The sequence below is a fragment of the Leifsonia shinshuensis genome, from assembly GCF_014217625.1.
Classification (GTDB): Bacteria; Actinomycetota; Actinomycetes; order Actinomycetales; family Microbacteriaceae; genus Leifsonia; species Leifsonia shinshuensis_A.
This window is the reverse complement of the sequence record NZ_CP043641.1, coordinates 1,125,956-1,351,027: the sequence shown is the minus strand read 5'-3', so window position 1 is coordinate 1,351,027 and position 225,072 is coordinate 1,125,956. Positions and strand designations below refer to the sequence as shown.

General features: G+C 71.4%; 221 protein-coding genes, 2 tRNA genes, 1 other RNA gene and 1 pseudogene (2 of these 225 only partly in view). 132 read left to right on the top strand and 93 right to left on the bottom strand.

Going from position 1 to position 225,072, the window contains the following annotated elements; genetic code table 11:
• The 4 genes from thrC to prfA form a co-directional block, all read left to right on the top strand.
• Nucleotides 1–934, top strand: the 3' portion of a protein-coding gene (thrC, locus tag F1C12_RS06560; protein WP_185277986.1) for a threonine synthase. It extends 188 nt beyond the left edge of the window; the window shows 934 of its 1,122 coding nt (coding positions 189–1,122); its start codon lies beyond the left edge, outside the window; it ends in the stop codon at nt 932–934.
• Nucleotides 931–1,893 (top strand): homoserine kinase, encoded by a 963-nt coding sequence (thrB, locus tag F1C12_RS06555; protein WP_185277985.1) that lies wholly within the window; start codon nt 931–933, stop codon nt 1,891–1,893. The genes thrC and thrB overlap by 4 nt, the downstream gene beginning before the upstream one ends.
• Nucleotides 1,894–2,153: 260 nt before the next feature.
• Entirely contained in the window at nt 2,154–4,385 is a 2,232-nt protein-coding gene (gene rho, locus F1C12_RS06550; RefSeq protein ID WP_185277984.1) for a transcription termination factor Rho, read from the top strand.
• 89 nt (nt 4,386–4,474) lie between these two features.
• Complete coding sequence (gene prfA, locus F1C12_RS06545) at nt 4,475–5,551, top strand: peptide chain release factor 1 (protein ID WP_185277983.1); 1,077 nt, start codon at nt 4,475–4,477, stop codon at nt 5,549–5,551.
• 10 nt (nt 5,552–5,561) lie between these two features.
• On the opposite strand, the gene F1C12_RS06540 is transcribed toward prfA, so the two are convergent.
• The 3 genes from F1C12_RS06540 to cysK form a co-directional block, all read right to left on the bottom strand.
• Nucleotides 5,562–6,356: a PASTA domain-containing protein gene (locus F1C12_RS06540; RefSeq protein ID WP_185279118.1), complete on the bottom strand. Its 795-nt coding sequence runs from the start codon at nt 6,354–6,356 to the stop codon at nt 5,562–5,564.
• 211 nt (nt 6,357–6,567) lie between these two features.
• Nucleotides 6,568–7,137 (bottom strand): serine O-acetyltransferase EpsC, encoded by a 570-nt coding sequence (gene epsC / locus F1C12_RS06535; protein ID WP_185277982.1) that lies wholly within the window; start codon nt 7,135–7,137, stop codon nt 6,568–6,570.
• A 4-nt stretch (nt 7,138–7,141) separates the two neighbouring features.
• Entirely contained in the window at nt 7,142–8,080 is a 939-nt protein-coding gene (gene cysK / locus F1C12_RS06530) for a cysteine synthase A (RefSeq protein WP_185277981.1), read from the bottom strand.
• A 61-nt stretch (nt 8,081–8,141) separates the two neighbouring features.
• Here cysK and prmC point away from each other — a divergent pair, with 61 nt between their 5' ends.
• Nucleotides 8,142–9,014, top strand: coding sequence for a peptide chain release factor N(5)-glutamine methyltransferase (gene prmC, locus F1C12_RS06525; protein ID WP_185277980.1), 873 nt, complete (start codon nt 8,142–8,144; stop codon nt 9,012–9,014).
• A 71-nt stretch (nt 9,015–9,085) separates the two neighbouring features.
• Here prmC and F1C12_RS06520 read toward each other — a convergent pair whose 3' ends face one another.
• Nucleotides 9,086–10,024, bottom strand: coding sequence for a TetR/AcrR family transcriptional regulator C-terminal domain-containing protein (locus tag F1C12_RS06520; protein ID WP_185277979.1), 939 nt, complete (start codon nt 10,022–10,024; stop codon nt 9,086–9,088).
• Between the two features lie 118 nt (nt 10,025–10,142).
• Between F1C12_RS06520 and F1C12_RS06515 the strand changes: the two genes are divergently transcribed.
• Both F1C12_RS06515 and F1C12_RS06510 read left to right on the top strand, forming a co-directional pair.
• Nucleotides 10,143–11,057 (top strand): ATP-binding cassette domain-containing protein, encoded by a 915-nt coding sequence (locus F1C12_RS06515; RefSeq protein WP_185277978.1) that lies wholly within the window; start codon nt 10,143–10,145, stop codon nt 11,055–11,057.
• On the top strand, nt 11,054–11,869 hold the full coding sequence (locus F1C12_RS06510) for an ABC transporter permease (RefSeq protein ID WP_185277977.1): 816 nt from the start codon (nt 11,054–11,056) through the stop codon (nt 11,867–11,869). Before F1C12_RS06515 ends, F1C12_RS06510 begins: the two co-directional genes overlap by 4 nt.
• A 52-nt stretch (nt 11,870–11,921) precedes the next feature.
• Here the strand turns inward: F1C12_RS06510 and F1C12_RS06505 are convergent, their stop codons facing one another.
• Complete coding sequence (locus F1C12_RS06505; protein WP_185277976.1) at nt 11,922–12,548, bottom strand: HAD family hydrolase; 627 nt, start codon at nt 12,546–12,548, stop codon at nt 11,922–11,924.
• A gap of 92 nt (nt 12,549–12,640) precedes the next feature.
• Between F1C12_RS06505 and F1C12_RS06500 the strand changes: the two genes are divergently transcribed.
• From F1C12_RS06500 to F1C12_RS06440, 13 genes are all read left to right on the top strand, one after another.
• On the top strand, nt 12,641–13,396 hold the full coding sequence (locus tag F1C12_RS06500) for an L-threonylcarbamoyladenylate synthase (RefSeq protein WP_185277975.1): 756 nt from the start codon (nt 12,641–12,643) through the stop codon (nt 13,394–13,396).
• 3 nt (nt 13,397–13,399) lie between these two features.
• The gene (locus F1C12_RS06495; RefSeq protein ID WP_185277974.1) at nt 13,400–14,677 is read left to right on the top strand and encodes an MraY family glycosyltransferase; all 1,278 of its coding nucleotides are present in this window, start codon (nt 13,400–13,402) and stop codon (nt 14,675–14,677) included.
• On the top strand, nt 14,674–15,180 hold the full coding sequence (locus F1C12_RS06490; RefSeq protein WP_185277973.1) for a hypothetical protein: 507 nt from the start codon (nt 14,674–14,676) through the stop codon (nt 15,178–15,180). Before F1C12_RS06495 ends, F1C12_RS06490 begins: the two co-directional genes overlap by 4 nt.
• Before the next feature lie 171 nt (nt 15,181–15,351).
• Entirely contained in the window at nt 15,352–16,149 is a 798-nt protein-coding gene (gene atpB, locus F1C12_RS06485; protein ID WP_258046149.1) for a F0F1 ATP synthase subunit A, read from the top strand.
• 51 nt (nt 16,150–16,200) lie between these two features.
• The gene (gene atpE / locus F1C12_RS06480; RefSeq protein ID WP_064111451.1) at nt 16,201–16,422 is read left to right on the top strand and encodes an ATP synthase F0 subunit C; all 222 of its coding nucleotides are present in this window, start codon (nt 16,201–16,203) and stop codon (nt 16,420–16,422) included.
• Nucleotides 16,423–16,453: 31 nt separating this feature from the next.
• Nucleotides 16,454–17,014, top strand: a complete 561-nt coding sequence (locus F1C12_RS06475) for a F0F1 ATP synthase subunit B (protein WP_185277971.1) — start codon at nt 16,454–16,456, stop codon at nt 17,012–17,014.
• Nucleotides 17,014–17,805: a F0F1 ATP synthase subunit delta gene (locus F1C12_RS06470; RefSeq protein ID WP_185277970.1), complete on the top strand. Its 792-nt coding sequence runs from the start codon at nt 17,014–17,016 to the stop codon at nt 17,803–17,805. Before F1C12_RS06475 ends, F1C12_RS06470 begins: the two co-directional genes overlap by 1 nt.
• Nucleotides 17,806–17,839: 34 nt before the next feature.
• Nucleotides 17,840–19,477, top strand: a complete 1,638-nt coding sequence (gene atpA, locus F1C12_RS06465) for a F0F1 ATP synthase subunit alpha (protein WP_185277969.1) — start codon at nt 17,840–17,842, stop codon at nt 19,475–19,477.
• 26 nt (nt 19,478–19,503) lie between these two features.
• Nucleotides 19,504–20,403 carry a F0F1 ATP synthase subunit gamma gene (locus tag F1C12_RS06460; RefSeq protein ID WP_185277968.1) on the top strand — a complete coding sequence of 300 codons (900 nt, stop codon included), beginning with the start codon at nt 19,504–19,506 and terminating at the stop codon, nt 20,401–20,403.
• A gap of 25 nt (nt 20,404–20,428) precedes the next feature.
• Nucleotides 20,429–21,892: a F0F1 ATP synthase subunit beta gene (atpD, locus tag F1C12_RS06455; RefSeq protein ID WP_185277967.1), complete on the top strand. Its 1,464-nt coding sequence runs from the start codon at nt 20,429–20,431 to the stop codon at nt 21,890–21,892.
• A 1-nt stretch (nt 21,893) separates the two neighbouring features.
• Nucleotides 21,894–22,154, top strand: coding sequence for a F0F1 ATP synthase subunit epsilon (locus tag F1C12_RS06450; RefSeq protein ID WP_185277966.1), 261 nt, complete (start codon nt 21,894–21,896; stop codon nt 22,152–22,154).
• 2 nt (nt 22,155–22,156) lie between these two features.
• Nucleotides 22,157–22,714 carry an AAA family ATPase gene (locus tag F1C12_RS06445; protein WP_185277965.1) on the top strand — a complete coding sequence of 186 codons (558 nt, stop codon included), beginning with the start codon at nt 22,157–22,159 and terminating at the stop codon, nt 22,712–22,714.
• A complete protein-coding gene (locus tag F1C12_RS06440) occupies nt 22,715–23,515 on the top strand; it encodes a YaaA family protein (protein WP_185277964.1) in 801 nt (266 codons plus the stop codon).
• Nucleotides 23,516–23,823: 308 nt separating this feature from the next.
• On the opposite strand, the gene F1C12_RS06435 is transcribed toward F1C12_RS06440, so the two are convergent.
• Together F1C12_RS06435 and F1C12_RS06430 are read right to left on the bottom strand one after the other, a co-directional pair.
• Nucleotides 23,824–24,489: a DNA-3-methyladenine glycosylase I gene (locus tag F1C12_RS06435; RefSeq protein ID WP_185277963.1), complete on the bottom strand. Its 666-nt coding sequence runs from the start codon at nt 24,487–24,489 to the stop codon at nt 23,824–23,826.
• Complete coding sequence (locus F1C12_RS06430; RefSeq protein WP_185277962.1) at nt 24,486–24,983, bottom strand: methylated-DNA--[protein]-cysteine S-methyltransferase; 498 nt, start codon at nt 24,981–24,983, stop codon at nt 24,486–24,488. Before F1C12_RS06430 ends, F1C12_RS06435 begins: the two co-directional genes overlap by 4 nt.
• A gap of 132 nt (nt 24,984–25,115) precedes the next feature.
• Here F1C12_RS06430 and F1C12_RS06425 point away from each other — a divergent pair, with 132 nt between their 5' ends.
• The 4 genes from F1C12_RS06425 to F1C12_RS06410 all read left to right on the top strand — a co-directional run bounded on the left by F1C12_RS06425 (nt 25,116) and on the right by F1C12_RS06410 (nt 30,559).
• On the top strand, nt 25,116–26,087 hold the full coding sequence (locus F1C12_RS06425; protein ID WP_185277961.1) for an aldo/keto reductase: 972 nt from the start codon (nt 25,116–25,118) through the stop codon (nt 26,085–26,087).
• A gap of 76 nt (nt 26,088–26,163) precedes the next feature.
• On the top strand, nt 26,164–26,817 hold the full coding sequence (locus tag F1C12_RS06420; RefSeq protein WP_258046148.1) for a TetR/AcrR family transcriptional regulator: 654 nt from the start codon (nt 26,164–26,166) through the stop codon (nt 26,815–26,817).
• A complete protein-coding gene (locus tag F1C12_RS06415; RefSeq protein WP_185277960.1) occupies nt 26,808–28,541 on the top strand; it encodes an ABC transporter ATP-binding protein in 1,734 nt (577 codons plus the stop codon). The genes F1C12_RS06420 and F1C12_RS06415 overlap by 10 nt, the downstream gene beginning before the upstream one ends.
• Nucleotides 28,538–30,559, top strand: a complete 2,022-nt coding sequence (locus tag F1C12_RS06410; protein WP_185277959.1) for an ABC transporter ATP-binding protein — start codon at nt 28,538–28,540, stop codon at nt 30,557–30,559. The genes F1C12_RS06415 and F1C12_RS06410 overlap by 4 nt, the downstream gene beginning before the upstream one ends.
• A gap of 65 nt (nt 30,560–30,624) precedes the next feature.
• On the opposite strand, the gene F1C12_RS06405 is transcribed toward F1C12_RS06410, so the two are convergent.
• The gene (locus F1C12_RS06405) at nt 30,625–31,407 is read right to left on the bottom strand and encodes a DUF1206 domain-containing protein (RefSeq protein ID WP_185277958.1); all 783 of its coding nucleotides are present in this window, start codon (nt 31,405–31,407) and stop codon (nt 30,625–30,627) included.
• 109 nt (nt 31,408–31,516) lie between these two features.
• On the opposite strand from F1C12_RS06405, the gene nusA reads away from it, so the two are divergent.
• From nusA to F1C12_RS06380, 5 genes are all read left to right on the top strand, one after another.
• Nucleotides 31,517–32,524 (top strand): transcription termination factor NusA, encoded by a 1,008-nt coding sequence (nusA, locus tag F1C12_RS06400; protein WP_179607001.1) that lies wholly within the window; start codon nt 31,517–31,519, stop codon nt 32,522–32,524.
• A gap of 15 nt (nt 32,525–32,539) precedes the next feature.
• On the top strand, nt 32,540–32,911 hold the full coding sequence (locus F1C12_RS06395; RefSeq protein WP_308458003.1) for a YlxR family protein: 372 nt from the start codon (nt 32,540–32,542) through the stop codon (nt 32,909–32,911).
• Nucleotides 32,912–32,991: 80 nt separating this feature from the next.
• Nucleotides 32,992–35,766, top strand: a complete 2,775-nt coding sequence (gene infB, locus F1C12_RS06390; RefSeq protein WP_185277956.1) for a translation initiation factor IF-2 — start codon at nt 32,992–32,994, stop codon at nt 35,764–35,766.
• A gap of 72 nt (nt 35,767–35,838) precedes the next feature.
• Nucleotides 35,839–36,276, top strand: a complete 438-nt coding sequence (rbfA, locus tag F1C12_RS06385; protein WP_185277955.1) for a 30S ribosome-binding factor RbfA — start codon at nt 35,839–35,841, stop codon at nt 36,274–36,276.
• Between the two features lie 3 nt (nt 36,277–36,279).
• Nucleotides 36,280–36,573, top strand: a complete 294-nt coding sequence (locus F1C12_RS06380; protein WP_185277954.1) for a YciI family protein — start codon at nt 36,280–36,282, stop codon at nt 36,571–36,573.
• A gap of 16 nt (nt 36,574–36,589) precedes the next feature.
• On the opposite strand, the gene F1C12_RS06375 is transcribed toward F1C12_RS06380, so the two are convergent.
• Nucleotides 36,590–37,471 (bottom strand): A/G-specific adenine glycosylase, encoded by an 882-nt coding sequence (locus F1C12_RS06375; protein WP_185277953.1) that lies wholly within the window; start codon nt 37,469–37,471, stop codon nt 36,590–36,592.
• Between the two features lie 44 nt (nt 37,472–37,515).
• On the opposite strand from F1C12_RS06375, the gene F1C12_RS06370 reads away from it, so the two are divergent.
• Both F1C12_RS06370 and F1C12_RS22665 read left to right on the top strand, forming a co-directional pair.
• A complete protein-coding gene (locus tag F1C12_RS06370; RefSeq protein ID WP_258046147.1) occupies nt 37,516–37,986 on the top strand; it encodes a hypothetical protein in 471 nt (156 codons plus the stop codon).
• Nucleotides 37,983–38,105: a hypothetical protein gene (locus tag F1C12_RS22665; protein ID WP_258046146.1), complete on the top strand. Its 123-nt coding sequence runs from the start codon at nt 37,983–37,985 to the stop codon at nt 38,103–38,105. The genes F1C12_RS06370 and F1C12_RS22665 overlap by 4 nt, the downstream gene beginning before the upstream one ends.
• Here the strand turns inward: F1C12_RS22665 and F1C12_RS06365 are convergent.
• Nucleotides 38,102–39,121, bottom strand: coding sequence for a ketopantoate reductase family protein (locus F1C12_RS06365; RefSeq protein WP_185277952.1), 1,020 nt, complete (start codon nt 39,119–39,121; stop codon nt 38,102–38,104). The two genes, F1C12_RS22665 and F1C12_RS06365, sit on opposite strands and share 4 nt — an antisense overlap.
• Nucleotides 39,122–39,211: 90 nt before the next feature.
• Entirely contained in the window at nt 39,212–40,747 is a 1,536-nt protein-coding gene (locus F1C12_RS06360; protein ID WP_185277951.1) for a DHA2 family efflux MFS transporter permease subunit, read from the bottom strand.
• A gap of 104 nt (nt 40,748–40,851) precedes the next feature.
• On the opposite strand from F1C12_RS06360, the gene F1C12_RS06355 reads away from it, so the two are divergent.
• The 6 genes from F1C12_RS06355 to F1C12_RS06330 all read left to right on the top strand — a co-directional run bounded on the left by F1C12_RS06355 (nt 40,852) and on the right by F1C12_RS06330 (nt 45,512).
• Nucleotides 40,852–41,490, top strand: a complete 639-nt coding sequence (locus tag F1C12_RS06355) for a TetR/AcrR family transcriptional regulator (RefSeq protein WP_185277950.1) — start codon at nt 40,852–40,854, stop codon at nt 41,488–41,490.
• Nucleotides 41,487–42,410: a tRNA pseudouridine(55) synthase TruB gene (gene truB, locus F1C12_RS06350; RefSeq protein WP_185277949.1), complete on the top strand. Its 924-nt coding sequence runs from the start codon at nt 41,487–41,489 to the stop codon at nt 42,408–42,410. Before F1C12_RS06355 ends, truB begins: the two co-directional genes overlap by 4 nt.
• Complete coding sequence (locus tag F1C12_RS06345) at nt 42,407–42,775, top strand: hypothetical protein (RefSeq protein ID WP_185277948.1); 369 nt, start codon at nt 42,407–42,409, stop codon at nt 42,773–42,775. Before truB ends, F1C12_RS06345 begins: the two co-directional genes overlap by 4 nt.
• An 81-nt stretch (nt 42,776–42,856) precedes the next feature.
• Nucleotides 42,857–43,336 carry a hypothetical protein gene (locus F1C12_RS06340; RefSeq protein WP_185277947.1) on the top strand — a complete coding sequence of 160 codons (480 nt, stop codon included), beginning with the start codon at nt 42,857–42,859 and terminating at the stop codon, nt 43,334–43,336.
• Nucleotides 43,333–44,277 carry a bifunctional riboflavin kinase/FAD synthetase gene (locus tag F1C12_RS06335; RefSeq protein WP_185277946.1) on the top strand — a complete coding sequence of 315 codons (945 nt, stop codon included), beginning with the start codon at nt 43,333–43,335 and terminating at the stop codon, nt 44,275–44,277. Before F1C12_RS06340 ends, F1C12_RS06335 begins: the two co-directional genes overlap by 4 nt.
• Nucleotides 44,274–45,512, top strand: coding sequence for an MFS transporter (locus F1C12_RS06330; RefSeq protein ID WP_185277945.1), 1,239 nt, complete (start codon nt 44,274–44,276; stop codon nt 45,510–45,512). Before F1C12_RS06335 ends, F1C12_RS06330 begins: the two co-directional genes overlap by 4 nt.
• A 186-nt stretch (nt 45,513–45,698) precedes the next feature.
• Here the strand turns inward: F1C12_RS06330 and F1C12_RS06325 are convergent, their stop codons facing one another.
• Nucleotides 45,699–46,655 carry an ROK family protein gene (locus tag F1C12_RS06325; protein WP_258046145.1) on the bottom strand — a complete coding sequence of 319 codons (957 nt, stop codon included), beginning with the start codon at nt 46,653–46,655 and terminating at the stop codon, nt 45,699–45,701.
• Between the two features lie 80 nt (nt 46,656–46,735).
• On the opposite strand from F1C12_RS06325, the gene F1C12_RS06320 reads away from it, so the two are divergent.
• The 5 genes from F1C12_RS06320 to F1C12_RS06300 all read left to right on the top strand — a co-directional run bounded on the left by F1C12_RS06320 (nt 46,736) and on the right by F1C12_RS06300 (nt 51,808).
• On the top strand, nt 46,736–47,707 hold the full coding sequence (locus tag F1C12_RS06320) for a sugar-binding transcriptional regulator (RefSeq protein ID WP_185277943.1): 972 nt from the start codon (nt 46,736–46,738) through the stop codon (nt 47,705–47,707).
• The gene (gene deoC / locus F1C12_RS06315; RefSeq protein ID WP_185277942.1) at nt 47,704–48,744 is read left to right on the top strand and encodes a deoxyribose-phosphate aldolase; all 1,041 of its coding nucleotides are present in this window, start codon (nt 47,704–47,706) and stop codon (nt 48,742–48,744) included. The genes F1C12_RS06320 and deoC overlap by 4 nt, the downstream gene beginning before the upstream one ends.
• A gap of 17 nt (nt 48,745–48,761) precedes the next feature.
• Complete coding sequence (locus F1C12_RS06310) at nt 48,762–50,291, top strand: aldehyde dehydrogenase family protein (protein ID WP_185277941.1); 1,530 nt, start codon at nt 48,762–48,764, stop codon at nt 50,289–50,291.
• Entirely contained in the window at nt 50,288–51,148 is an 861-nt protein-coding gene (locus F1C12_RS06305) for an aldehyde dehydrogenase family protein (RefSeq protein ID WP_185277940.1), read from the top strand. Before F1C12_RS06310 ends, F1C12_RS06305 begins: the two co-directional genes overlap by 4 nt.
• A gap of 66 nt (nt 51,149–51,214) precedes the next feature.
• Entirely contained in the window at nt 51,215–51,808 is a 594-nt protein-coding gene (locus F1C12_RS06300) for an SGNH/GDSL hydrolase family protein (RefSeq protein ID WP_185277939.1), read from the top strand.
• 12 nt (nt 51,809–51,820) lie between these two features.
• Here F1C12_RS06300 and F1C12_RS06295 read toward each other — a convergent pair whose 3' ends face one another.
• From F1C12_RS06295 to F1C12_RS06285, 3 genes are all read right to left on the bottom strand, one after another.
• On the bottom strand, nt 51,821–53,095 hold the full coding sequence (locus tag F1C12_RS06295) for a M20/M25/M40 family metallo-hydrolase (RefSeq protein WP_185278820.1): 1,275 nt from the start codon (nt 53,093–53,095) through the stop codon (nt 51,821–51,823).
• A gap of 68 nt (nt 53,096–53,163) precedes the next feature.
• The gene (locus tag F1C12_RS06290) at nt 53,164–53,691 is read right to left on the bottom strand and encodes an O-acetyl-ADP-ribose deacetylase (protein ID WP_185277938.1); all 528 of its coding nucleotides are present in this window, start codon (nt 53,689–53,691) and stop codon (nt 53,164–53,166) included.
• Nucleotide 53,692: 1 nt separating this feature from the next.
• Nucleotides 53,693–53,971, bottom strand: coding sequence for a metal-sensitive transcriptional regulator (locus F1C12_RS06285; protein WP_185277937.1), 279 nt, complete (start codon nt 53,969–53,971; stop codon nt 53,693–53,695).
• A gap of 169 nt (nt 53,972–54,140) precedes the next feature.
• Between F1C12_RS06285 and F1C12_RS06280 the strand changes: the two genes are divergently transcribed.
• The 3 genes from F1C12_RS06280 to F1C12_RS06270 all read left to right on the top strand — a co-directional run bounded on the left by F1C12_RS06280 (nt 54,141) and on the right by F1C12_RS06270 (nt 57,443).
• Nucleotides 54,141–54,614: an RbsD/FucU family protein gene (locus F1C12_RS06280; RefSeq protein ID WP_258046144.1), complete on the top strand. Its 474-nt coding sequence runs from the start codon at nt 54,141–54,143 to the stop codon at nt 54,612–54,614.
• 107 nt (nt 54,615–54,721) lie between these two features.
• Nucleotides 54,722–55,057, top strand: coding sequence for a DUF6804 family protein (locus tag F1C12_RS06275; protein ID WP_185277936.1), 336 nt, complete (start codon nt 54,722–54,724; stop codon nt 55,055–55,057).
• A gap of 217 nt (nt 55,058–55,274) precedes the next feature.
• Nucleotides 55,275–57,443 (top strand): DEAD/DEAH box helicase, encoded by a 2,169-nt coding sequence (locus tag F1C12_RS06270; RefSeq protein ID WP_185277935.1) that lies wholly within the window; start codon nt 55,275–55,277, stop codon nt 57,441–57,443.
• A 15-nt stretch (nt 57,444–57,458) separates the two neighbouring features.
• Here F1C12_RS06270 and F1C12_RS06265 read toward each other — a convergent pair whose 3' ends face one another.
• Entirely contained in the window at nt 57,459–57,650 is a 192-nt protein-coding gene (locus tag F1C12_RS06265; RefSeq protein WP_185277934.1) for a hypothetical protein, read from the bottom strand.
• 175 nt (nt 57,651–57,825) lie between these two features.
• Entirely contained in the window at nt 57,826–58,218 is a 393-nt protein-coding gene (locus F1C12_RS06260) for a DUF3224 domain-containing protein (RefSeq protein WP_185277933.1), read from the bottom strand.
• A gap of 75 nt (nt 58,219–58,293) precedes the next feature.
• Here F1C12_RS06260 and F1C12_RS06255 point away from each other — a divergent pair, with 75 nt between their 5' ends.
• The 3 genes from F1C12_RS06255 to F1C12_RS06245 all read left to right on the top strand — a co-directional run bounded on the left by F1C12_RS06255 (nt 58,294) and on the right by F1C12_RS06245 (nt 61,054).
• Nucleotides 58,294–58,914 (top strand): CYTH domain-containing protein, encoded by a 621-nt coding sequence (locus tag F1C12_RS06255; protein ID WP_185277932.1) that lies wholly within the window; start codon nt 58,294–58,296, stop codon nt 58,912–58,914.
• 81 nt (nt 58,915–58,995) lie between these two features.
• Nucleotides 58,996–60,024 (top strand): 6-phosphofructokinase, encoded by a 1,029-nt coding sequence (locus F1C12_RS06250; protein ID WP_185277931.1) that lies wholly within the window; start codon nt 58,996–58,998, stop codon nt 60,022–60,024.
• Nucleotides 60,025–60,127: 103 nt separating this feature from the next.
• Nucleotides 60,128–61,054, top strand: a complete 927-nt coding sequence (locus F1C12_RS06245; protein WP_185277930.1) for an NADP-dependent oxidoreductase — start codon at nt 60,128–60,130, stop codon at nt 61,052–61,054.
• 8 nt (nt 61,055–61,062) lie between these two features.
• On the opposite strand, the gene F1C12_RS06240 is transcribed toward F1C12_RS06245, so the two are convergent.
• On the bottom strand, nt 61,063–62,355 hold the full coding sequence (locus F1C12_RS06240; RefSeq protein WP_185277929.1) for an alpha/beta hydrolase: 1,293 nt from the start codon (nt 62,353–62,355) through the stop codon (nt 61,063–61,065).
• Nucleotides 62,356–62,492: 137 nt separating this feature from the next.
• Here F1C12_RS06240 and F1C12_RS06235 point away from each other — a divergent pair, with 137 nt between their 5' ends.
• The gene (locus F1C12_RS06235; RefSeq protein ID WP_185277928.1) at nt 62,493–62,900 is read left to right on the top strand and encodes a hypothetical protein; all 408 of its coding nucleotides are present in this window, start codon (nt 62,493–62,495) and stop codon (nt 62,898–62,900) included.
• Nucleotides 62,901–62,911: 11 nt separating this feature from the next.
• Here the strand turns inward: F1C12_RS06235 and F1C12_RS06230 are convergent, their stop codons facing one another.
• Complete coding sequence (locus tag F1C12_RS06230) at nt 62,912–64,207, bottom strand: alpha-hydroxy-acid oxidizing protein (RefSeq protein WP_185277927.1); 1,296 nt, start codon at nt 64,205–64,207, stop codon at nt 62,912–62,914.
• Between the two features lie 17 nt (nt 64,208–64,224).
• Nucleotides 64,225–64,881, bottom strand: coding sequence for a LysR family substrate-binding domain-containing protein (locus F1C12_RS06225; RefSeq protein ID WP_185277926.1), 657 nt, complete (start codon nt 64,879–64,881; stop codon nt 64,225–64,227).
• A gap of 54 nt (nt 64,882–64,935) precedes the next feature.
• On the opposite strand from F1C12_RS06225, the gene F1C12_RS06220 reads away from it, so the two are divergent.
• Nucleotides 64,936–65,313: a DUF5997 family protein gene (locus tag F1C12_RS06220; protein WP_185277925.1), complete on the top strand. Its 378-nt coding sequence runs from the start codon at nt 64,936–64,938 to the stop codon at nt 65,311–65,313.
• Nucleotides 65,314–65,315: 2 nt separating this feature from the next.
• Here F1C12_RS06220 and F1C12_RS06215 read toward each other — a convergent pair whose 3' ends face one another.
• The 6 genes from F1C12_RS06215 to F1C12_RS06190 all read right to left on the bottom strand — a co-directional run bounded on the left by F1C12_RS06215 (nt 65,316) and on the right by F1C12_RS06190 (nt 71,054).
• Entirely contained in the window at nt 65,316–65,726 is a 411-nt protein-coding gene (locus F1C12_RS06215; RefSeq protein ID WP_185277924.1) for a DUF1622 domain-containing protein, read from the bottom strand.
• A gap of 48 nt (nt 65,727–65,774) precedes the next feature.
• Nucleotides 65,775–67,766 carry an amino acid transporter gene (locus F1C12_RS06210; RefSeq protein WP_185277923.1) on the bottom strand — a complete coding sequence of 664 codons (1,992 nt, stop codon included), beginning with the start codon at nt 67,764–67,766 and terminating at the stop codon, nt 65,775–65,777.
• 123 nt (nt 67,767–67,889) lie between these two features.
• Entirely contained in the window at nt 67,890–69,386 is a 1,497-nt protein-coding gene (locus F1C12_RS06205) for an SDR family NAD(P)-dependent oxidoreductase (protein ID WP_185277922.1), read from the bottom strand.
• A gap of 65 nt (nt 69,387–69,451) precedes the next feature.
• Entirely contained in the window at nt 69,452–69,715 is a 264-nt protein-coding gene (locus F1C12_RS06200) for a DUF6510 family protein (protein ID WP_185277921.1), read from the bottom strand.
• Nucleotides 69,712–70,464: a ferredoxin reductase gene (locus tag F1C12_RS06195; RefSeq protein ID WP_258046143.1), complete on the bottom strand. Its 753-nt coding sequence runs from the start codon at nt 70,462–70,464 to the stop codon at nt 69,712–69,714. The genes F1C12_RS06200 and F1C12_RS06195 overlap by 4 nt, the downstream gene beginning before the upstream one ends.
• Nucleotides 70,461–71,054, bottom strand: a complete 594-nt coding sequence (locus F1C12_RS06190) for a sulfite oxidase-like oxidoreductase (RefSeq protein WP_185277920.1) — start codon at nt 71,052–71,054, stop codon at nt 70,461–70,463. Before F1C12_RS06190 ends, F1C12_RS06195 begins: the two co-directional genes overlap by 4 nt.
• A 61-nt stretch (nt 71,055–71,115) precedes the next feature.
• Between F1C12_RS06190 and moaA the strand changes: the two genes are divergently transcribed.
• From moaA to F1C12_RS06175, 3 genes are read left to right on the top strand one after another with little or no spacing between them, the layout of a single operon-like run.
• Nucleotides 71,116–72,213 (top strand): GTP 3',8-cyclase MoaA, encoded by a 1,098-nt coding sequence (moaA, locus tag F1C12_RS06185; protein WP_185277919.1) that lies wholly within the window; start codon nt 71,116–71,118, stop codon nt 72,211–72,213.
• The gene (locus F1C12_RS06180) at nt 72,206–72,469 is read left to right on the top strand and encodes a MoaD/ThiS family protein (protein WP_185277918.1); all 264 of its coding nucleotides are present in this window, start codon (nt 72,206–72,208) and stop codon (nt 72,467–72,469) included. The genes moaA and F1C12_RS06180 overlap by 8 nt, the downstream gene beginning before the upstream one ends.
• 45 nt (nt 72,470–72,514) lie before the next feature.
• Complete coding sequence (locus F1C12_RS06175) at nt 72,515–72,850, top strand: hypothetical protein (RefSeq protein WP_185277917.1); 336 nt, start codon at nt 72,515–72,517, stop codon at nt 72,848–72,850.
• An 18-nt stretch (nt 72,851–72,868) separates the two neighbouring features.
• Here F1C12_RS06175 and F1C12_RS06170 read toward each other — a convergent pair whose 3' ends face one another.
• The 9 genes from F1C12_RS06170 to F1C12_RS06130 are packed head-to-tail and all read right to left on the bottom strand — an operon-like array spanning nt 72,869 to nt 81,471.
• Entirely contained in the window at nt 72,869–73,906 is a 1,038-nt protein-coding gene (locus F1C12_RS06170) for a sulfate/molybdate ABC transporter ATP-binding protein (RefSeq protein WP_185277916.1), read from the bottom strand.
• Nucleotides 73,903–74,715, bottom strand: coding sequence for an ABC transporter permease (locus F1C12_RS06165; RefSeq protein ID WP_185277915.1), 813 nt, complete (start codon nt 74,713–74,715; stop codon nt 73,903–73,905). The genes F1C12_RS06170 and F1C12_RS06165 overlap by 4 nt, the downstream gene beginning before the upstream one ends.
• Nucleotides 74,712–75,512 (bottom strand): molybdate ABC transporter substrate-binding protein, encoded by an 801-nt coding sequence (gene modA, locus F1C12_RS06160; protein WP_185277914.1) that lies wholly within the window; start codon nt 75,510–75,512, stop codon nt 74,712–74,714. Before modA ends, F1C12_RS06165 begins: the two co-directional genes overlap by 4 nt.
• A 14-nt stretch (nt 75,513–75,526) precedes the next feature.
• Complete coding sequence (locus F1C12_RS06155) at nt 75,527–75,931, bottom strand: TOBE domain-containing protein (protein ID WP_185277913.1); 405 nt, start codon at nt 75,929–75,931, stop codon at nt 75,527–75,529.
• Between the two features lie 57 nt (nt 75,932–75,988).
• On the bottom strand, nt 75,989–76,402 hold the full coding sequence (locus tag F1C12_RS06150; RefSeq protein ID WP_185277912.1) for a molybdenum cofactor biosynthesis protein MoaE: 414 nt from the start codon (nt 76,400–76,402) through the stop codon (nt 75,989–75,991).
• Nucleotides 76,399–77,397 (bottom strand): bifunctional molybdenum cofactor biosynthesis protein MoaC/MoaB, encoded by a 999-nt coding sequence (moaCB, locus tag F1C12_RS06145; RefSeq protein WP_185277911.1) that lies wholly within the window; start codon nt 77,395–77,397, stop codon nt 76,399–76,401. The genes F1C12_RS06150 and moaCB overlap by 4 nt, the downstream gene beginning before the upstream one ends.
• Nucleotides 77,394–78,608 (bottom strand): molybdopterin molybdotransferase MoeA, encoded by a 1,215-nt coding sequence (locus F1C12_RS06140; protein WP_185277910.1) that lies wholly within the window; start codon nt 78,606–78,608, stop codon nt 77,394–77,396. Before F1C12_RS06140 ends, moaCB begins: the two co-directional genes overlap by 4 nt.
• Before the next feature lie 51 nt (nt 78,609–78,659).
• Nucleotides 78,660–79,859 (bottom strand): ThiF family adenylyltransferase, encoded by a 1,200-nt coding sequence (locus F1C12_RS06135; protein WP_185277909.1) that lies wholly within the window; start codon nt 79,857–79,859, stop codon nt 78,660–78,662.
• A gap of 4 nt (nt 79,860–79,863) precedes the next feature.
• Nucleotides 79,864–81,471 carry a molybdopterin-dependent oxidoreductase gene (locus tag F1C12_RS06130; protein WP_185277908.1) on the bottom strand — a complete coding sequence of 536 codons (1,608 nt, stop codon included), beginning with the start codon at nt 81,469–81,471 and terminating at the stop codon, nt 79,864–79,866.
• A 69-nt stretch (nt 81,472–81,540) separates the two neighbouring features.
• Here F1C12_RS06130 and F1C12_RS06125 point away from each other — a divergent pair, with 69 nt between their 5' ends.
• The 3 genes from F1C12_RS06125 to F1C12_RS06115 all read left to right on the top strand — a co-directional run bounded on the left by F1C12_RS06125 (nt 81,541) and on the right by F1C12_RS06115 (nt 85,757).
• Nucleotides 81,541–84,096, top strand: coding sequence for a DEAD/DEAH box helicase (locus tag F1C12_RS06125; RefSeq protein ID WP_185277907.1), 2,556 nt, complete (start codon nt 81,541–81,543; stop codon nt 84,094–84,096).
• A gap of 117 nt (nt 84,097–84,213) precedes the next feature.
• On the top strand, nt 84,214–85,428 hold the full coding sequence (locus tag F1C12_RS06120) for an inorganic phosphate transporter (protein WP_185277906.1): 1,215 nt from the start codon (nt 84,214–84,216) through the stop codon (nt 85,426–85,428).
• Complete coding sequence (locus F1C12_RS06115; RefSeq protein ID WP_185277905.1) at nt 85,425–85,757, top strand: peptidase; 333 nt, start codon at nt 85,425–85,427, stop codon at nt 85,755–85,757. The genes F1C12_RS06120 and F1C12_RS06115 overlap by 4 nt, the downstream gene beginning before the upstream one ends.
• Nucleotides 85,758–85,796: 39 nt before the next feature.
• Here the strand turns inward: F1C12_RS06115 and F1C12_RS06110 are convergent, their stop codons facing one another.
• The 5 genes from F1C12_RS06110 to F1C12_RS06090 form a co-directional block, all read right to left on the bottom strand.
• A complete protein-coding gene (locus F1C12_RS06110) occupies nt 85,797–86,342 on the bottom strand; it encodes a hypothetical protein (RefSeq protein ID WP_185277904.1) in 546 nt (181 codons plus the stop codon).
• A gap of 175 nt (nt 86,343–86,517) precedes the next feature.
• Nucleotides 86,518–87,126 (bottom strand): hypothetical protein, encoded by a 609-nt coding sequence (locus tag F1C12_RS06105; RefSeq protein WP_185277903.1) that lies wholly within the window; start codon nt 87,124–87,126, stop codon nt 86,518–86,520.
• Between the two features lie 92 nt (nt 87,127–87,218).
• On the bottom strand, nt 87,219–89,225 hold the full coding sequence (locus tag F1C12_RS06100) for an alpha/beta hydrolase (RefSeq protein WP_185277902.1): 2,007 nt from the start codon (nt 89,223–89,225) through the stop codon (nt 87,219–87,221).
• Nucleotides 89,215–89,595 (bottom strand): hypothetical protein, encoded by a 381-nt coding sequence (locus F1C12_RS06095; RefSeq protein ID WP_258046142.1) that lies wholly within the window; start codon nt 89,593–89,595, stop codon nt 89,215–89,217. Before F1C12_RS06095 ends, F1C12_RS06100 begins: the two co-directional genes overlap by 11 nt.
• A gap of 104 nt (nt 89,596–89,699) precedes the next feature.
• On the bottom strand, nt 89,700–90,977 hold the full coding sequence (locus F1C12_RS06090) for a uracil-xanthine permease family protein (protein ID WP_185277901.1): 1,278 nt from the start codon (nt 90,975–90,977) through the stop codon (nt 89,700–89,702).
• Between the two features lie 230 nt (nt 90,978–91,207).
• Here F1C12_RS06090 and F1C12_RS06085 point away from each other — a divergent pair, with 230 nt between their 5' ends.
• The 5 genes from F1C12_RS06085 to F1C12_RS06065 all read left to right on the top strand — a co-directional run bounded on the left by F1C12_RS06085 (nt 91,208) and on the right by F1C12_RS06065 (nt 96,854).
• Entirely contained in the window at nt 91,208–92,527 is a 1,320-nt protein-coding gene (locus tag F1C12_RS06085) for an NCS2 family permease (protein ID WP_374939557.1), read from the top strand.
• Between the two features lie 89 nt (nt 92,528–92,616).
• Nucleotides 92,617–92,937: a hypothetical protein gene (locus F1C12_RS06080; protein WP_185277900.1), complete on the top strand. Its 321-nt coding sequence runs from the start codon at nt 92,617–92,619 to the stop codon at nt 92,935–92,937.
• A 35-nt stretch (nt 92,938–92,972) separates the two neighbouring features.
• On the top strand, nt 92,973–93,671 hold the full coding sequence (gene trmB, locus F1C12_RS06075; RefSeq protein ID WP_185277899.1) for a tRNA (guanosine(46)-N7)-methyltransferase TrmB: 699 nt from the start codon (nt 92,973–92,975) through the stop codon (nt 93,669–93,671).
• Between the two features lie 27 nt (nt 93,672–93,698).
• Nucleotides 93,699–95,120: an aldehyde dehydrogenase family protein gene (locus F1C12_RS06070; protein WP_185277898.1), complete on the top strand. Its 1,422-nt coding sequence runs from the start codon at nt 93,699–93,701 to the stop codon at nt 95,118–95,120.
• A gap of 180 nt (nt 95,121–95,300) precedes the next feature.
• Nucleotides 95,301–96,854: an aspartate ammonia-lyase gene (locus F1C12_RS06065; protein WP_258046238.1), complete on the top strand. Its 1,554-nt coding sequence runs from the start codon at nt 95,301–95,303 to the stop codon at nt 96,852–96,854.
• Nucleotides 96,855–96,929: 75 nt separating this feature from the next.
• Here F1C12_RS06065 and F1C12_RS06060 read toward each other — a convergent pair whose 3' ends face one another.
• The 4 genes from F1C12_RS06060 to F1C12_RS06045 form a co-directional block, all read right to left on the bottom strand.
• Entirely contained in the window at nt 96,930–97,832 is a 903-nt protein-coding gene (locus tag F1C12_RS06060; RefSeq protein WP_185277897.1) for an alpha/beta fold hydrolase, read from the bottom strand.
• A 64-nt stretch (nt 97,833–97,896) separates the two neighbouring features.
• Nucleotides 97,897–98,772, bottom strand: coding sequence for a fumarylacetoacetate hydrolase family protein (locus F1C12_RS06055; RefSeq protein WP_185277896.1), 876 nt, complete (start codon nt 98,770–98,772; stop codon nt 97,897–97,899).
• Between the two features lie 97 nt (nt 98,773–98,869).
• Nucleotides 98,870–99,634, bottom strand: coding sequence for a glycosyltransferase (locus tag F1C12_RS06050; protein WP_185277895.1), 765 nt, complete (start codon nt 99,632–99,634; stop codon nt 98,870–98,872).
• A gap of 73 nt (nt 99,635–99,707) precedes the next feature.
• On the bottom strand, nt 99,708–101,351 hold the full coding sequence (locus F1C12_RS06045) for an AlkA N-terminal domain-containing protein (RefSeq protein WP_308458002.1): 1,644 nt from the start codon (nt 101,349–101,351) through the stop codon (nt 99,708–99,710).
• A 78-nt stretch (nt 101,352–101,429) separates the two neighbouring features.
• On the opposite strand from F1C12_RS06045, the gene F1C12_RS06040 reads away from it, so the two are divergent.
• Nucleotides 101,430–102,815, top strand: coding sequence for an FAD-binding oxidoreductase (locus tag F1C12_RS06040; protein ID WP_185277894.1), 1,386 nt, complete (start codon nt 101,430–101,432; stop codon nt 102,813–102,815).
• Between the two features lie 206 nt (nt 102,816–103,021).
• A complete protein-coding gene (locus F1C12_RS06035) occupies nt 103,022–103,396 on the top strand; it encodes an FKBP-type peptidyl-prolyl cis-trans isomerase (protein ID WP_055919382.1) in 375 nt (124 codons plus the stop codon).
• Between the two features lie 85 nt (nt 103,397–103,481).
• Here F1C12_RS06035 and F1C12_RS06030 read toward each other — a convergent pair whose 3' ends face one another.
• The gene (locus F1C12_RS06030) at nt 103,482–103,973 is read right to left on the bottom strand and encodes a carboxymuconolactone decarboxylase family protein (RefSeq protein ID WP_185277893.1); all 492 of its coding nucleotides are present in this window, start codon (nt 103,971–103,973) and stop codon (nt 103,482–103,484) included.
• A gap of 92 nt (nt 103,974–104,065) precedes the next feature.
• Here F1C12_RS06030 and pdxR point away from each other — a divergent pair, with 92 nt between their 5' ends.
• Nucleotides 104,066–105,481 (top strand): MocR-like pyridoxine biosynthesis transcription factor PdxR, encoded by a 1,416-nt coding sequence (gene pdxR / locus F1C12_RS06025; protein WP_258046141.1) that lies wholly within the window; start codon nt 104,066–104,068, stop codon nt 105,479–105,481.
• A 34-nt stretch (nt 105,482–105,515) separates the two neighbouring features.
• Here the strand turns inward: pdxR and F1C12_RS06020 are convergent, their stop codons facing one another.
• Complete coding sequence (locus tag F1C12_RS06020) at nt 105,516–106,274, bottom strand: SDR family NAD(P)-dependent oxidoreductase (protein WP_185277892.1); 759 nt, start codon at nt 106,272–106,274, stop codon at nt 105,516–105,518.
• An 87-nt stretch (nt 106,275–106,361) separates the two neighbouring features.
• Here F1C12_RS06020 and F1C12_RS06015 point away from each other — a divergent pair, with 87 nt between their 5' ends.
• From F1C12_RS06015 to rpsO, 3 genes are all read left to right on the top strand, one after another.
• Nucleotides 106,362–106,970: a TetR family transcriptional regulator gene (locus F1C12_RS06015; RefSeq protein ID WP_185277891.1), complete on the top strand. Its 609-nt coding sequence runs from the start codon at nt 106,362–106,364 to the stop codon at nt 106,968–106,970.
• Nucleotides 106,971–106,995: 25 nt separating this feature from the next.
• Complete coding sequence (locus F1C12_RS06010) at nt 106,996–107,754, top strand: VOC family protein (protein ID WP_185277890.1); 759 nt, start codon at nt 106,996–106,998, stop codon at nt 107,752–107,754.
• Nucleotides 107,755–107,897: 143 nt separating this feature from the next.
• Nucleotides 107,898–108,167 carry a 30S ribosomal protein S15 gene (rpsO, locus tag F1C12_RS06005; protein WP_185277889.1) on the top strand — a complete coding sequence of 90 codons (270 nt, stop codon included), beginning with the start codon at nt 107,898–107,900 and terminating at the stop codon, nt 108,165–108,167.
• 253 nt (nt 108,168–108,420) lie between these two features.
• On the opposite strand, the gene F1C12_RS06000 is transcribed toward rpsO, so the two are convergent.
• Nucleotides 108,421–109,608 (bottom strand): low temperature requirement protein A, encoded by a 1,188-nt coding sequence (locus tag F1C12_RS06000; protein WP_258046140.1) that lies wholly within the window; start codon nt 109,606–109,608, stop codon nt 108,421–108,423.
• 18 nt (nt 109,609–109,626) lie between these two features.
• Here F1C12_RS06000 and F1C12_RS05995 point away from each other — a divergent pair, with 18 nt between their 5' ends.
• Nucleotides 109,627–110,064 carry a VanZ family protein gene (locus F1C12_RS05995; RefSeq protein ID WP_185277887.1) on the top strand — a complete coding sequence of 146 codons (438 nt, stop codon included), beginning with the start codon at nt 109,627–109,629 and terminating at the stop codon, nt 110,062–110,064.
• 16 nt (nt 110,065–110,080) lie between these two features.
• Here the strand turns inward: F1C12_RS05995 and F1C12_RS05990 are convergent, their stop codons facing one another.
• From F1C12_RS05990 to F1C12_RS05980, 3 genes are all read right to left on the bottom strand, one after another.
• The gene (locus tag F1C12_RS05990) at nt 110,081–110,464 is read right to left on the bottom strand and encodes a DUF779 domain-containing protein (RefSeq protein ID WP_185277886.1); all 384 of its coding nucleotides are present in this window, start codon (nt 110,462–110,464) and stop codon (nt 110,081–110,083) included.
• A gap of 20 nt (nt 110,465–110,484) precedes the next feature.
• On the bottom strand, nt 110,485–112,065 hold the full coding sequence (exaC, locus tag F1C12_RS05985) for an acetaldehyde dehydrogenase ExaC (RefSeq protein ID WP_185277885.1): 1,581 nt from the start codon (nt 112,063–112,065) through the stop codon (nt 110,485–110,487).
• 89 nt (nt 112,066–112,154) lie between these two features.
• Nucleotides 112,155–113,387, bottom strand: coding sequence for a GAF domain-containing protein (locus F1C12_RS05980; protein WP_185277884.1), 1,233 nt, complete (start codon nt 113,385–113,387; stop codon nt 112,155–112,157).
• 56 nt (nt 113,388–113,443) lie between these two features.
• On the opposite strand from F1C12_RS05980, the gene F1C12_RS05975 reads away from it, so the two are divergent.
• Together F1C12_RS05975 and F1C12_RS05970 are read left to right on the top strand one after the other, a co-directional pair.
• Nucleotides 113,444–114,205 (top strand): fructosamine kinase family protein, encoded by a 762-nt coding sequence (locus F1C12_RS05975; RefSeq protein ID WP_185278812.1) that lies wholly within the window; start codon nt 113,444–113,446, stop codon nt 114,203–114,205.
• A 286-nt stretch (nt 114,206–114,491) separates the two neighbouring features.
• Complete coding sequence (locus F1C12_RS05970) at nt 114,492–116,807, top strand: polyribonucleotide nucleotidyltransferase (RefSeq protein ID WP_185277883.1); 2,316 nt, start codon at nt 114,492–114,494, stop codon at nt 116,805–116,807.
• Between the two features lie 128 nt (nt 116,808–116,935).
• On the opposite strand, the gene F1C12_RS05965 is transcribed toward F1C12_RS05970, so the two are convergent.
• Complete coding sequence (locus F1C12_RS05965; protein ID WP_185277882.1) at nt 116,936–117,400, bottom strand: Lrp/AsnC family transcriptional regulator; 465 nt, start codon at nt 117,398–117,400, stop codon at nt 116,936–116,938.
• A 188-nt stretch (nt 117,401–117,588) separates the two neighbouring features.
• Here F1C12_RS05965 and pdhA point away from each other — a divergent pair, with 188 nt between their 5' ends.
• The 3 genes from pdhA to F1C12_RS05950 are packed head-to-tail and all read left to right on the top strand — an operon-like array spanning nt 117,589 to nt 121,084.
• On the top strand, nt 117,589–118,713 hold the full coding sequence (gene pdhA / locus F1C12_RS05960) for a pyruvate dehydrogenase (acetyl-transferring) E1 component subunit alpha (protein ID WP_185278811.1): 1,125 nt from the start codon (nt 117,589–117,591) through the stop codon (nt 118,711–118,713).
• Nucleotides 118,710–119,720, top strand: a complete 1,011-nt coding sequence (locus F1C12_RS05955; protein WP_185277881.1) for an alpha-ketoacid dehydrogenase subunit beta — start codon at nt 118,710–118,712, stop codon at nt 119,718–119,720. Before pdhA ends, F1C12_RS05955 begins: the two co-directional genes overlap by 4 nt.
• Nucleotides 119,720–121,084, top strand: coding sequence for a dihydrolipoamide acetyltransferase family protein (locus F1C12_RS05950; RefSeq protein WP_185277880.1), 1,365 nt, complete (start codon nt 119,720–119,722; stop codon nt 121,082–121,084). The genes F1C12_RS05955 and F1C12_RS05950 overlap by 1 nt, the downstream gene beginning before the upstream one ends.
• Nucleotides 121,085–121,153: 69 nt before the next feature.
• Here F1C12_RS05950 and dapD read toward each other — a convergent pair whose 3' ends face one another.
• Nucleotides 121,154–122,143, bottom strand: a complete 990-nt coding sequence (gene dapD, locus F1C12_RS05945) for a 2,3,4,5-tetrahydropyridine-2,6-dicarboxylate N-succinyltransferase (RefSeq protein WP_185277879.1) — start codon at nt 122,141–122,143, stop codon at nt 121,154–121,156.
• 17 nt (nt 122,144–122,160) lie between these two features.
• Here dapD and dapE point away from each other — a divergent pair, with 17 nt between their 5' ends.
• The 3 genes from dapE to F1C12_RS05930 all read left to right on the top strand — a co-directional run bounded on the left by dapE (nt 122,161) and on the right by F1C12_RS05930 (nt 124,749).
• Entirely contained in the window at nt 122,161–123,243 is a 1,083-nt protein-coding gene (gene dapE / locus F1C12_RS05940; protein WP_185277878.1) for a succinyl-diaminopimelate desuccinylase, read from the top strand.
• Nucleotides 123,212–124,459, top strand: coding sequence for a hypothetical protein (locus F1C12_RS05935; RefSeq protein ID WP_185277877.1), 1,248 nt, complete (start codon nt 123,212–123,214; stop codon nt 124,457–124,459). The genes dapE and F1C12_RS05935 overlap by 32 nt, the downstream gene beginning before the upstream one ends.
• Before the next feature lie 116 nt (nt 124,460–124,575).
• Nucleotides 124,576–124,749 (top strand): DUF3117 domain-containing protein, encoded by a 174-nt coding sequence (locus tag F1C12_RS05930; protein ID WP_021764147.1) that lies wholly within the window; start codon nt 124,576–124,578, stop codon nt 124,747–124,749.
• A 94-nt stretch (nt 124,750–124,843) separates the two neighbouring features.
• On the opposite strand, the gene F1C12_RS05925 is transcribed toward F1C12_RS05930, so the two are convergent.
• Nucleotides 124,844–125,476 carry an O-methyltransferase gene (locus F1C12_RS05925; protein ID WP_185277876.1) on the bottom strand — a complete coding sequence of 211 codons (633 nt, stop codon included), beginning with the start codon at nt 125,474–125,476 and terminating at the stop codon, nt 124,844–124,846.
• 81 nt (nt 125,477–125,557) lie between these two features.
• On the opposite strand from F1C12_RS05925, the gene F1C12_RS05920 reads away from it, so the two are divergent.
• From F1C12_RS05920 to F1C12_RS05910, 3 genes are all read left to right on the top strand, one after another.
• The gene (locus tag F1C12_RS05920) at nt 125,558–125,914 is read left to right on the top strand and encodes a Sec-independent protein translocase TatB (RefSeq protein ID WP_185277875.1); all 357 of its coding nucleotides are present in this window, start codon (nt 125,558–125,560) and stop codon (nt 125,912–125,914) included.
• Between the two features lie 94 nt (nt 125,915–126,008).
• Nucleotides 126,009–127,391 carry an MFS transporter gene (locus tag F1C12_RS05915; protein WP_185277874.1) on the top strand — a complete coding sequence of 461 codons (1,383 nt, stop codon included), beginning with the start codon at nt 126,009–126,011 and terminating at the stop codon, nt 127,389–127,391.
• The gene (locus F1C12_RS05910; protein ID WP_185277873.1) at nt 127,378–128,847 is read left to right on the top strand and encodes a pyridoxal phosphate-dependent decarboxylase family protein; all 1,470 of its coding nucleotides are present in this window, start codon (nt 127,378–127,380) and stop codon (nt 128,845–128,847) included. The genes F1C12_RS05915 and F1C12_RS05910 overlap by 14 nt, the downstream gene beginning before the upstream one ends.
• On the opposite strand, the gene F1C12_RS05905 is transcribed toward F1C12_RS05910, so the two are convergent.
• The 3 genes from F1C12_RS05905 to F1C12_RS05895 are packed head-to-tail and all read right to left on the bottom strand — an operon-like array spanning nt 128,844 to nt 131,824.
• Nucleotides 128,844–130,007: an Mrp/NBP35 family ATP-binding protein gene (locus tag F1C12_RS05905; protein WP_185277872.1), complete on the bottom strand. Its 1,164-nt coding sequence runs from the start codon at nt 130,005–130,007 to the stop codon at nt 128,844–128,846. The genes F1C12_RS05910 and F1C12_RS05905 overlap by 4 nt on opposite strands.
• Nucleotides 130,000–130,524, bottom strand: a complete 525-nt coding sequence (locus F1C12_RS05900; RefSeq protein ID WP_185277871.1) for a DUF1003 domain-containing protein — start codon at nt 130,522–130,524, stop codon at nt 130,000–130,002. Before F1C12_RS05900 ends, F1C12_RS05905 begins: the two co-directional genes overlap by 8 nt.
• Nucleotides 130,511–131,824, bottom strand: a complete 1,314-nt coding sequence (locus F1C12_RS05895) for a magnesium transporter MgtE N-terminal domain-containing protein (RefSeq protein WP_185277870.1) — start codon at nt 131,822–131,824, stop codon at nt 130,511–130,513. The genes F1C12_RS05900 and F1C12_RS05895 overlap by 14 nt, the downstream gene beginning before the upstream one ends.
• 57 nt (nt 131,825–131,881) lie before the next feature.
• On the opposite strand from F1C12_RS05895, the gene F1C12_RS05890 reads away from it, so the two are divergent.
• The 6 genes from F1C12_RS05890 to dhaK all read left to right on the top strand — a co-directional run bounded on the left by F1C12_RS05890 (nt 131,882) and on the right by dhaK (nt 137,842).
• A complete protein-coding gene (locus tag F1C12_RS05890) occupies nt 131,882–132,496 on the top strand; it encodes a general stress protein (RefSeq protein WP_185277869.1) in 615 nt (204 codons plus the stop codon).
• 77 nt (nt 132,497–132,573) lie between these two features.
• A complete protein-coding gene (locus F1C12_RS05885; RefSeq protein ID WP_185277868.1) occupies nt 132,574–134,373 on the top strand; it encodes a GAF domain-containing protein in 1,800 nt (599 codons plus the stop codon).
• A gap of 108 nt (nt 134,374–134,481) precedes the next feature.
• A complete protein-coding gene (locus F1C12_RS05880) occupies nt 134,482–135,342 on the top strand; it encodes a class II fructose-bisphosphate aldolase (protein ID WP_185277867.1) in 861 nt (286 codons plus the stop codon).
• 4 nt (nt 135,343–135,346) lie between these two features.
• Nucleotides 135,347–136,123, top strand: a complete 777-nt coding sequence (locus F1C12_RS05875) for an HAD-IA family hydrolase (RefSeq protein ID WP_185277866.1) — start codon at nt 135,347–135,349, stop codon at nt 136,121–136,123.
• A gap of 33 nt (nt 136,124–136,156) precedes the next feature.
• Nucleotides 136,157–136,801 carry a dihydroxyacetone kinase subunit DhaL gene (dhaL, locus tag F1C12_RS05870; protein WP_185277865.1) on the top strand — a complete coding sequence of 215 codons (645 nt, stop codon included), beginning with the start codon at nt 136,157–136,159 and terminating at the stop codon, nt 136,799–136,801.
• A 45-nt stretch (nt 136,802–136,846) separates the two neighbouring features.
• Complete coding sequence (gene dhaK / locus F1C12_RS05865) at nt 136,847–137,842, top strand: dihydroxyacetone kinase subunit DhaK (RefSeq protein WP_185277864.1); 996 nt, start codon at nt 136,847–136,849, stop codon at nt 137,840–137,842.
• Nucleotides 137,843–137,863: 21 nt separating this feature from the next.
• On the opposite strand, the gene F1C12_RS05860 is transcribed toward dhaK, so the two are convergent.
• Nucleotides 137,864–139,408 carry an aminopeptidase P family protein gene (locus F1C12_RS05860; protein ID WP_258046139.1) on the bottom strand — a complete coding sequence of 515 codons (1,545 nt, stop codon included), beginning with the start codon at nt 139,406–139,408 and terminating at the stop codon, nt 137,864–137,866.
• Between the two features lie 33 nt (nt 139,409–139,441).
• On the opposite strand from F1C12_RS05860, the gene F1C12_RS05855 reads away from it, so the two are divergent.
• Nucleotides 139,442–140,308 carry a PHP domain-containing protein gene (locus tag F1C12_RS05855; protein WP_185277862.1) on the top strand — a complete coding sequence of 289 codons (867 nt, stop codon included), beginning with the start codon at nt 139,442–139,444 and terminating at the stop codon, nt 140,306–140,308.
• 50 nt (nt 140,309–140,358) lie between these two features.
• On the top strand, nt 140,359–141,546 hold the full coding sequence (locus F1C12_RS05850; protein WP_185277861.1) for a hypothetical protein: 1,188 nt from the start codon (nt 140,359–140,361) through the stop codon (nt 141,544–141,546).
• Between the two features lie 81 nt (nt 141,547–141,627).
• Here F1C12_RS05850 and F1C12_RS05845 read toward each other — a convergent pair whose 3' ends face one another.
• Nucleotides 141,628–143,136: a DEAD/DEAH box helicase gene (locus F1C12_RS05845; protein ID WP_185277860.1), complete on the bottom strand. Its 1,509-nt coding sequence runs from the start codon at nt 143,134–143,136 to the stop codon at nt 141,628–141,630.
• Between the two features lie 123 nt (nt 143,137–143,259).
• Here F1C12_RS05845 and F1C12_RS05840 point away from each other — a divergent pair, with 123 nt between their 5' ends.
• The gene (locus F1C12_RS05840) at nt 143,260–143,973 is read left to right on the top strand and encodes a ferritin-like fold-containing protein (RefSeq protein WP_185277859.1); all 714 of its coding nucleotides are present in this window, start codon (nt 143,260–143,262) and stop codon (nt 143,971–143,973) included.
• A 145-nt stretch (nt 143,974–144,118) separates the two neighbouring features.
• Here F1C12_RS05840 and F1C12_RS05835 read toward each other — a convergent pair whose 3' ends face one another.
• Nucleotides 144,119–144,421 carry a hypothetical protein gene (locus F1C12_RS05835; RefSeq protein WP_185277858.1) on the bottom strand — a complete coding sequence of 101 codons (303 nt, stop codon included), beginning with the start codon at nt 144,419–144,421 and terminating at the stop codon, nt 144,119–144,121.
• Between the two features lie 10 nt (nt 144,422–144,431).
• A complete protein-coding gene (locus F1C12_RS05830; RefSeq protein ID WP_185277857.1) occupies nt 144,432–144,656 on the bottom strand; it encodes a DUF3107 domain-containing protein in 225 nt (74 codons plus the stop codon).
• Nucleotides 144,657–144,764: 108 nt separating this feature from the next.
• Between F1C12_RS05830 and F1C12_RS05825 the strand changes: the two genes are divergently transcribed.
• Together F1C12_RS05825 and F1C12_RS05820 are read left to right on the top strand one after the other, a co-directional pair.
• Entirely contained in the window at nt 144,765–147,893 is a 3,129-nt protein-coding gene (locus F1C12_RS05825; RefSeq protein ID WP_185277856.1) for an ATP-dependent helicase, read from the top strand.
• Between the two features lie 13 nt (nt 147,894–147,906).
• A complete protein-coding gene (locus F1C12_RS05820) occupies nt 147,907–151,218 on the top strand; it encodes an ATP-dependent DNA helicase (protein WP_185277855.1) in 3,312 nt (1,103 codons plus the stop codon).
• A 204-nt stretch (nt 151,219–151,422) separates the two neighbouring features.
• Here the strand turns inward: F1C12_RS05820 and F1C12_RS05815 are convergent, their stop codons facing one another.
• Nucleotides 151,423–152,463: a phosphotransferase gene (locus F1C12_RS05815; protein WP_185277854.1), complete on the bottom strand. Its 1,041-nt coding sequence runs from the start codon at nt 152,461–152,463 to the stop codon at nt 151,423–151,425.
• 79 nt (nt 152,464–152,542) lie between these two features.
• On the opposite strand from F1C12_RS05815, the gene nudC reads away from it, so the two are divergent.
• Nucleotides 152,543–153,562: an NAD(+) diphosphatase gene (gene nudC / locus F1C12_RS05810; RefSeq protein WP_185277853.1), complete on the top strand. Its 1,020-nt coding sequence runs from the start codon at nt 152,543–152,545 to the stop codon at nt 153,560–153,562.
• Between the two features lie 16 nt (nt 153,563–153,578).
• Nucleotides 153,579–155,309, top strand: a complete 1,731-nt coding sequence (locus F1C12_RS05805; RefSeq protein WP_374939575.1) for an ATP-dependent helicase — start codon at nt 153,579–153,581, stop codon at nt 155,307–155,309.
• Here F1C12_RS05805 and F1C12_RS05800 read toward each other — a convergent pair.
• Together F1C12_RS05800 and F1C12_RS05795 are read right to left on the bottom strand one after the other, a co-directional pair.
• Nucleotides 155,266–155,925 (bottom strand): annotated as a pseudogene (locus F1C12_RS05800) (TOMM precursor leader peptide-binding protein); the annotation flags it as partial. The gene F1C12_RS05805 and the pseudogene F1C12_RS05800 sit on opposite strands and share 44 nt — an antisense overlap.
• Nucleotides 155,926–156,414: 489 nt before the next feature.
• On the bottom strand, nt 156,415–157,743 hold the full coding sequence (locus F1C12_RS05795) for a zinc-dependent metalloprotease (RefSeq protein WP_185277851.1): 1,329 nt from the start codon (nt 157,741–157,743) through the stop codon (nt 156,415–156,417).
• A gap of 194 nt (nt 157,744–157,937) precedes the next feature.
• On the opposite strand from F1C12_RS05795, the gene F1C12_RS05790 reads away from it, so the two are divergent.
• The 4 genes from F1C12_RS05790 to F1C12_RS05775 all read left to right on the top strand — a co-directional run bounded on the left by F1C12_RS05790 (nt 157,938) and on the right by F1C12_RS05775 (nt 164,035).
• Nucleotides 157,938–159,077, top strand: coding sequence for a YlbL family protein (locus F1C12_RS05790; RefSeq protein ID WP_258046138.1), 1,140 nt, complete (start codon nt 157,938–157,940; stop codon nt 159,075–159,077).
• A 140-nt stretch (nt 159,078–159,217) separates the two neighbouring features.
• Nucleotides 159,218–162,190, top strand: coding sequence for a UPF0182 family membrane protein (locus F1C12_RS05785; RefSeq protein WP_185277849.1), 2,973 nt, complete (start codon nt 159,218–159,220; stop codon nt 162,188–162,190).
• Between the two features lie 169 nt (nt 162,191–162,359).
• Nucleotides 162,360–163,553, top strand: a complete 1,194-nt coding sequence (locus tag F1C12_RS05780) for an ROK family transcriptional regulator (RefSeq protein WP_374939556.1) — start codon at nt 162,360–162,362, stop codon at nt 163,551–163,553.
• Entirely contained in the window at nt 163,553–164,035 is a 483-nt protein-coding gene (locus tag F1C12_RS05775) for a hypothetical protein (RefSeq protein WP_185277848.1), read from the top strand. The genes F1C12_RS05780 and F1C12_RS05775 overlap by 1 nt, the downstream gene beginning before the upstream one ends.
• On the opposite strand, the gene F1C12_RS05770 is transcribed toward F1C12_RS05775, so the two are convergent.
• The 4 genes from F1C12_RS05770 to F1C12_RS05755 form a co-directional block, all read right to left on the bottom strand.
• Nucleotides 164,000–165,103, bottom strand: coding sequence for an HTTM domain-containing protein (locus tag F1C12_RS05770; RefSeq protein ID WP_185277847.1), 1,104 nt, complete (start codon nt 165,101–165,103; stop codon nt 164,000–164,002). The two genes, F1C12_RS05775 and F1C12_RS05770, sit on opposite strands and share 36 nt — an antisense overlap.
• On the bottom strand, nt 165,100–165,603 hold the full coding sequence (locus F1C12_RS05765; RefSeq protein WP_185277846.1) for a hypothetical protein: 504 nt from the start codon (nt 165,601–165,603) through the stop codon (nt 165,100–165,102). The genes F1C12_RS05770 and F1C12_RS05765 overlap by 4 nt, the downstream gene beginning before the upstream one ends.
• Complete coding sequence (locus F1C12_RS05760) at nt 165,600–167,006, bottom strand: phytoene desaturase family protein (protein WP_185277845.1); 1,407 nt, start codon at nt 167,004–167,006, stop codon at nt 165,600–165,602. The genes F1C12_RS05765 and F1C12_RS05760 overlap by 4 nt, the downstream gene beginning before the upstream one ends.
• A gap of 69 nt (nt 167,007–167,075) precedes the next feature.
• A complete protein-coding gene (locus F1C12_RS05755; protein WP_185277844.1) occupies nt 167,076–168,215 on the bottom strand; it encodes an ROK family transcriptional regulator in 1,140 nt (379 codons plus the stop codon).
• Between the two features lie 77 nt (nt 168,216–168,292).
• Here F1C12_RS05755 and F1C12_RS05750 point away from each other — a divergent pair, with 77 nt between their 5' ends.
• Nucleotides 168,293–168,820 (top strand): isochorismatase family protein, encoded by a 528-nt coding sequence (locus F1C12_RS05750; RefSeq protein ID WP_185277843.1) that lies wholly within the window; start codon nt 168,293–168,295, stop codon nt 168,818–168,820.
• Here the strand turns inward: F1C12_RS05750 and F1C12_RS05745 are convergent.
• From F1C12_RS05745 to F1C12_RS05730, 4 genes are all read right to left on the bottom strand, one after another.
• Nucleotides 168,817–172,221 carry an ATP-binding protein gene (locus tag F1C12_RS05745; RefSeq protein ID WP_185277842.1) on the bottom strand — a complete coding sequence of 1,135 codons (3,405 nt, stop codon included), beginning with the start codon at nt 172,219–172,221 and terminating at the stop codon, nt 168,817–168,819. The two genes, F1C12_RS05750 and F1C12_RS05745, sit on opposite strands and share 4 nt — an antisense overlap.
• A complete protein-coding gene (locus F1C12_RS05740) occupies nt 172,218–172,880 on the bottom strand; it encodes a DUF4194 domain-containing protein (protein ID WP_185277841.1) in 663 nt (220 codons plus the stop codon). Before F1C12_RS05740 ends, F1C12_RS05745 begins: the two co-directional genes overlap by 4 nt.
• Complete coding sequence (locus tag F1C12_RS05735; RefSeq protein ID WP_185277840.1) at nt 172,877–174,385, bottom strand: DUF3375 family protein; 1,509 nt, start codon at nt 174,383–174,385, stop codon at nt 172,877–172,879. Before F1C12_RS05735 ends, F1C12_RS05740 begins: the two co-directional genes overlap by 4 nt.
• 77 nt (nt 174,386–174,462) lie before the next feature.
• Nucleotides 174,463–174,539, bottom strand: a tRNA-Met gene (locus F1C12_RS05730).
• 122 nt (nt 174,540–174,661) lie between these two features.
• Here F1C12_RS05730 and F1C12_RS05725 point away from each other — a divergent pair.
• Genes F1C12_RS05725 through F1C12_RS05695 form a run of 7 tightly spaced genes read left to right on the top strand, consistent with a single transcriptional unit; the run spans nt 174,662 to nt 180,595 of the window.
• Nucleotides 174,662–175,729 (top strand): response regulator, encoded by a 1,068-nt coding sequence (locus tag F1C12_RS05725; protein ID WP_185277839.1) that lies wholly within the window; start codon nt 174,662–174,664, stop codon nt 175,727–175,729.
• On the top strand, nt 175,726–176,736 hold the full coding sequence (locus F1C12_RS05720) for an ATP-grasp domain-containing protein (RefSeq protein ID WP_185277838.1): 1,011 nt from the start codon (nt 175,726–175,728) through the stop codon (nt 176,734–176,736). The genes F1C12_RS05725 and F1C12_RS05720 overlap by 4 nt, the downstream gene beginning before the upstream one ends.
• Nucleotides 176,733–177,482: a PHP domain-containing protein gene (locus tag F1C12_RS05715; RefSeq protein WP_258046137.1), complete on the top strand. Its 750-nt coding sequence runs from the start codon at nt 176,733–176,735 to the stop codon at nt 177,480–177,482. The genes F1C12_RS05720 and F1C12_RS05715 overlap by 4 nt, the downstream gene beginning before the upstream one ends.
• A complete protein-coding gene (locus tag F1C12_RS05710) occupies nt 177,479–177,634 on the top strand; it encodes a hypothetical protein (protein WP_185277837.1) in 156 nt (51 codons plus the stop codon). Before F1C12_RS05715 ends, F1C12_RS05710 begins: the two co-directional genes overlap by 4 nt.
• The gene (locus F1C12_RS05705) at nt 177,631–178,020 is read left to right on the top strand and encodes a response regulator (protein WP_185277836.1); all 390 of its coding nucleotides are present in this window, start codon (nt 177,631–177,633) and stop codon (nt 178,018–178,020) included. The genes F1C12_RS05710 and F1C12_RS05705 overlap by 4 nt, the downstream gene beginning before the upstream one ends.
• On the top strand, nt 178,017–179,792 hold the full coding sequence (locus F1C12_RS05700) for a sensor histidine kinase (protein WP_185277835.1): 1,776 nt from the start codon (nt 178,017–178,019) through the stop codon (nt 179,790–179,792). Before F1C12_RS05705 ends, F1C12_RS05700 begins: the two co-directional genes overlap by 4 nt.
• Entirely contained in the window at nt 179,789–180,595 is an 807-nt protein-coding gene (locus F1C12_RS05695; protein WP_185277834.1) for a carbon-nitrogen hydrolase family protein, read from the top strand. Before F1C12_RS05700 ends, F1C12_RS05695 begins: the two co-directional genes overlap by 4 nt.
• Nucleotides 180,596–180,605: 10 nt before the next feature.
• Here F1C12_RS05695 and F1C12_RS05690 read toward each other — a convergent pair whose 3' ends face one another.
• Entirely contained in the window at nt 180,606–181,805 is a 1,200-nt protein-coding gene (locus F1C12_RS05690; RefSeq protein ID WP_185277833.1) for a pyridoxal phosphate-dependent aminotransferase, read from the bottom strand.
• Nucleotides 181,806–181,953: 148 nt separating this feature from the next.
• Here F1C12_RS05690 and F1C12_RS05685 point away from each other — a divergent pair, with 148 nt between their 5' ends.
• The 4 genes from F1C12_RS05685 to F1C12_RS05670 all read left to right on the top strand — a co-directional run bounded on the left by F1C12_RS05685 (nt 181,954) and on the right by F1C12_RS05670 (nt 186,629).
• The gene (locus tag F1C12_RS05685) at nt 181,954–183,768 is read left to right on the top strand and encodes a S1C family serine protease (protein WP_185277832.1); all 1,815 of its coding nucleotides are present in this window, start codon (nt 181,954–181,956) and stop codon (nt 183,766–183,768) included.
• 122 nt (nt 183,769–183,890) lie between these two features.
• Nucleotides 183,891–184,934: a glycosyltransferase family 2 protein gene (locus F1C12_RS05680; protein WP_185277831.1), complete on the top strand. Its 1,044-nt coding sequence runs from the start codon at nt 183,891–183,893 to the stop codon at nt 184,932–184,934.
• A 2-nt stretch (nt 184,935–184,936) separates the two neighbouring features.
• The gene (locus tag F1C12_RS05675) at nt 184,937–185,755 is read left to right on the top strand and encodes a CDP-alcohol phosphatidyltransferase family protein (protein WP_185277830.1); all 819 of its coding nucleotides are present in this window, start codon (nt 184,937–184,939) and stop codon (nt 185,753–185,755) included.
• On the top strand, nt 185,748–186,629 hold the full coding sequence (locus F1C12_RS05670) for a glycosyltransferase family 2 protein (protein WP_185277829.1): 882 nt from the start codon (nt 185,748–185,750) through the stop codon (nt 186,627–186,629). The genes F1C12_RS05675 and F1C12_RS05670 overlap by 8 nt, the downstream gene beginning before the upstream one ends.
• Here F1C12_RS05670 and F1C12_RS05665 read toward each other — a convergent pair.
• From F1C12_RS05665 to F1C12_RS05635, 7 genes are all read right to left on the bottom strand, one after another.
• Nucleotides 186,626–187,633, bottom strand: a complete 1,008-nt coding sequence (locus tag F1C12_RS05665; RefSeq protein WP_258046136.1) for a hypothetical protein — start codon at nt 187,631–187,633, stop codon at nt 186,626–186,628. The two genes, F1C12_RS05670 and F1C12_RS05665, sit on opposite strands and share 4 nt — an antisense overlap.
• Nucleotides 187,634–187,703: 70 nt before the next feature.
• Nucleotides 187,704–188,003 (bottom strand): helix-turn-helix domain-containing protein, encoded by a 300-nt coding sequence (locus tag F1C12_RS05660; RefSeq protein ID WP_185277828.1) that lies wholly within the window; start codon nt 188,001–188,003, stop codon nt 187,704–187,706.
• Nucleotides 188,004–188,126: 123 nt separating this feature from the next.
• A complete protein-coding gene (locus F1C12_RS05655) occupies nt 188,127–188,414 on the bottom strand; it encodes a helix-turn-helix domain-containing protein (RefSeq protein WP_258046135.1) in 288 nt (95 codons plus the stop codon).
• Between the two features lie 188 nt (nt 188,415–188,602).
• Nucleotides 188,603–188,923 carry a hypothetical protein gene (locus F1C12_RS22660; RefSeq protein WP_258046134.1) on the bottom strand — a complete coding sequence of 107 codons (321 nt, stop codon included), beginning with the start codon at nt 188,921–188,923 and terminating at the stop codon, nt 188,603–188,605.
• Between the two features lie 138 nt (nt 188,924–189,061).
• Nucleotides 189,062–189,796: an ABC transporter ATP-binding protein gene (locus tag F1C12_RS05645; protein WP_185277826.1), complete on the bottom strand. Its 735-nt coding sequence runs from the start codon at nt 189,794–189,796 to the stop codon at nt 189,062–189,064.
• On the bottom strand, nt 189,797–190,681 hold the full coding sequence (locus F1C12_RS05640; protein ID WP_374939555.1) for an ABC transporter permease: 885 nt from the start codon (nt 190,679–190,681) through the stop codon (nt 189,797–189,799).
• 54 nt (nt 190,682–190,735) lie between these two features.
• Nucleotides 190,736–191,428, bottom strand: coding sequence for a phosphocholine cytidylyltransferase family protein (locus F1C12_RS05635; protein WP_185277825.1), 693 nt, complete (start codon nt 191,426–191,428; stop codon nt 190,736–190,738).
• A gap of 386 nt (nt 191,429–191,814) precedes the next feature.
• On the opposite strand from F1C12_RS05635, the gene F1C12_RS05630 reads away from it, so the two are divergent.
• From F1C12_RS05630 to F1C12_RS05620, 3 genes are read left to right on the top strand one after another with little or no spacing between them, the layout of a single operon-like run.
• Complete coding sequence (locus tag F1C12_RS05630) at nt 191,815–192,831, top strand: ABC transporter ATP-binding protein (protein WP_185277824.1); 1,017 nt, start codon at nt 191,815–191,817, stop codon at nt 192,829–192,831.
• Complete coding sequence (locus tag F1C12_RS05625) at nt 192,807–194,384, top strand: hypothetical protein (RefSeq protein ID WP_258046133.1); 1,578 nt, start codon at nt 192,807–192,809, stop codon at nt 194,382–194,384. The genes F1C12_RS05630 and F1C12_RS05625 overlap by 25 nt, the downstream gene beginning before the upstream one ends.
• A gap of 54 nt (nt 194,385–194,438) precedes the next feature.
• On the top strand, nt 194,439–194,717 hold the full coding sequence (locus tag F1C12_RS05620) for a DUF3039 domain-containing protein (RefSeq protein ID WP_185277823.1): 279 nt from the start codon (nt 194,439–194,441) through the stop codon (nt 194,715–194,717).
• Nucleotides 194,718–194,741: 24 nt separating this feature from the next.
• Here the strand turns inward: F1C12_RS05620 and F1C12_RS05615 are convergent, their stop codons facing one another.
• Entirely contained in the window at nt 194,742–196,046 is a 1,305-nt protein-coding gene (locus tag F1C12_RS05615) for a nicotinate phosphoribosyltransferase (protein ID WP_185277822.1), read from the bottom strand.
• A gap of 43 nt (nt 196,047–196,089) precedes the next feature.
• On the opposite strand from F1C12_RS05615, the gene murI reads away from it, so the two are divergent.
• The 4 genes from murI to F1C12_RS05595 all read left to right on the top strand — a co-directional run bounded on the left by murI (nt 196,090) and on the right by F1C12_RS05595 (nt 199,305).
• Nucleotides 196,090–196,908 carry a glutamate racemase gene (gene murI, locus F1C12_RS05610; protein WP_185277821.1) on the top strand — a complete coding sequence of 273 codons (819 nt, stop codon included), beginning with the start codon at nt 196,090–196,092 and terminating at the stop codon, nt 196,906–196,908.
• A gap of 37 nt (nt 196,909–196,945) precedes the next feature.
• Entirely contained in the window at nt 196,946–197,701 is a 756-nt protein-coding gene (gene rph / locus F1C12_RS05605; RefSeq protein WP_185277820.1) for a ribonuclease PH, read from the top strand.
• On the top strand, nt 197,701–198,297 hold the full coding sequence (gene rdgB, locus F1C12_RS05600) for an RdgB/HAM1 family non-canonical purine NTP pyrophosphatase (RefSeq protein WP_185277819.1): 597 nt from the start codon (nt 197,701–197,703) through the stop codon (nt 198,295–198,297). The genes rph and rdgB overlap by 1 nt, the downstream gene beginning before the upstream one ends.
• Before the next feature lie 105 nt (nt 198,298–198,402).
• The gene (locus tag F1C12_RS05595) at nt 198,403–199,305 is read left to right on the top strand and encodes a cation diffusion facilitator family transporter (protein ID WP_185277818.1); all 903 of its coding nucleotides are present in this window, start codon (nt 198,403–198,405) and stop codon (nt 199,303–199,305) included.
• A 103-nt stretch (nt 199,306–199,408) separates the two neighbouring features.
• Here F1C12_RS05595 and F1C12_RS05590 read toward each other — a convergent pair whose 3' ends face one another.
• The 6 genes from F1C12_RS05590 to F1C12_RS05565 form a co-directional block, all read right to left on the bottom strand.
• Complete coding sequence (locus F1C12_RS05590) at nt 199,409–199,633, bottom strand: hypothetical protein (RefSeq protein WP_185277817.1); 225 nt, start codon at nt 199,631–199,633, stop codon at nt 199,409–199,411.
• Between the two features lie 466 nt (nt 199,634–200,099).
• On the bottom strand, nt 200,100–200,828 hold the full coding sequence (locus tag F1C12_RS05585; protein WP_185277816.1) for a DedA family protein: 729 nt from the start codon (nt 200,826–200,828) through the stop codon (nt 200,100–200,102).
• Between the two features lie 78 nt (nt 200,829–200,906).
• Nucleotides 200,907–201,941 (bottom strand): acyltransferase family protein, encoded by a 1,035-nt coding sequence (locus F1C12_RS05580; protein ID WP_185277815.1) that lies wholly within the window; start codon nt 201,939–201,941, stop codon nt 200,907–200,909.
• A 107-nt stretch (nt 201,942–202,048) separates the two neighbouring features.
• Nucleotides 202,049–202,130: transfer RNA gene (locus tag F1C12_RS05575), tRNA-Leu, on the bottom strand.
• An 18-nt stretch (nt 202,131–202,148) separates the two neighbouring features.
• Complete coding sequence (locus tag F1C12_RS05570; protein WP_185277814.1) at nt 202,149–203,186, bottom strand: LLM class flavin-dependent oxidoreductase; 1,038 nt, start codon at nt 203,184–203,186, stop codon at nt 202,149–202,151.
• Between the two features lie 56 nt (nt 203,187–203,242).
• Nucleotides 203,243–204,523 carry an MFS transporter gene (locus tag F1C12_RS05565; RefSeq protein ID WP_185277813.1) on the bottom strand — a complete coding sequence of 427 codons (1,281 nt, stop codon included), beginning with the start codon at nt 204,521–204,523 and terminating at the stop codon, nt 203,243–203,245.
• 69 nt (nt 204,524–204,592) lie between these two features.
• On the opposite strand from F1C12_RS05565, the gene prfB reads away from it, so the two are divergent.
• The 6 genes from prfB to F1C12_RS05535 all read left to right on the top strand — a co-directional run bounded on the left by prfB (nt 204,593) and on the right by F1C12_RS05535 (nt 210,042).
• On the top strand, nt 204,593–205,705 hold the full coding sequence (prfB, locus tag F1C12_RS05560; protein WP_185277812.1) for a peptide chain release factor 2: 1,113 nt from the start codon (nt 204,593–204,595) through the stop codon (nt 205,703–205,705).
• Nucleotides 205,706–205,825: 120 nt separating this feature from the next.
• Nucleotides 205,826–207,019, top strand: a complete 1,194-nt coding sequence (gene ftsE, locus F1C12_RS05555; protein WP_185277811.1) for a cell division ATP-binding protein FtsE — start codon at nt 205,826–205,828, stop codon at nt 207,017–207,019.
• Nucleotides 207,016–207,921, top strand: coding sequence for a permease-like cell division protein FtsX (gene ftsX, locus F1C12_RS05550; protein WP_185277810.1), 906 nt, complete (start codon nt 207,016–207,018; stop codon nt 207,919–207,921). The genes ftsE and ftsX overlap by 4 nt, the downstream gene beginning before the upstream one ends.
• A gap of 66 nt (nt 207,922–207,987) precedes the next feature.
• Complete coding sequence (gene smpB, locus F1C12_RS05545) at nt 207,988–208,464, top strand: SsrA-binding protein SmpB (RefSeq protein WP_179606746.1); 477 nt, start codon at nt 207,988–207,990, stop codon at nt 208,462–208,464.
• Between the two features lie 47 nt (nt 208,465–208,511).
• Nucleotides 208,512–209,285 carry a tyrosine-protein phosphatase gene (locus F1C12_RS05540; RefSeq protein ID WP_185277809.1) on the top strand — a complete coding sequence of 258 codons (774 nt, stop codon included), beginning with the start codon at nt 208,512–208,514 and terminating at the stop codon, nt 209,283–209,285.
• A 64-nt stretch (nt 209,286–209,349) separates the two neighbouring features.
• Nucleotides 209,350–210,042, top strand: a complete 693-nt coding sequence (locus tag F1C12_RS05535) for a DUF5666 domain-containing protein (protein WP_185277808.1) — start codon at nt 209,350–209,352, stop codon at nt 210,040–210,042.
• A gap of 16 nt (nt 210,043–210,058) precedes the next feature.
• Here F1C12_RS05535 and F1C12_RS05530 read toward each other — a convergent pair whose 3' ends face one another.
• The gene (locus F1C12_RS05530) at nt 210,059–210,724 is read right to left on the bottom strand and encodes an SIMPL domain-containing protein (protein ID WP_185277807.1); all 666 of its coding nucleotides are present in this window, start codon (nt 210,722–210,724) and stop codon (nt 210,059–210,061) included.
• A 56-nt stretch (nt 210,725–210,780) separates the two neighbouring features.
• Complete coding sequence (locus F1C12_RS05525; RefSeq protein ID WP_185277806.1) at nt 210,781–211,809, bottom strand: LacI family DNA-binding transcriptional regulator; 1,029 nt, start codon at nt 211,807–211,809, stop codon at nt 210,781–210,783.
• A gap of 211 nt (nt 211,810–212,020) precedes the next feature.
• Here F1C12_RS05525 and F1C12_RS05520 point away from each other — a divergent pair, with 211 nt between their 5' ends.
• The 10 genes from F1C12_RS05520 to F1C12_RS05475 all read left to right on the top strand — a co-directional run bounded on the left by F1C12_RS05520 (nt 212,021) and on the right by F1C12_RS05475 (nt 219,618).
• Nucleotides 212,021–213,043 carry an asparaginase gene (locus F1C12_RS05520; RefSeq protein WP_185277805.1) on the top strand — a complete coding sequence of 341 codons (1,023 nt, stop codon included), beginning with the start codon at nt 212,021–212,023 and terminating at the stop codon, nt 213,041–213,043.
• On the top strand, nt 213,040–213,918 hold the full coding sequence (locus F1C12_RS05515; protein WP_185277804.1) for a polysaccharide deacetylase family protein: 879 nt from the start codon (nt 213,040–213,042) through the stop codon (nt 213,916–213,918). Before F1C12_RS05520 ends, F1C12_RS05515 begins: the two co-directional genes overlap by 4 nt.
• Nucleotides 213,919–213,970: 52 nt before the next feature.
• Entirely contained in the window at nt 213,971–215,380 is a 1,410-nt protein-coding gene (locus F1C12_RS05510) for an MFS transporter (RefSeq protein ID WP_185277803.1), read from the top strand.
• On the top strand, nt 215,377–216,135 hold the full coding sequence (locus F1C12_RS05505; protein WP_185277802.1) for an SDR family NAD(P)-dependent oxidoreductase: 759 nt from the start codon (nt 215,377–215,379) through the stop codon (nt 216,133–216,135). Before F1C12_RS05510 ends, F1C12_RS05505 begins: the two co-directional genes overlap by 4 nt.
• 9 nt (nt 216,136–216,144) lie before the next feature.
• On the top strand, nt 216,145–216,882 hold the full coding sequence (locus F1C12_RS05500; RefSeq protein WP_185277801.1) for an SDR family NAD(P)-dependent oxidoreductase: 738 nt from the start codon (nt 216,145–216,147) through the stop codon (nt 216,880–216,882).
• A 105-nt stretch (nt 216,883–216,987) separates the two neighbouring features.
• Nucleotides 216,988–217,383, top strand: a transfer-messenger RNA (tmRNA) gene (ssrA, locus tag F1C12_RS05495).
• 138 nt (nt 217,384–217,521) lie between these two features.
• Nucleotides 217,522–217,704 carry a hypothetical protein gene (locus tag F1C12_RS05490; protein ID WP_185277800.1) on the top strand — a complete coding sequence of 61 codons (183 nt, stop codon included), beginning with the start codon at nt 217,522–217,524 and terminating at the stop codon, nt 217,702–217,704.
• 175 nt (nt 217,705–217,879) lie between these two features.
• On the top strand, nt 217,880–218,173 hold the full coding sequence (locus F1C12_RS05485) for a hypothetical protein (RefSeq protein WP_185277799.1): 294 nt from the start codon (nt 217,880–217,882) through the stop codon (nt 218,171–218,173).
• 129 nt (nt 218,174–218,302) lie between these two features.
• A complete protein-coding gene (locus F1C12_RS05480) occupies nt 218,303–218,719 on the top strand; it encodes a DUF1801 domain-containing protein (protein WP_258046132.1) in 417 nt (138 codons plus the stop codon).
• A gap of 68 nt (nt 218,720–218,787) precedes the next feature.
• Complete coding sequence (locus tag F1C12_RS05475) at nt 218,788–219,618, top strand: hypothetical protein (RefSeq protein WP_185277798.1); 831 nt, start codon at nt 218,788–218,790, stop codon at nt 219,616–219,618.
• A gap of 41 nt (nt 219,619–219,659) precedes the next feature.
• Here the strand turns inward: F1C12_RS05475 and F1C12_RS05470 are convergent, their stop codons facing one another.
• A complete protein-coding gene (locus F1C12_RS05470; protein ID WP_185277797.1) occupies nt 219,660–220,865 on the bottom strand; it encodes a toxic anion resistance protein in 1,206 nt (401 codons plus the stop codon).
• A gap of 267 nt (nt 220,866–221,132) precedes the next feature.
• Between F1C12_RS05470 and F1C12_RS05465 the strand changes: the two genes are divergently transcribed.
• Nucleotides 221,133–221,480 (top strand): hypothetical protein, encoded by a 348-nt coding sequence (locus F1C12_RS05465; RefSeq protein ID WP_185277796.1) that lies wholly within the window; start codon nt 221,133–221,135, stop codon nt 221,478–221,480.
• Between the two features lie 2 nt (nt 221,481–221,482).
• Here F1C12_RS05465 and F1C12_RS05460 read toward each other — a convergent pair whose 3' ends face one another.
• The 4 genes from F1C12_RS05460 to F1C12_RS05445 form a co-directional block, all read right to left on the bottom strand.
• Nucleotides 221,483–222,898 carry an APC family permease gene (locus F1C12_RS05460; protein ID WP_185277795.1) on the bottom strand — a complete coding sequence of 472 codons (1,416 nt, stop codon included), beginning with the start codon at nt 222,896–222,898 and terminating at the stop codon, nt 221,483–221,485.
• Between the two features lie 123 nt (nt 222,899–223,021).
• Nucleotides 223,022–223,888 (bottom strand): alpha/beta fold hydrolase, encoded by an 867-nt coding sequence (locus tag F1C12_RS05455; protein WP_258046131.1) that lies wholly within the window; start codon nt 223,886–223,888, stop codon nt 223,022–223,024.
• Nucleotides 223,876–224,889, bottom strand: a complete 1,014-nt coding sequence (locus F1C12_RS05450) for an adenosine deaminase (protein WP_219732686.1) — start codon at nt 224,887–224,889, stop codon at nt 223,876–223,878. Before F1C12_RS05450 ends, F1C12_RS05455 begins: the two co-directional genes overlap by 13 nt.
• Nucleotides 224,890–224,956: 67 nt before the next feature.
• Nucleotides 224,957–225,072: the 3' end of a glycosyltransferase family 2 protein gene (locus F1C12_RS05445; protein ID WP_185277794.1), read on the bottom strand. Its footprint extends 1,276 nt past the window's final position; 116 of the gene's 1,392 nt are visible here — the last part of the coding sequence; the start codon falls outside the window, past its right edge — the gene reads right to left on this strand; the stop codon is at nt 224,957–224,959.

Below are 225,072 nucleotides of genomic sequence, written 5' to 3'. Positions count from 1 at the left end.
GGGCATGAACCCGACCGGGTCGTTCAAGGACCGCGGCATGACGATGGCCATCTCCAAGGCCGTCGAGCACGGCGCGAAGGCCGTCATCTGCGCGTCCACCGGCAACACCTCGGCGTCGGCTGCCGCGTACGCCACCCACGCCGGCATCCAGGCCGTCGTGCTGGTGCCGGAGGGCAAGATCGCGATGGGCAAGCTCAGCCAGGCGATCGCGCACAACGCGCAGCTCCTCCAGGTGCAGGGCAACTTCGACGACTGTCTCGACATCGCCCGCGACCTGGCCACCAACTACCCGGTGCACCTGGTCAACTCGGTCAACCCCGACCGCATCGAGGGCCAGAAGACCGCCGCGTTCGAGGTCGTCGAGGTCCTGGGCGACGCCCCGGACTTCCACATCGTCCCGGTCGGCAACGCCGGCAACTACACCGCCTACCACCGCGGCTACACCGAGGAGCTGCAGCGTGGGGAGGCCACCAAGCTGCCGCGGATGTTCGGCTTCCAGGCCGCCGGCAGCGCCCCGATCGTGCTCGGCCACGCCGTCAAGGAGCCCGACACCATCGCCACCGCGATCCGGATCGGCAACCCCGCGTCGTGGGAGCTCGCGCTCAACGCGCGCGACGACAGCGACGGCTACTTCGGCGCGATCGACGACGCCGGCATCCTGGAGGCGCACCGCATCCTGTCCGCCGAGGTCGGCATCTTCGTGGAGCCCGCCAGCGCGATCAGCGTCGCCGGCCTCCTGGAGCGTTCGGCCGCCGGCGTCATCCCGGCCGGCGCCACCGTCGTGCTCACCGTCACCGGCCACGGCCTGAAGGACCCGCAGTGGGCCCTCCGCACGGCCGACGGCTCCGACGTGCAGCCGACCAGCGTCCCGGTCGACACCAACGCGATCGCCGACGTGCTCGGCCTCGTCCCGACCGCCGGGGCGTCCGCATGACCTTGCGCGCCGTCGACCTGCGCGGGCGCGCGGTCGCGGTCAAGGTCCCGGCGACCAGCGCCAACCTCGGCCCCGGCTTCGACACGCTCGGGCTCTCGCTCGCCCTCTACGACGAGCTGCGCGTCAGCGTGCGCGACGAGCCGGGCGCGACCGTGGACGTCGTCGGCGTCGGGGCGGGGGAGGTCCCGACCGACGAGAGCAACCTCGTCGTGCGCGCGATCGCCCACACCTTCGAGTCGGTCGGTGTCGCGCTGCCCGGGCTGAACCTGGTGGCGCGCAATAGCATCCCGCACGGACGCGGCATGGGCTCGTCCGGCGCGGCCATCGTCTCCGGCATCATGGCGGCCAAGGGCCTGCTGGAGGGCGTCGTCGAGCTCGACGCCCAGGCGCTGCTGGCGCTCGCGAACGACATGGAGGGCCACCCCGACAACGTCGCGCCGGCGCTCTTCGGCGGCCTCACGATCGCCTGGGTCACGCCGGACGGCCCGCGGTTCAAGAAGCTGATCGTGCACCGCGGCGTCTCGCCGCTCGTGCTCGTGCCAGAGCACGTCATGTCGACCGCGCTCGCCCGCAGCCTCCAGCCGCAGTCGGTGCCCCACGAGGACGCCGTCTTCAACGTCTCGCGCTCGGCCCTGCTGGTCGCGGCGCTCATCCAGAGCCCCGAGCTGCTGCACGCGGCGACCGAGGACAAGCTCCACCAGAGCTACCGCGCCTCGGCCATGCCCGAGACCGACCGGCTGATCACGCTGCTGCGGTCCAACGGCTTCGCCGCGGTGGTCTCGGGGGCGGGACCGTCCATCCTCGTGCTGTGCAGCGACCCGAGCCAGCGGCTCGCCGCCGCGGAGCTCGTCGCCCGCGAAGCCCAGACGGCCTGGCAGCCGCTGATGCTCGCGGTCGATTTCAAGGGCGCGACGGTCGCTCCGGCGGCCGTGGACGAGGCGGACACACCGGCGGCCTAGCGTCAGAATCGCCTGTCGCGAGGTGGTAAACTACCGAGTGCACCCGTGAAGAACCCGCGTCACGAGCGAATCCAGCTTCCGGGTGATCTCTTAGCAATCATGCCGTCACTCCTGCCTGCGCTTTTCGGTTCTCCGGAGCATCCGGAGATCCAGAGCGCACCGTAGCGCGGATCCGAACGCAGCACGGTAAGGCAGGCTCACGTGACGAGTGCTCCACAGCGGCGCGCAGAGTGCGCGTCGGGGGAAAGGAATCCTCTTCAGTGACTGATGTCGAACTCCACGCCGGGGGCGTGGACACCAGCGACCTGACCTCGCTCAAGGTGGCGGAGCTGCAGGCTCTCGCCGCCGAGCTCGGCCTCCAGGGCGCGACCCGGCTCCGCAAGGGCGAGCTGGTCGAGGCGATCGCGACGGCTCGCGCCGCGGCCGCCGGAACCGACGCGCCCGCCGAGCCGGAAGCGGCCGAGCCGGTCTCCATCGAGACCGAGCCGACCGAGAACGAGCAGCAGGCGGACCACGCGACCGCGGCCTCCCAGGTGCTCATCGAGCCGCTCATCGCCGAGCCTGCCGCGGACGAGCCGATCGCCGGCGACGCCCTCCTGGGCCGCGACTCCCTGACGGAGCCCGTCGCCGAGCCGCGTCGCCGCGGCTCGCGCCGTGCCTCCAGCCCGGACGGCACGAGCATCGCCCCGTCGACCAGCGTCGGCGCCGGCGCCCACGTCAACACCGGCGAGACCGGTGTCGAGTCGCTCATCCCGGACGTCGACGCGCTGCTCGACTCCGCGCTCGCCTCCCGCGAGCAGGCCCAGCGCGACGGCCAGGGCGGCGGACGCCGTCGCCGCGGCCGTGGCGGCCAGAACGGCCAGGGCCAGCAGAACGGCGCGCAGGAGGCCGACGAGCAGTCGGCCGAGGCGGCGCAGGGCGAGCAGGCCCGAGGCGACCAGGGCGGCGACCAGCAGGCCGAGTCCGCCGAGCAGGGCGGCGAGCAGCAGCAGTCCGGCCGCAGCCGCCGCAACCGCAACCGCAACAAGGGCGGCCAGAACGGCGACCAGAACCAGCAGGGCCAGAACCAGCAGGGCCAGAACCAGCAGGGTCAGAACCAGCAGGGCCAGAACCAGCAGGGTCAGCAGAACCAGGGCCAGCCGAAGGACCTCCAGGGCGACGGCGGCCAGCGGGGCGGCCAGCAGAACCGCGGCCCGCAGCAGCAGGAGCAGGCCGACGGCGACCGCGCCGGACGCTACCGCGACCGCAACCGCAAGCGCCGTGGCGGCGCGGGCGGCGACGACCTCGAGCCCGAGATCGCCGACGACGACGTGCTGATCCCGGTCGCGGGCATCCTCGACGTGCTGGACAACTACGCGTTCGTCCGCACCACGGGCTACCTCCCGGGCGCCAGCGACGTCTACGTCTCGCTCGGCCAGGTCAAGAAGTACAGCCTCCGCAAGGGCGACGCCGTCGTCGGCGCCATCCGCCAGCCGCGCGAGGGCGACAACAACAGCCGCCAGAAGTACAACGCTCTGGTGAAGGTCGACTCGATCAACGGCCAGACCGTCGAGGAGGCCGCGACCCGCGTCGAGTTCGGCAAGCTCACCCCGCTGTACCCGCAGGAGCGCCTGCGGCTCGAGACCGAGCCGGGCAAGGTCACCCAGCGGATCATCGACCTGGTCGCCCCGATCGGCAAGGGCCAGCGCGGCCTCATCGTCGCGCCCCCGAAGGCCGGCAAGACCATCGTGATGCAGCAGATCGCCAACGCGATCACCACCAACAACCCCGAGGTTCACCTCATGGTCGTCCTGGTGGACGAGCGTCCAGAAGAGGTCACCGACATGCAGCGCACGGTCAAGGGTGAGGTCATCGCCTCCACCTTCGACCGCCCGGCGGAGGACCACACCACCGTCGCGGAGCTCGCGATCGAGCGCGCCAAGCGCCTGGTCGAGCTCGGCCACGACGTGGTCGTGCTGCTCGACTCGATCACCCGCCTCGGCCGCGCGTACAACCTGACGGCCCCGGCCTCCGGCCGCATCCTGTCGGGCGGTGTCGACGCCTCCGCGCTGTACCCGCCGAAGCGCTTCTTCGGCGCCGCGCGCAACATCGAGCACGGCGGCTCGCTGACCATCCTCGCCTCGGCGCTGGTGGAGACCGGCTCCAAGATGGACGAGGTGATCTTCGAGGAGTTCAAGGGCACCGGAAACATGGAGCTCCGCCTGTCGCGCCAGCTGGCCGACAAGCGCATCTTCCCGGCCGTCGACGTCAACGCCTCCGGCACCCGCCGCGAGGAGATGCTGATGGGCCAGGACGAGGTCAAGATCACCTGGAAGCTGCGTCGCGCCCTCGCCGGCCTCGACCAGCAGCAGGCCCTGGAGATCGTGCTCGGCCGCCTGAAGGAGACCTCGAGCAACGTCGAGTTCCTGATGCAGGTGCAGAAGTCGATGCCGCAGCCGACCAACGGCCACGGCACCGCGCACTCGCACGGCCACGAGAACGACCACCGCTAGCTGACGAAGCGTCCGTCCGCCGCGCCCCCCGTGCGCGGCGGCCGGGCGCTTTCTCGTTCCCAGCCGGCGCCTCCAGAAAGAAGTCACGCATGTTCGAGTCGGTCACCGGCCTCATCGCCGAGCACGACGACCTCCAGCAGCAGCTCTCCGACCCCGAGCTGCACAGCGACCCGGTCCGCTCCAAGAAGGTGAACCGCCGCTACGCGGAGCTGTCGCGCATCGTCGCCTCGTACAACCAGTGGAAGCAGCTGTCGGACGACCTGGAGGCCGCGCGCGAGCTGGCCGCGGAGGACGAGGCGTTCGCCGAGGAGATCCCGGGCCTCGAGCAGAGCCTGGAGGAGTCCGGCGAGCGGCTGCGCCGCCTGCTGATCCCGCGGGACCCCAACGACAGCCGCGACGTCATCATGGAGATCAAGATGGGGGAGGGCGGGGCCGAGTCCGCGCTCTTCGCCGGCGACCTCCTGCGCATGTACCTGCACTACGCGGACTCGCGGCGCTGGAAGGCCGAGATCATCGAGCAGACCTCCAGCGACCTCGGCGGCATCAAGGACGTCCAGGTCGCGTTCAAGGGCAGCTCGAGCGACCCGGCCGAGGGCGTGTGGGCGCACTTGAAGTACGAGGGCGGCGTGCACCGCGTGCAGCGCGTGCCGGCGACCGAGTCGCAGGGCCGCATCCACACCTCAGCTGCGGGCGTGCTGGTCTTCCCGGAGGTCGACGAGCCCGAAGAGGTCGACATCAACCAGAACGACCTGAAGATCGACGTCTTCCGGTCGTCGGGCCCGGGCGGCCAGTCGGTCAACACGACCGACTCGGCTGTGCGGATCACGCACGTGCCGACCGGCATCGTGGTCTCGATGCAGAACGAGAAGAGCCAGCTGCAGAACCGCGAGGCCGCGATGCGCGTGCTGCGCGCGCGGCTGCTGGCGAAGCAGCAGGAGGAGGCGGACGCCGAGGCGGCCGAGTTCCGCAAGGGCCAGATCCGCACGATGGACCGCTCGGAGCGCATCCGCACCTACAACTTCCCGGAGAACCGGATCGCGGACCACCGGACCGGCTACAAGGCGTACAACCTGGACTCGGTGATGAACGGGGCGTTGGACCCGGTGATCGAGTCGAACATCCTGGCGGATGAGGAGGCTCGGTTGGCGGTGCTGGGGCAGGACTGAGCGCCGCGGCTCAGTCGGTGTTCCAGTGCAGGTGGCCGTTGGCGTCGGGGCCCTTGCCGCCGCAGGTGTAGGTCCGGCCGGCCGCTGAGTGGCCGACGACGCCCTGCTGTGCGTCTGCGCAGAAGGCGCCGGGAGTGACCAGCGGACCGGGTGCGGGGGCTGGGGCCGGTGCAGGGGCTGGGGCCGGTGCAGGGGCTGGGGCCGGTGCGGGGACTGGGGCCGGCGTGGGCGTCGGAGTCGGAGTCGGCGTGGGTGTCGGAGTAGGAGTAGGAGTAGGAGTAGGAGTAGGAGTAGGAGTAGGCGTCGGTGTCGGTGTCGTCACCGGACGCAGCCTGATCGTCACGATCGCGTTGTGAGCCACGACGGCCCCGGCCGCTGGGCTCTCGTCGACGACGACCCACCCCGTCCAGTCGTCGGGTGCAGGGCTGCCGTCCGCCGTGATCATGCGGACCGTGAGGCCTGCGCCCGAGAGGTTCGCGGACGCGCTCGTCCCGACATCGCCCGTGTAATCGAGGAGGGTCACCGACTGCGGCGTGTGGACGGTGGCCCGCGAGCCGTCCGTCGGCTGCATCCCGGCCACGAACGAACCCAGCAGCAGCGAGAAGGCGGAGACGGCCGCCAGGATCGTCGGGAGGGCGCTCCCGCTCGGGAGCCGCAACCAGGTCCTCCGATGCGTGGCGAGTGCGACGAGCGCGGTCGGGAGGACGAACAGCGACAGCACCACGAGGAAGATCCCGAACCCGTAGGCCACCCCGTAGGCAACGCTGAGCAGAGCGGCCAGACCGCCCACGATCCACGTCGACACTCCCGGCCGCTTGAGAATGGCGACAGCCCAGCGCGTCAGCGTCGCCCGGTTCGATCCCCGATTCCGATCATCGGGCTCAGGCGCGGCGGGTGGGTTCTCTGCCATCATCGCCTCTTCGCGTGCGGCCGGATCGGGAGTCCGGGCGCCTCACGATAGCGCTGTGCGAACCGGCGTCACGACCACCAGAACAGGGGGCAGGACGGCGTGGCGCTCAGATGTACAGCGCCGGATCCAACCACTCATCCCCGGCGATCTGCTCGTGCCCCGACCGTGGCCGTGCCCGCGCAGGCACCCCGGTCAGCACCGAGTCCGGCGGCGCGTCGTGCACGACCACCGCGTTCGCGCCGATCACCGTGCGTGTCCCGATCTCGATCGCGCCCAGCACCTTCGCGCCCGCGCCCACCGTCACGTGGTCGTGGATGGTCGGGTGCCGTTTGCCGTGACCGCTGCCGCGTCCGCCCAGGGTCACCCCGTGGTAGAGCATCACGTCGTCGCCGATCCAGGTGGTCTCGCCGATGACGACGCCCATCCCGTGGTCGATGAAGAAGCGGCGGCCGATGCGGGCGCCGGGGTGGATCTCGATGCCGGTCAGGAAGCGCGTGAACTGGGAGAGCATCCGCGCCGGCATCCGGTAGCCCGCGCGCCAGAGCCGGTGGGCGACCCGGTACGACCAGACCGCGTGGAGGCCGGAGTAGACCAGCGCCACCTCCGCGCCCCCGCGAGCGGCAGGGTCGTGCGTGCGCGCGTTGCGGATGTCCTCGCGCGCCCGGAAGAGGGCCACGCCGTCAGTCCAGCAGGTCCGCCCAGAGGGCCGTCGAGATGTACCGTTCGCCGGTGTCGCAGACCACCGCGACGATCGTCTTGCCGGCGTTCTCGGGGCGCGCCGCCAGCTGGAGGGCGGCCCAGACGATCGCGCCGGAGGAGATGCCGGCGAGGATGCCCTCCTCGGAGGCCAGTTTCTTGGCCACGGCGATCGAGTCCTCGAACGACACGTCGATGACCTCGTCGTACACGCTCGTGTCCAGGATCTCCGGGACGAAGTTGGCGCCGAGGCCCTGGATCTTGTGTGGGCCGGGCTTGCCGCCGTTCAGGATGGGGGAGTCCGCCGGCTCGACGGCGACGATCTGCACGCTGGGCTTGCGCTCCTTGAGCACCTGGCCGACGCCGGTGATGGTGCCGCCGGTCCCGACGCCGGAGACGAAGATGTCGACGCCGCCGTCCGTGTCCGCCCAGACCTCCTCCGCCGTGGTCGCGCGGTGGATGGCGGGGTTGGCCTCGTTGGCGAACTGCTGCGCCCAGATGGCGTTGTCGTTCTCGGCGACGATCTTCTTGGCGGCCTCGACCGCGCCGCGCATCCCGTCCGGACCCGGGGTGAGGACGATCTCGGCGCCGAACGCGCGCAGCAGCACGCGGCGCTCCTTCGACATCGTCTCCGGCATCGTGAGGATGACCTTGTAGCCGCGGGCCGCGCCGACCATCGCGAGCGCGATGCCGGTGTTGCCGCTGGTGCCCTCGACGATGATGCCGCCGGGGCGCAGCGCGCCGGACTTCTCGGCGGCGTCGATGATCGCGACGCCGATGCGGTCCTTGACGGAGGCGGCGGGGTTGAAGAACTCCAGCTTCGCCAGCACGGTCGCGCCTGTGCCGGCGGCGAGCCTGTTCAGCTTGACGAGGGGAGTGCGTCCGACGGTTTCGGTGATGTTCTCGTAGACCTGTGCTGGCATGGTCCTCACTCTATTCCGCCCGGGGCCCCGTGACGGTCTGTGACGGTAAGCTCGTCGGGCCATGTCTGACGCCGCGCCCTCCACCGTCCGCTCCCTCCGCGACGAGACGGTCGCCGTGCTCGCGCAGGCGGGGGTCCCCGATCCGGAGGTGGACGCCGACCTCCTCGTCGGGTTCGTGCTCGGCGTCGGGCGCGGCCGCGTGCAGGCGCTCGTGGTGATGGACGCCGCCATCGACGCGGAGGACGCCGGCCGGGTGCGGGGGCTCGCCGCCCGCCGGGCCACGCGCGAGCCGCTGCAGCACATCACAGGCACGGCCCCGTTCCGCTCCCTGGAGCTCGCGGTCGGCCCGGGCGTGTTCGTGCCGCGGCCGGAGACCGAGCAGGTCGTCCAGTTCGCGATCGACGCACTGCGGGCGGTGCCCTCGGCCGAGCCGGTCGGCGTGGATCTCGGGACCGGCAGCGGCGCGATCGCCCTGGCGATGGCGACGGAGGTCCCGCACGCGCGCGTCTACGCCGTGGAGAAGTCGCCGGAGGCCTTCGCCTGGACCCGCCGCAACGTCGAGTCGGTGGGCGCGGCGAACCTCCGGGCCGTGCTCGGCGACCTCGCCGACGCCCTCCCGGAGCTGGACGGCGCCGTGGACGTCGTCATCTCCAACCCGCCGTACGTGCCGGACGACGCGATCCCGCGCGACCCGGAGGTCCGCCTGTTCGACCCGGCCGTCGCCCTGTACGGCGGCGCCGACGGGCTGGACGTCGTGCGCGTCATCTCCGGGGTCGCCCGGCGGCTGCTGCGCCCGGGCGGCACGCTCGTGCTGGAGCACGGCGAGCTGCAGGGCGCGCAGATCCGCGAGCTGCTGACCGCGGACGGCTGGCGCGCCACCGCGACCCACCCCGACCTGACCACGCGCGACCGCGCGACCACCGCCCTCAAGTAGGGCCCGACACCCGCGCGATTCGTGACGAATGTGCGGATTGGCGGCGCGATTCACGACATTCGTGACGAATGTCAGCGGCGCTCGTCTCGCTCCGCGTCGCGCACGGCGCGTTCGCGGGCACGGGCGATCGCTTCGCGCTCCCGCTTGCGCGCCTCCCGCAGCGCCTTCTCGGCCTCGCGCCGCGCCTTCGCAGCCTCCCGCACGGCCTTGTCCCGCGGAATCGGCTCCGGCCGCGGCTCGTACGCCACGACGGGCTCGCCGGCGGCGCGCGCGGTCACGTAGCGCTCGATCCCGTCGAGGATGCGCTCCAGCCCGAACGCGTAATCGTCCTGCTCGTCCTCCGCGTCCGAGTAGCCGCCGGAGGCGACCAGGGGAGCGAGGTCGGGGAACCGCTCCGGCGTCACCAGCTCCGCGAGCGCGGCCGTGAAGGCCTCGCCGCTCTGCGGCGGCGTCCCGCCCTTCTCGCGCGCCTGGCGCACGTCGCGCTCCACGATCCCGACCGCCCGCGCGTACGACGACAGCAGCAGCGCGGTCGACATCTTCTCGGCGTCGGTCAGCGGCAGGTCGCGCATCTCGCGCAGCCCCCAGTCGAGCACGGCGAGGTTGTTGGGCATCAGCGGGATGCCGGAGATCGGGATGTCCGGGAACCACGGGTGCGCCTGCATGACCTCGATGGTCGCCATCGACCAGCGCCGCAGCCCGCCGCGCCAGTCCGTCCCGCGGTCGTCCTCGGCCGGGATCGGGACCTCGCACACCGCGTCCTGCATGAGCGCGAGCACGTCGTCCTTGCTCGTCACGTAACGGTAGAGCGACATCGTCGTGAAGCCGAGCTCTGTCGCGATCCGGCTCATCGAGACCGCGGCGAGACCCTCCCGGTCGGCGACGCCGATCGCCGTCTCGACGATCCGCTCGATGCTCAGCTCGCGCTTGGGCCCGCGCTGCGGCCGCTCGGCGACGCCCCAGCTCAGCGCGACGGCGCGCGGGAGCGCCTCTTCGACTTCGTCCGCCATTCCGCACGCCTTCCCGGTTCGGTGTTGACACCCATCCTAGAACTGTGTATCACTTAAACGAAATGGTATACGCCATAAACAGTTTGCAACGTACACAGAACTCGAAAGGTACCGGATCATGACAGCACCAGCGATCGAGGTCGCCGGCCTGCGCAAGTCCTTCGGCTCGCAGACCGTCCTCGACGGCGTCGACCTCCGCGTCGAGCGGGGGAGCGTGTTCGCGCTGCTCGGCCCGAACGGCGCGGGCAAGACGACCGTCATCAACATCCTCAGCACGCTCGTCGTGCCCGACGGCGGCGCCGCGGTCGTCTGCGGGCACGACGTGGTCACCGACCCGGAGGGCGTGAAGGAGTCGATCAGCCTCACCGGCCAGTCCGCCGCGGTGGACGAAGTGCTCACGGCGGAGGAGAACCTCCGCATGATGGCGCGGCTCTCCGGCTTCGGCCGGGCGGAAGCAGCGCAGCGCGCCGCCGAGCTGATCGACGGCTTCGACCTCCGCGACGCCGCCCGCAAGCGCGTGAAGACCTACTCCGGCGGGATGCGCCGGCGGCTCGACCTGGCGCTCAGCCTCGTCGCGACGCCGCCGGTCATCTTCCTCGACGAGCCGACCACCGGCCTCGACACCCGCAGCCGGCAGGCGCTCTGGGGCATCATCCGCGAGCTGGCCGCGGGCGGCGTAACCATCCTCCTGACCACGCAGTACCTGGAGGAGGCCGACCAGCTCGCCGACCGGATCGCCGTCCTCGACCACGGCCGGATCGTCGCAGAGGGCACCGCCGTCGAACTCAAGGCGCGCGTGGGCGGGGAGGTCGTGGAGCTCCGCGACGCCGCCGACGAGCTCGTGCGCGAGCTGCCCACCGACGGCACGGTCGACGGTCTCCGGGACGCGATCGACGTCCTCGACCGGCTGGGCGTGCCCGGCGCGTCCATCGCCATCCGCAAGCCCAGCCTCGACGACGCGTTCCTCGCGCTCACCGGCGCACCCAGCGACACCCCATCACGCACCGAGCTCCAGAAGGAGGCCGTCCGATGACCGCACTCACCGCACCCGCCCTGCCGACCCGGGGCGCCGTCCCCTCGCGCCGCGTCGGCCGCGCCACCGCCACCGCGGTGTTCGTCGGCCGCAGCGTCCGGCACTCCCTCCGCAACGTCGAGGCGCTGACCATGGCGATCGTCCTGCCGGTCATGCTGATGCTGCTGTTCACGTTCGTGTTCGGCGGCGCGCTCGACAAGGAGGGCGGCTACGTCGACTACGTCGTGCCCGGCATCATCCTGCTCTGCGCGGGCTTCGGCGCCTCCAGCACCGCGGTGGATGTCGCCGAGGACATGAGCAACGGCATCGTGGACCGCTTCCGGACGATGCCGCTGCAAGCCGGGGGTGTGGTCACCGGGCACGTGGTCGCCAGCCTGCTGCGCAACCTCCTGGCGACCGGCGTCGTTATCGGCGTCGCGCTCGCGGTCGGCTTCCGCCCGACGGCGAACCTGTTCGAATGGCTGGGCGCGCTCGGAATGGTCGCCCTCTTCATCCTCGCCATCACCTGGCTGTACGCGGCGATCGGGCTGGCGGCGGCCAACCCGACGGCCGCCAGCGGCTACGGCTTCGCCCTCCTGTTCCTGCCCTACCTGTCCAGCGCGTTCGTGCCCACCGACACGATGCCGACCTGGCTGCAGTGGATCGCGCAGAACCAGCCGATCACGCCGATCATCGAGACCATCCGCGCGTTCCTGTTCGGGCGCGACCCCGGCAGCGAGCTGTGGTGGGCGCTCGGCTGGTGCGCGGTGATCATCGTGGGGGCGTACGTCTGGGCGGTGTGGCTGTTCCGCCGCAAGGTCGGACGGCGCTGAACCCGACGGGGAGGCCGTCGCACCGCTGAGAGGCCGGGTACCGCCCGGCCTCTCACCGCTCCGCGAACGCCCGGACCGCCGCCAGCAGCCCGTCGGTGTCGAACGTCCCGTCCTCGTCCCGCGTGAAGTGGTACGCCTGCATCCCCGCCTCGCGGGCGCCCTCCACGTTCGCGAGCGAGTCGTCGAACAGGATGGCGTCCTCCGGCCGCGCGCCGAACCGTCCGAGCGCGCGCGTGTAGATCCGCCGCTCCGGCTTGCGGGCGCCGAGCACGGCGGAGACCAGGTCGTTGCCGCCCAGGAGCTCCGCGACGTCCGGCGCCAGCACGGGCAGGGAGTCCTTGAACGGGATCGGGTTGTTGGAGAGCAGGGAGACCGTCCCGAGTCCCGCGGCGACGCGCAGCGCCTCTATCGAGCCGTCGATCCGGGTCATGGCGGACGCCCTGGCCTCTTGCCACTGCTCCAGGGTGAGGCGGCCCCCGGTCACCTCGGCGAACGCCGCGAGGTACTCCTCGCTGGTGGCGTACTCGCCGATCTCGGCGGCACGCTCGTGGCCGCCGGCCCACCAGCTCGACGCGAGCCGGTACTGGCTCACGCCGCTCAGCTCGGCGAGGCGGGGGAGCCGTTTGTGGAAGTCGTAGTCGTACAGGGTCTTGTCGCAGTCGAAGAAGTAGACGTCCATCGCCACCAGTATCGCCCCGCGCAGGTCTGCGCCCTACCGGTGCGCGCGGTCGCAGAGAACCTTGCAGTGGCTCAACTATCATGGGTGCCGTCATGGCTCCCATCTACGACTGCTCCGTCGACTCCGAACTGCTCACCGGCACGCGCCTCGCCCGCGGCGCCATCGGCCGCGGCGAGCTCGTCGTGATCCCCACCGACACCGTCTACGGCGTCGCAGCCGACGCGTTCAGCCCGGCCGCGGTGCAGCGCCTGCTCGACGCGAAGGGACGCGGCCGCCAGTCGCCGCCGCCCGTCCTCGTGCCCGGCATCCCCACGCTCGCCGCGCTGGCCGAGCACGTCCCCGCCGAGGTCGACGCGCTCGTGCAGGCGTTCTGGCCGGGCGGCCTCACCATCGTCCTTCCCGCCGCGCCCTCCCTGGTCTGGGACCTCGGCGAGACCAAAGGCACCGTCGCGCTGCGCATGCCGCAGGACCGGATCGCGCTCGAGATCCTGTCCGAGACCGGCCCGCTCGCCGTGTCCTCCGCCAACCTCACCGGCCGTCCCGCCGCCCGCACCGCCGCGGAGGCGGAGGCCATGCTCGGCGAGTCCGTGTCCATCTACCTCGACGGGGGAGAGGCCGGCACCGCCTACGAGCGCGTCGAGGGCAAGGACTCCTCGTCCACCATCGTCGACGCGACCGCGCTCGCCGCGGGAGCGGGCAAGCTCCGCATCCTCCGCCACGGCGTCATCTCGGCCGAGCAGCTCCGCGCCGTCGTGGGCGACGCGCTCGCCGACGACGAGACGGCGGACCGGGCGGACGACGACGCGGTCGAGACGGACGCGACCGCCGACACCGCCGCGGACACCTGAGCCGTGACCCTCTTCCTCGCTCTCGCGCTCATCTCGGCCGTGATCACGTTCGGGATGTCGGTGGTGGTCTACAAGGTCTCCATGCGCTTCAAGCTCTACCCGAAGATCCGGGAGCGCGACGTCCACACCCGGCCGACGCCGCGGCTCGGCGGCGTCGCGATGTTCCTCGGCATCCTCGTGGCGTTCGGCGTCTCGTGGCTGCTGTCCAGCCAGTTCGGCGTGCTGTCGCTGATCTTCTCGGACGCGGGTCCGATCATCGCGATCCTGGGCGCTGCGTTGCTCATCGTCGTGCTCGGCGTGGCCGACGACCTCTGGGACCTCGACTGGATGACCAAGCTCGCCGGCCAGTTCGTCGCGGCGGGCATCGTGGCCTGGCTGGGCGTGCAGATCTACTCGCTGCCGATCGGCGGCCTCACCATCGGCTCCCCGGTGATGAGCATCGTGATCACGCTGTTCGCGATCGTGCTCGTGATGAACGCGATCAACTTCATCGACGGGCTGGACGGCCTGGTCGCCGGCGTCGCCCTCATCGCCAACGGCACGTTCCTCGTCTACACGTACCTGCTGCAGCGCGACATCAGCCCGCAGAACTACTTCAGCCTGGCCGGCGTCATCGCGGCGATCCTGGTCGGCGCGTGCGCGGGCTTCCTGCCGCTGAACTGGCACCCGGCGAAGATGTTCATGGGCGATGCGGGAGCGCTGCTGATCGGCCTGCTGATGGCGACCTCCGCGATCTCGGTCACCGGCACGATCAATCCCGAGGCCCTGCAGACGCTCGGCAAGTCGTCGCTGGTTCCCGCGTTCATCCCGGTGACCATCCCGTTCGCGGTGCTCGTCATCCCGCTGCTCGACTTCGGCCTCGCCGTCGTGCGCCGCCTGCGCGCGGGTAAGTCGCCGTTCAGCGCCGACCGCAAGCACCTCCACCACCGGCTGCTCGACATGGGCCACACCCACCTGCACGCCGTGCTGATCTTCTACGCGTGGACTGCCGTGCTCTCGATCGGCTGCCTGCTGTTCTTCTTCGACCCGTACTGGATGGCGATCGTCTTCGTCGCGATCGGCCTCGTGATCTGCACCGCGATCACCCTGGCCCCGCTCAGCCGCCGCAAGCTGAACGAGGCCGTGGCCGAGCTCGCCCCGGCGGGCAGCAAGGAAGCCGAGGAGACCGCGAAGTACGACGCGCTCGACATCGCCAGCGAGCAGATCCCCGTCACCACCAGCGGCCCCGTCACGACACCGCCGGGCGCCGGCGCCGACCCCACCAGCAAGGAGACCCGATGACCGACCACCAGGACGGAGCCCCCGCCCCGCGGCCGGACGAGACCCCGAAGGCCGCCGCGCAGCAGCCGACCTCGACTCCTGTGCTGAAGGACGTGCTCAAGTACGGCCTCATCCTCGCCGCGATCATCGCCGTCGTCGGGATGGTGCTCGGCGGGATCTTCGCCGGCTGGGTCGGCGTCACGAGCGCGCTGATCGGCACCGTGATGGCGGCGGTCTTCCTCGGGATCACCGCGCTCAGCATCCTGATCGCCAACCGCTTCATCGGCTCCGACCTCTTCGTCGGGCTGTTCTTCGGCATCGTGCTGGGCGGCTGGATCGTGAAGTTCGTGCTCTTCATCGTGCTCGCCCTGCTGCTGCGCGACCAGCCGTGGATCAACCCCGTCGTGCTGTTCCTGAGCCTCATCGCGGGCGTGATCGGGTCGCTCGTGGTCGACATGATCGTGGTCTTCCGGTCGCGCATCCCCTACGCCAGCGACGTCACGCTGCCGGGGGACAAACGCTGAGCCTTATCCGATTCGTTACCGGTTGAAAACTCTTGTAGAGTTGTCAGTGATCCCCCACCCGTACGCGCCCTCGCACCACTGGTCGCGCGAGCGCGGGTGTCCACCGTTCGTCGTCGCGAGAGCATTATGCTCGACGCCCCGAAACAGGAGATAGCGCTGTTAGCTAACGCTGTGAACCTGCTGGTCCAGGCCGCAAGCTCCGATGGAGGAAGCTTCCAAGGCCCGTCGATCAACGAGTTCTTCCCACCGACCCTGTTCACCATCGGCGGACTCGAGTTCAACCGCATCGTCCTGGTGCGTCTGTTCGCGCTGGTCGTGCTGATCCTGGTCTTCTGGCTCGGCACCCGCAAGATGACGATCGTGCCCGGCCGCTTCCAGTCGGTCGTCGAGATGGGCCTGGACTTCGTCCGCGTCAACATCGGCGAAGACCTGCTCGGGCGCAAGGACGGCCGCCGCTTCCTGCCGCTGCTGACCACGATCTTCTTCATGATCCTGTTCTTCAACCTGACCGGCGCCATCCCGTTCCTCAACATCGCGGGCACCTCGGTGATCGCGCTGCCGATGCTCCTCGCGATCGTCGCGTACGTCACGTTCATCTACGCGGGCATCAAGAAGAGCCCGAAGAACTTCTTCAAGAACGCCCTGTTCCCGCCCGGCGTGCCGCCCTTCCTCTACATCATCGTGACGCCGATCGAGTTCATCTCGACGTTCATTCTGCGGCCGATCACGCTGACCCTGCGACTCCTGATGAACATGGTCGTCGGGCACCTGCTGCTCGTCCTGTTCTTCACCGCGACCTCGTTCTTCTTCTTCGAGGCCGGCGGCTGGTGGGCGCTCTTCGGTGTCGGCACCTTCGCCTTCGGCTTCGCATTCACCCTGTTCGAGATCCTGGTGGCTGTCCTCCAGGCCTACGTCTTCGCACTGCTCACGGCTGTCTACATCCAGCTCGCAGTCGCCGAGGAACACTAAGAACGATCCGCGCGCCCGCACGGATCGCCATCACGGAAGGAAACACATAACGTGGACATCGCTGCTATCAACGGCAACATCGCCACTGTCGGATACGGCCTCGCCGCCATCGGCCCGGCCATCGGCGTTGGCATCGTCGTCGGCAAGACCATCGAGGGCGTCGCCCGTCAGCCTGAGCTGGCCGGCCGTCTTCAGGTCCTGATGTACATCGGTATCGCGTTCACCGAGGCGCTCGCCTTCATCGGTATCGCTACCTACTTCATCTTCGTCTGATCCTCTTTAGCCCACCCCGTAAGGAGGAACGATGCTCAACAGTGTCGTGATCGCCGCGACGGAGGAGACGCACAACCCGCTGATCCCCGCGTGGCCGGACATCATCGCCTCGGCGATCTGTTTCGTCATCATCCTGTTCTTCTTCTGGAAGCTGGTCCTTCCGCGCATGCGGAAGCTCCTGGATGAGCGCGCAGAAGCGATCGAGGGAAACATCGCGAAGGCCGACGAGGCTCAGCACAAGGCCGAAGCGCTGCTCGAGGAGTACACCGCCCAGCTCGCCGACGCGCGTGCGGAGGCGGCCAAGATCCGCGAGACGGCCCGCACCGACGGCCAGAAGATCGTCGCGGAGGCCAAGGACAACGCCACGGCCGAGGCCGCGCGCGTGACCGCTGCCGCCCAGGCCCAGATCGAGGCGGAGCGCCAGGGCGCGCTCGTCTCGCTCCGCGGCGAGGTCGGCTCGCTCGCGATCGACCTCGCGTCCGGCGTGGTCGGCGAGGTGCTCACCGACGACAAGAAGGCCCAGGCCATCGTCGACCGGTTCCTGGCCGACCTCGAGTCCAGCGAAGCCCAGAAGGCAGGGTCGGGCAACTGATGGGAAGCGCCTCCAGAGAAGCACTGGCCCGATCCGTCCAGGCGCTCGCCGGGCTCGGGTCCAAGGCCGATCTGACGACGGCTGAAGACCTGTTCGCCGCAGGACGAGTCGTCGCCGACTCGGCCCAGCTCCGTGCGGTCCTCAGCGACCCCTCGGCGCCCGCCGACGGCAAGGCCGCGCTGGTCCAGCGCGTCTTCGCGTCGCTCTCGGCCCCCGCGGTCGAGCTGCTGACGGTCGTCGCCGGCGAGCGCTGGTCCGGCCAGGACGACGTCCTGGCCGCGATCGAGGAGCTCGGCATCCGCTCGATCGCCGCGTCCGCGCCGCGCAATGTGGACATCCCGGGTGAGCTGTTCGCGTTCGGAGGCGCCGTGACCTCCGACGCGCAGCTCGAGCTCGCGCTCCGCAGCAAGCTCGCCGCTCCCGAGGCCAAGGCCGCTCTCGCCGAGCGCCTGCTCGCGGGCAAGGCTTCGATGCAGACCGTCGCGATCGCTCGCCAGCTCGTGCTGCAGCCGCGAGGCCGCAGCATCCGCGAGTCGCTCCGCGACGCCGCGCGCATCGTCGCCGCCCAGTACGGCCAGACGATCGCCACGGTCGTCACGGCCATGCCGCTCCCGGCCGAGCAGGCCGAGCGCCTGCGCGCGAGCCTCGCCGCGAAGTACGGCGACCTCAAGCTCAACGAGGTCGTCGACCCGGCGATCCTCGGCGGTCTGCGCGTGCAGATCGGCGACGACGTCATCGACGGAAGCGTCGCGTCGCGCCTCACCGAACTCCGACTTCAGCTCGCGGGCTGACCGCCCGACAGAGAAACCCAGATAGGGAACAACGATGGCAGACATCCAGATCAGCCCCGATGAGATCCGGGACGCGCTCAAGGACTTCGTCTCGAAGTACGAGCCGGCCAAGGCCGAGACCACCGAGGTCGGGCACGTCCTCGACGCGTCCGACGGCATCGCGCACGTCGAGGGCCTCCCCGGCGTGATGGCGAACGAGCTCATCCGCTTCGCGGACGGCACCCTGGGCCTCGCCCAGAACCTCGACGAGAACGAGGTCGGCGTCGTGGTCCTCGGCGAGTTCGACGACATCGTCGAGGGCATGGAGGTGACCCGCACCGGCGAGGTCCTCTCCGTCCCCGTCGGCGACGGCTACCTCGGCCGCGTGGTCGACCCGCTCGGCAACCCGATCGACGGCCTCGGCGAGATCGCGACCGAGGGCCGCCGCGAGCTCGAGCTCCAGGCTCCTGGCGTCATGCAGCGCAAGTCGGTGCACGAGCCGCTCCAGACCGGCATCAAGGCGATCGACGCCATGATCCCCGTCGGCCGCGGCCAGCGCCAGCTCATCATCGGCGACCGCCAGACCGGCAAGACGGCCATCGCGATCGACACGATCATCAACCAGAAGGCCAACTGGGAGTCCGGCGACGTCAACAAGCAGGTGCGCTGCATCTACGTGGCGATCGGCCAGAAGGGCTCGACCATCGCTTCGGTGAAGGGTGCGCTCGAGGACGCCGGCGCGATGGAGTACACCACCATCGTCGCGGCCCCGGCCTCCGACCCGGCGGGCTTCAAGTACCTCGCCCCCTACACCGGCTCGGCCATCGGCCAGCACTGGATGTACGGCGGCAAGCACGTCCTCATCATCTTCGATGACCTGTCGAAGCAGGCTGAGGCCTACCGCGCCGTCTCGCTCCTCCTGCGCCGTCCGCCGGGACGCGAGGCCTACCCGGGCGACGTCTTCTACCTGCACTCCCGCCTGCTGGAGCGTTGCGCCAAGCTCTCCGACGAGCTGGGCGCCGGCTCGATGACCGGCCTGCCGATCATCGAGACCAAGGCGAACGACGTCTCGGCGTACATCCCGACCAACGTGATCTCGATCACCGACGGCCAGATCTTCCTTCAGTCCGACCTGTTCAACGCCAACCAGCGTCCCGCGGTCGACGTCGGCATCTCGGTCTCCCGTGTCGGCGGCGACGCCCAGGTCAAGTCGATCAAGAAGGTCTCCGGCACGCTCAAGCTCGAGCTGGCGCAGTACCGCTCGCTCGAGGCGTTCGCGATGTTCGCGTCCGACCTCGACGCGGCCAGCCGCCGTCAGCTCGCCCGCGGCGCGCGCCTCACCGAGCTGCTCAAGCAGCCGCAGTACTCGCCGTTCCCGGTGGAGGAGCAGGTCGTCTCGATCTGGGCCGGCACCAACGGCAAGCTGGACGAGGTCGCGGTGGAGGACATCCTCCGCTTCGAGGCCGAGCTGCTGGACCACCTGCGCCGCAACACCGACATCCTCACCACCCTGCGCGACACGAACGTCCTCGACGACGACACCGTGTCGAAGCTCGGCGAGGAGGTCGACAAGTTCAAGCTCGAGTTCCAGACCGGCGAGGGCAAGCCGCTCGCCTCGGTCGGGCGCGAGGAGTTCGAGGCGAGCTCCACGGAGGACGTCAACCAGGAGCGCATCGTCAAGGCGAAGCGCTGAGCACGGATAGGTACTGAGGAAGACACATGGGAGCACAGCTTCGGGTCTACCGGCAGAAGATCAGGTCTGCCCAGACGACCAAGAAGATCACCCGTGCCATGGAGCTGATCTCCGCCTCACGCATCCAGAAGGCGCAGGCCAGGGTGGCCGCCTCCACGCCGTACGCCCGCGCGATCACGCGCGCGGTGTCGGCGGTGGCGACCTACTCGAACGTCGAGCACGTCCTCACAACGGAGCCGGAGAAGATCGAGCGCGCCGCGATCGTCATCTTCTCGTCGGACCGCGGCCTCGCGGGCGCGTTCAACTCGAACGTGCTCAAGGAGTCGGAGAAGCTCGCCGAGCTGCTGCGCAGCCAGGGCAAGGAGGTCGTCTACTTCCTGATCGGACGCAAGGCGCAGGGCTACTTCAGCTTCCGGCGCCGCGCGTTCGAGCGGGTGTGGACGGGCAACACGGACAACCCCGAATTCGAGCAGGCCAAGGAGGTCGCCGACGCGGTCCTCGAGTCCTTCCTGCGTGACGCGTCCGACGGCGGCGTGGACGAGATCCACATCATCTACAACCGCTTCATCAGCATGCTGACCCAGGAGCCCCAGATCGTCCGCCTGCTTCCGCTGGAGGTCGTGGAGGGCATGGAGGAGCCGGACCGCACGCAGGTCCTGCCGCTCTACGAGTTCGAGCCCGACGTCAACACGGTGCTCGACTCGCTGCTGCCGGTCTACATCGAGAGCCGCATCTTCAACGCGATGCTGCAGTCCGCCGCCTCCAAGCACGCGGCCACGCAGAAGGCGATGAAGGCCGCGAGCGACAACGCCGACAAGCTCATCACCGACTACACGCGACTGGCCAACAACGCCCGCCAGGCGGAGATCACCCAGCAGATCTCCGAGATCGTGGGCGGCGCGGACGCGCTGAGCTCGGCAAAATAATCGTCCAAACGAGAGAGAACGAATCATGACTACCGCTACCGCCGAAGCCCAGGCTTCGACCGCGCAGCCGGCCGGCGTGGGACGCATCGCCCGCGTCACCGGTCCGGTCGTCGACATCGAGTTCCCGCACGACTCGATCCCGGGCATCTACAACGCCCTGAAGACCACCATCACCATCGGCGAGCAGTCGACCGAGATCACGCTCGAGGTCGCACAGCACCTCGGCGACGACCTCGTCCGCGCCATCGCCCTGAAGCCCACCGACGGCCTGGTCCGCGGCGGCGAGGTGCGCGACACCGGCGCGCCCATCTCCGTCCCGGTCGGCGACGTCACCAAGGGCAAGGTCTTCAACGTGACCGGCGACGTGCTCAACGCCGAGCCGGGCGAGAAGATCGAGATCACCGAGCGCTGGCCGATCCACCGCCAGCCGCCGGCGTTCGACCAGCTCGAGTCCAAGACCCAGCTCTTCGAGACCGGCATCAAGGTCATCGATCTGCTCACCCCGTACGTCCAGGGCGGCAAGATCGGCCTGTTCGGCGGCGCGGGCGTCGGCAAGACCGTCCTCATCCAGGAGATGATCCAGCGCGTCGCGCAGGACCACGGCGGTGTGTCGGTGTTCGCCGGTGTCGGCGAGCGCACCCGTGAGGGCAACGACCTCATCCACGAGATGGAGGAGGCGGGCGTCTTCGACAAGACCGCGCTCGTCTTCGGCCAGATGGACGAGCCGCCGGGAACGCGCCTGCGCGTCGCCCTGTCCGCGCTGACGATGGCGGAGTACTTCCGCGACGTGCAGAAGCAGGACGTGCTGCTCTTCATCGACAACATCTTCCGCTTCACGCAGGCCGGCTCCGAGGTCTCCACGCTGCTCGGCCGCATGCCGTCCGCGGTGGGCTACCAGCCGAACCTGGCCGACGAGATGGGCCTCCTCCAGGAGCGCATCACCTCGACCCGCGGCCACTCGATCACCTCGCTGCAGGCGATCTACGTGCCGGCCGACGACTACACCGACCCGGCGCCGGCGACCACCTTCGCCCACCTCGACGCCACGACCGAGCTCTCCCGTGAGATCGCGTCGAAGGGCCTGTACCCGGCCGTCGACCCGCTGACCTCGACCTCGCGCATCCTCGACCCCCGATACCTGGGCGCCGACCACTACCGCGTGGCCACCACGGTCAAGCAGATCCTCCAGAAGAACAAGGAGCTGCAGGAGATCATCGCGATCCTCGGTGTCGACGAGCTGTCCGAAGAGGACAAGATCACCGTGTCGCGGGCCCGCCGCATCCAGCAGTTCCTCTCGCAGAACACCTACATGGCGAAGAAGTTCACCGGTGTCGAGGGCTCGACCGTCCCGCTGAAGGACACCATCGAGTCGTTCGACGCGATCGCCAAGGGCGAGTTCGACCACGTCGCCGAGCAGGCGTTCTTCAACGTCGGCCCGATCTCCGACGTCGAGGAGAAGTGGGCGCAGATCCAGAAGGAGAACGGCTGACATGGCTGTCCTCACCGTCAGCGTCGTCGCCGCCGACCACGAAGTGTGGTCGGGCGAGGCGAGCATGGTCGTCGCACGGACCGTGGAAGGGCAGATCGGTATCCTGCCCGGCCACGAGCCGCTGCTCGCCATCCTCGCCCAGGGCGAGGTGCGCGTGACCCTGAACGGCGGGGAGTCGATCGCGGCGCAGGCCGACGACGGCTTCCTCTCCGTGGAGAACAACACCGTCACGATCGTGGCCCGTCAGGCGGAGCTGGTCTGACCATGGCCGAACAGAAAGCCCCGCTCGAACGGCAGTTCGGCGACGTCCGCGTCCCCGTGCTGATCGTGACGGCGGGGCTTCCTGGTTCGGGCAAGTCCACCATCGCGGAGATCATCGCGGGCCGGCTCGGCGCCACGGCGATTTCGGTGGACCCGATCGAGGGCGCGATCCTCAAGGCGGGCATCGACGCCGACCAGCCCACCGGCCTCGCCGCCTACCTGGTGGCGGAGCGGATGGCCGAGCAGGTGCTCATCAGCGGTCACTCGGTCGTCGTGGACGCCGTCAACGCCGTCGAGCCGGCGCGCCTGCAGTGGCGCGACCTGGCCGAGCGCTGCGGCGTGAAGCTGCGCGTGGTCGAGACGGTCTGCTCCGACGACGAGCTGCACGAGGAGCGTCTCGCCAAACGCACCGGCCTGATCGCCGCCTACCAGGTCGAGCAGAGCGTGGACGACTACTCCGAGTGGAAGGGCGCCGCGGCGTCGCTGCCGCGGGTGACCTTGGACACCTCCCGCCCACTGGGCGAGAACATCGACGCGGCGCTCGCCTTCCTGGAGCGCTGAGTGCTCGTCCTGCTGCCCCCGTCGGAGACCAAACGCGACGGGGGAGAGGCGACACCGCTCGCCGTGAAGTCCTTGGGTTTCCCAGCCCTGAACGCGACGCGCCGCGGCGTCGTCGCCGATACGGTCGCGCTCTCGCGGACTCCGGAGGCTGCGGCGAAGGCGCTGAAGCTGGGTCCGAAGCAGGCGAGCGAGATCGTCCGCAATCGGGGTCTTCGCAGGGCCGAGACGATGCCCGCGTTGCTCCGCTACACGGGTGTTCTCTACGACGCGCTCGACGCGCCGTCGCTGACGGAGGAGCAGTGGCGGTTCGCCGCACGCTCCGTCGCTGTGCAGTCCGCGCTGCTGGGGCTCGTCCGGGCGGACGACCGCATCCCGGCCTACCGGCTCTCGTTCGACTCGCGACTGTCGCCGACGCTCAAGAAGCGCTGGGCAGAGGTCTGCGCGGCCGAGCTCGCGGTGGTCGACGGCGTCATCCTCGACCTCCGGTCGGAGGGCTACGCCGCGCTCGGCCCGCTGCCGGAGCGCGAGGGCGTGCACTACCTCCGGGTGCTGGCGCGCGACGAAAGCGGGACGGTGCGCGCGCTCAACCACTTCAACAAGCAGGCCAAGGGCCTGTTCACCCGTGCCATTCTCGAGCACGGCGAGGATTTCGCCTCCACGGACGCGCTCCTCGCGTGGGCCGCCGCCGAGGGCTACGAGCTGACGCGATCGGTGGACCGTCCGGGGGAGCTCGACCTGGTCGTCCCCGAGGTCGTCGGAGTCCCGGGCAAGCTCAGCGCGGTGCTGCGTTCAGCAAGCTGAACATCTGCTTCGGAGCGCTCGGGATGATGGTGTTCGGCGCGTAAGTGAGATAAGCTCAACTCACGAGAGAAGGGACATCCCGCCAGTCCCGGCGTCCGTGAACGCCGGAAGACTCCACATACCAGTCGGGCCGACGCGCAGATCGCGGACACATCACACGGATGTGCCGAGTCCGGAACCGGTGTGGCGGCAGCACAGTAGATTCCGCCTGCGGTCGGGCACGAGCGGACGCGCCGTCACCAGCGAGAACGGTTCCCGGATCGACCTCGTCGGCCCGACTCTCTTGTGTCCGCGCGCGATCGAGCGCCTCAGCCCTCCGCTCGGAAGCAGCCCTCGAAGTGGTCGTCGACCATCCCGGTCGCCTGCATGAGCGCGTACATCGTGGTCGGCCCGACGAAGCGGAACCCTCGGCGCCGGAGCTCCTTGCTCATCGCGGTCGACTCGTCGGTGACCGCGGGGACCTCGCCCCAGGAGCGCGGCCGAGGCCGCGGGCCGGCCGGGGCGAAGCCCCACATCAGCTCCTCCAGCGGCACGTCGAGGGCGAGGGTCGCGCGCGCGTTCGAGATGGTCGCCTCGATCTTGCCGCGGTGCCGGATGATCCGTTCGTCGCCGAGCAGCCGCTGCACGTCCGCCTCGGTCATCGCCGCGACGCGCTCCGGCACGAAGTCGAGGAAGTCCTCGCGGAACGCCGGCCGCCTGCGCAGGATCGTGATCCAGGAGAGCCCGGCCTGGAAGCCCTCCAGGCAGAGCTTCTCGTAGAGCGCGCGCGGATCGTGCTGGGGCGTGCCCCACTCCTCGTCGTGGTAGCGCCGGTACTCCGGATCGTTCGCCGACCACGAGCACCGGGCGCGGCCGTCGTCTCCGGTCACCAGCGCGGCACGCACGACCGTCTCGGCCGGAAGGGTGCTGGTCGCGGGCTCGCCCGAACGAGTCTGCTCGGCCGGGGAGGTCGTCTCTGTGTCGGAAGCGCTCATGCCGCGAGGGTGATCCCCTCGTGCTCCAGCAGCCACAGCTTGGTGGGGATGCCCTCGCCTCCGCTGTACCCGGTGATCTTGCCGCTGGAGGACAGGACGCGGTGGCACCCGACGATGATGGGCACCGGGTTCGCTCCGACCGCCCCGCCGATCGCGCGCCCGTAGCCGGGGTGGCCGAGCGACAGCCCGAGCTCGCCGTAGGTGGTGAGCGTGCCGTACTCCAGCGCTGTGAGACGCTCCCAGACGGCCGTGCGGAACGGAGTGCCGATCAGGTGGACGGGGACGTCGAACTCCCGGCGCGTGCCAGCGAAGTACTCGTCGAGCTGCGTGGCCGCGTTCTCGAGCACGGCGTCGCGGTTCTCGGGGAGGTCGTCGTGGGGGAGCACGTCGTCGCGTGCGATCGAGAGGGACGTGACGGCGTCGCCGTCGCCGGTCAACTCGATGCGGCCGATGGGGCTCGGCATCCGGAGGAGGAAGATCGTGGAACTGCTCATGGGTCGACTCTACGGGCGGCCACCGACAGTCACTCGCGGAAATCGGACATTGGGGACAAGTCGCATTCCGGGGTCTTCTGTGGAGGACGAATTGGTCCGATGCGCCCCCGGACGCTGCCTAGACTCGACAGCATGGCGAACATCGAATACCGCACCCTCGGCGACTCCGGCCTCATCGTCTCCACGATCGGCCTCGGCTGCAACAACTTCGGCCGCGCGGGCACGGCCACCGAGACCCAGGAGGGCACGGACGCGGTCGTCGACGCCGCGATCGACGCCGGCGTGACGTTCTTCGACACCGCCGACATCTACGGCAAGGAACGCGGGCTCTCCGAGACGCTGATGGGAGCCTCCCTCGAAGGCAAGCGGGACAAGATCGTCCTCGCGACGAAGTTCGGCATGGACATGGCCGGCGCGAACGGCCCCGACTGGGGAGTGCGCGGCTCCCGTCGCTACATCCGGCTCGCCGTCGAGTCGTCGCTGCGCCGGCTGCGCACCGACTGGATCGACCTCTACCAGCTGCATCACCCCGACCCCGTGACCCCGATCGAGGAGACGCTGGAGACCCTGGACGACCTGATCGCCGAGGGAAAGATCCGCTACATCGGCCACTCGAACCTCGCCGGCTGGCAGATCGCGGAGGCCGAGTTCACCGCCCGGCTCGCCGGCCACCCGAAGTTCATCTCGTCGCAGAACGAGTACAGCCTGCTGGTCCGCGGCGCCGAACGGGAGGTGCTGCCCGCCGTCAACGCGTACGGTCTCGGCTTCCTGCCGTTCTTCCCGCTCTACAACGGGCTGTTCACCGGCAAGTTCAGCCGCGAGGGCGGTCCGGCGGACAGCCGCATCATGATGATCCGCAAGCACCTGCTCGACGACGCGCCGTGGGATGCGATCGAGCGGTACCAGGCGTTCTGCGACGAGCGCGGCGTCACGATGCTGCAGGCGACCTTCGCCTGGCTGCTCGCCCAGCCCGGGCTCACCAGCGTGATCGCCGGCGCGACCCGTCCGGAGCAGATCGTGGCGAACGCCGAGGCGGCCACCGCGTGGACGCCCACGGCGGAGGACGTGGCGACCATCTCGGGCTTCTTCCCGCTCGACCGCTGAGCCGCCGGGGGTTGTTCGCTCAGGGCGAACAGCTTCGGCGTTGTGAGTGAGCACTCACTCCACCTACGATTCCTACGTGGAAACCGAGTTGGAGACGACGCGCAACCGCGCGCAGCCGCTGCCGCCGGAGGATCGCAAGGCGATGATCATCGACGCGGTCATCCCGCTGCTCATCGAGCACGGCCGCGGTGTGACCTCGCGCCAGATCGCCGACGCCGCCGGGATCGCGGAGGGGACGATCTTCCGCGCGTTCGGCGACAAGGAGACCCTCGTCCAGGCCGCGGTCGAGAAGTTCCTCGACCCGGAGCCGCTGCGCGAGGCGCTGCGCTCCATCGACCCCGGCCTCCCGCTCGAGCACAAGGTCCGCGCGATCGTCTACCTGCTGCGCGAGCGCTTCCAGAGCGTCATGCGGATCATGTCGGTGGTCGGTCACCAGCGGCCGCCCATCCCGCAGGAGCGCACCGAGTTCGCGGCCATCATCGCGCGCATCCTCGCGCCGGAGGCCGATGAGCTTAACTGGCCCCCGGACCGCGTCGCGCACATCCTGCGCCTGATCAGCTTCTCGTCCGCGTTCCCCGCACTGAACGACGGCATCGAGTTCAGCGTCGACGACCTCGCCCGGATCGCCCTCGTGGGCGTCGCAGGCCGGCCGTTCGCGATCTACACACCCACCACACCCGCCACGACCGCCGCGGACGCGGCAGACCAGGGAGAGCCCGGATGCTCCTGAAACTCCTCGGCCGGTACCTCCGGCCGCATTGGCCGCTGCTCATCGGGGTGGTGTTCTTCCAGCTCGCCCAGTCGCTGCTGTCGCTGTGGTTGCCGACGCTGAACGCCGACATCGTGGACAACGGCATCGCCAAGGGCGACACGGGCTACATCCTGTCGACCGGAGCCGAGATGCTCGGCGTGACGGTCGTCCAGATCGCCTGCTCGATCACCGCCGTCTACTTCGGCGCGAAGGTGGCCATGCTGGTCGGCCGCGACCTCCGCGGCGCGATCTTCCACCGTGTCGGCGAGTTCTCCGAGCGCGAGGTGACCCACTTCGGCGCCCCCTCGCTGATCACCAGGAACACCAACGACGTGCAGCAGGTCCAGATGCTGGTGCTGATGACCTGCACGCTGCTGGTGTCGGCGCCGATCCTCGCGATCGGCGGCATCATCCTGGCGATGCGGCAGGACCTCCAGCTCTCCTGGCTGATCGCGGTGAGCGTGCCCGTGCTGCTGATCGCCGTGAGCATGATCATCGTCCGGATGGTCCCGCTGTTCCGCAAGATGCAGGAGCGGATCGACCGGGTCAACCGGGTGCTGCGCGAGCAGCTCACCGGCATCCGGGTGGTGCGCGCGTTCGTGCGGGAGGACGTCGAGACTGCGCGGTTCACCGTCGCCAACGACCTGGTCACCGACACGGCCATCAGGGCGGGGCGGCTGTTCGCGCTGATGTTCCCGATCGTGATGCTGGTGCTGAACGTGTCCAGCGTCGCCGTGATCTGGTTCGGCGCGTACCGGGTCGCCGACGGATCGATGCAGATCGGCACCCTGACCGCGTTCCTGCAGTACCTCGCGCAGATCCTGATGGGCGTGATGATGTCCACGATGATGGCGGTCCTGGTGCCGCGCGCCGCCGTCTGCGCCGACCGCATCGGCGAGGTGCTGAACACCGAGCCGTCGGTGGGCGCCGTCGAGAACCCGATCACCGAGGTCACCGCCCGCGGGACCGTCGAGTTCGTCGGCGTCGGCTTCTCCTACCCGGGAGCCGAGCAGCCGGTCCTGAACGACGTGACGTTCTTCGCCGAGGCCGGCAAGACCACCGCCGTGATCGGCAGCACCGGGGCCGGCAAGACGACGCTGGTGAACCTCATACCCCGGTTATTCGACGCCACGAGCGGCATCGTGCTGGTGGACGGCGTGGACGTCGCCGAGCTCGACCCCGAGCTGCTCTGGTCGCGCATCGGGCTCGTCCCGCAGAAGCCGTACCTGTTCTCCGGGACGGTCGCCAGCAACCTCCGCTACGGCAACCCGGACGCAAGCGACGACGAGCTCTGGCGCGCGCTGGAGATCGCGCAGGCGAAGGGCTTCGTCGAGGAGATGCCGGACAAGCTCGACGCGGCCATCGCCCAGGGCGGAACCAACGTCTCCGGAGGCCAGAGGCAGCGCCTCGCGATCGCCCGCGCGCTCGTGCGCCGGCCGGAGATCTACATCTTCGACGACTCGTTCTCCGCGCTCGACACCGCCACCGACGCCCGTCTGCGCAGCGCGCTCGCCCGCAACGAGTCGGAGGCCACGATGATCGTCGTGGCCCAGCGGGTGTCGACCATCGTGGACGCCGACCAGATCGTCGTGCTCGAGGACGGCCACGTGGTCGGCCGAGGCACGCACGCCGAGCTCGTGGAGACCAATCCGACCTACGCCGAGATCGTCTCGTCGCAGCTCACCGCGGAGGAGGCGGCATGAGCCGCGCAGACGGCGCCCGTGGCGGCGCGACCCAGCAGACTCCGGCTCGGCAGGCTCCCGCCCAGCAGGCCCCCGTGCGGACCCCCGTCCGCCGCGGCCCGGGCGGCGGCCCGTTCGGCGGCATGACGATGCCGGGCGACAAGTCGATGAACTTCGGCCCGTCGGCCAAGCGCCTCGCCGCGCGACTGCGGCCGGAGTGGATCGGGATCGTGTTCGTCACGGTCCTCGCGGTGGTCAGCGTCGTGTTCGCGGTTCTCGGGCCGAAGCTGCTCGGCAACGCGATCAACCTCGTGTTCGCCGGCGCGATCTCCGCCCAGCTCCCGAAGGGCATCACGCAGGCGCAGGCGATCGCAGGGCTCCGGGCGAACGGGCAGGGCCAGCTCGCCGACCTCATCTCCGGGATGACGCTGACCCCGGGCGAGGGGATCGACTTCACCGCCGTCGGCCACGTGCTGATGTGGGTGCTGGCGCTCTACATCGCGTCGTCGCTGTTCGCGTACCTCCAGGGCTACGTGCTCAACGGGATCACGCAGCGCACGGTGTACCGGCTGCGCCAGGACGTGGAGGCCAAGATCCACCGCCTCCCGCTGACCTACTTCGACAAGATGCAGCGCGGCGAGCTGCTCAGCCGGGTCACGAACGACATCGACAACATCTCGCAGACCCTCCAGCAGACGATGAGCCAGCTGCTCACCTCGCTGCTGACGGTGATCGGCGTGACGGTGATGATGTTCGTCGTGTCCCCGCTGCTGGCGGTCATCGCGCTCATCACCATCCCGCTGACCCTCGTGGTCACGATGCTGATCGCCAAGCGGTCGCAGCGGCTGTTCGTCGCGCAGTGGCGCAACACCGGCGAGCTGAACGGGCAGATCGAGGAGGCCTTCACCGGCCACTCGCTCGTGAAGGTCTTCGGGCGCCACCGCGAGGTGGAGGAGCGGTTCCGCTCCAAGAACCAGGAGATGTACCAGGCGAGCTTCGGCGCGCAGTTCATCTCCGGTCTGATCATGCCGTCGATGATGTTCGTCGGGAACCTGATGTACGTCGCGATCGCGGTGGTCGGCGGCCTCCAGGTCGCCAACGGCGCGATGCAGCTCGGCGACGTGACGGCGTTCATCCAGTACTCGCGCCAGTTCACCCAGCCGCTCACGCAGCTCGGGTCGATGGCCAACCTGCTGCAGTCCGGCGTCGCCAGCGCCGAGCGGGTCTTCGAGCTGCTGGACGCCGAGGAGCAGAGCCCCGACCCGGCCGAGCCGCAGAGCCCGCACGGCACCCGCGGCCGGCTGGCCTTCGAGGACGTGTCGTTCCGCTATGTGGCGGACAAGCCGCTCATCGAGGACCTGTCGCTGGTGGCCGAGCCGGGACAGACCGTCGCGATCGTCGGGCCGACCGGCGCGGGCAAGACCACGCTGGTCAACCTGATGATGCGCTTCTACGACCTGGACTCCGGCCGGATCACCCTCGACGGCGTCGACATCGCGTCGATGACCCGCCACGACCTCCGCGACCGGATGGGGATGGTGCTGCAGGACACCTGGCTGTTCAAGGGCACCATCCGGGAGAACATCGCCTACGGCCGCCCGGACGCGACCGAGGAGGAGATCCTGGACGCGGCGCGCGCCACCTACGTCGACCGGTTCGTGCACTCGCTTCCGGACGGCTACGACACGGTGCTGGACGACGAGGGCTCGAACGTGTCGGCCGGCGAGAAGCAGCTGCTCACGATCGCGCGGGCGTTCCTCGCGCGGCCGAGCGTGCTCATCCTGGACGAGGCGACCTCCTCGGTCGACACCCGAACCGAGCTGCTGGTGCAGAAGGCGATGAGCGCGCTGCGCGCCGACCGCACGTCGTTCGTGATCGCGCACCGGCTGTCCACGATCCGCGACGCCGGGCTCATCCTCGTGATGGAGGCCGGCCGGATCGTGGAGCAGGGCACCCACTCGGAGCTGCTCGCCCGCGGCGGCGCGTACTACACGCTCTACAACGCACAGTTCGCGGCGCCCGCGGAAGAGGAGGCGTAATCCGATTCGTGCCGAATGTCGACTTTCGCGACGCGAAAGTCGACATTCGGCACGAATGTGCGGGGTCAGAGGCGGGCTCGGACGGCCCGGACACACCAGAACAGGCCGTACGCGAGCAGCCCGACGGCGATGAGCACCAGCAGCACCACCCCGAACGGGACGCTCACCAGCGTCTTGAGGCTGCCGTCGAGGCCGGACGCCTTCGACGGGTCGAAGGTGATCGCGGCCGTGACCACCAGCCCGCCGACCAGCACCAGGGCGACGCCCTTCGCGATGTAGCCGACGCGGCCGAGCACGGTGATCGCGCCCGCCCAGCGGTCCGGCGGCAGCTTCAGGTCGCGCTCGAAGCGGTGCGTCGCGCCGTTGCGGATGAAGCCGACGCCGACGCCGACGACGACCAGCCCGATCAGCGCCAGGACGAAGACCCCGCCTGGGAGGGCGAGCAGGCGCGCGCTGGCCGACTTGTCGCTCGATGACGTGTTGTGGCCGCCGCCCGTGGCGATGGTGATCGTCAGGTACGCGAGCCCGCCGTAGACGACGGCTTTCACGACCTCCAGCGCCTTCTTGCCGGCACCCTGCACGGTGAAGGCGACCAGCACCTGCCAGAGCGCCAGCACGACGAGGCCGATCACGATCACCCAGAGCACGAAGACGCCGCCCGGCACCGACGCGACTGCCTGCAGGGCGCCGGACTGGTCGGCCTGGCCGCCGGCGCCGGCGGCGACGGCCAGTGCGATGACGCCGATCAGGATGTGCAGGAGGCCGATCGAGGCCAGTCCCACGCGGGTGAGGGCACGCACCGTGGCGCTGTGCTGGAGCTTCGACGCTGTTCGGGTTGGCGTGCTCATGCCCTGCACGGTACCCGGGGTCCCGGACGCTCGGAATCTCGGGTACCGTAGATAGCTGAGTCCGCCGCGCCATCGCGCGGCGGCGAAGATCTGAATAGAGGAGGCCGGCATGGACATCGACCTCAGCGTCTTGCGTCTCATGGAGCGCGAGAAGGAGATCCCGTTCGATGAGCTGGTGCAGATCATCGAGCAGGCGATCCTGACCGCATATCTGAAGCACACCAACCAGGCCGACCACCGCCACGGGCACAGCGACCAGCCGCCCGCCGCGCGTGTCCACCTGGACCGCAAGACGGGGCATGTCACCGTCTACGTCCCGGAGCGCGACGAAGAGGGCAACGTCATCGGCGAGGCCGAGGACAGCCCGAGCGACTTCGGCCGCATCGCGGCGTTCGCCGCCAAGCAGGTGATCAACCAGCGGCTGCGCGACATCGCGGACGACGCGGTGCTCGGCGAGTTCCGCGGCCGGGAGGGCGACATCGTCGCCGGCGTCATCCAGCAGGGACCGAACCCGCGCATGGTGCACATCGACCTGGGCAGCGTGGAGGCCATCCTCCCGCCCGAGGAGCAGGTGCCGGGCGAGGAGTACACGCACGGCTCGCGCATCCGCGTCTACGTCACGAGCGTGGCGAAGGGCGCCAAGGGCCCGTCGATCACGGTCTCGCGCACCCACCCGGCGCTCGTCCGCAAGCTGTTCGCGCTGGAGGTCCCGGAGATCGCCAGCGGCATCGTGGAGATCGTCTCGCTCGCCCGGGAGGCCGGCCATCGCACCAAGATCGCGGTGCGCGCCACCGAGCCCGGTGTGAACGCCAAGGGCGCCTGCATCGGCGAGCTCGGCCAGCGCGTTCGCGCGGTGACCGCTGAGCTGAACAACGAGAAGATCGACATCGTCGACTACTCGCCCGACCTCGCGACGTTCGTCTCGAGCGCGCTCTCGCCGGCCAAGGTGACCAGCGCGTTCGTGATCGACGAGTCGCTGAAGGCCGTCCGCGCGCTCGTTCCCGACTACCAGCTGTCGCTCGCGATCGGCAAGGAAGGCCAGAACGCACGCCTCGCGGCGAAGCTGACCGGCGCGAAGATCGACATCCAGCCCGATTCGATCCTGGACGAGAAGTAACAGCCGACCGAGGGAATGCGAAGCGGGGACGGAGCGTTGTCCGAAGAGGCGGCGCTCCGTCCTGATTCGGCGCAGAGATGCGTGAGGGGTAAGATGGAAGCCGTCAGAACGTGCGTCGGATGCCGTTCTCGCGCTCCCCGATCCTCTCTTCTGAGGGTCGTACTCCGGAATTCGGAACTCGTGGCGGACCCGTCCGCCACTCTCCCCGGACGGGGCGCGTGGCTGCATCCGGTCGACGAGTGTCTCGACCTCGCACTCCAGCGCAAGGCCTTCGGGCGGGCGCTGAGGGCGGATGGGGCGCTCGACCCGACGGCCGTCCGGGCCGCACTGCGACCCCGGATGGCTTTGAGAGAACAGGCTGAAGAAGCAGTGACTTCACATGAGTGACAACAAATGAGCGGCTCGAAATGAGTGCCGTCCGCAACTAACGCCTGCCCTGTCCGGGGTGGGCCCCAGACAGGAGAATTGTGGCTGCAAAACCACGCGTACACGAGGTCGCGAGCGAGCTCGGCGTCGACAGCAAAGTCGCGCTCGCGAAACTCAAGGAGATGGGCGAGTTCGTCAAGGGCCCGTCCTCGAGCATCGAGCCGCCGGTAGCGCGCAAGCTGCGCGCCGCCCTGGAGGCTGAAGGCTTCACCGCCGACAAGGCGTCGGCGCCCAAGGCCGAGGCCCCGCGCCCGGCCGCGCCGCGCCCGCAGGCGTCCGGCGAGTCCGCCGCACCCAAGCCGCAGGCGCCGCTCTCGGTGGCCGAGCGTCAGGCCGCCGCCGAGAAGGCCGCTGCCGAGAAGGCCGCCGCCGAGAAGGCCGCTGCCGAGCAGGCCGCGCAGGCGGCTCCCGCCGCGAAGGCGACCACCGACGCCGCCAAGCCGGCCTCGCCGCGCCCCGCCTCCGGCGGTGGCTCCGGCTCCGGCTCCGGCAGCATCCCGCGTCCCGGCGCCCCGCGTCCGGGCAACAACCCGTTCTCGTCCAGCCAGGGCATGGGCCAGCGGCCCAGCACCCCGCGGCCGGGCAACAACCCGTTCTCGTCCAGCCAGGGCATGGGCTCGCGTCCGAGCCCGGGCAACATCCCGCGTCCGGCCCCGCCGCGCCCCGGCTCGCCGCGCATCGGCGCGCCCGGCCAGGGCGGCGGCAACCGTCCCGGCCAGCGCCAGGGCGGCGGCGGAGGTCGTCCCGGCTTCCAGCAGCGTCCCGGCGGCGCCGGTGGCGGTGCGGGCGGCGGCTTCCAGCGCCCCGGCGGCGGCACGGGCACCGGCTTCGGCGCTCCGCGTCCGGCCGGCGGCGGTGGCCGCGGCCGTGGTCCCGGCGGCGGCACGGCCGGCGCGTTCGGCCGCGGCGGCGGCAAGTCCAAGGCCCGCAAGTCGAAGCGCGCGAAGCGCCAGGAATTCGAGATGAGGGAAGCTCCGTCGCTGGGCGGCGTGAGCGTTCCCCGCGGCGACGGCGGCACGGTCGTGCGCCTGCGCCGTGGCTCCTCCATCTCGGACTTCGCCGACAAGATCGACGCGAACCCCGCGTCGCTGGTCACCGTCCTCTTCCACCTGGGCGAGATGGCGACCGCGACCGAGTCGCTCGACGAGGCGACCTTCCAGATCCTCGGCGAGGAGCTGGGCTACAAGATCCAGGTCGTCTCGCCCGAGGACGAGGACCGCGAGCTGCTCGAGGGCTTCGACATCGACCTCGACGCCGAGCTGGAGGGCGAGTCCGACGAGGACCTCGAGATCCGGCCCCCGGTCGTCACCGTCATGGGTCACGTCGACCACGGTAAGACGCGCCTCCTCGACGCCATCCGCAACGCGAACGTCGTCGCGGGAGAGGCCGGCGGCATCACCCAGCACATCGGCGCCTACCAGGTGTGGACGGAGCACGAGGGCATCGAGCGTGCCATCACCTTCATCGACACCCCGGGTCACGAGGCGTTCACCGCCATGCGTGCCCGCGGTGCGCAGGTCACGGACATCGCGATCCTCGTGGTCGCGGCGGACGACGGCATCATGCCGCAGACCATCGAGGCGCTGAACCACGCCCAGGCGGCGAACGTGCCGATCGTGGTCGCGGTCAACAAGATCGACAAGCCGGAGGCCAACCCGGCCAAGGTGCGCCAGCAGCTCACCGAGTTCGGCCTGGTCGCCGAGGAGTACGGCGGCGACGTCATGTTCGTCGACGTGTCGGCCCGCAACGACATCGGCATCGACTCCCTGCTCGACGCGGTCCTGCTGACCGCCGACGCCGGGCTCGACCTGCGCGCCAACCCGAACAAGGACGCGCGCGGTGTCGCGATCGAGGCGAAGCTCGACAAGGGCCGCGGCGCCGTGGCGACCGTGCTGATCCAGTCCGGAACGCTGCGCGTCGGCGACGCGATCGTCGCGGGCACGGCGTACGGCCGCGTCCGTGCGATGGCCGACGAGAACGGCGAGCCCGTCCTCGAGGCGGCGCCGTCGCGCCCGGTCCAGGTGCAGGGTCTCTCCAGCGTCCCGCGCGCCGGCGACACCTTCATCGTCACCGAGGAGGACCGCACCGCCCGGCAGATCGCCGAGAAGCGCGAGGCCGCCGAGCGCAACGCGCAGCTGGCGAAGGCCCGCAAGCGCATCTCGCTCGAGGACTTCACCCGCGCTCTGGAAGAGGGCAAGGTCGAGGCGCTCAACCTCATCATCAAGGGCGACGTGTCCGGTGCCGTGGAGGCGCTGGAGGAGTCGCTCATGAAGATCGAGGTCGACGAGTCGGTCAGCCTCCGCATCCTGCACCGCGGCGTCGGCGCGATCACCGAGTCGGACATCGACCTGGCGACCATCGACAACGCGATCGTGATCGGCTTCAACGTCCGCCCGGACGTGAAGGCGCGCGAGCGTGCGGCCCGCGAGGGTGTGGACGTCCGCTTCTACTCGGTCATCTACAACGCCATCGAGGACATCGAGAACTCGCTCAAGGGCATGCTCAAGCCCGAGTTCGAAGAGGTCCAGTCCGGTGTGGCCGAGATCCGCGAGGTGTTCCGCTCCTCGAAGTTCGGCAACATCGCCGGTGTCATCGTCCGGTCCGGAACGATCACGCGCAACGCCAAGGCGCGCGTCATCCGCGACGGCGTCGTGGTGGGGGACAACCTCGCCATCGAGTCGCTGCGCCGGTTCAAGGACGACGTCACCGAGGTGCGTACGGACTTCGAAGCCGGTATCGGCCTCGGCAAGTACAACGACATCCAGGTCGGCGACGAGATCGAGACCACCGAGATGCGGGAGAAGCCTCGCGCGTAATCGGTAGCATGTGAGGCCCGGCGGGAGACCGCCGGGCCTTCGGCTTCCGGCAGAACATCCAAGGAGGACCCCATGGCCGACCCGGCACGCGCGAGGAAGCTCGCGGACAGAATCCAGGTCATCATCGCCAAGCGGCTGGATCGCGGCCTCCGCGACCCGCGGCTCGGCTTCGTGACGATCACCGACGTGCAGGTGACGGGCGACCTCCAGCACGCGACCGTGTTCTACACGGTGTACGGCACCGACCAGGAGCGCGCCGACACGGCAGCGGCCCTGCAGGCGGCGACCGGTATGCTCCGCAGCGAGGTGGGCAAGAACATCACCGCGCGGCTGACGCCGACGCTGGCCTTCCAGCTCGACGCCATCCCGGAGAACGCGGCCCACATCGAGGACCTGCTGCGCCAGGCGCACGAGCGCGACACCGAGGTGGCCGGACTCGCGGCCGGCGCCAGCTACGCCGGCGACGAGGACCCGTACGTGAAGCCGCGCGAGGACGACGAGGAGGACTGACGGATGTACGCCGTCTCGTTCTACGACGCCGACCCCGATAACACTCCCGAGCGCTTCCAGCGCATCGTGGAGGCGTACCCGCGGCACAAGGCCTACCTCGACGCCTTCGCGGCGGAGACCGGCGACGTGCTGATGATCGGCACGTTCGGCGATCCGGGCACGCAGGGGTCGATGGCCGTGTTCCGGTCGCGGGAGGCCGCCGAGCGGTTCCGCGACGGCGACCCGTTCTTCACCGAGGGGCTGGTCTACCGGTCGCGGATCCTGGACTGGGATCCGCTCGTGTTCGCGGAGTCCTGAGCGGCTTCCGGCTGCGTCACGGCAGTGTGTAGCCGTCGCCCTCCGCGACCGCGAGGCCGTCGGCGACCAGCCCGCGGAGGGCGCGGTCGCGCTGCTCGGCGTCGGGCCAGACGTCCTCCAGCTCGGCAGTTGTGACCGGGATGTGCGAGCCGCGCAGTTCCGCGAGGATGCGGCCGCGCACCTGCCGGTCGCTGCCCTCGTACTTCTTCTGGACGGCCTTCCGCGGGCCGTCGTACGCGGGGTAGCCCGCCGCCCGCCAGGCGCAGGCTGCCGCCAGCGGGCACTCCTCGCAGCGCGGCGCGCGGGCGACGCACACGATCGCGCCGAGCTCCATCATCCCGGCGTTGAAGGCCGCGGCCGCCGGGCGGTCGTCGGGGAGCAGCGCCGACATGGCCGTGAGGTCGCGTCGGCCCGGCGGCCCGGGCTCGCCCTGGCCGTCGACCGCGCGGGCGATGACGCGGCGCACGTTGGTGTCGACAACGGGATGGTGCGCGCCGTAGGCGAAGACCGCGACGGCGCGCGCCGTGTAGTCGCCGATGCCCGGGAGCGCGAGCAGCGCCTCGACGTCATCGGGAACCACGCCGCCGTGACGCTCGGTGATGGCGACCGCCGCCGCGTGCAGCCAGAGGGCGCGGCGCGGGTAGCCGAGCGACTGCCACGCGCGCACGGCCTCCCCGGGCGGGACGGCGGCGAGGTCGGCGGGCGTCGGCCAGCGGGTCAGCCACTCCTCCAGTCGCGGGATGACGCGGGCCACCGGGGTCTGCTGCAGCATGAACTCGCTGACCAGGGTGCCCCACGCGGTGAAGCCGTCGCGGCGCCAGGGGAGGTCGCGGCGGTTGGCGTGGTACCAGTCCACCACCGCTGTGGCGAACGCGTCGGGATTGTCCGCGTCGGGCATTCTTCGAGGGTATCGGGTGGCCGCCAGGAGCTTATGCTCATGGCATGATGCTGCCGCCGACGCCGCGGGTCCTCGCCCTCCGTGAGATCGTGGCGGAGGTGCGGGCGCTCGCGCCGGGCGGCCGCGTGGTCGTCGCGGTGGACGGCGGCGGCGGCACGTCCGGCTTCGCGGATGAGCTCGCCGTGGTGTTCCGGGAGTCCGGCGTCGACACGCACCGGGCCTCCGTCGGTGACTTCCACCGGCCCCGCGCGGACCGGACGTTCTTCGGCCCTGAGACGCCGGAGCGCTACTACCGCGACGCGTTCGACTATTCGACGCTGCAGCGGGTGCTGCTCGACCCGTTCCGGATGGGCGGCAGCACCGGGTTCCAGACGCGGCCTTCGACGAGGTGCGGGACGCGCCGGTCGGCGCGCGGTGGGAGACGGCCGGACCCGACGCGGTGCTGGTCATCGACGGCGAGTTCCTGCTGCGGCCGGAGCTGCGGCGGGACTGGAACGCGTCGATCCTGCTCGTGAACGCCCCGCAGCGGGCGGTCTACGAGGAGGACGCACGGCCGCGGGACGTCGCGACCATCCTCGTGGACGACTCGGACCCGCAACTGCCGGTGCGGGTCTCGCGCTCGGAGTCGGCCTAGCCGCGGTCCTGGCGGCCCAGCAGGGGAGCGAGCCGGCGGGCGACCTCTGCGGGCGCGATGAACGCTTTCGCGGCCTCCACCTCGTGCACCAGGCCGGTGAGCGCCGCGTTGACCGGGGCCTCCTGCCCGAGCGCGTGCGCCTCTGCGACGACCGCGCCGTTCAGGTAGTCGATCTCGCTGAGCTGGCCGCGGCGGATGCTCTGCAACGTCGAGCCGGGGTTGGGGGTCGCGCCCATCCTGCGCCGCATCAGCAGCGGGACGACCTGCGCCAGCCAGCGCGGGGAGGACGCGACGAAGCGGAGGATCCGGTCGTCCAGGCCCTGGATGCTGCCGAAGCGCACGCCGCGCGCGATGCCGACGCGGACGGCCTCCTGCAGGCTCGCGGTGATGACCGGCCGCAGCGCGCGGTCGCCGAGGGTCTCCTGGGCGCTCAGGCCCGTGATCGCGGGCATGGCGTTGACCTGGTTGACCATGAGCTTCGTCCACTGGCAGCCGGTGAAGTTCTCGACCGCGAAGCTGGGCATCGCGGCGTCGAGGATGCGCGCGGCCTCCACCGCGCTCGCCGGCGGCTCGCCGTCTCCCGCGCCGAGGTAGGTGTTCGCCGTCGTCGTGACGGTGACGCGGCCGGGGGAGAGGTAGCTGGCGGCGTAGAGCGCGAGCGCGCCGACGCAGTCGGAGCCGGGCAGCAACTCGGTGGCGGCCCGGAGGCCGGCGAGGCCGTTCTGGACGACCACGACCGTGATCCCGTCGAGGAGTTCGGCGTTGTCGCGGATGGCGGCCTCCGCATCCTGCGCCTTGGTGCAGACGAACACGAGCTCCGGCCGCGTCTGCAGCCGTTCGGCGGCCGCGACCCGCGCGGTGTGAACGCCCCAGCCGCCGTCGAGCCGGAGGCCGTCGGCGCGGATGGCGGCGAGCTGGTCGCCGCGGGCGGTGACCTCCACGAGGTGGCCGACCCGGTCGAGCAGCGCCGCGGTCGTGCCGCCGATGGCTCCCGCTCCGATCACGCCGATTCGCACGGTGTCCAGCCTAGGGCGCGCCGCCTGCGGCGTGAAAACGACGGGACACGGCGCTCCCTGCGTCGTGTCCCGTCGTCTCGGCCGGATGGGCTATTCCGCCAGCACAGGCGTCGGCTCTGCGGTGGCCTCCGCGGTCACGGCGGCGTCGAGGGCGGTCGTCTCCGACTCGTCCGCGGCGTGCGCGGCCGCAGCGAGCTCGGCGGCCCGGCGCCGGCTCGGCAGGGCGAGCGAGATCACGGCGGCCAGCGCCAGCGCCCCCGCGCCCACCCAGACGGCCGGGATGGCCGCGCTCACGTAGCCCGTCGGGGTGAGCGTGCCGCCGGCGCCGGTGAACACGGCGGTCAGCACGGCGACGCCGAGCGCGACGCCGATCTCGCGCAGTGTGGAGTTGGTGCCGGAGGCCTTCGCATGGTCGGCCGTCCGCATGTTCGCCAGCACCGCGGTCGAGCTGGGCGCGAACACCAGGCCCATGCCGACTCCGGCCAGCAGGAACGGCGGCCACATCTGCGAGTAGGGCAGGTCGGCGGACAGCGTCCCGGCGATCCAGGCCATGGCCCCGGCGAGGAACACCAGCCCGACGACGATCGGGAGGCGCGTGCCGGTGCGGCCGGAGACCAGCCCGGTCAGCGGCGCGACGACCATCGGCGCCAGCGTCCACGGCATCGTCATCACGCCGGCCTCCAGCGGGGTGTGCCCCTGCACGACCTGGAGGAACTGGATGAGGATGAAGATCGCGCCGAAGATGCCGAAGCTGAAGGTGACGCCGACGAGGTTCGCGACGGTGAAGCTGCGGTCGCGGAACAGCCGCAGCGGCAGCAGCGGAGCGGAGGTGCGCGACTCCCAGAACACGAACGCGATCAGCAGCGCGCCGCCGGCGATGAGCGAGACCAGCACCTCGGCGCTGTCCCAGCCCGCGTCGTTGCCGCGGACGATGCCGTAGACCAGGCCCAGCACGCCGGGCGCGGCGAGCAGCAGGCCGACGATGTCCGCGCGCACCCGGTCGCCGAAGCTGTTGGGGAGGGCGAGCAGCACGAGCGGGACGGCGATGACGCCGAGCGGGACGTTGAGCCAGAAGATGGCCTGCCAGTTCCAGCCCTGCACCACGGCGCCGCCGATCAGCGGGCCGAGGGCGACGCCGAGGCCGGAGATGCCGCCCCAGATGCCGATCGCGGCCGGGCGGAGGCGCTGGCTGACGCTGCCGGCGAGCAGCGTCAGCGAGAGGGGCAGCAGGGCCGCGGCTCCGGCGCCCTGCACCGCGCGGGCGGCGATCAGCATCCACGGTTCGGTCGCGAGGGCGCTCGCCGCGCTGGCGAGGGTGAAGACGACGATGCCGCCGAGGAACACCGAGCGGCGGCCGAGCCGGTCGCCCATGCCGACGGCCATCAGCATGAGCGTGGCGAAGCTGAGCGTGTAGGCGTTGACGACCCACTGCAGCTGCTCGATGGAGGCGCTCAGGTCGCGGGCGATGACGGGGAGGGCGCTCGTGACGACCAGGTTGTCCAGGGTCGCCATGAACATCGGGAGGGAGGCCGCGACGATCGCGAGCCAGACGGGGACGCGGCGTGCTGCGGAGCCGGCGCGGGCCGGGCTTCCGGTGCCCGGGTGTGATGTGCGGAGAGCAGTCATGGGACTTCGCTTCCTGGGTCGAGTACGGGTGAATCGGGTGTGGAGTTCGGAAGTAATCGAATGATTACAACGAACTGTAGTAATCGACTGATAACATGTCAAGCATGACTTCGGCGATCAGTGAACGGATCCCCTCGGCCGAGCGGCGCGAGCAGATCCTCGGCGCGGCGAGCCTCGTGTTCGGGGAGCGCGGCTACTTCGGCGCGACCACGGACCAGATCGCCAAGGCGGCCGGGATCAGCCAGCCCTACGTGGTGCGGATGTTCGGCAGCAAGGAGAACCTCTTCGTGGAGGTCCTGCAGCGCGCGCTCGACAAGCTGATGGCGAGCTTCCAGGCCACCATCGACGGCTGGAAGGCCGACGGATCGCCCGCGGGGGAGGACGGCGCGGTCGGCGAGCACCACGAGATCGGCCGCAGGCTGGGCCTCGCGTACGTCAACCTCATCGAGGACCGCGGCATCCTGCTCTCGCTCATGCAGGCCTTCGGAATGGGCAACGACGCCGTGATCGGCGAGCGCGCGCGGGAGGGCTTCCTCGCGATCTACAAGCTGGTCCGCGACCAGGTCGGCTTCTCGCCCGACGAGGCGCGCACCTTCCTCGCCGAGGGCATGCTGCTGAACACGCTGCTCGGGCTCAAGCTCCCCGCCGAGTACGGCAAGGACGTCTGCGCCACCGAGATCATCGAGTCCACCTTCCGCACCAAGCTGCAGCTGGTCCTCGACGTCGCCGGCGAGAGCGCATGACCGGCAGCGGTCTGATCCTGGTCGACAAGCCCGGCGGCTGGACGAGCCACGACGTCGTCGCGCGCGTCCGCCGGCTGGCCGGCACCCGCAAGGTGGGCCACGCGGGCACGCTCGACCCGATGGCCACCGGACTCCTCATCCTCGGAGTCAACTCGTCCACGCGGCTGCTGACCTACATCGTCGGCGCCGACAAGGAGTACCTGGCGACCATCCGGCTCGGCGCGACCACGACCACCGACGACGCCGAGGGCGATGTGGTAGCGGAGGCCGACCCGGCCGCCGTCGCCGCGGTCGCCGACGAGGGCATCGCTCGCGGCATCCGGGCGCTCACCGGCGAGATCGAGCAGGTCCCGAGCTCGGTCAGCGCGATCAAGGTGGACGGCAAGCGCGCCTACGCGCGGGTGCGGGCGGGCGAGGAGGTCGTCCTGCAGGCACGCGCGGTGACCATCGCGGAGTTCGAGCTGCTGGCGGCCAGGCGGCTGCCCGATCCGGAGGCGCCGGTCGCGATCGAGCTCGACGTGCGCGTGGTCTGCTCCTCCGGCACGTACATCCGCTCGCTCGCGCGCGACCTCGGCGCCGACCTCGGGGTCGGCGGCCACCTCACGGCCCTGCGCCGCACACGGGTGGGCCCGTTCGATGTGCGGGAGGCCGGCGAACTCGATACGCTCGATGCCGCGGCGGCCCTCATCCCCGCTGCGCGAGCCGCCTCGGACCTGTTCGAGACGCTCGAGCTGACCGAGCAGCAGGCGATCGACCTGACGCACGGCCGGCGCATCCACATCGCCGATCGGGAGGGACCGGGAGGCGGACCCGTCGCGGCCATCGCCCCCGGCGGCCACCTCGTGGGGCTCATCGAGTTCCGCGGAAAGGAAGCCAGGACCCTCGTGAATTTCCCGACCGACGAGATCGCCTCCGCATGATCGAATGGTTCGTGGCGCTGCAGGTCGGCGTCGCCGTGGTGGCCGGCGTGCTCTGCCTGGTGCTCGGCTTCGCCGGGCGCGTGCCGGGCGACGTCTCGATGGGCGCCGTCGCTCTGGTCGAGCTGCTGCTGATCGTGCAGCTGGTCATGGCGATCGTGGCCCCGCTGGTGGGCAACCCGCCGACCGGGAGCCTCGCCGAGTTCTACATCTACCTGATCTCGGCGCTGCTGCTGCCGCTCGCCGGCGGCTTCTGGGCGCTGATCGAGCGCAACAGGTGGAGCACCGTCATCCTCGGCGGGGTCTGCCTCGCCATCGCGGTGATGGTGTACCGGATGGGGCAGATCTGGTTCGTACAGGGCGCCTGAGCTATCGGGAGGGTCAGGCCGTCGCGGGAGGGTCAGGGCCGCGCACGATGACCTGACGCGTCGCGAATAGAATCGTTACCGATGTCCCACCACACCATGTCCGCCCGCGAGCAGAGCGGTGGCGAGGCGCCCAGGCGCCGCGTCTCCGGCGTCGGCCGCGTCCTCGTGTTCGTCTACGGCGTGCTGGCGCTGGCCGCGACCGGCCGCAGCGTCTTCCAGATCATCGACCGCTTCCACGAGGCGCCGGTCGCGTTCACGCTGTCCGCGCTCTCCGCGGCCGTCTACATCGTCGCCACCATCGCGCTCGTCGCGCCGGGGCGGGTCTGGTACCGGGTGGCGTGGATCACGATCACCTTCGAGCTGGTGGGCGTGCTCGTGATCGGGACGCTCAGCCTGTTCGCGCCGGCGACGCTGGGCCTCCACGACATCGACCCGTTCGGGCGCGACGCCACCGTCTGGTCGGTCTACGGCATGGGCTACCTGTTCATCCCGCTGGCCCTGCCGATCCTCGGCCTGCTTTATCTGTCGAAGCACAAGCCGCGCGACGAGGCGCGTTCGTGAAGGTGTTCGGCTCCGTCGAGGAGATCCCCGACGGCTTCGGGCCGAGCGCGGTCACGATCGGCAAGTTCGACGGCGTCCACACCGGTCACCGCGCCGTGATCGAACGGCTGCGCGCAGTCGCCGCCGAGCGCGGGCTGACCGCCGCGGTGATCACCTTCGATCGCAACCCGCTGGAGCTGCTGGCGCCCGAGAAGTGCCCGGCGTCGCTGGTGAGCAACCGACAGAAGCTGGAGCTGCTGGCCGAGACCGGGATCGACGCGACGCTCATGGTCGCCTTCGACCGCCCGCTCGCCGACCTGCCTCCCGAGGAGTTCGTGCGTCACATCCTGGTCGACCGGCTGCACGCCGCCGCGGTGCTGGTGGGCAGCGACTTCCGGTTCGGCGCGCGCGGCGCCGGCGACGTGGCGATGCTACGTGACCTGGGGGAGCGGTACGGCTTCACCGTCGAGCTGATCGACGACGTGCGACCCGAGCACGGCCGCCGCGTGTCCTCCACCTGGATCCGCGAGCTGCTGGCAGCCGGCGACGTCGGTCACGCCGCCGAACTGCTCGGCACCGTGCCGACCGTGCGCGGGATCGTCGTCCACGGGGCGGCGCGCGGACGCGAGCTCGGCTTCCCGACCGCGAACCTGTCGCCGGAGTCGGAGGGCCTCATCCCGGCCGACGGCGTCTACGCCGGCTGGCTGACCGACGACGACGGCGCGCGTTATCCCGCCGCGATCTCGGTCGGCAACAACCCGACGTTCGAGGGCGTTCCGCAGAAGCAGGTGGAGGCCTACGTGCTCGATCGCGAGCTCGACCTCTACGGCCACACCGTCGACGTGGCGTTCTCCGAGCGCATCCGCGGCATGGTCGCGTACGCCGGGATCGAGCCGCTGATCGCGCAGATCGCGGACGACGTCGAGCAGGCCAGGCGGATCCTGACAGCCGAGCGCGCGTGACCGAGGCGAACCAGGACACCACCGCGTCGGCGTCGGCCGCGCGCCCGCTCTGGCAGGGCCGCACGGTCGCGCTGCTCGGCATCCTGCTCGTCGCGGCGAACCTGCGCACGGCGGTCGCGGCGCTCTCGCCGATCTTCGCCGAGATCCGGGTCGAGTTCCCGGTGTCGAGCGTCGGCGTCGGCCTGCTCGGGATGCTGCCGCCGGTCTGCTTCGCGCTCTTCGGCCTCCTGGCGCCGACATTCACCCGCCGGCTCTCGCTGGAGGCCGTGCTGCTGATCGCGCTCGGCGTGATGCTGACCGGGCACCTGCTGCGCGCGACCGCCGGGTCGTTCGTCATGCTGGCCGTCGGCTCTGCCGTCACGTTCGCGGGCATGGGCGTCGGCAACGTGCTGCTGCCTCCGCTCGTGAAGCGCTACTTCCCGGACCGGATCGGCCTGGTGACGGCGCTCTACGCCACCGTGATGTCGGTGAGCACGCTGCTGCCGCCGCTCGTCGCCGTGCCAGTCGCGGACTCCGCCGGCTGGCATGTGTCGGTCGGGATGTGGGCGCTGGTCAGCGTGCTGGCGATCCTGCCCTGGCTGCGCATCCTCGTCACCCACCGGCCCGCGCACGCCGCCCACGACGTGGAGGTCGAGGAGGCCGACCGCTCGCTGATCCGCCGCATCTGGCGTTCCGGGCTGGCCTGGGCGATGGCGGTCGTGTTCGCGGTGTCGAGCCTGAACGCGTACGCGATGTTCGCGTGGCTGCCGCAGCTCGTTCACGATGTCGCCGGGACGCCGCCGGCGGAGGCGGGCGCGCTGCTGTCGATCTACGCCGGGATGGGTATCCCGGCCGGGCTGCTGGTGCCGTTGCTCGCCGCGCGGATGCGGAACGTCTCGCTGCTGATCTACGCCGGCGTCGCGTTCTTCGTCGCGGGCTACGCGGGGCTGATCTTCGCGCCGTCGACGGCGACCTGGCTGTGGGTGGCGTTCGCCGGCCTCGGCCCGCTGCTGTTCCCGCTGAGCCTGGTGCTCATCAACGTGCGCACGCGCACGCACGCCGGCTCGGTCGCGCTGAGCGGCTTCACCCAGGGCCTCGGCTACACCCTCGGTGCGCTGGGACCGCTCGTGGTCGGCATCCTCCACCAGGCGACCGGCGGCTGGACGGTGCCGATGGTCGTGCTGACCGCGACCGCGTTGGCCGCCGCGGCCGCCGGCGCCGTCGTCGCCCGGCCGGTGCCGCTCGAAGACCGCTGACCGCAACTCCGGAGTCCTGCCCGCGCAGCACCCCGATCCGCCCGTAGTTCCGGACATCCCGGCCCCGGCCGCCCGAATCTCCGGAATTGACGACGCGACCTAACTCCGGAGCTCGCCACGCGACCGGCCCGGATCTCCGGAGTTACGGAGACCGCGGCGGCGTGTCTGACAAGGACTCCGGAGTTGTCAGCGCGGGTTGGCCGGCAGCAGTTCGCTGCGGTGGATGAGGGCGGCCGCTCCGATGAGCGGTCCCTCGGAGGAGAGGGCGCTCGGGACGATCCGCACCTTGCGGACGAACGGGAAGTAGTGCGCTTCGATGACCTCGCGCATGTGCGTGAAGAGGTCGGGGGTGGAGTGCGAGAACCCGCCGCCGATCGCGACCAGCTCCAGGTCGAGCAGCGCGGTCGCGGAAGCGATCGCGTGGCCGACGGCGCGGCCCGTGCGGGTGATCGCGGCGACCGCGACCTCGTCCCCTGCGGCGTACGCCGCCGCGAGCTCCTCGCCCGTTCCGCCGGTGAAGCCCTGCCGGCGCGCCCAGGCGACGGTGTGCGGGCCGGAGGCGATGGCCTCCAGGGCGTACGGGGCGCCGAAGGTGTCCTCGCCTCGGATGTCGCCGACCTCCACGTGCCCGATGTGCCCGGCGTTGCCGGTCGGCCCGGTGATGACCCGGCCGTCGACGATGAGGCCGCCGCCGATGCCGGTCGAGACCACCATTCCCATGACGTTGTCGACGCCCTGCGCGGCGCCCACCCAGTGCTCGGCCATGGTGATCGCCACGCCGTCCATCTCCAGCGTCACCGGCACGTGGAGGCCGGCCGAGGCCGCGACAGAGCCGATGAAGTCGCGCAGCGGGTAGTCGCGCCAGTCCGGGACGTTGAGCGGCGAGACCAAGCCGCGCCTGCGGTCGATCGGGCCGGCGCAGCCGATGCCGACGCCGACGATCTCCGCGCCGTCGGGCAGCGCCGCGAACGCGTCGCGCACGACACCGCCGACCGAGGCCTCCAGGTCGGCGACCGTCGCCGTGCGGCCGGTCGGGAGGCGGTGACGGGAGCCGGGGAGGAGGACGCCGTCCGCGTCGACGAGGGCGGCTTCGACCTTGGTTCCGCCGAAGTCGACGGCGAGTGCGAGGGGAGTGGCAGACACGAGCCAACGATAAACGAAACCGGCCCTGCTCATTTGAGCGGTGAACGCGCAACCGTTGCACACCGACCTAAGCTGGACGCGTGGCCCTGAACGATACCGACGAGATCCTCGCCGTCAAAGCCGCAGAGCTGTACTACGAAGCCGGCAAGACCCAGGACGAGATCGGCGTCGCCCTCAACGTCTCCCGCTGGAAGGTCGGCCGGCTCCTGGTGGCGGCGCGCGAGCACGGTTTCGTGCGCATCGAGATCGTCCACCCGAGCGCCAGGAAGTTCTCGCTGGAGCGCGAGCTGTGCGGCTTCTACGGGCTGGAGGACGCCGTCGTCGTCCCCGCCGCGGAGTCGGACGCCGACTCCCAGGCCCGCGTCGCACAGGCCGCGGCCGACTACCTGACGACCCTGCGTCCCGTGCCGCGCACGCTCGGCGTGAGCTGGGGCCGCACGCTGCACGCCGTCGCCGCCCGGCTGCGCCCGGGCTGGGCGGTCGGCGTGAACCCGGTCCAGATCAACGGCAGCGTCTCGAGCACCCGGCAGGCCACCGCCGCCGCGGACACCGCCGTCGTGATGGCCCGCAAGGCCCAGGGCACCGCGACCCTCCTCCCGAGCCCGGCGATCTTCGAGCACGCGGCCACTCGCCGCGCGATCGAGGCCGACCGCTCCGTCCAGTCCGTGCTCGACCTCGCGCGCGGCGCCAACGCCTACCTGTTCAGCGCGGGCGTGGTCGACACCAGCTCCGTGCACGTCGACTCCGGCTACCTCTCCGCGGAGGACGTGCTCGCGCTGGCCGCCAAGGGCGCCGTCGGCGACGTGGTCGGCCGGTTCATCGACGAGGCGGGGCAGGTCGCCGACCCCGAGCTGGACAGCCGCACGCTCGGCCTCACGCTGGACGAGCTCCGCAACGCCCGCACCTCCATCGCCGTCATCGCGGGGGAGGCCAAGCACGGCATCGCCCACGCGGTCGTCGCCAGCGGGCTGTGCACCACCCTGATCACCGACGAGTCGACCGCCAACGACCTCCTCGGCCGTGTGCCGAACATGAGAAAGCAGACGTCATGACCATCGAAACGACTCCGCCCGTGCGCACGCTCGCGCCGGCGGCCCGCGCCGTCGAGGTGCTGGGCGGCGACCTCACCGAGGGCTCGCTCCGGCGCTACCTCGGCGGCATCCCCGGCATCGACGCCGTCGGCCTGGAGCAGCGCGCGGCCGGCCTCGGCACCCGCTCCATCAAGACCACCAGCAAGGCGTGGGCGCTCGACAAGATCATCGAGCTGATCGACCTGACCACGCTGGAGGGCGCCGACACGCCGGGCAAGGTGCGCTCGCTGGTCGCCAAGGCCCTCACGCCCGACCCGAGCGACCTGACCGCGCCGCGGCCCGCCGCGGTCTGCGTCTACGGCGACATGGTGCCCTACGCCGTGGAGGCGCTCGGCGCGTCCCACGCCGCCCGCGTCGCCCGCGAGACCGGACAGGCCGGCGGCATCAACGTTGCCGCCGTGGCCACCGCCTTCCCGAGCGGCCGTGCCTCCCTCCCGGTCAAGCTCGCCGACACCGCCGACGCGGTCGCCGCCGGCGCGGACGAGATCGACATGGTCATCGATCGCGGAGCGTTCCTCTCCGGCCGCTACGGCCTCGTCTTCGACGAGATCGTGGCCGTCAAGGAGGCCTGCCGCCGCGACGACGGCAGCTACGCCCACCTCAAGGTCATCCTGGAGACGGGCGAACTGAACACCTACGACAACGTGCGCCGGGCGTCCTGGCTGAGCATCCTCGCCGGCGCCGACTTCATCAAGACCTCTACCGGCAAGGTCTCCCCGGCGGCGACGCTCCCGGTGACGCTGCTGATGCTGGAGGTCGTGCGCGACTGGCACCGGCTCACCGGCGAGGAGATCGGCGTGAAGCCGGCGGGCGGCATCCGCTCGTCGAAGGACGCCATCAAGTACCTCGTGACGGTCGCGGAGACCGTGGGCGAGCGCTGGCTGCAGCCGCACCTGTTCCGGTTCGGCGCCTCCAGTCTCCTCAACGACGTGCTGCTGCAGCGCCAGAAGCTGCACACCGGGCATTACTCCGGCGCCGACTACGTGACGATCGACTGAGACGGGACGACAACACCATGAGCTTCCTCGAGTACGCCCCGGCCCCCGAGTCGCGCGCGATCCTCAACCTGCGCGACCAGTACGGGCTCTTCATCGACGGCGAGTTCGTCGACGGGCACGGCACGCCGTTCCAGACCATCTCCCCGGCGACGGAGGAGCGCATCGCGACCATCGCGACCGCGGACTCCGCCGACGTCGACCGGGCCGTCGCCGCCGCCCGCCGCGCCTACGACCGGGTCTGGTCGCGGATGAGCGGCAGCGACCGCGGCAAGTACCTGTTCCGCATCGCCCGCCTCATCCAGGAGCGAGCCCGCGAGCTGGCCGTGGCCGAGAGCCTCGACAACGGCAAGCCGATCAAGGAGAGCCGCGACGTCGACGTGCCGCTCGTCGCCGCCTGGTTCTTCTACTACGCCGGCTGGGCCGACAAGCTGGAGCACGCCGGCCTCGGCCCCGCTCCGCGCGCCCTCGGCGTCGCCGCCCAGGTCATCCCGTGGAACTTCCCGCTGCTGATGCTGGCGTGGAAGATCGCCCCGGCCCTCGCGGCGGGCAACACGGTCGTCCTGAAGCCCGCGGAGACCACCCCGCTGACCGCGCTGCTCTTCGCGGAGATCGTGCAGCAGGCCGACCTCCCCGCCGGCGTCGTCAACATCGTCACGGGCGCGGGGGAGACCGGCCGCGAGCTGGTCGCCCACCCGGACGTCAACAAGGTGGCCTTCACCGGCTCCACCGCCGTCGGCCGCGAGATCGCGCGCTCGGTGGCCGGCACCGAGAAGAAGCTCACGCTGGAGCTCGGCGGCAAGGCCGCGAACATCGTCTTCGACGACGCGCCGATCGACCAGGCCATCGAGGGCATCGTCAACGGCATCTTCTTCAACCAGGGCCACGTCTGCTGCGCCGGCTCCCGGCTGCTCGTGCAGGAGAGCGTGCACGACGAGGTCGTGGAGCGCCTGAAGCGCCGCCTCTCCACGCTTCGCCTCGGCGACCCGCTGGACAAGAACACCGACATCGGCGCGATCAACAGCGCCGAGCAGCTGCAGCGCATCCGCGAGCTCTCCGACATCGGGGAGGCCGAGGGCGCCGACCGCTGGACCGCCGAGTGCGCCATCCCCGAGAACGGCTTCTGGTTCGCCCCGACCATCTTCGACAACGTGTCGACCAGCCACCGGATCGCCCGCGAGGAGATCTTCGGCCCCGTGCTGTCGGTGCTGACCTTCCGCACTCCGGCGGAGGCCATCGCCAAGGCGAACAACACGCCGTACGGCCTCTCGGCCGGCATCTGGACCGACAAGGGCAGCCGCATCCTGGCGGTCGCGGACAAGCTCCGTGCCGGCGTGATCTGGGCGAACACCTTCAACCGCTTCGACCCGGCCAGCCCGTTCGGCGGCTATAAGGAGTCCGGCTACGGCCGCGAGGGCGGCCGCCACGGCCTCGGCGCCTACCTGGTGCCCGGGCGATCGCTGCCCGCGGCGCGTCCGGCGGTCACCGCCTCCCGCACCTCGACCCGCACCACCTCCCGCACCACGACCCGCAAGGGAGCGACGAAATGAGCCGCCTGGCCGTGCCGAAGACCTACAAGCTGTACATCGGCGGGAAGTTCCCGCGCTCCGAGTCGGGCCGCACCTACGAGGTCGTGTCCGCGAAGGGCGCGTTCCTGGCGAACGCCGCCAAGGCCTCCCGCAAGGACGCCCGTGACGCGGTCGTCGCCGCGCGTGGGGCGCTGTCCGGCTGGGCCGGCGCGACCGCCTACAACCGCGGCCAGGTGCTCTACCGCATCGCCGAGCTGATGGAGGGCCGCCGGGCCCAGTTCGTGGACGAGATCGTGTCCGCGGAGGGCGTCTCCGCCGCCGTCGCGGGCGCCCAGGTGGACGAGTCCATCGACCGCTGGGTCTGGTACGCCGGCTGGGCCGACAAGTTCGCCCAGGTGGCGGGCAACGCCAACCCCGTCGCCGGCCCGTACTTCAACATCTCGGTGCCGGAGCCGACCGGCGTCGTCGCGATCGTGGCCCCGCAGGACTCCAGCCTGCTCGGCTTCGTCAGCGCCATCGCTCCGGCGCTGGTCGCGGGCAACACGGTCGTCGTCGTGGCGAGCGAGCGCTTCCCGCTGTCGGCCATCAGCCTGAGCGAGGTGCTCGCGACGAGCGACGTCCCCGGCGGCGTGGTCAACATCCTCACCGGCTCGCCGGCGGAGATCGCCCCGTGGCTGGCCTCCCACGCCGACGTGAACGCGCTCGACCTGGTCGGCGCGGGAGCTCTGGAATGGGTGGACCTGCAGATCGCGGCGGCGGACACGTTGAAGCGCGTCCTGACCCCGGAGAACGGCCCCGACGCCGCCGCCCCGTCGCTGGACCGGATCGCGTTCTTCACCGAGACGAAGACGGTCTGGCACACCAAGTCGCTGATCTAGGGTCGCTCCTTTAGAGTCGCCTGGGCCACCCTTCCCGCCTCCTTCGTTGTGAGGGAGGATGGGAGGATGAGCGACGGGTGGGGATCTGGGCACGGAACTCTCGTCCTGGTCGGCGACAGCCTGACCCAGGGCGGCGACTGGGAGGCCTGGATGCCCGGCGAGGAGATCCTGAACCTCGGCGTCGCAGGCGACACTTCCGACGATGTGGTCGCCCGGCTGAACGATGTGGTGGAGGCCCGCCCGGCGCTGGTCGCGCTGCTGATCGGAACCAACGACCTCGCCTGGCGCCGGTCGGTCGAGCACGTCGTCCGCAACGTCGAGACCATTCTGGTGACGCTCCGTAAGGAGCTGCCCGAGGTGCGCATCCTGGTCCAGTCGGTGATGCCGCGCGGCCACGAGTTCGCCGACCAGATCCGCGACATCAACCGCCACCTGTGGCAGTTCGCACCCACGGTCCACGCCGCGTGGCTCGACCTCTGGCCGGCGATGGCGCTGGAGGATGGCGAGCTGAACCCCGCGTACACGGACGACCGCCTGCACCTCAATCCGGAGGGGTACCGGGCGTGGCTGGCGGAGCTGGTGCCGGGGCTGGAGCGGGCGCGGCAGCTGCCGCCGAGCAGCCGGGCCATTCAGCTGCCGGATTTGGGAGGGGCGGCGTAGGGGAGTCCCCGCCTACCGCCCCCGCAGCACCCCTTCGTAGAACCGGATCCCGCGCAGCCACGTCGCCACCTGGATCCGCTCGTTGCGGGCGTGCAGCGTCCCGCGCTCCTCGCCGCTCATCTCGAACGGCGTGAAGCGGTAGACCGCGTCGCTGATCGCGGTGAAGTGGCGGCCGTCGCTCGCACCGAGCATGATGTACGGCGTCACCACCGCGTCCGGGTGCACCTCCGTGATGCCGCGCGCCACCGCCTCCCACTCGGGGCCCGTCGTGGGGGAGACCGGGGACGGCTCGTTCGCGTCGATCGCCTCGATGCGCACCTGGGGGTCGTGGATCGCCCGGCGGATGTGCGCCAGGGTGTCCTCGACGCTCGACCCGACCGCGATGCGCACGTTGACCACCGCCGAAGCCGTCTCCGGGAGGGCGTTCGCGGCGAGGCTGCCGCTCAGCTGCGTGACGGCGGTCGTCGTGCGGACCATCGCGCGCGTCTCGTCGCTGACCCGGCCGAGCACGGCGACCAGCGCCGGCCGGAGACGGCGGGCGCGGGTGAACACCGCGCGCAGCGGGCCGGTCGTGTGTGCGCCGAGCGTCTCCACCATCTGGAGGTTCGTCTCGCTGAGGCCGGCCGGGAACGGCTTGGCGTTCAGTCGCGTGATCGCTCGCGCCAGCCGCACCGTCGCCGTCAGCTTCGGCGGGGTGGAGGCGTGGCCGCCGTTCTGCTCCACGGTCAGGCGGACGCTCGTGATGCCCTTCTCGCTCACGCCGACCACCGCGATGGGTTTCGCGACGCCGGGGAAGATGCCCTCGACCACCGCGCCGCCCTCGTCCAGCACCAGGGCCGGCCGCACGCCGCGCGCGGCGAGGGCGGCGACGATCGCCTGAGCCCCCGAGCCGACGGTCTCCTCGTCGTGGCCGAAGCTGAGGTACACGTCGGCCGCGGGGGTGTGGCCGGCGGCGACCAGCGCCTCCACGGCCTCCAGGATCGCGACCAGCGCGCCCTTGTCGTCCAGCGTCCCTCGGCTCCACAGCAGCCGCTCGTCGCCGGAGCCGGTCAGCTCCGCCCCGAACGGCGGGTGCTCCCAGCCTTCGTCGGTGGCGGGGACGACGTCGTAGTGCGCCATCAGGACGGTCGGCGCTCCGTCGCCCACGCCGCGCCAGCGGTAGAGCAGCGAGTGGCCGTGCCGCTCGCGCTCCAGGGTCGCGTGCAGCCGCGGGTACAGCTCGGGCAGTGCCACCACGAAGGCGTCGAAGGCCGCCCAGTCGGTCTCCTCGACGGCGTTGCGCGACATGGTCGGGATGCGCAGGAGCGTGCGGAAGCGCTCGACGGCGGCCTCGTCGTCGATGCGGGCGGCGCCGCTCACTCGCCGGCCGCCGTGCGGAACGCCGCCAGCGCGTCGTCGCTGAACAGCACGAAGCGGACCAGCTCCACCGAGCCGACGCCGGAGGACAGCACGGCGCGCACGGTGCTCACCGCGATCCGCGCTGCGTCGTCCATCGGCCAGCCGTAGACGCCGGCCGAGACGGCGGGGAAGGCCACCGTCGCCGCCCCCAGCTCGCGGGCGACCCGCAGGGACGACCGGTAGGCGTTCTGGAGGTCCGAGGTGCGGTCCTCGCGCTTCGCCCAGACCGGGCCGACCGTGTGGATGACCCACTGCGCGGGCAGGTCGCCTGCGGTCGTCGCGACCGCCTGCCCGGTGGGGAGCCCGTCCGGCAGGGTCGTGGCGCGCAGCTCGCGGCACTCGGCCAGGATGGCGGGGCCGCCGCGGCGGTGGATGGCGCCGTCGACGCCGCCTCCGCCGAGGAGGGAGCTGTTGGCCGCGTTGACGACGGCGTCCACGGACTGCTCGGTGATGTCGCCGCGGACGATCTCGATCGGGTCCGCCACATCAGCCCCGGTTGTTCGAGAGCTCGTACACCTTCAGCAGTTCGAGGATGGCGTCGTCGCGCTGGTCGCCGCCCTCCTCGAACATCGTGGAGACGTGGGTCTTGAGGTGGTTCTCGACGAGCAGCTTGTTGAGCGAGCCGAGGGACTTCTGGATGGCGAGCGACTGGGTGATGATGTCGACGCAGTAGTCCTCGTTCTCGATCATCTTCTCGAGGCCGCGCAGCTGCCCCTCGAGGATGCGCGTGCGGTGCAACGCCCGCTTCTTGATGTCTGCGATCACGGGACCCAGGATACCGCGGAAAGCCCATACCCCGCCTAGGTATCCGAAAGGGATCGGGGCTTCGGGTGCATATCAGAGACGCCGCCTGGAACGATGCAAGCGGCATGGCGCGCCGCTCGCACCCCCTTAAGGGGGGGTGTGGGAGGACATACAGCATCGTCTATCCTCCTTGACAGGGGTTGAGAAATATTCGTTTTACAGGAAAGGCCCGACTTTGCTGAAGAACCTCAGCCCGCTGCTGTCCGGCGCGCTCCTGCGCGCGCTGGATTCCATGCACGACGGTGACACGCTCACGCTTGTCGGCAGCGGCTATCCCGAAGAAGCACTCACCGCGCCCATCGTCCACCTGGGGGAGGACGTCACCACTGAAGCCGCCGCAGAGGCGATCCTCAGTGTATTTCCGCTCGACACCACGAATCCGTCACCGATCGTCTTCCTCGATCTCGCAGGCGAGCCCTACGAGGTACCCGATGTCGCCTTCGCCGTCAACGGCATCGCTTCCGACGCGGAACTCCGTCGCATCCCGATGAGCCGGCTCGAACTCGAGCCGTTCGTCGAGCAGGCACGAAGCTCCGCGGTCATCGTCCGCGTCGGATCGGACGCGCCGCCGTGCGCGTTCCTGTTCCGCCGCGGCATCCTCTGAAGCACGGCACGCAGCGGTCCGTGCCCCCGAGAGGACAACTCCTCCCGGGGGCGCGGGCTGTCCGCACCGCGCGGCCGGTGCGCTCGCGGGTCGCTTAGAGTTGCAGGGTGCCATACACCCCGCAGCCGCCCGCGTACAACCGCGCCGCCCTGGCGCCCGGCATCCTCGGTGCGCTGGTGCTGCTCTTCGGGCTCGCCTTCGCGGACTGGTACACCTACGTGGAGTACGCGGTCAGCATCCTGGCGCTCATCCTCTGCGTGTTCTCGTGGCAGGCGAAACAGCGCTGGTGGCTGGCCGGGCTGGTCCCGATCGCGGTGCTCTGGAACCCGATCTGGCCGATCCCCGGACTCACCCCGATCCTCCCGCTGCTGAGCCTCGCAGCGGCCGCGGTGTTCGTCGTCGCAGGCCTGATGATCAAGATTCCGGCCGACACACGCCGCTGACCCGTCCCGATACGGTAAAATGACGGTTGCACGGCCGTCCTGCGCCGTGCGCCCGGCGTTCTGCGATGCTCGGTCGGACCACTCGGTTCCGCTCCCCGCCGCCGCGCCGGCCCTCACGCCAAACGGCGTCGCGTCCTCTGTCAGCGCGCGGCGCATCCACTGGAGGACCATGTCTCGATCGGGTCAGCGCATGCCGGGTCAGCGCACGGAGAAGCGCATGTCCGGCCAGGGCGCGTCGCAGCGCGCCTCGTCGCGGCCGCAGCAGCAGCAGCGCCGCAACCGCCACGCCAACAACGACGGGCTCATCCCCGTCCTCGCGCGCAAGGTGCGCGAGGTGGAGGCCAAGGCTGCGGACGGCAAGAAGCTCGGCCCGACGAACCGCACCAAGTTCCAGGTCATCGCCTTCCTCATGCGCGAGGAGCGCGCCCGCGCGAAGGCCGACACCGAGCTCAGCGACGCCGCGCGCGCCGAGCAGCTGAAGCGCCTGGACGGCATCGCCACGATCCTGGCGAAGACCGCCGCCCGCGACACCTCCCTGATCTCACTGCTGGAGAGCGAGGCGCCGCCCACCGCGACGGCCCAGAAGATCCGACGCGACTGGCTGCTGGAGTCCGGCACCGAGCTGAAGCCCGACGACCTGATCATCACCGTCGAGCGCGTCGTCGCGCCCGAGAGCGTCATCCCGCCGGAGCTCGCCGAGAAGCAGGTCGTCCCCGCCTCGGTCAAGGCGCGCCAGCTCTCCAACCCGTTCCTGGCGCCTGACTTCAGCAAGGGCGCCGCACCCGCGCCCGCGCCGCGCCGCCGCCTCGACTCGTGGGAGCTGCTCGGCCCGCTGTTCAAGTCGTTCGAGTACGGCGCGGGCGGCCAGGCCGCGAGCATGGAGCTCCCGGACGCCCCGAAGATCGACCGCTACTCGCCTCCCGGGCTGGAGCTCATGCACCACCAGTCCCGGTTCATCGAGAGCGTCCGCCAGGGCCACCGACGCTTCCTGCTCGCCGACGAGCCAGGACTCGGCAAGACCGCCCAGTCGGTGCTCGGCGCCTCCGTCGCCGGCGCGTACCCGCTGCTCGCTGTCGTGCCGAACGTCGTCAAGATGAACTGGGCACGCGAGGTCGAGCGCTGGACGCCGCACCGCCGGGCCACCGTCATCCACGGCGACGGCGAAGGCCTCGACGCGTTCGCCGACGTCGTGATCGTCAACTACGAGGTGCTCGACCGGCACCTGTCCTGGCTGCGCACGCTCGGCTTCCAGGGCATGGTCGTCGACGAGGCGCACTTCATCAAGAACCTGCACTCGCAGCGCTCGCGCCTGGTGCTCGGGCTGGCGGAGGCGATCCGCGAGAAGGCGGCCGACCCGCTGCTGATCGCGCTCACCGGCACGCCGCTGATCAACGACATCGACGACTTCAAGGCGATCTGGCAGTTCCTCGGCTGGATCGACGGCAACAAGCCGACCGCCGAGCTGATGGAGAGCCTGGAGGAGACCGGCCTCACCCCGGCGGACTTCGGCTTCTACGCCGCTGCACGCGAGTCGGTCATCGACCTCGGCATCGTCCGCCGCCGCAAGGTGGACGTGGCCGCCGACCTCCCGAGCCGCCGCGTGGTCGACCTGCCGGTGGAACTGGACGACGACCTCGGCCGCTCGATCAAGCAGGCCGAGAAGGAGCTGGCCGCCCGCCTGGTCGCCCGCTTCCAGCGCGCTGCCGCGGCCGGCCGGCCGGACTCGTTCGACGGCGACGACGAGGCGCACCGCAAGCACCTCATCCGCCTGGTCGCGCAGTCCGAGCTGGAGGAGTCGAAGTCGGCCAAGACCGGCGACAACGTCTTCACCATGGTCCGCAAGATCGGTCAGGCGAAGGCCGGCCTGGCCTCCGACTACACCGCGCAGCTGGCGCGCTCGGTCGGCAAGGTGGTGTTCTTCGCCAAGCACATCGACGTCATGGACGCCGCGGAGGAGGCCTTCGCCGCCCGCGACCTTAAGACCATCTCGATCCGCGGCGACCAGACGGCGCTGGCCCGCCAGAAGGAGATCGACGCGTTCAACAACGACCCGGAGGTCGCGGTCGCGGTCTGCTCGCTCACCGCGGCGGGCGTCGGCCTCAACCTCCAGGCCGCCTCGAACGTGGTGCTCGCCGAGCTCTCCTGGACGGCCGCCGAGCAGACCCAGGCGATCGACCGCGTGCACCGCATCGGCCAGGACGAGCCGGTCACGGCGTGGCGGATCATCGCCGCGCAGACCATCGACTCCAAGATCGCGGAGCTGATCGACTCCAAGCAGGGCCTCGCGGCCCGCGCGCTGGATGGCAGCGACGTGGAGATCGGGTCGGCCGACTCGGTTCAGCTGGACGCGCTCATCCACCTGCTGGAGGACGCGCTCGAGGCGTAGCCAGGGGAGAAGGGCTCAGGCGATCTCGGCGTCGTCGGGGTCGAGCGGCACCGGCCGGTCGTCGTCCGGCAGGATCCGGTCGTCGTCCTCGTCGTCGTCCACCGGCAGATCGTCCTCGTCGCGGATGACGTCGGAGGGCTCGTAGTCGCCCTCCTGCGCCTCGAGGAAGTCGTCGTCGTCCTCCCGGCTGCGGTCCGTCTCGCTCATGCACCGAGGGTACCGCGCACGCCGGGCGGGCACGAGAGTGAACGCGATTCGTCACGAATCGCGGCTCTGCGGCGGCGAAAGCGATGATTCGTGCCGAATCGCCACAACGCGATTCGTCACGAACCGCGGCTTTGGCGCGGCGAAAGCGACGATTCGTGCGGAATCGTCCCGCCGCTCAGGCGAGGTCGAACTCGAAGTAGGCGCCGCGGGAGTCGTGGCGGATGCGGGCGGGGCCGCTGACGTGCGCGAAGTCGCCGGTGCCCGTCCCGGGGACGATGTAGCCGAACGCCGACGGGTCGTCCGGGTGCTGCAGGGCGCCGTGGTGGACCGTGAACGAGCCGGTGCGGCCGTCCGCCAGCGTCCCGGTGATCCGCTCGGCCGCCAGGTAGCCCCGGCCGCCCTCCTCGGTGCCCGACGACACGAAGTGCGCGACCGACTCGCCGACCAGCCCCTCGGTGTAGGTCTTGCGCATGACCACCGCGCCGAGCCAGTCGCCCGGAATTCCGGGCAGGTCCTCCGGGTCCCAGCCGGTGACGTCGAAGCGGGCGGTGATGGTGGAGTCATCCATGCCGCGAGCCTAATCAGTGCGTCCGCGCACAGCTTGCAATTTCGCGACAGCGCGGAAGTGGACTAAACAGGGGACATGGCGCAGCACCATACCCAGCTCGAGATCGAGCGCAAGTACGACGTGGACGGCGACCTCCGCCCACCCCAGCTCGTCGGCGTCGGGGCGATCGCCGTCGAGAGCGAGCCGGAGACCGCCGAACTGGTGGCGACCTACTACGACACGGCCGAGCTGCGGCTCGCCCGGCAGCGCGTCGCCGTGCGCGCGCGGCGCGGCGGCTCGGACGAAGGCTGGCACATCAAGCTGCCGCCGACCGGCGAGGGGCGCCCGGAGCTGCACTGGCCGCTCGGCGACGGCGAGCAGCCGCCCGCGGAGCTGCTGGAGACCATCCGCGACCAGCTCGGCGACGGCGTCCTGATCCCGGTCGCGCGCGTCACGAACAGCCGCGACACCACCCTCCTGAAGGATGCGGCGGGCTTCGAGCTCGCCGAGCTGTGCGACGACCACGTCCGTGGCGAGAACCTGCAGACCGGCACGAGCGACGCCTGGCGGGAGTGGGAGGTCGAGCTGCTGAGCGGCGCTCCCGACTCGCGCGAGCGCCGCGCCGCCCTCCTCGACGGCATCGAGGCGGAGCTGCTCGCAGCGGGCGCGCGGCCGTCCGCGAGCTCGTCCAAACTCCAGCGGGCCCTCGGCCTCTGATCCCGCCCGCCCCGGCGGGATTTTGGTGCTCCGGTATACCTCGGGCATGATGCTCAAGGGCGCAACGAGAAAGAGAGCAGCATGAAGATCGGCATCCTGACCAGCGGCGGCGACTGTCCCGGACTGAACGCGGTCATCCGCGGCGCGGTCCTCAAGGGCGACCGTGTCTACGGGTCCGAGTTCGCCGGCTTCCGCTACGGCTGGCGCGGCGTGGTCGACGGCGACATCATGCCGCTCGACCGGCACAGCGTCCGCGGCCTCTCGCGCCAGGGCGGCACCATCCTCGGCTCCAGCCGCACGAACCCCTTCGAGGGCGACAAGGGCGGCCCCGAGAACATCCAGCGGATGATGGACGAGAACGGCATCGACGCGATCATCGCGATCGGCGGAGAGGGCACCCTCACCGCGGCCCGCCGGCTCACCGACGCGGGCCTGAAGATCGTCGGCGTCCCGAAGACCATCGACAACGACCTCGCCGCCACCGACTACTCCTTCGGCTTCGACACCGCGGTGGAGATCGCGACCGAGGCCATCGACCGTCTCCGCACCACGGCCGAGTCCCACCAGCGCTGCATGGTCGTGGAGGTCATGGGCCGCCACGTCGGGTGGATCGCGCTGCACTCGGGCATGGCCGGCGGCGCGCACGCCATCCTCATCCCGGAGCAGCCGCAGTCCATCGAGCAGATCTGCGAGTGGGTCGAGTCGGTGCGCGACCGCGGCCGCGCCCCGGTCATCGTCGTCTCCGAGGGCTTCCACCTCGACACGATGGAGGAGGCGCACTCGCACAAGGGCCTGGACGCCTTCAACCGCCCGCGCCTTGGCGGGATCGGCGAGATGCTCGCCCCGATGATCGAGGAGCGCACCGGCATCGAGTCGCGCGCGTCGGTCCTCGGCCACATGCAGCGCGGCGGCGTGCCGAGCGCGTACGACCGCGTGCTCGCGACGCGGCTCGGTATGGCGGCGGTCGACGCCGCGTACGAGGGTCGCTGGGGCTCGATGGTGTCGCTGCGCGGCACCGATGTCGTGAACGTGTCGATCGCGGACGCGACCGGCGGGCTCAAGACCGTCCCGCCGGCGCGCTACGAAGAGGCGGCACTGCTCTTCGGCTGAACCGGCGGTTCTGCTGATCCGGCGGTTCGGCTGATCCGGCCACCCCTCCCGCCCTCCCGGAAGCGGGTTTAGGCTCCACCGTATGAACGGGAGGAGCCCGAAGGTGCCCAGATTCGTCCAGCTCGAGGAGTTCGGCTCGCGCGAGTTCCTCCACCTCGTCGAGCGGGAGCGGCCGTGGCCCGGGCCGGGACAGGTGCTCGTGCGGGTGATGGCCGCCGGCCTCAACCCGATGGACTACAAGGCGTACCGCAGCGAGAAGGCGGCCGCCCGGATGGGCGTGACGCTGCCGAGCGGCATGGGCCAGGACTTCGCCGGCTTCGTGGAGGAGCGCGGCGAAGGCGCCGTGCGCTTCGGGATCGGTCAGGCCGTGCTCGGCACCGCCCCGTTCGCCGCGCTCGCGGACTTCCTCGTGATCGCCGAGGACGGCCAGATCGTCGAGAAGCCCGACCCGCTCACCTTCGAGGTGGCCGGGTCGCTCGGCGTCGTCGGCCGTACCGCGATGGCGACCGCGGCCTCCCTCGACCTCGGCGAGAGCGACACCGTGCTGGTGAGCGCCGCCGCGGGCGGGGTCGGCGTGCTGGCGGCGCAGCTCGCCATCCGTTGCGGCGCGGCTGTCGTCGGCACGGCGAGCGAGGAGAACCACGAGTTCCTGGAGACGCTGGGCATCCTCCCCGTCGCGTACGGCGACGGCCTGGCCGACCGCGTGCGGGAGGTCCTGGACGACGGCCAGCGGATCACGGCGGTCCTCGACAACCACGGACCGGACACCATCGACGCGGCGATCGAGCTCGGCGTCCCGCCGGAGCGCATCAACACGATCGCCGCGTTCGGCCCGGACGCGCGCGGCGCGCGCACCGTCGGCGGCCGCACGGCGGGCAACGCCGAGCTGGCCGAGCTCGCCGACCTCCTCGCGCAGAACGAGCTCGTGCTGCCGATCGACTCGATCTTCCCGATCGAGCGGACCGTCGAGGCCTACGGGCGGCTGGAGGCCGGCCACGTCCGCGGCAAGATCGTGATCGTCACCGACTGAGCGCTGCGCTAGCCGGGCTTCTGCAGCCCCAGGGTCCCGAACAGCAGCGGGAGGCCGCCGGTCAGCCCGCCCATCAGTGCGCCCATGCCGTGACCGCCGGTGGGGAGGTCGATGAAAGTGCTCGCCACCCCCGCACGCTGCGTGGCCCGCACCTCCTGCGCCGCGACGCCGTGATACCGGGGGTCGTCGCGGCAGGCGGTGAAGATGATGGAGCCGGGGAACGCGCCGGGGACGAGCCGGCTGAGCGGCTTGGACCGGTCGTACGCGGCCTGGTCGCCGTGGAAGATCTCGTTCAGCGTCGCGGCGGGATGCTCGGCGCCCGGGTACTCCTCGCCGGAGATGTCGAGGATGTTCGCGAACAGGTCGGGGTGATCGATGCCGAACGACAGCCCGCACAGGCCCCCGTTGGAGTACCCGGCGATGGACCAGAACCGGTGGTCGTGCGTGATCGGGAGGTGCCGGGCGGCCCAGTCGGTGACGTCCCTCGTGATGTAGGTGGCCACGTTACCGTACCGCGTCGTGTCGAGGCAGAGGGTGTCGGGCATCCCCGCGCCGAGCTGGTCGGCCACGACGACGACGGGGGCGAGGCCGTGGTGCTGGGCGGCGAGGGCGTTCAGCACCGACGCGATGGGCTCCGGGTCGGGGTTGCCGGGCTGGCCCATCATCATCACGATGAGCGGCAATGCGGGAGGGTGGGCGGTGAGCGCCGCGGGCGGCAGGTAGACGCCGGCCTCCCTGGCATGGAAGCCGCTGATCGTCCCCGGGATGTGCGCGGTGCCGGTCTTGCCCTTCAGCGGCATCCCCGCCGGCGCCTTCCAGTGCTTCCAGAGCGCGACGTCGTAGGCCGTGCTCCGGCCGGTGAGCGGCTTGGCCTTGATCGGGTTCGGGATGGTGATGGCGAGGACGTTGCCGACGGTGCGGTCGAGGCCGTAGTTCAGGTTGATGCCCAGGGTCGCGGCGAGCACGAAGGCCGGCACGGCGGCGATGGCGACGGCCGTGCGCCAGCGCGGGGCGCGGCCGATGCTGGCCGCGGCGAGCGCGACCCCGCAGAACACAGCGGCCACCCAGAGGTAGTTGCCCGCGCCGAGCGATTCGCCGAACAGGTTGAGCCAGCGGACGCACACGAGCCAGGTGATGACAGCGCCGAGGAGGCCGATGGCGGCGGCAAGGCCGAGCCGGCGGAGCCAGGCGAGCGAGGGACGGCGCGCCAGGAGCGCGACCAGCAGCGCCGCGGCGACGGCGAACACCACGACCGGAACCGGGCCGGTGAGGACGTCGACGGACAGCAGCGCGTCAAACACGGCGTCTTGTCGGCATTCCCATGGACCGAATCTATGGCCGAGAATCGAACGAGAGGTGAACGCGAAGCGCGTGCCTGGGCGTATTCTCTGGGTTCGCCCCCGAACTGGGGGCGATCCGGAACGCGAGAGGAGCAGCCATGATCCACGAGGACACCGCGCGCCTGCTGCGCGCCGCCGGACTGCGCTGGCAGCCGGCGTCGGGCGACACCTTCGCCATCGACCGGCCGGGGATGGCGGGCGAGCGGTTCACAGTGAGCGAGATGACGATCGAGCCGCACCACTTCGACACCGGCACGATCCTCGGTTTCAACGGCACCACCGAGTGGGCGCTCGACTCGCTCGCCGTCGAGGACGCGCTCTGGATCCCGCGCGAGGACCAGCTCAGAGAACTGCTGGGCGGCTCGTTCCGGCACCTCGCGCGCACGGCGGACGGCTACCGGGTGACCCTGGAGCTGGACGGCGCCGAGCGCTTCTTCGAGGAGGAGGACGCGGCCTCCGCGTACGCGCAGGCGCTGCTGTCGCTCATCGCGGCGGCGGTGGCGTAGCCGGCGTCGGCCTAGGCGAGGACCGACCGGTCGAGGTCGGCGACGCGGGCGACGCCGGAGAGCCCGAGCGTGATGTCCAGTTCGGCGACGAGATTGCGGAGGAGTTCGCCCACGCCGCGCTCGCCGGCCAGTGCGAGGGCGTACGCGTACGGCCTCCCGACCGCGACGGCCCTGGCGCCGAGGGCGAGCGCGATCGCCACGTCCGCGCCGCCGCGGATCCCGCTGTCGAACAGCACCGGCAGGCGGCCGTCGACCGCGTCGACCACGCCGGGCAGCGCGTCGAGCGCGGCGATCTCGCCGTCGATCTGCCGGCCGCCGTGGGTGGAGACCTGCACCGCGTCCACGCCCGCGTCGACCGCGCGCCGGGCGTCGTCCGGGTGCAGCACGCCCTTCAGGACGATCGGGAGGTCGGTGCGCTCGCGCAGGAACGCGAGGTCGTCCCAGGTCAGGGACGGGTCGGCGAACACGTCGAGGAAGGTCTCGACCGCGGCCAGCGGCTCGCCCGAGCGCAGGTTCTCGCGCAGGTCTCCGGGATGGTGGCGCAGGATGCTCGCGAAGGAGGCCACGGCGGCCGGCGTGACGGTGGCGCGCTCGCGCGGACCCGCGCCGGCCGGCCGCTTCCGCACCAGGCGGCGGAAGACCGGGTCGCTGGTGTACTGCGCGATGCCGAGGCCGCGGCTGAACGGGAGGTAGCCGAGGTCGAGGTCGCGCGGGCGCCAGCCGAGCACGTGCGTGTCGAGGGTGACGACGATGGCCTCGCAGCCGCTGGCCTCCGCGCGCGCGACGAGGCTCGCCACCAGGTCGCGCGACGAGCTCCAGTAGAGCTGGAACCAGCGCGCGGCGCCCGGCCGGACGTCCTCCATCTCTGCGGCCACCGTCTCCATCGGAGCCGAGGCCTGGTTCGAGAGCACGGCTGGGATGCCGTGCGCGGCGGCGGCACGCGCGGCGGCTGCGTCGCCGTCGCGGCGGGCGAGCTCCAGCACGCCGATCGGCGCGAGCAGCAGGGGAGTGGGCAGCCGGCGCCCGAACAGCTCGATCGAGAGGTCCCGCTCCGAGACATCGCGCAGCACGCGCGGCACGATCCGGTGCCGCGCGAACGCGTCGGTGTCGGCCCGGTCGGTGCGCTCCAGTCCGGCGGAGCCCGCGATGTACGCGAACGCCGCGCGCGACATCCGCTTCCGGGCGGCGCGCTCCAGCTCGGGGAACGCGATGGGGACGGCGGGCCGGCGCCCGCTGACGCCCGCACGGTACACGACGCTCTGCGCGGCCCGGCCGATGCTGTTCGCGACGCTCGTGGTCGTGGTCATCTGCCCATTCTGGCCGGTCAGCGCTTCGGGCGCGGGCGTTTGCCCTGCTTCTTCTGCGGCGTCTTCTGCGGCGCCTTCTTCGCCGCAGTCTTCTTCGCCGGCGCCGAGCGCTTGCCGTTCGCGGCCTCCGTCGCCGCGACCTCCGGGTTGCGCGAGCTGTGCGCCGTGCGGCCGCGCACGATGCCGATGAACTCGTCCACCAGCGGATGCTGCCCGTCGCGCGGCCAGCTCAGGCCGACGTCCGAGGTCGGCCCGTCCTCCAGCCGCATGGCGGTGACGTCTTTGCGGCGCAGCGCCTTCGCCACCGACGCGGGCAGCAGCGCGATGCCGTCGCCGGATGCCACGCTGCGCAGGAGCGCCTCCGACGGCTCGTCGGACAGCAGGGTCTCGCCGTCGAGGTCGGCCAGGAAGAGCTTCTCCTCCAGCGTCAGCAGGTGCTCGTGGTGCATCACGACGACGACGTCCTCGGTGTACAGCGGGATCAGGTGCCGGTCGTCGTCCGCTGTCGCGTCGCGCGCGAACACCATGTCCGCCTCGCCTGCCGCCAGCACGGCCAGCGGGTCGGCCGACGGCCGCACCACGAGCTCCACGCCGGGCTGCCGCTCGGCGAACACGCGCGTCCACTTGCCGATCGTGACACCGAGCGGGAACGCGAGGGCGAAGCGGGAGGCCATGCACGCCAGGCTACCGGCAGGCCGCGCACCCGCGCGGACGATACCCTTGAACCCATGAAGCCCCAGACCATGAAGGCGGCCACCGCGGCCAAGAAGCTCGGCATCCTGCTGTCGGCGGCCCCGGAGGAGTTCCGCGACCGCGAGATCAGCCGCACCGAGCTCGACGAGCTGAACGCGAACCCGCCCGCCTGGCTGGTCACCCTCCGCGCAGACGGACCGCACCCGCGCGACGTGGTCGCCCACAAACTCGGCGTGAGCAACTCGGGGCTGGCCCGCGCCGGCGTCACCGAGCCGCTCACCACCGCGGAGATCAAGACGCTGCTGGAGGAGAAGCCGGAGTGGCTGGTCGCCGAGCGCGCGACGCAGGCGCAGGTGCACGCCGAGAACGCGCGCGTGAAGCAGCGCAACGCGGAGCGCGCGGCGCGCGACTGACGCTACGGCTGGGGCGTCCCGGCGGCCCCGGCCTTCTTCACAGCGTGCGCCAGCACCTCCGGCCCGGTCACGAACGCGCGGCGCCAGGGCGCCACGCCGTCGATCTCCACCTGCAGCGAGAAGCTCAGGATGGTCCGGATGAGCACGATGATCCCGAGCACGACCGCGTCGGTCAGCGTCGGGCTGGAGGTCACGGTCTTGACCAGGTCGGCCGCGACCAGCAGCTCCAGGCCCAGCAGGATGACACCGCCGAAGGCCTCGCGCAGCGTGCGGAAGGCGTCGGCGCCGTTGCGCGTGCGCACCCAGACCGCCAGCGCGATCGCGAGCGCCACGACGAACCCGACCGCCAGGGCCGCGACGCCCGCGAACTCGAAGGCGACCCCGACCGCCTCGAAGAACGCGTGGGTGTCCATGCGCACATGGTGCCACAGGCCGGCGGCGCTGGAGAGAGGGCGCGCAGGCTAGGCCACGTGGACGGCCGGCCTCCGCTTGACGTCCTTCTCGGCCTCCCGCAGCACCTCACGGGTCACCGGGGCGACCTCGCCGACGCCGGTGATCAGGTAGCGGAACATGTTCGAGATCGGGTTGCCTTCCGTCCACTCGAAGTAGATGGTCGGCACCACGCCCGTGATGTCGCGCATTTCCAGCAGGATGGCCGCGATCGTGTTCGGCACGTTGCCGCTCTTGACCCGCAGCACGCGGTAGCCGTACTTGACGACGCCGTGCACGACCAGGTCCTCCTCGAAGTCGGAGGAGTCGGACTTCATCACCTCGAGGAAGATGGTGCGCGAACGCTGCGGGATGTGGCTGAAGCGCCGCTCGTCCTTGTTCTTCTCCTCGTACTCCTTGGTGGTGTCGACGTCGGGCTCGTGCGAGATGATGCGGATCTCGCCCTCCTCGGCGTCCTCCAGGATGAAGTCGAGCGCGGAGACGTCGAAGGTGACGCTCGTCGCGCGCACCTGGAACGACCGGCCGATGCGCGAGACGATCGAAACGATCAGGATGCCGATGATGAACAGCGTCGCGATGCGCAGGCCGTCCGGGCGCTCGATGATGTTGTCGATCGTGGTGTAGACGAAGATCGCGGTGATGATCCCGAACACCACGGTGCGCTTCGGCTGCTTCTTGCGCCAGGCGGACAGGCTCACCGCGAGGGAGGCGGAGGTGATCAGCACCAGGACACCGGTCGCGTACGCGCCGCCCTGGGCATCCACGTTGGCGTCGAAGATCAGCGTGATCAGGAAGGCGATCGCGGTGAACACCAGCACCAGCGGCCGCACAGCGCGCGCCCACTGCGGCGCCATCCCGTAGCGGGGGAGGTAGCGCGGCACCAGGTTGAGCAGGCCGGCCATGGCGGAGGCGCCGGCGAACCAGAGGATGAGGATGGTGCTGATGTCGTAGACCGTGCCGAAGCCGTTGCCCAGGTACTCGTGGGCGAGGTAGGCGAGCGCGCGGCCGTTGGCGGCGCCGCCCTGCTGGAACTCCTTCTGCGGGATCAGCAGCGTCGTCGTGAAGCTCGATGTGATCAGGAACGCGCTCATGATGAGGGCCGCGGTGGTGAGCAGCCGGCCGGCGCCGCGGATACGGCCCTCGGGGTAGTTCGGGTCGTCGGTCGGCTTGCCCTTGATCTGCGGCATGACGGCGACGCCGGTCTCGAAGCCGGAGAGGCCGAGCGCGAGCTTCGGGAACACCAGCAGCGCGACGCCGACGATGAGCAGCGGGTTGCCGTGCGAGGCGAACAGCGCGCTCCACCAGTCGTCGATCGCGGTCGGGTGCTCGAAGACCTGGATGATGGAGGTCGTCACTACCACGACGTTGAGCGCCAGGTACACGCCGACGAGCACGACGGCGATCCCGATCGCCTCGCGGAAGCCCTTGAGGAACACCGCTCCCAGCGCGGTGATGAGCACGAGCGTGATGATGACGTTGTTGCCGTGGAACCAGGACGGCGCGAACGGGTTCTCGATCGCGTGCGCGGTGGCGTCGGCCGCGGACAGCGTGATCGTGATCATGAAGTCCGTCGCGGCGAACCCGAGCAGGACGAGGACGAACAGCTTGCCGGCCCACCACGGCAGGAACCGCTCCAGCATCGCGATGGAGCCGGAGCCGCGGAAGCTCTCGCGCGCCACCCGGCGGTAGACCGGCAGGGCGCCGAGCAGGGTCAGGGCGACCAGCACGAGCGTCGCGAACGGCGAGATCAGCCCGGCGGCGAGCGCCGCGATGGCGGGCTGGTAGCCGAGGGTGGAGAAGTAGTCGAGACCGGTGAGGCACATGACCCGCCACCAGGAGTGCTGGTGCTCCGGGGTCTGGCCGTGCGGGCCCTGCTGGGTGCCGTGCTCGTCGACCATGCCGACCAGCAGCCAGTGCTTGAACCGGCTGGTGCGCTGTGGCGCCGCCGTCAGCGGATGCGTCTGCCCGGGGAGGGGGAGCGGCTCCGGGGAAGTGCTCGACATCGGCTGCCCTTCGTTGACCTTCGTGCCTAATGTACGTTCATCGCGCGGGCCGACGGTAGAGCGGGAAGGCCCGTCCACCGGCCTCCCCGTGATGCCTGCAAAAGTATAGTCAGGCGGCCGCGGTCACCACGCGGAAGATCGGTAGTCCTTCAGGAACACCCCGTGCAGGTCCTCGCCGGCCTCGCCGCGCACGATCGGGTCGTAGACCCGCGCCGCGCCGTCGACCAGGTCGAGCGGGGCGTGGAAGCCCTCCTCGGCGAGGCGGACTTTCGTGTAGTGGGGGCGCTCGTCGGTGATCCAGCCGGTGTCGACGCTCGTCATCAGGATGTTGTCGGTCTCGAACATCTCCAGCGAGCTGGTGCGCGTCAGCATGTTGAGCGCGGCCTTCGCCATGTTGGTGTGCGGGTGGCCCGCGCCCTTGTAGCGGCGGCCGAAGACGCCCTCCATCGCGGACACGTTCACCACGTACGAGCGGCCCGCGGCCGCGAGCGACGGGCGCAGGCGGTCGATCAGGATGAACGGCGCCGTCGTGTTGCAGAGCTGCACCTCCAGCAGCTCCAGCGGGTCGATGCCGCCGACGGCGCGGGTCCAGGTGTTCACGCGCTGGACGTCGGGGACGAGGCCGCCGGCGTCGATCGCTGTGCCGTCGTGGTGGCGCTCCAGCGACGAGGAGCCCGCGGCCATCGCGGCGGACGCGAGGTCGTTCGCGGTGAGCGCGGCGGCGCCGACGAGCTCGGCGACGGTTCCGTGGACGTTCGCCGACGACAGCAGGGGGTGCGCGGCGACGGAGGCCTCCAGCGCCTGCGGGTGCGGGTCGGCGGTGTGCCCGAACGTCTCCAGCTCCGGGAGCGGGCCGTCGGGCAGCGGGTGCGACTCGGCCTCCGCCAGAAGCGAGTAGGCGCCGGGGGAGCGGCGCACGGTCTGGGCGGCGTTGTTGATGAGCACGTGCAGCGGGCCGCGGGCGGCGACCGAGTCTGCGAGGCCGATCACCTGGGCCGGGTCGCGCAGGTCGATGCCGACGACGCGGAGGCGGTGCAGCCAGTCCTTCGCGTCTGGCAGCTGCGAGAACCGGCGCACGGCGTCGCGCGGGAAGCGGGTGGTGATGGTCAGGTCCGCGCCGTCGCGCAGCAGCCGCAGCGCGATGTGCATGCCGATCTTGGCGCGGCCGCCGGTGAGCAGCGCGCGCTTGCCGGTCAGGTCGGTGCGGGCGGTGCGCTTTGCGTGGCTGAACGCGGCGCAGGACGGGCAGAGCTGGTGGTAGAACCAGTCGACCTCGGTGTAGTGCTGCTTGCAGATGTAGCAGGCCTGCGAGTTGATCAGCGTGCCGGCGGTGGCGGAGCCGGTGGTGGGGGAGGTCAGGTCGCGGCCGCGGGTCTCGTCGTCGATGCGGTCGGGGGCGCCGGTCGCGGTCGCGGCGATCACGGCGCGGTCGGCGGCGAGCTCGGCCTCCCGCAGCTCGCGCCGCCTGGCCTGCTTGACGGCCTTGAACATGTGCGCGGTCGCGCGGCGGACGGAGACGAAGTCGGGGTGCTCCTGGTCGAGCTCATGGAGCTGCGCGAGGACGCGGAGGGTGGTCGCGAGGTCGTCGGGGTCGAGGCTCGCGGAGGATTCGGCTGGCACCGGACGATTGTACTGGGGTGCGGATGACCGACTCCTGAAGGCCCGGGCCCTTCGCGGAGGAGGCCTCAGACCTCCAGTTCGAGCCAGTCCAGTCCCCGGAGGTCGAGGCAGAGCCGCCCCTCCCGCTCAGTCGCCATCGCGATCACGTCGCCGCAGATCCGGCAGCGCAGCACCATCCCGTGGTCGTCGGGCCAGAGGTGCGCCTTCGCGATCACCGACACGTCGCCGCAGTGCGCGCACTTGCCGCGCGCCACCGTCACATCGACCGCGAAGACCTCCGACAGGAGTCCCGCCGCCGCGTTGCCGTCCAGGTAGTCCAGCTCGCTCACGCTGCCCCTCCGATCCCGCCGTAGCGTTCGGTGCGGATGCGGTCCGGGTCGTGCCCGGCGTCGACGAGCCAGCCGGAGACCGCCTCGACGAACGGAGTCGACCCGCACAGGTAGAAGCGCGGCGAGTCCGCGGCCGGCAGCACGAGCGCGCCCAGCGCCTCCGCCGTCAGGCGCCCGGCCGCGACCGGCCAGCCCGCCGGAGCCTCCCGCGTGTAGACATAGTCCACCCGCAGCGGCGCCGTGCCCTCGCCGAGCGCCATCAGCTCGTCGCGGTAGTAGACCGACATCGGCGTGCGCGCCGAGTAGAGCAGCCGGAACGGCGCGGCGCTCGCCGCGGCGGCGTGGGCGCGGGCCATCGACATCAGCGGCACGACGCCGGAGCCGCCCGCGATCAGCTGCACGGGTCCGTCGTCGCCGGCCCGCCAGACGAACCAGCCGCCCACCGGGCCGCGCACCTCCAGCTGGTCGCCGACCGCGAGGCCGTGCACGAGGTACGGCGAGACTTCGCCGTCAGGCAGCTCCTCCACGGTCAGCTCGAACTCGTCCGGCGCCAGGCCGTCCGCTCCGGAGGCCGACGCGATCGAGTAGGAGCGCACGGCCTGGTAGCCGTCCGGCGCGGTGAGCCGCACGTCGACGTGCTGACCCGCGAGGTGCCCGGAGAGTCCCGGGATGCGCAGCCGGATCGTGCGGGCCGTCGCGGTCTCTTCGTGCGCGGCCACGACCTCCGCCACCCGCCACGCGGTGCTCACCAGTAGCGCTCTTCCTTCCAGGGGTCCCCGTACATGTTGTAGCCGTTCTGTTCCCAGAAGCCGGGCTGGTCCTGTGGCAGCATCTCCAGCCCGCTCACCCACTTGGCGCTCTTCCAGAAGTACAGGTGCGGCACCAGCAGCCGGGCCGGCCCGCCGTGCTCCGGGGGCAGGTCGGCGCCGTCGAACGTGTGCGCGACCCAGGCCTTGCCGTCGAGGAGGTCCTTCAGCGGGACGTTCGTCGTGTACCCGCCGTAGGAGTGCGCCATTGTGTACTCGTAGTCGGTGTCGACCTTCTCGAACAGGGTGTCGAGCGTGACGCCGCGCCACGAGGTGCCGAGTTTCGACCAGCTGGTGACGCAGTGGATGTCGGTGCCGACGTCGTCCTGCGGCAGGGCCAGGAACTCGTCCCAGCTCCAGCGGTGCACCACGCCCTTCTCTGTCGTGATCGTGAACGCCCAGTCCTCTTTCGGGACGCGGGGAGTCGGGCCGGCGGACAGCACGGGGAAGCCCTCCGTGACGTACTGGCCCGGTGGGAGGCGGGGGTCCTCGGTTCTGCGCCGGCCGAGGAAGCCGGACGAGATGATTCCCATGCGCGGAGCTTATTCCCGTCGCGGTGCGCCGGTCTATGGCCGGCCGGTCTAGGGTGAGGACATGGCCGCGGTCAATCTCGGACTCCCGCGCAGCGTCACGCTGCGCGATGCCGCGAGCCCGGAGACGAGCGCTGACCACGCGCCGAGTCTGGCGGGCCGTCCGGACGTCCCGGGGCTCATCGACCGGTTCGGCCGCGTCGCCCGCGACCTGCGCGTCTCGGTGACCGAGAAGTGCTCGCTGCGCTGCACCTACTGCATGCCGGCGGAGGGGCTGCCCGCCATTCCGCGCGAGGAACTGCTGACCCCGGCCGAGATCGCCCGGCTGGTGGGGATCGGCGTGCGCGACCTCGGCATCCGCGAGGTGCGGTTCACCGGCGGCGAGCCGCTGATGCGCGCCGACCTCGCCGAGATCATCGGCCTCTCCGCCGCGGCCGCGCCCGGGATCGACCTGAGCATCACGACCAACGGAATCGGCCTCGACCACCGCCTGCGCGAGCTGGTGGCTGCAGGTCTCACCCGCGTGAACATCTCGCTGGACACCGTCGACCGCGAGCACTTCGCCGCGCTCACCCGCCGCGACCGCCTCCCTGCCGTGTTCGCCGGGATCGCCGCCGCGCACGCCGCGGGCCTCACGCCGCTCAAGCTGAACGCGGTGATGATGCGCAAGACCCTCGCCGACGCCCCCGACCTCCTCGCCTGGGCGCTGGAGCACGGCTGCCGGCTGCGTTTCATCGAGCAGATGCCGCTCGACGCCGACCACACCTGGCTGCGCGAGAACATGGTGTCGGCCGAGGAGCTGCTCGCCGTCCTCCGCACCCGGTTCGACCTGGTCGAGGTCGGCCGCCCGGACGACCCGTCGTCCCCGGCCGAGGAGTGGCTGGTCGACGGAGGCCCCGCCACGGTCGGCATCATCGCCTCGGTGACCCGCTCGTTCTGCTCCGCGTGCGACCGCACCAGGATCACGGCGGAGGGCACCGTCCGCTCGTGCCTGTTCGGCGACGACGAGACCGACCTGCGCGGACTGCTCCGCGGCGGCGCGGACGACGCCGAGCTGGCACGATGGTGGCGCGGCGCGATGTGGGGCAAGCAGTCCGGACACGGCATGGAGGCCGCCGGCTTCGTCCCACCGGTGCGCAGCATGGGGGCGATCGGTGGCTGAGGCGGCGGCAGGGCGGAGCGTCCTCGTCCGCTACTTCGCGGCGGCGGAGGAGGCCGCCGGGCGTGAGGAGGAGCGGGTCTCGCTCGACGCGCCGACCGTCGGCGCCCTCCGCGCGCTGCTGGACGCGCGTTACGGCGACGCGATGCGGCTGGTGCTGCGCAACGGATCGTTCCTGGTCGACGGCGTCGTGTCGCGCGACCCGGACGCGGTGATCGGCGAGAGAGTGGACGTGCTGCCCCCGTTCGCCGGGGGCTGACATCCGCGGCGGGTGTTCCGCTACGCTGCGGCGAAGGGGGACACCATGAGCGTGCACATGCGGGAGTTGGCCGCCGTCCGTCGTCGGCAGGGGACGTTCGCGGCGCTGGTCGTCGCGGCCCTGCTCACCGGGATCGCGACCTGGCTCGCGTTGCCGTTCGGGATCGTGCTGCTGACCCGCGGCGAGACGTTCGGACTCGCCCTGGTCGTCGCCGGCGTCGTGCTGCTGGCGGCGTGCGTCGTCGCGATCGTCGGGGCGGTGCGGGCGCGGGTGGTGCCGCAGAGCCTCCCGGGCAAGCCGAACCCGGCGTTCGGGGAGCCGCGACCCTCGGCGAACCCCGACGGCGGCTACTCCACCGCCGGAATGAAGCTCGGCTCGTAACCAGCACCCCGCGCGGGCTCACCCCGCCGTGATCCGCACCTCGCCCGGTGGCACCGCCAGTGTCACCCGGGTGCCTGCCGTCAGCCGCAGCTCCGCGACCACGGCCGCCGGGACGAGCGCGGTGAGCCGGTCCGTCCGGACCCTGACCAGGTCGTCGCGGGGTTCGAGGGCCGTGACCGTCGCGGCGATCCCGGCCGTGCCCTCCATCGGCGCGCCCACCCGCACCGCCACCGTGGAGGGCCGCACCACCGCGGTCACCGCCTGCCCCTCCGCGATCGGCGCCGTCGGCGTGCCGTCGAGTACGAGACCGCCGTCGGTCACCAGACCGGTCGCGGTGCGGCGGCCGGTCAGCAGGCTGAGGCCCGTGAGCTCGGCGGTGAACGGGTCCCGCGGCTGCGTCAGCACCTCGCGCGCCGGGCCCTCCTCGACGACCCGGCCGCCGCCGAGGACGGCGACGCGGTCGGCGAGCAGGTAGGCGTCGAGCGCGTCGTGCGTGACGACGACCGCGGTGCGTCCGGCGAGCACGTCGGCCAGCATCGCGCGGAGCTCGCCCGCCACACTCACGTCGAGGGAGGCCAACGGCTCGTCCAGGAGGATCAGGTCGGGCTCGGCGGCCAGCGCACGGGCGATCGCGACACGCTGCGCCTGGCCGCCGGACAGCTCGTCCGGCCGGCGCTCGGCCAGCGCGCGCACGCCGGTGCGGTCCAGCCATTCGTCGGCCTTCGCGCGCGCCTCCGCGCGGGACGCCCCCGCCGACCTGGGAGCGAACTCGACGTTGCCACGGACGGTCAGATGCGGGAAGAGCAGGGCGTCCTGCGCGAGCAGCGCGATGCCGCGGCGGTGGGGCGGCAGCCACGCGGCAGGGAGGTCGAACAGGGTCTCCTCCGCGAGCGTCGCCCTCCCCGCGTCCGGACGGATCAGCCCCGCCAGCACGCCGAGCACCGTGGACTTGCCTGCGCCGTTCGGCCCCAGCAGCGCCAGCGTCTCGCCCGTGCCGAGCCGCAGGTCCACCGCGACATCCCGTTCGGCGACCGTGGCCGAGAAGTCGAGGCTCACGGCGTCGCTCCGGCCGGCCGCGGCCTCCTGCGCAGCGGCTCTCCGGCTCCGTGAGCGACCGCGACCACGGCGATGGCGACCGCGATCAGCACGAGCGACAGCGCGACGGCGGTGTCGGGGTCGGTCTCGCGCTGCAGGTAGATCTCCAGCGGCAGCGTCCGCGTCGTCCCCTGCAGGCTCCCGGCGAAGGTCAGCGTCGCCCCGAACTCGCCGAGGGCGCGCGCGAACGACAGGATCGATCCCGAGACGATGGCGGGCGTCACCAGCGGCAGCGTCACCCGGAACAGCACCGTCGACGGGCGCGCGCCGAGGGTCGAGGCGACCGCCTCGTAGCGCTGGCCGGTGGTGCGCAGCGCGCCCTCCAGGCTCAGCACCAGGAACGGCAGCGCGACGAAGGTCTGCGCGATGACCACGGCCGGGGTCGAGAACGCGATCGGTAGAGCGCCGTCCAGCAGCCCGCGCCGGCCGTAGAGGGCGAGGAGGGCGAGGCCGCCGACGACCGGAGGCAGCACGAGCGGCAGCAGCACGATCGCTCGCACGAACCCGCGGCCCCGGAACGGCACCCGCGCCAGCACGACCGCCATCGGGATGCCGAGCACCAGGCAGGCGATCGTCGCCGCGACCGAGGTGCGCAGGCTGAGCAGCAGCGCGTCCACCGACGACGGCGAGGTGATCAGCGCGACGAAGTGCGTCCAGTCCACCCGGGTCACCATCGCGACGATCGGGAGCAGCACGAACAGCGCGCCGAGCGCGGCGACGACGAGCACCCAGCCGGGGATGCCCGTGGCCGCGGGCGAGCGCCGCGTCACGGCTTCCCGAAGCCGGCGGCCTCGAGCACCTTCCTGCCCTCCGGGCCGGTCACGTATGCGATGAAGGCGGCGCCCCCGGTGAAGTTCTGCCCCTGCTTGACCGCGGCGATCGGGTAGGTGTTGACCACGTCCTTCGCCTCCGGGAACGGCACCGAGTCGACGCTCTTCCCCGCGCCCTTCACGTCGGTGACGTAGACGATCCCGGCGTCGGCCTCCCCGGACGACACCTTGCCGAGCACGTCCGTCACCGACGACTCCTGGCTGACAGGCTTGAGTGTCACGCCGGTGTTGGACTCCACCTTCGCGGTCGCCGCGCCGCACGGGACCTGCGGGGCGCAAACGACGACCTTGAGGCCGGGCTTCGCGAGGTCGGCCCACCCCGTGACGTGGGCCGGGTTCCCGGGAGGCACGGCGATCGCGAGCACGTTCGTCGCGAAGTCGACCGGGTCGCCGGAGACGACGCCGGCGGAGACGGCCTTGTCCATGTTCTTCTGGTCGGCGGAGGCGAACACGTCGGCGGGGGCGCCGGCGCTGAGCTGGGTGACCAGGTCGGACGAGCCACCGAAGCTGAAGCTGACCGTGCTGCCCGGATTGGCCTTCTCGAAGTCCTTGCCGAGCTCGGTGAAGGTCTTGGTGAGGGAGGCCGCGGCGAACACCGTGACGGTGCCCGTGACGTCGTGCTTGGTGGGGGTCTGCGTCGGCGCGTCCGAACCCGTGCCGGCGGAGCAGCCCGAGACGGCGAGCGCCACCGCCGCGAGCGCCGCCGCGACCATCCCGAACCCGGACCGTGTACGCATGCTTCTCCTGCTTCTCATTCGACGGGTCCTGCCGTCTCCACGATGACGTTGGTCGCCTTGACGACCGCGACGGCGACGGAGCCCAGCTCCAGTCCGAGCTCGCGCACGGCCTCGCTGCTGATCAGCGACACGACGCGGTGCGGGCCGCACTGCAACTCGACCTGCGCCATGACCGTGTCCATGACGATGTCGGTCACGATCCCGACGAACCGGTTGCGCGCCGACCGGCCGACGCCCGACGGGTCGGTGGGGAGCACGGCGTTCTGTTTGGCGAGCTGCGCGAGCTCCAGGCCGTCCACGACGGTGCGGCCGCCCTCGTCCTTGGCGCTGGAGAGCACCCCGGCGTCGATCCAGCGACGAACGGTGTCGTCGCTCACCCCCAGGAAGCTGGCGGCGTCCCTCACCCGTATCTGCGGCACGAACAGCACTCTAGACCGGCAGGAGCGTCAAAATCGACCCCGGATGGTGTCTGCGGTCTAGAGACCGACCCACTCCGAGGCGCCGTCGGCGAAGTGCTGCCGCTTCCAGATCGGCACCTCGGCCTTGATCCGCTCGACCAGCTCGGCGCACGCGGCGAAGGCCTCCGCCCGGTGCGGGGCCGCGACCGAGGCGATGAGGGCGAGGTCCCCGATGGTCAGGGAGCCGACCCGGTGCACGGCCGCGACGCGCAGCCCGGTGCGCTCGGCGACCTCCTCGCAGCAGCGCCGGAGGAAGTCGGTCGCCTCGGGATGCGCGCGGTAGTCGAGGGAGACGACCGACCGGCCGCCGTCGTGGTCGCGCACGATGCCCTGGAACGACACGACCGCTCCGGCTTCGCGCCGCCAGACGAACTCGTCCAGCGTCGAGGGGTCGAGCGGCCGGTCGGACACGTCGGCGAAGACGGCGGTCATCGGCGGGCTCCGTGCCCACGGTCGCGGTCGCCGCTCAGCTGATCGAGCAGGTGCTCCAGCACGTCGTCCAGGACGGCGAGTCCGTCGGCGACGCCGCCGCGCGACCCGGGGAGGTTCACCACGAGCGTCCGTCCGGCGACGCCCGCCCGGCCGCGGCTCAGCGCGGCGAGGGGGGTGGAGGCCGCACCGCGCGCCCGCAGCGCGTCGGCGAGCCCGGGGAGCTCGCGGTCGAGCACCGCTGCGGTGGCCTCCGGGGTGCGGTCGTCGGGGGAGACGCCGGTGCCTCCGGTGGTGAGGATGACGGCGGGCCGCCCGGCGACGGCGGTCCGCAGAGCGGAGGCGACGTCCGCGTCGGCCACGACGCGCACGTCGGTGCGGAGCCCGTGGTCGTCGAGCCAGGACGCGATGGTCGGACCCGTGGTGTCGGCGGCCTGGCCCGCGGCGGCGCGGGTGGAGGCGACGATCACGACGGCGGTGGCAGTGGTGTCCGCGGGCGGGACGACCTCCACGCCCGCTTCACGGTCCCTCCGCCACTCTCCGCGCTTCCCTCCGCTCTTCGCCACCAGCTGCACATCGGTCAGCGTCGCGGCCGGGTCGACGGCCTTCACCATGTCGTGCAGCGTCAGCCCCGCCACCGCCACGGCGGTCAGCGCCTCCATCTCCACGCCGGTGCGGCCGTGCGTCCGGGCGACCGCTTCGATCGCGATCGACCCGGCCGCCTCGTCCAGGGCGAAGTCCACGCGCAGCGAGTTCAGCGGCAGCGGGTGGCAGAGCGGGATGAGGTCGCTCGTGCGCTTGCCGCCGGCGATCCCGGCGATGCGCGCGGTCGCCAGCACGTCCGCCTTGGGCAGGTCGTCGGCGGCGACCAGGCGCACCACCTCTGGCGTGGTCACCAGCCGGCCACGGGCCACGGCCTCCCGGTCGGTCTCCGGTTTCGCGCCGACGTCGACCATGCGGGCGCGACCGTCGGCGTCCAGGTGGGTGAGCTCGCTCATAGGGTCCAGACTGTCACGTCCGCGCCCGACTCGACCGCCTCCGCGTCGGCAGGCAGGTCGATCAGCACGTCAGCGGTGGCCATCGCCGCGACGAGGTGCGAGCTCGGCCCGGACACCGGGGCGACGCCGTCCTCGCCGACCCTGCCGCGCAGGAACTGGCGCTTGCCGGGCACCGACCGCACCGACTCCGCCAGGCGCACGCGCCGGACCGGCAGCTCCGGGAGCCCGGCCGCGTCGCGCAGCGGCCCGCGCAGGAACACCGCGAACGACACCTGCGTGCTCACCGGGTTGCCGGGGAAGCACAGCACGGGCACGCCGTCCACGACCGCGGTCGCCTGCGGGCCGCCCGGCTGCATCGCCACGGTCGTGACCTCCGCGCCGCGCGGCAGCAGCACCTCCCTGACCACCTCGTACGCGCCCTTCGAGATTCCGCCGGAGGTGACGACCAGGTCGGAGGCGGCGACCGCGGCGTCGAAGACTCGCGCGAAGGCCGCCGGGTCGTCGCTGCTGCTCGCGCGCAGCGACACGACGGCGCCGGACTCCTCGACCAGCGCGGCGAGGGCGACGCCGTTCGCGTCGAAGACCTGCCCGAAGCGCACGCCGCGACCGGGCGCAGCGAGCTCCGAGCCGGTGGTCAGGACCGCGACCCGCAGCCGCGCCCGCACGGCCACCGAGATGACGCCCGCGGCCGCCAGAGCCGCCAGGTGACGTGCCGCCAGGCGGGTGCCGGCCGTCACCAGCACGTCTCCGCGCTCCAGGTCGCTGCCGCGCTCGCGTACGAACTCGCCGCGCTTGCGGGAACGCCGGACCTCGACCACGGCGCCGTTCAGGTCGTCGTCCCTGCCGAGGACGAGCTCGGTGTCCTCCACGGGCACGATCGCGTCGGCGCCGCTGGGCACCGGCGCGCCGGTCATGATCCGGATGGCCGTCCCCGGCGTCAGCGTCAGCGGCACCTCGTGCCCGGCCGGCACGTCGCCGGTCACCTCCAGCGCGACCGGCACGTGGGCGACGTCGGCCGCGCGGACGGCGTAGCCGTCCATCTGCGAGTTGCGGAACAGCGGGAGGTCGACTTCCGACCGGACGTCGGCCGCCGCGACGCGCCCGGAGGCGTCGGCGAGCTGGACGGTCTCCACGTCCGGCTCCGCGGAGAGCGGCTCCAGCAGGCGGTTGACGTGCTCGACGTGCTCCTCGACGCTGCGCGGTGGGGTCATGGGTTCAGTATCCCGCGCGGGCCGGCGGCAGGCGAGGGGCCGGAGGCGAGGTCAGTACCGCGCGAGCGTCGGGTCGACCTCGCGCGACCAGGCGTCCAGGCCGCCCTCCAGCACCACGCCGGGTGCGCCTGCGGCGTCCAGCAGCTTGCGCGCGGTCTCGGCCCGGATGCCGTGGTGGCAGACGATCACCAGCGGGTCGTCGCCCAGCCGCTCCGCCACGCCCGGCGCGTCCCGCACGACCACGTCGAGTGGCACCAGCAGCGAGCCGGGCAGCTCGGCGATGTCGGCCTCCCACGGTTCGCGGACGTCGAGCAGGATGTGCGGTTGTCCAGCGGCCAGGCGCGCGGCCAGGTCGGCGGGGGAGACGGTCGTGGCGGCGGGGGACGGCACCTCGATCGCCGCGACGCCGCAGAACAGCTCGTAGTCGATCAGCTCGGTCACTGGCTCCGCCGTCGGATCGGCCGCGTACGGCAGCTCGCGGAACGTCCCGCGCAGCCCGTCGTGCACCAGCACGCGGCCGAGCAGGAGGTCGCCCTCCCCGGTCACGACCTTGATCGCCTCGCTCGCCATCAGAGACCCGATCACCCCGCACACGCTCGGCAGCACGCCCGCCTCCGCGCAGCTCGGCACGCTGCCGGGCTCCGGAGGGACCGGGAAGAGGTCGCGGTAGTGCGGCCCGTGCGGCGCCCAGCTCAGCCCGACCTGCCCGCCGAACCGGTGCACGGCGCCCCAGACCACGGGCATTCCGGCCACAGGCATTCCGGCCACAGTCAGCCCGGCCAGCAGCGCCGCGTCGTTCACGAGATACCGGGTCGGGAAGTTGTCGCTGCCGTCGAGCACCAGGTCGAAACCGGCGAGGATGCCCGGCGCGTTCGCCGAGGTGAGCCGCTCGGGGAACACCCGCACGTCGATCCCGGAGTCGATGGCGCGGATCGCGTCTGCCGCCGAAGCCGTCTTCTGCCGGCCGAGGTCGCGCTCGCGGTGGATTGTCTGCCGCGGGAGGTTGCTGAGCTCCACGCTGTCGTCGTCGACGATCCCGATGGTCCCGAAGCCGGCTCCCGCCAGCAGCGGCAGCACAGCGGAGCCGAGCCCGCCGGCGCCGACCACGAGCACGCGCGCGGCGCGGAGGCGGCGCTGGGCGGTCTCCCCGAAGCCCGGCAGCTGCTCCGTGCGCGCGTAGCGGGCGCGGTACTGCGACGGCAGCGCAGGGCCGGGCGCGACGAGCGGCGCGGGGCGGGTGGGGGAGGGCATGGCGCTAGCTAACCACCGTCACGCCGATGGTGTGCAATCCGGTCGCACCGTCGGGCACGACGTCCGCCACCTTCGAGGTCTGGACCGTACCGTGCGCGTCGGTCGCGCGCACCTTGATCGTGTGCGAGCCGGGGGTGGCGTCCCACGCGTACTTCCACTGCCGCCAGGTGTCGGCCGAGATGGCGTCGGCGAGGGTGGCCTCCTGCCACGCGCCGCCGTCGACCTGCACGTGGACGGCGCTGACGCCGACGTGCTGCGACCAGGCGATGCCCGCGACCGCCACCGTCCCGGCCTTCACCTGGCGTCCGTCGCCTGGCACGTCGATGCGGGACTCCAGCTTCACCGGGCCGCGCTCGGACCAGCCGCGGTCGGTCCAGTACGAGGTCGCCTTGTCGAACCGGGTCACGTTCAGCTCGACCACCCACTTGGTGGCCGAGACGTAGCCGTACAGCCCGGGGACCACCATCCGCACCGGGTAGCCGTGCTCCAGTGGGAGGGGCTGCCCGTTCATCCCGACCGCCAGGATCGCGTTGCGGTCGTCGGTGAGTGCCTCCAGCGGCGTCCCGGCCGTCCAGCCGTCCTGGCTGCGGGAGAGCACCATGTCGGCGTCGGCCGATGGCTTCGCCCTGGCGAGCAGGTGGCGGATCGGGTAGCCGAGCCACTTCGCGTTGCTGATCAGGTCGCCGCCGACCTCGTTCGAGACGCAGGTGAGGGTGGTGATCGACTCCTCCAGCGGCAGGGCGAGCAGCTCGGCGAAGGTCAGCTCGACCTCCTTCTCGACCATCCCGGTGATCCGCAGCCGCCAGGCCGACGGGTCGATGCCGGGGATCTGCAGCGCGGTGTCGATGCGGTAGAAGTCGGCGTTCGGGGTGATGATCGGCGCGAGCCCCGAGATGTCGAACGACGCGCCGGCCGGGACGGGCGGGGCCGCGACGGCGGGCTTCGGGAGGTGGAAGGCGGCACGCGCGGCCGAGGCGGCGCGGTAGCCGGTCGCGATGGCCTGGCCGACGATGGTCGCCACGATCCCCGCGGCGGCGGTGGCCGCGGTCGCGGTGACGAAGTGCCGCCGGCTGACCTCGCCCTCCGGCGCGATCCTGGTCGGCCGGGTGCCGCGCAGCAGGTCGGCCAGCCAGCCGAGGATGAGGATGGCGACCAGCGCCGCGAGCGCCGACGGCACGACGTTGACGATCGAGGAGCCGGCGCGGGTGAACGCCGCGAACACGCCCAGCGCGCCGCCGACGCCGATCAGGATGCGCCCGAGCGGAGGCCGCCGCAGCTCCAGCCAGCCGGCGATCGCGCCGCCGATGAGGAGCGCGACGGCGAGCGACGAGATGAGGAACGCCTTGTCGCCCGTTCCGAACACGCCGATCACGGCGTTCTTCAGCCAGGCGGGGGTGAGGTCGATGACGAGCGCGCCGACGACGAGGATCGGGCTGCCGTCCTGCACGAAGAACGCGCTCAGCAGCTCGGCGGCGCCGACGCCGGCCACGACGCTCGCGGCGCCCACGGCGGTGGCGGGCCAGAACGCGACGGCCCGGGCCGGCGTCGCGGACCGCGACGGCCCCGGCGACCCCTCGGGCCGGGCCGGCCCCGCAGACACAGGCGATCCCATAGCGGAAGGATAAGCGCGCAAACCGGTGGATATGCCGAGCATCCCCGCGCTGTGACAGGCTTGGACCCTATGGCCTCCCTGCGCGTCGACGACCTCCCCGGCTGGGCCGGCCCCGCCTCGGTGAGCGAGGACGCGGTCTACGAGGCGTTCGTCGCCTGGGCGGAGTCGACCGGCATCACCCTCTACCCGGCGCAGGACGAGTCGGTGATCGAGATCGTCGGCGGCTCGAACCTCATCCTGTCGACGCCGACCGGGACGGGGAAGTCGCTCGTCGCCGTCGGCGCGCACTTCGCCGCGCTGGCCCGCGGCGAGCGCAGCTTCTACACCGCACCGATCAAGGCGCTGGTGTCCGAGAAGTTCTTCGCCCTGGTCGACGTGTTCGGCGCCGAGAACGTCGGGATGATGACGGGCGACTCCTCGGTCAACGCCGACGCGCCGATCATCTGCTGCACCGCCGAGATCCTGGCCAACCTCGCGCTGCGCCAGGGCGAGGACACCCCGGTCGGCCAGGTCGTCATGGACGAGTTCCACTTCTACTCCGACCCCGACCGCGGCTGGGCCTGGCAGGTGCCGCTGCTGGTGCTGAACCGCGCCCAGTTCGTGCTGATGTCCGCCACCCTCGGCGACGTGACGGCGCTCGCCGCCGACCTGAGCCGCCGAACCGGCCGGGAGACCGCGACCGTCACCGGCGTCGAGCGCCCGGTGCCGCTGCACTACTACTACGAGCTCACGCCCATCCACGACACCGTCGAGGACCTCCTGCACACCGGCCAGACGCCGATCTACATCGTGCACTTCTCGCAGCTCGCCGCCCTGGAGCGCGCGCAGTCGCTGTCCAGCGCGAAGATCGCCAGCCGAGAGCAGCGCGACGCGATCGCGGAGTTGATCGGGGAGTTCCGGTTCACGACCTCCTTCGGCCGCACACTGTCGCGGCTGCTGCGCCAGGGCATCGGCGTGCACCACGCCGGGATGCTGCCCAAGTACCGCCGCCTGGTCGAGCAGCTCGCCCAGCGGGGGATGCTGCGGGTGATCTGCGGCACGGACACGCTCGGCGTCGGCATCAACGTCCCGATCCGCACCGTGCTGCTGACCGCGCTGACCAAGTTCGACGGCACCCGGATGCGCCAGCTCAACGCTCGCGAGTTCCACCAGATCGCCGGGCGGGCCGGCCGCGCGGGCTACGACACCGCTGGCACGGTCGTCGTTCAGGCGCCCGAGCACGAGAGCGAGAACCTGAAGGCCCTGGAGAAGGCCGGCGACGACCCGAAGAAGCGCCGCAAGATCGTGCGGAAGAAGGCGCCGGAGGGCTTCGTCTCCTGGGGCGAGCCGTCCTTCCGCAAGCTCGTGGAGGCCGAGCCGGAGACGCTGACCTCCTCGATGCAGATCACGAGCGCGATGCTCATCAATGTCATCGGGCGCGGGGGAGACGTGTTCGGCCACGTGCGCGACCTCGTCTTCGACAACCACGAGCCGTGGAAGCGGCAGCTCGCGCTCGCCCGCCGCGCGCTCGGCCTGTACCGCTCGCTGCTGACCGCCGGGGTGGTGGAGGCCGTGGACGGCGAGATCCGCCTGACCGTCGACCTCCAGCCCAACTTCGCGCTCAACCAGCCGCTGTCGCCGTTCGCCCTCGCTGCGTTCGAGCTGTTCGACGTCGAGTCGCCCGGCTACCCCCTCGACATCCTCTCCGTCGTGGAGGCCACCCTCGACGACCCGCGCCCGGTGCTCTCCGCCCAGCAGTTCCAGGCGCGCGGCGAGGCCGTCGCCGCGATGAAGGCCGAGGGGATCGAGTACGACGAGCGGATGGAGGCGCTGGAGACCGTCACGCACCCGAAGCCGCACGACGAACTGCTGCACGAGGCGTTCGCGACCTACGCCTCCAGCCAGCCCTGGGTCGCCGACTTCGAGCTGAGTCCCAAGTCGGTCGTCCGCGACCTCTACGAGCGAGCGATGACCTTCGGCGAGTTCATCGCCTTCTACAAGCTCGCCCGCTCCGAGGGCGTCGTGCTGCGCTACCTCTCCGACGCCTACCGCGCGCTGAACCAGACCGTGCCGCTCGACCTGCGCACCGAGGAGCTGCGCGACATCGTGGAGTGGCTGGGCGAGCTCGTCCGCCAGGTGGACTCCAGCCTCCTGGACGAGTGGGAGGAGCTGGCACACCCGGACGCCGCCCGGCACGCGGCCGAGAGCGGGGAGCTCGCCCCGCCCGCGCCGCGGAACGTCACCACGAATCGCCGCGCGTTCTTCGTGCTCGTGCGCAACGAGCTGTTCCGGCGTGTCCAGCTGGCCGCGCTCGACCGGGTGCAGGAGCTCGGCGCTTTGGAGAACGAAGCGGCGGCGCTCGCCGAGGCGTCCGCGCCGTCGTTCTCGGAGCTGCAATGGGACGAGGCGCTGGAGGCCTACTACGCCGAGCACGACGAGATCCTCACGGACGCGTCGGCACGCGCGGCCGACATGATCGTCGTGGACGAGGCCCCGGCCGCGGCGGAGGGCGTATGGCGCGTGCGCCAAATCATCGCCGATCCGGCCGGGGACCACGACTGGGGGATCGCCGCGGAGGTGCTGCTGGCGGACTCCGCGCGCACCGGTGTCGCCGTCGTCCGGGTGACGGCGGTCGACCGGCTCTGACGGTTTGACGCGCCGGAGACGGCCGTGAAAACATGTGTGCGGCTGATTAATCGCGCCAGCCGTTCCGCATGAACTTCCGATGAACTCCCGTCGGCAGTCCACACGAGAAAGAAGCCGGTGGATCTCACCCTCATCATCGTGCTGGTCATCGCGCTGGCCCTCTTCTTCGATTTCACCAACGGGTTCCATGACACGGCGAACGCGATGGCGACGCCGATCGCGACCGGCGCCATGCGGCCCAAGATCGCGGTGGCGCTCGCCGCTGTCCTGAACCTGGTCGGCGCCTTCCTGTCGACGGAGGTCGCCAAGACCATCTCGGGCGGCATCATCAACGAGGGGTCGGGCGGCGTCCTGATCTCGCCGCAGCTGATCTTCGCCGGGCTCGTCGGCGCCATCGTCTGGAACATGGTGACGTGGCTCTACGGCCTCCCGTCCTCGTCCAGCCATGCCCTGTTCGGCGGGCTGATCGGCGCGGCGATCGTCGGGGCCGGGTTCGCGTCCGTGAACTTCCCGACCGTCGTGCAGAAGGTCGTCCTCCCCGCGGTGATCGCGCCGTTCACCGCGGGCGTGGTGGCGTGGGCGGCGACCAAGCTCGCGTACTGGATCACCCGGCGCTACGACGGCCGTCCCGACGGCCGCGGCGGCTTCCGCTACGGCCAGATCTTCTCGTCCTCGCTCGTCGCCCTCTCGCACGGCACCAACGACGCGCAGAAGACCATGGGCGTCATCACCCTGCTGCTGATCTCCGCCAACCTCCTTCCGGCGGGAAGCGGGCCGCCGCTCTGGGTCGTCGTCGCGTGCGCGCTCGCCATCGCGATCGGCACCTACTCGGGCGGCTGGCGCATCATCCGCACGCTCGGCCGCGGCCTGACCGAGGTGAAGCCCGCGCAGGGCTTCGCGGCGGAGACGAGCACGGCCGCGACCATCCTGGCCTCCAGCCACCTCGGCTTCGCGCTGTCGACCACGCAGGTCGCCTCCGGCTCGGTGATCGGCTCCGGCCTCGGCCGCCGCGGCGCCTCGGTGCGCTGGGGCACCGCCGGCCGGATCGCCATCGGCTGGGTGCTGACGCTTCCCGCCGCGGGCGTGGTCGGCGCCGTCGCGGCCCTGATCGGCCTGCTCGGCCCGATCGGCATCCTGATCGACACCGTGGTCGCGGTCGTCGTGATCGCATTCATCTTCTGGCGCTCCCGCCGCAACCAGGTCTCCAGCGCCAACGCTGTCGAGCCGGCTCCGGTCCAGGGCCAGAGCGACGTCGCCGCATCCGGCCGCGTGGTGAAGATCAAGAAGGTCAAGCCGCTCAAGAAGGAGCGTTCGGGAAGGAACCCCGCATGAGCGCCGTCCTGCAGTTCCTCACGGTCTTCGCCGCGTCGCTCATCGGCGCGTGCGTGGTCGTCGGCTTCTACGCCCTCGGCACGCGCCTGCTCGCCGTCGCCGGACGCGCACTCTTCGTGGAGCCGGCCGAGTTCACCGACGCGATCACGGTGATCACGCCGGAGGAGGCGGCCAAGGCCCAGAAGAAGGCCGAGAAGGCCCGCCGCAAGAGCCCGCTCAGCGAGGGCAGGAAGCGCGCTGCGCTGGCCGCGGCTTATGCGTGTTTCGTGCTCTGCGGGGTGGCGGTGCTGTATGGGTTGTATTTGATCATTCCGTATTTCCACGGGTGAGGCGGCGGCGATTACTCCGCGGGTGAGCGGTCGTTGGGCCTAGTTGGGTTGTCCCGGTGGCGGTGTCTTCAAGTTGCGCAGTGATCGCTCACGTGCCCATGTGTCTATGGAGGGGTGGGTGGAGCACTCCGAGGAGACGCTGATGGACACTTGATCGCTGGTGGCGGTGAGTCCGTTGTAGACGCCGTCTGGTCGTGTGGCGCGGATTGAGACGCCCATCCACCCGGATGGCAGCGTCGAATCGACAGTTCGCACCACCGTGAACCCTTCGCTTTCCCAATACGCGGTGAGTGTGTCCGCAATGGGGTGCGGGTCTGCTTCGAACGCATCGTGTGTAACGATGGCGTGTAGTTGGTGAGCGGTCTTCGCTCCGACCGTCCCGCACGGTGGCAGACCTACTTCCTCCGCGGCCGGGTCCCACGGCTTGTTGTCGAGCATCGCGCCGCGGAACCAGTCTTCGGTGTCGCCGGTGGCAGCGATCGCGACGTTGGTGAGGTCGGCCCACTGGGTCAGCAACTCGGTGATCGTCTTCTGCGGGGTGCCCGGGGATTGTGGGGCGGGGTCGCGTAGAGCGGGAACAGACATACAACCTCCTAGGAGTGACGCTGTCACGGCCGCCGCACCGCACGCTTTCACGAAACGGCCAACGAACCCCCTGGATCGGTCCGTCATGCGGTGGGCCTCGACCCACCGGCAATGCTGTCCGAATGCCCACCCAGCGGGAGGCGGTTCCAGCCGGGGCCGGTGCGGCGCATGCGGATCATCCCCAAAAGAACTCGTCATCTGTGCCGTCCGTGATGGCGGACGCGGCTGGCGAGGGTGGCGGAGTGCCGGGGGTGGGAAGCAGCGAGTTCAGTCTTTCTTGCACACGCTCCTCGGCCCACGTGTCGATGGAGGGATGGGTGGAGCACTCCGACGAGACGCTGATGGATACTTGATCGCTAGTGGCGGTGAGCCCGTTGTAGACGCCGTCGGGTCGTGTTGCGCGGATCGCGATGTCCATCCTGCCGGAAGGGGAGGTCCAATCGACCGTTCTCACGACGGTGAATCCTTGGCTTTCCCAGTACGCGGTGAGTTTGTCCGCGATCGGGTGCGGGTCAGCTTCGAACGCATCGTGGGTGACGATGGCCTCTACCTGGCTACTGGTCTTCGCTCCGACCGTTCCGCACGGTAACAGGCCGACTTCCTCTGCGGCCGGGTCCCAGGGTCTGTTGTCGAGCATCGCGCCGCGGAACCAGCCTTCGGTGTCGCCGGTGGCGGCGATCGCGGCATTGGTGAGGTCCGCCCACTGGGACAGCAATTCGGTGATCGTCTTCTGCGGGGTGCCCGGGGATTGCGGGGCCGGGTCACGTAGAGCGGGAACAGACATACAACCTCCTACGAGAGGAACCATCGCGGCTGCGACGACTGTCACACCGCATACTTTTGCGATTCGATTCACGAATCCATCCGATCTGTGGTTCATCGGGTGGGCTTCAGGCCGCCGACGACGCTCTCCGACTGACCGATCGTCGTGTAACCCGTGTTTCGTAGGGCCTCCGTGTCTTTATCAAGGTAACCGAAGCCTTCGGGGGCGATCCCGTTGAGCGGGTTCCACCCGTCCGTGTGCGCTCCCAGCGTGCTGTGACCCTTGGTCTGTTTCAAGACCTCACCGCTCGGGAGGACTGCTCCCTCGGAGGAGAACGACTGCGCGCCGCCCATCGACTGCGGCACGTTCAACCCGATGACGATCGTCGCCCACCCCGTCCCCTCTGAGCGGAGCGCTTCGGGGTTCGGTTCGGCGCGCCCGCCGAGCGCCGAGCCGAATGGTGCGAGGAGGTCCTGCTCGGCCGCCGTGGTGAAGATCGCCGGCTGCCCGCCCGGGTGCTTCACGTGCAGATCCGTCAGCGATGCCACGACGTGGGTGTCGATCCCCGCCGACCCGAGCATGGTGAAGGAGTCCACGTCGTGTTTCACCCGAGTCAACGCATCAGCGGCCATTGTCGTCCCGTACGAGTGAGCCACCACCGACACGTACGGGAATTGTGCCGCTGAATGCGCTGTGCGGGTGGCGTGGGTTCCGTCCAACTCATTCGCGAACCGCCACGACCCGTCCTGCGCCAACGCCGGATTGTTCACACTCGCCAAGTCCGGAGTGTCATACCCCAGCCAGCCGACCACGGCATGTGTCCGACTGTAATCAAGCTCGACCTGCTCGTAGTACAGGTTCCTTGCGGCGCGCGACCAGCTCTGGGTGGCCTCCGCCGCGTCGGAGTTCATTCCGGGCGCCGCCCAGGTCACCGTGTCCGCCGTGTCCAGATCGCCGTACCCGACCGCGACCATCGGCACCGGCGCGTCCAGATTGAAAGACACCAACGACGCCAGCGGGTCGGAAAGCACCTGCTTGAGCGCGTCAAGAACCTTCTGCTGCTCCGGAGTGCGGCCTGGAAGGTCCTTGACAGCCGAATACACGGTCATGTTGCACCGATGCCTCACGCCGTACGGCAGCCCCGCCAGGTTCCCCAGAACCCCAGGCGCCGCCGCCTGAAACGCCTCCCTCGCAGCGTCCCCGAGCCCCGACCACCACTTCGCCACCTTGTCCGGCGACGGCGGATGCTTCCAGAACTCCTGCAGCAGCTCCGGCTCCTCCGCCAGGAGCACCGCCAGTTCCTCGGGCGTCAACCGCTCCAGCGTGTCCATCAGCGACGCGTTCACACTCGCGGAGACAGAGATGTGGGAGAGCTTCCCGACCACCGACGCGAACGCCTTCAGCTCCGGCTTCGGGGCGCGCGGAAGGGCGCCGTGGAGTGCGCTGTCCAGCGCGTCGGCGAACGCTCTCTCGGCCGCGTCGTACTCCTGCTTCGCCCGCCCGGCTCTCCGCTTCGCGTCGTCCAGCCGCTCCTGCGCGTCGACGACCGTGCGGCGCGCTCTGGCCAGGTCGTCGCTCGCTTCCTGCTCCCGGCGGCGGGCACTCGACACGTCCACCGCCGCCGGCGCCGCGGAACCCGGCGGCGGCTTCTCGCTCGAGTTGTACGCCTTCTCCAGCGCGCGCAACGCCGACAGCAGCGCCGCCTGTTCGACGCCCAGGGCGGCCACCGACGCCTCGGCCGCCTCCAGGTCCGCCACAGCCTCCTCGGCGTCCTGCAGCGCTTCGCCCGCCTCGCGCTGCGTGTACTCCAGCGCCAGCGACCACCTGGTCGCCGCCACGGCCCCCTCGTTGTGCTGTTCGGCCGCCTTCAGCGCCGCGGCCGTCAGCGCACGCAGCCGATCGGAGAACACCTCGGCGGCCAGGCCCGACCACGATGCCGCCCCGAGGTTGGTCTTCAGCACCTGCCTCGAGGTCGCCGACTGCCGCTCCAGCCGGCCGGACCACTTCCGCAAGTGGCCGGCCAGCGCCTCCACCAGCTCCGGATCACCGGGAGTCGGGTCGGTGTCGAACCCGACCGGCGACCAGTCCGCCCACCTCGAACCCGCCCACCTAGAAGCCATAGAAGCCACCCCGGTCTCCCGCGAACCGGTCGGCGTCTTCCGCATCTCGACGCGGATACGACTCGGCGGCTTGGACGAGTGCGCCGGCAAGTCCGGCGACCAGGTCGTCGACGGCCGTCTGGCCGCGGACCCAGTACGCCTCGTACCGGCTCACCGCCTCCCCAGCGACCCGCGAGCCGAAACCGCTGGACTCGTCCGCCGAAGGACGAGGACCGGACGTGACCCCCTTGAGCGCTTTCGCACCAGCCGACAACCGATCGGGGTCGACGCCGACCGTTCTGCCCATCCCTGCTCCTGACTCTGACGATCCGTACGGCGATGAAACCGACGAGTCGCCGCCGTCGATGAGGATGTTCTCGCCGGTCACCATGCCCGCCTCGTCAGAGACCGTTGACATTGTGCAGCTTAGAACAGATAACAGAGAGTGTGCAATATCAGACGCGACACACCGTCCAGGCGGTGTGCCGTCTGCGTTCAGGCGGTGCCGCGGACGCGGGCGATCGAGTTCATCACGTGGTACACCACGATCGCCGCGATGGCGCCGAGCGCGATCCCGTTGAAGGTCAGCTGGCCGAAGTTCAGCGTGAAGTCGCCGATGCCGATGATGAGCGCCGTCGCCGCGGTGAACTGGTTGACCGGCTTGTTGAAGTCGACCTTGTTGTCCAGCCAGATCTTCACGCCGATCACGCCGATCAACCCGTAGAGCGCGGTCGTCACGCCGCCCAGCACGCCGGCCGGGATGGTGTTGATGACGGCGCCGACCTTGGGGGAGAGGCCCAGCAGCACGGCGACGATGCCGGCCACCCAGTACGCAGCCGTCGAGTAGACGCGCGTCGCGGCCATGACGCCGATGTTCTCGCCGTAGGTGGTCGTTCCCGAGCCGCCGAAGAAGCCGGCGATGGTCGTGGCCAGGCCGTCCGCGAACAGGGCGCGACCGGTGAGCTTGTTGACCGCGGGGTCGGTGAGCTGCGCGACGCCGCGGATGTGGCCGACGTTCTCGGCGACCAGCACGAGGACGACGGGGAGGAACGCGGGCAGGATGCCCCAGGTCGACGCCGCGTCGGTGAACGGGTTGGCCGGGAGCGTGAACTGCGGGAGGCCGATCCACGCCGCCTTGTCGACCTTGCTGAAGTCGACCTGGCCGGCGAACACGGCGAACACGTAGCCGACGACGACGCCGAGGAAGATCGAGAGCCGGCCGAGCATCCCCTTGAACAGCACGGTGCAGAGGATGACCGCGGCGAGCGTCACCAGCGCGGTGACGGGCGCCGCCATGAAGTTGTTCTTGGCCGCCGGCGCGAGGTTGAAGCCGATCAGCGCCACGATCGCGCCGGCCACGATGGGCGGCATCAGGCCGTCGATCCACTTGGTGCCGGTGGCGACGACGATCAGGCCGACGACGGCGAGCAGGAGGCCGGTGACGACGATCCCGAACAGCGCCGACGGCATCCCGTGCGCCTTGGTCGCCGCGACGATCGGGACGATGAACGCGAACGAGGAGCCGAGGTAGCTGGGCAGCTTGTTGCGGGTGATCAGCAGGAACAGCATCGTCCCGACGCCCGAGAAAAGCAGCGTCGTGCTCGGCGGGAAGCCGGTCAGCAGCGGCACCAGGAACGTCGCGCCGAACATCGCCACGACGTGCTGGGCGCCCAGCCCGATGGTGCGCGGCCAGGTCAGCCGCTCGCCGGGGAGCACGACCTCGCGGGCCCCCACCTTCTTGCCGTCTCCGTGCAGCTTCCAGGGCAGAGCCATGCGTGTCCTTATCGTGTCGCGAAGGGAATTAGGCTGGTACGGCGCTGTGACATCGCTTCGAATGCGCCCCGAACCAAACCCCACCGATCTTACGGGAGACCACCATTTCCGCATCGACATCCACGACCCCGCCGACCGTCAAGGGTCGACTGGACCGGTTCTTCGAGATCACGTCCCGCGGCACCACGTGGGCGACGGAGATCCGCGGAGGCCTGCTGACCTTCGTGACCATGGCGTACATCGTCATCCTCAACCCGATCATCCTGAGCTCCGCGCCGGATGTGACGGGGCACTCGCTGGGCTTCGAGCAGGTCGGCGCCGTCACCGCGCTGAGCGCGGGTGTCATGACCGTGCTGTTCGGTCTGGTCGCCCGGCTGCCGTTCGCCTTCGCCGCGGGCCTCGGCATCAACTCGTTCCTCGCGGTGAACGTCGTCAAGGTGCTCACCTGGCAGGAGGCGATGGGCCTCGTCGTCATCAACGGTCTGATCATCGTCCTGCTCGCCGCGACCGGGCTCCGCCGCCTCATCTTCAACGCCGTCCCGCCGCAGCTGAAGACGGCCATCACGGTCGGCATCGGCCTCTTCATCGCCTTCATCGGCTTCGTCGACAGCGGTTTCGTGCGCAGCACCAAGGCGGCCTCGCCGCCCGTGCAGCTCGGCGAGGCCGGGTCCATCGCGACACTTCCCACCCTGGTGTTCCTGATCGCCCTGGTGATCATGGGCGTGCTCATGGCGCGGAAGGTGAAGGGCGCGCTGCTGATCGGGATCGTGGCGGCGACGGCGGTCGCCATCATCATCGAGGCGATCTTCCACCTCGGCTCCTCCGCGAAGAACCCGGACGGCTGGAACCTCTCGGTCCCCGCCCTGCCCACGTCGTTCGTCTCGGTGCCGAACCTCAGCCTGGTCGGGCAGTTCGACCTGTTCGGCTCGTTCGCCCGGATCGGCGGACTCGCCGCGATCATGCTCGTCTTCACGCTCGTCTTCACGAACTTCTTCGACGCGATGGGGTCGATGACCGGCCTCGCGCGCAGCGCCGGGCTCGCCAACGAGGACGGCACGTTCCCGCGCCTGCAGTCCGCGCTGATCGTGGAGGGTGTCGGCGCAGTCGTCGGCGGTGGCACGTCGGCCTCGTCCAACACCGTGTTCGTCGAGTCGGCTTCCGGCATCGGGGAGGGCGCAAAGACCGGCTTCGCCAGCGTCATCACCGGTGTGCTGTTCCTGCTGGCCATGTTCTTCACGCCGCTGACCAGCGTCGTCCCGAGCGAAGTGGCAGCCGCGGCGCTCGTGATCGTGGGTGCGCTCATGGTCGTGCAGATCCGCCACATCGACTTCCACGAGTTCTCCAGCACGCTTCCGGTGTTCCTGACGATCATCGTGATGCCGCTCACGTACTCGATCGCCAACGGCATCGGCGTCGGCTTCATCTCCTGGGTGCTCGTCCGGTCGCTCTCCGGCAAGGCGCGCGAGATCAGCCCGCTGCTCTGGATCGTCGCGGCCGGCTTCCTGGTGTACTTCGCGCGCGGCCCGATCGAGACGCTCCTGCCGCACTGACCGCCTGAGCGCACATCCCGGGTAACCCCTGACCGCAACCGGGGGTTACCCGGATGTGCGCGGGCCGTGCGGATCGCTTGACTGGATCCATGACCACCAACACTCCACCGAACGCATACCCGGCTAACCCCTACCAGGCCGCTCCGGCCCGGACCCTCAGCGTCACGAGCTTCGCGCTCGGCCTCGCGTCCATCGTCTTCAGCTGGACCTTCCTCGCCCCCATCGCCGGACTGGTCCTCGGTGTCCTCGCGCTCAGCCGCGAGCCCCAGGGCCGCACCTTCGCGATCTGGGGGATCGTGCTCAACGCCGTCATGCTCGCCGGCATCCTGATCGGTCTCCTGGTCGCGGTGATCGGCTTCGGCGTCGGGCTCGCCTTCCTGCCCTGGCACGTCGTGGGGGCGCACCTCTGATCCTCGCCTCCTGCGCGGCCTGCGAGAATGGAGGGATGGAACCGTCCCCTCTCGTCGCGCCGCACAGCGACAGGCCGCGCAGCTTCGTCATCCGCGGCAGGAAGACCGAAGCCCAGCAGCGGGCGATCGACGAGTTCTGGCCGGTCTACGGCGTGGACTTCGACGGCTCACCGCTCGCCCTCGACACGATCTTCGGGCGCACGGCGCCGCGCGTGGTCGAGATCGGCTTCGGCAACGGCGAGAACCTGCTCGCGCTCGCGGCGCAGCACCCGGGGAAGGACTTCCTCGGAGTCGAGGTGCACGGCGCGGGAGTCGGCCGGGTGCTGGCGGCCGCGCACGAGCAGGGGCTGACCAACATCCGGGTCGTCCGGCACGACGCGGTGGAGGTGTTCGAGCAGGGGCTCGGCCCGGGCAGCGTGGACGAGGTGCTCATCTTCTTCCCCGACCCGTGGCCCAAGGCCCGGCACCACCGTCGCCGCCTGGTGCAGCCCGACGTCGCGCGACTGATCGTCGCCGCGCTGAAACCGACGGGCGTGCTCCGCCTCGCCACCGACTGGGAGCCGTACGCCGAGCACATGATCGACGTGCTCGACGCCGAGCCGGCGCTGGTCAACACTGCGGGGCCGGGCGGGTTCATCCCGCGACCGGAGGACCGCCCGGTGACCAAGTTCGAGCGCCGCGGCGAGCGGCTGGGACACGCGATCTTCGACCTGGAGTACCGGCCGACGGTGTAGCCGGACCGGCCGTGTGATGATGGGCGCATGACCTCCGAGTCCACGCTCACGCCCGGCGACGTCGCCGGCGACATCCCGCAGACGGTCGGCTCCCTGCGCGCCACGTTCGACATCGGCCGGACCAAGCCGCTCTCCTGGCGGCTCGCCCAGCTCGCCGGCCTCCGCCGCATGCTGACCGAACGCGCCGCCGAGTTCGAGGACGCGCTGCTGGAGGACCTGGCCAAGAACCCGACCGAGTCGCAGATCGCCGAGCTCGGCTTCGTCGTCGGCGAGATCGACCACATGCGGCGCAACCTCCGGAAATGGCTGCGCCCGCGCCGGGTCGCGGTGCCGGGCGCCCTGCTGCCCGCGAAGGCGCAGGTCGTGCTGGAGCCCGTCGGCGTCGTGCTCGTGATCGCGCCGTGGAACTATCCTGTGCAGCTGCTCCTGGCCCCCGTCGTCGGTGCGCTGGCCGCGGGGAACGCCGTCGTGCTGAAGCCCAGCGAGCTCGCGCCGGCGACCTCCGCCGCGATGGCCCGGCTCGTCCCGCAATACCTCGACCCGGCGGCCGTCGCGGTCGTGGAGGGCGGCGTCGAGGAGACCACCGCGCTGCTCGCGCAGCGCTGGGACCACATCTTCTTCACCGGCAACGGCCGCGTCGGGCGCATCGTCGCCGCAGCGGCGGCCGAGCACCTCACTCCGGTGACGCTGGAGCTCGGCGGCAAGTCGCCGGTGTACGTGGACGACTCCGCCGACCTCGCCGCCGCGGCCCGCCGGATCGCCTGGGGCAAGTTCATGAACGCGGGCCAGACCTGCGTCGCGCCGGACTACATCCTGGCGACGAAAGCGGTGTCGGAGCGGCTCTCCTCCGAACTCGGGAACGCGGTCCGCGCGCTCTACGGCGACGACCCGGCGGACAGCCCCGACTACGGCCGGATCGTGAACGACCGGCAGTTCGAGCGGCTCGCCGGGCTGCTCGGCTCGGGGACCACCGCGGTCGGCGGCCGGTCGGAGGCGGCCTCCCGCTACCTCGCGCCGACCGTGCTCGTGGACGTGCCGCGTGACTCCGCCGTCATGGGCGAGGAGATCTTCGGCCCCGTGCTGCCGATCGTCGCCGTCGACGGTCTGGACGACGCGATCGCGTTCATCCGCTCCGGCGATAAGCCGCTGGCCCTCTACGTCTTCAGCGAGCGCCGCGACGTGCGCAGGCGCATCCTCACCGAGACCAGCTCCGGAGCGGTCGGCTTCGGCGTGCCCGCCGCGCACCTCGCGGTCGGCGGACTCCCGTTCGGCGGCGTGGGGGAGAGCGGCTCGGGCGCCTACCACGGCCGCAGATCGCTGGAGACGTTCAGCCACGAGAAGGCCGTGCTGTCGAAGGCGCTCGCGCCCGACACGCTCCAGCTCATCTACCCGCCGTACACCGAGGGCAAGGACCGGTTCGCGCGCGGGCTGCTGCGCAAACTCGGCTGAGCGGAGGCGCTCTCGACAGGCTGTCGAACGGCGTCCGGGATACCGGACGAAGTGTCCATCACCCGTGCAGGCACCAGGGGTAGGCTCGGCACTGCCGGGCGCCACGAACGGCCGGCAGACCCCGACAACGCCAACGCACAACGAGAGGCAATGGAGCCAAGCGTGGATTCCACAGCAACGATGGACGAACCGAAGACTCACCCCATCCCGGTCATCGACACCGTCACCGACGCGTCCGAGAACGTGTCCGACGTCCCGACCCCCAGCGCAGAAGGCCGGCCCACCCGCGTCGAGACCGACTCCCTCGGCAGCCGGGAGATCCCGGCCGACGCCTACTGGGGTGTGCACACCTCGCGAGCCCTCGAGAACTTCCCGATCGCCAAGCGGCCCATCTCGGTCTACCCCGACCTGATCGTCGCCCTCGCCGCCGTCAAGCAGGCCGCGGCGCGCGCCAACCTGGAGATCGGCGTGCTGGAGCAGCACAAGGCCGAGCTCATCGACCGGGCCTGCCAGCTCATCATCGACGGCAAGTTCCACGATCAGTTCGTGGTCGGCGTCATGCAGGGCGGCGCCGGCACCTCCACCAACATGAACGCGAACGAGGTCATCGCGAACATCGCGCTCGAGCTCGAAGGCCGTCCCAAGGGCGACTACGCGTACATGCACCCGATCGACGACGTGAACCGCAGCCAGAGCACGAACGACACGTACCCGACCGCGATCAAGATCGCGCTCACGTTCGCGCTGGGCCACCTGCTGGACGAGCTCGCGCTGCTGCGCGACGCGTTCGCCGCGAAGGGCCGCGAGTTCCGCCACATCCTCAAGGTCGGCCGCACCCAGCTGCAGGACGCCGTTCCGATGACGCTCGGCCAGGAGTTCCACGGCTTCGCCACCACCCTCACCGAGGACCACGCCCGGCTCACCGAGACCAAGTGGCTGCTCGCCGAGATCAACCTGGGCGCGACCGCGATCGGCACCGGCATCACCGCCGATCCCGGCTACGCGGCCGCGGCCGTCAAGCACCTCAACCTGATCACCGGCCTCAACCTGGAGACCGCGCCCGACCTCATCGAGTCGACCAGCGACGCCGGCGCCTTCATGTCGTTCTCCGGCTCGCTCAAGCGCAGCGCCATCAAGCTGTCGAAGATCTGCAACGACCTGCGCCTGCTCTCGTCCGGCCCGCAGGCCGGTCTCGGCGAGATCAACCTCCCGCCGCGCCAGGCCGGTTCGTCGATCATGCCGGGCAAGGTCAACCCGGTCATCCCGGAGGTCGTCAACCAGGTCGCGTTCTCCGTGGCCGGCGCCGACGTCACCGTGACCATGGCGGCCGAGGGCGGCCAGCTCCAGCTCAACGCGTTCGAGCCGGTCATCGCCCACTCGCTGCTGCAGAGCATCACCTGGATGGCGCAGGCCTTCCACACGCTGCGCGTCAACTGCGTCGACGGCATCACCGCCAACGAGGAGCGCCTCGGTGCGATGGTCGGCTCGTCGGTCGGCGTCATCACCGCGCTCACCCCGCACATCGGCTACGCCGCCGCCGCCGCGCTCGCGAAGTCCGCGCTGCTGACCGGCCACAACGTCGCCGACCTGGTGGTGGAGGCCAAGCTGATGAGCCGCGAGGAGGTCACCCGCCTGCTGTCGCCCGCGCGCCTGAGCGGTCTGGAGGCGATCACCACCTCCATCCCGATCATCGAGGCCGAGGCCATCGAGAAGGCCGAGAAGGCCCGCGAGTAACGCTCAGCCCTCCGCCGAAGGGCACCGAAACGCCCCTAGAACGCCGTTTTAGGGGCGTTTTCGTGCCCCTCGGCGCTATTCGGCGGAGCGGAACAGGGCGAGCATGTCTCGGGCCAGCTGGTTGGGGGCGGTCTCGCACGGGCTGTGGCCGGTGCGGTAGACGGCCAGCCGCGCGCCCAGGGCCTGCGCGTTCGCGGCGTGCAGGTGGGTCGGCCACAGGTCGTGGTCGCCCGTCGCCACCAGCACAGGGAGGCCGATCTCCGCGATGCGCCCGCGCACGTCGGGCACGTGCTTCATCAGCCCGACGATGTCGTCCACGCTCGAGCGCCGGGTGAGCGCGAACCGGGAGCGGACGAACGCGAGCCGGGTCGGGCCGACCTTGTTCTTGTTGGTCACGATGCCCCAGATCATCAGCCCGGCGCCCTGGCGGCCGTTCAGGAACCAGCTCAGCCAGCCGATGACCCGCACGCCGCGGAACGCCTGACCGGGCTCGGGCGGCGAGGTCAGCAGGGTCAGGGTGCGGAACAGCTCCGGGTGCTGGACGAGCGCGAGCTCGGCGAGGATGCCGGCGAACGAGTAGCCGAGCACGTGCGCCGGACCGCCCTCCCGCAGGAAGGCGACGAAGTCCGCGACCAGCAGGTCGTAGGTGTAGTGGTCTCCCGCGGCCGGGCCGGCGGACGCCGACTCGTACTGGCCGGCCAGGTCGTAGCTCTGCACGTAGTAGCCGGCCGCCACCAGGATCGGCGCGAGGAGGTAGAAGTCCTCCTTGGAGCCCGTGGCTCCCGGCACCAGCACGACGCGCGGATCGGCCGGATCTCCGAGCGCGACGACGGCCAGCTCGCCGCTGGGGGCGCGGAAGGTCGAGAAGGTCGCGCCGACCGGGGCGACCGACCAGTCGATGTCGGGGAGGACCGCGTCGAGACGGGCCGCCTCGTCGTCTCCGCCCGAGAGCCCGGGACGCCGCTCGCCGATCGACATGCACTCACGCTAGCCGACAGCGCGGACGAATGCGTGCAATGCAGGTATTGGCCTGCGCCGAGCGTCAGGAGACGCGGCAGTAGGTCGTCAGGTAGCCGATCCCGCCGATCGAGACGGTCACGGTGGAGCGGTCGCGGAGGAACACCGGGGGAGTGCGCGAGTAGCCGGCGCCTCCCGGGCTGCCGGTGGAGATGAGCGTTCCCGGCTGGATGGTCGCCGACCGGGACAGGAACTCGATGATCTCGGCGACCGAGCGGACCATGTCAGCCGTTGAGGCGTCCTGCAGGATCGCGCCGTCCACGTTCGTGGTGAGCCAGAGGTCCTGCGGGTCGGCGATCTCGTCGGCCGTGACGACCACGGGGCCATTGGGCGTGAAGCCGTCGAACGACTTGCAGCGCGACCACTGCGCCTCCGAGAACTGGAGGTCGCGGGCGGTGATGTCGTTGACCACGGTGTAGCCCCACACGTAGTCGAGTGCGTCGCGGACCGGGACGTTGCGCGCCGGCTTGCCGATGATGACGCCGAGCTCCGCCTCGTAGTCGACCTGGGTGGTGAGGTCCTCCGGCCAGCTCGTGGTGCCGCCGTGCCCGGCGAGCGAGTTGGGCCAGAGCGAGAACACGGTCGCCGCCTTCTCGCTGCGGAGCTTCAGCTCCGAGGCGTGCGCGGCGTAGTTGGCGCCGATCGCGATCACCTGCGGCGGGCGCAGGACGGCGGAGGCGTGCCGGAGCTCGTGCACAGGGACGACCGGGGCGCCGGCGGCGACCGCCTCGTCGACGATGGCGCGCACCTCCGCCAGGGTCGTGTCGCCGCGTTCGATGAGGTCCTGGAGGTCGCGGGGCGCCTCGGCCATGAGCTCGTCGAGGAAGAGGGCTCCGTCTCCGATGACGGCCGCCAGGCGCGGGTGCGAGTCCGGGGTGGTGCTGAGGTGCGAGAATCTCACACTGTCCAACCTATCGGTCGGACGCCTGGGGACACGAACCGGTGGCTGTGCGGAAAATGCTCAGAACGCGCACAAGCTGCGGGCGGCCGCCCGGCGCTCAGGCGATCGCGCCCGGCGCCTCCTCGGTGTGCTCCGCCTCCCAGCGCCGCCGCGCAGCGCGTCTGCGCCACGGCGTCTCCTCTGGCAGGTGCATGCGCAAGGTTCCGAACGCCCAGCGGATGCGCCGCCCGAAGCCGCGCCAGGTCGAGAACGGCCGGGACGAGATGCCGACCAGCAGGCGCTCGTCGTAGCGGACGACCACGCCGGGGTCGAGGTGGATGGCCAGGTCCAGGTCGTCGTGCACCTCGCGCAGGTCGCGGTGCACGCGTCCGCGGACCTCCTGCCAGACCTCCCGCCGCATCGCGAAGTTCGAGCCGAAGATCGGCGGGTGCCCGAGCCAGATCTCCATCGACCAGAAGTAGCCGCCGATGTAGAGGAGCTGCCCGAGTCCGGCGACGAAGGTGTTGCCGTCGTAGAACACGCCGGGGCCGGTCAGCACGCCGATGGCGGGGTCGTCCACGAACTCGGCCTCGATGTGCAGCAGCCAGTCGACGGGAGGCCGGGAGTCGGCGTCCAGGCGCGCGACGATGTCGGTGGTGGCGGCGTCGTAGCCGGTGGCGGCCGCCGGGAAGATGCCGCGGACCGACTGCTCCAGCACCCGGGCGCCGCCGGCGCGGGCGACCGCCGCGGTGTCGTCGGAGCTGCCGTTGTCCACGACGATGATCTCGTCGGCGGGCCGCAGCTGCGCGGCCAGGTCGGAGAGGCAGCGCGCGAGCATCCCGGCGTCGTCGAGCGCGGGGATCACGACGGTGATCGAGGGCACGAGAGCGCTCCCTCCTCGACCGAAATGCACGTATTTTGTGGCGGGCCGTCACGGTGGTCCGCTGTCTGCGATCCTACGCCGCGGTGGTCGGTGCGGGGCTACGCCGGGCCGGAGGGGTCGCCCGCTGCGCCGCCCGCTGCTCGCGCGCCTCCCGCTGCGCCTCGTGCGCGCTCTCCCACAGGTGCATCCCCGCGTAGCTGCGCCACGGCGACCACACCGCACCGCGGGCCGCGAGCTCGCGCGGCTCCGCGGGGAGGCCGAGCCGTGCTGCGCCCTGCCGCAGCGCGAGGTCGCCGATCAGCAGCACGTCCGGGCTGCCGAGGACGCGCAGCGCGACGTAGCCCGCCGTCCACGGGCCGATGCCGGGGAGCGCCACCAGCCGGGCCTCCAGCTCGGCGCGGGACTCGCCCACGTCGATCACAAGCGAGCCGTCGGCGAGGGCGGTCGCGGCGCCGATGATCGCGTCGATGCGTTTGCCGGGCCCGCGCAGCACCTCCCGACCGTGCTCGGCGATCGCCTCCGATGTCGGGAAGAGCCGCGTGAACCCGCCGATCGCCACCGGCTCGCCGAGGGCCTCGGTGAGCCGGGCGAGCGCGGTGCGCGCAGCGGGCACCGACACCTGCTGGCCGATCAGCGCGCGGAACAGGATCTCCTCCGGGTCGACCGCGCCCGGCACCCGCATCCCCGGCGCCGCGGCCACGGACGGCGCGAGCACCGGGTCGGCCGCCAGCGCCGAGTCGATCGCCTCGGCGTCGGCGTCCAGGTCGAGCAGGCGGCGAACGCGCGCCACGAGTGGGGCGAGGTCGGCCATGTCCGCGAGACTCGCCTCGCACTCGATCGCGGGGGCGTCGGGGTCGCCGGCGAGCGTGAGCCGGATCGCGGCGGGGCCGTGCGGCAGGCGGAGGGCGCGGCTGTACGAGGGTGCGATGGCGTCGGTTCCCGCGCCGGCGACCGCGGACTCCATTCCTTCGATGGCGCGTGCCGCCAGGAAGGCGAGCACCCGCCCGCCGTCGAACGGCGCCCGCGCCGGCAGCCGCAGCGTCAGTGAGGCCCCCGCGGTCGCGCCCGCCACCATCGGCCCGTGCGCGATCCCGGGCCGGCGCCGCGCGGACGCCCGGATCGCCCCAGGCGTCACGTGGTAGATCTCCGCCATCGTCTCGTTGAACTGCCGCACGCTGGAGAACCCGGCGGCGAACGCCACGTCGGTGACCGGCATGTCCGTGCCGGCCAGCAGCAGCCGCGCGGTCTGCGCCCGGTGCGCCCTGGCCAGCGCGAGCGGTCCGGCGCCGAGCTCGGCGGTGAGCACGCGGCCGAGGTGCCGCGGCGTGTAGCCGAGCCGGTGGGCGAGGCCGGGTACGCCCTCCCGCTCGACCGTCCCGTCGGCGATCAGGCGCATCGCTCGGGCGGCGAGGTCGTCGCGGACGTTCCACTCCGGCGAGCCGGGGACGGCGTCGGGCAGGCAGCGCTTGCAGGCGCGCAGCCCGGCCTCGTGCGCCGCGGCGGCCGTCAAGTAGAAGGTGACGTTGTCGGCCTTCGGCGTCACCGCCGGGCAGCTCGGCCGGCAGTAGATCCCGGTGGAGTGGACGCCGGTGATGAACTGGCCGTCGAACCGGGCGTCCCGGGCGCTCATCGCCCGGTAGCGCTGCGCGAACACGGGGTCGGCGAGGCGGTCGCCGGCTTTCGCGGGGGCGCTGGGCTTCGACGTGGTGCTGCTCATGCCTTCCAGCCTGACACGGGCCACCGACATCCGATAGCGGAAATCGGACATGAGTGCGACACCGTTAGCATGACGGTCATGGATGTCATCGACTGGCTCACGGCGGCGCTCGGCGAGGACGCGGACGACGTGCTGTCGGTCGATCCAGAACACCTGGACGCCGCGCGCGGCGACCACTCCGGCTGGGTGGCGGACGGCAGCCCGCTCGCCATCGTGAACGCGCGCACGGTCGGGCACGTCCAGGCGGCGATGCGGGCGGCCTCCGAGTTCCGGGTCCCCGTCGTGCCGCGCGGTGCGGGCACCGGCCTCGCGGGCGGCGCCAACGCGACCGCCGGCTCTCTGGTCCTGAGTGTCGCCGGCATGGACCGCATCCTCGAGATCTCCACCGAGGACCAGCTCGCGGTCGTCGAGCCGGGCGTGGTGAACGCCGACCTCAACGCGGCGCTCGAGCCGTTCGGGCTGTTCTTCGCGCCGGACCCGGCGAGCAAGGCCGTCTCCACGGTCGGCGGCAACATCGCGACGAACGCCGGCGGCCTGCTCTGCGCGAAATACGGGGTGACGCGGGAGGCCGTGCTCGGCCTGGACGTGGTCCTCGCCGACGGACGGTTCATCCGCACAGGGCACCGCACGGTCAAGGGCGTCACCGGCTACGACCTCACGTCGCTGCTGGTCGGCTCGGAGGGCACGCTCGGCGTGATCGTCGGCGCGACGGTCCGCGTCCTCCCGCTGCCGCAGGGCGAGCCGACCACCCTCGGCGCACTCTTCGCGGACGTGCGCGCGGCCTCCGACGCGGCAGCGCGGGTCACGGCCGCTCACCTGCGCCCGGCGATCATGGAGCTCGTGGACGGCGCGGCGCTGGAGCGCATCTCCGCCCACCTCGGCGAGGAGACCATCCGGGAGGCGCTCGGCGCGACCGGGGGAGCGGCGTACCTGCTGGTCCAGTTCGACGGGCCGGCGGCCGCCGCCGACGCCGCACGGGCGGGCACGCTGATCGCGGAGACCGGCGGCACGGTGCGGGTCGCCGCCGACGCCGAGGAGGGCGACCGGCTGCTCGCGATCCGGCGCGCGTTCCATCCCGCGCTCGCGGCGAGCGGGACAGTGCTCATCGAGGATGTCGCGGTGCCGCGGTCGAGGATGCCGGAGATGTTCGCGGCGATCGAGCGGATCGGGGAGCGCTACGGCATCGCCATCCCGACCGTCGCGCACGCCGGCGACGGCAACCTGCACCCGAACTTCATCACGGAGGGCGACGAGGTCGGCCAGCAGGTCTGGGACGCCGCGGGGGACCTGTTCCGCACCGCGGTCGCGCTCGGCGGCACGCTCACCGGCGAGCACGGCGTCGGCGTTCTGAAGCGCCGCTGGCTGGCGGAGGAGCTGGGACCGGACTCCTACGAGCTGCAGGTCAAGCTCAAGTCGGTCTTCGACCCGCTCGGGATCCTGAATCCTGGAAAGGTTTTCGGTTAAGCGAGGCTGGGCCCGGACCGCCTCGAAGAGGGTCGACAAGCAAACACGGGGTTAAACAAACACAGGGCGTTAAAAGACTCGACGCCCGGTGGTGCGGCAATGCCTGCAACGCTCCCGGGTCGTCGAGTTATGCGTATAGCCTGCCCCAGGCTCGCCCGGATTGCAAGACTTTTGACGCGGGCGTCTCGCACCGGTTGGATGGGTGCATGGCAGAGAACACCAATGAGAAGCCCGAGGTCGACGCCCCAGAGGGCCCGGCCCCCACGACGCTCGAGATCGTGGACATCGTCGAGGGCTCCGGCCCCGAGGCGACCCCCGGCTCCAAGGTCGACGTGCACTACCTCGGCGTCGAGTACGAGTCGGGCGAGGAGTTCGACTCCTCCTGGAGCCGCGGCCAGTCCATCAACTTCCCGCTGAACAACCTGATCAAGGGCTGGCAGGACGGCATCCCCGGCATGAAGGTCGGCGGCCGTCGCAAGCTGACCGTCCCGCCGGCGCTCGCCTACGGCCCGGCCGGCGGCGGACACCCGCTCTCGGGCAAGACGCTGATCTTCGTGATCGACCTGCTCGGCGTGAGCTGACCTCCACTCGTCGTGCCGGAGGGCACGTGGACGCCCCTGCCTGTCTCGGGAGGGGGCGTCCACGTGCCCTTCGTGTTCGCGGGCGTCAGAGCGCCGGCGGCCGCATGTGCGTCGGGATGGCGATCCGGTTCCAGATGTTGATCGTGCCGATCGCGAGGATCAGGTTCGCGAAGCCGACCTCGCCGAACTCGTTCACTGCGCGGGCGTAGAGCGCCTCGCTCACGCCGCCCTGGTGGATCAGCGTGACGGCCTCGGTCAGCTCCAGCGCGGTGCGCTCGCGCTCGCTGAACCACGGCGACTCGCGCCAGGCCGAGACGGCGAACACCTTGCGGAGCGGGTAGCCGCCCTCCTGCAGGTCGACGGAGTGCATGTCGACGCAGTAGGTGCAGCCGTTGATCTGGGAGGCGCGGAGCTTGATCAGGTCGCCGAGCGGCTCCTCGACCGCCTGGCCGACGTAGCCGTCGAGGTTGATGACCTTGCGGTAGCCGTCGGGGACGGCGGAGGAGATCTGCACCCGCTCGACGTGGGTCGGGCGGTCGGCGGTGGCGGCGGTTTCGATGATCGAGGTGTCTGTCATGGCTTCACCGTAGGGTCGATATTGGTCCGGTGTAAGATCCAATTCTGTAGAAACCTGGCAGACCAATTCGGGAGGCCGTCCTGGACATCCACGTGTCGATCGACGGGCGCGGCGACCGCACCGAGCGCGTCTACCGCGAGTTGCGCGACGCCGTGCTCGACGGCCGGCTGCGCCGCGGGGTGCGGCTGCCGGCCACCCGCGAGCTCGCGGCGAGCCTCGGCGTCTCGCGCAGCACCGTCTCGACCGCGTACGAGCGGCTGACCGCGGAGGGATACCTGGTCGCACGCGTGGGCTCCGGCACGTTCGTGGCCATGCCCGCGGCGGCGGACGGGAGGACGCCGCGTCGTCCGGCCGCCGCGCAGCCGGCGCCGGCGTGGCGGGACCTGGCCGACCCGCTCTGGTCGGAGCCGCACCCGATCGCCTACGACTTCAGCGTCGGGTCGCCCGACCCGGCGCTGTTCCCGGCCGACGCCTGGCGGCGCGCCGTGACCGCCGCCCTGCGCGGTCCGGCGCTGCGGACGGCGCACTACGCCGACCCGGCCGGTCCGGAGCGGCTGCGCGCCGGCATCGCGCGGCACCTCGGCCTCGCGCGCTCGGTGGCGGCGGCCGCCGAGGACGTCGTGATCACCAGCGGCGCCCAGCAGGCATTCGACCTCCTCGGCCGCACGCTGCTGAGCCCCGGCGACACGGTCGCGGTGGAGGACCCGGGCTACCCTCCCGTCCGCCAGCTCTTCGAGCAGCTGGGCGCGCGGGTGGTCCCTGTCCCGGTGGACGAGCACGGCCTCCGCGTCGACCGGCTGCCGCCGGCCCGCCTGGTCTACGTGACGCCCTCGCACCAGTTCCCTCTCGGCGGCGTACTGCCGCTGGAGCGGCGGACGGCCCTGCTGGAGTGGGCGGCGCGGCACGACGCCGTGGTGGTGGAGGACGACTACGACAGCGAGTACCGCTTCGGCGCGCGCGCCCTGGACCCGCTGCAGCGTCTGGACGCCGACGGCCGGGTGGTCTACGTCGGCACGTTCTCGAAGACGATGCTGCCCGGACTCCGGCTCGGGTTCCTGGTCGCGCCGCCCTCCCTCGTGCCGGCTCTCCGCAGCGCGAAACGGCTGACGGACTGGCACAACGACGTCGTCACGCAGGCGGCGATGGCGAGCCTGCTGGACTCCGGGGCGTTCGCCTCGCACGTGCGCAGGGCGCGTCGCGTGTACGAGGAGCGGCACGCGCTGATCGGCCGGGAGGCCGGACCACTTCTGGCCTCCCGACTCGCGGTGGTGCCCTCCTCCGCCGGGCTGCACCTCGCGCTGCGGCCCGTGGACGGCGTGCCGTTCGACTCCGCCCGGGTGACGGCGGCCGCGGCCGTCGCGGGGGTGGCGGTGCAGCCGCTGCCGCGGTTCGCGGTGAGCGGCGGCTGGGAGGGTCTGCTGCTCGGGTTCGGGGCGATCGCCGTCGAGGACATCCCCGACGGCGTCCGCCTCCTCGCCGAGGCGGTCGGTCGTATCCGCGCGGGGTGACCGGCCGTCTCGGCGAGCCGTCATGCGACGTGCGTCAGATCGCCGACCAGCCGCCGTCCGACGCGAGCACGACACCCGAGATGTTGGCGGAGTCGTCGCTCAGCAGCCAGGTGATCGCGGCCGCGAGCTGCTCGGGGTGCGCCACCGGCGGGACGTTGGTCTGCATGATCGGCCCGAGGCGCTCGCCGGCGAGCTGCGACTTGAAGGTGCCGTCCACGTTCGTGATGACGCCGCCCGGCGCCACGGCGTTGGTTCGGACGCCGTTCGGCGCGTAGAAGACGCTCGTGCTCTTGGTGAGGCCGACGACCGCGTGCTTGGACGCGGTGTAGGCCGCGCCCGCCGCCGAGCCGCGCAGGCCCGCCTCGGAGGACACGTTCACGATCGAGCCGCTGCCGGCCGCCACCATGAGCGGGAGGACCGCGCGGGTCAGGCGCATGATCGCGGTGACGTTGACGAGGAACACGCGGTCCCAGGTCGCGTCGTCGACCTCGGCGGCCGGGAGGAAGCCGTCCATGATGCCCGCGATGTTGGCGAGGGCGTCGACCTTCCCGCCCGCCGCCTCCAGCAGCGCCGCGATGGTCTCCTCGCTGGAGACGTCGCCGGCGACGGTGACGATGTCGAGTCCGGCGTTCTCCTCCACCAGGGCCGCCAGCCGCTCGGCGGAGATGTCGCTGCCGACCACGCGGGCGCCCTCGGACGCGAGGCGGAGGGCGGTGGCCTTGCCGATGCCGGAGCCCGCTCCGGTCACGATGGCGGTCTTTCCGGCGAAGCGGCCGGTTCCGTTGCTGCTCATACTGCTGTACTCCTTGAGTCGATGACGTCGTTGGCGCTCGATATGGGCGTCGATGTATTTATAACACCCAGTGCCATAATGGAGACCATGAATTCGCTCGAAGCCGAATCCACGCCGCGCCGCCGCGGCCGGCCCGCCGACGTCGACCCGGACCGCGTCGCGCTGCTGGCCTTGCGGCATTTCGAGCAGCACGGCTACGAGGCGACCACGATGGACGAGATCGCCGCGCTCGCCGGGATCGGGCGGCGGACGCTGTTCCGCTACTTCCCGTCCAAGCCCGACCTGGTCTGGGGCGGCCTGGAGCCGGTGGTCGAGCGGATGCACCAGGTCCTGGACTCGGCGCCGGCGGACGAGCGCCCGCGCGACGTGATCGCCCGCGCCATCACGGAGTCGCTCGACCTCGGCCCCGACGGGATCGAGGCGACCCGGTTCCGGCTGAGGCTGATGGCCTCCGACCCCGCGCTGATCGGTTTCGGGCTGACCCGGCTCGGCGCCAATCGCGACATCCTCGCGGAGTTCATCGCCCGCAGGCTCGGTGTGCCGGCGGACTCGCTGCGGGCGCAAGTGCTCGCCGACGCGATCAGCTCGGCGAACTTCTCGGCGCTGCTCTGGTGGGCGTCGCGCGGGGTGGGCGACGACCCGGCGGCGACAGCGGTGCAGGCGCTGGACGAGGTGCTGCGCGGGCTGCCCGGCTGACCCGGGCGCGAGTACCCTGGCGGCCATGCCGACCGTCACCGAATTCCCTCCCGGCACGCCCGTCTGGGCCGACCTCCAGACCTCCGACCGCGCCGCCGCGTCCTCGTTCTACCGGTCGCTGTTCGGCTGGCACGTCCCGGAGGCCGACCCTGCGCACGGCGGCTACGCGGTCGCCGAGCTGAGCGGAACGCCGGTCACCGCGATCGGGCCGTTCCCGCCCGGCATGGAGCGCCCGGTCTGGACCGTGTACTTCGCCGTGGCCGACATCGACGCGTCCGCCGCGGCGGCCACGGAGACCGGGGGAGCGGTGCTCCTGCCACCGGGCGAGCTCATGCCCGGCGTGCGGCTCGCCATCGTCGCGGACCCCGCAGGCGCCGTGCTCGGCCTCTGGCAGCGCGACCACGACGCGCCGTGGCTGCGCGACGAGCCGGGCGCGGTGGACTGGCTGGAGCTCGCCGCGCCCGACTACGAGGGCACCTTCCCGTTCTACGAGGCGGTGCTCGGCGTCGCCGTGAGCGAGATGCGCGTGAACGACGAGCCGTACGGCCTCTTCGACGTCGGCCCGGCCAACGTCGCCGGCGCGACCACGGCGGCGCCCGGCGTGCAGGCGCACTGGCTCGTCTACTTCGGCGTGGCCGACCTCGACGCCGCCGTGCTGCGGCTCACCGAGCTCGGCGGGAGCATCCTCGAGGCCCCGGTCGCGGCCGAGGGCGTCGGCCGCTGGGCGATCGTCGCGGACGCCCAGGGCGCCGGTTTCGGCCTGCTCGAGCCGGAGGCGCGATGAGGCTCTTCGCCGCCTCTCGCGCGGACTTCGCGCGCATCCCGGTCTGATAAACTCTTCAGGTTGCCGTCTGAACGGCCGCGGATAAAGAGAGCCCAGGCATTCGGCCCCGGGCACCGCGCAACGAGAGAAAGGGGATCCCCTCTATGGCACTGGATGCAGAGACCAAGAAGGCGATCATCGAAGAGTACGCGACCCACCCCGGTGACACCGGATCCCCCGAGGTTCAGGTCGCCATCCTGACCAAGCGGATCAAGGACCTCACCGAGCACCTCAAGGAGCACAAGCACGACCACCACTCGCGTCGTGGCCTGCTCCTCCTGGTCGGTCAGCGTCGCCGCCTGCTCGGCTACCTGTCGGACATCGACATCAACCGCTACCGCGCCCTCATCGAGCGCCTCGGTCTGCGTCGATAACGCAGCGTCGATAACGTCAGGTCGCACGCAGGTCGGTCTTCGATCGACAACGCGAGCTTCTTGCGAACGGGCCGTCACCTTCGGGTGGCGGCCCGTTCCGCGTTCCGCCCCCGACATTCGTCATGAATGTCGTGAATGAGGCCGCCAATCCCCACATTCGGCACGAGTCGCGCCATGCGATTGCGGTCACATTCGGCACGAATCTTCCGAAAGGGCTCACCAGACGCGAGATTCGGCACGAATCGCGCCCGCGTCAGTCGGTGTCGGCGCGGCGTGCGGCCACCACCCGGTCGATCAGCGTCGCCGCGACCAGCCCCGCCGCCGCCAGCGCCACCACGATCACCACGCCCACGAGCCCGATCACCGGCGACGCGAGCGGCGCCAGCAGCACCAGCAGGATGGCTATCCCGGTCTTCAGCGGGCGGATGACGACCTCCGGCACCAGCGGTGCGTGCAGCACGTAGAGCATCAGCAGGAACACCGCGACCGGCACCGCGATCGCGTACTCGACGGCGGCGTCCGACACCTCCGCGTGCGCTGCGCCGCGCTGCACCGCGACCTCCAGCCCGGCCCCGAGCGCGGCGAGCGACGCGAAGACGAAGTAGTGGCCGTAGCCCCAGTAGAACGACCTCCCGCGGTTCGACTGGAGCCCCTCCGCCGCGGGCTCCAGGAAGTACAGCCACCACAGCGCGAAGAGCAGCACCAGGCCGGCCGCCGCGATCAGGACCAGCGCGGGGGAGACGCCGTGCGCCGCCAGCGCGTTCTGCACGCCGATCGCGGAGGCCGAGACCGACTCGCCGAGGACGATGATCGTGAACAGGCCGTAGCGCTCCGCGATGTGGTGCGGGTGCCAGGAGGTCATCCCCGGCCGCTCCGCCCACACCGGCACCAGCAGTTCCAGCAGGGCGGCGAGCAGGAATGTCCAGAGCTTCAGTTCGACGGGCAGGAAGCCCCAGGCCACCCACAGCACCTGAACCGCCGCGATCCCAATCGCGTACCTGCGCGCCGTGGTCCGCCCGTCGGGATGCTCGATCGCCGCGCGCACCCACTGGCCCACCATCGCCAGCCGCATGATGACGTAGCCGATGATTATCGCGGTGAATTCCTGGCGCTCGAACGCGGCAGGCACTCCCGCCGCCAGCACCAGCACACCGCCCATCTGCAGCATCGTCATCAGCCGGTAGGGCACGTCGTCCGTGTCGTACGCCGACGCGAACCAGGTGAAGTTCATCCACGCCCACCAGATCGCGAAGAACACCATCAGATAGGGGCCGAGGGAGGCGAGAGCGTGGCCCTGCTCGCTCGCGCGCGCCAGCTGCGCGGACACCTGGGCGACCGCGACGACGAACGTGAGGTCGAAGAGCAGCTCGAGCGGGCTGGAGACGCGGTGCTCCTCATCGGTCGACCGACCGGACATCGGGATGCGGAAGGCGATGCTCATGTGCGCAAGCATAGGAGGATGCTCCACCGCGTCCTCCTCGCCGTCACCGCCGCCTACCTGCTGGTCGTGGCGTGGATCACGCTGAACCCGTTCCCGGCCGACCCGCACCGCAACACGCTGCTGGATGGGTTGCTGGCGACCTTCGCGTCGACGCAGCTGCTCGCCTGGGTCGACTACGACGTGGTGGAGTTCACGGCGAACATCCTGCTGTTCGTCCCGATGGGCGTCCTGTTCGCGGTGCTGCTCGGCCGCTGGCGGTGGTGGCTGGCGTTCGCGCTCGGCGCCGCGGCCACGCTGACGATCGAGTTCGTGCAGCTGTTCCTGCCGGCGCGGGTGAGCGACCCGCGGGACCTGCTCGCGAACGCTCTCGGGACGGTGATCGGGATCGCGCTGGTGGCGGTCGTTGCGGGAGGGCGCCGGTCGCGCCCGGATGCGACGCCCTCCCGCGGTCTGTGAGTCCCGGCCCGTTCGCTCAGTCCAGCCCGAACGCGGCCAGCTCGGCGTCGTCGAGCAGCCGGGACCGGATGAGGAACCGCTTGCCCTCCGGAGCCTCCACCGAGAACCCGCTGCCGCGGCCGTCGACCAAGTCGATCGTCAGGTGCGTGTACTTCCAGTACTCGAACTGGGCGGCCGACATGAACACGCGCACGGGGCCGATCCCGTCGACCTCCGGAGCGCCGAGCAGCACGTCGGAGGCGCCGACCCGGAACATCCCGACCGGATAGCACATCGGCGACGAGCCGTCGCAGCAGCCGCCGGACTGGTGGAACATGAGCGGGCCGTGGGCGGCCGCCAGCCGCCGCAGCATCGCTGCGGCGGCCGGCGTGACGTCCACGCGGGACGGGATGGTCTCCATCAGCCGAGGTCCCGTCGGCTCTAGAAGAACCCCATCGGGCCGTCGGCGTACGACACCAGCAGGTTCTTGGTCTGCTGGTAGTGGTCCAGCATCATCTTGTGGTTCTCCCGGCCGATGCCGGACTGCTTGTACCCGCCGAACGCCGCATGCGCGGGGTACTGGTGGTACGTGTTCGACCAGACCCGGCCGGCCTCGATCGCGCGCCCGGCCCGGTAGAGCTGCGACCCGTCGCGGCTCCAGACGCCGGCGCCCAGCCCGTACAGCGTGTCGTTGGCGGTCGCGATCGCGTCGTCGAAGCCGTCGAAGCTGGTCAGCGCGAGCACCGGGCCGAAGATCTCCTCCTGGAAGATCCGCATCGAGTTGACGCCCTCGAAAACGGTCGGCTGCACGTAGAACCCGCCGGCGAGGTCCCCGCCCAGGTCGGCGCGCTCGCCGCCGGTGAGCAGCTTCGCGCCCTCCTGCCGCCCGATGTCCATGTAGGAGAGGATCTTCTCCAGCTGGTCGTTGGAGGCCTGCGCGCCGATCATCGTGGAGACGTCGAGCGGGTCGCCCTGCGTGATGCGCTTCACGCGCTCCAGCCCGTCGGCGACGAAGCCGTCGTAGATCGACTTCTGCACCAGAGCGCGGGACGGGCAGGTGCAGACCTCGCCCTGGTTCAGCGCGAAGAACGAGAAGCCCTCCAGCGCCTTGTCGTAGAACGAGTCCTTCTGCGCCGCGACGTCCTCGAAGAAGATGTTCGGGCTCTTGCCGCCGAGCTCCAGCGTCACCGGGATCAGGTTCTCGCTCGCGTACTGCATGATCAGCCGGCCGGTCGTGGTTTCGCCGGTGAACGCGACTTTGCGGACGCGCGGGTGCGAGGCGAGCGGGGCGCCCGCCTCGAAGCCGAAGCCGTTGACGATGTTGAGCACGCCGTCCGGCAGCAGGTCGCGGATCAGGTCGAGGAGGACGTGGATGGAGGCCGGCGTCTGCTCAGCGGGCTTCAGCACCACGCAGTTGCCCGCGGCGAGGGCCGGCGCGAGCTTCCACGTGGCCATCAGGATCGGGAAGTTCCACGGGATGATCTGCGCGACGACGCCGAGCGGCTCGTGGAAGTGGTACGCGATCGTGTCGTGGTCGAGCTCGCTGATGCCGCCCTCCTGGGCGCGGATCGCACCGGCGAAGTAGCGGAAGTGGTCGATCGCGAGCGGGATGTCGGCCGCGAGCGTCTCGCGCACCGGCTTGCCGTTCTCCCAGGTCTCGGCGACGGCGAGCAGCTCGAGGTTGGCCTCCATGCGGTCGGCGATGCGGGTGAGCAGCAGCGCGCGCTCGGCGGCGGAGGTCCTGCTCCACTCGGGGAACGCAGCCCACGCGGCGTCCACGGCCCGGTCGACGTCGGCGGCGGTGCCGCGCGCGATCTCGGTGAACGGCCTCCCGGTCACCGGCGTGACGTCCTCGAAGTACTGGCCGCTCGCCGGGGCGACGTAGCGGCCGCCGATGAAGTGGTCGTAGCGGGTCGCGAAGCTCACGACGGAGCCCGCGGTGCCGGGCCGGGCGTAGACGCTCGGCTTCTCCGTGGCGACGGCCGCCGCAGCGCCGTCGGTCTGTTCCGGGCTCAGAGTCATTCGAGTCTCCCTTGACTGTCGCGTGCGCCCATCGCACGCCTCTGGTCCGGGAGGTTACGCAGCCGGAGGTTGCGTCCTGTTGCGCGACGTCAGGACTCGAGCTCGAGCAGCCGCGCCACGACCTGCGCGCGGCGGGGGGAGTGCGGCGGCAGCGCCTGGAGGGCCGCGCGCCAGATGTCCTCGTCGGCCGAGCCGCGCTCGGTCTCGCCCCAGGCGATCAGGAGGTCGGCCGAGCCGGACTCCAGCAGGGCCTCGCGCAGCCGGGCGATGACGTCCTCGCGCAGCTCCTCGACGCCGGGCGCGTCGGAGCCGGGGAGCGGGCCGCCGCCGTACGACGCGATCGCCGCCCGATGCGCGCCGCGGCGCTGCAGGTCGAGCACCGCGCCGAGGTCGGTCTCCAGCGGCGCCGCGAGCCGGTACGGGCGGGCGAGCGGGCCGAGCTCCGGGGCGATCGCGGCGATCGCCTTCCGCAGCCGCACGATCTCCGCGCGCAGGGTGACCGTGGAGGCCGGGTCGCCGTAGACCAGCTCGGCCAGCCGCTCCGCCGACAGGCCGTCGCGGTGCCACGAGAGCAGGGTGAGAAGCTCGCTGTGCCGCGCGCTCAGCGTCCCGGCCCGGCCGTCCGCTCCGGACAGCGCACCGGTGTCGCGGCCGAGGACGCGCAGTGCGGCGATGGCCGGACGCGGACGGTCGCGGCGGGCGGCGCCGGGTGTGCGCGCTTCCCGCAGCCGCGCGATGAGCAGCTCCCGCTCCACCGCGGCCGCCGTCGCCTCCAGCAGCGGCAGCACGTGCGGCTCGGCCACCTGGTCGCCGCCGGTCACATCGATCACGCCGATGATGTCGCCGGTCTCGGGGTCGCGCACCGGGACGGCCGTGCAGCTCCACGGCTTCACATCCTGCGCGAAGTGCTCGGCGCCTCGGATCTGCACGCCGTCGCCGATCGCGAGCGCGGTGCCGGGCGCCGAGGTGCCGACGTCGCCCTCGGCCCAGGCGGACCCCGGCACGAACAGCATCGACTCGGCCCGCCTCCGCAGCACGGGGTCGCCTTCCACCCAGAGCAGCCGGCCGCGGGCGTCGCCGACCGCCACGACCACCCGGCTGTCCGGCTCGGCGTCGCGCACGAGCAGCTGCCGGATCACCGGCAGGGCGGCCGCGATGGGATGACTGCGCCTGGCATCCTCCAGTCCGGGACCGTCCAGGACGAGCGGGGCGGCGACGGCGGGGTCCAGGTGCGCCTGCTCGGCGCGCCGCCAGGAGGCGTCCACCACGGGCCGCAGCCCGGGATGCTGAGCGCCCTCCAGGGCGTCGACGGCGTCGTCCATGCGCAGCATCGTACGCGGTGCCGCGCATTGCTGAGTACGGTGGTCGCGTGCGCACCATCCTGAAGGAACACCCCGACGCGCCCGCGCGGTTCTTCGAGGCGGAGGCCGCGGGCCTGAGCTGGCTCGCCGAGGCCGAGCGCGACGGCGGCGCCCGCGTCGTGCGCGTCGCGGACGTCGGCCCCGGCCGGATCGAGCTGGAGGAGATCCAGGAGACCCGCCCGAGCGCCGGCGCCGCCCGCGCGTTCGGCGCCGCACTCGCGGCCACGCACGCCGCAGGGGCCGCCGCCTTCGGCGCCCCGCCCGACGGCTGGGACGGGCCGCTCTTCATCGGTCGCCGGCCGCTCCCGGTCGCCCGCGAGGACTCCTGGGGCCTCTTCTACGCGCGGGACCGCGTCCGGCCCTACCTCGACCCTGCGGTGGCGGCCGGCAACCTGACCGCAGAGCAGCGGGAGGTGGTCGACGCCGCCCTGGAGCGGGTGGAGGCCGGCGACTTCGACGACGACGAGCCTCCCGCGCGGCTGCACGGCGACCTCTGGACCGGCAACGTGCTCTGGTCGCCGGAGGGCGCCGTGCTCATCGACCCGGCCGCGCACGGCGGCCACCGCGAGACGGACCTGGCCATGCTGGCGCTGTTCGGCGCGCCCGGGCTGGACGACATCCTCGCCGCGTACGACGCCGCCCGGCCGCTGCGCGCCGCATGGCGGGAGCGCGTTCCGCTGCACCAGCTGCACCCGCTCGCGGTGCACGCCGCAGGGCACGGGCCGTCCTACGGCGCGGCCCTGGCGGACGCCGCGCGGGCGACGCTCGCGCTCCGATAGCGGAATTCCGGCCTCCTAAGCACCACGACTGATAGGATTCCGGTGGTCGGCCGAACGCCGGCCGGTGGAGCAGGCTGGCAGGAGCTGGTCCTCGGTGGTGGTATCCGGATGCGCTGTGCGAGAGGCACAACCGCAACCGTGTATTTCTACTGATGGCCAGACGGGCTCAGCCCCACGCACCCGCATGGGATGCCGCGTACACGAAACCGTGTCGAACTGCCTGCTCGCTCCGTTGTGGAGTCGCGCCCAGACGGGGCTGCGACGTTAAACAAAGGAGAAAGACCTCTTGGAAGGTCCCGAAATCAAGTTCGCCGAAGCCGTCCTCGACAATGGACGCTTCGGCACCCGCACCGTCCGGTTCGAGACCGGACGCCTCGCCCAGCAGGCGCAGGGCGCCGTCGCCGCCTACCTCGACGAGGAGACCATGCTGCTGAGCGCGACGAGCGCCAGCAAGCACCCGAAGGACAACTTCGACTTCTTCCCGCTGACCGTCGACGTCGAGGAGCGCTCGTACGCCGCCGGCAAGATCCCCGGCTCGTTCTTCCGTCGTGAGGGCCGCCCCTCGACCGAGGCGATCCTGGTCTGCCGCCTGATCGACCGCCCGTTGCGCCCGTCGTTCGTCGACGGCCTCCGCAACGAGGTCCAGATCGTCATCACCGTCCTCAGCATCGCTCCGGACGAGTTCTACGACGCGCTCGCCATCAACGCGGCCAGCGCCTCCACCCAGATCTCCGGCCTGCCGTTCTCCGGCCCGATCGCCGGTGTGCGCCTCGCGCTCATCCCCGGCAACGGCCAGCACGAGGACCAGTGGATCGCCTTCCCGAAGGCCTCGCAGCTCGAGGAGGCCGTCTTCGACCTCGTCGTCGCCGGCCGCGTCCTCACCAACGAGGACGGCACCGAGGGCGACGTCGCGATCATGATGGTCGAGGCGGAGGCCACCGAGGGCAGCTGGAACCTGATCCAGGGCGGCGCCGTCAAGCCGAACGAGGAGGTCGTCGCCCAGGGTCTGGAGGCCGCCAAGCCGTTCATCCGCCAGCTGGTCGGCGCGCAGACCGTGCTCGCCTCGCAGGCGGCGAAGGCGATCGCCGACTACCCGGTCTTCCTGCCCTACTCGCAGGAGACCTACGACAACGTCGCCGGCCTCGCCTACGACGAGCTCGTGAACGTCTACCAGATCGCCGATAAGGTCGAGCGCCAGAACGCCGACGACGCCCTCAAGGAGCGCGTCAAGGTGGCCCTCACCGAGAAGGTGGAGGCCGGCGTGCTCGACGCGGAGGTGCTCACGCAGCTCTCCGCCGCCTACAAGTCGGTGTCCAAGGTGGTCATGCGCGGCCGCGTGCTGCGCGAGGGCATCCGCATCGACGGCCGCGGCCTGACCGACATCCGTCCGCTCGACGCCGAGGTGCAGGTCATCCCGCGCGTCCACGGCTCGGCCATCTTCCAGCGCGGCGAGACCCAGATCCTGGGCGTCACCACGCTGAACATGCTCAAGATGGAGCAGCAGATCGACTCGCTGTCGCCTGTCACGAAGAAGCGCTACCTGCACCACTACAACTTCCCGCCGTACTCGACCGGTGAGACCGGCCGCGTCGGCTCGCCGAAGCGTCGCGAGATCGGCCACGGCTTCCTGGCCGAGCGCGCGCTCGTTCCGGTGCTGCCGACCCGCGAGGAGTTCCCGTACGCGATCCGTCAGGTCTCCGAGGCGCTGAGCTCCAACGGCTCGACGTCGATGGGCTCGGTCTGCGCCTCCACCCTGTCGCTGCTGAACGCCGGTGTGCCGCTGCGCGCGCCGGTCGCCGGCATCGCCATGGGCCTGATCTCCGACGTCGTCGACGGTGAGACCCGCTACGCGGCGCTCACCGACATCCTGGGCGCGGAGGACGCGCTCGGCGATATGGACTTCAAGGTCGCAGGCACCAGCGAGTTCGTCACCGCGATCCAGCTCGACACCAAGCTCGACGGCATCCCGTCGTCGGTGCTGGCGGGCGCGCTCAAGCAGGCCAAGGATGCTCGTACGACCATCCTCAGCGTGCTGAACGCCGCGATCGACACCCCGGACGAGATGGCCCCGACCGCGCCGCGCGTGATCTCGGTCCAGATCCCGGTCGACAAGATCGGCGAGCTGATCGGCCCGAAGGGCAAGACGATCAACGCGATCCAGGACGAGACCGGCGCCGAGATCTCCATCGAGGAGGACGGCACCGTCTACATCGGCGCCACCGACGGCCCCTCGGCCGAGGCGGCCCGCGCCCAGGTCAACGCGATCGCGAACCCGACGAACCCGGAGGTCGGCGAGCAGTTCCTCGGAACCGTCGTCAAGATCGCCGCGTTCGGCGCGTTCATCTCGCTGCTGCCCGGCAAGGACGGCCTGCTGCACATCTCCGAGGTGCGCAAGCTCGCCGGTGGCAAGCGCGTCGAGAACGTCGAGGACGTCCTCGGCGTCGGCCAGAAGATCCTGGTGGAGATCACCAAGATCGACGACCGTGGAAAGCTGTCGCTCGCCCCGGTCCTCGCCGAGGAGGCGGACACCCAGGGTCGCGACGCGGCCTCCGAGGGTCCCGCCGCCCCCGCCGAGGGCGCCGTGGAGACCGTCGAGAGCTGAGCTCCCGCACGTAACGAAGGCCGCGCCGACGAAAGTCGGTGCGGCCTTCGCCGTTCCCGCCTCCGAACATTCGTGACGAATGTCGTGAATGACGCGAACTTTCGCGACATTCGTCACGAATGTTCAGGTCAGGCGCCGCGGGTCAGCAGGGGCCGCAGCCGGTAGGGGATCAGCTCGCCCATGTCGAGGGAGGTCTCGGCGCGCTCGACGCCGTCGGTGGACTGGATCGCGCCCGTGATGCGGAACAGGTCCTCCGCGTCCGTGCAGACCACCCGCAGCAGCAGGTCGGACGGCCCGGACAGTCCGTGCGCCTGCACGATCTCCGGGATCCCCGCCAGGTGCTCCACGATCCCGGCGAGCTTCTGCTGCTGCACGTGCACCGTCACGAAGGCCGCCAGAGGGTAGCCGGCGGCGGTCGCGGAGATACGCCGCTCGAACGACAGGAACGCCCCGTTCCGCTCCAGTTCGGCGACCCGCGCCTGCACCGTGTTGCGGCTGAGGCCGAGCCGGTCGGCGAGGGAGACGTTGGTCGACCGGGGGTCGTCGGCGAGCGCGACGAGGATGCGTCGGTCGGTGCTGTCGAACGTGCGCATAGTGTGAAAGCTAGCACCTCAACACGAGCAGCGACAGTGCACTCTGCACGGTCGACACGCCGTCGGTTGTGCGGCCTGATCGTGGAGCGTAGCCTTTCGAGTAATTCCGGCAAGGAGGCCGGAAGCCGGTCGTGCCTGCCACAAGCGGGCGGCCGGACGCGAGAGTGAAGGTTGCGTGAACCGTGACGATCGACAATCAGCCCGACACCCGACTGGACGACGTCCACCTTCCGGCCGGCGCCGACACCGTCCGGCTTCTGACTCCCGAGGGCGTGCGCACCAGCGACGTCCGCTTCGACGCCTGGGTCTCCGACATCGGCCCGCAGCAGCTGCTCGGCCTCTACGAGGACATGGTCGTCATCCGCCGCATCGACTCCGAGGCGACCGCCCTGCAGCGCCAGGGCGAGCTGGGCCTGTGGCCGCCGCTGCTCGGCCAGGAGGCCTCCCAGATCGGCTCCGGCCGTGCGCTCCGCCGTGACGACTTCGTCTTCTCCAGCTACCGCGAGCACGGCGTGGCCTACTGCCGCGGCGCGGGCCTGGTCGACCTGCTCCGGGTGTGGCGGGGCACGACGCAGTCCGGCTGGAACCCCTACGACATCAACATGGCGACCCCGCAGGTCATCATCGGCGCCCAGACCCTCCACGCCACCGGCTACGCCATCGGCATCCAGGCCGACGGCACCGACGCCGCCGCGGTCGCGTACTTCGGCGACGGCGCGACCTCCGAGGGCGACGTGAACGAGGCGCTGATCTTCGCCGCGACCTACGCGGCCCCTGTCATCTTCTTCTGCCAGAACAACCAGTACGCGATCTCCGAGCCGGTCGGCCTGCAGGCGCAGCGCCCGATCGCCGAGCGCGCCCCCGGCTTCGGCGTGCCGAGCGTCCGGGTCGACGGCAACGACGTGCTGGCGGTCATGGCGGTGACCCGTTCCGCCCTCGACCGCGCCCGTAGCGGAGGCGGCCCGACCTTCATCGAGGCCGTCACCTACCGGATGGGCCCGCACACCACCGCCGACGACCCGAGCCGTTACCGCGACCCGGCCGAGCTGGACGAATGGCGCGCCAAAGACCCGATCGCCCGGGTGGAGGCGTACCTCGCCGCGGAGGGCCTGCTCACCCCGGAGGCGCTCACCGCCATCCAGGAGCACGCCGACCGCGTCGCCGCCGAGATGCGCCAGGGCGTCGTCGCGCTGCAGGACCCGGATCCGCTGTCGGTCTTCGACAACGTGTACGCCGAGCCGCACACGGGTCTCGCCCGCGAGCGGGACCACTACTCGCGCTACCTGCGCACGTTCGTGGGCGGTGACCGATGACCGCACTGACCATGGCCAAGGCCATCAACGCCGGCCTCCGCCGTTCGCTCGCCGAGGACGACAGGGTCGTCCTGATGGGCGAGGACATCGGCACGCTCGGCGGCGTCTTCCGGGTGACCGACGGCCTCCAGACCGAGTTCGGCCCACGTCGCGTCATGGACTCGCCGCTGGCGGAGTCCGGCATCCTCGGCACCGCTGTCGGGATGGCGTACCGCGGGCTGCGTCCCGTGGTGGAGATCCAGTTCGACGGCTTCATCTACCCGGCGTTCGACCAGATCGTCAGCCAGGTGGCGCGCATGCACTACCGGACCGCTGGCGCCGTGCGCATGCCGATCACCATCCGCGTGCCGTTCGCGGGCGGCATCGGCGCGGCCGAGCACCACTCCGACTCGCCCGAGGCGTACTTCGCGCACGCCGCGGGGTTGCGGGTCGTGAGCCCGTCGACCCCGCAGGACGCGTACACGCTCATCCAGCAGGCCATCGCGTCCGACGACCCCGTGCTGTTCTTCGAGCCGAAGCGGCGCTACCACGCCAAGGGCGAGGTGGACGAGGAGGCCGCGCTCGCGGACGCCCGCCCGATGGGCACCGCGCAGGTCCTCACCTCGGGAAGCGACGTCACTCTGGTGACCTACGGCGGCCTGGTGCAGATGGCGTCGGACGCGGCGCTCGCGGCCGGGGACGAGGGCATCTCGGTGGAGGTCGTGGACCTCCGCTCGCTCTCGCCGCTCGACCTCGACACGGTCGCGGCGTCGGTGCGGAAGACCGGCCGCCTGGTCGTCACGCACGAGGCCGCGCTGTCCGGCGGCCTCGGGGCGGAGATCTCCGCCTCCATCACGGAGCGCTGCTTCTACCACCTGGAGCACGCGCCGGTGCGCATCACCGGCCACGACATCCCGTACCCGCCCGCCCGGCTGGAGGCCCACCACCTGCCCGACCTCGACCGGATCCTCGACGGCATCGACCGCGTCATGGACCGCCCGAACTCGCTGAGCGGAGTGGAGGACTGATGGCGGTCAAGGACTTCGCCCTCCCGGACCTCGGCGAGGGACTCACCGAGTCGGAGCTGGTGAGCTGGCATGTCGCCGTGGGCGACACGGTGCGGCTCAACCAGATCATCGCGGAGGTGGAGACGGCCAAGGCGCTGGTCGAGCTGCCCGCGCCCTACGAGGGCACGGTGTCGCGGCTGTACGTCGAGCCCGGCGTGACGGTGGCGGTGGGGGAGCCGCTGGTCGCGTTCGAGGTGGCGGGTGCCGCCGGGGCCGACCCGGACCCCGCTGCGGCGGAGTCCGCCGGGGCCGCGGAGCCGGTGGAGGCCCGCGAGGCGGTGCTCGTCGGCTACGGCGCGCGCCCGGACGCCAAGGGACGGCCTGCTCGGCGGGCACGCCCGGGACTCGGTTCGCCTGCGGCGGCTCCGGTCGCGGCGCAGCCTGCCGCATCGGCGCCGATCGCGCCACCGCCCGCAGCGGAGCCTGCCGCCTCCCGCGCGTCGACGGCCGACAGCGCGGTGGGCGAGCGCCCGCGCGCGACCCCTCCGGTCCGCAAGCTGGCCCGCGAGCGCGGCATCGACCTCGCCGCGGTCACCGGCACGGGCGAGCGCGGGCTCGTGACGCGTGCCGACCTCGAAGCGTTCGCGTCGGCGCCGGCGGCTACCGCACCGGCGGAGGCCGCGCCCGGCGAGCTTCGCATCCCGATCAAGGGCGTCCGCAAGGCGACCGCCGACGCGATGGTCCGCAGCGCGTTCGGTGCTCCGCAGGCGACGGTCTTCCTCACGGTCGACGTCACGCCGACGACCGAGCTGATCGAGCGCCTGCGCGCCCGGCCCGACCTCGCCGACGCGCGCCCCGGCCTCCTCGCCGTGGTCGCGAAGGCGATGTGCCTGGCGGCGCGGCGCACGCCGGAGGTCAACTCGAAGTGGGACGAGGCCGCCCAGGAGATCGTGCAGACCCGCGCGATCCACCTCGGCATCGCCGCGGCGACCCCGCGCGGTCTGCTGGTGCCGGTGATCCGCAATGCTGACGGCCACTCGCTGGCCGAGCTGTCCGGGGCGATCCGCGACCTCGCCGTCACCGCGCGCTCGGGCAAGACGCCGCCGGCCGCGCTGACCGGCGGGACGATCACGATCACCAACGTCGGCGTGTTCGGCGTGGACGCGGGCACCCCGATCCTCACCCCGGGGGAGGCCGCGATCCTGGCCGTCGGAGCGGTGCGCCGTCAACCGTGGGAGCACAGGGGCGAGATCGCCCTGCGCGACGTGCTCACGCTCGCGCTGACGTTCGACCACCGGATCGTGGACGGCGAGCAGGGCTCCCGTTTCCTCGCCGACATCGGCCGCATCCTGGCGGACCCCGCCTCCGTCCTCACCCTCGTCTAACCGTCGAAGGGCACGTAAACGCCCCTAAAAGCGCCTCATAAGGGCGTCTACGTGCCCCTCGGCGACGGGTCAGGCGTGGAGGGCGGCGTTGAGTTCGACGCCGGTGCCGGAGCGGCGGAGGACCTCCACGGCGCCGGTGAGCGAGTTGCGGCGGAACAGCAGCCCGGGCACGCCGGAGAGCTCGACCGCCTTGATCGTCTGCGGGCGGCCGTCTGCGGTCGCAGGGCCGTCGACCACGACCACCTTCGTGCCCGCCGTGACGTAGAGCCCGGCCTCCACGACGGTGTCGTCGCCGATCGAGATGCCGATGCCGGAGTTCGCGCCGAGCAGCGCGCGCTCGCCGATCGCGACGCGCTGGGTGCCGCCGCCGGAGAGCGTGCCCATGATGGACGCGCCGCCGCCGATGTCCGAGCCGTCGCCGACGACCACGCCCTGCGAGATCCGGCCCTCCACCATCGAGGAGCCCAGCGTGCCCGCGTTGAAATTGACGAAGCCCTCGTGCATCACCGTCGTGCCGGGCGCGAGGTGCGCCCCGAGACGCACCCGGGAGGCGTCCGCGATGCGCACCCGGTCGGGCGTCACGTAGTCGAGCAGGCGCGGGAACTTGTCGATCCCGGTCACGTGGATGCCGGCGCGCTGCAGCGTCGGCCGCAGCCGGTCCAGGTCGGCAGGGAGGACCGGCCCGGCGTTGGTCCAGGCGACGATCGGCAGGTGCGCGAAGATCCCGTCGAGGTTCACCGTGTTCGGCCGCGCGAGCAGGTGCGAGAGCAGGTGCAGCCGGAGGTAGGCGTCCGGCGTGGAGGCCGGGGCGGTGTCGAAGTCGATCTCCACCGTCACGATGTCGATGCGCACATTGCGGCGGGCGTCCTCGCCGGCGAGCTCCTCGAACTCGGCGGGAGCGATCCAGCGCTCGCGGCCGGCGGGGAGGCGGCCGAGCTGCGGCTCGGGGAACCAGGTGTCGAGCACGGTGCCGTCCCCGGCGATCGTGGCCAGCCCGTACCCCCAGGCGGAGCGGGCGTTCGCGGACGCGGCGGACTCGTCAGGAAAGTCGGAAGGCATGCCCCTAGATTAGTAGCGTGCCTCTCGACCTCAGCGCCTCGTCCATCGACCTCACCCGGCAGATCTGCGACATCGAGTCGGTGTCCGGCAACGAGAAGTCCCTCGCGGACGCGATCGTGGAGACCCTGTCCCCGCTGCCGCACCTGGAGATCATCCGTGACGGCGACACCGTCGTGGCGCGTACGAACCTCGGCCGCGAGCGCCGCGCGCTGATCGCCGGCCACATCGACACGGTCCCGCTGAACGGCAACCTGCCGACCCGGTTCGAGGAGGACGGCGGCGTGCGCTACCTCTGGGGCCGCGGCACGGTCGACATGAAGGCCGGTGTCGCCGTGCAGCTCAAGCTCGCCGCAGAGCTCACCGATCCCGCCATCGACGTGACCTGGATGTGGTACGACCACGAGGAGGTCAACGCCGAGCTGAACGGCCTCGGCCGCCTCGCCCGCAACCGGCCCGACCTGTTCGTCGGCGACTTCGCGATCCTGGGCGAGCCGAGCAACGGCGTCGTGGAGGGCGGCTGCAACGGCAACCTGCGCGTCGAGGTGCGCGCCTACGGGCTGCGCGCCCACTCGGCCCGCGGCTGGGTCGGCGAGAACGCCATCCACAAGATCGCTCCGGTCCTCGACCTGCTGGCCGGCTACACCGCCCGCGAGGTGGAGGTCGACGGCCTGGTGTACCGCGAGGGCCTGAACGCCGTCGGCGTCTCGGGCGGCGTCGCGGGCAACATCATCCCCGACGAGGCGATGGTGCACATCAACTACCGGTTCGCACCCTCCCGCAGCTCGGAGGAGGCCATCGCCTACATGCACGAGCTCTTCGACGGCTACGAGATCACCGTGGTGGACCGCGCCGACGGCGCGCGTCCCGGTCTCGACGCGCCGCTCGCGCAGGAGTTCCTGGCCGCGGTCGGCGGCGTCGCCAAGCCCAAGTACGGCTGGACGGACGTCGCCCGGTTCAGCGCGCTCGGCATCCCCGCGGTCAACTACGGCCCAGGCGACCCCCTGAAGGCGCACGCCGACGACGAGCGCGTCGACGTGGAGCAGATCGTCTCGGTGGAGGCCGGTCTCCGTGCCTGGCTCAGCGGTTCCCGCGCCCGCTGAGGCCGACGAGGCGGCGCTGACGCCGCGCGGCCCCTGGTGGTCGCGCTGGTGGGTGCGTGTCCTCGGCGTCTTCCTCGCCAGCCGGGTGGTCACCACCGTCATCCTGCTGATCTTCGCCGCCAACCAGGGCAAGAACCCCTGGACCGGCGCGCACCCCGACTACTTCTCGTTCGCGACCATCTGGGACGGCCTCTGGTACAACATCGTCGCGGTCAGCGGCTACCCGGCGTCCCTGCCGTCGGCCGACGGCCTCCACGTGACCGAGAACGCCTGGGCGTTCCTGCCGGGCTACCCGGGCCTCGTCGACGCGGTGATGTTCCTGACCCGGCTGCCGTGGTCGCCCGCCGCGGTGCTGGTGTCGCTCGTCTGCGCGGCCGGCGCTGCTCTGGTGTTCTACCGGCTGATGCTGCGCGTCGGGCTCGGCGCGTCCACGAGCATGTTCGCGGTCGTGCTGTTCTGCTTCTCGCCGGTCTCGCCGCTGTTCCAGCTCGCCTACGCCGAGTCGCTCTACCTGCTGCTGCTCGCCGGCGCGCTGCTGCTCCTGGTCGAGCGGAGGTACGGCTGGCTGTTCCCCGTCGTGCTCGCGATGGCGTTCACCCGGCCGAGCGGGCTGGCCTTCGCGCTCGCGGTCGGCCTCCACGTGGTCTACCGGTGGCTGCGCCGACGCGACGAGCCGTTCCCGGTGCGGGAGCGGGTGCTGAGCGTGTCGCTCGCGGTCTTCAGCGCGGTCGCCGGAGTCGCCTGGCCCGCGATCGCCGCGATGGCCACCGGCTCCTGGACCGCCTACACGGACACCGAGCTCGCCTGGCGCGCGCCGTACATCGGCTACACGCACCTCGTGCCGTTCACGCCGTGGTTCCAGGGCGCGGACTGGTGGGCGAGCGTGATGCTCGGCGTGCCGGGCTGGATCGGCGTGATCGCGCTCGTGCTGCTGGTGGCCGTCTACGCCGTGCTGCTGTTCTCTCCCGCCGTCCGCCGGCTCGGGGTCGACCTCCGGTTCTGGATCGCCGCCTACTCGCTGTACCTGTTCGCGGTGTTCTTCCCGCAGTCGAGCACGTTCCGCCTCCTCATGCCGCTGTTCCCGCTGCTGGGCGCCGTCGCGATGCCGAAGAGCCGGGTGTACCGGGTCGGGATGGTCGTCCTCTTCGTGGCGCTGCAGGTCGGCTGGATCGCGATCTGCTGGGGCGTGGACGGGGCCGACTGGTCGCCGCCGTGATCGGCTCCTGACCACCGTCTCGCGCGCGGCCCATTGCGCCTGGGGTAGACCGGCGATTTCCCCCGTCAGCCGCGGATGACGGATAATAGACACGACATCCACGAAAGGGGAGCTGCATGGCGGCCATGAAGCCGAGGACCGGGGACGGGCCGATGGAGGCTGTGAAGGAGGGACGGCTCATCATCGTGCGGGTGCCGCTCGAAGGTGGGGGACGTCTGGTCGTCTCCGTCAACGACGCGGAGGCCAAGGAGCTTCACGACGCTCTCGCGAGTGTCGTGAGCGCGTCCTGACGACGTACCCGACTGAACGAGATACCCGAGAAGGGGCCCCGAGCGATCGGGGCCCCTTCCTCGTTGTACGGAACCTCGTTGTCCGGGACGGCCGTCAGGGCATCAGCTTGGTGATCTGCAGCAGCCCGTCGCCGGCGGGCGAGAGCGCGCTGATCACCGCACCGGAGGCCGCTGTCTCGGTGATCAGCGTGCGGTAGCCGGTCGACAGCGGGTCGCGCGCCGCGGGGTCGGCGACCCGGCCGCGCCAGAGCGCGCGGGCGACCAGGACCGTGCCGCCCGGGCGGACCAGGCGGAGGCCGTGCTCGACATACTCGATGACCGACTGCGGGTCGGCGTCGATGAAGACGATGTCGTAGGAGTTCTCGTTCATCCGGGGGAGCACGTCGAGCGCGTGCCCGGTGATGAGCCGGACGCGGTTGGCCGCGACGCCCGCCTCGGTGAAGAACGTGCGGGCGTGCTGCTGGTGGTCCACCTCGATGTCGATGCTGGTGAGCTGCGCCTCGGCGCCACCGTGCAGCAGCCAGAGCCCGGAGACGCCGACGCCGGTGCCGATCTCCACGATGTTCTCGGCCTTGGTCGCGGCGACCACGACGGCCGCCTGCGCGCCCGTGCTGGGAGCGATCGGGTCGACGCCCAGCTCCAGCGACTGCTGCCGGGCTCGGACGATCACCTCGCTCTCGACGATGACGTCGTCGGCGAATCTCCAGTTCGAGTCCTTGTCAGACACGTGTCTCCCGTCGGTGGCCTCGGTCCAGAATAGGCCCAGTCGATCCAGCATTCGTGCAGCCGCGCGCGATACTCTGTATGTGTGTTCGGCCTGACCTTCGAGAAGCTCCTCATCGTAGCTGTGATCGCCGCGTTCCTCATCGGGCCGGAACGGCTTCCGCTCTACGCGGGCAAGCTGCGGCAGTTCGTGCGCACGGTGCGCGACTTCGCCGACGGCGCCAAGGACCGCATGAAGGAGGAGATGGGGCCGGAGTTCGACGACGTCGACTGGAAGAAGCTCGACCCCCGTCAGTACGACCCTCGCCGCATCATCCGCGAGGCCCTGCTGGACGACGCCCCCGCGCCGTCCGCGATCAAGCCGGTGACGCCGTCGGCGCTGACCCAGCGGTCGAGCCTCCCTCCCGGCACGGTGCCGCCGTTCGATCCCGAATCCACCTGAGCGGCGCCGACCGCCTGAGCGCCCGTACAGAATCGCTCGCGCGTCGCTGACGCACTGCGCCCCGATACGACTCTGCATCCCATACGATGCGGGAATGATCGCAACGCAGCAGTCGCTGACCCGGGCGACCGTCGCCCGTTACGCCGTCGGCTCGCTCGGCACCGGAGGCTTCGCGACGCTCCCGGGGCTGGTCCTCGTCTACTACCTGACCGACAGCCTCGGCGTCGCCGCGATCGCCGCGGGCCTCGTCGTGACCGTCGCGAAGGTGTGGGACGTGATCATCGACCCCGTGATCGGCGCGCGCAGCGACCGGATGCTCGCCGCGCGCGGGTCGCGCCGGCCGATGATGCTGCTGGGCGCGGTGGCGCTGCCGGTGTTCTTCCTGCTGACCTTCGCCGTCCCGTCCGGGACCGCAGCCGTGCCCGCGGCGGTGTGGGTGTTCGTGGCGTTCCTGCTGACGGCGACCGTGTTCAGCCTGTTCCAGGTGCCGTACATCGCCCTCCCGGCCGAGCTCGCGTCGGGTTACGACGAGCGCACCCGCCTGCTGACCTGGCGGGTCGTGGTGCTCACGTTCGCGATCCTGCTATTCGGCGCCGGCGGCCCGGCCCTGCGCTCGCTCGGCGGCGGGAACGACTTCGCCGGCTACTTCCTGATGGCGCTCGTCGCGGGCGTCGTGATCGGCGCCGGGATGCTCGTCTCCGCCTTCGTCGCGCCGCGGCAGCTGCCCGCCGAGGTCCTGCCGCCGCGGGAGGGCGTTCTGACGACCCTGCGCACGAACTACGCCGCGGGGATCGGCGCGCTGCGTGACAGCCAGCCGTTCCGCGCCCTTCTGCTCACGTTCCTCCTGCAGGGCCTGGCGACCGGGATGATGCTGGCCGGCGCGAACTACGTGGCGACCTGGGTGCTGCACTCGGAGGACGCCGTCACCTTCCTCTTCATCGCGCTGATCGGCCCCGCGCTGGTCGTCACGCCGCTGTGGGGCGTCGTCGCGCGCCGGATCGGCAAGGAGCGCGGCTTCCTGCTCGCGAGCGTCCTGTTCGGGGTGGCGGCGCTCTCGATGGTGCTGCTGGTCTGGTTCCCCGGCGCCTGGGTGTACCTGCCCGTCGCGGTCGCCGGGGCCGCGTACGCGGGCATGCAGTCGCTGCCGATGGCGATGCTGCCCGACGTGATCTCGCACGACGCGCGCCACAACGGGCCCGGCCGGGCGGGGACGTTCGGCGGGATGTGGACGGCGGGGGAGACCACCGGCATGGCGCTCGGGGCGACCGTGCTCACCATCGTGCTCGCGCTCACCGGCTACATCGCGCGCTCGGCGTCGGACGCGGCCGCAGTGGCCGGGGGCGCGACCCAGCCCGCGGAGGCCGTGACCGGGATCGTGTTGAGCTTCAGCCTCATCCCCGCGGCGATCATCGCTGCGAGCCTGGCGCCGCTGTTGCGGTACCGGCTGCGGAAGGGAGACGTCGATGACGCCCTTTGACCGGAACGCCATCCTGAGCCGCCTCGCGGGCCTGCGGGCCGCGGACGCGCCGACGCACGGCGGCCACGTGCTCAGCTACGTGTACGACTCCGGGATCGCGGAGCTCGACGAGCTGGCGGCGGCCGCGGTGCGGATGGTGCAGCCGGTGAACGGGCTCGACCCCACGACGTTCACCTCGGTCGCCGTGATGGAGCGGGAAGTGCTCGGCTTCGCCCGCGAGCTGCTGCACGGCGGCGACGACGTGGTCGGCTCGGTCACCTCCGGCGGCACCGAGTCGTGCCTGCTCGCGGTGAAGACCGCGCGAGAGGCCTGGCGCGCGCGTGGCGGCTCCGGCGTGCCGCGCATCGTGGCGCCGGTGACCGTGCACGCGGCGTTCCACAAGGCAGCCGAGTACTTCGGGCTGGAGCTGGACCTGGTGCCGGTCGACTCCGACACCGGCAGTCTGGACGCAGCTCTGCTGATCGAGCGCCTGGGCCCGGACGTCGCACTCGCGGTCGTCTCCGCGCCGTCGTACCCGTACGGCTCGCTCGACCCGGTCGAGGAGGTCGCCGCGGCGTGCGACGAGGCCGGGGTCGACCTCCACGTGGACGCCTGCATCGGCGGCTGGATCCTGCCGTTCTGGCGCGAGCCGGACGGGTCGGCGCTGCCGGCGTGGGACTTCCGCGTCGCCGGGGTCACCAGCCTGTCGGCCGACCTCCACAAGTTCGGCTACGCGCCGAAGGGCGCCAGCGTGCTGCTGCAGCGCGGGCGCGACCGGCAGCGGCTGCAGTACTTCGCGACGACCGGCTGGCCGGGCTACCCGGTGGTGAACCCGACCCTGCTCGGCTCCAAGTCGGCCGGCGCTCTCGCGGCGTCGTGGGCGATCATCCAGGCGCTCGGGGCGCGCGGCTTCGCCTCGCTCGCGGAGGCCTGCCTGCGGGCCACCCGCACGCTCGCCGACATCGTCGGCGACATCGAGGGGCTGCGGGTCGTGGGATCGCCGACCGGGCCGCTGCTGGCGGTCGCGGCCGACGACGCCGTGCCGGAGGACCGCAGGGTCGACCCGCACCACTGGGCCGACCGGGCGCGCCGGCGCGGCTGGCACCTCCAGCTCCAGCCGGGGCTGACGCAGCCCGACGGCACGCACCTGACGCACACCACGCACCTGACGATCACGCCGGTCACCCGCGACCGCCTCGACGAGCTGGAGGCCGCCCTGCGGGCCTCCGCGGACGACGTACGTGGCGTGCCGGCGGTGGACGCCGCGGCGGCGCTGTCGGCGCTGCCGCCGCTCGGCGACCGGCCGCTGGACTCGGACACCGCCGCCGCCCTGCTGCGCGCCGTGGGGATCGCGGGCGACGCCCCCGGCCTCCCGGACGAGCAGGCGCCGCTGCTGGCGCTGATCGAGGCGTTGCCGCGCCCGGTGACCGAGCGCCTGCTGGTGGAGCTCCTGGCCCGGATCGTGGAGCCCGCCTAGCGGGTCGAGAGCGGGAGCTTGCGCCGCGGGAGGTCGCGGGGACGCACCGCGAGGCTCGCGGCGACCGCGCGGATCGCCGCAGCGGCCGGGTCCTGCGGGTCGGTGACCACGATCGGCGCCCCGGCGTCGCCCCCGGTGCGCAGCGGCACGCTGAGCGGGACGCTGGCCAGCAGCGGCACCGCCTCGTCCTGTCCGGCCGAGAGCCGCCGCGCGACCTCCGCGCCGCCGCCGGAGCCGAACAGTTCCAGCACGCTGCCGTCCGGCTGCACGAGCCCGGCCATGTTCTCCACGACGCCGACGATTCGCTGGCCGGTCTGGCGGGCGACCACGCCGCTGCGCTCGGCCACATCGGCGGCGGCTGGTTGCGGGGTGGTGATCACGAGCACCTCGGCCTGCGGCAGGAGCTGGCCGACCGAGATCGCGACGTCTCCTGTCCCTGGCGGGAGGTCGAGGAGCAGGACATCCAGGTCGCCGAAGAACACATCGCCCAGGAACTGCTGGATCGTGCGGTGCAGCATCGGGCCGCGCCAGGCGACGGCCGCCGACGAGGAGTCCACGAACATCCCGATCGAGATGACCTTCACGCCGTAGGCGACCGGCGGCAGGATCATGTCGTCCACGCGGGTCGGCCGCACGGCGACGCCGTCCGCGTCGGTCAGGCCGAGCAGTCCGGGGATCGAGAAGCCGTGCACGTCGGCGTCCACCAGGCCGACCCGGAGGCCGCGCTCGGCGAGCGCGACGGCGAGGTTCGCGGTGACGGTGGACTTGCCCACACCGCCCTTGCCGCTGGTGACGGCGTAGACGCGGGTCAGCGAGTCGGGGCCGAACTGCTGGGCGCGCGCAGCCCGTCCGCCGCGCAACTTCTCGGTGAGCGCCGCGCGCTCGGCGGGCGTCATCACGGAGACGTCGACCGTCACGTCGGTGACGCCGGGGACGGAAGCCGTGGCGGCGCGCACGTCCCGCTCGATCTTGTCGGCCGCAGGGCAGCCGACGATGGTCAGCTTCACGCGCACGGTCGCGTGGCCGTCGCCGGACACCTCCACCCCGCCGATCATGTCCAGCTCGGTGACCGGCTTGCGGATCTCGGGGTCGAGGACGCCGGAGAGGGCGCGCCCGATCAGCTCGGCGACGCCCGGACCGGACGGGACCGGGTCAGGCACGTGCGCGTCCGGTCTCGGCGGGGTCGCCCTTGTCCAGGTCCTCCAGCAGGGCGCGCAGCTCGGCGCGGATGAAGTCCTTCGTCGCCATGTCCTTGACCGCCAGGCGCAGGGCGACGACCTCCCTCGCCAGGTACTCGGTGTCGGCGAGGTTCCGCTCGGCGCGCTGGCGGTCCTGCTCGATCTGCACGCGGTCGCGGTCGTCCTGCCGGTTCTGCGCGAGCAGGATGAGCGGGGCGGCGTACGACGCCTGCAGCGACAGCACCAGCGTCAGGGCGATGAAGCCCAATGCCGCGGAGTCGAAGCGCCAGGCGGTCGGAAGGAGGGTGTTCCACAACATCCAGGCCGCGACGAAGACGGTCAGCCCGACGATGAACCACGGCGTCCCCATGGCGCGCGCGATCCACTCCGTGAACCGGCCGAACCGGTCGCTCTGCTCCAGCGGGTCGCGCCGGGGGATCACCGACGTGCGGAGGCCCTTCGGGGCGTCCAGACTGGCGTCCTGCTTACCTCGTGCCACTTCCGCCCCTCCTTCCGTTCACGATGCGGATACTGCCGGTCTCGTCGGACGGCGCCTTGACGGGCTCGTCCTCGTCCTGACTTCGCCAGTCGTCGGGGAGCAGGTAGTCGAGGATGTCGTCGATGGTCACCACCCCGACGAGCCGGTGCTTCTCGTCCACCACCGGGACGGAGACGAGGTTGTAGCTGGCGAGGATGCGGGAGACCTCGGCGGCGGAGGTGTCGGCCGTCACCGGCTCCAGGCTCGGGTCGAGCAGGGTGCCGAGACGGACGTGCGGCGGGTAGCGCAGCATCCGCTGGAAGTGCACCATGCCGAGGAACCGCCCGGTGGGCGCCTCGTACGGCGGCAGCGTCACGCAGACGGCGGCGCCGAGCGCCGGAGCGAGCTCGTGGCGGCGGATGAGCGCGAGACCCTCCGCGACCGTGGCGTCGGCCGACACGATGATCGGCTCGGTCGTCATGAGGCCGCCGGCGGTCTCCGGCGCATAGCTGAGCAGCATGCGCACGTCGTCGGCCTCCTCGGGCTCCATCAGCTCCAGGAGGTGCTCGCCACGCTCGTCGGAGAGCTGGGCGATGAGGTCGGCGGCGTCGTCGGGCTGCATCTGGTCGAGCACGTCGGCGGCGCGGTCGTCGTCGAGCTTCGCGAGGATCTGCACCTGCTCGCTCTCCGGCATCTCCTCGAGCACGTCGGCGAGCCGGTCGTCGGGAAGCTCCTCCGCCACCTCCAACATCCGCTGCTGCGGGAGGTCGAGGAGGGTGTTGGCGAGGTCGGCGGGCTTCAGCTCCGAGTAGGCGGCGATCAGCTGCTCGGCGGACTGCGCCTCGCCGCGGGCCTGCTTCTCGCGCACCTCGTTCCAGGCGGCGAACGTCGTCTGGCCCTTGCCGAACGGGGAGGCGCCGGACTTGGGCCGCCGCACGAAGAGCTGGCTCACCGCCCACTCGCCGGTCGCGGACTCCTGGATGGCGACATCCTCGATCGTCGCCTCGCCGGTGCCGTCGGTGAAGACGACCTTGCGCCCCAGGAGCTCCGCGATGACCCGGACCTCGCCGCCGCGCTGCTCGAACCGGCGCACGTTGATGAGCCCGTTGGTGATGATCTGGCCGCTGGAGATGCTGGTCACCCGGCCGATCGACAGGAACACGCGGCGCTTGCCCGGGATCTCGACGATCAGCCCGACCACGCTGGGCGGATCGTCCTTGCGGTACACCACCAGCACGTCGCGCACCTTGCCGACCCGGTCGCCGACCGGATCGAACACGCTGGTGCCGGCCAACCGGGCGACGAAGATACGGGTGCTCACGTCTAATAACTTAAGCCCTAGCAGCCGGGCGGACGGTGAGGATGGGACAATGGCGGGATGACCACACCCAGCCCGCTCGGCGGACGCAACCGGATGCTCTTCCCGACCATGCCCCGGGGAGAGGTCGTGGCCACCTACGAGACCTATGTGGACGCTCAGCAAGCGGTCGACGTGCTGGCCCGCGCCGACTTCCCGGTCGACAAGGTCTCGATCGTCGGCAGCGACCTCAAGAGCGTGGAGCGGGTGACCGGAAAGCTCACCTGGGGGCGCGTCGCGCTCGCCGGGGCGGCCTCCGGAGCCTGGCTCGGCATCTTCTTCGGGCTGCTGCTGATCATCTTCTCGCCGACCGTGAGCTACGCGTTCGTCATCGCGGCCGTGCTCATCGGCGCCGGCTTCGGGATGCTGTTCGGGATCGTGTCGTACGCGATCAACCGCCGCCGCCGCGACTACACGTCGGTGATGCAGGTGATCGCGACCAGCTACTCGGTGCTGGTGGACTCCGACCTGGTCAACCGGGCGCGCAACCTGCTCGGCGGCGTCGCCGATGTGCAGCCGGCCCCTGGCGCGTGGACTCCGCCCGCGCACCCCTCCGACCCGCCGCCCGCGCCTCCGGCGCAGCCGGAGCCGGCGCAGCCGGAGCCGCCGGCGGACGATCAGCGGCCCCCCGCGTAGCGCGGACCGCTCTGGCGCCACCCGCGCACAGGGCGCAAGATGAACTCGGCAGCACCCCTTCCGTCGATGAGGACAGCATGGAAGCCGAGAACCCGAATCGTGAGCTGCGCGCGCAGTTCGACACCCTCGCCGCGATGGCGGAGGACCTCGCGGGCCACTTCGCGCTCGGGCCGCTGCTGGAGCGGATCCTGCGGCACACCCTCGAGCTGCTCGACTGCGACAGCGGGTCCATCTGCACCGTGGACGAGGCCGCAGGCGCTTACCGCAAGGACGCCGACCTCGGCGTCGGCTGCCAGTCGGGCAAGACCTTCCCGCTGAACGAGGGCGTCACCGGCGAGGTGGTGCGCGCGCGGGCGACCGTGATGTTCGACGAGTACGCCCAGGTGCGCGGCGGACACATCGAGGGCGCGGACCGCGACCTCCTGCACGCCACGATCGGCGTGCCGATCCGCTGGAACGACGCGATCATCGGCGCCGTGGTGGTGTTCAGCCGGGATCCGGCCCGGCGCTTCACCGCAGCCGACGCCGCCCTGCTCGAACGCTTCGCCGCGCACGCAGCCATCGCGATCACCAACGCCCGGCTGCACGCGATCGCGGCCGAGCGCACGCGCGAGGCCGCGGTCGCCGGCGAGCGCGAGCGGGTGGTGCGCGACGTGCACGACACCGTCGGGCGCGGCCTCGCCGACATCCTGCTCCGGCTGGACGAGGCCGAGCGCCGGCTGGCGGTGGGCGAGCCGGCGGGCGACGCCCTCGCGCAGGCACGTCGCGCCGCCCGCTCGGCGCTGAGCGAGACCCAGCGCACCGTGCTCGGGCTCGGCCCGGAGCAGCTCGACGGCCGGTCGCTGGGGGAGGCGATCGCGCTGGAGCTCGCGTGGGCGGAGTCCGCGGCAGGTCTCCGCACCCGGCTGGTCGTGGTGGGCGAGCCGGGCGCGCTGGCGCCGGAGACGGTGCGGCAGCTGTTCCGGATCGTGCAGGAGTCGCTGACCAACGTGGTGGAGCACGCGTCGGCGCACCAGGTCAGGGTGGGGATCGTCTACGGCGAGCGCGAGGTCACAGCGCTGATCGAGGACGACGGCCGCGGCTTCGACGTCACCGGCCTGTCCCGCGCCCCGAACCGTCCGTTGCGCGGGCTCGGCCTGCAGGGGCTCGCGGCGCGCGCCGAGCACCTCGGCGGCAGCGTGCACGTCGAGTCGACGCCGCAGTGGGGCACCCGCGTGCGCGCGGAGCTGCCCGTGGCGCCGGAGCCGCGCGAGCCCGGCCGGGGGCGCTGGCGGCTGCTGATCGTCCATGCCAGCCACCTGATCCGCTCCGGGCTCGTGCGCTCGCTGGCGCTGGCCGAGCCCGACGTCCAGGTGGTGGCGGAGGTCGGCGACGCGCGGGCGGCGCTGGAGGCGTTCGACCTGCTGCGCCCGGACGTGGTGCTGGCCGACCTCGACCTCCCGCACGTGGACGGCGTGCAGCTGACCGCCTACCTGCGCGCCGCGGACGAGGAGGCCAGGGTGGTCCTCCTGATCGGGTCCGTGGGCGACGACCGGCTCGCCGGCGCGACAGGGGTCGGCGCCGCCGGATTCGTGGAGACCGACGCCGACCCGGCTACCATCGCCCGCACGGTCGTCGCGGCCGCCCGCGGCGACCTCCTGCTGAGCCCCGAGATCCTCAGCCGGTTCTCGGTGTCGCTCACCGGCGGCCCGGAGCCGCTCACCGCACGCGAGCGGCAGGTGCGCACGCTCGTGGAGCAGGGCATGCCGGACAAGGCGATCGCGGCCGAGCTGCACATCTCCGTCAAGACCGTCGAGAAGCACGTCGGCGCGCTGCTCCGGAAGACCGGGGCGTCGAACCGCACAGCGCTCGCCGGACTGTCGGCCGCACGGCGCTGACGGCGCGCCAGGCGGAGGCGGGGAATCCCTACCGGCCGGATGGGGGATCCTCCCGTGTCGCGCACCCGCCGCAGCGACCTAGCCTGCTGACGGACGAGGAGGCCGGCCATGCCTGTTGTGTCGCTGAAGGAGATCGTCGACAGGGCGTTCGAGGGTCGCTACGGCGTGCCCGCGATCAACATCGTGAACGATCTGACCCTGGAGGCGGTGCTCGCGGGCGCGGTGGAGGCGCGCTCGCCGCTGATCGTGCAGACCTCCGTGAAGACGGTCAAGTCGATCGGCTCGAACGTGCTCTTCACGATGTGGGAGGCCATGACCGCGGGCATCGAGGTGCCGGTCACGCTCCACCTCGACCACTGCCCCGAGCGCGAGGTGATCACGGAGTGTCTCGACCGGGGCTGGAACTCGGTGCTCTTCGACGCCTCCACGCTTACCGTCGAGGAGAACCAGCGGCAGACGGTGGAGGTCGTCGCCGAGGCGCGCAGGCACGGCGCCCACGTCGAGGGCGAGATCGAGGCGATCAAGGGCGTGGAGGACGGCATCGGCGCCGACACCGAGCCGCGCCGGCAGAGCCTGGACACCGCAGTGACCTTCATCCGCGAGACGGGCGTCGACGTGTTCGCGCCTTCGATCGGCAACGCGCACGGCGTCTACTCCGCGACCCCGGAGCTCGACTTCGAGCGCGTCACCGAGCTGGTGGAGGCGACCGGGGTGCCGATCGCCCTGCACGGCGGCAGCGGGATGACGGACGAGCAGTTCCACGACCTGATCTCGCGCGGCTGCGCCAAGGTGAACATCTCGACGGCGCTGAAGATCGAGTTCATGACATCCAGCCTCGCGTTCCTGAAGGGCGCGGAGGCCGCAGACAAGTGGGACCCGCCGTCGCTGTTCCGGGACGTCCGGGGGCACGTGGTGGAGCTGACCACCGGGCTGGCCGCGACGTTCGGCAGCGCAGGCAAGGCGTGGTGAGCGGATGCCCGCGCTGATCTTCGACTGCGACGGCGTCCTGGCCGACACCGAACGCAACGGCCACCTCCCGGCGTTCAACCGGACCTTCGCCGAGTTCGGCGTCCCCGTGCAGTGGAGCGACGACGACTACCGCGAGAAGGTGCTGATCGGCGGAGGCAAGGAGCGGATGGCCAGCATCCTCACGCCCGAGTTCGTCGCGGCCAACGGCCTCCCCGCCGACGCGGACGGGCAGCGCGAGCTGCTGGCCGAGTGGCACAAGCGCAAGACGGCGATCTACACCGAGCTCGTGGCGTCGGGCGCGCTGCCGCCGCGACCCGGCATCGCGCGCATCGCACAGGAGGCCGCCGACGCCGACTGGACCCTGGCCGTCGCCTCCACGTCGGCGGAGCCGTCGGTGCGCGCCGTGCTCGAGCACGCGGTCGGGCAGGAGCTCGCCGCGCGGTTCGCGGTGTTCGCCGGCGACATCGTCCCGCACAAGAAGCCGGCGCCCGACATCTACCTGCTGGCGCTCGACCGGCTGGGGATCGGGCCGGACGACGGCGTGGTGGTGGAGGACAGCGGCAACGGAGTACGCGCGGCGGTCGGCGCCGGCCTGCGCACGATCGTCACGGTCAGCGCGTACACGGCCGACGAGGACTTCGACGGGGCGTCGCTCGTCGTGACGTCACTGGGCGACCCGGGCGAGCCGGCCGAGGTGCTGGCCGCTCCGGCCGGGGTGGAGCCGGGCGCACTGGTGGAGCTGCGGGACATCGGGGCGGTCATGCACCGTCCCCGGCCCTGAACGGGCGCAGCGGAGCAGCACGAAGGAGTGGACATGACGCAGAGCTTCGACGATGTGGAGTTCGTGGTGCGCACGATCGCGCAGACGGCCGTCGACAACGAGAAGGCGTTCGGCGACCTCGACTCGGTCGTCGGGGACGGCGACTTCGGCTTTTCGCTCGCCCGCGGGTTCGAGATCGTCCTGGCGGATTGGGACGGCTACGACCGCAGCGACATCGGGACGTTCCTGCAGAAGGTCGCCGTCGCGATCACCAGCCGCATCGGCGGGACCTCCGGGCCGATCTGGGGCACGGCCTTCCTGCGCGCGGCGACCGTCTCCAAGGGCAAGGACACGCTGACCGGCGAGGACGCCGTCGCCATGCTGCGCGCGGCCATCGACGGGATCAAGGCCCGCGGCAACGCCGACGTGGGAGACAAGACCCTGCTCGACGCGCTCGTGCCGATGACCGACACCATCGCCGAGGGCGTGCAGGCCGGAACGGGCAGCGACGGGATCGTCGCGGCGGCCGCCGTGACCGCCCGGGAGGCCGCGGACGCGACCGTGACCATGCAGGCGATGCGCGGACGGGCCGCCTACACCGGCGAGCGCAGCATCGGCTCGCCCGACCCCGGCGCTGTCGCCGTCGCCGTCATCCTGGAACGCCTCGCGCCGGCCTGGCCGGACCGCCCGCGAGCCTGACCGGTCTCACCGCTCACCGAAGCACAACCCGAAGGAGCACCTCCCATGAAGAAGTTCGTCAACGATCCGCTGAAGTACGTGCCGGACATGCTCAAGGGCATCGCCCTCGCCAACCCGGACACGCTGCGCTACGTGCCCGAGTACAACCTGATCATGCGCGCGGACGCCCCGCGCGACGACAAGGTGTCGATTATCCAGGGCTCCGGCTCCGGCCACGAGCCGGCGCACGTCCTCACGGTCGGCAGGGGGATGCTCGACGGCGCCTGCCCTGGCGACGTCTTCGCCGCGCCGCCGATGGACTACGTCTACGAGACGACCAAGCTGCTGGCGTCGCCGAAGGGCGTGCTGCTGCTGGTCAACAACTACACCGGGGACAAGATGGCGTTCGACATGGCGCAGGAGCTGAGCCTCGCCGACGGCGTCAACGTGCGGACGCTGTTCATCGACGACGACGTGGCGGTGCAGGACTCCACCTACACGGTCGGCCGCCGCGGCGTGGCGGGCAACTTCTTCGTGATGAAGGCGGTCGGCGCGGCGTCGGAGGCCGGGGCCGACCTCGACGAGGTGGTCCGGATCGGGGAGAAGGTGAACTCGGTCACGCGCACGATGGGCCTCGCGCTCACCGCCTGCACCCCGCCGGCGAAAGGCTCCCCGCTGTTCGAGCTGGGCGACGACGAGATCGAGATCGGCGTCGGGATCCACGGCGAGCCGGGCCGCCGGCGCGCGAAGATCGAGCCGTCGGACGCGCTGGTCGATATCCTGCTCGACCCGGTCGTGGCCGACCTCCCGTTCGAGCGCGGCGACCGCGTGGCTCTCATGGTCAACGGACTCGGCGGCACCCCGATCAGCGAGCTCTACATCGCGTACGGCCACGCGCACGAGCAGCTCGCCGCGAAGGGGATCACGGTCGGGCGCAGCTACGTGGGCGAGTACTGTACGTCGCTCGACATGGCCGGCGCCTCGATCACGCTCGTCCGCCTGGACGACGAGATCGAGAGCCTGCTCGCCGCCCCCGCCGAGATCGGCCTGCGGATCTTCTGACCGCGGCCGCGTCCCGCCGTCTCAGCGCGTGCTGAGGCGGCGGACCCAGGCCTCCACATCGTCCGCGGTGCGCGGGAGCGCGATCGACAGGTTCTCGGCGCCGTCGGCCGTGACGAGGATGTTGTCCTCGATCCGCACGCCGATGCCGCGGAAGCGCTCCGGCACGGTGAGGTCGTCGGGCTGGAAGTACAGGCCGGGCTCTATGGTGAACGTCATGCCCGGCTCCAGGACACCGTCGAGGTAGAGCTCGCGGCGGGCCTGCGCGCAGTCGTGCACGTCGAGCCCCAGGTGGTGGCTGGTGCCGTGCACCATGTACCGGCGGTGCTGCTGGTTGTCGGTCTGCAGCGCCTCCTCGGCGGTGACGGGCAGCAGTCCCCACTCGGCGGTGCGGCGGGCGATGACCGCCATGGCGGCCGCGTGGATCTCGCGGAAGCGGATGCCGGGGCGCACGATCGCGAAGGCGGCGTCCGCGGCCTCGCGCACCGTCTCGTAGACGAGGCGCTGGGTCTCGGTGAACGTGCCGTCGATAGGGAAGGTGCGGGTGATGTCGGCGGTGTAGAGGCTGTCGACCTCCACGCCCGCGTCGATCAGGATCAGGTCGCCGGGCACCACGGGGCCGTCGTTGCGGGTCCAGTGCAGGATGCAGGCGTGCGGGCCGCTCGCGGCGATCGTGTCGTAGCCGACCGCGTTGCCGTCCAGGCGCGCCCGCGCGTTGAAGACGCCCTCCACGATGCGCTCGCCGCGCGGGTGGTCGACGATGCGGGCCAGGTCGGCGATGACGTCGTCGAAGCCGGCCGCGGTGGCGGCGATGGCGCTGCGCAGCTCGGAGAGCTCGTAGACGTCCTTGACCAGGCGCAGCTCGGAGAGGTCGCGCGCGAGGCGGTCGTCCTCGCCGTGGTTCTCGGGGTCGAACGCGGCGTCGCCCACCTCGGCTCCGGCCTCGGCGGCGAGCAGCAGGCGCGCGGCGTCCACCTCGTCGGTCAGCTCGGGGTCGGCCTCGCGCAGCACCAGGGTGGAGGCGTCGACCGCGTCGAGCACGGCCTCCACCTCGGCGATGCCGCGGGTCGGGAGGTCGAGGTCGCTGGCGACCTGCGCGAGCGACGGGCGCGGGCCGATCCAGAACTCGCCGATCTCCGGGTTGGCGTAGAACTCGTCGGAGTCGCGGCCGGCGCGCTCACGGAAGTAGAGGGTCGCGACGTGGCCGCCGTCGGTCGGCTCCAGCACGAGGACGCTGCCGGGCTCGGCGTCGGAGCCCCAGCCGGTCAGGTGCGTGAACGCGGAGTGCGCGCGGAACGGATAGTCGGTGTCGTTCGAGCGCTGCTTGAGCCGGCCCGCCGGGATGATCAGCCGCTGCCCGGGGAAGAGCGCAGACACGCGGGCGCGGCGGGCGGCGGCGTACGACGCCTGCTCGCGGGCGCCGGGGAGGATCTCGGGGCGGTCGGCCCAGTTGCTGCCGATGTACTCGCGGAAGTTCTCCGATCCCGGGGTGGTGGAGCGGTTCGACGTGGCGCGGGGCGCTTCCTCGCTCGTAGCGGGGGCCGGCGCGGTGGTGTTCTCGGACGACATGCCGACCATTCTTCCACTCCTAGGATGGTGGGCATGGCTGATGAGCGACGGTTCCGCGGTCCCGTCGACCTCCACACGCACTCCAGCGTGTCGGACGGCACGGAGACCCCCGCCGAGCTGGTGCGCGCCGCCGCGGCGGCGGGGCTCGGCACCGTCGCCCTCACCGACCACGACTCGACGGCCGGCTGGACGTCCGCGGCGGTGGCCGGCGCGGAGGTCGGCGTCACCGTCATCCCGGGCATGGAGCTCTCCACGCGCGTCGAGTTCGCCAGCGTGCACATGCTCGGCTACCTCTTCGACCCGGCGGACGAGGCCCTTGTGGCCGAGACGCGCCGCATCCGCGAGGGCCGAATGCGGCGGGCCGAGGACATGGTGCGCCGCATCGCCGAGGACTACGACATCACCTGGGCGGACGTGCTCGCCCAGGCGACAGAAGGCGCGACGGTCGGCCGCCCGCACATCGCCGACGCGCTCGTGGCCCGCGGACTCGCCGCCGATCGCAGCGCCGCCTTCGCGGGCATCCTGCACTGGCGCAGCGGCTACTTCCAGCCGCATTACGCGCCGGACCCGGCGACCGGCATCCGGCTGATCCGCGGAGCCGGGGGAGTGCCCGTGCTCGCGCACCCGGCGACCAGCAGCCGCGGCGTCATCCCGGAGGACCGGCTCCGCAGGCTCGTGAAGGCCGGCCTGTTCGGACTGGAGCTCGACCACCGGGAGAACCGGGCGGAGGGAGTGGCCACTTTGCGCGGTTACGCGGCCAGGTACGGCCTGCAGATCACCGGCTCCAGCGACTATCACGGTGCGGGCAAGCCCAACCGGCTGGGCGAGAACACGACCGATCCGGCCGTCGTGGACCTGATGATCGAAGAAGCGACAGGCGCGGCGCCTTTCTACGCGTGAGCGCGACCTCCGGTTACCCTGGTCGGCGGGGATCAGGAAGCGAGGTACGTGTGTCTCGGCGGCTCTGGACGTCTTCCGTCGCGGTAGCGGCGCTCATCGGCGCGCTCACAGTGGCGGGAGGAGCGGCTCCCGCGAACGCGGACAACTATCCCTCCTGGAACGACGTGCAGGCGGCCAAGGCGAACGCCGCGGCGGCGCAGGCGGAGGTCGACCGCATCAACGGCCTGCTGGCGTCGCTGCAGACGGCGGCGAACGCGGCGGGCGACCTCGCGGTGAAGCGCCTCGGCGAGTACGGCCAGGCCGAGGCCGCTCTGAAGGACGCGACCGCGAAGGCGCAGGACATCGGCCAGCAGGCCCAGGCGGCCGCGGCTCGCGCGGACCAGCTGCGCACCCAGAGCGGCAAGTTCGCCGCCCAGCTCACGCGGTCCGGCACCTCGGACGTGTCCATCCGGCTCTTCCTCGGCGGCGCGGGCTCGCCCGGCGGGAATGGTGCGGCGACCACCGGCACGCAGCCGTCGCTGCTGTACCAGCTCGGCGCGGTCTCCAAGCTCGCCGACCAGGCCTCCAGCCTCTTCGCGCAGGCCGCCGCGCAGAAGAACGTCGCCGCCGCGCTGAGCGAGCAGGCGACGGCCGCGCAGAAGATCCGCGACCAGCTCGACAAGGACGCCCAGAAGGCACTGAAGGTCGCGAACGACGCCAAGGCGGCGGCGGACGCCCAGCTCGCCGATCAGAAGCAGCACGCGAACACGCTGTACGCGCAACTCGCGTCGCTCCAGAACCACGAGGCCTCGGTCGAGCAGGCGTACGCTGCGGGCGTCGCAGCGCAGCAGGCAGCGGAGGCGGCGGCGGCCGCCGCGGCCGCGCAGCAGGCGGCGAACAGCGGCGGCAGTGCGAACGGCTTCGCGCCCCCGCCCGGGATGAACGTCGACCCGTCCGCCGCGCAGGCGTACGCGTCGAGCCGGCTGGGCGCGTTCGGCTGGGGCCAGGACCAGATGGGCTGCCTCATCTCGCTGTGGAACCACGAGTCCGGCTGGCGAGCCGACGCGTACAACACGTCGAGCGGCGCATACGGCATCCCGCAGGCGCTGCCGGCCAGCAAGATGGCCTCGGCCGGATCGGACTGGATGACCAACCAGAACACCCAGGTCAACTGGGGCCTGGACTACATCAACCGCGCCTACGGCTCGCCCTGCGCTGCGTGGAACTTCGAGATGAGCCACACGCCGAACTGGTACTGAGTTCGGGCGCACGCCGCTGAGAACAGACGACGCCCCCTGCCGGATCCGGCAGGGGGCGTCGTCACGTCACAGGGAGCGCACTCAGCTCGCGGGCGTCGCGGGCGAGCCGCCGCGCGACCGGCGGCGACGCCGGCGCGGAGCGCTGTTGCCGTCGCGGTGCTGCGAGCCGCCGCCGTCGTGCGTGCCGGCAGCGGGGGACTTCTCCTCGCCGCCCGATGCCGCGGCGTCGGAGCCGTTCGAGCCCTGGCCGGCGGCGCTCTGGCCGGCGGCGCTCTGGCCGCCCTGGCCGGAGCCTCCCGAGCGGGTGCGGCGGCGGCGGTTGCGCGAGCGGCCCTCGCCCTGCGTGCCGGGACCGGTGGAGTCGTGGCGCGCGCCGTCCTGCGTCTCCGGGGCCTTGACGGCCGGGGTCGACTTCAGCCGGCCCTTCGCGCCCTCCGGGATGTCGAGGTCGGAGTAGAGGTGCGGCGAGGACGAGTAGGTCTCGGTCGGCTCGGGCTGGCCGAACTCCAGCGCGCGGTTGATGAGGGCCCACTTGTGCAGGTCCTCCCAGTCCACGAACGTCACGGCGATACCGGTCTTGCCCGCTCGGCCGGTGCGGCCGGCGCGGTGCAGGTAGGTCTTCTCGTCGTCCGGGATGGTGTGGTTGATGACGTGCGTCACGTCGTCCACGTCGATGCCGCGCGCGGCGACGTCGGTGGCGATCAGAACGTCCTTCTTGCCGGCCTTGAAGGCGGCCATCGCGCGCTCGCGCTGCTCCTGGTTGAGGTCGCCGTGCACGGCGGCGGCGTTGAAGCCGCGGTCGCCCAGCTCCTCGACCAGCTTGGCCGCCGCGCGCTTGGTGCGCGTGAAGATCACGGTCTTGCCGCGGCCCTCGGCCTGGAGGATGCGCGCGACCACCTCGTCCTTGTCGAGCGAGTGCGCCCGGTAGATGAGGTGCTTGATGTTCGCCTGGATCTGGCCCTCGTCGGGGTCGTTGGCGCGGATGTGGATCGGGCGCGTCATGAAGCGGCGGGCCAGCGCGACGATCGGGCCGGGCATGGTCGCCGAGAACAGCATGGTGTGGCGCGTCGCCGGGGTCTGTGCGAACAGCTTCTCGATGTCGGAGAGGAAGCCGAGGTCGAGCATCTTGTCGGCCTCGTCCAGCACCATCTCCTTGACGTGGGAGAGGTTCAGGAGGCGCTGGCCCGCGAGGTCGAGCAGGCGGCCGGGGGTGCCGACGACGATCTGCGCGCCGGCCTTGAGCTGGGCGATCTGGCCCTCGTAGGCCTTGCCGCCGTAGATCGCGGTGACCGCGGTGGCGCGGTTGGAGGCGGCCTGCTCCAGGTCTTCGAAGACCTGGACGGCGAGCTCGCGGGTGGGGACCACGACGAGCGCCTGGACGCCGGGCTCCGGGTCGAGCCCGAGCCGCTGGATGATCGGGAGGCCGAAGCCGAAGGTCTTGCCGGTGCCCGTCTTCGCCTGGCCGATGATGTCCTGGCCGGCGAGGGCGAGCGGGATGGTCTGGGACTGGATGGGGAACGGCTCCACGATGCCCTTGGAGGCGAGGGCGTCCACCATGTCCTGGTCGATGTTGAGTTCAGAGAAAGTCACGTAAGGGTGCCTGTCGGTTCGAATAGTGAGTTCCACGCCCTGTTCTCGTCGCAGGCGCAGGGCCGTCGATCCTGCGCCGACGGCACCACAAGCCTACTGGACCTCCCCGTTACACTGCTGTACGTGTCAACGTGGTTCACCAGACGCCGGCCCACGGTCGAGCTGCCCCGCCTCCGCCCGCGCACGCCTCAGGCGACGGTCCGGGTCGACCTGCACGAGGTGATGCCCGACCTGCTGCCGTACCTCGGGCAGGCGGCGTACCTCCAGCTGGAGCAGTTCCAGACGCTGTCGCGGGTGGCAGCGGACACCGACGCGCTCGGCGCGAAAGAGGTGGTCTCGGGTGCCGCGGGCCTGGCGCTCTCCAAGCACCAGGGCATTGTCGCGGAGATCCGCAGGCGCGGCGACGAGCCCGCGGGGGTGATGCGGCCCTTCGCCGAGGAGATCGAGGGCTTCCGGGCGCTGCTGGTCGGCTCCGACTGGCGCGAGACGCTCCTGGCGGCGCTGATGACCGGCGGCCTCCTGGACGACTTCTTCATCCGGCTCGCGGGCGGCCTGCCCGGCGATGTCGGCCCGCGGATCCAGCAGCTGCTGGGCTCCGACTCCGGTCAGGAGGCCCTGTTGGAGGTCCTGCGCGGCGAGATCGCCGCCGACCCTCAGCTCGGCTCGCGCCTGGCGATGTGGGGGCGGCGGCTGGTCGGCGACACGCTGCTGGTGGCGCGCTCCGCCCTGCACCTGTCGGGGAACCGCGCCGCCGACGAGGAGCGCATCGAGCCGATCTTCACCGAGCTGATCGCCGCGCACACGCGGCGGATGGACGCGCTGGGGCTGACCGCGTAGGGCGTCGGCAACGGAGGAGATCCGTCGCGACACGCCGACCGCGAGCAGTCAGCGGAGGAGATCGGGGCCGCAGGGCCTCCGAAGTCCTCCGTTGTCAGCGCGCGACGGCGATGCGGGAGGCGAAGTCCTCCGTTGGCGGCTCGGGTCAGCGGGCGACGGCGCCGCGGGAGAGGGTGTGCAGCAGCTTGTCGTCGTGGGCCGTGCGGAGGCGGCCGATCACCAGATCCGCCACGACCACCACGACGGCGGTGCCGACGAGGGTGATCCACCAGATCCAGCCGCCGTTCCACTTCAGGCCCGCCCAGGTGAGGGCGACCCACAGGACGCAGGCGACGCTCACGCCCAGCGCGGGCATCAGCACAGAGCCGTGCGTGTGACGGTTGGGCAGCAGGTACCGCGCGCCGAGGCCGAGGATGGCGCCGGCGAGCGCGACGAAGAGCAGTTCCACGGTCGGAAATCTAGCCGACGAAGCCGATGCGGCGCGACTCCTCGGTGCCGACCTCGACGTAGGCGATGCCCGCGGTCGGGACGATGTAGACGCGGCCCTTGTCGTCGGTGAGCTTGAGGATGCCGGTGCCGCTGCTGATGCCGGCCTGGATCTGCTCGGTGAGCTCCTCGGCCGACTGGGCCGACTCGAAGCTGAGCTCGCGGGGGGCGTTGACGATTCCGATGCGGATCTCCACGGGATGTGCCTTTCGAATCAGACCGGGCGGTTGCGAGTTCAGACTACGGCACGCGGCTCGCGGGCTCCGATCGCGTTCTCTGTCGGCGGACGCCGATACCGTGAAGTCATGTCCACCCGAGGTTTCCGTCCGCGCGTCGACGACGCGGCCGGCGGCCTCGCCGTCGTCCTCGACGACGCCCAGCGCGCGGTGCTCGCGCTGCCCGACGGCGCGTCGGCCGCGGTGCTCGGCGCCCCGGGCACGGGCAAGACCACCGCCCTGGTGGAGGCCATCGCCGAGCGCGTGCACGAGCGCGGCTACGCCGCGTCCGAGGTCCTGGCGCTGAGCGCGTCGCGCACCGCGGCGACCGCCCTGCGGGACCGGATCTCGCTACGGCTCGGCGTGCCGACGCCCGGCCCGCTGGCCCGTACGGCGACCTCCCTCGCGTTCCAGCTCGCCGGCGAGCAGGCCAGGCGCAACGGCTGGGAGCCGCCGCGGCTGCTGACCGGCGGCGAGCAGGACCAGATCATCGCCGAGCTGCTGAGCGGCCACCTGGAGGACGGCACGGGTCCGGTCTGGCCGGTCTCCCTCGGCCCCGAGGTGCGTATCCTGCGCGGCTTCCGCACCGAGCTGCGCGAGCTCATCGGCCGCTGCGCCGAGCGTGGCGTGTCGCCCTCCCGGCTGGCCGAGCTGGGCGCGATCACCGGGCGCGACGAGTGGCGCGCGGCCGGCCGGTTCATCGCCGAGTACCAGAACGTCCTCGACAGCTTCCGCGGCGGCTACGTCGACGCCGCCGAGCTGATCGCGTCGGCCGTCCCCGTCGTGGCGGAGGGCAGCTCGCTCGACGGGCTCAAGGCCCTGTTCGTCGACGACCTCCAGGAGGCGACCGTCGCCACGATCGCGCTGCTGCGCGCCGTCGCCGCCCGCGGTATCGCCGTGATCGCGTTCGGCGACCCCGATGTCGCGTCGACCACGTTCCGCGGAGCGGAGGTCGCGGCGCTCGGGCAGCTCGGCGCGCGGCTGGGCGTGCCGGTCACGCGCGTCGTGCTCGGCACGGCGCACCGCCAGACGCCCGCGCTGCGGGAGCTGACCTCCCGGGTCACCGAACGGATCGGTGCGGCCGCCGCAGGCGTGCACCGCGTGGCCTTGGCGGGGCGCGAGCAGCCGGAGGACGCCGGCCCGGCCGTTGTCGTCGTGAAGGCGTCGTCGGCTCCGGCGGAGGCGGCGCGGCTCGCCCGGCTGCTGCGCGAGCGGCGGCTGATCGAAGGCGTGCCGTGGAACCGCATGGCGGTCGTCGTGCGCTCCGGCGCGCACATCCCGGGGCTCGCCCGCTCGCTCGCGGTCGCGGAGGTGCCGACGACGACCAGCATCGCGGGGCGGCCGCTGCGCGACGACTACGCAGCGCGGCAGCTCATCACCATCGCCGGGGTCGCGCTCGACGCGCTGGAGCTGACCCCTGTGGTCGCGACCGAGCTGCTGCTCGGGCCCTTCGGCGGCCTCGACGCGATCAGCCTGCGCCGCCTCCGGCTGGCGCTCCGCCAGGAGGAGCTGGCCGGCGACGGCAACCGCCCGGGCGACGACCTCCTGGTCGAGGCGCTCGCCACGCCCGCGAACCTCGCCACCATCGACTCCTCGCCCGCCCGCCGGGCCGCACGGCTCGCGGAGACGCTGCGCGGCGGCCGCGAGAAGGCGGCGGCGGGCGCCACGATCGAGGAGCTGCTTTGGCACGCCTGGGAGCGCAGCGGGCTCGCCGCCCGCTGGCTGGAGCAGTCGGAGCGGTCGGGCATCGTCGCCGACGAGGCCGACCGGCACCTCGACGGGGTGGTCGCCCTGTTCACCGCCGCCCGGCGCTTCGTGGAGCGCTCGCCCGAGCGCCCGGCCTCCGACTTCGTGATCGAGCTGCTCGGCGCCGAGGTGCCGGAGGACACCCTCGCGGCCCGCACCACCGGCGACGCGGTGCTGGTGTGCACGCCGAGCGCGACGGTCGGCCGCGAGTTCGACGTAGTCGCCGTGGCCGGCCTCCAGGAGAGCGTGTGGCCCAACCTGCGGCTGCGCGGCTCGCTGCTGCACCCGCAGGAGCTGGACGGCGCCCTCGCGGGTCGCCGCGCCGACGCCGACGACGGGAGCGACACCGCGGACCAGCGCGCGGAGGTCCTGAGCGACGAGCTGCGGATGTTCGCCCTCGCCGTCTCCCGCGCCCGGCGCCAGGTTCTGCTCACCGCCACCGCGAACGACGACGAGCAGCCCTCGCCGTTCCTGCGCCTCGCCGCGGAGCTCGCGGTCGAGGACGACGATCCCGGCATCCACCCGCTGTCGCTGCGCGGCATGGTCGGCCGGCTGCGGCGCCGGCTGGTGACCACCGGCTCGCCCGACGCCGCCGACGCGCTGGCGCGCCTCGCCGAGGCCGGGGTCGAGGGCGCCGACCCCGCCGACTGGTACGGCCTCGCCGAGCCCTCCACCACCGATCCGCTGATCGACCTGGACGACCCGGAGGCGCGGGTGAAGGTCTCGCCGTCGCGGCTGGGCACCTTCGAGAAGTCGCCGCTGGCCTGGTTCGTGGACGAGATGGCCGCCTCCCCGAGTGGGCTCGCGGCCGGCATCGGCACCGTGGTGCACGCCGTGATGGAGGAGGCCGCAGCGACCGACGAGACCAGCGTCGACCTGCTCTGGTCGGGCATCGAGCGGCGCTGGGCGCAGCTGCAGTTCGAGTCGCCGTGGATCGAGGAGCGCGAGCGCCGCCGCACCCGCGGGCTCGTGGCGGGCGTGTCGGAGTACCTGCGCGACTTCGGCCGCGCGGGCGGACGCCTGCTCGGGTCGGAGGGCGAATTCCAGCTCGAGCTCGGCCGCGCCAGGATCAGCGGCAAGATCGACCGGGTCGAGGAGACCCCGGACGGAACGGTCGTGATCGTGGACCTGAAGACCGGGCGCACGGTGCCGACGGCCGCGGAGACGGCGTCGCACGCGCAGCTCGGCGTGTACCAGCTCGCGCTGGAGCACGGCGCGGTGGAGGCGGCGGAGCTGCCGCCGGGCGGCGCGAAGCTGCTCTTCGTCGCCAAGGGCGTGCGCGGCAAGGCGTACCGCGAGGTCGTGCAGGAGCGCGTCGACGCGGACGCGCTCGCTCGGCTGGAGGAGCGGGTCGCGGTGGCGGCGGAGGGCATGGCCGGCGCGACGTTCGCCGGGGTGGTCGACCTCGGCGACCGGGACCCGCACGCGGCCTACGGGTACCGCATCCATCTCGTCCCGGCGGTCAGCGCATGAGGAGGGAGCAGGCATGAACGACGACAACCTCCTGGAGCTGGCCGACGACCAGCCCGGCCTGGACCTGGTCGAGCTGGCCTTCGCCGCCGAGGCCGCTGCCCCCGAACCGCAGCGCCCGGCGCGCCGGCTGAGCGCGGCCGAGATCGCCGACGCGCTCGGCCTCCCGCGGCCGACCCCGCAGCAGCAGGCCGTCATCGAGGCGCCGCTCGCGCCTGCGATCGTGGTCGCCGGTGCGGGCAGCGGCAAGACCGAGACCATGGCGAACCGGGTGGTCTGGCTGCTCGCCAACGGTCTGGTGCGGGTGCCCGAGGTCCTGGGCCTGACCTTCACCCGCAAGGCGGCGGGCGAGCTCGCCGAGCGGATCCGGCGCCGCATCGAGCAGCTGGCGGCCTCCGGGCTCACCGACGTGGTCTTCGACCCGTTCGACGCGCCCGAGGTCGCGACCTACAACGCGTTCGCCAACGCGATCTTCCGCGAGAACGCGCTGCTGATCGGCCGGGAGCCGGAGTCGGCCATCTTGAGCGAGGCGTCGGCCTGGCAGCTCGCGCGGCGCGTCGTGGTGGCTTGCGACGACGAACGGCTCGTAGAGCTGGACAAGAGCGTGGACGCCGTCACCACCGCCGTCCTCGACCTCAGCCGCGCGCTCAGCGAGAACGTTGCGGACGCCCGCGACGTGCACCGCATGGTCGAGGGCTTCGGCCGGCTGCTGGAGCTGCCCACCGGCAGCGGCCGGGTCAAGGACGCCTACGCGTCCGTGCGCACCGCCGTGGCGTCGATCGGCTCGCTGCCGCCCCTGCTCGACCTCGCGGAGCGGTTCGCCGACGAGAAGCGCCGGCGTGGTTTCGTGGAGTACTCCGACCAGGTCGCGCTCGCGCTGGCGGTCTGCGAGCGGCTGCCGGAAGTCGTCGCCGACTACCGCCGCCGCTATCGGGTCGTCCTGCTGGACGAGTACCAGGACACCTCGGTCGTGCAGACCCGCCTCCTGTCGGCGCTGTTCTTCGACCAGGCCGTGATGGCCGTGGGAGACCCGCACCAGTCGATCTACGGCTGGCGCGGCGCGAGCGCAGCGAACCTCGGCCGGTTCGCCCTCGACTTCACCGGCCGGAAGGACGGCGCGGCCGCCTTCGCGCTCAGCACGAGCTGGCGCAACCCGACCACGGTGCTCGACGCCGCGAACACGCTCGTCGCCCCGCTCTCGGCCGACTCGCCGGTGCACGTCGAGCAGCTGCAGCCCCGGCCCGGCGCGATCGCCGGCGAGCTCGACCACGCGTTCGGGCAGACCGTGGAGGACGAGGCGGCGACCATCGCCGAGTGGCTGCGCGTGCGGCTGGCCCAGCGGGACCCACAGGGGATGCCGCCCTCCGCCGCCCTGCTCTGCCGCTCGATCAAGAAGATCGACGCCTTCACCGGGGCGCTCGCGGCCAGGGGGGTGCCCTTCCACGTCCTCGGTCTCGGCGGCCTCCTGGAGCAGCCGGTGATCGCGGACCTGGTGAGCGCGCTGCGGGTGATGCACGACCCGACCGCGGGCTCCGAGCTGATCCGGCTGCTGACCGGGGCGCGCTGGCGCGTCGGCCCGCGCGACATCGCGGCGCTGCGCCGGGTGGCGAGCTGGCTCGCGGCGCGCGACCACCGCTTCCAGACGCTCGAGGCGGACGTGCGCGACCGGCTGCGCGGCTCGGTCGTGGCGGAGGAGTCGGCCTCCCTGGTCGACGCTCTCGACTTCGTCGTGGAGGCTCCGCTGGACCACGGCCAGCTCGCCGGCTTCAGCCCGATCGGGCTGGAACGGCTGCGCACCGCCGGTGGGCAGCTCGACCGGCTGCGCTCGCGCGCTGGCCTCGACCTCCTCGACCTCGTCACACTCGTGCAGCAGGAGCTGCGGCTCGACATCGAGGTCGCCGCCAACGAGACCGCCCAGCTCGGGCAGGCCTCCCTGGACGCGTTCGCGGAGCAGGTGGCCTCCTACCTGGCGAGCGACGATCGGGCTACGCTCGGGTCGTTCCTGGCCTGGCTGGCGGAGGCCGAGCAGCGCGACAACCTGGCGCCGCGCAGCGAGGACCCGGAGCCGGGCACGGTGCAGATCCTGACCATCCACGGCGCCAAGGGCCTGGAGTGGGACGTCGTCGCCGTGCCGCGCATGGTCGAGGGCGAGCTGCCAGGGCCGCCGCAGAGCAAGCGCGGCTGGCTGGCGTTCGGCCAGCTCCCGAACGAGTTCCGCGGCGACTCGGCCGAGCTGCCGGTGCTGCCGTGGCGCAACGCCGAGGACCAGAAGCAGGTGGACGAGGCGATCTCCGCCTTCGAGGCCGCCAATGTCGCCCGCCACCTGGAGGAGCAGCGCCGGCTGATCTACGTCGCCGTGACCCGCGCGCGGCGCAGCCTCCTGCTCTCGGGATCGTACTGGTCGACGCAGTCCCGGCCCCGGTCGCCTGGCGCGTACCTGCTGGAGCTGCAGCAGGCCGGGCTGCTGCCGGAGGACGCCTTCCCGCCGTGCGACGAGCCGGACGAGAACCCGCTCGCGCCCGAGTCGCGCACCGTGCTCTGGCCGCTCGATCCGCTCGGCGTGCGCCGCACCCGGGTGGAGGCCGCGGCGGCGGCGGTGCTGGCCGCGCGCGAACACGGGCCGGGCGACGGCGGCGTGTACGCGCTCGACGTCGACCTGCTGCTCGCCGAGCGCGCCAGGCGCGAGGCGGAGGACGGCCTGGTGGAGCTGCCGGCCCGCATCCCGGCCTCCCGGTTCAAGGACTTCGTGAGCGACCCCGCTGGCGTCGCCGCCCAGCTGCGCCGCCCGATGCCCGAGCGGCCGTACCGGCAGACCCGGCTGGGGACGCTCTTCCACCGCTGGGTCGAGGAGCGCTACGGCGTAGCCGGGGGAGCGACGGACGCGCTCGACGCGGCGGTCGCCGAACTGGACGACCCCGCAGGCGAGCTGCTGGGCGCGGAGGCGCTGGCCGAGCTGCAGGCGACCTTCGCCGCAAGCGAGTGGGCCGACCGGGCGCCGACGGAGGTGGAGTTGGAGATCCACGTCACGCTCGCCGGCCAGGTGGTGGTCTGCAAGCTCGACGCGGTCTACGCGGTCTCCGACGGCGGCCATGACGTCCAGATCGTGGACTGGAAGACCGGCAAGGCCCCGCGCGACTCGGCCGACCTCGAGCGCAAGCAGCTCCAGCTCGCCCTCTACCGTCTCGCCTATGCGAAGCATGCCGGCATCGACCCGGCCCGGATCGACGCCGTCTTCTACTTCGTGGCCGACGACCGCGTCGTCCGCCCCGAGCGCCTCTACTCGGAGGCCGAGCTGGTCGACCTGTGGGCCGGAGTGCGCGGCGAGTGACTCCGGAGTCTCGCCCCCGGAGCCCGGCACATCATCCGTAACTCCGGAGACCGACCCGCTACCCGTCCGATTCTCCGGACGAACCGACCGCGAGTGGGCCGAAGGGTGTCCGTAACTCCGGAGATCTGGGCCGTTCGGGGGTGGATGTCCGGTTGAACGGACCTTTTCCGGGGTGTCGCGGGTGGGGCTCCGGAGGAGCCGAGATCAGGCCTGGTCGTCGACCGGGCGCATGCCGCCCAGAACCGACGAGCGGTCGCCGGGGGTGCGGTCGAGCATGGCCTCCACGTCGCCGACCGCCATGATCGGGCCGGTGGCCGTGGAGAGCGGGGTGACCGTGTTGCTGTGCACCCGGTCGACCAGGCCGTCGAGCATCTGCACCGCGTCGTCCACGATGCTCTGGTCGCGCAGCTCGCGGCCGTGCAGCAGCCAGCGGGCGACCTCCAGTTCCGCGTAGAGCATCGCGCGCTGGGTGAACTGCCGGTCGGTGGCGACTTGGCGGGTGGAGGCGTAGGCGACGAGCGCGCCGTCGGTCGCCTCCGGGTTCATGGCGAGCAGCCAGTGCAGGTCGCGCGCCGGGTCGCCGACGCGCAGCGCCGACCAGCCGAGCACGCCGGAGACCGACTCGCCCTCGACCAGCAGGGAGTCGGCGGTCAGTGCGCCGTTGATCACCGTCGGCTGGAACTGCCACACCGAGTGGTCGGCCACAGCGTCGCGCCAGCGGTCGCGCAGCGCGGCGGGCAGCTTGCCGGTCGCCGCGGCGGACTCGATCAGGGCGGCGGTCGAGGACAGGCACTCCGCGGCGGTCAGCACCGGGAGGCCGGCCTCCCCGACGAAGCTGGTCGGCAGGGTGTGGATCGCCGCGATGGCGTGCCCGATCGAACCGGCGAGGCCGTCGCCCGGGGGCACGTCCTCGACGGCGACGTGCCCGCCGGGCAGGAAGTCGTAGACGATGGCGCGCGTGCCGCCGATCGGCGCCTGGCCCAGGTAGGTCGGCACGTCGAACGGGAGCCGGCTGCGGATGCCGGTCGTGAGCGCGCGCAGGGCGACCAGGTCGGAGCTCTGCTCGGTCTCGGCCGCCTGAGTGAGCGGCACGCGCACGATGCGGGCGTTCCCGTCGGCCGTGGTGAGCACGGCGGCGTCGAACTCGCCCGCGCCGTCTGCGGTGTGCGCGCGGGTTCCGGTGACTGTCAGGTCGGGCACGGCCGAGCTGGCCAGCGCGGCTAGAGTGAGAGGGGATCTGGCCATGGACCTAGGCTAAATGGACATCCGCGCGTGGGCAGTTCCGCCACGCCTTGCAACTCCTCCACGCTTCGAAGGGATCCCGATGTCGTCCGCATCGACGTCCGCGCTGCCGCTCGCCGCGCTCCCGCTCTCGCGCCACGCGATCGACCGCGATCACGCCGCCCGCTCCCGGCCGGCGCTGTTCGACGAGCTCTGGGAGGAACCCGGCACCCGGGTGCTCCCGCTCTGGAAGGGCAGGGCGCTGCTGACCGCCGAGAGCGTCCCGGCCGCGACCCCCGCCTCCGACGGCTGGAGCGCGCCCGACGCCGGACCCGCGGAGCTCGACCTCCTGCCGGTGGACCGGGTCACCGCAGCGGTGACGCGCGTCTACCTCGGCCGCACGCTCGTGGATGCGCCGGGCGAGCCGGCCGGTTCCGCCGTCGTGCTGGAGGTCCTCACGGACGCCGCCGCGACCGAGCTGGAGCCCGACGAGGCGCGCTGGGGCAACCTCCGCACCGTCGCCACGGCGCTCAGCGACCGCGACGCCGGGCTGTTCACCGAGGCGCTGGCGATCGCGAACTGGCACGCCAGCCACACGCACTGCCCGCGCTGCGGCACGCCGACCGTCGTCGAGCAGGCCGGCTGGGTGCGGCGCTGCTTCGAGGACGGCTCCGAGGTCTTCCCGCGCACCGACCCCGCGGTCATCGTCACGGTGCTGGACGCCGACGACCGGCTGCTGCTCGGCTCGAACGCCATGTGGGAGCACTCGCGCTACTCGCTGCTGGCGGGCTTCGTGGAGCCGGGGGAGTCGTTCGAGTCCGCTGTCGAGCGGGAGATCTTCGAGGAGGCCGGCGTCCGGGTGACCGACGCCCGGTACAAGGGCTCGCAGCCCTGGCCGTTCCCGGCCTCCGTCATGGTCGGGATGACCGCGCGGCTGGCCGACGACCAGCCGCCGGCGGCACTCGCGCCGGATGGCGAGGAGATCCTCGACCTGCGCTGGTTCAGCCGCGACGAGCTGTGGGAGGCCAGGGAGCAGATCATCCTGCCCGGCCGGTCCTCCATCGCCCGCGCGCTGATCGAGGACTGGTACGGCGGCCCGCTCGACGAGCCGCCCGCGCTGTGAGCGCGACGTGAGCACGGTGACGGCGTTTGGGCCCGACGGTCTGCTGGCCGGCCTGGACACGCAGCAGCGCGTGGCCGCCGAGGCCCTGTTCGGCCCGGTCTGCGTGCTGGCGGGCGCGGGCACCGGCAAGACGCGCGCGATCACGCACCGGATCGCGTACGGCGTCGCCTCCGGCGCGTTCACGCCGAACCGCGTGATGGCGCTGACCTTCACCAACCGCGCCGCCGCCGAACTGCGGGGGAGGCTGCGGCAGCTCGGCGCCGGCGGAGTGTCGGCCCGGACCTTCCACGCCGCGGCGCTGGCGCAGCTCAACTACTTCTGGCCGCAGGTGGTCGGCGGTCAGCTCCCCAGCGTCCTCGACGGCAAGGGCCGCGTGCTCGGGCACGCCGCCGAGAAGCTGGGGCTGCGGGTGGACACCGCGACCCTCCGCGATGTGGCCGCCGAGATCGAGTGGCGCAAGGTGTCGAGCATGGGGCTGGAGGACTACGCCGCGGCGCTGGCCTCCCGACCGCTGCCCGGCACGCTGAAGGCCGAGCAGCTGGTCGACCTCCACAAGACGTACGAAGAGCTGAAGGACGAGCGCAAGCAGATCGACTTCGAGGACGTCCTGCTGGTTTGCGCCGGGATGATCGAGACCGAGCCGTCGGTCGCCCTGCAGGTGCGCGAGCAGTACCGCTACTTCGTGGTGGACGAGTACCAGGACGTCTCGCCGCTGCAGCACGACCTCCTCCGGCTGTGGCTCGGCACGCGCCGCGACCTCTGCGTCGTCGGCGACGCGAGCCAGACGATCTACTCGTTCGCGGGGGCGCGCAGCGAGTACCTGCTGGACTTCGAGCGGGAGAACCCGGGCGCGACGGTCGTCCGGCTGGAGCAGAACTACCGGTCGGCGCCGCCGGTGATCGACACCGCCAACCGGCTGATGCGCGGCCGCTCCGGCGCCCTGACGCTGCACGCCGTCCACGAGGCCACTGCCCGCGACGAGGTGCCGGCGCCCGCGACGTTCGACGACGACCGGGCCGAGGCGCGCGCCGTCGCCGAGAGCATCGCGGCCGAGCTGGCTGCGGGCGCGCGCCCCGAGAACATCGCCGTGCTGTACCGCGTCAATGTGCAGGCGGCGGCGCTGGAGCAGGCGCTCGGCGACCTCGGGATCAGCTACCAGCTGCGCGGGTCGAAGCGCTTCTTCGACCTCCCGGAGGTGCGTCAGGCCGTCATGACGCTGCGCGCGGCGAGCGTCGCCGCCACCGACGAGCCGCTGTTCAAATCGGTCAGCGACGTGCTTCGCACCCTCGGCTGGTCGGTGCAGCCTCCGGAGGGCCGCGGCGCCGTGCGCGAGCGCTGGGAGTCGCTGAACGCGATCATGGGGCTGGTGGACGAGATGCCGGAGGGCGCGACCTTCCGGCGCTTCACCGACGAGCTGATGGCCCGCCAGGCCGGCCAGCACGAGCCGACCATGTCGGCGGTGACGCTCGCGACCCTCCACGCCGCGAAGGGCCTGGAGTGGGACTCGGTCTACGTGATCGGGCTCTCCGAGGGCCTGGTGCCGATCAGCTACGCCTCCAGCTTCGAGCAGATCGACGAGGAGCGCCGCCTGCTCTACGTGGGCGTCACGCGTGCGCGGCATCGGCTGCGGCTGAGCTGGGCGCAGCGCGGAACCCAGCCGGGGCGGCCGGTGTCACGGCAGGCGTCGCGGTTCCTGGCGGAGCTGGCGCCGGTGCGCGCGGCGCGGGAGGCCGGGCGAACGGACTGAGGCAGCCGCACTCGGGATGCGGCTCCCAGGCGAGCTCCGACCACCGCCCCGTGCCGGTGTCGTAGCGCGCCGCCGCGTCGGTGCGCCCTGGCACGCCGTCCACCAGTGCGAGGACGGCCCCGGCCGCGGCCGATGACGCCGCGCCGCAGACCAGCTCCGTCTCACCGGGAAGCGGCCGGGTGTGGAGCTGCGCGGCCAGCGCCGGCCAGGCCGGGTCCGCATCCCGCCGGTGCAGGTCGACGCAGCGCAGACACGCGCCCTCGCCCGGCCGGACGAACGGCCCGACGGTCACCCCGCCGTCGCCGAACACCACGGCCAGGTGCGGGATGTCCCTGCGCAGCCAGCGCTGATGCCGGTGCGGTGCGATCGCGAACGCGCCGACGACGACCGCCGCGGACGCGCGGTCGACCGCGGGGTCGTCGGCGGCGAGACCGCTGCGCGCGTCGACCCCGGCCTCCCCGAGGAGGGCGAGGATGCGCGCGGCCGTGGGGCCGGCGCCGTCGAGGACGACGACGGGCGCGTCCGCGGGCCTCGGTTGTGGTTGCAGCACGGGCTCCAGCCGCGCGAGGAGCGCGCCGACCGCGGCCGGTCCCGCTCCCGCGCCGCGCGCGATCATCCGCAGCGCGCCGAGCGTCGCCCCGGCCGCGAGTGCGGAGATCATCCGCTCCTCCGCGACGCCGACCGGCTCGAGGAGCAGCCGCGGTCGTTCGACGCCGAACTGGAGGGCGCGCGGCGAGCGCCACACGCGGGGGATGGTGGGATCGAGCTGGTGGACCATCCCGCCATCCTGACCCGCCGGAACCACCCGAAACGGGTTATCCACAGCTCCCGCGCGCCTCGCCCGTCATCCACACCCCCGCCGCACGCATGGGGTCCATGCGGGCAGCGGAGGAGATCGGCGCCAACACGCCGGGTGGTGGCAGCTACCGGAGGAGATCGGGGCGCTGGGCGGTGGGATGTCCTCCGTTGGCGGCGGTCGGTGGGGCGCCGGGGGTCGGTGGCGAGGGGCGGGTGCGGGCAGCGGAGGAGATCGGGGTGGGGTGGGAGCCGATCTCCTCCGGTAGCTGTTGTGAGGGGGTGTGGCGGGTGGAGACTCCTCCGTTGGCTACGCGTTGCCGTCGCCGCGCAGCAGGTCCTCGATCGCCTGGTCCAGTTCGTCGCGCTCCGGCTCCTGGCCGGTGGCCGCCGCGGTGAGCCGGGCGACCAGCCGGGACGGGTCGTCGAGGTCCGCCGCCTGCGGGAGCAGGTCGGGGTGCGACCACAGCCGGTCGCGGGCCTCCTGCCCGACCGCGTCGGTCACGGCCTGCCACATGGCGGCAGCGTCGCGGAGGCGGCGCGGGCGCAGCTCGAGGCCGACCAGCGTCGCGAAGGCGGACTCCGCCGGGCCGCCCGCCGCGCGCCGCCGGCGGACCGTCTCGGCGATCGCGTCGGCCTTCGGCAGCAGCCGGGTGGCGCCGGCGGTGACCACGTCGACCCAGCCCTCGACCAGCGCGAGCACGGTCTCCAGGCGGCCGAGGGCCTCCTGCTGCTCCTCGGTCTTCGGCGGGATGAGCGCGCCGGAGACCATCGCCTCGCGCAGCTCCTCCGGGTTGGACGGGTCGAAGCTCTCGGCGAGCGACTCCAGCCGGTCGGTGTCGATCGTGATGCCGCGCGCGAACGCCGTGATCTGGGTGATGAGCTGCAGGCGCAGCCACTTCGCGTGCCGGAACAGCCGCGCGTGCGCGAGCTCGCGCACCGCGAGGTAGAGCTGCACCTGGTCGGTGGGGATGTCGAGCCCGTCGCCGAACTCGGCCACGTTCTGCGGGATGAGCGCCGCGGTGCCGTCGGCGAGCAGCGGGATGCCGATGTCGCCGCCGGAAACGACCTCCTTCGCGAGCTGCCCGACCACCTGGCCGAGCTGCATGGCGAAGAGCGCGCCGCCGACCGAGCGCATCACCTGGCCGGCGTTCTGGATCATGCCCTGCATCTCCTCCGGCGCCTGCTCGGTGAGAACGCGGGTGAGCGCGTCCGAGATGCTGAGCGCGACCGGCTCGGCGAGCTGGGTCCAGAGCGGCATCGTCTGCCGCGCCCACTCGGCGCGGCCGATCAGCTCGGGCTGCGTCGACAGCCCGTTGACGGTGGTCGCCTCGTCGAGCCACAGCGCGGCGACGTGGAAGGCCTGGTCGAGCGCCGAGCGCTCGGCCGGGGTGACCGCGTGGGCGCCCTCGGACGCGAGGGTGCGCGCCTGCTGCGACGCCACATCCCAGTTGATGCCGCCGCCGGGGTTCATCATGGCGTTCTGCAGCTGCGCGAGGAGCTGCTGGATGGCGGCCGGATCGTTGGGCAGGCCCGCGGCCCCCGCGAGCTGGCTCGGATCGATGGAGGAGTCGCCGGACAGGAACTCCCGCAGCATGTCCCGGAACTCGTCGTCCGGTTCCTTCGGATCGTCGGCCATGGCGCGTCCTTCGTCTCTCGTGGTTTCGGCGTCTCGATTGGTTTCGGCGTCTCGACTGGTTTCGTACCGTGCGATTACGGCCTTTCCAGGCTTGGCATCTACGCTAGCCCGTGATCACCGCGAGCCGGGTGAGAATCGGCTCGGGCGGTGCCGTGGGCTGTGCGCCCGTGGCGAACATGACGAAGGGACAGCGCGTGACCCTGTTCACCGACGACGACCGGCCCGCGCCGCAGCCCGACCGCGAGCGGGTCGCGCCCTCGCGCAGGACGATCGTCGGCTGGGTGTCGATCGCCGTCGCCGTCGCGCTCGCGCTGGTCCTCGCGCTCGCTCCCGCGCCGTTCGTGATCGAGCAGCCCGGACCCGTCTTCAACACGCTCGGCACCGACCAGGCCGTCGGATCGGCGCCGACGGGAGGCGCGAAGCCGCTCATCAGCATCCCGAGCCAGACCACCTACCCGACCGCGGGCTCCCTCGACCTCCTCACCGTCTCGGTGGTGGGCAACCCCGATCAGCGCCCGAGCTGGCTGAACATCATCCAGGCCTGGTTCGACCCGAGCCGCGCGGTGCAGCCGATCGACGACGTCTTCCCGCCGGGGACGACCACGGAGCAGTCCAACGCCGCGAACGCCGCCCTCATGGTCGACTCGCAGCAGGACGCGATCGCCGCGGCGCTCAACCAGCTCGGCTACCACTTCCCGCAGGCCGTCGCGGTCAAGCAGCTCATCCCGGACACCCCGGCGTCGAAGGTGCTGAAGACCGGCGACGAGATCACCAGTGTGAACGGCGAGACCATCCAGAGCGTCGCCGCGCTCCGCAAGGCGGTCAACGCCAACGGGACGGGGAGGCCGGCCGAGATCGGGATCGTGCGCGCGGGCGCCGCCTCCACCGTGTCGATCACCCCGACCGAGACGCAGGGCCAGGTCGTCCTCGGGATCGGCGCGGGGATGGACTACACCTTCCCGTTCGACGTCAACATCCAGCTCAACAACGTGGGCGGCCCGAGCGCCGGGCAGATGTTCGCGCTCGGGATCATCGACAAGCTGACCCCGGACAAGCTCAACGGCGGCAAGAAGGTCGCGGGGACCGGCACGATCGACAACGTCGGCACGGTCGGGGCGATCGGCGGGATCCGGCAGAAGATGTACGCCGCGCGCGACACCGGCGGAGCGAGCTACTTCCTCGCGCCGGCGTCGAACTGCGACGAGGTCACGGGCCACATCCCCGCCGGGCTGCACGTGTTCGCGGTCAAGACGCTGAAGGACTCGCTCGCCGTGCTGGATGCGGTCCGCAGCGGCGCCAGCACCGCGAAGCTGCCGACCTGCCCGGCCGGCTGACGCCGCAGCGGGTGCGCTGACGTCGATCCCGCGCTCGGCCGGCGTGCGTCGTCTTCACCGCCGGGCCGCAGCATTCTCCAAGCGACGCCCGCCTAGGATGGATCTCTGAGTCACCCCACGAGGAGCAAGAGGGCCCACACGTGAGTTCAACCGCCGCAGTTCGACCCCCTGGACGTCGCCGGGCCGCCATCTGGATCACACTCGGGGTGGTCGTGGCGCTGGTGATCCTGTTCTTCGTCTTCGCCGGACTGTATGCCGACATTCTCTGGTACCAGCAGCTCGGGTTCCTCAACGTCCTGACCACGCAGTGGTTCGCGGGCGCGGCGATGTTCTTCATCGGGTTCTTCGCGATGGCCGTCCCGCTCTGGCTCTGCATCCAGCTCGCTTACCGGCTGCGCCCGGTCTACGCGAAGCTCAACACCCAGCTCGACCGCTACCAGCAGGTCATCGAGCCGCTGCGCCGGCTCGCGATGTACGGCATCCCGATCGTCTTCGGCATCTTCGCCGGCGTCTCGGCGGCCAGCCGCTGGCAGGCCGCCGCGATGTGGCTGAACGGCACGTCGTACGGCAAGACCGACCCGCTGTTCCACCTCGACATCGGCTTCTACCTGTTCGCGCTGCCGTTCTACCGCAGCGCAGTGGGCTTCGCCTCGGCCGTGGTGCTCATCGCGCTGCTCGCGACCCTGGCCACCTGCTACCTGTACGGCTCCCTCCGGGTCAGCGGCCGGGAGGTGCGGATCTCGAAGGCCGCGCGCGTGCAGATCTCGGTCATCGCGGGCCTCTACCTGCTCCTGCAGGGCATCAGCATCTGGCTCGACCGCTACGCCGCGGTCACCGACTCGAACGTCAACGACATGGTCAACGGCGCCGCGTACACCGACGTCAACGCGACCATCCCCGCCCGTGCCGTGCTCGCGGGGATCGCGGTGCTCGTCGCCCTCATGTTCTTCGCGACCGCGTTCATCGGGCGCTGGCGCTTCCCGCTCGTCGGCACGGCGCTGCTCATCGTCGCGGCTCTCGTGGTCGGCGCGATCTACCCGTGGATCGTGCAGCGCTTCCAGGTCGACCCCAGCCAGAAGACGCTGGAGACGCCGTACATCCAGCGCTCGATCGACGCCACCCGCGACGCCTACGGGCTGAGCAACATCGACGTCATACCGTACGACGCCACGACCAACGCGCAGGCCGGCGCGCTGCGGCAGGACGCCCAGACCACCGCGCAGATCCGCATCATGGACCCTGCGGTCATCAGCCCGTCGTTCCAGCAGCTGCAGCAGTTCCGGCAGTACTACGCCTTCCCGCGCAACCTCAACGTCGACCGCTACCAGATCAACGGCAACGAGCAGGACGCCGTGGTCTCGGTGCGCGAGCTCAACCAGTCCGGCCTCACCAGCCGCAGCTGGTTCAACGACACCATCGTCTATACGCACGGCTACGGGATGGTCGCCGCCTACGGCAACCAGCGCTCCAGCGACGGCCAGCCCGTGTTCATGGAGTCCGGCATCCCCAGCACCGGCACGCTCGGCCAGTACGAGCCGCGCGTCTACTTCGGGCAGCAGTCGCCGACGTACTCCATCGTCGGCGCTCCCAAGGGCTCCAAGTCGGTCGAGCTCGACTACCCCGGCGGCAGCGACAACGCGCAGCAGACCTACACGACGTTCAGCGGCAACGGCGGGCCGAAGCTCGACAACGTGTTCAAGCGGCTGGTCTACGCGCTCAAGTTCCAGGACGAGCAGATCGTGCTCTCCGACGCCGTCAACAGCGACTCCCAGATCCTGTACGACCGCGACCCGATCAAGCGCGTCCAGAAGGTCGCCCCGTACCTGACCCTCGACTCGCAGGCCTACCCGGCCGTGATCGACGGCCGGATCAAGTGGGTCATCGACGGGTACACGACGAGCGACCAGTACCCGTACTCGCACGTCGGCAGCCTGAGCGACGCCATCGCGGACACCGAGACGCCGAAGCCGGCCTACGCCTTCGACGACATCAACTACATCCGCAACTCGGTCAAGGCCACGGTCGACGCCTACGACGGCTCCGTGCAGCTCTACGCGTGGGACGCCAGCGACCCGGTGCTGAAGACCTGGGAGAAGATCTTCCCGACCACGGTCAAGCCGGTCAGCGACATGAGCGCCCAGCTGCTCAGCCACGTGCGCTACCCGTCGGACCTGTTCAAGGTGCAGCGCTCGGTGCTCGGCCAGTACCACGTGACCGACGCCGGCTCGTTCTACTCGCGCGACGACGCCTGGACGACGCCGAACGACCCCACCTCGTCGCCGTCGGACCCGACACTGCAGCCGCCGTACTACCTGACGATGCAGATGCCGGGGCAGGACACCCCGTCGTTCTCGCTCTACACGACGTTCATACCGCAGGCCGCCAGCGATTCCAGTCGCTCGATCCTGAAGGGCTATCTGGCGGTCGACGCGGACGCGGGCTCCACCAAGGGGAAGGTGTCGTCCGGCTACGGCAAACTCAGGCTCCTGTCGTTGCCATCGAGCGACACCATACCCGGGCCGGGTCAGGTGCAGAACAACTTCAACTCCGACCCGACCGTCTCGCAAGAGCTCAACCTGCTGAGGCAGGGCAAGACCGACGTGATCAACGGCAACCTGCTGACCTTGCCGGTCGGCGGCGGTCTGCTGTACGTCCAGCCGGTCTACGTGAAGTCGACGGGGGAGACCAGCTATCCGATCCTCCAGAAGGTGCTCGTCGCCTTCGGTGACAAGATCGCGTTCGAGGACACCCTCGACCAGGCGCTGGACTCGCTGTTCGGCGGCGACTCGGGAGCGAGCGCCGGCGACAACAACATCCCGTCGACCGGTGGCGGTGGTTCGTCGGGCGGCGGGTCGAGCGGAACGGGCTCCGGCTCGGGCACCGGCTCCGGGTCGAGCGGCAGCGCGAACAACGCCGCGCTGCAGCAGGCGCTCCAGCAGGCGAAGCAGGCGCTGGCGGACCGCCAGGCCGCGCTGAAGGCCGGCGACTGGGCCGCCTACGGCGCCGCGGACGCGCGGCTGCAGCAGGCGCTGCAGCAGGCGTTGGCGGCCGAGGGCGGCACCGGTACGGTCACAACGCCGGCCCCGACGCCGACTCCGACCCCGTCGAAGTAGCCCACGGCGCTGTACGCGAACGACCCGCATCCACCAGGGTGCGGGTCGTTCGCGTATGTTCAGGCGCTTTACTAAGTTCGCGCGTGCGGCCTGCGGATGTTCGAAGCATTGCCGTTATTTCAGCGCGGAACCCTTGCGCAGACTTTGATTGTCTACTTTACTAACAAACATGCTCATCGATGAAGCGCGGCGTCCCGTCCCCGATCGCCGACCGGTCGGCGTCGACGGTGCGATGGTCCCGGGCCGTGCCCTGCGTCCCCGCACGAAGGTCCTTCCCGAGCATGCCCGCAACCACAACCGGTCGCTCGTGCTGCAGTCGCTCTACCGCTCCGGCCGGGCCAGCCGCGCCGACCTGGCGAGGGAGACGGGCCTCACGCGCGTCACCATCTCCGACCTGGTCGGCGAGCTGATCGCCGAGGGTCTCGTGGTCGAGCTCGGCCAGCGTGACGACGCCCGTCCGGGCAAGCCGGCCGTGCTGCTCGACGTGAACCGCGCCGCCACCCAGATCGTGGGCGTCGACCTCAGCGAGCACGCGGTCTTCCGCGGCGCGGTGCTCGACATCGACGGCGCGGTGCTCCGCTCGGCCGAGGTCGAGCTGGCCGGCAGCCGTGGCGAGGAGGCGACGGCGAAAGTGCTCGCGCTGGTGGATGAGCTGGTCGCCGCGGCGACCGCGCCCATTCTCGGCGTCGGCGTCGGATCGCCCGGCATCGTGGACGCCACGGGGACCGTGGTGGCCGCGCCCAACCTGGGCTGGACCGACGAGCCGCTGCAGCGGCGCCTCGCCGAGCGGACCGGGCTCGCGGTCTTCGTCGCCAACGACGCCAACGTGGCGGTGCTCGCCGAGCACGGCTTCGCCGACGCCCAGGGCGACATGATGCTGGTCAAGGTCGGTCACGGCGTCGGCTCCGGCCTCCTCGTCGCGGGCGCGCTGGTCTTCGGCAGCCGCTTCGCCGCGGGCGAGATCGGCCAGGTGATGGTCGGCACCGACGACGGCGCCCAGGGCCCGTACGACCGCGAGAAGTGCCTGGAGGCCTGGCTCGCGGTCCCGCGCCTGGAGTCGAAGGTGGCCGCCGCCGCGCTCGCCGGCGACCCGGTCGAACCGGTGCTGCGCCAGGCGGGCCAGCGCCTCGGCGTCGCGCTCGCCCCGATCGTCGGCGCCCTCAACCTGTCGGAGGTGGTCCTGAGCGGCCCGGACGAACTGCTCGCCGGCACCCTCATCGACGCGGTGCGGGAGACCCTCCGCAACCGCACGATGGCCGGCTTCCACTCCGATGTCACCATCCGGATGACCAGCCAGGGCCGCAATATCGTCCTCCGTGGCTGCGTGGTCATGGTGCTCTCGGCGCAGCTCGGGGTCTCCTGATGACCCTGGTCGCGGACACCCGCACAGCGCCGGCCGACCTGACCGGCTTCCGGTTCGCGCCGGGCGTCCGCGCGGCCCTCCCGGCCTTCCGGACCCGCTGCACGGTGGTCCGGCTGGCCAGCCTCGACAACGAGCGCCTGGGCGTCCCGCGCTGGTACACGCTGGCCGAGGCCTGGACCGACCCGGGCTCGCCCGAAGATGTGCTCTGGTCCCGCAACCCCGTCATCGACGTGGACAGCAACGACCCGCCGGAGCCCGTGCTGGCGACGAGCGCGCCGGTCATCGTCCTGGGCGCGGGGCTGGGCGCGATCCCCTGGCAGCGCGCCGTCGTGGACGCCGTCCGTGCGCTCGGCGCGCGCGTGCTCGTCGTGGAGATGGGGCACGTGATCGTGCCCGGCTACGCGGACATCGTGACGGGCGGGTACGGGCGGGAGAGCGGCGGCCGGCTAGTCTCGCTGCTCTGCCGCGGCGACGCGGACTGATCCGTCGCGGCGGACCACGCGACCGGGTCCTCGCAAGACCAGGCCCGCCAGGTAGACGACCGCCACGGCGCCGCCGGCCAGCACGATGACCGGGCCCAGCCAGGACGTCGCCGGACCGAACGCGGTGACGGCCCACCAGACCCCGAGGCCGCCGGCGACGACGACCACCGGGGCGGCCGCGATCGGCCAGGTCCGTGGCACGGAGCGCAGCTTCGGCAGCGGGAGGCGGCTCCAGAGCAGGAACGAACTGTAGGCGACGACGTTCTGCCAGAACGCGATCGTCAGTGTGATCAGCACCCCGACGTGGAACAGGCACATGACGGCGAGGCCGATCCGCCACGACCGCCAGGTGAAGACGAGCACGACCAGTGCGGCCTCGGCGATCACGGTGAGCCAGTCGAGCGCCTCCCAGAACAGCGGGGAGTCGAGCCGGAGGAAGAAGCCGGCGAGCCAGCCGGTGCGGTCGTTGCCGAAGTACTCGACCACCAGCGCTGCGTAGGTCGCCGAGTACGTCGTGGAGAGCCAGCCGTTGGAGATCTTCGGCAGCGCCGCGGTGAGCATCGCGCTGGCGGTCGCGACGGCGTAGAGACGCAGCGGCCACTGCGGAGTGCTCGCTCGCGCCGGGCGACCTCGTCTCCGCCGGAGCAGAGCGTCGATCGAGAGGGTGTCGCCCCAGCGGGTGAACAGCAGGAAGACCGGCGCGATCATCAGATAGAAGGTCCCGTCGACCTTCCCGAGGGAGTACGAGACGCCCAGTCCGAAGACGCTGACGACCGAGACCAGCACCGACGCCGTCCGGGTGCAGAACCCGATCAGCAGGGCGACCAGCGCCATCGCGAGGACGACCTCGAGCGCGGAGAGGAACTCGATCGGCGGAATGCCGCCGAGCAGGACGAACGGGCCGACGGGTGGCCGGAAGAAGGTCTGCGGATACTCGGCCGCCCAGCGGAACTGAGGGAACGCGGCGAGCAGCAGCGTGGCGAGCACGATGCGGAAGAGCGCGACGTCGCGGGGGGCGAAGTCGCCGCGCTCGAACCAGCGCCCGACGGCATTCAGCGCTCTCGTCATCGGTCGGACTCCTTCGTGTGCTTCAGCTCGACGGTGAAACCGGCTTCGTCGTCGATGACATCGGTCTGCAGGAACGAGGAGAGCTCGATGGTCGTGTCGCTCCAGACGACCCGCACCGCGACGAACCGGTCGTCCGGATACGCGTCATCGATCCGCCGGGTGAGCCACGAGACGGTCTCGGGCTTCTCGATCACGGCGGGATGCGAGAAATGCTGCATCGCGATGATGATCGGCACCGTCTGCGAGCGCGGAAGGATCCCCGGGAGGTCGAGGTCGCGCTCCGTGCCGTCGCTCCGTACGCCGACAAGGGCGAGCCGGCGTGCCGACACCGCGTCGGGGCGCGGGTCCTGTGCTCCGAAGCTCGGCATCATGAGCGCTGGGTAGAGCGAGGCGCCCACGGCCTTGCGGATCACGAGCTGGGCGGGAGCGAGGGCGAGCAGCAGCGCTGCGATCAGGGTGAGCGCGACGACCGCGGGCCTGGTCAGTCCGGGCTTCTTCATGCGACTCCTCGATCGTGCAGGGCGGTTCGGGCGGCGTGGTACCCGCACATCCCGTGCGTGGAGGTGCCGGGCGGGGTGGACGACGAGCAGAGGTACACGCCGGGGACGGGCGTCCGCCACGGAGCCCGGGAGATCACCGGGCGCTTCACGAACTGCAGCGCCGTCGAGGCCCCCGCGTTGAAGTCGCCGCCGATGTAGTTCGGGTTGTACTGCTCGAGTGCGGTCGCCGGTGTGCTGCGGGCGCCGAGGATGCGGTCGCGCACGCCGGGGGCGAAGGCCTCGATGCGGCTCAGGATCGGCTCGGTCATGTCCCGCGGGGAGCCGGGCGGGACGTGGCAGTACGCCCAGGCGACGTGCCTGCCCGCCGGGGCGCGGGACGGGTCGACGGCGGTCGGCTGCACCAGCAGCACGTACGGGCTCTCCGGGTGCCGCCCGCGCGCCATCTCGTTCTCCGAGCGCGCGATCTCGGCAGCGGTTCCGCCGAGATGGAGGGTGGCGACCCCGGCCAGCGCGGGGTCGCTCCACGGGATGGGGCCCTCGAGTGCGAGATCGAGCTTGGCGGCGGCGGCGCCGTACCGGAAGCGGCCGACGGCCCGGCGGTAGCGCGACGGGACGCGGTCGCCGAGGATGCGCAGCATCGCCCGCGCGCTGGTGTCGAGGAAGGTCAGCTCCGACGGCGGGAGGTCGCCGAGGTCGGTGACCTCGGTGTCGGTGACGATCGTGCCGCCGTGCGCGACCAGGTCGGCCACCAGAGCGTCGACGATCCGTTCGCTGCCGCCGAGCGGGAGGCCCCAGCCCCCGGCGTGTCCGTGCGCGGCCAGGAGCATCCCGGCCCCTGCCGTCGCGAAGCCCGGGAGGCGCCCGGCGGCGTGCGCGGCCACCCCGGCGAACAGGGCCCGCGCTTCGGTCGTGCGCAGGCGTGCGCCCGCCAGGCTCTCGAGCACGCGCATCCCGAAGCGGGCGGCGGTCACCGGCCGTGCCGGGAGGCGCAGCAGGGCGCCGCCCGTGAAGTCGACGACCCCCTCGATGTCTCGCACCAGCGGCTCGAAGAGGGACCGCCAGCGTGGGCTGTCCGCGCCGAGGGAGGCGGCGGTGCGGTCGAGGTCGCGGTACGCGATCGCCGCGGGCCGGTCGGCGAACGGGTGCGCGTACGAGGCCTCCGGGATCACGAAGGGGACCTTCTCGGTGAGCCCGAAGGAGCGGAAGAACGGCGACGCCAGCGCCGTGGGGTGCACCGCGGAGCAGACGTCGTGCAGGAAGCCGGGGAGCGTCAGCTCACTGGTGCGCGCGCCGCCGCCGACGCGCGACGCCCGCTCGAAGACGGTCACCTCGACGCCGGCCCGGGCGAGGGTCACAGCGGCGGACAGCCCGTTGGGGCCGCCGCCGACGACCGTGGCTCTCACGCACTCTCTCCCTGCCCGCACGGATGTGGAACTCACATCGCAGCACAAGAATATCAGACGGAGGGTGTCTCAGCGCGCCCAGCTGACCCCCAGCGTCGCCTGCAGCGCGTACTGCGCAGCGCCCCGGAAGGGCTGCTCCTGCGCCGTCTTCGCGTAGCGGAAGCTGAGCGGCATGGCGGCGCGGACCGGGTGCCGCGCGGCCTCCGCGCGCACATGGCCGATGAAGTCGGGGCCGAGTTTCGGGGCGGCGCCGCCGAGGACGACGTTCGGCACGTCGAGGGCGGCGCCGACCATCAGGAGCGCGCGGGCGAGCGCGCGGGCGCCGGCGGCGATGCGCTCGCGGGACTCCGGGAGGGCGGCCAGCGCTGCGACGTCGACGGCCTCCAGGTCGGCGCCGTGGGGGAGGCCGAGGAGGCTCGTCACCGAGACGACCTCTTCCAGGCAGCCCCGGTTGCCGCAGGCGCAGAGCGGCGCGTCCTCGCCGAACAGGACGGGCACGTGGCCGATCTCGCCGGCGCGGTGGGTCGCGCCGGCGAGCACGTCGCCGTCGACGATGACAGCCGCTCCGACGCCGGTGCTGAGCGAGACGAAGAGCTGGTTGGCGCCGAACTCGTCGGAGATCTCGGAGTCGGCGATCGCCTCCGCGTCGGCGTCGTTGACCAGGCGCACGGGCGCCGAGACGACGCCGGCGAGCTCGCGGCCGAGGTCGACGTCCAGCCAGCCGAGCTGCACGCTCTCGCGGACCAGGCCGGCGTCCACGATGCCGGGGACCTGGACCGCCACGGCGACCACGCGTGCCGTCGTCGCCGTCGCCAGCCGCCGGACGATCGAGCGGACGTCCTCCACCGTCGCGGTCGAGGAGGTGCGGTGGGCGACGCTCTGCACCACGTCGCCGAGGAGGTCGAGCACGGCGCCGCGGACCAGGCCCGGCTGCACGATGACCGACAGCAGCACGTTCCGGGAGGCGTCGACGCGCAGGGTGGTCGCGCGCTTGCCGCCGGTGCTCTCGGCGAGGCTGCCCTCCACCACCAGCCCGTCGGCGATGAGACCGGCGAGCAGCGACGACACGGTCGCCGACGTCAGCCCGGTGCGGCGCGCGATGCTCGCCCGGGTGGCCAGTCCCTCGCCGGACAGCACGAGCTGCAGCGCGCTGGTCAGGTTGCGCTCGCGCACGGCGGACTGCGTCGCCTTGCCGTGATCGTCAGCCACAGTCCTCCTCGCGGCGCGGGTCTGTCTTGGTGGCCCCCGGTTTACGACCATAGCGAATGCGGCGCATGATGGAGCGCATGGGATATGGCCTCATCCTCGTCGACGTCCAGCGCAACATGCTGGAGGGCGAGACAGCCGTCGAGGGCGCCGCGGAGTTCACCGGCGTCCTCGCGGATCTTCTGGACGCGGCACGGGACGCGGACGCCGCGATCGTGCATGTGAAGAACGACGGACGCCGCGGCGATCCGGACGAGCCGGAGGCGCCGGGCTGGGAGCTGGTCTTCGCGCCGCTGCCCGGCGAGCCGGTCGTGCGCAAGGACGCCGCGAACGCCTTCGAGTCCAACCCGGCGCTGGCGGACGTGCTGCGCGCCATGGGGGTGGACACCCTGGTGGTGGCGGGACTGCAGAGCGAGTACTGCGTGCAGGCGACCGCGATCGGCGCGCTGGAGCGCGGGTTCGACGTGATCGTCCCGGCGGGGGCGCACTGGACCTACGACGACGGCGAGCCTGCGCGGGACATCGCGGAGCGGGTCACGCTCGACCTCATCGCGGCCGGCGTGGAGGTGCTGGAGCTGGACGAGGTGACGTTCGGCGGGCGCCCCTAGGGCTGGAGCGCGCCGATCCGCTCGCCCTCCAGCGCCTCCCGGATGCTCAGCGAGTAGATGCGCGACAGCCCGGGGCGGGCGGGGTCGCCCGTCACGTACGCCACCGACTCCACGTGCTCCTCGAACGCGTTCACCTTGTCGCGCGGAGCGCCGACGATGAGCTGGAAGCCGAGGCCGCGGAACGCCGCCAGCGCGCGGCCGGTGTACTCGTTGTCCGCCTTCACGAAGCCCTCGTCGAGGACGATCGGGGCGTAGGTCGGGATCGCGTCCGTCCCGTCGCCGAGCCGGTAGCGCAGTGCGGCGCCGAGGACGAAGGCGATCAGCTCCTGACCCTCGCCGCCGGATTTGCCCGCGACGCCCTCGTGCACGATCTGGGCGCCGTCGGCGCGGGTCTCGATCGCCCGGAACTGGTAGTGCTCGCGCGCGTCGAGCACCCGGCGCCGCCAGGCCTCCCCGGCCCGCGAGCGCTCCTCCAAGCGGGCCAGGTCGCGGCGGAGGTCGAGGAAGTCGCGCTCGATCGCCGCGGCGTCCCTCCGGTCGGCTCCAGACGCAGCGGTGTGCTTGCGCAGCGTGCGGGTGAACTCGTGGAGGTCGCTGTTCGACACCGGCCGCGGATCGATGTCGAGCGTGGACCCCTCGCGGAACTCGATGCCGCGCAGCGCGCTGGAGATCGGGCGGACGCCGCGGCGGATCGCGTGGCCGTCCTCCTCGATCTGGGTGAGCAGCGCGCGCAGGCTGTCGCCCATGCTCGCGCCCGCCTTGACCAGCCAGTCCGACTTGGCGCGGGGGAGGTCGTCCTCCACGAGCACCCGGTGGATGGCCTGCACGGCGGGGAGGCTGTCGATGGTGGCGTCGATCTCGGCGCCGGGATCGAGGTCCCGGTAACGCTCGAACGTCACGACGAGCAGCTGCTCGACGTTCTCGACGCTGCGCTGGTGGGCGTCGATCTGGTCGCGGAGCGCCGCGAGCGCCTCGGCGTAGCGGCGGTCGACGTCGGCCGGCTCGCGCGGAGCCGCGAATGGCAGCGTCCCGAGCAGCAGGCGCTCCTCGGCCGTCAGCGCGCTGTTGTCCTCCAGGGCGTCCGCGACGCTGTCCTCGATGTCGATGAGGTCGGCGTGCCGGGACTCCAGCTCGTCCACCTTCGTCTGGAGGGCGGCTCCGCGCTTGGCGGCGTCCAGGCGCTCGCGGTCGTGGCGCTCGGCCTCCTCCTGCAGGGCGGCTGCCTCGGGGTGTGCCACGGAGACGTTCGCGAGCTGTTCCGCCAGCTCGGCCACGTGTGCCGCGTGCGGTGCGACCTCGATGGCCTGCCACTCGATCGCGCGGATCGCGCCGAGGGCTTCGCTGCGCCGGCGGGCCTCGCCGTGCTCGGCCTCCGCGCGGTCGGACTCCGCCCTGGCGTCCGCCAGCTCGGCCTCGAGGGACGCGATCCGCGCGGCCAGCTCGTGGATGCGGGGTGTGTTGTCGAGGCCGATCCAGGAGGCGGTGCGGCGGTCGTCCTTGACGACGCGGCCGCGCGCGGCGGAGCGCATGCCGGAGCGGGTGACCGCACCGGAGACACCGGCGGGACGCGGCGCGTCCAGCTCCTCGGGCGACTCGACGCACAGCACGCTGCGGTCGGCGACCAGCTCGTCGTGCAGCCAGCCCCAGAACGGACTCGCGTCGTCGAACTGCAGGAGGGCGGGCACGGTCTTATCGGCCGGGTCGAGCGCAGGCGCGCGACCGGCTGCGGCCGGCACCAGCACGACCCGGCCGCGCATGTCGGCATCGTTCACGAACCGGCGCACGGCATCGAAGCTGCGCTCGTCCACGATCAGGTGGGTCGCGACCTCGCCGAGCACGGACTCCACCGCGCGGCTCCAGTCCCGGCGGCCGGGCGCGACCTCGAACAGCTCGCCGGCGTAGGGGAGGTCCTCGGGAGCCAGGCCTGTGCCGTCGGCGATCCGGCGGCGCCGCTCGTCGGCGTCGGCCGGCACGTTGCTGCGGCGCTGCTCGAACGACCGCTTCTCGGCGGTCGCCGCGGCGATGGCCTTCTTGGCGGCGTCGACGCGGCCGGCCAGCTCGTAGCGGTGCGCCTGCCGGTCGTCGTCGGCGGTGGCCGCGGCGAGAAGGGTCTCCGCCTCGCGCTGGAGCGCGGCGAGGTCGTCGGCGGTCTCCGGAGCGGTCAGCCCCGCGCGGGCGAACAGCGCGCCGGCCGCGGCACGCTCCCGGGTCTGCGCCGCGAGGACCCGCTCGGCGAACTCGTGCTCGCGGCGGAGTGCCACGGACGGGTCGCCGCCGGCCGCCGCGAGCCGGGCCTGGGCGTCTTGGTGCGCACGATGCGCCGCGCGCTCCTCGGCGTCGGCGTCCCGGCGCAGCGCCTCCTGCTCGCGCTTGCGGTCGCGGACCTCGTCCACCTGGCCGGACACCCAGTCGCGCACGCGCTCGGCCAGCCAGACCCGCAGGCGCGGGTCGTTCTCGCCGTCGGCGGGGGAGAGCAGCCGGCGCTTGCCGGTCGCGTCCTCGGCGGCGGCCGCGTACTGCTCGGCTCGCGCCGGGACGTCCGCGAGGACTTCCAGCTTGCGGCGCGTCGTCTCGAAGACGTCGTACAGCGCCGACGCCTCGCGGTAGCTGCTGAGGGTCGTCTCCCAGCGGGAGAGGGCGCGCGGCTCCGTGAGCACGAAGCTCTTGAACAGCTCGTCGATGGAGAAGACGCCCTTGGACGCCTGGGCGCGGCGCAGCAGGGTGAGCGCCTTCAGCTGCGACTCGTCGCTGCCCCCGATGCCCAGCTCCTCGCAGAGCCGCACGCGCAGCTCGGGCTGGGAGGAGGTGACCAGGTCGCGCTCGGGATGCACGAGCCGGGCGAGGGAGGCGCGGGTGAGCGGCGACGAGCTGCCGGGCTCCTGCACCAGCTCGTTGAGCCGGCCGAGCGGGAACTCGCCGTGGGCGAGCAGGTACACCGTCGCGGTGGTGACCTCGTCCTGCGTGGAGGTGTCCGGCCCGATCCAGGCGAGGCGCGCCGCGGTGATCGTCTCGCCCAGCTCGGTGCGCCAGGTGATCGCGGCGCCGCTCGGGAACGCGGTGCCGAGCGGCCGGAGGAAGTGCGTCGTGGTGGTGTCCGACCCGGCGTCCTTCACCTCGTCGGTCTTGCCGCGGGCGTAGCTGTATACGGTGCGCTCGGAGCGCTGCCGGGAGTCGTCGCGCGCCGCGCGGTTGAACTCCTGCGGGTTCGGCATGATGACGGCCGACATCGCGTCGAGCACGGTGGACTTGCCGCGCCCGGTCGGGCCGAGGATGGCGATGCCGCCGCGGCCGACCGGCATCCGGTGCAGGCCGTCGTAGCTTCCCCAGTTGAGCAGCTGGACGAGTTCGATGCGGAACTGGCCGCGGCGCAGCAGGCCGTCGTCGACGGGCAGGTCGGTCACTCGGCGTCCTCCTCGGCGGTGGGGGCGTCTTCTCCCGCGCCCTCCAGGAACATCCGCTCCAGGTGGAGCAGCTCCGCGGTCCCGATCAGCGGCACGACCGCGGGCGAGACGACGAAGAGATCGGGGTCCTCCGGTGCGGGGGTGAGCAGCTCCAGCCGGTCGAGGGCCGCGATCGCCGCGCGGATCCGGCGGTCCACGCGCACCTCGTCGTGCGCGGAGTCGCCCTGGAACCGGCCGAGGAACTCGGCGATGTGGTCGCGGGTGACCGTGACCGGCTCGTCCTGCGCGTCGGTGTATGCGTGCTCCTGGCGCAGCAGCACCAGCAGCAGCGAGGCGTCGCGCGACAGCGGCTTCTCGCGGCGCAGCAGGACGGGGACGCCGTCCTCGCCGTTCTGGCGCTTGAAGGCGACCTCGTGCTCGCGGTCGAGGTGCAGCTCCAGGAACAGCTCGCCGAGCCGGGCGCGGATGTCGTCCTCGTGGTCGAGGAGGCCGCGCCAGGCGTCGGGCTGCTTCGCGCGGGTGATGAACCGGCTCGTCAGCAGGGTGACGAGCGCGGTGCGCGCCTCGCGGGGGAGGGCGTCGGAGGCGCGGTCGCCGAACGCGTCGGTGCCTTCGGCCTCCTCGCTGCCGATCGGGTCCTGTTCGAGCGTGTCCGTCACCGGTCCTCCGCCTCCGTCTCGAGCGCGTCCCGTCCGAAGACGAGCAGCGGCATGGTCACTTCGCGGTCGCCGTCGGCCAGCTCCAACGGCACGGTCTGGACGCCCTCGGCCACGGCGCCGTGCTCGGCGCCCAGCTCGATGAGGCTCACGGCCAGTCCGAGCCGGCGGAACTCCGGCGGCGTCTGCGCGTACACGTCGGCCCCGGTGACGGTCTCGGCGCGCGCCAGCAGCGCGTCGATCGTCTCCCGCACAGCGGTCGTGCTGGTCCCGACCGCCAACCGGAGCGCGTCGCGCTCGTGCGCGGGCAGCGGGTCGTCGTTCTCGGCGATCGCCACGCCGACCTCCGGCCGGCCGCGGTCGCGCCAGAGCTGGGTCTGGGTCACGTCGACCAGATCCCAGCCGCCGACGCCGAGCACGTCGCCGTCGACCAGCACAGGGCCGGGCCGGCGCTCCGTCCAGAGCGCACCGGCGTCGAGCGCGCGGGCGGCGAACGACAGCAAGCGCGCGTGCCGGTCGGAGCCGCTGCGGCTGAGGAACCGGCGCAGCGACGAGGTCCAGCGCACGTAGGTCTCCTGGACGGTCTGCTCCTCGGCCAGCAGCGAGGTGATCAGGGTCTCCAGCTGCGTGCGCTGCCGCTCGGTCAGCTCCGTGTCCGGCCGGGACAGCACGCGGTCGATGTCGGCGCGCATCCCGTCCAGCTCGCGCGAGGACAGCATCCCCGCGAAGCCGCGGTAGGCGCGGCCCTCCGGTGTCTGCTCCAGGAGGTCGTTGTCGCGCAGGAAGCGGTCGACGATCGCGCCCTTGCCGACGTGCTGGGACGAGGCCGCCCGCGCGACCTCGCGGTGCCGCTGCTCGACCATCGCGCCGAGCTGGCGGAAGTCCTCCGGCAGGGTCGCGGTGAGCCGCAGCACCTCGCGCACCTGGCGGGCGACGGTCTCGGGCGACGCGGCGACGGCGCCGTCGCGTGCGATCGCATCCCGCCGGGCCTGCAACCCGGCGATCTCCCTGTCGAGGCGTTCCAGCTGGGACTCCGCGGTGGGGTCGGTCAGCGCTGCGAGGTGGTGGACGGCGTGCGCGATGCTCGCGAAGCGCGCCTCCGACACCGCGCTGTCCGGCTCGGCCAGTTCGCGGACGATCCGCAGCGCTTGGAGCGCGTACTGCGAGAGCCGGTAGCGCGCGCGTCCCTCGCCGGCCCCGGCGCGGGTGCGGATCAGCCAGCGGCTGTCGACCCAGCTGCGGCAGTACTCGACGGGGGAGGTGCGGGAGGACTCGGCGTCGGCGCCGGGCGTGGGTTCGTCGGCCGGCGCGCGGTCATCGTCCAGCGCGTCGAGCGCTTCCGCGACCTTCTGGTGGAACCAGTCCGCCGAGACCGTGCCGTCGGCGTACTCCAGATGGCGCGAGAAGAGGGGGAGGACCCAGCGGCCGTTATAGCTGCGCAGCAGCGCCCAGGTGGGATGCTCCTCCCAGACCGCCGCGACGCGCGCGGCGTCGAGAGCCTCGTCCACTCATCCTCCGGGTGCCACAAGCAGTACAGACAAAAATCGGCCCGGACCTGGGGATTTCTCCTCAAGTCCGGGCCAGTTGGTTGCGGGGGCAGGATTTGAACCTACGACCTCTGGGTTATGAGCCCAGCGAGCTACCGAGCTGCTCCACCCCGCGGCACAAGAAAAGACTCTATCACGCCCTCGGGGCACTGTGAAATCGGCTGTCGGCCCGGGCGAGTCCGGCCGCGTAGACCGGCCGTCCCACTAGAGTCATTGCCAGGAACCGGGAGAAGACGAATGGCCAGCTCTGCCCAGAAGTATCGCGTGTGCGTGATCGAGGACGATCCGGATGTCGCCTTCTACATGAAGACGGTGCTGGAGAAGCGCGCCGACGCCCAGGTGGTCGCCGTGACCGACCCGTCCATCGCGCTCGACACCATCGCGGAGTTCGACCCGGACGTCGTCATCACCGACATCGAGATGCCGGGTATCTCGGGCATCGACCTGCTCCGCGAGCTGCGCGGCCGCCACCCCGGGATGCCGGTCGTCGTGATGACCGCGCACGTCTCGGTCGACTACGCCGTCTCCGCGCTCCGCGCCCAGGCCGACGAATTCCTCACCAAGCCGATCGCCTCCTCGGAGCTCGTCGCCATCGTCGGGCGCCTCGCCGAGGAGGGCCGCGCCAAGCGCGCCGCCAGCCAGCAGCAGGTCGTCCTCGCGATCGGCGCGCACCCGGACGACGTCGAGATCGGCGTCGGCGGCATCCTCTCCGCCCACCGCGACGCGGGCAACCAGGTCGTCATCCTGACCCTCTCGCGCGGCGCGCGCGGCGGCGACGCGGACGACCGCCAGCACGAGTCGCTCGCCGCGGCCGAACTGCTCGGCGCCCGGCTGTTCCTGGAGGACCTGGAGGACACCCGGATCTCCGCGGCCGACCCGACCGTCAGCATCATCGAGCGGGTCGTGGCCGAGGTGAAGCCGGACATCGTCTACACGCACTCCGCGCACGACCGCCACCAGGACCACCGCGCCGTGCACGCGGCCGTCAACGTCGCCACGCGCAACGTCCGCACGGTCTGCTGCTTCCAGAGCCCGTCCGCCACCATCGACTTCCGGCCCACCCGCTTCGTGCCGATCGACGGCTTCACGGAGGCCAAGCTGCGGCTCATCGACTGCTTCCGCTCGCAGACCGAGCAGCGCGCCTACCTCGAGCACGACTTCGTGCTCGCCACCGCGCGGTACTGGTCCCGGTTCGGCGGCGGCACGAACTGCGAGCCGCTCGAAGTGATGCGCGACACCGCCGACATCTCGGTGCCGGCCGCGAGCATCCACACCGACGCCCGGATCAGAAGGAACCAGGAATGACCCAGAGCACCACCCGTGTCCTCGTCACCGGAGCCGGCGGGCCGGCCGGGATCGCCGTGATCCGCTCGTTGCTCAAGCGCACCGACGTCGAGGTGCTCGCCGCCGACATGGACGGCTGGGCGAGCGGGCTCTACCTCGTGCCGGAGCAGGCCCGCCGGATCGTTCCGCCCGGGAGGTCGCCGCAGTTCGTGGACGACGTCATCGCCATGTGCGCCGCCGACGACATCGACGTGCTGTTCTCGACGGTGGACGTCGAGCTCCCCGGACTCGCCGAGCGCCGCGCCGAGCTGGCCGCTGTCGGCACCGCCCTCGCGGCGCCCAGCCACGAGACGCTGGTGACCTGCCTCGACAAGTACCGGCTGGCCCAGGCGGTCGACGGCAAGGCGCGCATTCCGGAGACCCGCCTCCTGGACCGCGACGGCGTCGGGGCGGAGTGGGTGTTCCCCGTCATCATCAAGCCGCGCAGCGGCGCGGGCTCGCGCGGCGTGCGGCTGATCGCCGACCGCGCCGCCCTGGAGGCGCTGGGCGAGGACCGGAGCATCCTCATCCAGGAGAACCTGCCGGGCGAGGAGTTCTCGGTCGACGTGCTCGCCGGTCTCGACGGCAGTGTGATCGCAGCCGTGCCGCGCTCCCGCGAGCGCGTGGACTCCGGCGTCTCGATCGCCGGCCGCACCGTGCGCCGGGCCGAGCTGTCGGACACCGCGGCGGACGTCGCGCGCGCCATCGGGCTGACCGGGGTCGCCAACGTGCAGCTGCGCTACAGCAGCGACGGCGTCCCCGCCCTGCTGGAGGTCAACCCGCGCTTCCCCGGCGCGATGCCGCTGACCATCGCCGCCGGCGTCGACATGCCCTCGCTGCTGCTCGACCTGGTGCTCGGCCGCCCGGTGCCGTCCGCGGTCGACTTCGCCGAGCTCGCCAACGTGCGCTTCCTGGAGGACGTCTTCCTCGATCCGGGCGACGTGCTGGTGTCCGAGAACGCGGCGCACGCCGAGGGACCGGAAGAGTGACCGGAGCGACCGGGCTGAGCCGGCTCCTGGAGGGCGACTACCACGTCCACTCCACCTTCTCCGACGACGCCCGCAGCACGCTCGCCGAGAACATCGCGGCGGCGCACAGGGCCGGGCTGCGCGCCGTGCGGCTGACCGACCATGTGCGCGCCTCGACGGCCTGGGTGCCGGAGTTCGTGGCCGCGGTCGCCGCGGAGCCCGTCCCGGAAGGCCTCACCGTGCTCACCGGTGTGGAGGCCAAACTCCTGGACGCGACCGGCGCCGTCGACACCCCCGCCGACCTCGTCGTCGGCCCGGGCGGAGTGGACGCGATCGTGATCGGCGACCACCAGTTCCCGGGGACCGACGGGCCGTGGTCGCCCGAGGCCACCCGGGAACGGCTCGCAGGCGGCCTCTCGGCGGACGACGCCCTCGACCTCCTGATCGAGGCGAGCATCCAGGCCATGGAGCGCACACCGCACGCGCAGCTCGCGCACTGGTTCTCGATCCTGCCGAAGGTCGGGCTGGCCGAGGAGCAGCTGGGCGACGCCCGGCTCGCCGCGTGGGCCGCGGCGGCCGCCGCGACCGGCACGATCGTCGAGGTCAACGAGAAGTGGGCGTGCCCCGGCGCCGCCGCCGTGCGTGCGCTCCGGGCCGCCGGGGCGCGTATCGTTGCGTCCACCGACAGTCACGACGCCGCCGACGTGGGCCGTTACGACCGCGTCGCGGCCGTGCTCGACGCCGTCGAGCGGGAGGAGCAGGCATGAGCCCCGTCGATCTGACCCGCGTGCAGCGCGAGGAGCTGCAGCGCGAGCTGGACCGCAACCGGCGCTGGGAGCTGCGGCTGCCGATCTACGGCGTGATCGCCCTCCTGTTCATCGCCGCTGTCGTCGTGGTGAGGCTGGTGTTCTTCTCGTGACCGTCGCGAAGAGGGTCGTGATCGCGGACGACGACGCCGACATCCGCGGACTCATGGTGATCGCCGCCAACCGGGCCGGCGTCGAGATCGTCGCCGCCGTCGACAACGGTCGCGCAGCGCTCGACGCGGTGAACGAGGGCGGCGTCGACCTGGCGGTGCTCGACATCTCGATGCCGGGGCTGAACGGCGTGGAGGTCGCCGAGGCGATCCGCGGGGACGAGCAGACCAGCAGCACGCTCATCCTCATGGTGTCGGCCTCGGTCCAGCTCCTGACCGACCACGGCGTCGTTGCCGACCGCTCGGACAGCTTCATCATCAAACCGTTCAGCCCGCGGGTGCTCTCCGAGCGCATCCGCTCGATGCTCGGACTGGGGGACCCCGCATGACGGTCGACCGCTGGCTCAGCCGGATCCCACTCGAATCGCCCTCGGTCTTCGTGAAGCTGGTGCCGACCCTGGTCGGCTACATCATCGCGCTGGGGCTGTCGCTCATCCCCGGGGTGGTGACCGCGCACATCCCGGTGTTCATCGCCGGCTCGGTGGCCGTGATGATCGGCGCCTTCCTGCTCGCGGTGCTGGTGCCCTGGCCGAAGATCGACGCGCACTGGAACGTCATCGTGCCGCTCGTGGCCATGGTCTCGATCGGCCTGATGCGGATCGGCACCGGCGGGACCACGTCGTCCATCGGCGTCATCCTGCTGCTGCCGTTCGTCTGGATCGCGACCGAGGACGGCCGGCGCAACATCCTCATCGCCGCGGCCGGGATCTTCCTGGTGCTGATCGGCCCGATCCTGGTCGACGTGGGCTCGACCAGTCCTGCCGACCTCATCAGGGCCTTCTTCTCTCCGGTCATCTACGCGATCGTCGCCGCGGTGGTCAACGAGATCGCGCACCGCTCGCGGAGGCAGCTCGAGGCGACCCGTGCCGCTGCGGAGCAGCGCGAGGAGCTGCTGGCGCAGGCGGTGCGGACGCAAGACGAGCTGGTGCTCAACGAGGCGCGGCTGAAGACCGCGAACCGCCTCATCCAGAGCATCTGGAACGCCGTGACCGAGCAGTCGGTGATCGGCACCGACCTCGACGGGGTGATCGACGTCTGGAACCCCGGAGCCGAGAAGATGCTCGGGCTGACCGAGAAGCAGGTGCTCGGCGCGAACCGCAAGGTCATCGAGTTCCATCTCGTCAGCGAGCTGGAGGAGCGGCTGCGCGACATGGACGCCCGGTTCACGACCGTGGCGGGGATGGACGACTTCTCCGCGCTCGTCGACACCGTCCGCGCGGGCTACGCCGACGTGCGGGACTGGACCTACGTGCGCGCCGACGGCAAGCAGGTGCCTGTCCAGGTCGCCGCGACGCCGCGGCTGGACGAGAACGGCCACCGGGTCGGTTTCATCTTCGTCGCCACCGACATGACCCAGGCCAGGGAGTTCGCACGCCTCAAGGACGAGTTCGTCGGTCTCATCTCGCACGAGCTGCGCACGCCGCTCAGCTCGATCCTCGGCTACCTGGAGCTGATGCGGGACGACGACGAGTCGCCGCTGTCGGAGGAGCAGCTGCAGTACCTCGGCGTGGCCGAGCGCAACGCGCACCGGCTGCTGCGGCTGGTCGGCGACCTCCTGTTCACCGCCCAGGTGGAGTCCGGGCGGTTCCCGATCGACATCAAGGACGCGGAGCTGCGCTCGGTCGTCGCCGCCTCCGTGGAGTCCGCGACACCGGTCGCGGCGACGGCGGGCGTCGAGCTGGTCTGCGACGTCCCCGACGAGCCCGTGGAGGTGCGCGGAGACACCGTGCGCCTCGGCCAGGCCGTGGACAACCTCGTCTCGAACGCATTGAAGTTCACGCCGCGGGGCGGCAGGGTCACTGTGTCGCTGCATCGCGACGGGGAGGAGGCGGTGGTGGCCGTGACGGACACCGGCATCGGCATCCCGGCGGTCGAGCTCAGCCAGCTCTCGCAGCGGTTCTTCCGCGCCTCCACGGCGACCCGCAACGCGGTCCCCGGCGTGGGGCTCGGACTCACGATCACCAAGGCGATCGTGACCGCGCACGGCGGCCGTCTCGACATCGCGAGCGAGGAGGGCGTCGGCACCTCGATCAGCCTCCGGCTCCCCATCGAGACGCCGCGTCCGGTCGCGGAGGCCGTCCCGGCGGAGGCCACCCCGTGACGGGCGTCGGCGTCGCCGTCGCCCAGTTCACGCCGGGCGACGACCGGGTGCACAACCGGGACGTGGCCGCGGCGCTGATCGCGGTCGCTGCCGCGCGCGGCGCCCGCCTGGTGGTCCTGCCGGAGTACTCCTCGTACTTCACCGACCCGCTCGGCCCGTCGTTCGCCCGCAACGCGGAGCCGCTGGACGGGGAGTTCGTGCGGTCGCTCCAGGCCGCGGCCCGGGAGCACGACGTGTACGTGATCGCCGGCCTGGTCGAGCAGACCGGCGTGCACGACAAGTTCGCCAACACGCTCGTGGCGGTCGGTCCGGCCGGAGAGACGCTCGCGGTCTACCGCAAGCAGCACCTCTACGACGCGTTCGGCTCGACAGAGTCCGACTGGGTGGTTCCCGGCGACCTCGCGCTGCCCGAGGTGTTCGCCGTGGACGGCCTCCGGATCGGGATGCAGACCTGCTACGACCTGCGCTTCCCCGAGGTCACCCGCCGGCTCGCGGACGCGGGCGCCGAGCTGGTCGCCGTGCCCGCCGAGTGGGTGCGCGGGCCGCTGAAGGAGCAGCACTGGTCGACGCTGCTGGCGGCGCGCGCGATCGAGAACACCCTGTACGTCGCGGCGGCGGACCACGCGCCGCCGATCGGGGTCGGATCGAGCGCGATCATCGACCCGATGGGCGTCGTGCTCGCCGGCCTGGGGGAGACCTCGGGCGTCGCGGTGGCCGAGGCGTCGGTCGAGCGCGTGCAGGAGGTGCGGCGGCGCAACCCGGCGCTGAAGTTGCGGCGCTACCGGGTGGAGCCGATCGACTGAGCAGTGCCCGTCAGGCGCCGCCCAGCGACGCCAGCCGGCTCGCGGCCTCCTCCAGCACCTCGACGCGCTTGCAGAACGCGAAGCGCACCAGGGACGCCGTCCGCTGCGCGTACTCGTCGCGGCAGAAGGCGGAGAGCGGCACCGCCACGACCCCCGCGAGCTCCGGAAGCCGGCGGCAGAACTCGACGGCGTCCGGATGGCCGAGCGGCGCGGCGTCAGCCACGACGAAGTACGTCCCGTCGCTGCGGTGCACCTCGAACCCGGCCGCCCGCAGCCCCGCAGACAGCACGTCGCGCTTGTGGGCGAGCGCGGCGGCGATCCCGGTGAAGAACTCCGTCGGGAGGGCGAGCCCGGCCGCCATCGCGGGCTGGAACGGCGCGCCGTTCACATAGGTGAGGAACTGCTTCACCGCCAGGATCGCGGTCACCAGCTCCGCGGGCGCGGTCAGCCAGCCGACCTTCCAGCCGGTGGTGTTGAAGGTCTTGCCGCCGGAGGAGATGCTGACGGTGCGCTCCCACGCGCCGGGCAGCGTCGCGATCGGGATGTGCTCGAGGCCGAAGGTCAGGTGCTCGTAGACCTCGTCGGTGACGATGATCGCGTCGTGCCGGTGGGCGAGCTCGACGACGGTCTCCAGGGTCTCCCTGTCGAGGACCGCGCCCGTCGGGTTGTGCGGCGTGTTGACCAGGATGACGCGGGTGCGGTCGGTCACGGCGGCGCGCAGCCTGTCGAGGTCGGGCCGGAACGCCGGCGGCTCCAGCGGGACGGTGCGGTGCACGCCGCCGGCGAGCGAGATGACGGCGCCGTACTCGTCGTAGAACGGCTCGAAGGTGACGACCTCGTCGCCGGGCTCCAGCAGCGCGAGGAGTGTCGCCGCGATGCCCTCGGTCGCCCCCGCGGTGACCAGGACCTCCCGGTCGGGATCGACCTCCAGCCCGTAGAAGCGCCGCTGGTGGGCGGCGACGGCGTGCCGCAGCTCGGGGATGCCGATACCCGGCGGGTACTGGTTCGCGCCGCCGCGGATGGCGTCGACCGCCGCGTCGAGCACGACGGCTGGACCGTCCTCGTCGGGGAAGCCCTGGCCGAGGTTGATCGCGCCGGCGCGCACCGCGAGTGCGCTCATCTCCGCGAAGATCGTCGGGCGGACAGCGCCGTCCGCGCCCAGCAGTCCCGCACCGCGCGCGGCGGCCCTCCATGCGCCCGAAACCGTCATGCATCCAACCTAGGGCCTCGCTCCGAGCGCATCCATTCGTTACGTTGGGAGGAGTCATCGGGAGGCGGAAGGTCGCCCACAGGACCCGCAAATAGAACGCTCAGGTTGGCATCCCAAGCTGTCTAGTGCTTGGAAGGAGCACCCCACCATGACCGACACCCCGATCACCCCGGAGCCCGCGAAGCCCCAGAACGACGGCGACACCGACGCGGTCGTGGATGCCGGCGCGGCTCGTCCCGCGGAGGCTCCCGCCGCCGCTCCGACCCCGGCCGCCGAGCAGGCGCCGGCCGAGCAGACTCCGGCGCCGCAGGCGTCTGCCGAGCAGGCTCCCGCGGCGCCCGCGGCGCAGCAGCCCACTGCTCCGGCCGCGGACCACGGCTGGACCGCGCCGGCCGCCGCTCAGCCCGCGGCGCAGCAGCCGACCGCCGAGCAGCCGACGGCGCAGCAGCCGACGGCCCAGCAGCCCACCGCGCAGCAGCCGACGGCCCAGCAGCCCACGGCCCAGCAGCCCACCGCCCAGCAGGGTCCCATCCCCGTGGCGAACCACACCCAGCCGACCCAGCCGGTCGCCCCGCAGCAGCCCTACGGCCAGCCGGGCGGCGCGCAGCACCAGCCGCAGCCGAACTACGGCAACGGCTCCTTCGGCCAGCCCTCCGCCTACGCGCAGTCCCCCTACGCCCAGCCGGGCGCCCACCAGCAGGCCTACGCCACCGCCCCGGGCACCGGGGAGAAGGCGCCGCGCAAGCGCAACACCGGCCTGATCATCGCCACGCTCGCCATCGGCGCGCTGATCGGCGGCATCGCCGGCGCCGGCGCGGGCATCGGCCTGTACTCGGCCACCGGCAGCAACGCGACCATCAAGACGGTCTCGGGCCCGCAGAACATCACGGTCAACGACACGAACAACGCCACCACGGTGACCGCTGTCGCCGCCAAGGCCTCGCCCAGCGTCGTCACCATCTCGGTCAGCGCCTCCAGCGAGGGCGGCACCGGCTCGGGCGTCGTGCTCTCCTCCGACGGCTACATCCTCACCAACACGCACGTCGTCACCCTCGACGGCGCCGCGTCCAACGTGAGCATCAGCGTCACCGACAACAACGGCAAGATCTACACCGCCAAGATCGTCGGCACCGACCCGACCACCGACCTCGCCGTCATCAAGCTCGACGGCGCCAGCGGGATGACCCCGATGAACTGGGCCGACTCCAGCAAGCTGAACGTGGGCGACACGACGGTTGCGATCGGCGCCCCGCTCGGCCTCTCCGGCACCGTCACCGACGGCATCGTCAGCGCACTGAACCGGTCGATCAGCATCGCGTCCTCCGCGGCCCCGAAGTCGAGCGACGGCAGCAACGGCGGCGGCAGCGGCGACGGCAGCTCGCAGAACCCGTTCAACTTCGACTTCCCGAACCAGGGCGGCGGATCGTCGCAGAGCGGCACCCAGGGCACGATCTCGCTCCCCGTCATCCAGACGGACGCGTCGATCAACCCGGGCAACTCGGGCGGCGCGCTGCTCAACAGCAAGGGCGAGCTGATCGGAATCAACGTCGCGATCGCGAGCGCCAGCGGCAGCAGCTCCTCCGGCACCCAGTCCGGCAGCATCGGCGTCGGCTTCTCGATCCCCTCGAACCTCGCGAAGCGGATCTCCGACGAGCTGATCAAGAACGGCTCGGCGACCCACGGCCTCCTCGGGGCCTCGGTCGGCGACGCCAGCTCCGACAGCAAGGCGACGACGGTCGGCGCAGCGGTCAAGAGCGTCACCTCCGGCGGCGCCGCCGCGAGCGCAGGCCTGCAGGCGGGCGACATCGTCGTCAACTTCAACGGGCTGCCGATCACGGACGCCACGGACCTGACCGCTCAGGTCCGCGCCCTCCCGGCCGGCGCGAAGGCCGACGTCACCTACATCCGCGACGGTCAGTCCAAGACCACCTCGGTGACCCTGGGCTCGCTCCCGGCGAATTGACCCGCACCCGCCCGGAAGGCCGTCCCGCACCCGCGGGGCGGCCTTCCGTCGTCCTGTCGTCGGACGGGGCGCTCAGGCGCCGGCTGATAAGCTCGGCCAGGCCCGAACGACGAATGGATCAGATGCCGGACGACAACGTGAACACCCTCCCCGGTGTGTCCTACGTGATGCCCGTCCTCAACGAGGCGACCCACGTCCGGGCGGCTGTCGACAGCCTCCTGGCCCAGGATTACACCGGGCCGTTCGACGTCACCATCGCCCTCGGCCCGAGCATCGACGGCACCACCGAGCTGGTCGAAGAGCTCGCCTCCGTCGACTCCCGCATCCGCGTCGTCGACAACGAAGTGGGCTCGACCCCTGCCGGGCTGAACCTGGCGATCCGCTCGTCGGAGTTCCCGGTCGTGATCCGCGTCGACGCCCACAGCGTGCTGCCCCCGGACTATGCCAGGATCGCGGTCGAGACCATCCAGGAGACCGGCGCGGACAACGTCGGCGGCCTCATGGACGCGCAGGGCACGACCTCGTTCGAGCGCGCGGTCGCCCGGGCCTACGGCAGCCGGATCGGCCTCGGCGGCACCAAGCTGCACGTCGGCGGCGCGGCCGGGCCCGCCGAGACCGTCTACCTCGGCGTGTTCCGCCGCGAGCGGCTCCGGGAGGTCGGCCTCTTCGACGAGGAGATCAAGCGCGGCCAGGACTGGGAGCTCAACCGCCGCATCCGGCAGGCGGGAGGGACCGTCTGGTTCACGCCGCGCCTGCGCGTGGTCTACCGGCCGCGCCCCAACCTGTACCGGCTCGCGCGGCAGTTCTTCTCGACCGGCATCTGGCGCGGCGAGCTCGCCCGGCGCTTCCCGGCCTCCAACGGCATCCGCTATTTCGCGCCGCCGGTGATGGTGCTCGGCGTCGCCCTCGGCGTGCTGCTCGGCCTCGGCGGCGTGCTGCAGGCCCTGCTCGGGGCGAGCCCGTGGCTGCTGTGGGCGTTCGCCGTCCCTGCGGCGTATCTGGTCATCGTGGTGGCGTCGGCGTTCGTCTGGGGGCGCCGCGACGGCTTTTCGTCGTTCCTCTGGTTTCTCGTAGTCTTGCCGTGCATCCATTTCAGCTGGGGCATCGGGTTCATCCTCGGATACCTGTCCCTCACCCGGAACATCACGGCCCACACGGGAAGGTAGGCATGACTGCAGCGGGACCGGCGGCGCACGGAGCGCGGCCAACGTCGATCGCCGAGCTCAAGGCGGTGGCGCAGCCCCCGGAGGTGCGCGGACGGCGCAACGCCGAGCACTGGACGGCGTCGCTGTACCTGCGCAACCTCTCGCCCTACCTGACCTGGGTCTTGCTCAAGACCTCCATCTCCGCCAACGGCGTCACCGGGCTGATGATCCTGACCGGCTGGGCGACGGCGGCGAGCCTGCTCATCCCGGGGATCGGCGGCGCCGCCCTCGCGCTCGTCCTCGGCCAGCTGCAGATGCTCGTGGACTGCTGCGACGGCGAGGTGGCACGCTGGCGCCGCACGTCGTCGCCGGCCGGGATGTTCCTCGACAACGTCGGCCATTACACGACCGAGACACTGATCGCCATCGCGCTCGGCGTCCGCGCCGCTGGCTTCCCGTTCGAGGCGCCGCAGGACTTCCTGTGGACGAATCTCGGCACGCTGCTCGCGCTCATCATCGTGCTCAACAAGGCGCTGAACGACATGGTGCGGGTGGCGCGCGCGAGCGCAGGCCTGCCCAAGCTGGCCGACACCGAGGCCGCCTACGCGCCGACGCACGGCATCGTCGCCCGACTGCGCAAGGCCGCCAAGTTCGTCCCGTTCCACCGGCTGTACCACTCGGTCGAGCTGACGATCATGATCTTCGTCTTCTCGATCCTCGGCCTGTTCATCGGCTCGCCGCTCGCCGACCGGATCCTGCTGTCGATCCTGGTGCCGCTGGCGCTCCTCGCCGCGATCGGGCACTTCGTCGCGATCATGTCGTCCAAGCGGGTCCGTGGCTGACCCCACGGTCGGCGTCGTCGTGCTCACGCAGGGCACGCGGCCGGACGACCTCCTGCGCGGCGTGGAGTCCGTCCTCGCCCAGGAGGGCGCGACCACGGACATCGTCGTGGTCGGCAACGGCTGGGACCCTGCGACGTCCGAGCCGCCGCTGCCCGCGGGCGTGGCGACGCTGGCGCTGCCGGAGAACCTCGGCATCCCGGCCGGTCGCAACCAGGGCGTGCCTCTGGTGGCGGGGGAGTACCTGCTGTTCCTGGACGACGACGCCGACATCCCGTCGCCCGGTTTCCTGCGCGACGCGATCGCGCTGCTGCGCGGGGACCCCGGCATCGGGATGATCCAGCCACGGCTGCGGGCGCGCGACGGCAAGCCGTCGCCGCGGCGCTGGATCCCGCGGATCCGCAAGGGCGATCCGGAGAAGTCCTCTGCGGTGTTCTCGGTGCTGGAGGCCGTGATCGTGCTCCCGCGCGCGGTGTTCGACCGCGCGGGAGGCTGGGCCGACCCGTTCTTCTACGCCCACGAGGGCATCGAGCTGGCCTGGCGGGTCTGGGACCAGGACAAGCGCGTCTGGTACGCGGGCGACCTGGTCGCCGAGCACCCGGCGGTCTCGCCCACCCGGCACTCGTACTATTACCGGCTCAACGCCCGCAACCGGGTGTGGCTGGCGCGCCGCAACCTGCCCGCCGTGCTGGTCCCGCTCTACGTGGGGTCCTGGACGGGCATCCAGCTGCTGCGCTGGTTCCGGAAGCCGGACGTGCTGCGCGCCTGGTTCGGCGGCTGGCGCGAGGGCTGGAGCGCGGACCCGGGGGAGCGCCGCCCGATCCGCTGGCGGACGGTGCTGCGCATGGCGGCCGCGGGACGTCCGCCGATCGTCTAGCGCTCGGGAGCGTCCTCAGGTTCGAGTGCGGCGGGTTCGAGTGCAGTGGAGTCGAGCGCGGAGGCTTCGGCAGAGGTTCCGATCGCATCCGCCGCGGGGGAATCCAGCGCCGCTCGACCCTCGGCGCCCTCAAATGACGCTGGGTCAGCGCCCTTCCGGCCACGCCGGTTCACACGCGACGGCATCGCGCTGCGAACGACCACCCCGGCCTGCACGACGCGCCGGCCGGTGATCGCGCCGAAGCGCCGGACGACACCCGGTCCCTCCGTCGGAGCGAGCGCGTCCGGGATGACGAACGGCGCCGGCCCGAAGGCCAGCCGTGAGTTCGTGACCACCCGGCGGCCGAGGATGTGGTTGCCCGTCCCGCCGACGACGGCGCCGATCCCGAACGGAATCGCCCGCGCGACGATCGAGGCGCCGCCGCGCACCGCGAACTGCCGGATGAAGGAGTTCCGCAACCGGTCCACGAGCGGCCCGACGACCATCGAGGGCAGCGTCGTGGTGACGAGCTCGCCCCAGTACGCCGTGCGCGTCACCCCCGTGCCGGCGACCTGCCCGGCGAGCTGCCGCACCAGGTCCGAGCCTTCGCGGCCGAGCATCATCGTGAGCACAAGCGCCCGGGCGCGGGCCGGATCGTCGACGGCGATGCCGTGCAGTTCGCTGAGCGACTGCGCGTAGAGCGCGGTGGCCTCCAGGAAGGCGGCGGTCTCCAGCCCGGAGAGCGCGAGCGTCACGCCGGTGCCGATGGCGGGGATGACTGCGGTGGCCCCGACTGCGGCGCCGCCGGTGGTGACGGCGGCCAGATACCGCCGCTCGAGGATGTTCGCGAGCTCCGCCGCCGTCGCGTCCGGGTGCCGCCGGCGCAGCCCGCGCAGGTGCGCGAGGACCACAGGCCGCTGGATGCCGAGGAAGCGGTCGAGGGTGGCGTCCACGGCACGCGGGGTGTCGCCACCGCGGGGCGGTCCGCCGGTCGGGGAGACGAAGGGCTCGGGTCGCTTGGTCATCTTTACCGAGTGTAGGCCTCCCTGCCGAACCGGCCAGGCCGCCGGGACGAACGCTCAGCCTGGGCGTCTCTCACCGCCGCCGGTCGCGCTCCCGCAGGAATTCGTCGGCGGTCAGCACCTCGAATTCGGCGGGGAGGTCGTCACGCGAGAGTCCGTCGGTGAGGAGCGCGACGTCGGTGCCGAGCACGCTCGCGATCCGCAGCATGGTGGTGAGGCTCGGGTTGGCGATGCCGCGCTCGATCTTGCCGTAGTTCGTGACGTGCATCTGGGCGAGTTCGGCGATGCTCTCCTGACTGAGACCGAGGTCGACGCGGGCGCTGCGCACTTTCGCGCCGAAGTGGACGGCGGCAGGCGACATCGGATGTTTCATGCTTCATGCCTATCCGGTCGTTGACTCCCGAACCAGAGCGCATGCCACCGAGACATCCGTACAAGAGGCCTGGAGTTCGGAAAATGCATGCCCTCCGGTGCCGACCTCATTCGGGCGGGTGCCTCACCGTCGCCGGTCGCGCTCGCGCAGGAATTCGTCGGCCGTCAGCACCTCAAACTCCGGCGGCAGGTCATCCCTGGACAGCCCGTCCGTCAGGAGCGCGACGTCGGTGCCGAGCACACTCGCGATCCGCAGCATCGTCACCAGGCTCGGGTTGGCGATGCCGCGTTCGATCTTGCCGTAGTTGGTGACGTGCATCTGGGCGAGTTCGGCGATGCTCTCCTGACTGAGGCCGAGGTCGACGCGGGCACTGCGCACCTTGGCGCCGAAGTGGACGGCGGCGGGTGACATCGGATGTTGCATGCTTCATGCCTATCCGGTGGCGGACTCCCGAACCAGAGCGTTTGCCACCGCGATCTTCGCGCCTGAGGCCTGGAGTTCGGATAATGCATGCCCACGCGTCGAGCGGCGCTCCGGCGCCCCCCCCGACGCCGCGGCCGGCTGCCCGGGGCGGTGCCCGCAACAGCCGGCCGCGGCGCTCAGAAGCTCACCTGCCAGAGGTACTCGCGGCCGTCGGGCGGGAACCACCGGATGACGAGCACGGTGTCGAGGGCCGGGTCGCCGGGACCGCTGAGACTGGCGCGCACAGCCTCCCCGGGTCGGATCAGGGACGGCGGGCTCACCCGCACGGACGAGCTGCCCGCGATGCTCACGGTGACACCGCGCAGCACGTCCGCGCTGGTGTTGACGAGGCGGAAGTGGGGCGCGCCGCTGCGGTCGACGGTCCAGGGGACGGGATAGGCGAAGCGCCTGTCGCGAAGCGGGGCGAGCGGTGGGCGGAGGTTGCGGAGCTGTTTCATGCCAGCAACGCTAATTACCCCCTCCGACGCTCCAGCGCCGAGATCGGGCCTTAAAGTCCGATCTGGGGACAACTCGCCGAGATTTCTTTCTGTGTAGGACTTTCGGCGTGCCGGAAACAGGCGCTGACCGGCTCTTCTCTACGAGCCGTAATCCTGGTTGTAGAGGTCGAGCACCTCGTCGATCGGGCCGTCCAGCACCAGTCCGCCCTTGTCGAGATAGAGACCGCGGGCGCAGAACCGGCGGAGGTCCTTCTCGTTGTGGGAGACGAAGAAGAGGGTGCGACCGCTGGCGAGGAGCTCCTCGATCTTCGCGTAGCACTTCTCCTTGAAGCCGCGGTCGCCGACCGCGAGCACCTCGTCCACCAGCAGAACGGGCTCCTCGAGCTGCGCGATCACCGCGAAGGCGATGCGGACCTTCATGCCGCTGGAGAGGTGCTTGTACGGGGTGTCCACGAAGTCGCCGATCTCGGCGAACGCGATGATCTCGTCGAAGCGGGCGTCGATCTGCGGCCTGGTCATCCCGTGCAGGCCGGCCGTGAGGTAGACGTTGTCGCGCACGGTGAGGTCGTCCACGAACCCGCCGGTGATCTCGATGAGGGGTGCGACGCCCTCGGTGACCTTCACCGTGCCCTCGTCGGGCAGCAGGACGCCGGCGACCAGTTTCAGCAGCGTCGACTTGCCCTGGCCGTTGCGTCCGACCACGCCGATCGCCTCGCCGGGCTCCACGCGGAACGACACGTGCCGCAGCGGCCAGAAGTCGTCCGGCCGGGCGCGGCGCTGACGGCCGCCGAACAGGTCCTTGAACGACCGGCGGGCCCCGCGGTTGCGCTTGAAGCGCACGCCCAGGCCGGTGACGTCGATGACGGCCGACATCTAGATCTCCTTCAGGACGTCGCGCTCGAAGCGCTTGAACACGAGCCAGCCGATCCCGAGCAGCAGCAGCGACATCAGCGCGGCCACGATGACCAGGTACCAGTCCAGCTCCTCCGGGAAGAAGGCTGCCCGGTAGAGGCTGAAGATGCCGGTGAGCGGGTTGAACGCCGACCAGAAGTGCAGGGAGAACAGCGTCTCCGTCGACGCGCCGGGATGCGTGGCGACGTACGCCGCGCAGTGCTTGGCGGCGACACCGGCGCCGCAGCCGCCCGGGAGGTCACGGGCGCTGTAGATGATCGGCGAGGCGTAGAAGAGGAAGCGCAGCGCGAGCTTCACGGCACGCTCCAGGTCGCGGAAGAACACCACGAGCGGCGCCACGATCAGTCCGATGCCGACCGAGAGCACGATCTGGATGACGATCGCGAGCGGGAAGAGCAGGATGTCGACGTTCACCTTCGCGCCGGTCGCGATCGCGAAGATCGCGAGCACCGGCAGCGACAACAGGAACTCGATGCCCTTGGAGGCGACGATCCGGTTGACCCAGATCGTGCGAGGGATCATCGTCGAGCGGATGAGCTTCGCCTCGCGGATGAACGCCCGCGTGCTGTCCGACACCACTCCGTTGAACCACATCCACGGCAGGAGCGCCGCGAGCAGGAAGACGATGTAGGGGTTCTCACCGACGCTGCGGTGGAAGATCACCGTGAAGACGAACCAGTAGATCGCGCTCATGACGAGCGGATCGAGGATCGACCACAGGTAGCCCAGCGCGCTGGTGGAGTAGCGGACGCGCAGGTCGCGCACCGTCAACAGCCACAGCGAGTGGCGGTAGCGGGCGGAACGCGTCCGCTGCGCAGGGCGCAGATCGGCGGAGGTACTGGTCACGGGAACCTATCGTATTGATCGCTGGCTGCGTGTTCGCGTCACGCGGCCCTTCGACTATACGAAAAGATTCGCGCGCTCCAGGTCCTCCTGGAAGTCGACCTCGACGGCGTACAGGTCGGAGATGTCGACCGGCTCGACCAGCAGGCGGTCTTGCTCGATGGCGAGCTCGATGCCGCGCTCGAAGTAGTCCTGGTCGGCGACCCGCTGCAGCTGGCGCAGCAGGGCGGCCTTGTCCTTGCCGGAGATGTAGTTGATGCCGACGGCCTCGCCCAGCCCGCCCTTGACGGTCTTGGACAGCTCGTGGATGTAGCCCTCGGGGCCGGTGGTGTACTTGACCTCCTCGTCGGCGACCGACGAGGTGTTGACGGTCACGAAGGTCTGGTCGCGCGAGACCATCGCCGCGCCGCGGACGAGCACGGCCGGGTCGAACACGACGTCGCCGTTCATCCAGAGCACGCCGCCGGGGCCGGAGGCCTGCAGGGCGCGCATGAGGCTCTTGGAGGTGTTGGTCTGGTCGTACTGCTCGTTGTAGACGAACTCGGCGTCCGGGAACGCCTCGATGATGTGCTCGAGCTTGTAGCCGACGACGATCGTCACGGTGACGTCCTTGCCGAACGCGGCGTGGATGTTGTCGAACTGCTGCTGCATGATGGTGCGGCCGTCGCTCAGCTCCGTCAGCGGCTTCGGGAGGCTCCGGCCGAGCCGGCTGCCCATTCCGGCCGCGAGGATCACTACCTGGGTCGTCACAATCATCTCCTTGAATCCGCGCGAACCCCGTGTGGGTGTGATTGCGGCGGAGCTTCGACGCCCGCCACTCCCGGGATGTCACCGGGAGTTCATTCACGCTTTACGTGTTTCGACACGCCTTCATGCCTGCACCAGAATACCGGGGGCCCTCATCCGGGGGCAGGGGTTGACGTCGGTCGTTGCGGGGTCGTTATGTTCCTCACAGGACTTTCCTAGGCAGTCTGAGAAGCCTGAGGCCGTCGCTGCGAGGTCACCCGTCGGGGGGTACGCAAGCGGTTCTGTATTGGTACGGTTGCGTGGTGAGTTTCGAGCGCGCGCGACCCGGCAGCAGTACCGAGCCGGAGTCCGGCGCGCCCGATCCGCGGGGGGATCACGAGGGGGAGCCGATGTCCGAGATCGCGCAGTCCGAGACGGAGCAGGCGGCGCCCGCCGCGCGCCCCGCCGCCAAGCGCACGCAGCCGAAGACCGCGGCGGCGGCCGCGGGCTCGAGCACGCGGACGCCCACTCCGCGCAAGCGGACGACCACCGCCAAGACGGCGCAGAAGCCGCGCACCGCGAAGGCCGTCGTCGAGACGGCCGCCGCGGTCCCCGCACCCGCGCAGCCGGCGGAACCGATCCGTCCGGCCCCTGTCGTGGACACCCGCCCGAGCGTCCTCGCCATCCACGGCCTCAGCAAGCGCTACGGCCCGATCGTCGCCGTCGACGGCGTCACGCTGGACGTGCGCGAGGGCTCCTTCTACGGCATCGTCGGCCCGAACGGCGCGGGCAAGACCACGACCCTGTCGATGGTCACCGGCCTGCTGCGACCCGACGAGGGCCGCATCGTCGTGCACGGCGTGGACGTCTGGACCGAGCCGGTGCGCGCCAAGCACGTCATCGGCGTCCTTCCGGACAAGCTGCGCCTGTTCGACCGCCTCACCGGAGCGCAGTTCCTGCACTATGCCGGAACGCTGCGCGGGCTCTCCGCCAAGACCGTCCACGCCCGCACCGCCGATCTCGCGAACGCGTTCGGCATCGCCGACGCGCTCGACCGCCTGGTCGCCGACTACTCCGCGGGCATGACGAAGAAGATCGCCCTCGCGGCCGCCATGATCCACTCGCCGCGCCTCCTGGTGCTCGACGAGCCGTTCGAGTCCGTCGACCCGGTCTCCGCTGCGAACGTCGTGGACATCCTGCAGCGCTACACCGCCGCGGGCGGCACGGTCGTGCTCTCCAGCCACGGCATGGACATGATCGAGCGGGTCTGCGACAGCGTCGCGATCATCGTCCGCGGCCAGGTGCTCGCGGCCGGGACCATCGACGAGGTGCGCGGCGAGCAGACCCTGGAGGAACGGTTCGTCGACCTGGCCGGTGGACGCAAGGCGGCGGAGGGCATGGAGTGGTTGCACAGCTTCTCGGACTGAGGCTCAGGCTCCTCGGCAACGCCTTCCGGCGCAGCCCGTGGCAGATCTTCGGCCTGGTGCTGGGGCTGGCTTACGGCGTGGTGACGGTGGTGCTGGTGATCGGCGCTCTGGTGGCGGCGCGCCTCGCGCCTGACGTCGCCGACGTGCACGGTGTGCTGGTCGTGATCGGCTCGATCGTGGTCGCCGGCTTCCTGCTGCTGCCGCTGCTGTTCGGGGTGGATGACGCGCTCGACCCGCGCAAGTTCGCGCTGTTCGGCATCCCCGACCGGGAGCTCGCCCGCGCGCTGGCCCTCGCCGCGCTGGTCGGCCTCCCCGCGATCGTGCTCTTCGTGTGCTCGCTGGGCACGGTGATCACCTGGTCCCGCGACCCGGGCGCGGCGGTGCTCGCCGTGCTCTCTGCGCTGATCGCCCTGCCCACCTGCGTGCTCGCGTCCCGCATCTCCACCGCGATCGCCTCGCTGCTCGTACCGCCGCGCCGGTCGAAGGAGGCCGGAGGCGTCTTCGCGTTCCTGGCCCTCGTGCTCGTCGCCCCCGTGCTGCTCCTGCTGCTCACCGTCGACTGGGGCCGCGACGGCCTCGGCACGCTGAACGGCTTCGCCGGCTGGCTGCAGTGGACCCCGCTCGGCGCGGTCTGGAGCATGCCGGGCGCCGCCGCCGAAGGCGACGGGGGTGCGGCGTTCGCGCAGTTCCTCATCGCCGTCGCGACCGTCGGCGTGCTCTGGCTGGTCTGGCGCACCCTCGTCGCGCTGGTGCTCGTCGCGCCGGAGCGGGAGGCGCTCGCGCGCGACCATCACGGCCTCGGCTGGTTCGCTCGGCTCCCCGGCGGACCGACGGCCGCGATCGCCGCGCGCTCGATGACGTACTGGGGGAGGGACGCCCGCTACTGGGTGGCGCTGGTGGTGGTGCCGGTCATCCCGGTGTTCGTGGTCGTTGCGCTCGCGCTCGGCGGCCTCTCGATCCACTTCGCCTCGCTCGTGCCGCTGCCGCTGGTCTGCCTGTTCCTCGGCTGGACCATCCACAACGACATCGCCTTCGACAGCACCGCGATCTGGCTGCATCTCGTCTCGGGGACACGCGGCATCGCCGACCGGGTCGGGAGGATGTTCCCGCCCGTGCTCATCGGCATCCCGGTCATCGTGGTCGGCTCGCTGGTGACCGCGGCGGTGTTCGGCGACTGGGCGGTGCTTCCGGCTGTCGCGGCGCTGTGCGGGTCCATCCTGGTGATCGGGCTCGGCCTGTCCAGTGTGTTCTCGGCGCTCTTCCCGTACCCCGCGACCAAGCCGGGCGACAGCGCCTTCACGCAGCCGCAGAACTCCGGAGCGTCGGCGGCCCTCGCCCAGGCGTTCAGCTTCTTCGCCATCATCATCCTGGCGTCGCCCGCGATCGTCTTCCTGGCCCTCGGCCTGACGGTCAACCCGTTCTGGCTCGGCATCTCGCCGATCGCGTCGGTGCTGGTCGGCTTCGCCGCCCTCGGCGGCGGGCTGTGGGCCGGCGCGCGGGCGTTCGACAAGCGCGGCCCGGAGTTGATGGCGTTCGCGAACCGCAACGACTGAAGCAAGGGCGACGGGCCCGGCAGTGTCCGGACCTCACGCCGTTAGACTGGGACGATGAACGACGCCAGCATCCTCGAACCCGGTGGAGAGCCGGGCGGCGGTGGCACGAGCACACTCGAGCGCGAGCTTCTGGAGACGCCGCAGATCTCCGAGCCCGGCGACCACGAGCGCTTCTCGCACTACGTGAAGAAGGAGCAGATCCTCGAGTCCGCCATGACCGGCAAACCGGTCAAGGCGCTGTGCGGCAAGATGTGGACCCCGGGCCGCGACCCGGAGAAGTTCCCGGTCTGCCCCACCTGCAAGGAGATCTACGAGAAGCTGCGGGACGAGTAGCCGCAGTCCGCGGCGGCCGCCGCCTCAGCCGAAGATCGTCGGCAGCACCGGGTCGCCCCGGCCCAGCCGGAACGCCTCGTCCGGCAGCTCCCTCATCGCGCTCGCGCGGTGCTCGCGTGCCCGCCGCGTGCCCTCCGGCCCGAGGTGCTCGCGCTGCACCTCGCCGTCGGCGACCAGCGGCACGAGCAGGTCGCGGCCGGTGTCGTCCGGCTGATCGCCCGCCTCCACGATGTGGATGACCTCCGCGACCGCGTGCCCCGACGCGTCGAGCCGGCGGATCGGGTGCTTGCGGCCGCCGATGCTCGGCTTGCCCTCCGACTTCTTCGCCACCGGCACCCACGTGCCGTCGTCGTCGCGGTGGGCGACGAGCTTGTAGACCATCCCGGAGGCCGGTGACCCCGAGCCGGTGACGACCGCGGTGCCGACCCCGTACGAGTCGACCGGCGACGACGACAGCGCAGCGATGGTGAACTCGTCCAGGTCGTTGGTCACGGTGATGCGGGTCTTCGTCGCGCCGAGCCGGTCGAGCTGGGCGCGCACCTGGCGCACGAGCTTCGGGAGGTCGCCGGAGTCGAGGCGGACGGCGCCGAGCTCCGGACCGGCCACGCGCACGGCCGTCTCGATCGCCTGCTCCACGTCGAAGGTGTCGACCAGCAGCGTGGTGCCGGGGCCGAGTGCCGCGACCTGCGCACGGAAGGCGTCCTCCTCGCTGTCGTGCAGTAGCGTGAACGCGTGCGCGGCCGTGCCCATCGTCGGCACGCCCCAGGTGCGCCCCGCCTCCAGGTTGGAGGTCGCGCCGAACCCCGCGATGTACGCGGCCCGCGCGGCTGCGACGGCGCTGCGCTCGTTGGCGCGGCGCGAGCCCATCTCGGCGAGCGGACGGCCGGCGGCGGCCGTGACCATCCGCGCGGCGGCGGAGGCGACGGCCGAGTCGTAGTTGAAGACGCTGAGGATGAGCGTCTCGAGGATGACCCCCTCCGCGAACGGCGCGTCCACGATCAGGAACGGCGACCCGGGGAAGAAGACCTCACCTTCCCGGTAGCCCCGGATGGTGCCGGAGAACCGGAAGTCCGCGAGCCAGTCGAGGGTCTCCTGCCGCACCACAGAGGCCTCGCGCAGGTACTCCAGCTCGGCGTCCCCGAAGCGGAACCGTTCGATCAGCTCCAGCAGGCGCCCGGTGCCCGCGATGACGCCGTAGCGGCGGCCGGCCGGCAGGTGACGGGTGAACGCCTCGAAGACGCTCTCCCTCTCGTGCGTGCCCCTCAGCAGCGCGGCGTCGAGCATCGTGAGCTCGTAGCGGTCGGTCAGGAGCGCGGAGGACTCGGTCACGGCTCCACCTTAGCCACGGCGCGGACGGGTAGGCTGGACTGCTGTGACGGATGCGCCGATTGGGATCTTCGACTCGGGGGTCGGTGGGCTCACCGTCGCCCGGGCCATCCGCGACCAGCTCCCCAACGAGTCGCTGCTCTATGTCGGCGACACCGCGCACTCGCCGTACGGGCCGAAGTCGATCGCGGACGTCCGCCGCTACTCCCTGGAGGTCCTGGACTTCCTGGTCGAGCAGGGCGTCAAGCTGATCGTGATCGCCTGCAACACCGCGTCGTCCGCGATGCTGCGCGACGCCCGCGAGCGCTACTCGGTGCCGGTCATCGAGGTCATCCAGCCGGCCGTGCGCCGCGCCGTCTCGGCGACCAGGACGGGCCGGGTCGGCGTCATCGGCACGGCGGGCACGATCTCCTCCCGCGCCTACGAGGACGCCTTCGCCGCCGCGCCGTCCCTCGAGCTCTTCACGCAGGCCTGCCCGCGCTTCGTGGAGTTCGTGGAGGCCGGGATCACCAGCGGCGAGGAGGTGCTGCGCGTCACGGCCGAGTACCTCCAGCCGCTGCGCGAGGCCGACGTGGACACGCTCGTGCTCGGCTGCACGCACTACCCGTTCCTGAAGGGCGCGATCTCGTACGTGATGGGCGAGGGCGTCTCGCTGGTCTCCAGCGACACCGAGACCGCCAAGGACGTCTACCGCACGCTCGTCAGTCGCGGCCTGGAGCGGACCGAGATCACGCCGCCCAGCATCCGCTACGAGGCGACCGGTTCGGACGCCGACTACTTCCTGCGCCTCGCGCACCGCTTCATCGGGCCGGAGATCTTCCGGGTCGACCTGGTGCAGACCGGCGTGATCGACCTCCCGCTCTGACCCCTGAGCCCTTCCGTTTCCGACCGAGGAGAGAACTGTGACCGACATCACCCGCGCGGATGGCCGCACCCCCGACGGCCTCCGGCCCGTCACCATCGAGCGCGGCTGGAGCCGGCAGGCCGAGGGCTCGGCGCTGATCTCGTTCGGCAACACGCGTGTGCTCTGCACGGCGTCGTTCACGAACGGCGTGCCGCGCTGGATGGCCGGCAAGGGCAAAGGCTGGGTCACCGCCGAGTACGCCATGCTGCCGCGCTCCACGAACGAGCGCATGGACCGGGAGTCCGTCAAGGGCAGGATCGGCGGCCGCACCCACGAGATCAGCCGGCTGATCGGCCGCAGCCTCCGCGCGGTGGTGGACATGAAGGCGCTCGGCGAGAACACCATCGTGATCGACTGCGACGTGCTGCAGGCCGACGGCGGCACCCGCACCGCCGCGATCACCGGCGCCTACGTGGCCCTGGCGGACGCGCTGGAGTGGGGCCGCGAGCACCGCTTCATCGGCCAGAAGGCCACCCCGCTGATCGACTCGGTGTCCGCGGTCTCGGTCGGAATCATCGACGGCACGCCGATGCTCGACCTCGCCTACGTGGAGGATGTCCGCGCCGAGACCGACATGAACGTGGTCGTGACCGGCCGCGGCCTGTTCGTGGAGGTGCAGGGCACCGCCGAGGGCGCGCCCTTCGACCGCGGCGAGCTGAACGCGCTGCTGGACCTGGCTCTCGGCGGCGCGACCGAGCTGGCCGCCGTGCAGCGCGCAGCGCTCGAGTCGTCCGCGCTCGGCATCGAGGGCTGATGGTCCGCGTCGTCCTCGCCACGCACAACCGGCACAAGGCGCTGGAGTTCCAGCAGATCCTGGGCGACGCCGTCCCCGGCCTCGAGATCGTCGGCTACGACGGCCCGGAGCCGGTGGAGGACGGCGTGACCTTCGAGGCGAACGCGCTGATCAAGGCGCGCGCCGCGGCCGCCCACACCGGGTTGCCGGCGCTGGCCGACGACTCCGGAATCTGCGTCGACGCGATGGGCGGCGCCCCGGGGATCTTCTCGGCGCGCTGGGCCGGACGGCACGGCGACGCGCAGGCCAACCTCCAGCTGTTGCTCGACCAGCTCGCCGACCTCCCGGACGGCACGCGCGCGGCGCACTTCACGGCGACGCTCGCACTGGTCTCACCGGCCGGCGAGACCGTGGTCGAGGGGATCTGGCCCGGCAGCATCGCGCACGAGCCGCGCGGCGAGCACGGCCACGGCTACGACCCGATCTTCGTGCCGGACGGCCACGACGCGACGGCGGCCGAGCTCGGGCCGGAGGTCAAGAACGCCGAGAGCCACCGCTCGCGGGCCTTCACGGCCATCGTGCCGGCGCTGCGGGACCTGGTCGCGGCCGCGGGCTGAGCGCCGGAGCCTGGGCGCAGCGCAGTGAGAATGAGAACGGCACTCATTCCTATCTAGCGCTCCCGCTGGCACGCCCCGGCGACTTCGACATACCGTAGAAGAACCATGAGTCACGACCACGGCCACTCCGCCAACCGCAACCGGCTCCTGATCGCCATCGGGATCGTCGCCGCGGTGCTCGTCGTGCAGATCATCGGCGCGTGGCTGAGCGGATCGCTGGCGCTGCTGGCGGACGCCGGTCACATGCTGAGCGATCTGACCGGGCTGATCGTCGCCCTGATGGCCACCATCGTCGCCGCCCGGCCGCCGACCGACCGCCAGACGTTCGGCTACCGCCGGGCCGAGGTCTTCGGCGCGCTGATCAACGGGCTGATCCTCGTCGTCGTCGCGGTGTTCGTGAGCATCGGCGCGATCGGACGGCTCGTGTCGGGGGAGACGGAGGTCCAGTCCGGCCCGATGCTCGTGGTCGCCGTCATCGGCCTGGTCGCGAACCTCGGCGCCCTGCTGCTGCTGCGTCCCGCCGCCGATCACTCGATCAACATGCGCGGCGCGTACCTGGAGGTGTTCGGCGACCTGATCGGCTCGCTGACCGTCATCGTCGCGGCCGTCGTGATCATGTTCACCGGCTTCGCCCCGGCCGACGCGATCGCGTCGCTGCTGATCGCGGCGTTCATCGTCCCGCGCGCCGTACTGCTGCTGCGCGACGTGGTGCGCGTGCTCAGCGAGGCGGCCCCCGCGGACACCGACGTCGCGGAGATCCGCGACCACATCCTGGGCACCCCGGGCGTCGTCGCCGTGCACGACGTGCACGTCTGGGCCATCACGTCGGGCGCGCCGGTGTTCACGGCGCACGTCGTGGTCGAGGCCGGCGTCTTCCGGTCGGGCGGGACGGGGAAGCTGCTGGACGAGCTGTCCGGATGCCTGGCCAAGCACTTCGACGTCGAGCACTCGACGTTCCAGCTCGAGCCGGCCGAGCACGCCGCGCACGAGGACGAGTTCCACCGCTGAGCGACCCTCGAAGGGCGCGTAAACGCCCCTAAAACCGTGTTTTAGGGGCGTTTACGTGCCCCTCGACAATCGGAGCAGCAAACGCGCAATCCGCCCAACTCCTTCAGCCTCGGAGGACGGCCGCGAGCATGATCACGATGAGCGCGACGAACCATACGGCGAAGATCACCGCGGCGCTGACCACCACCCAGTGGAGGAAGGCACGCTTCGTTTCCGCCCGCGGGTCCGAGTCAGCGATGAAGAGTTGTGTCATCAACGACTCGACGATGCCGGCGTACCGCCTGTTCGCGTGCGGAGGCGTAGAGCCATCACGCGAATCCTCGGACATGCGACGAGCATATGCCGTCGGTGGCAGTTACCGCCGAGAGCCGCGTCGACGCCCAGAAGACCCCCTACGTGCCCTGACCAACGTGACCGAATTGGGGCCGCGAACCAGCCAGTGAGTGTGCAAGGTTGGGCCAGTGGAGGAAGGTGCCGAGACTCGGAAGCTCTTCCAGGGGGCGACCGAGCTGACTGCATGGGAGCCCTATTGGAAGCGCCACTATGCGCCCGAGTATGTTCCCACCGGGGATGAGGTCTGCGCCATCATGTTCGACAGCCCTGGTGCAGACGATGTCATTTCGGGATCCATGGTCTTTCCTCCGGAGGCAGGACGTCAACCGGCCGACCTAGTGGATCTTCCGGGGCACCCGTCTGGACCGAGGAATGCCCTGGAATGTGGGTAGCTCGCCTGCAATCCACAGGGACGTATTAGCGAGCTGCCCCACTAGGGCCGTTTACGTGCCCCTCGACCTTCAGACGTCGGGCGTGGGGTGCGGGTCGGAGACCGTGGCGTCGGTTGCGGTGGCGGCGGCCGCTTCGGCCTCCAGGCGCTTCTTCTTCGCCTTGCGCAGCGACTGGAAGTAGTGGAACAGCGTCGGGATGAGCGTGATCACCACCGCGCCGATGAGGATCATGTCGATGTAATGCGACACGAAGTTGGCGATCGGCGGGATGTAGCCGATGACGAAACCGAACAGCGTGAGGCCGGCGCCCCAGAGCAGCGCGCCGATCGCGTTGTACAGCGAGTACTTCTTGTAGTTCATGTGCCCGACGCCCGCGGCGACCGGGGCGAATGTGCGCACGATCGGCACGAAGCGCGCCAGGATGACCGCGAGCGCGCCGAACCGGTCGAAGAACGCGTTGGTGCGGCGCACGTTCTCCATGCTGAACAGACCGGTCTCCTTGCGCTCGAACACGCGCGGGCCCGCCTTGTGCCCGATCAGGTAGCCGACCTCTCCGCCGAGGAACGCCGCGAACGCGATGGCCAGGCAGACCCACCAGATGTCGACGCCGAAGACACGGGAGGTGTGCGTGAGCAGGCCGGAGATCACCAGCAGGGTGTCGCCCGGCAGCAGGAAGCCGACCAGGAGGCCCGTCTCGGCGAACACGATCCCGCACACCACGATCAGCGCCCACGGACCGGCCGCGCCGATGATGGTGGTGGGGTCGAGCCAGGGGATGAGGCCGGCGTGATGGATCACGCAACTCCTATCGTCTCAGTATGCGGTCGAGGCGAGTTTAGTGTGCGCGGGCTGGGCGTACGGTGCGAATGACTCCTACTACGTGGCGGCGGTCCACCGCTCGCCGAGAGCGAGGGTTCTGGTGACGCGCCACGAACGCAGGATGCGCTCGAGAACCACCGAGGCGAGCAGCGCCACGACGGTGGTCACGACGATGCACACGGTCACGTCGTGGAAGCCCAGCGCGACGAAGGCCATCCGGCAGAACTGGACGGCGAAGTAGTGGAACAGGAAGATCGCGAACGACCTGGCCCCCAGCCATTCGAGCGGCCTCGACGAGAACCGCACGAGCACGACGAGCGCGCAGAACAGCGCTCCGACGAGGTTGCCGACGACGCCGTCCGGTGACGGGCGAACACCGGCGACGGTGCCGAGGATCGTCACCGCGAACAGCACGACGAACGCGCCGAGGGCGATCAGGTGCCGGCGCCGTGGCGCGCTGCGCCAGTCGAAGCGGCGGCAGGCCATCCCCGCGAGGAAGAAGAACGAGAGGTACACCGCGGCCGCCGAGGCGAACGGAGTCGCGATGCCCTTCGGCAGGACGGCCGAGAGCGCGAACGACACGACCAGCGCGATCAGCATCCCTCGCCGCGTGGACAGCCGGCCGCGCGCGTCGAGGACGGCGACCGCGACGAAGCACCAGAGCACCGCCCAGATGAACCAGAGATGCGCGACGGGGATGATGTGCCACGTCCAGAACGGTCGCAGACCGCTCCCGCCCCAGCCCGGGATCAGGTCGAACGCCAGGATGTAGGCCGTGCCGACCACGAGCATCGGAACGAGCAGTCGTCGCGCCTTCGAACGGAGGAAGCGCCAGGGGGATGCGCCGACGCTGATCGGTCGCATCGCATAGACGTAACCCGACAGGAACGTGAAGAGCGGCATGCGCAGGTACTCCAGCAGTCCGAGCGCGAACTCCCACGCGGAATCGCTCGTGAACCGCCAGAGCGACAGCTCGCCAAGACCGACGGAATGCCAGACCACCACGAGGATGCAGGCGATGCCGCGGAGGGCTTGGACCGACGTGTCCTTCGGCCGTGCCGACGGCGTGCGCTGAAGATCGGGGCGCGACATCCCTCTCCCGACGATGGAACGGACATTCGGGAGAATAGGGCAGGTCCGCCTGCGCGACGCCGTTTCTGCGGCCGGGGGCGGGGTCTTTCACCCGCCGCGTCACACGGTGCGGGAGAAGGGACTCGAACCCTCACGCCGTGAAGCACAGGAACCTAAATCCTGCGTGTCTGCCAGTTTCACCACTCCCGCGGCTCGCGCTGCGCGCGGCTACGACAATAGCTCATCCACGCGCGGCGCGACCTCGCGGCCGAGCAGGTCGATCGCCCGCATGATGTGCTCGTGGCCCAGCGTCCCGTTGCTCAGCTTGACGTCGAACCGGGTGAGGCCGAGGCCGCGTGCGGCGTACGCGATCTTCTGCGCGACCGTCTCCGGCGAGCCGACGACCAGGGCGCCGTCCTCCGCCGCCTCGTGCTCGAAGCGCGCGCGGGTCGCGGGCGGCCAGCCGCGCTCGCGGCCGATCCGGTTGGTCATGGCCTCCCAGTGCGGCCAGAGCAGGTCCTTGGCCTCCTGGTCGGTCTCGGCGACGAAGCCGGGGGAGTGCACGCCGATCGGGAGGCCGGTGTCCTGGCCGAACTGCTCCAGCGCGTTGCGGTAGAGCTCGGTGAGCGGCTGGAAGCGCATCGGGCCGCCGCCGATGATCGCGACCATCAGCGGGAGGCCGTAACGCGCGGCGCGGACCACCGACTCCGGGCTGCCGCCGACGCCGATCCAGGTCTTCAGGAGGCCGTGCTCGACCGGCGGATACACCGACTGGTCGGTGAGCGGCGGCCGCAGCGTCCCGCTCCAGGTCACCGGCTCCTGCTGCCGGATCGCGGCGAAGAGGTCGAGCTTCTCGTCGAAGAGCTCTTCGTACTGCGCCAGATCGAAGCCGAACAGCGGGAACGACTCGATGAAGGAGCCCCGGCCGAGGATGACCTCCGCGCGGCCGTTCGAGACGCCGTCGAGGGTGGCGAAGCGCTGGAACACCCGCACCGGGTCGTCCGAGCTCAGCACCGTGACCGCTGAGCCGAGGTGGATGCGCTCGGTCTGGCCGGCGATCGCCGCGAGCACGACCTCCGGGGCCGCCACCGAGAAGTCTTTGCGGTGGTGCTCGCCGATGCCGATGAAGTGGAGGCCGGCCTGGTCGGCCTGGACGCCCTCCGCCACGACGTTGCGCAGCACCTGAGCGTGCGGCAGCGGATTCCCGTCGGCGTCCAGCGTGATGTCGCCGAACGTGTCGATCCCGATCTCCAGCCGTGCGGCCATGTCCGTCCTCCTGCTCGATGCGTATGCATACGTATCGAACCGTACGGGAGTCGCGGCTATTCCGGCAGCCCCTCCGCGGCCCGGGGCCGGCGCGGGATGTAGCGCGGGATGAACCGGGCGAGCAGACCGGCGCCGACCAGTCCGAGCACGCCCATCACCCCGCTCGCGAAGGCGATCGAGACCAGCCCGGTCAGCAGCGACACCACGAGCGGCGCTGCGGCCTGGCCGGCATCACCCGTGAACCGCCACGCGCCGAGGAACGCGGCCGGGCTCTCCTTCGGCGCCAGGTCGGCCCCGAGCGTCATGATGATGCCCGAACCGATGCCGTTGGCGAACGCGAGGAACAGCGAGACGCCGATGTACCAGGCCACCGCCCCCGGAAGGTCGTGGCTGAACGACAGCACCAGGAAGCCGACGCCGAGGCCGAGCATGGAGGGCACCACGCTCCACATCCGGCCGAACCGGTCCATGAGCTGGCCGCTGGCGTAGAAGAGCGCGAAGTCGACGGCGCCCGCGATGCCGATGATGAGCGCGGTGTTCGCCTCGTTCAGCCCGATGGAGACGGCCCAGAGCGGCAGCAGGACGGTGCGCGCCGACCGGACGGCCGCGACGAGCGAGATGCCGGAGCCCATCCGTGCGAGCACGCCGCGGAACGACCAGATCGTCGCGAACAGCCCGCGGGTGCGCTCGTCGGCGTCCTCCTCGCCCTCCGTCACCGGCTCGCCGCCGTGCCCGGGAGCGGTCGGCGCCGGGCCGAACATCCGCTCGGGGTCCGGAAGCACCAGCAGCACGACGACCGAGCCCAGGCAGCTGACGATGAAGATCCAGAACACCGATTGCGTCGACCCGGTCGCCGCGATCACGGCGGACGCGATCAGCGGGCCGACGAACCAGCCGGCGCGGAAGATACCGCCGAGGGTCGACAGGGCCCGCGCCCGGTAGCGCACCGGCACGTAGGTCGTCATGAACGCGTGCCGGGCGAGGGCGAAGACCGCCGTCGCGATCCCGACCACGAAGATGCCGGCCATGAGCACCCAGTAGTTCGGCGCGAGCAGGCACACCACGACGCCCGCCACCGCGACGGCCGCGGCGCCGATCATGGCGGTGCGCTCGCCGATCCGCGAGACGACCCAGCCGCTCGGGATGTCGCCGGCCAGCTCGCCGAGCATCAGCATCGACGCGATGAAGCCGGCCATCGCCAGCGTCGCGCCGAGGTTGCCCGCTGCGATCGGGATGATCGGGATGATCGCGCCCTCGCCGATCGAGAAGAGCAGTGTCGGCAGGAAGGCGGCGAGTGCGACAGAGCGGAAGGAGAAGGGGCGCTCGTCGGAAGTCATTTGCTTAACACAGTACAACTGTCGCGCGCACGTCTCGCCGGAAGGGCAGCCGGTAGGCTGGAGGACGCCATGATCGAACTAGACCTCTCCCCGCAGATCGCGGACCTCCGCTCCACCCTCGCCGACATCGTCGCCGTCGTGAACGTGGACAAGCTCCGCGCCGACATCGCCGACCTCAGCGAGAAGGCAGGCGCCCCCGACCTCTGGGACGACACGGCGAACGCGCAGAAGGTGACCAGCGCGCTCAGCCACCGCCAGGCGGAGCTCGGCCGGATCACCTCGGTCGAGCAGCGCCTCGACGACCTCGAGGTGCTCGTCGAGCTCGCCAACGAGGGCGACGACGAGGAGTCCGCCGCCGAGGCGCGCGCGGAGCTGGAGTCCCTGCAGAAGACGCTCGGCGACCTCGAGGTGCAGACGCTGCTGAGCGGCGAGTACGACGAGCGCTCGGCGATCGTCACCATCCGCTCCGGCGCCGGCGGCGACGACGCCACCGACTTCGCCGAGATGCTCATGCGCATGTACCTGCGCTGGGCGGAGCAGCACAAGTACCCGGTCAAGGTCATGGACACCTCCTACGCGGAGGGTGCCGGCATCAAGTCCGCGACCTTCGAGGTCGAGGCCCCGTACGCGTTCGGCACGCTCTCGGTGGAGGCCGGCACGCACCGGCTCGCCCGGATCAGCCCGTTCGGCTCGGCGGACAAGCGCCAGACGTCCTTCGCCGCGGTGGAGGTCATCCCGCTGATGGAGGAGGCCACGGCCGTGGAGGTGCCGGAAGGCGACATCCGCGTGGACGTGTTCCGCTCCTCGGGCCCCGGCGGCCAGTCGGTCAACACGACCGACTCCGCCGTCCGCATCACGCACCTCCCGACCGGCATCGTCGTCTCGATGCAGAACGAGAAGTCGCAGATCCAGAACCGCGCGGCGGCGATGCGCGTCCTGCAGACCCGCCTGCTCCTGCTCCAGAAGGAGGAGGAGGCGGCCAAGAAGAAGGAGCTCGCCGGCACCATCACGGCGAGCTGGGGCGACCAGATGCGCTCCTACTTCCTGTACGGCCAGCAGCTGGTGAAAGACCTGCGCACCGGCTACGAGTCGGGCAATCCCGCGTCGGTGTTCGACGGCGACCTCGACGGCTTCATCGCCGCGGGCATCCGCTGGCGCGCGGGCGCCAAGGACGAGGACTAGGCCCGGTCACAGGCCCCACGGGCATTGCGCTCAGCGCGTGTGCCGGGGACTGTCAGGCTTGTGGCTCACGGGCATGTCGCTACTGTGGAACGCGCAAGAGTTGCTTAGTCTCTAACAGTCATGATCCGGTTCGAACACGTATCCAAGCAGTACGCGGGGACAGCGCGCCCTGCGCTCAACGGCATCAACCTGGAAGTGCTCCGCGGCGAGTTCGTCTTCCTCGTCGGCGCGTCCGGCTCGGGCAAGTCGAGCTGCCTCCGGCTGATCCTCAAGGAGGAGCGGCCGACCAAGGGAGCCATCCACGTCCTGGGCCAGGACCTCGGCACGATCTCGTCGCGCAAGGTCCCCTACTTCCGCCGCAACATCGGCGTGGTCTTCCAAGACTTCCGGCTGCTGCCGAACAAGACGGTCTTCCAGAACGTCGCCTTCACACTCCAGGTGATCGGCAAGTCGCGTGGCTTCATCCAGGAGGCCGTGCCCGACGTGCTGGCGATGGTCGGCCTCGACGGCAAGGCGCAGCGCCTGCCGCACGAGCTCTCCGGCGGTGAGCAGCAGCGCGTCGCGATCGCGCGCGCCGTGGTCAACAAGCCGCAGATCCTCCTCGCCGACGAGCCCACCGGAAACCTCGACCCGGCCACCAGCGCCGGGATCATGTCGGTGCTCGCCCAGATCAACGCGGGCGGCACCACGGTGCTGATGGCCACGCACGAGGCGGCGATCGTCGACCAGATGAAGCAGCGCGTGATCGAGCTCGTCGGCGGCCAGATCGTCCGCGACGAGCGCCACGGCGGCTACGGCGTCACCTCGGCGATCCCGCTGCCGCGTCCGACCGCGGACGGGCTCGTGACCGGTGCCGTGCCGGCCCCGCACGCCGCTGCGCCGGTGCCCGCCGCCGCAGCCGCGCCCGCTCCGTCGGAGCCGATGACGCGTCCGCACGCGCCGGTCGCCAACCCCACGGGACCCGTCCCGGTCGGGACCGGGCCCGTGCAGGGCGCGCCCGCGGAGCAGGCTCCCGCCTACCAGCAGGCGCCGTCCTCTCCGCAGGCACCGTCGTCACCGCAGGCGCCGTCCTCTCCGCAACCGGTCTACCAGCAGCCTCCGGCGTACCAACCGCCCGCGCCCGCGCAGGAAGCCCCGGCCCCGGCCCCGGCCCCGGCGCCCGCCGTGCCGGCGCCCGTCCCCGTCGCGGTGCCCGCGTCCGCCGGGGGCGAGGACCTCCCCGACCACCTGAACTTCACCGCCAACCTCGACCTGAGCGGGCTGCGCGACGCGTCCGACCGCGACGGCGAACAGAATGTGGGGCCCACGAAATGAGATTCGGGCTCATCTGGTCCGAGGTCGGCAACGGCCTGCGCCGCAACCTCTCGATGGTCGTCTCCGTGGTGCTCGTCACCTTCATCTCGCTGACCTTCGTCGGCACGGCCGCGCTGCTCCAGCTGCAGATCGCGCAGATGAAGACGTACTGGTACGACCGCGCCCAGGTCGCCGTCTACCTGTGCACCGAGACCGACAACTGCCCGGGCGGCGCCGCCACGGCGCAGTCGGTGGAGGCCGTCAAGAAGCAGCTGCAGTCCCCGGAGATCGCGCCCTACATCCAGAAGTGGTACTTCCAGGACCAGAAGCAGGGCTACGAGCAGTTCAAGCAGCAGTTCAAGGGCAACCAGATCGCCGACTACGTCACGCCGGACATGATCCCGCAGACGTTCTGGGTGAACCTCAAGGACCCGAACCGCTCGGACGTGCTGACCGAGACCCTGTCCAGCTCGCCCGGAGTGCAGAGCGTCGTGGACCAGCGCAGCTACCTCGACCAGATCTTCAGCATCCTCAACGCCGCCAGTCTCACCGCGATCGGCATCGCCATCCTGATGCTGGTGGCGGCGGTGCTGCTGATCGCCACCACGATCCGGCTGTCCGCGTTCTCGCGAAGGCGGGAGATCGGGATCATGCGGCTGGTCGGCGCGTCCAACCGGTTCATCCAGACCCCGTTCATCATCGAGGGCGTGATCGCGGCGCTGATCGGCTCCGTGTTGAGCTGCGTCGTGATCTGGCTGCTGGTGCAGTACTTCGTCCGCGGCTTCCTGAGTCCGAAGATCCCGTCGATCAACTTCGTCGGGATGGACCAGGGCTGGCTCGTGATCCCGCTGCTGATCGTGGTCGGTGTGGTGCTGGCGGCGGCGTCGGCGAACTTCGCCATCAAGCGCTACTTGCGGGTCTGACCCTATAGACTGGTCTGCTGCCCGGCGTTGTGCCGGGCAGCACCATCTTCGACGTCAGGAGACGCTGTGCCCAGGGAACGTGGCCAGAAGGTCGTGGCCACCAATCGCCGAGCGCGCCACGACTACACCATCGAGGACACCTACGAGGCGGGCCTCGTGCTCACCGGCACCGAGGTCAAGTCGTTGCGCGAGGGGCGGGCGTCCCTGGTCGACGGCTACGCCTTCGTCGACGGGGGAGAGGCCTGGCTCGACGCCGTGCACATCCCCGAGTACCTGGACGGCACCTGGAACAATCACGCCCCGCGGCGCAAGCGCAAGCTCCTGCTGCACAAGGCGCAGATCGTCAAGATCGAGAACAAGGTCAAGCAGGGCGGCTACACGATCGTCCCGCTGCAGATCTACTTCAGCGACGGGCGCGCGAAGGTCGAGATCGCGGTCGCCAAGGGCAAGCGCGAGTACGACAAGCGCCAGGCCCTCCGCGAGCGGCAGGACAACCGCGAAGCCGAACGGGCGATGTCCAGCAGGCGTCATCTCGGCGAGTGACCTGCCCCGCACGGCGTGCTGTCGGCGCCGGGTGGCAGGATGAGGGCATGAGCAGCAACGACGAGGCGACGGCCGGAACGACAGGCGTCGTCGCGGCGCGCATCCCGGTGAACGGCACGTACAACTTCCGCGACGCGGGCGGCTACCCGGTCCCCGAGGGTGTGGTGCGCCGCGGCAAGCTGTTCCGCTCGGACGGGCTCGCGCGGCTCGGCGACGAGGGGCGGCAGACGCTCCGCGACCTCGACGTGCGGGTCGTGATCGACCTCCGCGACGACTTCGAGGTCTCGGTGATGCCGGACGACGTCGACGGTCTCGACCTCCAGCGCCTGCACCTCCCGGTGTTCGAAGGCTCCGGCGCGTCGCAGTCGACGATCGGCATCACGCTGGTCGGGCTCTACGAGAAGATCCTGCTGCAGCACGGCGACGTCATCGTGACCGCGCTGCGGGAGATCGCGGACACCGGCGGCGAGGCCGTCGTCGTGCACTGCACCGCGGGCAAGGACCGCACCGGCATCGTCGTCGCCCTCGCGCTGCTCGCGGTGGGCGTCGAGCGCGAGCTGGTGGTCGCCGACTACGCGGCGACCCAGGCCAACCTCCACGGTCCCTGGCTGGACGGGATGATCGACCTGGTGCGCAGCCACGGGGTCGAGGTCACGCCCGACCTCCGCATCATCCTCGGCGGCAGCCCACCCGAAGCGCTCGAGGAGGCGCTCGACGTGGTGGAGCGCAGGTTCGGGAGCGTGCGCGAGTACCTGCTCGCCACCGGGCTGGACGAGCTGGAGCTGGCGAAACTCCGTTCCGTGCTGGTCGAGCCGTCGTGAGTTCACATCGAAGCCATAACCGGCGTTCAGCGGTATCGCGGCTCGATCAGGTGTTCTTGTGACCATGGACGAGAACCAGCCCACCGAGCCGCTGTACCCGCAGCAGCCCGGCGCGCAGAATGAGGTGCCGCGGCACGACGTGCCGCCGCAGCAGGCCGCGCACCCGTACGGGCCGCCGACGCAGCAGTACGGGCCTCCCGCGCGCCCGGTGGGGGAGCCGTTCTACAAGCGCCACGGTCTGGCGTTCGCCATCTCGACGCTCGTGCTCGGCGTCATCGTGCTGTTCGGCATCGCCGGCACCGGTGCGTTCGCCGTGGGCTCGGTCGTGTTCCACGCGGGCTCGTCGGTGTCGCGGCTGCTGCACGACGGCCAGGGCGGCCCGGTCCCGGTGAAGCCGGGCGCCCCCGGCCAGAACGGCAAGGGCAACGGCAGCGGCTCCGGCCAGGGCGGCCGCCAGGACGAGGGCCCGATCGCGAAGGGCGTCGTCCGCGGCACCGTAGCCTCGATCTCCGGCTCGACCTGGACCATCCGGACACAGCGCGGCACGACCCTGACCGTCGACACCACATCGTCCACCGTGTATGGAGCGCCGGGCCAGACGCAGAGGGCCTCAGACTTCGCCGCCGGCGACGAGGTGATCGTCGTCGGCACCCGCTCGGGGACCACGGTGACGGCGGTCCGCATCCTCAACGTCGCCGACCTCCCGCTGCGGCCGGGTCAGTCCGGCCCGACGCCGACGCCCTCGCCCAGCAGCTGAGCGGGAGTTCTCCGCGTCAGGACGCCGCGAACCGCGCGTGCACCTGCACGGCGACCGTGATGTCCTCGGGCTTCAGCGCGAGCGTCGCGCCGCCGAGCTCGGCCGACATCGCCCGGGCCTGGAGCGGCTGCGGCTGACCGTTCGACGGCCCGTCGCCCAGCATCCCCGGGTCGCTGAGCGCGAGCGGCTTCACCGCCGTCAGCCCGAGACTCGTCGCGTACACCGTCGCCTTGGCGACCGCGTTCTCCACCGCCCGCCGCCGCGCCTCCTGCGTGATCGACTGGCGCCGAGCCTCCGTCAGGCTCCAGGTGACGCCCTGGATCGTGACCCCGTCGAGCAGTGAGACGACGCCCACCCAGTCGGACAGCGCGGTCAGCTCGCTGAAGGTGACGTCCATCCCGATCTCCGCGTGGTAGATCGGCGAGAGCCGTCGGCCGTCCTGATTCCAGGGCCGGTCGCCCCATACCCGCAGCTGGTCGGAGGCCCAGGAGGTCACCGGCCCGGTCTGCGGGTTGTGCAGTTCGCGCAGCTCGGCCGCCAGGGAGGCGTGCCGCTGGGTGGTGAGCGCGAGCGCCTCGTCGCGCTGCTCGCCCTCGTACGCGACGCTCAGCCGCACCGCGCCCCGCTCCGCCGGATGCTTCAGCTCGTACTCGCCCTGGACGGTGATGATGGTGTCGGCCATCCACCGATCCTGGCATAGACCGCCGCGGCGCAGAAGGACGGCGGTGCGCGCCGTCGTCAGCCCGCGGTGCTGCGCCGGACGATGAGTTCGGGCCGCAGTCGCTGCGACTCGACCTGCTCCCCGTCGATGGCGCGGAGCAGAGTCTCCAGCGCCCGCCGTCCCATCTCGTGCATGGGGGAGCGCACCGTCGTCAGCGACAGGGCGTCGGACGCCGCGAGCGGGGTGTCGTTGTAGCCGACCAGCGCCACGTCCTCCGGAACGCGCAGTCCCATCCGCTCGATCACCCCGAGCGCCCCGATCGCGGCGAAGTCGTTGGTCGCGAACACCGCGTCCGGGTACGGCTTCTCCGCGAAGATGCGCTCGGCGCCCTCGCGGCCGGCCGGGGCGTCGAAGCCGATCGAGACGATGCGGTGCTCCGGAATGTCGACCCCGGCCTCGCGGTAGGCGTCGACCAGTCCGCGCGTCCGCTCCCGGCCCGTCGAGGCGAACGGGAGGCCGGCCAGGACGGCCACGTCGCGGCGGCCGGTCGCCAGCAGGTGCTCCGCGACCAGCCGGCCGCCGAGCGCGTCGTCGCAGGTGACGGCGATGTGGTCGCCGCTGCGCCGCGAGGTGAGTACGAACGGCACGTCCCGTTCGGCGAGAGCGTCGAGGTACGGGTCCTCCAGGTGGGCGTCTCCGAAGATCAGGCCGTCGACCCGCCGGTCGAGCATGGACTCCGTGCGCGCGCTGCGCAGCTCGTCGTCGTCGAGCGAGTTGGTCACGAACGCGGAGACCCCGTGCTCGGTCGCCGCCTCGTCGATGCCCTCGTAGATGGTCGCGAGCACGAAGTCCTGGAGGCGCGGGACGAGCACGCCGACGAGGTTCGACCGCGATGTGCGCAGGCTCGCCGCGTGCGGGTTCGGCCGGTAGCCCGTCTCGCGGGCGACGGCGAGGATGGCCGCGACCGTCTCCGGCGAGGCCCAGCGGGCGGCATCCTCCTCGCCGGCGGCCAGCACGCGGGAGACCGTGGTGACCGAGACTCCGACGCGGTCGGCGATCGTCCGCTGCGTGGCGGGGCGTCGGCCTGCCGGGGCTTTTCCTGTCATTGCGCTCCTTCTGCCGCCATTATGGCGTGCCCGCCGGGCCCGCGGCCCCGCGACGGCCCGCGGAGCGGCAGATCCGCGCCCGGCGCGGGCATTGCTTCCACAATCGTCAACACAAACGATTGACGCAATCGATTGAGTTGTGCAAGAGTGTCTGCCAGACCTTCCCGTCGCACCTTGCACGTCCACCGTCGTACGAAAGGATCCGCCGCCGATGCCGCACATCGTCGTCCTCGCCACCGGGGGGACCATCTCCTCCCGCTCCGGAGCGGGCGGTTCGGTGGCGACCGACGGCGGCCCGGCGCTCGTCGCCGGTGTGGAGGTCGCGGGAGTCACCGTCGAGAGCGTCGACGTCCTCCGCAAGAACTCGTTCAACCTCACGCTGCGCGACCTGCGGGAGCTGAGCGAGGCGATCGCCGGACAGCTCGGCCGTGCGGAGGTGGACGGGATCGTGGTGACGCACGGGACCGACACCCTGGAGGAGTCGGCGTTCCTCGCGGACGCCGTGCACTCCGACGAGCGCCCCGTCGTCTTCACCGGGTCGCAGCGTCCGGCCGATCATCCCGCCTCGGACGGCCCGGGCAATCTGGCCGACGCCATCGCCCTGGCCGCAGACCCCGCCGCCCGCGGACGCGGCGTGCTGGTGTGCTTCGCGGGCATGGTCTTCGCCGCCCGCGGGGTGCACAAGGCCGAGACCCTCGCACCCGCGCCGTTCGCCGCGCACGACAGCGGCGCGGTCGGTCTCGTGGCCGGCGGTCGCGCGATGTTCGCGGCGTCCCCGGTGCGCCCGGCCGCACTCCCACGGCCGGGTCGCGGATTCGACGACATCCGGGTCGACGCCGTCGTCTGCCACCCGGGCGGCGACCGCACCCTGTTCGACGCGGCCGTCGCCGCCGGCGCGCGCGGGATCGTCCTCATCGGCACCGGATCGGGCAACGCCTCGGCCGCGCTGATCGACGCCATCCAAGCCGCGACGCGGGCCGGCGTGGTCGTCGCGCTCTCCACCCGGGTGCCGCGCGGACCGGTCGTGCCGCTGTACGGCGGCGGCGGGGGCGTGGACGCGGTCGGCGCCGGCGCCCTCCCCGCTGTGACGCTGCCCGCGTCGCAGGCGCGCATCCTGCTCGCACTGCTGCTCGACACCGAGCCGGCCGACCGCGTCGCCCACCGGTTCGCGGCCTTCGCCGGGCCGGCGCACGGAACCTCCATCACCGATCGGAAGAAGGAAGACACACCATGACCAAAGAGATCTTCGTCGCCTTCGGCATCGACATCGACGCCGTCGGCGGCTGGCTCGGCTCCTACGGCGGGCAGGACTCGCCGGGAGACATCTCCCGCGGACTCTTCGCCGGGGAGGTGGGCGTCCCGCGGCTCAACCGGCTGCTGGAGAAGTACGACCTCCCCGCCACCTGGTTCTGGCCGGGCCACTCCATCGAGACCTTCCCGGAGCAGTTCGACCAGGTCGTCGCCTCCGGCCACGAGATCGGCCTGCACGGCTACAGCCACGAGAACCCGATCGCGATGAGCAGGCAGCAGGAGTCCGACATCCTCGACCACTGCATCGAGCTCATCTCCGACCGGTCCGGACGCCGGCCCACCGGCTACGTCGCCCCGTGGTGGGAGTTCTCGCCGGTGACCAACGAACTCCTCATCGAGCGCGGCATCCGCTACGACCACTCGCTGATGCACCGCGACTTCGAGCCGTACTACGTGCGGGTCGGCGACAGCTGGACCCCGATCGACTACGACGGGAAGGCCGCCGACTGGATGCGCCCGCTGGTGCGCGGCGCGGAGACCGACCTGGTCGAGATCCCGGCGAGCTGGTACCTCGACGACCTGCCTCCGATGATGTTCATCAAGTCCTCGCCCAACAGCCACGGCTTCGTCAACCCGCGCCACCTCGAGGAGATGTGGCGCGACCAGTTCGACTGGGTGTACCGCGAGCAGGACTACGGCGTGTTCACCTTCACCATCCACCCGGACGTCTCCGGACGCCCGCAGGTGCTGCTGATGCTGGAGCGGCTCATCGAGCACATCTCCGGCCACGACGGCGTGCGCTGGGCGACCTTCGACCAGATCGCGCAGGACTTCCAGCGTCGTTCGCCCCGGCGCTGAGCCGGTCCACCCCCACCCCCAACCCACGCATTCCCTCCACGAAAGGGGAGACATGAGCACCGTCGCTCGTGAGTCCGCCGGACGGCTTCGCACCGTCGGCGTCAAGGAAACCCGCCGCGCGACCGCCATCGCGTTCTTCGCCTGGACCATCGCGGTCTACGACTTCATCCTGTTCGGGACGCTGCTGCCCGACATCGCCGCCGACTTCGGCTGGAGCACCAGTGAGGCGCTGCTCGTCTCGACACTGGTGAGCATCGGTACCTTCGTCGTCGTGATCTGCGTCGGCCCGCTGGTCGACCGGCTCGGCCGGCGGAAGGGCATGATCATCTCCGTCGGCGGCACAGCGCTGTCCTCCGCCGCGACCGCCGCCACCATGAGCTCGGCGTACCTGGTCGGCGTGCGCTCGGTCAGCGGCCTGGGCCTGGCGGAGCAGTCCGTCAACGCCACCTACCTCAACGAGCTCTACGCGCTGACCGAGGACAAGCGGATCAAGCGCAACCAGGGCTTCGTCTACGCGATGGTGCAGACCGGATGGCCGCTCGGCGCGATGCTCGCGGCCGCCTTCGTCGCCATCATCATCGCGATCTTCGGCCTCGACAGCTGGCGCATCGCCTTCCTGATCGCCACGGTCCCCGCGATCTGCGTCGCGCTGCTCTGCCGGCGGCTCAAGGAGAGCCCGCAGTTCGTCGTCCAGCAGCATGTGCGCGCGCTGCGCAAGGAGGGCCGGGTCGAGGAGGCCGCGCAGATCGCCGCAGCAGCAGGCCTCGACCACCAGACCGCCGCTCCGTTCAAGCGGATCTTCCAGGGCAAGCACCTGCGCAACACCATCGTTCTGTCGCTGGCCTGGCTGGTGAACTGGTTCGGCATCCAGACCTTCTCGGTGCTCGGCACGACCGTCCTCCAGACCGGCAAGGGCATCGATGCCTCCAACGCGCTGATGCTCGTGGTCGGTTCCAACCTGGTCGGCGCGCTCGGATACCTCACGCACGGCTGGCTGGGCGACCGCTTCGGCCGCAAGCGGGTGATCGTGACCGGCTGGATCCTCGGCGGCATCTGCTTCGGCGTGCTGCTGCTGGGGCCGAGCAACACCGTGTTCGTGCTGATCAGCTACATGCTCGGCCTGTTCTTCCTGCTGGGGCCGTACGCGGCGATCATGTTCTTCCAGGCGGAGTGCTTCGACCTGGACTGCCGGGCGACCGGCAGCACGTTCATCGGGGCGATGAGCCAGCCGGGCGCGATCATCGGCGGGTTCATCCTCACCGGGCTCACCGCGGCCGCTGTGCCGTTCTCCACCGCCGCGCTCTGGGTCGGCGCGCTCGGGACGCTGGTGTCCGGGCTGGTCATGCTCGGGACGAAGACCGTCACCCCGCGGGCCGCTGCGGCCGCTGCGGCCGCTCCGGCCTCCGCCGACGCGGTGGTCCCGGTCGCGGGCTCCGTGCCGGATGAGGAGGTCGGCGGATGAGCGCGGTCAGCATCGTCAGCGGCGCGGCCTCCGGGATCGGCCGGGCCGCCGCCGTCCGGCTCGCCTCCCGCGGCGACCGCGTGGTCATCGGCCATTACGCCGCCGACCCGCACGACGCGGGGGAGACGCTCCGCCAGGTGCGCGAGGCCGGGGGAGAGGGCGTCGTCGTCGACCTGGACGTGTCGAGCACCGCCTCCGTCGAGGCGTTCGCCGACGCGGCGCTGAGCGCGTACGGGCGCATCGACCACGTCGTGGCCAACGCCGGCATCCTCCGCCGGGCGCCCTTCGCCGAGATGACCGACCGGCAGTGGGACGAGGTGCTGCAGGTGGACCTGCACGGCGTGATGCGGCTGGCCCGCGCCGCGGTCCCGCACCTCGGCGACGGCGGCTCGATCGTCGCCATCTCCTCCATCGCCGGCGGCGTCTACGGCTGGCAGGAGCACGCCCACTACGCGGCGGCGAAGGCCGGCGTCCTCGGCCTGATCCGCAGCCTGGCCGTCGAGCTCGGTCCGCGCCGGGTGCGCGCGAACGCGATCATCCCCGGCCTCATCGAGACGCCGCAGTCGCTGGACGCAGTCAACTCGCTCGGCCCGGACGGCCTGCGTGCCGCCGGGGACGACATCCCCTGGGGCCGTGTCGGACGGCCGGAGGAGGTCGCGTCGGTGATCGCCTTCCTCACCTCCGCCGACGCCACGTATGTGAGCGGTCAGGCGATCACCGTCGACGGTGCGCTCACCGTCGCGATGCGGGACTGAGGGGGAGCGATGACCGGAGTCCTGAATGGCCGCACCGCCCTCGTGACCGGCGCGGCGAGCGGCATCGGGCTGGCGATCGCGCGGCTCTTCGCCGCCAGTGGGGCCGAGGTGGTCGGCGCGGACCGCGACGCCCGCGTCGCCGCCCTCGCCGCGGAGGAGGGCTGGAGGGCGGGCATCGTCTTCGACGCGGCCGACGAGCAGTCGGTCGCGGCCGCGGTCGCCGACGCCGAGAGTCGGCTCGGCCGCATCGACATCCTGGTCGCCTCGCACGGCGTCCTGACCGAGTCGCCCGTGGCCGCGATGCCGCTCGGCCGCTGGGAGGAGACGCTGCGCATCGACCTGACCAGCGTCTTCCTGCTGGCCAGGGCAGTCCTCCCCGGGATGCTCGCCCGCCAGGACGGCCGGATCATCGCGGTGTCCTCCCAGCTCGCCATGAAAGGCGGCGACGGCCTGGCCCATTACGCCGCGGCCAAGGCAGGGGTCATCGCCTTCGTGAAGTCGCTGGCGCTGGAGGTGTCGGCGCAGGGTGTGCTCGTCAACGCCATCGCGCCCGGCCCGATCGAGACCCCGCTGGTCGACGGGATCAGCGAGGAGTGGAAGGCGGCCAAGCGCGCCGAACTCCCGCTCGGCCGGTTCGGGCGCCCGGAGGAGGTGGCGCCCGCTGCGCTGCTGCTGGCGTCGGACCCGGGAGGGAACCTGTTCGTCGGCCAGACGCTCGGTCCGAACTCGGGCGACGTCATGCCCTGAACTGCCGCCGAGGTGATGTAGAATGAAAAGCTCGCCGCGAGGAGCGGTGTGTATCTGGACAACTCAACAGCGCGCGATGACGACCCGGCCTCACGGCCGTCGCACGGGGATGATCGGTTTCGACATTGTCTGCGAGAGTGTGAGAAGCGGGTCGAGGATGCATGGTTATCTCGTAAACGATCCATGCGAAAAAATAAGTGCCAATAACAAGAGCACTGTCTCGGCCAAGGCCGACTTCGCCCTCGCGGCGTAAGTTCCCCTTCGCCATTTGAAGAGACCGTCAGACCGGGAACTGTCTTCTACCCGGATCCTGGCGTCAGCTAGAAGACTTGCTTCTGCGTTGAGCATCAGGGCGCAGAGGGACTCCAACTGATACTGAGCCCGTCGGAGCAGGTGCCAGCGACAAGTTCCGGGGCTGAGAAAGCGACTTCACTGGCTACGCCCGTAGAAGGCATACGACCACAGCAGTGGACGGGGGTTCGATTCCCCCCATCTCCACCGGATCGGTCGTCGTCGCGCGTTGTTGAGGGTTCCGGGGCGCTTCGGTGATCGGGGGCGGCGATGCGGGGTCGGGCTGCGGCCGATCGGCGGCGGTCATTGCGGGTTCGCGCGCTGTGGTCCGCCGCGACGGTCCTCCTCGTGCTGGTGCTGACTGCGCCGCTCGGACTCGCCGGATTCTGCCCGTCGGGTGGGGAGTGCGTCATCACGCCGACGAACATCCTGGCCATGCCGGTTCCGCCGTGGCTGTGGGCGGTGGTGACACCGGTCGTCGTCGCGGCGCTCATCGCGGGCGTCCTCCTCCCTCGGCGCGGGAGAGGGTGAGGATCGCCGCCGTGCGAACCCGGCCCTCGGCAGGGCACCGAGCTGTCCGCATGATCGCCGCGACGGCGTCCGCGTCCGCACTCCTTCTCGGAGTGACTGGTTGTGAGACGACGACCACCGCCGCCCCCCGCTCGTCATCTGCGGGACGACCCTCTCGAACTCCGCGGCCGGCGCCGTGCTGTGGGACGTCTCGCAGCACCGGATCGTGGACTCGCGGACGATCGGCGGCCTGCTGTTCCTGAAGGTGAGCGACGACTGCGACCGCGGCGCGACCGTCCAGTGGACACCCGCGGACGCGGCGACGCAGCTGCGCGAAGTACGCGCGAGCGACGGACGCCCGGCCGCCGTCATCCTCCGGCCGAACCACGACCGCTTCACGATCACGATCGTCGGCGACACCGGTCGCACCACGGTGAAGGTCGACCTGCCTCCGGAGACCCCGATCCCGACGCCGAGCCTCATCGACTGATCTCGACCGCGGCGAGCGTGCTCGCAGTGCTATCTCCAATCGAGCAGATATCGAGAAGCCCCCCGCCTCCCGTGCCCGTAGATTGAATCTCAGCCGACAACACGGCACGATTCACACGAAGGGGACACCATGGCCGACACCACGTTCAGCAAAGAGGAGAAGGCGGCGATCAAGGCCGCCGTCGCCGAGAAGAAGGCGCAGCAGGCCGGGGCCGACGCCGCCGCCGCGTGCGATGAGGCGATCGCCGCGATGACCGGGACCGACAAGGAGCTCGCCCAGGCCTTCCACCAGCTGGTCACGGACAACACCGACCTCGCCGCCAAGACCTGGTACGGGATGCCGGCGTACGCCGACGCCGACGGCAAGACGGTCGTCGCGTTCAAGCCGGGGTCCAAGTTCAAGATCCGTTACGCCACGCTGGAGTTCCAGCAGGCTGCCACCCTGGACGACGGCAACGTCTGGCCGGTCGGGTTCGCCCTCACCAAGCTCGACGACGCCGACAAGGAACGTATCGCGCAGATCCTCCGCGCCGCCGTGCGGCGCTGAGAGGGCAACCCGCCGCCTCGCACGAATCGGGGGCGTCCAGCGATCGCGGGACGTGATTGGATGAGCGCGTGGGGCAATCGACGGATGGCGAGGCGGCGGAAGACCCGCAGACGTTCCTGGCCGAGCTGGTCGAGAGCGTGGCGCGCGCGCTGGCCCCGGCGCTGCTGGCACGGGTGCTGGTCGTCGAGCGCAGGCGTACTCTCGCCGACCGGCTTTTCCGTCGGCCGGGGGCGATCGCGCGGGTGAGCCTGATCGGCGCCGAGGAGAACCTCTCCCTCGCGTACGAGCCCGGTCCGCACTGGACCGGCGAGGTCGAGCGCGTCTACAACGGCGTGAGCGTCACTCGTCGCCCCCTCGGCCTCGGGGACTGGCTCACCGCCTTCGCCGGCCGTGTGGCTGCGCTCGCCGCACAGGCCGCGGGGGATGCCGCGACCTCCTCTCGCGCGCTGCAATCGCTCGGGCTGGAGCCCGTCGGGTCGGAGATCCAGGTGCGCGACGCCACGATCGAGGGCGACCTCCGCACCCTCCCGGCACGCCTGGGACAGCGGGTGCCGCCCGAGGCGGTCGCGCAGGTGGAGCGGATCGGGGGCCTCATCATCGACGCCCTGCCGCGGGTCGCGGGGCAGGGCGAGCCGGAGGTCGTGGTGCGGCGCACGGCGACGGTCTACCTCCCCGACACCCTGCGCGCGTACCTGTCCCTGCCCGCCGACTGGACGGCCGAGCACGTGCTGCCCGACGGGACCAAGGCGGCGGACGCGCTGATCGGCCAGCTCGGCGAGCTGGAGCGCGCGGCGAAACGCATGCGGGACGCCGCGGTCGAGCAGGACGCGTCGGCGCTGCTGGTGAACGGGCGGTTCCTCACGCAGCGGTTCGGGACGTCGCGGCTCGACCTGCCGTAGGGCTCGACCTGCCAGAGCGGGGGCGCCGTCCCCACGCCGCCTCAGCTGCCCGAGTGCGACCGGTCTACGTAGCTCCGCGACCGGGTGATCTGCTGCTCCAGCGCGTCCACCGTCTTCGCCATGCTCTCGACCGCCTTCACGCGGTAGCTGTCGATGGAGTCCATCGTCGCGAACACGTTGTCGAACGCGTGCTGCAGCGTCTGGATGCTGACCCCGGTCGAGACGGCCTCCTCGTGAATGCGCGCCGTCTGCTGCCGCAGCAGCTCGCCGGTGCGGTCGATCATGGAGTTCGTCGCGTCATTGAGCGCGCTGATCTGGTCGAGGACCAGCTCCTGGTTGCCGAGCGCCTGAGCGACGATGATCGCGGTGCGCAGCGCGGCGACGGTGGTCGTGCGGGCGCGCTCGACGCCTTTGATCAGCTCCAGGTTGTTCTTCCGGATGGCGTCGAGCGCGAGGTAACCCTGCACCGAGACGGCGATCTGCGTCGTCAGGTCCTGGCGGCGCTGGCGGATCGGGAACAGGGCGTCGGCGACCAGGGAGTCCGCACGCTGCGGGTCGGTCGCGCGCAGCTCGGCGGCACGCTTCTCGATCGAGTCGTCCAGCGCCTTCGCGAGCGTGGCGTACTCGCCGAGCTTGCCCATCGTCGCCCACAGGTTGGTGCGCTCCAGGTCGATGGCCGCGTTGTCCTTCAGGAGGGCGTCCTGACCGGAGATGAGCGCGGTGATGATCGCGTCGAGCTGCTTCTGCGCGGGCTGGTAGCGCTCGAAGTACCGCATGAGCGACTTGCCGCCCGGCAGCCTCCCGAGGATGCCCTTCGAGCCGGACAGGTTGGCGTGGCCCGGGTCGAGGTCGGTGATCGTCGTGCGCAGCTGCTGCAGCGTCTGCGCCACCTGCGTCTGCGGGTCGGAGGGGCCGCCGCGTCCCCGCGCCGCCGCGAGCGAGGACTCCGGCCGCTGCAGCATCCGGTTCGACACCTCGGAGGAGGAGCGGATCTCCTGCACCCCCATCCGCGCGATCTCGTCGACGCGGCGGGTGAACTCGGGGCTGCCCGGCTCCACCCCGGCGAGTCCGGCGACGAACTCGTCCGCCTTCGCCGCGAGCTCGGCCCGCTTGTCGGCCGGGACGGCGACCATCCCGACGGCCTGGTCGCCGCCGACCTCCGGCACCGCGGCGGGCGGCGTGAGGCTCACCCCGGCCGCCGGCTCATCCGGAGGCGTCAACGGCTGGTTGAGGTCGAGCTCGGACATCGGTACTCCTCCCCGGGGTCGGGCGCGGATGGCGCGGCGCCCGACGACACGACACTTGAGCCAACCCTAGAACGAACAGTGCGGCCCGGGCGCGCGGTTCGGCCGACTCGCAGGTGCGGATACATCGCGCGGATGATCCGGTCGCGACGTTCGCCGGACGTGGCGACGGGAGGAGGCCGGGGAGGCTGGCAGGATGCGTCTGCGTTCCGTGCTGCCCTGGGCTCCGTCTCTGCTGGTCGTTCTGCTGGTGGGGGTCGGGGTTCTGTTGTGGCTGTCGTCGCCGCGCTCGCCCTGCTGCCGATCGGCGGGGCGATCGTTTTCGTGTCCGGATTCGCCCTGGGGGTGGAATATGTGCGGCTCTCCGTCCCCGGCCGCGACCTCGTCGCATACTCGAACGCGTGGGCGGAGTCGGTCGGGATCCTGGAGCGCGACGGACTCTATTACCGCGAGACGGACTGCCGGCTGTCGTACCTCATGCACGGCGTGCTCACGCACAACGCCTACGAGGCCACCATCGAGGACGGCCGCACGATCGTCCGCTACGACGTCGTCCCCGGCGGCCCGCGCTGGGGCGAGCTCGACCTCCAGGAGGAGTGCTCCCGCGGACCGGGGTGACCCTACGCCCGCGGCTCCCGGTCCTTCCCGACCGCCGTCGTGAAGCCGGTGACCGGCTGGTTCTCGTCGAACGCCGCGGTGCGCCGGCGGAAGCCGCGCGTGAGCACGAGCAGATAGCCGAAGCCGATGGCCGTCCAGATCAGGCCGCCGATCAGGGCGTCCGCGTGCAGGTTCGCCCAGAGGACGCCGGTCAGCAGCATGCCGATCCCCGGGAGGACGATGAAGCGCACGATGTCGCCGAACGTCCGGCGGCGGCCCTGGCGGATCGCGAACCAGGCGATGACCGAGATGTTGACGAACGTGAACGCGATCAGCGCGCCGAAGTTGATGAAGGCCGAGATCGTCTCCAGCGTGAACGACATGGCCAGCAGCGAGATCGCCCCGACGAGCACGATGTTCAGCGTGGGGGTGTGCGTCTTCGGGTCGATGTACCCGAAGAACCGGCGCGGGAGGACGTTGTTGCGGCCCATCACCAGCAGCATCCGGGACACCGACGCATGCGAGGCGAGGCCGGAGGCGAGCGTCGCCGCGAAGCCGGCCGAGACGAAGATCGCCTGGAAGACCGGGCCGCCCACGATCAGGCCGATCTGGGGGAGCGGGTCGTCGGTGAACTCGCCGAACGGCGCGTTCGTCGGGAACCGGAGCTGCGTGAAGAACCCGGCGATGAGGAAGATCGCCCCGCCGATCAGCACCGTCAGCAGGATCGCCCGCGGCATGACCTTCGGCGTCTTGGCCTCCTCGGCGTACATCGTGACCGCGTCGAAGCCGATGAACGAGAAGCAGACCACGGTCGCGCCGGTGAGGACGGCCGACAGGGTGACGCCGTCGTGGAAGAACGGCTTGACGGAGGCCACCGTGCCGTCGCCCGCGCCGTTCGCGAGCTGCGCGATGACCATGACGACGAACACGGTCATCACCGCGATGGCGAAGACGAGCAGGATCATGTTGATGTTCGACGTGCCGCGCATCGTGAAGTAGATGAGCGTCGTGACGGCCGCGCAGTAGATCACGACCCAGATCCAGCCGGGGACGTCGGGGAACACCTGCTCCAGGTAGAGCCGGATGATCAGGCAGTTCACCATCGGCAGCAGCACGTAGTCGATGAGCGAGGTCCAGCCGACCATGAAGCCGAGGTTCGGGTGGATGGACTCCCGCACGTACGTGTACGCCGACCCGGCGCTCGGGATGGCGCCGGCCATTTTTCCGTAGCTGACGGCCGTGAACATCATCACGATGAGCGCCACCAGGTAGGCGGCGGGCACGGCGCCGCTGGTCTCGTCGGAGACGATGCCGAAGGTGTCGAAGACGACGGTCGGCGTCATGTAGCCGAGGCCGAGGCCCACGATGGCCCACAGGCCGAGATTGCGGCGCAGGGTGCCGGAGCGCGCGGGCGCGGGCGCAGTGGACGTCGTCGTCATGAGCTCTCCTTCGCAGGACGGAAACGGCGCGCCGGGAGGTGGCCCAGCCGATCGACTTTCCGCGACCCTAGCAGGAGAACGGGGCTTTTCTGAAAGAACTGACAGAAAGGCGACGTGTTTCCGTCAGCGGGCGGAGGTCGCGACCAGCCAGTCCAGTGCCACGGGGAGGGCGGTCAGCACTGAGACGTGGCCCTCTCGCGGGCGCAGCCAGAGCTCGCCCCGGCGGAGGCGCTCCAGCATCCAGCCCGCGTGCGTGGCCGGGATGACGCGGTCGCGTCCGCCCTGCACCAGGAGGGTGGGCGCACTCACCGCGCCCAGTTCGACACCCCACGGGGAGACGTAGGCGAGGTCGTCCTCCACTTCGCCTTCGTGGCCCTCGGCCGCACCGGCTCCGGCGTCGGCGCCGAGCGCGGCCCACGCGCCTTTCAGGGTCTCGTAATCGCGGTCGGTGAACGACTCCGGCTCGAACTCGGCGGTCTCGGCGTACGCTGCGCGGGCGTCCCGGCCCGCGAGCGCGGCGCGCAGGCCGCCCGGGTCGGCCATCCCGGCGAACCAGTCGACGTCGCCCCAAAAGGGCGCGATGCCGGCGAAGGAGACGACAGCCGGGACGCGGGAGGGCGCGAGCGCGGCGCAGGCGAGCGCGTGCGGGCCGCCGCCGGAGGCGCCGAGCGTCGCGAAGCGGTCGACGCCGAGCTCGTCGAGGACGGCGAGCACATCGGCCGCCGCGTCGGCGACGCTGCGGCCGGCGAGGGCGTCGGAGCCGGGGTAGCCGGGCCGGGCGACCGAGACGACGCGGAGGCCGCGCGCGGCGGCCGCCTCGGCGACGGGCGGGATGACAGCGCCGGTCTGCGGGGTGCCGTGGTGCCAGACGATCACAGGGGGGTCGGCGACGACGTGGGCGTCGGCGCCCTCGCCGGTGTCGAAGAACCGCACCGCGCGGCCGTCCGGCCGGGTGATGCTCCCGACGCGGCCCCCGGTCACCCCCGCCACGCGTCCACCTCCGTCTGCAGCTCGGCCTTCCGCTCGGCAGTCGCGAACGACGCGTCGATGGAGGTGCGGGCGAACCGCTCCGCCTGGTCGGCCGTGACACCGAGCGCGTCCCGGATCGCGAGGTAGTTGTCGCCGACGTAGCCGCCGAAGTAGGCCGGGTCGTCCGAGTTCACGGTGACGCGGACGCCCGCGGCGTCGAGTCGCAGCAGCGGATGCGCGCCGAGGTCGGGCACCGTGCGCAGGCGCACGTTGGACAGCGGGCACACGGTCAGCGGGATGCCGTCGGCCGCCAGGCGTGCCATCAGGTCCGGGTCCTCCGCGGCGCGGATGCCGTGGTCGACGCGTTCCACACCGAGCAGGTCGAGCGCCTGCACGATGTAGGAGGGCGGTCCCTCCTCTCCGGCGTGCGCGACGGCGTGCAGCCCGGCGTCCTTCGCGCGGGCGAACACGCCGGCGAACAGCTCGGGCGGATAGCCGACCTCGGCCGAGTCGAGCCCGACCCCGAGCAGCCGCTCCGGGCGGGTGAGCGCGGCGGAGAGGACGGCGTCGGCGGACTCCACCGGCTGGTCGCGCAGGAAGCACAGGATGAGGCCGCCCGACATCCCGAGGTCGCGCTCGGCCTCCGCGAGCGCACCGCCGATCCCGTCCACGACGGCCTCGATCGGGATGCCGCGCGCGACGTGCGCCTGCGGGTCGAAGAACAGCTCGGCGTGCCGGACCCCCTGCGCGGCTGCCGTGCGAAGGTAGCGGCGGGTGAGCTCGGCGAAGTCGTCCTCGGTGCGCAGCACGGCCATCGTGGCGTAGTACAGGTCGAGGAACGACTGCAGGTCGGAGAAGTCGTACTGCGCCGCGAGCTCCTCGACGGTCGCGTACGGCAGGTCCACTCCGTTGCGCCCGGCGAGCTCGAACGCCAGATCGGGCTCGAGGGTGCCCTCGATGTGAAGGTGGAGTTCGGCTTTCGGAAGGGCGATCAGGGCGTCGTCGGAGGGCGGCGGTGTCATGGTTCGATCCTCCCACTGAAGGGGGTGCGGGTGGTCATCGGGGGGAGGGCGGAACCGCCGCTTCAGATCAACGATGCTGTTGCGTGTGCGCGGATTCTTCGATGTGTCGTCGGTGCACGGCTCTCAATCGTTGCGATCGGTCAGGACTGCGAACCACCGAGAACAGGTAGAGGATCGGCCCGA

Bases quoted from the DNA above. Each gene is read 5' to 3' on its own strand.
- atpA (WP_185277969.1), top strand. From the start codon at position 17,840: ATGGCAGACATCCAGATCAGCCCCGATGAGATCCGGGACGCGCTCAAG.
- F1C12_RS05965 (WP_185277882.1), bottom strand. From the start codon at position 117,400: ATGCGCACGTTCGACAGCACCGACCGACGCATCCTCGTCGCGCTCGCC.
- F1C12_RS06140 (WP_185277910.1), bottom strand. From the start codon at position 78,608: ATGACCCCACCGCGCAGCGTCGAGGAGCACGTCGAGCACGTCAACCGC.
- F1C12_RS05880 (WP_185277867.1), top strand. From the start codon at position 134,482: ATGCCTGTTGTGTCGCTGAAGGAGATCGTCGACAGGGCGTTCGAGGGT.
- F1C12_RS06265 (WP_185277934.1), bottom strand. From the start codon at position 57,650: ATGAGCGAGACGGACCGCAGCCGGGAGGACGACGACGACTTCCTCGAG.
- F1C12_RS06270 (WP_185277935.1), top strand. From the start codon at position 55,275: ATGTCCGGCCAGGGCGCGTCGCAGCGCGCCTCGTCGCGGCCGCAGCAG.
- F1C12_RS06100 (WP_185277902.1), bottom strand. From the start codon at position 89,225: ATGGCTTCTAGGTGGGCGGGTTCGAGGTGGGCGGACTGGTCGCCGGTC.
- F1C12_RS05660 (WP_185277828.1), bottom strand. From the start codon at position 188,003: ATGAAACATCCGATGTCGCCTGCCGCCGTCCACTTCGGCGCGAAAGTG.
- F1C12_RS05665 (WP_258046136.1), bottom strand. From the start codon at position 187,633: ATGACCAAGCGACCCGAGCCCTTCGTCTCCCCGACCGGCGGACCGCCC.
- F1C12_RS05710 (WP_185277837.1), top strand. From the start codon at position 177,479: ATGAGCCCCGTCGATCTGACCCGCGTGCAGCGCGAGGAGCTGCAGCGC.
- F1C12_RS05510 (WP_185277803.1), top strand. From the start codon at position 213,971: ATGAGCACCGTCGCTCGTGAGTCCGCCGGACGGCTTCGCACCGTCGGC.
- F1C12_RS05595 (WP_185277818.1), top strand. From the start codon at position 198,403: ATGAGTCACGACCACGGCCACTCCGCCAACCGCAACCGGCTCCTGATC.
- F1C12_RS05860 (WP_258046139.1), bottom strand. From the start codon at position 139,408: ATGTCGTCCGAGAACACCACCGCGCCGGCCCCCGCTACGAGCGAGGAA.
- F1C12_RS06500 (WP_185277975.1), top strand. From the start codon at position 12,641: ATGGCTCCCATCTACGACTGCTCCGTCGACTCCGAACTGCTCACCGGC.
- F1C12_RS05855 (WP_185277862.1), top strand. From the start codon at position 139,442: ATGGCTGATGAGCGACGGTTCCGCGGTCCCGTCGACCTCCACACGCAC.
- F1C12_RS05530 (WP_185277807.1), bottom strand. From the start codon at position 210,724: ATGGCCGACACCATCATCACCGTCCAGGGCGAGTACGAGCTGAAGCAT.
- F1C12_RS06425 (WP_185277961.1), top strand. From the start codon at position 25,116: ATGGCGAACATCGAATACCGCACCCTCGGCGACTCCGGCCTCATCGTC.
- F1C12_RS06070 (WP_185277898.1), top strand. From the start codon at position 93,699: ATGACCTCCGAGTCCACGCTCACGCCCGGCGACGTCGCCGGCGACATC.
- F1C12_RS05890 (WP_185277869.1), top strand. From the start codon at position 131,882: ATGACCACACCCAGCCCGCTCGGCGGACGCAACCGGATGCTCTTCCCG.
- F1C12_RS06030 (WP_185277893.1), bottom strand. From the start codon at position 103,973: ATGACAGACACCTCGATCATCGAAACCGCCGCCACCGCCGACCGCCCG.
- F1C12_RS06190 (WP_185277920.1), bottom strand. From the start codon at position 71,054: ATGGGAATCATCTCGTCCGGCTTCCTCGGCCGGCGCAGAACCGAGGAC.
- F1C12_RS06235 (WP_185277928.1), top strand. From the start codon at position 62,493: ATGATCCACGAGGACACCGCGCGCCTGCTGCGCGCCGCCGGACTGCGC.
- F1C12_RS05700 (WP_185277835.1), top strand. From the start codon at position 178,017: ATGACGGTCGACCGCTGGCTCAGCCGGATCCCACTCGAATCGCCCTCG.
- F1C12_RS06505 (WP_185277976.1), bottom strand. From the start codon at position 12,548: ATGGACGTCTACTTCTTCGACTGCGACAAGACCCTGTACGACTACGAC.
- atpD (WP_185277967.1), top strand. From the start codon at position 20,429: ATGACTACCGCTACCGCCGAAGCCCAGGCTTCGACCGCGCAGCCGGCC.
- F1C12_RS06490 (WP_185277973.1), top strand. From the start codon at position 14,674: ATGACCGACCACCAGGACGGAGCCCCCGCCCCGCGGCCGGACGAGACC.
- exaC (WP_185277885.1), bottom strand. From the start codon at position 112,065: ATGACTCTGAGCCCGGAACAGACCGACGGCGCTGCGGCGGCCGTCGCC.
- F1C12_RS06020 (WP_185277892.1), bottom strand. From the start codon at position 106,274: ATGAGCAGCAACGGAACCGGCCGCTTCGCCGGAAAGACCGCCATCGTG.
- F1C12_RS06225 (WP_185277926.1), bottom strand. From the start codon at position 64,881: ATGGCCTCCCGCTTCGCCCTCGCGTTCCCGCTCGGTGTCACGATCGGC.
- F1C12_RS06450 (WP_185277966.1), top strand. From the start codon at position 21,894: ATGGCTGTCCTCACCGTCAGCGTCGTCGCCGCCGACCACGAAGTGTGG.
- F1C12_RS05580 (WP_185277815.1), bottom strand. From the start codon at position 201,941: ATGTCGCGCCCCGATCTTCAGCGCACGCCGTCGGCACGGCCGAAGGAC.
- F1C12_RS05520 (WP_185277805.1), top strand. From the start codon at position 212,021: ATGCCGCACATCGTCGTCCTCGCCACCGGGGGGACCATCTCCTCCCGC.
- F1C12_RS05820 (WP_185277855.1), top strand. From the start codon at position 147,907: ATGAACGACGACAACCTCCTGGAGCTGGCCGACGACCAGCCCGGCCTG.
- F1C12_RS06380 (WP_185277954.1), top strand. From the start codon at position 36,280: ATGTACGCCGTCTCGTTCTACGACGCCGACCCCGATAACACTCCCGAG.
- F1C12_RS06125 (WP_185277907.1), top strand. From the start codon at position 81,541: ATGGCCTCCCTGCGCGTCGACGACCTCCCCGGCTGGGCCGGCCCCGCC.
- F1C12_RS05460 (WP_185277795.1), bottom strand. From the start codon at position 222,898: ATGACGACGACGTCCACTGCGCCCGCGCCCGCGCGCTCCGGCACCCTG.
- F1C12_RS06015 (WP_185277891.1), top strand. From the start codon at position 106,362: ATGAATTCGCTCGAAGCCGAATCCACGCCGCGCCGCCGCGGCCGGCCC.
- F1C12_RS05955 (WP_185277881.1), top strand. From the start codon at position 118,710: ATGACCGCACTGACCATGGCCAAGGCCATCAACGCCGGCCTCCGCCGT.
- F1C12_RS05825 (WP_185277856.1), top strand. From the start codon at position 144,765: ATGTCCACCCGAGGTTTCCGTCCGCGCGTCGACGACGCGGCCGGCGGC.
- F1C12_RS06360 (WP_185277951.1), bottom strand. From the start codon at position 40,747: ATGACTGCTCTCCGCACATCACACCCGGGCACCGGAAGCCCGGCCCGC.
- thrB (WP_185277985.1), top strand. From the start codon at position 931: ATGACCTTGCGCGCCGTCGACCTGCGCGGGCGCGCGGTCGCGGTCAAG.
- F1C12_RS06395 (WP_308458003.1), top strand. From the start codon at position 32,540: ATGCGAAGCGGGGACGGAGCGTTGTCCGAAGAGGCGGCGCTCCGTCCT.
- dapD (WP_185277879.1), bottom strand. From the start codon at position 122,143: ATGCCTTCCGACTTTCCTGACGAGTCCGCCGCGTCCGCGAACGCCCGC.
- F1C12_RS06210 (WP_185277923.1), bottom strand. From the start codon at position 67,766: ATGTCGAGCACTTCCCCGGAGCCGCTCCCCCTCCCCGGGCAGACGCAT.
- F1C12_RS05480 (WP_258046132.1), top strand. From the start codon at position 218,303: ATGGCCGACACCACGTTCAGCAAAGAGGAGAAGGCGGCGATCAAGGCC.
- F1C12_RS06520 (WP_185277979.1), bottom strand. From the start codon at position 10,024: ATGGCGGACGAAGTCGAAGAGGCGCTCCCGCGCGCCGTCGCGCTGAGC.
- F1C12_RS06310 (WP_185277941.1), top strand. From the start codon at position 48,762: ATGAGCTTCCTCGAGTACGCCCCGGCCCCCGAGTCGCGCGCGATCCTC.
- F1C12_RS06080 (WP_185277900.1), top strand. From the start codon at position 92,617: ATGACCACCAACACTCCACCGAACGCATACCCGGCTAACCCCTACCAG.
- F1C12_RS05570 (WP_185277814.1), bottom strand. From the start codon at position 203,186: ATGGCCGCACGGCTGGAGATCGGGATCGACACGTTCGGCGACATCACG.
- F1C12_RS06230 (WP_185277927.1), bottom strand. From the start codon at position 64,207: ATGACCACGACCACGAGCGTCGCGAACAGCATCGGCCGGGCCGCGCAG.
- modA (WP_185277914.1), bottom strand. From the start codon at position 75,512: ATGCGTACACGGTCCGGGTTCGGGATGGTCGCGGCGGCGCTCGCGGCG.
- F1C12_RS06415 (WP_185277960.1), top strand. From the start codon at position 26,808: ATGCTCCTGAAACTCCTCGGCCGGTACCTCCGGCCGCATTGGCCGCTG.
- F1C12_RS06445 (WP_185277965.1), top strand. From the start codon at position 22,157: ATGGCCGAACAGAAAGCCCCGCTCGAACGGCAGTTCGGCGACGTCCGC.
- F1C12_RS06305 (WP_185277940.1), top strand. From the start codon at position 50,288: ATGAGCCGCCTGGCCGTGCCGAAGACCTACAAGCTGTACATCGGCGGG.
- F1C12_RS05620 (WP_185277823.1), top strand. From the start codon at position 194,439: ATGAACGACGCCAGCATCCTCGAACCCGGTGGAGAGCCGGGCGGCGGT.
- F1C12_RS06255 (WP_185277932.1), top strand. From the start codon at position 58,294: ATGGCGCAGCACCATACCCAGCTCGAGATCGAGCGCAAGTACGACGTG.
- F1C12_RS06150 (WP_185277912.1), bottom strand. From the start codon at position 76,402: ATGACCGCCGTCTTCGCCGACGTGTCCGACCGGCCGCTCGACCCCTCG.
- F1C12_RS06260 (WP_185277933.1), bottom strand. From the start codon at position 58,218: ATGGATGACTCCACCATCACCGCCCGCTTCGACGTCACCGGCTGGGAC.
- prmC (WP_185277980.1), top strand. From the start codon at position 8,142: ATGTCTGACGCCGCGCCCTCCACCGTCCGCTCCCTCCGCGACGAGACG.
- F1C12_RS05680 (WP_185277831.1), top strand. From the start codon at position 183,891: ATGCCGGACGACAACGTGAACACCCTCCCCGGTGTGTCCTACGTGATG.
- F1C12_RS05725 (WP_185277839.1), top strand. From the start codon at position 174,662: ATGGCCAGCTCTGCCCAGAAGTATCGCGTGTGCGTGATCGAGGACGAT.
- F1C12_RS05910 (WP_185277873.1), top strand. From the start codon at position 127,378: ATGACGCCCTTTGACCGGAACGCCATCCTGAGCCGCCTCGCGGGCCTG.
- F1C12_RS06135 (WP_185277909.1), bottom strand. From the start codon at position 79,859: ATGCCCTCCCCCACCCGCCCCGCGCCGCTCGTCGCGCCCGGCCCTGCG.
- ftsX (WP_185277810.1), top strand. From the start codon at position 207,016: ATGAGATTCGGGCTCATCTGGTCCGAGGTCGGCAACGGCCTGCGCCGC.
- F1C12_RS05505 (WP_185277802.1), top strand. From the start codon at position 215,377: ATGAGCGCGGTCAGCATCGTCAGCGGCGCGGCCTCCGGGATCGGCCGG.
- F1C12_RS05630 (WP_185277824.1), top strand. From the start codon at position 191,815: ATGTCCGAGATCGCGCAGTCCGAGACGGAGCAGGCGGCGCCCGCCGCG.
- prfB (WP_185277812.1), top strand. From the start codon at position 204,593: ATGATCGAACTAGACCTCTCCCCGCAGATCGCGGACCTCCGCTCCACC.
- F1C12_RS05765 (WP_185277846.1), bottom strand. From the start codon at position 165,603: ATGAAGAAGCCCGGACTGACCAGGCCCGCGGTCGTCGCGCTCACCCTG.
- F1C12_RS05535 (WP_185277808.1), top strand. From the start codon at position 209,350: ATGGACGAGAACCAGCCCACCGAGCCGCTGTACCCGCAGCAGCCCGGC.
- F1C12_RS05875 (WP_185277866.1), top strand. From the start codon at position 135,347: ATGCCCGCGCTGATCTTCGACTGCGACGGCGTCCTGGCCGACACCGAA.
- F1C12_RS06345 (WP_185277948.1), top strand. From the start codon at position 42,407: ATGATCGAATGGTTCGTGGCGCTGCAGGTCGGCGTCGCCGTGGTGGCC.
- F1C12_RS05795 (WP_185277851.1), bottom strand. From the start codon at position 157,743: ATGGCCGACGATCCGAAGGAACCGGACGACGAGTTCCGGGACATGCTG.
- F1C12_RS05815 (WP_185277854.1), bottom strand. From the start codon at position 152,463: ATGGCCAGATCCCCTCTCACTCTAGCCGCGCTGGCCAGCTCGGCCGTG.
- trmB (WP_185277899.1), top strand. From the start codon at position 92,973: ATGGAACCGTCCCCTCTCGTCGCGCCGCACAGCGACAGGCCGCGCAGC.
- F1C12_RS06405 (WP_185277958.1), bottom strand. From the start codon at position 31,407: ATGAGCACGCCAACCCGAACAGCGTCGAAGCTCCAGCACAGCGCCACG.
- prfA (WP_185277983.1), top strand. From the start codon at position 4,475: ATGTTCGAGTCGGTCACCGGCCTCATCGCCGAGCACGACGACCTCCAG.
- F1C12_RS06375 (WP_185277953.1), bottom strand. From the start codon at position 37,471: ATGCCCGACGCGGACAATCCCGACGCGTTCGCCACAGCGGTGGTGGAC.
- dhaL (WP_185277865.1), top strand. From the start codon at position 136,157: ATGACGCAGAGCTTCGACGATGTGGAGTTCGTGGTGCGCACGATCGCG.
- F1C12_RS06475 (WP_185277971.1), top strand. From the start codon at position 16,454: ATGCTCAACAGTGTCGTGATCGCCGCGACGGAGGAGACGCACAACCCG.
- F1C12_RS05990 (WP_185277886.1), bottom strand. From the start codon at position 110,464: ATGGAGACCATCCCGTCCCGCGTGGACGTCACGCCGGCCGCCGCAGCG.
- F1C12_RS05885 (WP_185277868.1), top strand. From the start codon at position 132,574: ATGGAAGCCGAGAACCCGAATCGTGAGCTGCGCGCGCAGTTCGACACC.
- F1C12_RS06085 (WP_374939557.1), top strand. From the start codon at position 91,208: ATGGCGTACATCGTCATCCTCAACCCGATCATCCTGAGCTCCGCGCCG.
- F1C12_RS06105 (WP_185277903.1), bottom strand. From the start codon at position 87,126: ATGTCTGTTCCCGCTCTACGTGACCCGGCCCCGCAATCCCCGGGCACC.
- nusA (WP_179607001.1), top strand. From the start codon at position 31,517: ATGGACATCGACCTCAGCGTCTTGCGTCTCATGGAGCGCGAGAAGGAG.
- F1C12_RS22660 (WP_258046134.1), bottom strand. From the start codon at position 188,923: ATGAAACAGCTCCGCAACCTCCGCCCACCGCTCGCCCCGCTTCGCGAC.
- F1C12_RS06515 (WP_185277978.1), top strand. From the start codon at position 10,143: ATGACAGCACCAGCGATCGAGGTCGCCGGCCTGCGCAAGTCCTTCGGC.
- F1C12_RS06060 (WP_185277897.1), bottom strand. From the start codon at position 97,832: ATGTCGATCGGCGAGCGGCGTCCCGGGCTCTCGGGCGGAGACGACGAG.
- F1C12_RS06215 (WP_185277924.1), bottom strand. From the start codon at position 65,726: ATGGACACCCACGCGTTCTTCGAGGCGGTCGGGGTCGCCTTCGAGTTC.
- deoC (WP_185277942.1), top strand. From the start codon at position 47,704: ATGACCATCGAAACGACTCCGCCCGTGCGCACGCTCGCGCCGGCGGCC.
- F1C12_RS05565 (WP_185277813.1), bottom strand. From the start codon at position 204,523: ATGACTTCCGACGAGCGCCCCTTCTCCTTCCGCTCTGTCGCACTCGCC.
- F1C12_RS05980 (WP_185277884.1), bottom strand. From the start codon at position 113,387: ATGGACGACGCCGTCGACGCCCTGGAGGGCGCTCAGCATCCCGGGCTG.
- F1C12_RS06435 (WP_185277963.1), bottom strand. From the start codon at position 24,489: ATGAGCGCTTCCGACACAGAGACGACCTCCCCGGCCGAGCAGACTCGT.
- nudC (WP_185277853.1), top strand. From the start codon at position 152,543: ATGTCGTCCGCATCGACGTCCGCGCTGCCGCTCGCCGCGCTCCCGCTC.
- F1C12_RS05450 (WP_219732686.1), bottom strand. From the start codon at position 224,889: ATGACACCGCCGCCCTCCGACGACGCCCTGATCGCCCTTCCGAAAGCC.
- F1C12_RS06130 (WP_185277908.1), bottom strand. From the start codon at position 81,471: ATGGGATCGCCTGTGTCTGCGGGGCCGGCCCGGCCCGAGGGGTCGCCG.
- F1C12_RS05950 (WP_185277880.1), top strand. From the start codon at position 119,720: ATGGCGGTCAAGGACTTCGCCCTCCCGGACCTCGGCGAGGGACTCACC.
- F1C12_RS05515 (WP_185277804.1), top strand. From the start codon at position 213,040: ATGACCAAAGAGATCTTCGTCGCCTTCGGCATCGACATCGACGCCGTC.
- moaA (WP_185277919.1), top strand. From the start codon at position 71,116: ATGGCCGCGGTCAATCTCGGACTCCCGCGCAGCGTCACGCTGCGCGAT.
- rpsO (WP_185277889.1), top strand. From the start codon at position 107,898: ATGGCACTGGATGCAGAGACCAAGAAGGCGATCATCGAAGAGTACGCG.
- F1C12_RS06035 (WP_055919382.1), top strand. From the start codon at position 103,022: ATGGCAGAGAACACCAATGAGAAGCCCGAGGTCGACGCCCCAGAGGGC.
- F1C12_RS05780 (WP_374939556.1), top strand. From the start codon at position 162,360: ATGCTCATCGATGAAGCGCGGCGTCCCGTCCCCGATCGCCGACCGGTC.
- F1C12_RS06220 (WP_185277925.1), top strand. From the start codon at position 64,936: ATGAAGCCCCAGACCATGAAGGCGGCCACCGCGGCCAAGAAGCTCGGC.
- F1C12_RS05470 (WP_185277797.1), bottom strand. From the start codon at position 220,865: ATGTCCGAGCTCGACCTCAACCAGCCGTTGACGCCTCCGGATGAGCCG.
- F1C12_RS06430 (WP_185277962.1), bottom strand. From the start codon at position 24,983: ATGAGCAGTTCCACGATCTTCCTCCTCCGGATGCCGAGCCCCATCGGC.
- F1C12_RS05770 (WP_185277847.1), bottom strand. From the start codon at position 165,103: ATGACGAGAGCGCTGAATGCCGTCGGGCGCTGGTTCGAGCGCGGCGAC.
- F1C12_RS06040 (WP_185277894.1), top strand. From the start codon at position 101,430: ATGGATGTCATCGACTGGCTCACGGCGGCGCTCGGCGAGGACGCGGAC.
- F1C12_RS05915 (WP_185277874.1), top strand. From the start codon at position 126,009: ATGATCGCAACGCAGCAGTCGCTGACCCGGGCGACCGTCGCCCGTTAC.
- F1C12_RS06370 (WP_258046147.1), top strand. From the start codon at position 37,516: ATGATGCTGCCGCCGACGCCGCGGGTCCTCGCCCTCCGTGAGATCGTG.
- F1C12_RS06110 (WP_185277904.1), bottom strand. From the start codon at position 86,342: ATGTCTGTTCCCGCTCTACGCGACCCCGCCCCACAATCCCCGGGCACC.
- F1C12_RS05685 (WP_185277832.1), top strand. From the start codon at position 181,954: ATGACCGACACCCCGATCACCCCGGAGCCCGCGAAGCCCCAGAACGAC.
- F1C12_RS06095 (WP_258046142.1), bottom strand. From the start codon at position 89,595: ATGGTGACCGGCGAGAACATCCTCATCGACGGCGGCGACTCGTCGGTT.
- F1C12_RS05590 (WP_185277817.1), bottom strand. From the start codon at position 199,633: ATGTCCGAGGATTCGCGTGATGGCTCTACGCCTCCGCACGCGAACAGG.
- truB (WP_185277949.1), top strand. From the start codon at position 41,487: ATGACCGGCAGCGGTCTGATCCTGGTCGACAAGCCCGGCGGCTGGACG.
- rdgB (WP_185277819.1), top strand. From the start codon at position 197,701: ATGGTCCGCGTCGTCCTCGCCACGCACAACCGGCACAAGGCGCTGGAG.
- F1C12_RS05655 (WP_258046135.1), bottom strand. From the start codon at position 188,414: ATGTCACCCGCCGCCGTCCACTTCGGCGCCAAGGTGCGCAGTGCCCGC.
- dhaK (WP_185277864.1), top strand. From the start codon at position 136,847: ATGAAGAAGTTCGTCAACGATCCGCTGAAGTACGTGCCGGACATGCTC.
- F1C12_RS06065 (WP_258046238.1), top strand. From the start codon at position 95,301: ATGGACGAACCGAAGACTCACCCCATCCCGGTCATCGACACCGTCACC.
- F1C12_RS05525 (WP_185277806.1), bottom strand. From the start codon at position 211,809: ATGACAGGAAAAGCCCCGGCAGGCCGACGCCCCGCCACGCAGCGGACG.
- F1C12_RS06045 (WP_308458002.1), bottom strand. From the start codon at position 101,351: ATGAGCAGCACCACGTCGAAGCCCAGCGCCCCCGCGAAAGCCGGCGAC.
- F1C12_RS05930 (WP_021764147.1), top strand. From the start codon at position 124,576: ATGGCGGCCATGAAGCCGAGGACCGGGGACGGGCCGATGGAGGCTGTG.
- F1C12_RS06175 (WP_185277917.1), top strand. From the start codon at position 72,515: ATGAGCGTGCACATGCGGGAGTTGGCCGCCGTCCGTCGTCGGCAGGGG.
- F1C12_RS05540 (WP_185277809.1), top strand. From the start codon at position 208,512: ATGAGCAGCAACGACGAGGCGACGGCCGGAACGACAGGCGTCGTCGCG.
- F1C12_RS06010 (WP_185277890.1), top strand. From the start codon at position 106,996: ATGCCGACCGTCACCGAATTCCCTCCCGGCACGCCCGTCTGGGCCGAC.
- F1C12_RS06340 (WP_185277947.1), top strand. From the start codon at position 42,857: ATGTCCCACCACACCATGTCCGCCCGCGAGCAGAGCGGTGGCGAGGCG.
- F1C12_RS06460 (WP_185277968.1), top strand. From the start codon at position 19,504: ATGGGAGCACAGCTTCGGGTCTACCGGCAGAAGATCAGGTCTGCCCAG.
- F1C12_RS06090 (WP_185277901.1), bottom strand. From the start codon at position 90,977: ATGGCTCTGCCCTGGAAGCTGCACGGAGACGGCAAGAAGGTGGGGGCC.
- F1C12_RS06510 (WP_185277977.1), top strand. From the start codon at position 11,054: ATGACCGCACTCACCGCACCCGCCCTGCCGACCCGGGGCGCCGTCCCC.
- F1C12_RS06250 (WP_185277931.1), top strand. From the start codon at position 58,996: ATGAAGATCGGCATCCTGACCAGCGGCGGCGACTGTCCCGGACTGAAC.
- F1C12_RS05750 (WP_185277843.1), top strand. From the start codon at position 168,293: ATGGGATATGGCCTCATCCTCGTCGACGTCCAGCGCAACATGCTGGAG.
- F1C12_RS06355 (WP_185277950.1), top strand. From the start codon at position 40,852: ATGACTTCGGCGATCAGTGAACGGATCCCCTCGGCCGAGCGGCGCGAG.
- F1C12_RS05720 (WP_185277838.1), top strand. From the start codon at position 175,726: ATGACCCAGAGCACCACCCGTGTCCTCGTCACCGGAGCCGGCGGGCCG.
- F1C12_RS06115 (WP_185277905.1), top strand. From the start codon at position 85,425: ATGAGCGCCGTCCTGCAGTTCCTCACGGTCTTCGCCGCGTCGCTCATC.
- F1C12_RS05690 (WP_185277833.1), bottom strand. From the start codon at position 181,805: ATGACGGTTTCGGGCGCATGGAGGGCCGCCGCGCGCGGTGCGGGACTG.
- F1C12_RS05500 (WP_185277801.1), top strand. From the start codon at position 216,145: ATGACCGGAGTCCTGAATGGCCGCACCGCCCTCGTGACCGGCGCGGCG.
- F1C12_RS06295 (WP_185278820.1), bottom strand. From the start codon at position 53,095: ATGTCGCGCAACGCCGTCGAGGAGACCGACTGGGCGGCCTTCGACGCC.
- F1C12_RS06000 (WP_258046140.1), bottom strand. From the start codon at position 109,608: ATGAGCATCGCCTTCCGCATCCCGATGTCCGGTCGGTCGACCGATGAG.
- moaCB (WP_185277911.1), bottom strand. From the start codon at position 77,397: ATGAGCGAGCTCACCCACCTGGACGCCGACGGTCGCGCCCGCATGGTC.
- F1C12_RS05675 (WP_185277830.1), top strand. From the start codon at position 184,937: ATGACTGCAGCGGGACCGGCGGCGCACGGAGCGCGGCCAACGTCGATC.
- cysK (WP_185277981.1), bottom strand. From the start codon at position 8,080: ATGCCAGCACAGGTCTACGAGAACATCACCGAAACCGTCGGACGCACT.
- F1C12_RS05995 (WP_185277887.1), top strand. From the start codon at position 109,627: ATGCTCCACCGCGTCCTCCTCGCCGTCACCGCCGCCTACCTGCTGGTC.
- F1C12_RS06300 (WP_185277939.1), top strand. From the start codon at position 51,215: ATGAGCGACGGGTGGGGATCTGGGCACGGAACTCTCGTCCTGGTCGGC.
- F1C12_RS06410 (WP_185277959.1), top strand. From the start codon at position 28,538: ATGAGCCGCGCAGACGGCGCCCGTGGCGGCGCGACCCAGCAGACTCCG.
- ftsE (WP_185277811.1), top strand. From the start codon at position 205,826: ATGATCCGGTTCGAACACGTATCCAAGCAGTACGCGGGGACAGCGCGC.
- F1C12_RS05645 (WP_185277826.1), bottom strand. From the start codon at position 189,796: ATGTCGGCCGTCATCGACGTCACCGGCCTGGGCGTGCGCTTCAAGCGC.
- rbfA (WP_185277955.1), top strand. From the start codon at position 35,839: ATGGCCGACCCGGCACGCGCGAGGAAGCTCGCGGACAGAATCCAGGTC.
- F1C12_RS05775 (WP_185277848.1), top strand. From the start codon at position 163,553: ATGACCCTGGTCGCGGACACCCGCACAGCGCCGGCCGACCTGACCGGC.
- F1C12_RS06470 (WP_185277970.1), top strand. From the start codon at position 17,014: ATGGGAAGCGCCTCCAGAGAAGCACTGGCCCGATCCGTCCAGGCGCTC.